At 63.6% G+C, this 226488-nt stretch carries 220 protein-coding genes, 2 tRNA genes, 1 other RNA gene, 19 pseudogenes, 1 riboswitch and 1 other annotated feature (2 of these 244 cut by a window edge); of the genes and pseudogenes, 127 read left to right on the top strand and 115 right to left on the bottom strand.

From position 1 onward, the window contains the following. Nucleotides 1-161 carry the final stretch of an aminotransferase class V-fold PLP-dependent enzyme gene (locus RCH22_RS03000; protein WP_327015441.1) on the top strand. 910 nt of this gene lie to the left of the window's left edge, so the window shows 161 of its 1071 coding nt (coding positions 911-1071); the start codon falls outside the window, past its left edge; the stop codon is at nucleotides 159-161. Nucleotides 162-256: 95 nt separating this feature from the next. On the opposite strand, the gene RCH22_RS02995 is transcribed toward RCH22_RS03000, so the two are convergent. Both RCH22_RS02995 and RCH22_RS02990 read right to left on the bottom strand, forming a co-directional pair. Then, nucleotides 257-964 carry a type 1 glutamine amidotransferase domain-containing protein gene (locus RCH22_RS02995; protein ID WP_327012783.1) on the bottom strand — a complete coding sequence of 236 codons (708 nt, stop codon included), beginning with the start codon at nucleotides 962-964 and terminating at the stop codon, nucleotides 257-259. 57 nt (nucleotides 965-1021) lie between these two features. Continuing rightward, nucleotides 1022-2038 (bottom strand): NADP-dependent oxidoreductase, encoded by a 1017-nt coding sequence (locus RCH22_RS02990; protein ID WP_327012782.1) that lies wholly within the window; start codon nucleotides 2036-2038, stop codon nucleotides 1022-1024. A 119-nt stretch (nucleotides 2039-2157) separates the two neighbouring features. Here RCH22_RS02990 and RCH22_RS02985 point away from each other — a divergent pair, with 119 nt between their 5' ends. Then, entirely contained in the window at nucleotides 2158-2769 is a 612-nt protein-coding gene (locus RCH22_RS02985; protein ID WP_327012781.1) for a helix-turn-helix domain-containing protein, read from the top strand. Between the two features lie 9 nt (nucleotides 2770-2778). On the opposite strand, the gene RCH22_RS02980 is transcribed toward RCH22_RS02985, so the two are convergent. The 4 genes from RCH22_RS02980 to RCH22_RS02965 all read right to left on the bottom strand — a co-directional run bounded on the left by RCH22_RS02980 (nucleotide 2779) and on the right by RCH22_RS02965 (nucleotide 7429). Next, nucleotides 2779-3543 (bottom strand): fumarylacetoacetate hydrolase family protein, encoded by a 765-nt coding sequence (locus tag RCH22_RS02980; RefSeq protein WP_327012780.1) that lies wholly within the window; start codon nucleotides 3541-3543, stop codon nucleotides 2779-2781. Next, on the bottom strand, nucleotides 3540-4724 hold the full coding sequence (locus tag RCH22_RS02975) for a branched-chain amino acid aminotransferase (RefSeq protein ID WP_327012779.1): 1185 nt from the start codon (nucleotides 4722-4724) through the stop codon (nucleotides 3540-3542). The genes RCH22_RS02980 and RCH22_RS02975 overlap by 4 nt, the downstream gene beginning before the upstream one ends. Beyond that, nucleotides 4721-5803, bottom strand: coding sequence for a 3-isopropylmalate dehydrogenase (locus RCH22_RS02970; protein ID WP_327012778.1), 1083 nt, complete (start codon nucleotides 5801-5803; stop codon nucleotides 4721-4723). The genes RCH22_RS02975 and RCH22_RS02970 overlap by 4 nt, the downstream gene beginning before the upstream one ends. A gap of 99 nt (nucleotides 5804-5902) precedes the next feature. Then, the gene (locus RCH22_RS02965) at nucleotides 5903-7429 is read right to left on the bottom strand and encodes an MFS transporter (protein WP_327012777.1); all 1527 of its coding nucleotides are present in this window, start codon (nucleotides 7427-7429) and stop codon (nucleotides 5903-5905) included. Nucleotides 7430-7518: 89 nt separating this feature from the next. Between RCH22_RS02965 and RCH22_RS02960 the strand changes: the two genes are divergently transcribed. Further along, complete coding sequence (locus RCH22_RS02960; protein ID WP_327012776.1) at nucleotides 7519-8112, top strand: TetR/AcrR family transcriptional regulator; 594 nt, start codon at nucleotides 7519-7521, stop codon at nucleotides 8110-8112. On the opposite strand, the gene serA is transcribed toward RCH22_RS02960, so the two are convergent. Then, on the bottom strand, nucleotides 8102-9694 hold the full coding sequence (gene serA, locus RCH22_RS02955) for a phosphoglycerate dehydrogenase (protein ID WP_327012775.1): 1593 nt from the start codon (nucleotides 9692-9694) through the stop codon (nucleotides 8102-8104). The two genes, RCH22_RS02960 and serA, sit on opposite strands and share 11 nt — an antisense overlap. A gap of 96 nt (nucleotides 9695-9790) precedes the next feature. On the opposite strand from serA, the gene RCH22_RS02950 reads away from it, so the two are divergent. After that, nucleotides 9791-10195, top strand: coding sequence for a hypothetical protein (locus tag RCH22_RS02950; RefSeq protein ID WP_327012774.1), 405 nt, complete (start codon nucleotides 9791-9793; stop codon nucleotides 10193-10195). A gap of 27 nt (nucleotides 10196-10222) precedes the next feature. Here RCH22_RS02950 and RCH22_RS02945 read toward each other — a convergent pair whose 3' ends face one another. The 7 genes from RCH22_RS02945 to RCH22_RS02915 all read right to left on the bottom strand — a co-directional run bounded on the left by RCH22_RS02945 (nucleotide 10223) and on the right by RCH22_RS02915 (nucleotide 18740). Continuing rightward, complete coding sequence (locus RCH22_RS02945; protein WP_327012773.1) at nucleotides 10223-10627, bottom strand: hypothetical protein; 405 nt, start codon at nucleotides 10625-10627, stop codon at nucleotides 10223-10225. Next, nucleotides 10624-11178, bottom strand: a complete 555-nt coding sequence (locus tag RCH22_RS02940) for a hypothetical protein (RefSeq protein ID WP_327012772.1) — start codon at nucleotides 11176-11178, stop codon at nucleotides 10624-10626. The genes RCH22_RS02945 and RCH22_RS02940 overlap by 4 nt, the downstream gene beginning before the upstream one ends. A gap of 116 nt (nucleotides 11179-11294) precedes the next feature. Then, the gene (gene ilvC / locus RCH22_RS02935; RefSeq protein WP_327012771.1) at nucleotides 11295-12323 is read right to left on the bottom strand and encodes a ketol-acid reductoisomerase; all 1029 of its coding nucleotides are present in this window, start codon (nucleotides 12321-12323) and stop codon (nucleotides 11295-11297) included. Between the two features lie 65 nt (nucleotides 12324-12388). Beyond that, the gene (gene ilvN, locus RCH22_RS02930) at nucleotides 12389-12898 is read right to left on the bottom strand and encodes an acetolactate synthase small subunit (protein WP_281535372.1); all 510 of its coding nucleotides are present in this window, start codon (nucleotides 12896-12898) and stop codon (nucleotides 12389-12391) included. 4 nt (nucleotides 12899-12902) lie between these two features. Further along, a complete protein-coding gene (locus RCH22_RS02925; protein ID WP_327012770.1) occupies nucleotides 12903-14747 on the bottom strand; it encodes an acetolactate synthase large subunit in 1845 nt (614 codons plus the stop codon). Nucleotides 14748-14785: 38 nt separating this feature from the next. Further along, nucleotides 14786-16480: a dihydroxy-acid dehydratase gene (gene ilvD, locus RCH22_RS02920; RefSeq protein ID WP_327012769.1), complete on the bottom strand. Its 1695-nt coding sequence runs from the start codon at nucleotides 16478-16480 to the stop codon at nucleotides 14786-14788. Nucleotides 16481-16523: 43 nt separating this feature from the next. Next, entirely contained in the window at nucleotides 16524-18740 is a 2217-nt protein-coding gene (locus tag RCH22_RS02915) for a bifunctional alpha,alpha-trehalose-phosphate synthase (UDP-forming)/trehalose-phosphatase (protein WP_327012768.1), read from the bottom strand. 178 nt (nucleotides 18741-18918) lie between these two features. On the opposite strand from RCH22_RS02915, the gene RCH22_RS02910 reads away from it, so the two are divergent. Continuing rightward, entirely contained in the window at nucleotides 18919-19785 is an 867-nt protein-coding gene (locus tag RCH22_RS02910; RefSeq protein WP_327012767.1) for a sugar phosphate isomerase/epimerase, read from the top strand. Nucleotides 19786-19833: 48 nt separating this feature from the next. On the opposite strand, the gene RCH22_RS02905 is transcribed toward RCH22_RS02910, so the two are convergent. Genes RCH22_RS02905 through RCH22_RS02895 form a run of 3 tightly spaced genes read right to left on the bottom strand, consistent with a single transcriptional unit; the run spans nucleotide 19834 to nucleotide 25495 of the window. Further along, nucleotides 19834-21831, bottom strand: a complete 1998-nt coding sequence (locus RCH22_RS02905) for a YhgE/Pip family protein (protein WP_327012766.1) — start codon at nucleotides 21829-21831, stop codon at nucleotides 19834-19836. Continuing rightward, nucleotides 21828-24851 (bottom strand): MMPL family transporter, encoded by a 3024-nt coding sequence (locus RCH22_RS02900; protein WP_327012765.1) that lies wholly within the window; start codon nucleotides 24849-24851, stop codon nucleotides 21828-21830. The genes RCH22_RS02905 and RCH22_RS02900 overlap by 4 nt, the downstream gene beginning before the upstream one ends. Nucleotides 24852-24856: 5 nt before the next feature. Then, nucleotides 24857-25495 (bottom strand): helix-turn-helix domain-containing protein, encoded by a 639-nt coding sequence (locus tag RCH22_RS02895; protein WP_327012764.1) that lies wholly within the window; start codon nucleotides 25493-25495, stop codon nucleotides 24857-24859. A gap of 139 nt (nucleotides 25496-25634) precedes the next feature. On the opposite strand from RCH22_RS02895, the gene RCH22_RS02890 reads away from it, so the two are divergent. The 8 genes and pseudogenes from RCH22_RS02890 to RCH22_RS02855 all read left to right on the top strand — a co-directional run bounded on the left by RCH22_RS02890 (nucleotide 25635) and on the right by RCH22_RS02855 (nucleotide 29806). Continuing rightward, entirely contained in the window at nucleotides 25635-25823 is a 189-nt protein-coding gene (locus RCH22_RS02890; protein ID WP_327012763.1) for a hypothetical protein, read from the top strand. A 112-nt stretch (nucleotides 25824-25935) separates the two neighbouring features. Then, nucleotides 25936-26367 (top strand): hypothetical protein, encoded by a 432-nt coding sequence (locus RCH22_RS02885; RefSeq protein WP_327012762.1) that lies wholly within the window; start codon nucleotides 25936-25938, stop codon nucleotides 26365-26367. A 73-nt stretch (nucleotides 26368-26440) separates the two neighbouring features. Then, nucleotides 26441-26533: pseudogene (locus RCH22_RS02880) on the top strand (hypothetical protein); the annotation flags it as partial. A gap of 176 nt (nucleotides 26534-26709) precedes the next feature. After that, nucleotides 26710-27249, top strand: coding sequence for a glycoside hydrolase family 15 protein (locus RCH22_RS02875; RefSeq protein ID WP_327012761.1), 540 nt, complete (start codon nucleotides 26710-26712; stop codon nucleotides 27247-27249). A 67-nt stretch (nucleotides 27250-27316) separates the two neighbouring features. Next, nucleotides 27317-27973: a biotin transporter BioY gene (locus RCH22_RS02870; protein ID WP_327012760.1), complete on the top strand. Its 657-nt coding sequence runs from the start codon at nucleotides 27317-27319 to the stop codon at nucleotides 27971-27973. Nucleotides 27974-27979: 6 nt separating this feature from the next. Next, complete coding sequence (locus tag RCH22_RS02865) at nucleotides 27980-28660, top strand: ABC transporter ATP-binding protein (protein ID WP_327012759.1); 681 nt, start codon at nucleotides 27980-27982, stop codon at nucleotides 28658-28660. Beyond that, entirely contained in the window at nucleotides 28657-29250 is a 594-nt protein-coding gene (locus tag RCH22_RS02860; RefSeq protein ID WP_327012758.1) for an energy-coupling factor transporter transmembrane protein EcfT, read from the top strand. The genes RCH22_RS02865 and RCH22_RS02860 overlap by 4 nt, the downstream gene beginning before the upstream one ends. 118 nt (nucleotides 29251-29368) lie before the next feature. Beyond that, entirely contained in the window at nucleotides 29369-29806 is a 438-nt protein-coding gene (locus RCH22_RS02855) for a flavodoxin domain-containing protein (protein WP_327012757.1), read from the top strand. Between the two features lie 57 nt (nucleotides 29807-29863). Here RCH22_RS02855 and mgtA read toward each other — a convergent pair whose 3' ends face one another. Further along, the gene (gene mgtA / locus RCH22_RS02850; protein ID WP_327012756.1) at nucleotides 29864-32575 is read right to left on the bottom strand and encodes a magnesium-translocating P-type ATPase; all 2712 of its coding nucleotides are present in this window, start codon (nucleotides 32573-32575) and stop codon (nucleotides 29864-29866) included. A 149-nt stretch (nucleotides 32576-32724) separates the two neighbouring features. Further along, a complete protein-coding gene (locus tag RCH22_RS02845; RefSeq protein ID WP_327012755.1) occupies nucleotides 32725-34119 on the bottom strand; it encodes a cation:dicarboxylate symporter family transporter in 1395 nt (464 codons plus the stop codon). A 134-nt stretch (nucleotides 34120-34253) separates the two neighbouring features. Between RCH22_RS02845 and RCH22_RS02840 the strand changes: the two genes are divergently transcribed. Together RCH22_RS02840 and RCH22_RS02835 are read left to right on the top strand one after the other, a co-directional pair. Then, nucleotides 34254-35924 (top strand): sensor histidine kinase, encoded by a 1671-nt coding sequence (locus RCH22_RS02840; protein WP_327012754.1) that lies wholly within the window; start codon nucleotides 34254-34256, stop codon nucleotides 35922-35924. Next, a complete protein-coding gene (locus RCH22_RS02835; RefSeq protein ID WP_327012753.1) occupies nucleotides 35917-36630 on the top strand; it encodes a response regulator in 714 nt (237 codons plus the stop codon). The genes RCH22_RS02840 and RCH22_RS02835 overlap by 8 nt, the downstream gene beginning before the upstream one ends. A gap of 3 nt (nucleotides 36631-36633) precedes the next feature. Here the strand turns inward: RCH22_RS02835 and RCH22_RS02830 are convergent, their stop codons facing one another. Both RCH22_RS02830 and RCH22_RS02825 read right to left on the bottom strand, forming a co-directional pair. Further along, complete coding sequence (locus RCH22_RS02830; protein WP_327012752.1) at nucleotides 36634-37728, bottom strand: YbhN family protein; 1095 nt, start codon at nucleotides 37726-37728, stop codon at nucleotides 36634-36636. Beyond that, the gene (locus RCH22_RS02825; protein WP_327012751.1) at nucleotides 37700-38212 is read right to left on the bottom strand and encodes a DinB family protein; all 513 of its coding nucleotides are present in this window, start codon (nucleotides 38210-38212) and stop codon (nucleotides 37700-37702) included. Before RCH22_RS02825 ends, RCH22_RS02830 begins: the two co-directional genes overlap by 29 nt. A 163-nt stretch (nucleotides 38213-38375) precedes the next feature. On the opposite strand from RCH22_RS02825, the gene RCH22_RS02820 reads away from it, so the two are divergent. Both RCH22_RS02820 and RCH22_RS02815 read left to right on the top strand, forming a co-directional pair. Next, complete coding sequence (locus RCH22_RS02820; RefSeq protein ID WP_327012750.1) at nucleotides 38376-39194, top strand: AI-2E family transporter; 819 nt, start codon at nucleotides 38376-38378, stop codon at nucleotides 39192-39194. Nucleotides 39195-39291: 97 nt separating this feature from the next. Beyond that, a complete protein-coding gene (locus RCH22_RS02815; protein ID WP_327012749.1) occupies nucleotides 39292-39684 on the top strand; it encodes a GAP family protein in 393 nt (130 codons plus the stop codon). 38 nt (nucleotides 39685-39722) lie between these two features. On the opposite strand, the gene RCH22_RS02810 is transcribed toward RCH22_RS02815, so the two are convergent. The 7 genes from RCH22_RS02810 to RCH22_RS02780 form a co-directional block, all read right to left on the bottom strand. After that, entirely contained in the window at nucleotides 39723-40109 is a 387-nt protein-coding gene (locus RCH22_RS02810) for a DUF1622 domain-containing protein (RefSeq protein ID WP_327012748.1), read from the bottom strand. 52 nt (nucleotides 40110-40161) lie between these two features. After that, entirely contained in the window at nucleotides 40162-40875 is a 714-nt protein-coding gene (locus tag RCH22_RS02805) for a GAF and ANTAR domain-containing protein (RefSeq protein WP_327012747.1), read from the bottom strand. Next, complete coding sequence (locus tag RCH22_RS02800) at nucleotides 40868-41626, bottom strand: GAF and ANTAR domain-containing protein (RefSeq protein WP_327012746.1); 759 nt, start codon at nucleotides 41624-41626, stop codon at nucleotides 40868-40870. The genes RCH22_RS02805 and RCH22_RS02800 overlap by 8 nt, the downstream gene beginning before the upstream one ends. Before the next feature lie 194 nt (nucleotides 41627-41820). Next, entirely contained in the window at nucleotides 41821-42462 is a 642-nt protein-coding gene (locus RCH22_RS02795) for a ScbR family autoregulator-binding transcription factor (protein WP_327012745.1), read from the bottom strand. Nucleotides 42463-42531: 69 nt separating this feature from the next. Then, nucleotides 42532-42708, bottom strand: coding sequence for a hypothetical protein (locus RCH22_RS02790; protein WP_327012744.1), 177 nt, complete (start codon nucleotides 42706-42708; stop codon nucleotides 42532-42534). Nucleotides 42709-43143: 435 nt separating this feature from the next. Next, nucleotides 43144-43419 (bottom strand): hypothetical protein, encoded by a 276-nt coding sequence (locus RCH22_RS02785; RefSeq protein WP_327012743.1) that lies wholly within the window; start codon nucleotides 43417-43419, stop codon nucleotides 43144-43146. 137 nt (nucleotides 43420-43556) lie between these two features. Then, the gene (locus RCH22_RS02780; protein WP_327012742.1) at nucleotides 43557-43844 is read right to left on the bottom strand and encodes a hypothetical protein; all 288 of its coding nucleotides are present in this window, start codon (nucleotides 43842-43844) and stop codon (nucleotides 43557-43559) included. A 183-nt stretch (nucleotides 43845-44027) separates the two neighbouring features. Between RCH22_RS02780 and RCH22_RS02775 the strand changes: the two genes are divergently transcribed. Next, entirely contained in the window at nucleotides 44028-44828 is an 801-nt protein-coding gene (locus tag RCH22_RS02775; RefSeq protein ID WP_327012741.1) for a DUF222 domain-containing protein, read from the top strand. A gap of 17 nt (nucleotides 44829-44845) precedes the next feature. Further along, entirely contained in the window at nucleotides 44846-45469 is a 624-nt protein-coding gene (locus RCH22_RS02770) for an HNH endonuclease signature motif containing protein (RefSeq protein ID WP_327012740.1), read from the top strand. Nucleotides 45470-45648: 179 nt separating this feature from the next. Here RCH22_RS02770 and RCH22_RS02765 read toward each other — a convergent pair. From RCH22_RS02765 to RCH22_RS02755, 3 genes and pseudogenes are all read right to left on the bottom strand, one after another. Then, a tRNA-OTHER gene (locus tag RCH22_RS02765) sits at nucleotides 45649-45719 on the bottom strand. A gap of 256 nt (nucleotides 45720-45975) precedes the next feature. After that, nucleotides 45976-46726, bottom strand: a pseudogene (locus RCH22_RS21130) (PPK2 family polyphosphate kinase). Between the two features lie 163 nt (nucleotides 46727-46889). After that, nucleotides 46890-49487 (bottom strand): plasma-membrane proton-efflux P-type ATPase, encoded by a 2598-nt coding sequence (locus RCH22_RS02755; RefSeq protein WP_327012738.1) that lies wholly within the window; start codon nucleotides 49485-49487, stop codon nucleotides 46890-46892. A 693-nt stretch (nucleotides 49488-50180) separates the two neighbouring features. Between RCH22_RS02755 and RCH22_RS02750 the strand changes: the two genes are divergently transcribed. The 7 genes and pseudogenes from RCH22_RS02750 to RCH22_RS02715 all read left to right on the top strand — a co-directional run bounded on the left by RCH22_RS02750 (nucleotide 50181) and on the right by RCH22_RS02715 (nucleotide 54200). After that, nucleotides 50181-51158 carry an L-lactate dehydrogenase gene (locus RCH22_RS02750; RefSeq protein WP_327012737.1) on the top strand — a complete coding sequence of 326 codons (978 nt, stop codon included), beginning with the start codon at nucleotides 50181-50183 and terminating at the stop codon, nucleotides 51156-51158. Between the two features lie 146 nt (nucleotides 51159-51304). After that, complete coding sequence (locus RCH22_RS02745; RefSeq protein WP_369125296.1) at nucleotides 51305-52189, top strand: fructose bisphosphate aldolase; 885 nt, start codon at nucleotides 51305-51307, stop codon at nucleotides 52187-52189. Between the two features lie 141 nt (nucleotides 52190-52330). Beyond that, entirely contained in the window at nucleotides 52331-52774 is a 444-nt protein-coding gene (locus RCH22_RS02740; RefSeq protein WP_327012735.1) for a PRC-barrel domain-containing protein, read from the top strand. Between the two features lie 344 nt (nucleotides 52775-53118). Next, nucleotides 53119-53439: a M1 family aminopeptidase gene (locus RCH22_RS21125; RefSeq protein ID WP_369125295.1), complete on the top strand. Its 321-nt coding sequence runs from the start codon at nucleotides 53119-53121 to the stop codon at nucleotides 53437-53439. Next, entirely contained in the window at nucleotides 53385-53855 is a 471-nt protein-coding gene (locus RCH22_RS21120; RefSeq protein WP_369125294.1) for a hypothetical protein, read from the top strand. Before RCH22_RS21125 ends, RCH22_RS21120 begins: the two co-directional genes overlap by 55 nt. Beyond that, a pseudogene (locus RCH22_RS21115) lies at nucleotides 53774-54066 on the top strand (4Fe-4S cluster-binding domain-containing protein); the annotation flags it as partial. The gene RCH22_RS21120 and the pseudogene RCH22_RS21115, both read left to right, overlap by 82 nt. After that, entirely contained in the window at nucleotides 54006-54200 is a 195-nt protein-coding gene (locus tag RCH22_RS02715; RefSeq protein ID WP_327012734.1) for a 4Fe-4S cluster-binding domain-containing protein, read from the top strand. The pseudogene RCH22_RS21115 and the gene RCH22_RS02715, both read left to right, overlap by 61 nt. Nucleotides 54201-54358: 158 nt before the next feature. Here RCH22_RS02715 and RCH22_RS02710 read toward each other — a convergent pair whose 3' ends face one another. Both RCH22_RS02710 and RCH22_RS02705 read right to left on the bottom strand, forming a co-directional pair. Next, the gene (locus RCH22_RS02710) at nucleotides 54359-55543 is read right to left on the bottom strand and encodes a permease (protein ID WP_327012733.1); all 1185 of its coding nucleotides are present in this window, start codon (nucleotides 55541-55543) and stop codon (nucleotides 54359-54361) included. A gap of 57 nt (nucleotides 55544-55600) precedes the next feature. Beyond that, complete coding sequence (locus RCH22_RS02705; RefSeq protein ID WP_327012732.1) at nucleotides 55601-56806, bottom strand: cation:proton antiporter; 1206 nt, start codon at nucleotides 56804-56806, stop codon at nucleotides 55601-55603. A gap of 401 nt (nucleotides 56807-57207) precedes the next feature. Here RCH22_RS02705 and RCH22_RS02700 point away from each other — a divergent pair, with 401 nt between their 5' ends. Next, nucleotides 57208-57564 carry an HPF/RaiA family ribosome-associated protein gene (locus tag RCH22_RS02700; RefSeq protein WP_327012731.1) on the top strand — a complete coding sequence of 119 codons (357 nt, stop codon included), beginning with the start codon at nucleotides 57208-57210 and terminating at the stop codon, nucleotides 57562-57564. Nucleotides 57565-57670: 106 nt separating this feature from the next. Here RCH22_RS02700 and ctaD read toward each other — a convergent pair whose 3' ends face one another. Together ctaD and RCH22_RS02690 are read right to left on the bottom strand one after the other, a co-directional pair. Beyond that, complete coding sequence (gene ctaD, locus RCH22_RS02695; RefSeq protein WP_327015438.1) at nucleotides 57671-59254, bottom strand: cytochrome c oxidase subunit I; 1584 nt, start codon at nucleotides 59252-59254, stop codon at nucleotides 57671-57673. A gap of 209 nt (nucleotides 59255-59463) precedes the next feature. Next, nucleotides 59464-60834: pseudogene (locus RCH22_RS02690) on the bottom strand (glycoside hydrolase family 15 protein); the annotation flags it as partial. On the opposite strand from RCH22_RS02690, the gene RCH22_RS02685 reads away from it, so the two are divergent. The 3 genes and pseudogenes from RCH22_RS02685 to RCH22_RS02675 form a co-directional block, all read left to right on the top strand. After that, nucleotides 60763-61017 carry a hypothetical protein gene (locus tag RCH22_RS02685; protein WP_327012730.1) on the top strand — a complete coding sequence of 85 codons (255 nt, stop codon included), beginning with the start codon at nucleotides 60763-60765 and terminating at the stop codon, nucleotides 61015-61017. The pseudogene RCH22_RS02690 and the gene RCH22_RS02685 sit on opposite strands and share 72 nt — an antisense overlap. 386 nt (nucleotides 61018-61403) lie before the next feature. Beyond that, on the top strand, nucleotides 61404-62351 hold the full coding sequence (locus RCH22_RS02680; protein ID WP_322137445.1) for a ferritin-like domain-containing protein: 948 nt from the start codon (nucleotides 61404-61406) through the stop codon (nucleotides 62349-62351). A 106-nt stretch (nucleotides 62352-62457) separates the two neighbouring features. Continuing rightward, a pseudogene (locus RCH22_RS02675) lies at nucleotides 62458-62670 on the top strand (integrase core domain-containing protein); the annotation flags it as partial. A gap of 45 nt (nucleotides 62671-62715) precedes the next feature. On the opposite strand, the pseudogene RCH22_RS02670 reads toward RCH22_RS02675, so the two are convergent. Beyond that, nucleotides 62716-63412, bottom strand: a pseudogene (locus RCH22_RS02670) (IS256 family transposase); the annotation flags it as partial. 268 nt (nucleotides 63413-63680) lie between these two features. Here RCH22_RS02670 and RCH22_RS02665 point away from each other — a divergent pair. From RCH22_RS02665 to RCH22_RS21110, 7 genes and pseudogenes are all read left to right on the top strand, one after another. Continuing rightward, nucleotides 63681-64739 carry an IS110 family transposase gene (locus RCH22_RS02665; RefSeq protein WP_327012729.1) on the top strand — a complete coding sequence of 353 codons (1059 nt, stop codon included), beginning with the start codon at nucleotides 63681-63683 and terminating at the stop codon, nucleotides 64737-64739. A gap of 342 nt (nucleotides 64740-65081) precedes the next feature. Continuing rightward, nucleotides 65082-65419, top strand: a pseudogene (locus RCH22_RS02660) (transposase); the annotation flags it as partial. Continuing rightward, nucleotides 65322-65780 carry a flagellar assembly protein FliW gene (locus RCH22_RS02655; protein WP_327015437.1) on the top strand — a complete coding sequence of 153 codons (459 nt, stop codon included), beginning with the start codon at nucleotides 65322-65324 and terminating at the stop codon, nucleotides 65778-65780. The pseudogene RCH22_RS02660 and the gene RCH22_RS02655, both read left to right, overlap by 98 nt. Nucleotides 65781-65978: 198 nt before the next feature. Then, entirely contained in the window at nucleotides 65979-66146 is a 168-nt protein-coding gene (locus RCH22_RS02650) for a hypothetical protein (RefSeq protein WP_327012728.1), read from the top strand. Next, nucleotides 66143-66889: a cytochrome b N-terminal domain-containing protein gene (locus RCH22_RS02645; protein WP_327012727.1), complete on the top strand. Its 747-nt coding sequence runs from the start codon at nucleotides 66143-66145 to the stop codon at nucleotides 66887-66889. The genes RCH22_RS02650 and RCH22_RS02645 overlap by 4 nt, the downstream gene beginning before the upstream one ends. Beyond that, nucleotides 66886-67851 carry a hypothetical protein gene (locus RCH22_RS02640; RefSeq protein ID WP_327012726.1) on the top strand — a complete coding sequence of 322 codons (966 nt, stop codon included), beginning with the start codon at nucleotides 66886-66888 and terminating at the stop codon, nucleotides 67849-67851. Before RCH22_RS02645 ends, RCH22_RS02640 begins: the two co-directional genes overlap by 4 nt. A gap of 174 nt (nucleotides 67852-68025) precedes the next feature. After that, complete coding sequence (locus RCH22_RS21110) at nucleotides 68026-68145, top strand: acetylxylan esterase (protein WP_369125302.1); 120 nt, start codon at nucleotides 68026-68028, stop codon at nucleotides 68143-68145. Here RCH22_RS21110 and RCH22_RS02635 read toward each other — a convergent pair. After that, nucleotides 68132-68295 (bottom strand): annotated as a pseudogene (locus tag RCH22_RS02635) (transposase); the annotation flags it as partial. The gene RCH22_RS21110 and the pseudogene RCH22_RS02635 sit on opposite strands and share 14 nt — an antisense overlap. Before the next feature lie 462 nt (nucleotides 68296-68757). Between RCH22_RS02635 and RCH22_RS02630 the strand changes: the two are divergent. After that, complete coding sequence (locus RCH22_RS02630) at nucleotides 68758-69132, top strand: hypothetical protein (RefSeq protein WP_327012725.1); 375 nt, start codon at nucleotides 68758-68760, stop codon at nucleotides 69130-69132. Nucleotides 69133-69501: 369 nt separating this feature from the next. Here the strand turns inward: RCH22_RS02630 and RCH22_RS02625 are convergent, their stop codons facing one another. Beyond that, the gene (locus RCH22_RS02625) at nucleotides 69502-70755 is read right to left on the bottom strand and encodes a chloride channel protein (RefSeq protein WP_327012724.1); all 1254 of its coding nucleotides are present in this window, start codon (nucleotides 70753-70755) and stop codon (nucleotides 69502-69504) included. 220 nt (nucleotides 70756-70975) lie between these two features. Between RCH22_RS02625 and lgt the strand changes: the two genes are divergently transcribed. Then, nucleotides 70976-71941, top strand: a complete 966-nt coding sequence (gene lgt / locus RCH22_RS02620) for a prolipoprotein diacylglyceryl transferase (protein WP_327012723.1) — start codon at nucleotides 70976-70978, stop codon at nucleotides 71939-71941. Nucleotides 71942-72172: 231 nt separating this feature from the next. Here lgt and RCH22_RS02615 read toward each other — a convergent pair whose 3' ends face one another. Together RCH22_RS02615 and RCH22_RS02610 are read right to left on the bottom strand one after the other, a co-directional pair. Then, nucleotides 72173-72472 (bottom strand): cell wall-binding repeat-containing protein, encoded by a 300-nt coding sequence (locus tag RCH22_RS02615; protein WP_327012722.1) that lies wholly within the window; start codon nucleotides 72470-72472, stop codon nucleotides 72173-72175. Then, a complete protein-coding gene (locus RCH22_RS02610; RefSeq protein ID WP_327015436.1) occupies nucleotides 72469-72771 on the bottom strand; it encodes a cell wall-binding repeat-containing protein in 303 nt (100 codons plus the stop codon). The genes RCH22_RS02615 and RCH22_RS02610 overlap by 4 nt, the downstream gene beginning before the upstream one ends. Before the next feature lie 140 nt (nucleotides 72772-72911). Between RCH22_RS02610 and RCH22_RS02605 the strand changes: the two genes are divergently transcribed. Beyond that, nucleotides 72912-73814: an IS982 family transposase gene (locus RCH22_RS02605; protein WP_327012721.1), complete on the top strand. Its 903-nt coding sequence runs from the start codon at nucleotides 72912-72914 to the stop codon at nucleotides 73812-73814. A 151-nt stretch (nucleotides 73815-73965) separates the two neighbouring features. Then, nucleotides 73966-75405 carry an IS1182 family transposase gene (locus RCH22_RS02600; RefSeq protein ID WP_322135178.1) on the top strand — a complete coding sequence of 480 codons (1440 nt, stop codon included), beginning with the start codon at nucleotides 73966-73968 and terminating at the stop codon, nucleotides 75403-75405. 619 nt (nucleotides 75406-76024) lie between these two features. Here RCH22_RS02600 and RCH22_RS02595 read toward each other — a convergent pair. Then, nucleotides 76025-76186: a hypothetical protein gene (locus tag RCH22_RS02595; RefSeq protein ID WP_327012720.1), complete on the bottom strand. Its 162-nt coding sequence runs from the start codon at nucleotides 76184-76186 to the stop codon at nucleotides 76025-76027. Between the two features lie 103 nt (nucleotides 76187-76289). On the opposite strand from RCH22_RS02595, the gene RCH22_RS02590 reads away from it, so the two are divergent. The 3 genes from RCH22_RS02590 (at nucleotide 76290) to RCH22_RS02580 (ending at nucleotide 78488) form a co-directional block, all read left to right on the top strand. Further along, complete coding sequence (locus RCH22_RS02590) at nucleotides 76290-76706, top strand: DUF5684 domain-containing protein (protein WP_327012719.1); 417 nt, start codon at nucleotides 76290-76292, stop codon at nucleotides 76704-76706. A gap of 316 nt (nucleotides 76707-77022) precedes the next feature. After that, nucleotides 77023-77574 (top strand): type IV toxin-antitoxin system AbiEi family antitoxin domain-containing protein, encoded by a 552-nt coding sequence (locus RCH22_RS02585; RefSeq protein ID WP_327012718.1) that lies wholly within the window; start codon nucleotides 77023-77025, stop codon nucleotides 77572-77574. After that, nucleotides 77571-78488, top strand: a complete 918-nt coding sequence (locus tag RCH22_RS02580) for a nucleotidyl transferase AbiEii/AbiGii toxin family protein (protein ID WP_327012717.1) — start codon at nucleotides 77571-77573, stop codon at nucleotides 78486-78488. The genes RCH22_RS02585 and RCH22_RS02580 overlap by 4 nt, the downstream gene beginning before the upstream one ends. 123 nt (nucleotides 78489-78611) lie before the next feature. On the opposite strand, the gene RCH22_RS02575 is transcribed toward RCH22_RS02580, so the two are convergent. From RCH22_RS02575 to RCH22_RS02555, 5 genes are all read right to left on the bottom strand, one after another. After that, nucleotides 78612-79853, bottom strand: a complete 1242-nt coding sequence (locus RCH22_RS02575; RefSeq protein WP_327012716.1) for an ABC transporter permease — start codon at nucleotides 79851-79853, stop codon at nucleotides 78612-78614. Nucleotides 79854-79855: 2 nt separating this feature from the next. Beyond that, the gene (locus RCH22_RS02570; RefSeq protein ID WP_327015435.1) at nucleotides 79856-80731 is read right to left on the bottom strand and encodes an ATP-binding cassette domain-containing protein; all 876 of its coding nucleotides are present in this window, start codon (nucleotides 80729-80731) and stop codon (nucleotides 79856-79858) included. Between the two features lie 361 nt (nucleotides 80732-81092). Continuing rightward, nucleotides 81093-81926: an IS21-like element helper ATPase IstB gene (istB, locus tag RCH22_RS02565; RefSeq protein WP_327012715.1), complete on the bottom strand. Its 834-nt coding sequence runs from the start codon at nucleotides 81924-81926 to the stop codon at nucleotides 81093-81095. Continuing rightward, nucleotides 81923-83248, bottom strand: a complete 1326-nt coding sequence (locus RCH22_RS02560) for an IS21 family transposase (RefSeq protein ID WP_327012714.1) — start codon at nucleotides 83246-83248, stop codon at nucleotides 81923-81925. Before RCH22_RS02560 ends, istB (RCH22_RS02565) begins: the two co-directional genes overlap by 4 nt. Before the next feature lie 446 nt (nucleotides 83249-83694). Then, on the bottom strand, nucleotides 83695-83994 hold the full coding sequence (locus RCH22_RS02555; RefSeq protein ID WP_327012713.1) for a hypothetical protein: 300 nt from the start codon (nucleotides 83992-83994) through the stop codon (nucleotides 83695-83697). A gap of 166 nt (nucleotides 83995-84160) precedes the next feature. Between RCH22_RS02555 and istA (RCH22_RS02550) the strand changes: the two genes are divergently transcribed. Both istA (RCH22_RS02550) and istB (RCH22_RS02545) read left to right on the top strand, forming a co-directional pair. Beyond that, complete coding sequence (istA, locus tag RCH22_RS02550) at nucleotides 84161-85837, top strand: IS21 family transposase (RefSeq protein WP_327012712.1); 1677 nt, start codon at nucleotides 84161-84163, stop codon at nucleotides 85835-85837. A gap of 5 nt (nucleotides 85838-85842) precedes the next feature. Then, nucleotides 85843-86658, top strand: a complete 816-nt coding sequence (gene istB, locus RCH22_RS02545; protein WP_327015434.1) for an IS21-like element helper ATPase IstB — start codon at nucleotides 85843-85845, stop codon at nucleotides 86656-86658. A 34-nt stretch (nucleotides 86659-86692) separates the two neighbouring features. Here the strand turns inward: istB (RCH22_RS02545) and RCH22_RS02540 are convergent, their stop codons facing one another. From RCH22_RS02540 to RCH22_RS02525, 4 genes are all read right to left on the bottom strand, one after another. Continuing rightward, nucleotides 86693-87001 (bottom strand): hypothetical protein, encoded by a 309-nt coding sequence (locus RCH22_RS02540; RefSeq protein WP_327012711.1) that lies wholly within the window; start codon nucleotides 86999-87001, stop codon nucleotides 86693-86695. Nucleotides 87002-87409: 408 nt separating this feature from the next. After that, nucleotides 87410-87856 (bottom strand): hypothetical protein, encoded by a 447-nt coding sequence (locus RCH22_RS02535; RefSeq protein ID WP_327012710.1) that lies wholly within the window; start codon nucleotides 87854-87856, stop codon nucleotides 87410-87412. 41 nt (nucleotides 87857-87897) lie between these two features. Beyond that, nucleotides 87898-88749, bottom strand: coding sequence for a hypothetical protein (locus RCH22_RS02530; protein WP_327012709.1), 852 nt, complete (start codon nucleotides 88747-88749; stop codon nucleotides 87898-87900). A gap of 8 nt (nucleotides 88750-88757) precedes the next feature. Continuing rightward, on the bottom strand, nucleotides 88758-89342 hold the full coding sequence (locus tag RCH22_RS02525) for a hypothetical protein (RefSeq protein ID WP_327012708.1): 585 nt from the start codon (nucleotides 89340-89342) through the stop codon (nucleotides 88758-88760). A gap of 157 nt (nucleotides 89343-89499) precedes the next feature. Here RCH22_RS02525 and RCH22_RS02520 point away from each other — a divergent pair, with 157 nt between their 5' ends. Then, nucleotides 89500-90060 (top strand): cysteine hydrolase family protein, encoded by a 561-nt coding sequence (locus RCH22_RS02520; protein WP_327012707.1) that lies wholly within the window; start codon nucleotides 89500-89502, stop codon nucleotides 90058-90060. 180 nt (nucleotides 90061-90240) lie between these two features. On the opposite strand, the gene RCH22_RS02515 is transcribed toward RCH22_RS02520, so the two are convergent. After that, nucleotides 90241-90399: a hypothetical protein gene (locus tag RCH22_RS02515; protein WP_327012706.1), complete on the bottom strand. Its 159-nt coding sequence runs from the start codon at nucleotides 90397-90399 to the stop codon at nucleotides 90241-90243. Nucleotides 90400-90652: 253 nt separating this feature from the next. On the opposite strand from RCH22_RS02515, the gene RCH22_RS02510 reads away from it, so the two are divergent. Next, complete coding sequence (locus RCH22_RS02510) at nucleotides 90653-90895, top strand: hypothetical protein (protein WP_327012705.1); 243 nt, start codon at nucleotides 90653-90655, stop codon at nucleotides 90893-90895. Nucleotides 90896-90994: 99 nt separating this feature from the next. Here the strand turns inward: RCH22_RS02510 and RCH22_RS02505 are convergent, their stop codons facing one another. Together RCH22_RS02505 and RCH22_RS02500 are read right to left on the bottom strand one after the other, a co-directional pair. Further along, complete coding sequence (locus RCH22_RS02505) at nucleotides 90995-91165, bottom strand: hypothetical protein (RefSeq protein ID WP_327012704.1); 171 nt, start codon at nucleotides 91163-91165, stop codon at nucleotides 90995-90997. 548 nt (nucleotides 91166-91713) lie between these two features. Then, nucleotides 91714-92151 (bottom strand): low affinity iron permease family protein, encoded by a 438-nt coding sequence (locus tag RCH22_RS02500; RefSeq protein WP_327012703.1) that lies wholly within the window; start codon nucleotides 92149-92151, stop codon nucleotides 91714-91716. Nucleotides 92152-92257: 106 nt separating this feature from the next. On the opposite strand from RCH22_RS02500, the gene RCH22_RS02495 reads away from it, so the two are divergent. From RCH22_RS02495 to RCH22_RS02490, 3 genes are all read left to right on the top strand, one after another. Next, nucleotides 92258-92680: a hypothetical protein gene (locus RCH22_RS02495; RefSeq protein WP_327012702.1), complete on the top strand. Its 423-nt coding sequence runs from the start codon at nucleotides 92258-92260 to the stop codon at nucleotides 92678-92680. Next, nucleotides 92604-93518, top strand: a complete 915-nt coding sequence (locus RCH22_RS21105) for an MIP/aquaporin family protein (protein WP_369125293.1) — start codon at nucleotides 92604-92606, stop codon at nucleotides 93516-93518. The genes RCH22_RS02495 and RCH22_RS21105 overlap by 77 nt, the downstream gene beginning before the upstream one ends. 801 nt (nucleotides 93519-94319) lie before the next feature. Then, nucleotides 94320-95594 carry an FtsW/RodA/SpoVE family cell cycle protein gene (locus tag RCH22_RS02490; RefSeq protein WP_327012701.1) on the top strand — a complete coding sequence of 425 codons (1275 nt, stop codon included), beginning with the start codon at nucleotides 94320-94322 and terminating at the stop codon, nucleotides 95592-95594. Nucleotides 95595-96020: 426 nt separating this feature from the next. Here the strand turns inward: RCH22_RS02490 and RCH22_RS02485 are convergent, their stop codons facing one another. Together RCH22_RS02485 and RCH22_RS02480 are read right to left on the bottom strand one after the other, a co-directional pair. Beyond that, nucleotides 96021-97235: a CBS domain-containing protein gene (locus RCH22_RS02485; RefSeq protein WP_327012700.1), complete on the bottom strand. Its 1215-nt coding sequence runs from the start codon at nucleotides 97233-97235 to the stop codon at nucleotides 96021-96023. A 145-nt stretch (nucleotides 97236-97380) separates the two neighbouring features. After that, nucleotides 97381-98964 carry an Nramp family divalent metal transporter gene (locus tag RCH22_RS02480; protein ID WP_327012699.1) on the bottom strand — a complete coding sequence of 528 codons (1584 nt, stop codon included), beginning with the start codon at nucleotides 98962-98964 and terminating at the stop codon, nucleotides 97381-97383. A gap of 354 nt (nucleotides 98965-99318) precedes the next feature. Beyond that, nucleotides 99319-99488: riboswitch (M-box (ykoK) riboswitch) on the bottom strand. Nucleotides 99489-100289: 801 nt separating this feature from the next. Here RCH22_RS02480 and RCH22_RS02475 point away from each other — a divergent pair. From RCH22_RS02475 to RCH22_RS02460, 4 genes and pseudogenes are all read left to right on the top strand, one after another. Next, complete coding sequence (locus RCH22_RS02475) at nucleotides 100290-100445, top strand: hypothetical protein (protein ID WP_322140582.1); 156 nt, start codon at nucleotides 100290-100292, stop codon at nucleotides 100443-100445. A gap of 442 nt (nucleotides 100446-100887) precedes the next feature. Then, nucleotides 100888-102126 (top strand): IS21 family transposase, encoded by a 1239-nt coding sequence (locus tag RCH22_RS02470; protein ID WP_327012612.1) that lies wholly within the window; start codon nucleotides 100888-100890, stop codon nucleotides 102124-102126. Continuing rightward, nucleotides 102123-102878, top strand: coding sequence for an IS21-like element helper ATPase IstB (istB, locus tag RCH22_RS02465; RefSeq protein WP_327012613.1), 756 nt, complete (start codon nucleotides 102123-102125; stop codon nucleotides 102876-102878). The genes RCH22_RS02470 and istB (RCH22_RS02465) overlap by 4 nt, the downstream gene beginning before the upstream one ends. A gap of 82 nt (nucleotides 102879-102960) precedes the next feature. Beyond that, nucleotides 102961-104115 (top strand): annotated as a pseudogene (locus RCH22_RS02460) (IS256 family transposase); the annotation flags it as partial. Nucleotides 104116-104450: 335 nt separating this feature from the next. On the opposite strand, the gene RCH22_RS02455 reads toward RCH22_RS02460, so the two are convergent. Further along, a complete protein-coding gene (locus RCH22_RS02455) occupies nucleotides 104451-105659 on the bottom strand; it encodes an LCP family protein (RefSeq protein ID WP_327012698.1) in 1209 nt (402 codons plus the stop codon). 953 nt (nucleotides 105660-106612) lie between these two features. Next, a complete protein-coding gene (locus tag RCH22_RS02450) occupies nucleotides 106613-108010 on the bottom strand; it encodes a glutamate decarboxylase (RefSeq protein WP_327015433.1) in 1398 nt (465 codons plus the stop codon). Between the two features lie 356 nt (nucleotides 108011-108366). Between RCH22_RS02450 and RCH22_RS02445 the strand changes: the two genes are divergently transcribed. Continuing rightward, on the top strand, nucleotides 108367-110484 hold the full coding sequence (locus tag RCH22_RS02445) for a KUP/HAK/KT family potassium transporter (RefSeq protein WP_327012697.1): 2118 nt from the start codon (nucleotides 108367-108369) through the stop codon (nucleotides 110482-110484). A gap of 397 nt (nucleotides 110485-110881) precedes the next feature. Here RCH22_RS02445 and RCH22_RS02440 read toward each other — a convergent pair whose 3' ends face one another. Then, entirely contained in the window at nucleotides 110882-111538 is a 657-nt protein-coding gene (locus tag RCH22_RS02440; protein WP_322187940.1) for a DUF1345 domain-containing protein, read from the bottom strand. Between the two features lie 263 nt (nucleotides 111539-111801). On the opposite strand from RCH22_RS02440, the gene RCH22_RS02435 reads away from it, so the two are divergent. The 5 genes from RCH22_RS02435 to RCH22_RS21100 all read left to right on the top strand — a co-directional run bounded on the left by RCH22_RS02435 (nucleotide 111802) and on the right by RCH22_RS21100 (nucleotide 113908). Further along, on the top strand, nucleotides 111802-112275 hold the full coding sequence (locus tag RCH22_RS02435) for a hypothetical protein (protein WP_322135563.1): 474 nt from the start codon (nucleotides 111802-111804) through the stop codon (nucleotides 112273-112275). A 93-nt stretch (nucleotides 112276-112368) separates the two neighbouring features. Beyond that, a complete protein-coding gene (locus RCH22_RS02430) occupies nucleotides 112369-112593 on the top strand; it encodes a glutaredoxin family protein (protein ID WP_322135562.1) in 225 nt (74 codons plus the stop codon). A 26-nt stretch (nucleotides 112594-112619) separates the two neighbouring features. Next, nucleotides 112620-112811 carry a hypothetical protein gene (locus RCH22_RS02425; protein ID WP_327012696.1) on the top strand — a complete coding sequence of 64 codons (192 nt, stop codon included), beginning with the start codon at nucleotides 112620-112622 and terminating at the stop codon, nucleotides 112809-112811. A gap of 304 nt (nucleotides 112812-113115) precedes the next feature. After that, nucleotides 113116-113529 (top strand): hypothetical protein, encoded by a 414-nt coding sequence (locus RCH22_RS02420; protein WP_327012695.1) that lies wholly within the window; start codon nucleotides 113116-113118, stop codon nucleotides 113527-113529. A 55-nt stretch (nucleotides 113530-113584) separates the two neighbouring features. Next, the gene (locus RCH22_RS21100) at nucleotides 113585-113908 is read left to right on the top strand and encodes a helix-turn-helix domain-containing protein (RefSeq protein WP_369125292.1); all 324 of its coding nucleotides are present in this window, start codon (nucleotides 113585-113587) and stop codon (nucleotides 113906-113908) included. A gap of 139 nt (nucleotides 113909-114047) precedes the next feature. On the opposite strand, the pseudogene RCH22_RS02415 reads toward RCH22_RS21100, so the two are convergent. Beyond that, nucleotides 114048-114527 (bottom strand): annotated as a pseudogene (locus RCH22_RS02415) (IS30 family transposase); the annotation flags it as partial. Nucleotides 114528-114567: 40 nt separating this feature from the next. Between RCH22_RS02415 and RCH22_RS02410 the strand changes: the two are divergent. From RCH22_RS02410 to RCH22_RS02360, 11 genes and pseudogenes are all read left to right on the top strand, one after another. Then, the gene (locus RCH22_RS02410) at nucleotides 114568-115737 is read left to right on the top strand and encodes a LacI family DNA-binding transcriptional regulator (RefSeq protein WP_327012694.1); all 1170 of its coding nucleotides are present in this window, start codon (nucleotides 114568-114570) and stop codon (nucleotides 115735-115737) included. A 161-nt stretch (nucleotides 115738-115898) separates the two neighbouring features. Continuing rightward, nucleotides 115899-117158 carry an ABC transporter substrate-binding protein gene (locus tag RCH22_RS02405; protein WP_327012693.1) on the top strand — a complete coding sequence of 420 codons (1260 nt, stop codon included), beginning with the start codon at nucleotides 115899-115901 and terminating at the stop codon, nucleotides 117156-117158. After that, a complete protein-coding gene (locus tag RCH22_RS02400) occupies nucleotides 117158-118099 on the top strand; it encodes a sugar ABC transporter permease (RefSeq protein WP_327012692.1) in 942 nt (313 codons plus the stop codon). The genes RCH22_RS02405 and RCH22_RS02400 overlap by 1 nt, the downstream gene beginning before the upstream one ends. A gap of 37 nt (nucleotides 118100-118136) precedes the next feature. After that, nucleotides 118137-118949: a carbohydrate ABC transporter permease gene (locus tag RCH22_RS02395; protein WP_327012691.1), complete on the top strand. Its 813-nt coding sequence runs from the start codon at nucleotides 118137-118139 to the stop codon at nucleotides 118947-118949. 83 nt (nucleotides 118950-119032) lie between these two features. Continuing rightward, nucleotides 119033-120292 (top strand): family 1 glycosylhydrolase, encoded by a 1260-nt coding sequence (locus RCH22_RS02390; RefSeq protein ID WP_327012690.1) that lies wholly within the window; start codon nucleotides 119033-119035, stop codon nucleotides 120290-120292. Then, nucleotides 120285-121196: a glycoside hydrolase family 43 protein gene (locus tag RCH22_RS02385; protein WP_327012689.1), complete on the top strand. Its 912-nt coding sequence runs from the start codon at nucleotides 120285-120287 to the stop codon at nucleotides 121194-121196. The genes RCH22_RS02390 and RCH22_RS02385 overlap by 8 nt, the downstream gene beginning before the upstream one ends. Before the next feature lie 1374 nt (nucleotides 121197-122570). Next, nucleotides 122571-122813: pseudogene (locus tag RCH22_RS02380) on the top strand (sigma-70 factor domain-containing protein); the annotation flags it as partial. A 163-nt stretch (nucleotides 122814-122976) separates the two neighbouring features. Then, the gene (gene istA, locus RCH22_RS02375) at nucleotides 122977-124527 is read left to right on the top strand and encodes an IS21 family transposase (RefSeq protein WP_327012688.1); all 1551 of its coding nucleotides are present in this window, start codon (nucleotides 122977-122979) and stop codon (nucleotides 124525-124527) included. Then, nucleotides 124524-125273, top strand: coding sequence for an ATP-binding protein (locus RCH22_RS02370; RefSeq protein WP_327012687.1), 750 nt, complete (start codon nucleotides 124524-124526; stop codon nucleotides 125271-125273). Before istA (RCH22_RS02375) ends, RCH22_RS02370 begins: the two co-directional genes overlap by 4 nt. Nucleotides 125274-125391: 118 nt before the next feature. Further along, a complete protein-coding gene (locus tag RCH22_RS02365; protein WP_327012686.1) occupies nucleotides 125392-126015 on the top strand; it encodes a sigma-70 family RNA polymerase sigma factor in 624 nt (207 codons plus the stop codon). A 345-nt stretch (nucleotides 126016-126360) separates the two neighbouring features. Next, entirely contained in the window at nucleotides 126361-127386 is a 1026-nt protein-coding gene (locus RCH22_RS02360; protein WP_327012685.1) for a hypothetical protein, read from the top strand. An 11-nt stretch (nucleotides 127387-127397) separates the two neighbouring features. Here the strand turns inward: RCH22_RS02360 and RCH22_RS02355 are convergent. Together RCH22_RS02355 and RCH22_RS02350 are read right to left on the bottom strand one after the other, a co-directional pair. Further along, nucleotides 127398-127625, bottom strand: a pseudogene (locus RCH22_RS02355) (recombinase family protein); the annotation flags it as partial. Nucleotides 127626-128514: 889 nt separating this feature from the next. After that, nucleotides 128515-128724 (bottom strand): hypothetical protein, encoded by a 210-nt coding sequence (locus RCH22_RS02350; protein WP_322135157.1) that lies wholly within the window; start codon nucleotides 128722-128724, stop codon nucleotides 128515-128517. Nucleotides 128725-128967: 243 nt separating this feature from the next. Here RCH22_RS02350 and RCH22_RS02345 point away from each other — a divergent pair, with 243 nt between their 5' ends. Continuing rightward, on the top strand, nucleotides 128968-129144 hold the full coding sequence (locus RCH22_RS02345; protein WP_327012684.1) for a hypothetical protein: 177 nt from the start codon (nucleotides 128968-128970) through the stop codon (nucleotides 129142-129144). Between the two features lie 386 nt (nucleotides 129145-129530). Here RCH22_RS02345 and RCH22_RS02340 read toward each other — a convergent pair whose 3' ends face one another. The 3 genes from RCH22_RS02340 to RCH22_RS02330 form a co-directional block, all read right to left on the bottom strand. Then, nucleotides 129531-129962, bottom strand: a complete 432-nt coding sequence (locus RCH22_RS02340) for a DUF302 domain-containing protein (protein ID WP_323511328.1) — start codon at nucleotides 129960-129962, stop codon at nucleotides 129531-129533. Between the two features lie 106 nt (nucleotides 129963-130068). Beyond that, entirely contained in the window at nucleotides 130069-130365 is a 297-nt protein-coding gene (locus RCH22_RS02335) for an SHOCT domain-containing protein (protein WP_327012683.1), read from the bottom strand. A gap of 130 nt (nucleotides 130366-130495) precedes the next feature. After that, nucleotides 130496-131125: a sulfocyanin-like copper-binding protein gene (locus RCH22_RS02330; RefSeq protein WP_327012682.1), complete on the bottom strand. Its 630-nt coding sequence runs from the start codon at nucleotides 131123-131125 to the stop codon at nucleotides 130496-130498. A gap of 381 nt (nucleotides 131126-131506) precedes the next feature. Between RCH22_RS02330 and RCH22_RS02325 the strand changes: the two genes are divergently transcribed. Next, a protein-coding gene (locus tag RCH22_RS02325; RefSeq protein ID WP_327012681.1) for an IS3 family transposase occupies nucleotides 131507-132909 on the top strand; the annotation gives its coding sequence in 2 pieces (ribosomal slippage) (nucleotides 131507-131837 and nucleotides 131837-132909; 1404 coding nt in all). Nucleotides 132910-133168: 259 nt separating this feature from the next. Beyond that, nucleotides 133169-134392, top strand: coding sequence for an IS110 family transposase (locus RCH22_RS02320; protein WP_327012680.1), 1224 nt, complete (start codon nucleotides 133169-133171; stop codon nucleotides 134390-134392). A 404-nt stretch (nucleotides 134393-134796) separates the two neighbouring features. On the opposite strand, the gene RCH22_RS02315 is transcribed toward RCH22_RS02320, so the two are convergent. From RCH22_RS02315 to RCH22_RS02290, 6 genes are all read right to left on the bottom strand, one after another. Continuing rightward, the gene (locus tag RCH22_RS02315) at nucleotides 134797-135372 is read right to left on the bottom strand and encodes a recombinase family protein (protein WP_327015432.1); all 576 of its coding nucleotides are present in this window, start codon (nucleotides 135370-135372) and stop codon (nucleotides 134797-134799) included. A gap of 297 nt (nucleotides 135373-135669) precedes the next feature. Further along, nucleotides 135670-135849 (bottom strand): hypothetical protein, encoded by a 180-nt coding sequence (locus tag RCH22_RS02310; protein WP_327012679.1) that lies wholly within the window; start codon nucleotides 135847-135849, stop codon nucleotides 135670-135672. A gap of 600 nt (nucleotides 135850-136449) precedes the next feature. Then, nucleotides 136450-137112, bottom strand: coding sequence for a hypothetical protein (locus RCH22_RS02305; RefSeq protein ID WP_327012678.1), 663 nt, complete (start codon nucleotides 137110-137112; stop codon nucleotides 136450-136452). 25 nt (nucleotides 137113-137137) lie between these two features. Then, the gene (locus tag RCH22_RS02300; protein ID WP_327012677.1) at nucleotides 137138-137788 is read right to left on the bottom strand and encodes a hypothetical protein; all 651 of its coding nucleotides are present in this window, start codon (nucleotides 137786-137788) and stop codon (nucleotides 137138-137140) included. Nucleotides 137789-137936: 148 nt separating this feature from the next. Then, complete coding sequence (locus tag RCH22_RS02295; protein ID WP_327012676.1) at nucleotides 137937-138401, bottom strand: hypothetical protein; 465 nt, start codon at nucleotides 138399-138401, stop codon at nucleotides 137937-137939. Nucleotides 138402-139472: 1071 nt separating this feature from the next. Then, nucleotides 139473-139595, bottom strand: coding sequence for a hypothetical protein (locus RCH22_RS02290; protein WP_327012675.1), 123 nt, complete (start codon nucleotides 139593-139595; stop codon nucleotides 139473-139475). Between the two features lie 254 nt (nucleotides 139596-139849). Between RCH22_RS02290 and RCH22_RS02285 the strand changes: the two genes are divergently transcribed. Continuing rightward, the gene (locus RCH22_RS02285) at nucleotides 139850-140137 is read left to right on the top strand and encodes an HU family DNA-binding protein (protein ID WP_134448488.1); all 288 of its coding nucleotides are present in this window, start codon (nucleotides 139850-139852) and stop codon (nucleotides 140135-140137) included. 114 nt (nucleotides 140138-140251) lie between these two features. Here RCH22_RS02285 and RCH22_RS02280 read toward each other — a convergent pair whose 3' ends face one another. After that, entirely contained in the window at nucleotides 140252-141442 is a 1191-nt protein-coding gene (locus RCH22_RS02280; RefSeq protein ID WP_327012674.1) for an ATP-binding protein, read from the bottom strand. Nucleotides 141443-141631: 189 nt separating this feature from the next. Beyond that, on the bottom strand, nucleotides 141632-142831 hold the full coding sequence (locus RCH22_RS02275; RefSeq protein WP_327012673.1) for an IS110 family transposase: 1200 nt from the start codon (nucleotides 142829-142831) through the stop codon (nucleotides 141632-141634). A 757-nt stretch (nucleotides 142832-143588) separates the two neighbouring features. On the opposite strand from RCH22_RS02275, the gene RCH22_RS02270 reads away from it, so the two are divergent. The 3 genes from RCH22_RS02270 (at nucleotide 143589) to RCH22_RS02260 (ending at nucleotide 144502) form a co-directional block, all read left to right on the top strand. Further along, nucleotides 143589-143855 carry a hypothetical protein gene (locus tag RCH22_RS02270; protein WP_327012672.1) on the top strand — a complete coding sequence of 89 codons (267 nt, stop codon included), beginning with the start codon at nucleotides 143589-143591 and terminating at the stop codon, nucleotides 143853-143855. A 176-nt stretch (nucleotides 143856-144031) separates the two neighbouring features. After that, nucleotides 144032-144196 (top strand): hypothetical protein, encoded by a 165-nt coding sequence (locus RCH22_RS02265; protein ID WP_327012671.1) that lies wholly within the window; start codon nucleotides 144032-144034, stop codon nucleotides 144194-144196. Nucleotides 144197-144214: 18 nt separating this feature from the next. Further along, nucleotides 144215-144502 (top strand): hypothetical protein, encoded by a 288-nt coding sequence (locus RCH22_RS02260; protein ID WP_327012670.1) that lies wholly within the window; start codon nucleotides 144215-144217, stop codon nucleotides 144500-144502. A 177-nt stretch (nucleotides 144503-144679) separates the two neighbouring features. Here the strand turns inward: RCH22_RS02260 and RCH22_RS02255 are convergent. The 6 genes and pseudogenes from RCH22_RS02255 to RCH22_RS02230 all read right to left on the bottom strand — a co-directional run. Further along, nucleotides 144680-145396, bottom strand: a pseudogene (locus tag RCH22_RS02255) (restriction endonuclease); the annotation flags it as partial. Nucleotides 145397-145658: 262 nt separating this feature from the next. Next, nucleotides 145659-146459, bottom strand: coding sequence for a DUF5677 domain-containing protein (locus RCH22_RS02250; protein ID WP_327012669.1), 801 nt, complete (start codon nucleotides 146457-146459; stop codon nucleotides 145659-145661). A 327-nt stretch (nucleotides 146460-146786) separates the two neighbouring features. Continuing rightward, nucleotides 146787-147419, bottom strand: a complete 633-nt coding sequence (locus RCH22_RS02245) for a hypothetical protein (RefSeq protein WP_327012668.1) — start codon at nucleotides 147417-147419, stop codon at nucleotides 146787-146789. A 213-nt stretch (nucleotides 147420-147632) separates the two neighbouring features. After that, nucleotides 147633-147878: a hypothetical protein gene (locus RCH22_RS02240; protein ID WP_327012667.1), complete on the bottom strand. Its 246-nt coding sequence runs from the start codon at nucleotides 147876-147878 to the stop codon at nucleotides 147633-147635. A gap of 140 nt (nucleotides 147879-148018) precedes the next feature. Beyond that, nucleotides 148019-148258, bottom strand: a complete 240-nt coding sequence (locus RCH22_RS02235; protein ID WP_327012666.1) for a hypothetical protein — start codon at nucleotides 148256-148258, stop codon at nucleotides 148019-148021. Beyond that, entirely contained in the window at nucleotides 148255-148578 is a 324-nt protein-coding gene (locus RCH22_RS02230) for a hypothetical protein (protein WP_327012665.1), read from the bottom strand. Before RCH22_RS02230 ends, RCH22_RS02235 begins: the two co-directional genes overlap by 4 nt. Nucleotides 148579-149031: 453 nt before the next feature. Here RCH22_RS02230 and RCH22_RS02225 point away from each other — a divergent pair, with 453 nt between their 5' ends. The 6 genes from RCH22_RS02225 (at nucleotide 149032) to RCH22_RS02200 (ending at nucleotide 156848) form a co-directional block, all read left to right on the top strand. Further along, nucleotides 149032-149271, top strand: coding sequence for a hypothetical protein (locus RCH22_RS02225; RefSeq protein ID WP_327012664.1), 240 nt, complete (start codon nucleotides 149032-149034; stop codon nucleotides 149269-149271). 92 nt (nucleotides 149272-149363) lie between these two features. Continuing rightward, entirely contained in the window at nucleotides 149364-150293 is a 930-nt protein-coding gene (locus tag RCH22_RS02220; protein WP_327012663.1) for a hypothetical protein, read from the top strand. Between the two features lie 483 nt (nucleotides 150294-150776). Next, on the top strand, nucleotides 150777-154148 hold the full coding sequence (locus tag RCH22_RS02215) for a hypothetical protein (protein ID WP_327012662.1): 3372 nt from the start codon (nucleotides 150777-150779) through the stop codon (nucleotides 154146-154148). A gap of 130 nt (nucleotides 154149-154278) precedes the next feature. Continuing rightward, nucleotides 154279-154713 (top strand): hypothetical protein, encoded by a 435-nt coding sequence (locus RCH22_RS02210; RefSeq protein ID WP_327012661.1) that lies wholly within the window; start codon nucleotides 154279-154281, stop codon nucleotides 154711-154713. 218 nt (nucleotides 154714-154931) lie between these two features. Further along, nucleotides 154932-156287 (top strand): hypothetical protein, encoded by a 1356-nt coding sequence (locus RCH22_RS02205; protein WP_327012660.1) that lies wholly within the window; start codon nucleotides 154932-154934, stop codon nucleotides 156285-156287. A gap of 129 nt (nucleotides 156288-156416) precedes the next feature. Then, complete coding sequence (locus RCH22_RS02200; RefSeq protein WP_327012659.1) at nucleotides 156417-156848, top strand: hypothetical protein; 432 nt, start codon at nucleotides 156417-156419, stop codon at nucleotides 156846-156848. A 249-nt stretch (nucleotides 156849-157097) separates the two neighbouring features. Here the strand turns inward: RCH22_RS02200 and RCH22_RS02195 are convergent, their stop codons facing one another. Then, nucleotides 157098-157541 carry a hypothetical protein gene (locus RCH22_RS02195; protein ID WP_327012658.1) on the bottom strand — a complete coding sequence of 148 codons (444 nt, stop codon included), beginning with the start codon at nucleotides 157539-157541 and terminating at the stop codon, nucleotides 157098-157100. A 478-nt stretch (nucleotides 157542-158019) separates the two neighbouring features. On the opposite strand from RCH22_RS02195, the gene RCH22_RS02190 reads away from it, so the two are divergent. Further along, on the top strand, nucleotides 158020-158349 hold the full coding sequence (locus RCH22_RS02190) for a hypothetical protein (protein WP_327012657.1): 330 nt from the start codon (nucleotides 158020-158022) through the stop codon (nucleotides 158347-158349). Between the two features lie 47 nt (nucleotides 158350-158396). On the opposite strand, the gene RCH22_RS02185 is transcribed toward RCH22_RS02190, so the two are convergent. After that, the gene (locus RCH22_RS02185; RefSeq protein ID WP_327012656.1) at nucleotides 158397-159011 is read right to left on the bottom strand and encodes a hypothetical protein; all 615 of its coding nucleotides are present in this window, start codon (nucleotides 159009-159011) and stop codon (nucleotides 158397-158399) included. A 576-nt stretch (nucleotides 159012-159587) separates the two neighbouring features. On the opposite strand from RCH22_RS02185, the gene RCH22_RS02180 reads away from it, so the two are divergent. The 6 genes from RCH22_RS02180 (at nucleotide 159588) to RCH22_RS02155 (ending at nucleotide 163015) form a co-directional block, all read left to right on the top strand. Continuing rightward, nucleotides 159588-159800 carry a hypothetical protein gene (locus tag RCH22_RS02180; protein ID WP_327012655.1) on the top strand — a complete coding sequence of 71 codons (213 nt, stop codon included), beginning with the start codon at nucleotides 159588-159590 and terminating at the stop codon, nucleotides 159798-159800. A 181-nt stretch (nucleotides 159801-159981) separates the two neighbouring features. Beyond that, a complete protein-coding gene (locus RCH22_RS02175; RefSeq protein WP_327012654.1) occupies nucleotides 159982-160140 on the top strand; it encodes a hypothetical protein in 159 nt (52 codons plus the stop codon). Nucleotides 160141-160395: 255 nt separating this feature from the next. Further along, entirely contained in the window at nucleotides 160396-160842 is a 447-nt protein-coding gene (locus RCH22_RS02170; protein ID WP_327012653.1) for a hypothetical protein, read from the top strand. Between the two features lie 150 nt (nucleotides 160843-160992). Continuing rightward, entirely contained in the window at nucleotides 160993-161349 is a 357-nt protein-coding gene (locus tag RCH22_RS02165) for a hypothetical protein (protein ID WP_327012652.1), read from the top strand. A gap of 22 nt (nucleotides 161350-161371) precedes the next feature. Then, nucleotides 161372-161785 (top strand): hypothetical protein, encoded by a 414-nt coding sequence (locus RCH22_RS02160; protein WP_327012651.1) that lies wholly within the window; start codon nucleotides 161372-161374, stop codon nucleotides 161783-161785. A gap of 147 nt (nucleotides 161786-161932) precedes the next feature. Next, entirely contained in the window at nucleotides 161933-163015 is a 1083-nt protein-coding gene (locus tag RCH22_RS02155; protein WP_327012650.1) for a DNA methyltransferase, read from the top strand. 229 nt (nucleotides 163016-163244) lie between these two features. Here the strand turns inward: RCH22_RS02155 and RCH22_RS02150 are convergent, their stop codons facing one another. Together RCH22_RS02150 and RCH22_RS02145 are read right to left on the bottom strand one after the other, a co-directional pair. Further along, nucleotides 163245-163634, bottom strand: coding sequence for a hypothetical protein (locus RCH22_RS02150; protein WP_327012649.1), 390 nt, complete (start codon nucleotides 163632-163634; stop codon nucleotides 163245-163247). Between the two features lie 8 nt (nucleotides 163635-163642). Next, nucleotides 163643-163882 (bottom strand): hypothetical protein, encoded by a 240-nt coding sequence (locus RCH22_RS02145; protein WP_327012648.1) that lies wholly within the window; start codon nucleotides 163880-163882, stop codon nucleotides 163643-163645. Between the two features lie 283 nt (nucleotides 163883-164165). On the opposite strand from RCH22_RS02145, the pseudogene RCH22_RS02140 reads away from it, so the two are divergent. Beyond that, a pseudogene (locus RCH22_RS02140) lies at nucleotides 164166-164332 on the top strand (IS3 family transposase); the annotation flags it as partial. Next, nucleotides 164222-164331 (top strand) — a sequence feature (AL1L pseudoknot). It overlaps the preceding pseudogene by 110 nt. A gap of 260 nt (nucleotides 164333-164592) precedes the next feature. Here the strand turns inward: RCH22_RS02140 and RCH22_RS02135 are convergent. Then, nucleotides 164593-164721 (bottom strand): annotated as a pseudogene (locus RCH22_RS02135) (ATP-binding protein); the annotation flags it as partial. A gap of 77 nt (nucleotides 164722-164798) precedes the next feature. Here RCH22_RS02135 and RCH22_RS02130 point away from each other — a divergent pair. Together RCH22_RS02130 and RCH22_RS02125 are read left to right on the top strand one after the other, a co-directional pair. Further along, the gene (locus RCH22_RS02130; RefSeq protein ID WP_327012647.1) at nucleotides 164799-164957 is read left to right on the top strand and encodes an ATP-binding protein; all 159 of its coding nucleotides are present in this window, start codon (nucleotides 164799-164801) and stop codon (nucleotides 164955-164957) included. Nucleotides 164958-165944: 987 nt separating this feature from the next. Further along, a complete protein-coding gene (locus RCH22_RS02125; protein ID WP_327012646.1) occupies nucleotides 165945-166223 on the top strand; it encodes a hypothetical protein in 279 nt (92 codons plus the stop codon). 251 nt (nucleotides 166224-166474) lie between these two features. Here RCH22_RS02125 and istB (RCH22_RS02120) read toward each other — a convergent pair whose 3' ends face one another. The 3 genes from istB (RCH22_RS02120) to RCH22_RS02110 are packed head-to-tail and all read right to left on the bottom strand — an operon-like array spanning nucleotide 166475 to nucleotide 168880. Continuing rightward, nucleotides 166475-167230: an IS21-like element helper ATPase IstB gene (gene istB, locus RCH22_RS02120; protein ID WP_327012613.1), complete on the bottom strand. Its 756-nt coding sequence runs from the start codon at nucleotides 167228-167230 to the stop codon at nucleotides 166475-166477. Beyond that, nucleotides 167227-168465, bottom strand: a complete 1239-nt coding sequence (locus RCH22_RS02115) for an IS21 family transposase (protein ID WP_327012612.1) — start codon at nucleotides 168463-168465, stop codon at nucleotides 167227-167229. Before RCH22_RS02115 ends, istB (RCH22_RS02120) begins: the two co-directional genes overlap by 4 nt. 55 nt (nucleotides 168466-168520) lie before the next feature. Beyond that, nucleotides 168521-168880 carry a hypothetical protein gene (locus RCH22_RS02110; RefSeq protein ID WP_327012645.1) on the bottom strand — a complete coding sequence of 120 codons (360 nt, stop codon included), beginning with the start codon at nucleotides 168878-168880 and terminating at the stop codon, nucleotides 168521-168523. 422 nt (nucleotides 168881-169302) lie between these two features. Here RCH22_RS02110 and RCH22_RS02105 point away from each other — a divergent pair, with 422 nt between their 5' ends. From RCH22_RS02105 to RCH22_RS02090, 4 genes are all read left to right on the top strand, one after another. Further along, a complete protein-coding gene (locus tag RCH22_RS02105; protein WP_327012644.1) occupies nucleotides 169303-169647 on the top strand; it encodes a hypothetical protein in 345 nt (114 codons plus the stop codon). Nucleotides 169648-169670: 23 nt separating this feature from the next. Beyond that, nucleotides 169671-170207: a hypothetical protein gene (locus tag RCH22_RS02100; protein WP_327012643.1), complete on the top strand. Its 537-nt coding sequence runs from the start codon at nucleotides 169671-169673 to the stop codon at nucleotides 170205-170207. Nucleotides 170208-170337: 130 nt separating this feature from the next. Next, nucleotides 170338-170532 carry a helix-turn-helix domain-containing protein gene (locus RCH22_RS02095; protein ID WP_327012642.1) on the top strand — a complete coding sequence of 65 codons (195 nt, stop codon included), beginning with the start codon at nucleotides 170338-170340 and terminating at the stop codon, nucleotides 170530-170532. After that, entirely contained in the window at nucleotides 170532-171764 is a 1233-nt protein-coding gene (locus RCH22_RS02090) for a tyrosine-type recombinase/integrase (protein ID WP_327012641.1), read from the top strand. The genes RCH22_RS02095 and RCH22_RS02090 overlap by 1 nt, the downstream gene beginning before the upstream one ends. A 260-nt stretch (nucleotides 171765-172024) precedes the next feature. On the opposite strand, the gene RCH22_RS02085 is transcribed toward RCH22_RS02090, so the two are convergent. Beyond that, a tRNA-Lys gene (locus RCH22_RS02085) sits at nucleotides 172025-172100 on the bottom strand. A 117-nt stretch (nucleotides 172101-172217) separates the two neighbouring features. Here RCH22_RS02085 and RCH22_RS02080 point away from each other — a divergent pair. Then, complete coding sequence (locus RCH22_RS02080; RefSeq protein ID WP_327012640.1) at nucleotides 172218-173096, top strand: inositol monophosphatase family protein; 879 nt, start codon at nucleotides 172218-172220, stop codon at nucleotides 173094-173096. Then, on the top strand, nucleotides 173096-173659 hold the full coding sequence (locus tag RCH22_RS02075; protein ID WP_327012639.1) for a septum formation family protein: 564 nt from the start codon (nucleotides 173096-173098) through the stop codon (nucleotides 173657-173659). The genes RCH22_RS02080 and RCH22_RS02075 overlap by 1 nt, the downstream gene beginning before the upstream one ends. Nucleotides 173660-173677: 18 nt before the next feature. Here the strand turns inward: RCH22_RS02075 and RCH22_RS02070 are convergent, their stop codons facing one another. From RCH22_RS02070 to prfB, 8 genes are all read right to left on the bottom strand, one after another. After that, nucleotides 173678-175402 carry a SulP family inorganic anion transporter gene (locus RCH22_RS02070; protein ID WP_327012638.1) on the bottom strand — a complete coding sequence of 575 codons (1725 nt, stop codon included), beginning with the start codon at nucleotides 175400-175402 and terminating at the stop codon, nucleotides 173678-173680. 46 nt (nucleotides 175403-175448) lie between these two features. Beyond that, nucleotides 175449-176108: a dihydrofolate reductase family protein gene (locus tag RCH22_RS02065; RefSeq protein WP_327012637.1), complete on the bottom strand. Its 660-nt coding sequence runs from the start codon at nucleotides 176106-176108 to the stop codon at nucleotides 175449-175451. A 167-nt stretch (nucleotides 176109-176275) separates the two neighbouring features. After that, nucleotides 176276-176662, bottom strand: a transfer-messenger RNA (tmRNA) gene (gene ssrA, locus RCH22_RS02060). A gap of 119 nt (nucleotides 176663-176781) precedes the next feature. Then, entirely contained in the window at nucleotides 176782-177756 is a 975-nt protein-coding gene (locus RCH22_RS02055) for a hypothetical protein (RefSeq protein ID WP_327012636.1), read from the bottom strand. Between the two features lie 89 nt (nucleotides 177757-177845). Then, nucleotides 177846-178322 (bottom strand): SsrA-binding protein SmpB, encoded by a 477-nt coding sequence (smpB, locus tag RCH22_RS02050; protein WP_327012635.1) that lies wholly within the window; start codon nucleotides 178320-178322, stop codon nucleotides 177846-177848. Between the two features lie 89 nt (nucleotides 178323-178411). Further along, nucleotides 178412-179326 (bottom strand): permease-like cell division protein FtsX, encoded by a 915-nt coding sequence (gene ftsX, locus RCH22_RS02045; RefSeq protein ID WP_134447301.1) that lies wholly within the window; start codon nucleotides 179324-179326, stop codon nucleotides 178412-178414. Further along, a complete protein-coding gene (gene ftsE, locus RCH22_RS02040) occupies nucleotides 179323-180663 on the bottom strand; it encodes a cell division ATP-binding protein FtsE (RefSeq protein ID WP_327012634.1) in 1341 nt (446 codons plus the stop codon). The genes ftsX and ftsE overlap by 4 nt, the downstream gene beginning before the upstream one ends. A 90-nt stretch (nucleotides 180664-180753) precedes the next feature. Continuing rightward, nucleotides 180754-181866 carry a peptide chain release factor 2 gene (gene prfB / locus RCH22_RS02035; protein ID WP_327012633.1) on the bottom strand — a complete coding sequence of 371 codons (1113 nt, stop codon included), beginning with the start codon at nucleotides 181864-181866 and terminating at the stop codon, nucleotides 180754-180756. A gap of 85 nt (nucleotides 181867-181951) precedes the next feature. Here prfB and RCH22_RS02030 point away from each other — a divergent pair, with 85 nt between their 5' ends. The 3 genes from RCH22_RS02030 to RCH22_RS02020 are packed head-to-tail and all read left to right on the top strand — an operon-like array spanning nucleotide 181952 to nucleotide 184447. Beyond that, complete coding sequence (locus tag RCH22_RS02030) at nucleotides 181952-183265, top strand: MFS transporter (RefSeq protein WP_327012632.1); 1314 nt, start codon at nucleotides 181952-181954, stop codon at nucleotides 183263-183265. Nucleotides 183266-183308: 43 nt separating this feature from the next. Next, on the top strand, nucleotides 183309-183782 hold the full coding sequence (locus RCH22_RS02025; RefSeq protein ID WP_327012631.1) for a nitroreductase family deazaflavin-dependent oxidoreductase: 474 nt from the start codon (nucleotides 183309-183311) through the stop codon (nucleotides 183780-183782). A 2-nt stretch (nucleotides 183783-183784) separates the two neighbouring features. Next, nucleotides 183785-184447 (top strand): pentapeptide repeat-containing protein, encoded by a 663-nt coding sequence (locus RCH22_RS02020; RefSeq protein ID WP_327012630.1) that lies wholly within the window; start codon nucleotides 183785-183787, stop codon nucleotides 184445-184447. Nucleotides 184448-184585: 138 nt separating this feature from the next. On the opposite strand, the gene RCH22_RS02015 is transcribed toward RCH22_RS02020, so the two are convergent. The 7 genes from RCH22_RS02015 to RCH22_RS01985 all read right to left on the bottom strand — a co-directional run bounded on the left by RCH22_RS02015 (nucleotide 184586) and on the right by RCH22_RS01985 (nucleotide 188679). Beyond that, nucleotides 184586-185137 carry a metalloregulator ArsR/SmtB family transcription factor gene (locus tag RCH22_RS02015; protein ID WP_327012629.1) on the bottom strand — a complete coding sequence of 184 codons (552 nt, stop codon included), beginning with the start codon at nucleotides 185135-185137 and terminating at the stop codon, nucleotides 184586-184588. 59 nt (nucleotides 185138-185196) lie between these two features. After that, a complete protein-coding gene (locus tag RCH22_RS02010) occupies nucleotides 185197-186081 on the bottom strand; it encodes an EamA family transporter (protein ID WP_327012628.1) in 885 nt (294 codons plus the stop codon). 79 nt (nucleotides 186082-186160) lie between these two features. Then, complete coding sequence (locus RCH22_RS02005) at nucleotides 186161-186805, bottom strand: phosphoribosyltransferase family protein (protein WP_327012627.1); 645 nt, start codon at nucleotides 186803-186805, stop codon at nucleotides 186161-186163. 243 nt (nucleotides 186806-187048) lie between these two features. Further along, a complete protein-coding gene (locus RCH22_RS02000) occupies nucleotides 187049-187546 on the bottom strand; it encodes a pilus assembly protein TadG-related protein (protein WP_327012626.1) in 498 nt (165 codons plus the stop codon). Then, entirely contained in the window at nucleotides 187543-188070 is a 528-nt protein-coding gene (locus RCH22_RS01995; protein WP_327012625.1) for a hypothetical protein, read from the bottom strand. Before RCH22_RS01995 ends, RCH22_RS02000 begins: the two co-directional genes overlap by 4 nt. Next, nucleotides 188045-188437 carry a TadE/TadG family type IV pilus assembly protein gene (locus RCH22_RS01990; protein ID WP_327012624.1) on the bottom strand — a complete coding sequence of 131 codons (393 nt, stop codon included), beginning with the start codon at nucleotides 188435-188437 and terminating at the stop codon, nucleotides 188045-188047. The genes RCH22_RS01995 and RCH22_RS01990 overlap by 26 nt, the downstream gene beginning before the upstream one ends. Before the next feature lie 56 nt (nucleotides 188438-188493). Next, nucleotides 188494-188679, bottom strand: a complete 186-nt coding sequence (locus tag RCH22_RS01985; RefSeq protein ID WP_327012623.1) for a hypothetical protein — start codon at nucleotides 188677-188679, stop codon at nucleotides 188494-188496. 221 nt (nucleotides 188680-188900) lie between these two features. Between RCH22_RS01985 and RCH22_RS01980 the strand changes: the two genes are divergently transcribed. Next, complete coding sequence (locus tag RCH22_RS01980) at nucleotides 188901-190307, top strand: recombinase family protein (RefSeq protein WP_323508330.1); 1407 nt, start codon at nucleotides 188901-188903, stop codon at nucleotides 190305-190307. On the opposite strand, the gene RCH22_RS01975 is transcribed toward RCH22_RS01980, so the two are convergent. Further along, the gene (locus RCH22_RS01975; RefSeq protein WP_327012622.1) at nucleotides 190304-190858 is read right to left on the bottom strand and encodes a recombinase family protein; all 555 of its coding nucleotides are present in this window, start codon (nucleotides 190856-190858) and stop codon (nucleotides 190304-190306) included. The two genes, RCH22_RS01980 and RCH22_RS01975, sit on opposite strands and share 4 nt — an antisense overlap. 376 nt (nucleotides 190859-191234) lie before the next feature. Continuing rightward, entirely contained in the window at nucleotides 191235-191405 is a 171-nt protein-coding gene (locus RCH22_RS01970) for a hypothetical protein (RefSeq protein WP_323508332.1), read from the bottom strand. Nucleotides 191406-191440: 35 nt separating this feature from the next. On the opposite strand from RCH22_RS01970, the pseudogene RCH22_RS01965 reads away from it, so the two are divergent. Together RCH22_RS01965 and RCH22_RS01960 are read left to right on the top strand one after the other, a co-directional pair. Next, nucleotides 191441-191557, top strand: a pseudogene (locus RCH22_RS01965) (hypothetical protein); the annotation flags it as partial. A gap of 216 nt (nucleotides 191558-191773) precedes the next feature. Further along, nucleotides 191774-192709, top strand: coding sequence for a hypothetical protein (locus tag RCH22_RS01960; protein WP_323508357.1), 936 nt, complete (start codon nucleotides 191774-191776; stop codon nucleotides 192707-192709). Here the strand turns inward: RCH22_RS01960 and RCH22_RS01955 are convergent. After that, the gene (locus RCH22_RS01955) at nucleotides 192622-193995 is read right to left on the bottom strand and encodes a hypothetical protein (RefSeq protein WP_323508333.1); all 1374 of its coding nucleotides are present in this window, start codon (nucleotides 193993-193995) and stop codon (nucleotides 192622-192624) included. The genes RCH22_RS01960 and RCH22_RS01955 overlap by 88 nt on opposite strands. A 670-nt stretch (nucleotides 193996-194665) precedes the next feature. Between RCH22_RS01955 and RCH22_RS01950 the strand changes: the two genes are divergently transcribed. From RCH22_RS01950 to RCH22_RS01930, 5 genes are read left to right on the top strand one after another with little or no spacing between them, the layout of a single operon-like run. Next, nucleotides 194666-195046 (top strand): hypothetical protein, encoded by a 381-nt coding sequence (locus RCH22_RS01950; RefSeq protein WP_327012621.1) that lies wholly within the window; start codon nucleotides 194666-194668, stop codon nucleotides 195044-195046. Between the two features lie 5 nt (nucleotides 195047-195051). Then, nucleotides 195052-195324, top strand: coding sequence for a hypothetical protein (locus RCH22_RS01945; RefSeq protein ID WP_323508335.1), 273 nt, complete (start codon nucleotides 195052-195054; stop codon nucleotides 195322-195324). Then, nucleotides 195324-195665 (top strand): hypothetical protein, encoded by a 342-nt coding sequence (locus tag RCH22_RS01940; protein WP_323508336.1) that lies wholly within the window; start codon nucleotides 195324-195326, stop codon nucleotides 195663-195665. Before RCH22_RS01945 ends, RCH22_RS01940 begins: the two co-directional genes overlap by 1 nt. Before the next feature lie 28 nt (nucleotides 195666-195693). Beyond that, a complete protein-coding gene (locus tag RCH22_RS01935; RefSeq protein WP_323508337.1) occupies nucleotides 195694-195984 on the top strand; it encodes a hypothetical protein in 291 nt (96 codons plus the stop codon). Nucleotides 195985-195989: 5 nt separating this feature from the next. Next, on the top strand, nucleotides 195990-196121 hold the full coding sequence (locus RCH22_RS01930) for a hypothetical protein (protein ID WP_327012620.1): 132 nt from the start codon (nucleotides 195990-195992) through the stop codon (nucleotides 196119-196121). A 41-nt stretch (nucleotides 196122-196162) separates the two neighbouring features. On the opposite strand, the gene RCH22_RS01925 is transcribed toward RCH22_RS01930, so the two are convergent. Next, nucleotides 196163-196519 carry a hypothetical protein gene (locus RCH22_RS01925; RefSeq protein ID WP_323508339.1) on the bottom strand — a complete coding sequence of 119 codons (357 nt, stop codon included), beginning with the start codon at nucleotides 196517-196519 and terminating at the stop codon, nucleotides 196163-196165. Between the two features lie 206 nt (nucleotides 196520-196725). Here RCH22_RS01925 and istA (RCH22_RS01920) point away from each other — a divergent pair, with 206 nt between their 5' ends. Together istA (RCH22_RS01920) and RCH22_RS01915 are read left to right on the top strand one after the other, a co-directional pair. Next, entirely contained in the window at nucleotides 196726-198321 is a 1596-nt protein-coding gene (gene istA, locus RCH22_RS01920) for an IS21 family transposase (RefSeq protein ID WP_327012619.1), read from the top strand. Then, nucleotides 198321-199088 carry an ATP-binding protein gene (locus RCH22_RS01915; RefSeq protein WP_323508341.1) on the top strand — a complete coding sequence of 256 codons (768 nt, stop codon included), beginning with the start codon at nucleotides 198321-198323 and terminating at the stop codon, nucleotides 199086-199088. Before istA (RCH22_RS01920) ends, RCH22_RS01915 begins: the two co-directional genes overlap by 1 nt. A gap of 500 nt (nucleotides 199089-199588) precedes the next feature. Here RCH22_RS01915 and RCH22_RS01910 read toward each other — a convergent pair whose 3' ends face one another. The 5 genes from RCH22_RS01910 to RCH22_RS01890 all read right to left on the bottom strand — a co-directional run bounded on the left by RCH22_RS01910 (nucleotide 199589) and on the right by RCH22_RS01890 (nucleotide 205211). Then, nucleotides 199589-199867 carry a hypothetical protein gene (locus tag RCH22_RS01910; protein ID WP_323508342.1) on the bottom strand — a complete coding sequence of 93 codons (279 nt, stop codon included), beginning with the start codon at nucleotides 199865-199867 and terminating at the stop codon, nucleotides 199589-199591. Beyond that, nucleotides 199864-200052, bottom strand: a complete 189-nt coding sequence (locus tag RCH22_RS01905; protein WP_323508343.1) for a hypothetical protein — start codon at nucleotides 200050-200052, stop codon at nucleotides 199864-199866. Before RCH22_RS01905 ends, RCH22_RS01910 begins: the two co-directional genes overlap by 4 nt. Nucleotides 200053-200097: 45 nt before the next feature. Then, entirely contained in the window at nucleotides 200098-201120 is a 1023-nt protein-coding gene (locus RCH22_RS01900) for a hypothetical protein (RefSeq protein WP_323508344.1), read from the bottom strand. A 258-nt stretch (nucleotides 201121-201378) separates the two neighbouring features. After that, entirely contained in the window at nucleotides 201379-202719 is a 1341-nt protein-coding gene (locus RCH22_RS01895) for a DNA polymerase (protein ID WP_327012618.1), read from the bottom strand. A 137-nt stretch (nucleotides 202720-202856) separates the two neighbouring features. Then, complete coding sequence (locus tag RCH22_RS01890) at nucleotides 202857-205211, bottom strand: hypothetical protein (RefSeq protein WP_327012617.1); 2355 nt, start codon at nucleotides 205209-205211, stop codon at nucleotides 202857-202859. A 496-nt stretch (nucleotides 205212-205707) separates the two neighbouring features. Between RCH22_RS01890 and RCH22_RS21095 the strand changes: the two are divergent. From RCH22_RS21095 to RCH22_RS01880, 3 genes and pseudogenes are all read left to right on the top strand, one after another. Then, nucleotides 205708-206019, top strand: a pseudogene (locus RCH22_RS21095) (sigma factor); the annotation flags it as partial. Nucleotides 206020-206238: 219 nt separating this feature from the next. Further along, the gene (locus tag RCH22_RS01885) at nucleotides 206239-206472 is read left to right on the top strand and encodes a hypothetical protein (RefSeq protein WP_327012616.1); all 234 of its coding nucleotides are present in this window, start codon (nucleotides 206239-206241) and stop codon (nucleotides 206470-206472) included. A 1397-nt stretch (nucleotides 206473-207869) separates the two neighbouring features. Beyond that, nucleotides 207870-208571, top strand: a complete 702-nt coding sequence (locus tag RCH22_RS01880) for an IS4 family transposase (protein ID WP_323508348.1) — start codon at nucleotides 207870-207872, stop codon at nucleotides 208569-208571. A 222-nt stretch (nucleotides 208572-208793) separates the two neighbouring features. On the opposite strand, the pseudogene RCH22_RS01875 reads toward RCH22_RS01880, so the two are convergent. After that, nucleotides 208794-209000: pseudogene (locus tag RCH22_RS01875) on the bottom strand (LLM class flavin-dependent oxidoreductase); the annotation flags it as partial. A gap of 233 nt (nucleotides 209001-209233) precedes the next feature. On the opposite strand from RCH22_RS01875, the gene RCH22_RS01870 reads away from it, so the two are divergent. From RCH22_RS01870 to RCH22_RS01825, 10 genes and pseudogenes are all read left to right on the top strand, one after another. Continuing rightward, on the top strand, nucleotides 209234-210700 hold the full coding sequence (locus tag RCH22_RS01870; protein WP_323508349.1) for a GH1 family beta-glucosidase: 1467 nt from the start codon (nucleotides 209234-209236) through the stop codon (nucleotides 210698-210700). Nucleotides 210701-210730: 30 nt separating this feature from the next. Continuing rightward, on the top strand, nucleotides 210731-211996 hold the full coding sequence (locus RCH22_RS01865) for an extracellular solute-binding protein (RefSeq protein ID WP_322188700.1): 1266 nt from the start codon (nucleotides 210731-210733) through the stop codon (nucleotides 211994-211996). A gap of 71 nt (nucleotides 211997-212067) precedes the next feature. Then, nucleotides 212068-212946: a sugar ABC transporter permease gene (locus tag RCH22_RS01860; RefSeq protein ID WP_322188702.1), complete on the top strand. Its 879-nt coding sequence runs from the start codon at nucleotides 212068-212070 to the stop codon at nucleotides 212944-212946. Nucleotides 212947-212959: 13 nt separating this feature from the next. Continuing rightward, on the top strand, nucleotides 212960-213850 hold the full coding sequence (locus RCH22_RS01855; RefSeq protein WP_322188704.1) for a carbohydrate ABC transporter permease: 891 nt from the start codon (nucleotides 212960-212962) through the stop codon (nucleotides 213848-213850). Between the two features lie 6 nt (nucleotides 213851-213856). Beyond that, the gene (locus RCH22_RS01850) at nucleotides 213857-215296 is read left to right on the top strand and encodes a cellulase family glycosylhydrolase (RefSeq protein ID WP_323508350.1); all 1440 of its coding nucleotides are present in this window, start codon (nucleotides 213857-213859) and stop codon (nucleotides 215294-215296) included. Between the two features lie 83 nt (nucleotides 215297-215379). Then, complete coding sequence (locus tag RCH22_RS01845) at nucleotides 215380-216603, top strand: ROK family protein (RefSeq protein WP_323508351.1); 1224 nt, start codon at nucleotides 215380-215382, stop codon at nucleotides 216601-216603. A gap of 261 nt (nucleotides 216604-216864) precedes the next feature. Continuing rightward, nucleotides 216865-218316: pseudogene (locus tag RCH22_RS01840) on the top strand (IS1182 family transposase). Nucleotides 218317-218899: 583 nt separating this feature from the next. Continuing rightward, complete coding sequence (locus RCH22_RS01835; RefSeq protein WP_323508352.1) at nucleotides 218900-219394, top strand: hypothetical protein; 495 nt, start codon at nucleotides 218900-218902, stop codon at nucleotides 219392-219394. Between the two features lie 21 nt (nucleotides 219395-219415). Then, the gene (locus RCH22_RS01830; RefSeq protein WP_323508354.1) at nucleotides 219416-219952 is read left to right on the top strand and encodes a hypothetical protein; all 537 of its coding nucleotides are present in this window, start codon (nucleotides 219416-219418) and stop codon (nucleotides 219950-219952) included. Nucleotides 219953-220027: 75 nt separating this feature from the next. Further along, a complete protein-coding gene (locus RCH22_RS01825; RefSeq protein ID WP_327012615.1) occupies nucleotides 220028-220165 on the top strand; it encodes a hypothetical protein in 138 nt (45 codons plus the stop codon). A 133-nt stretch (nucleotides 220166-220298) separates the two neighbouring features. On the opposite strand, the gene RCH22_RS01820 is transcribed toward RCH22_RS01825, so the two are convergent. The 3 genes from RCH22_RS01820 to RCH22_RS01810 form a co-directional block, all read right to left on the bottom strand. Then, nucleotides 220299-224249 (bottom strand): ATP-binding protein, encoded by a 3951-nt coding sequence (locus tag RCH22_RS01820; protein ID WP_327012614.1) that lies wholly within the window; start codon nucleotides 224247-224249, stop codon nucleotides 220299-220301. Between the two features lie 408 nt (nucleotides 224250-224657). Further along, nucleotides 224658-225413, bottom strand: coding sequence for an IS21-like element helper ATPase IstB (gene istB / locus RCH22_RS01815; protein WP_327012613.1), 756 nt, complete (start codon nucleotides 225411-225413; stop codon nucleotides 224658-224660). Beyond that, nucleotides 225410-226488: the 3' portion of an IS21 family transposase gene (locus RCH22_RS01810; protein WP_327012612.1), read on the bottom strand. 160 nt of this gene lie beyond the right edge of the window; only the last 1079 of its 1239 coding nucleotides appear in the window; the start codon falls outside the window, past its right edge; it ends in the stop codon at nucleotides 225410-225412. The genes istB (RCH22_RS01815) and RCH22_RS01810 overlap by 4 nt, the downstream gene beginning before the upstream one ends.

The raw sequence follows: 226488 nt of genomic DNA, 5'->3' as shown, positions 1-226488 counted from the left end.
AGGCCATCGTCACGTGGGCGGATGCTGCGGGCACCGACCTCGCGCGCCTCACGGCCGCCGGACTCACGGCATCCGGTCGGGCAGGCCGCGCGCGTGTGGCCTTCCACCTCTGGAACGACCCGGACGACGTCGCCGACGCGCTGGACGCCCTCGGCCGCTGACACCGCATCCGCCGGCACCCCCGGTGTGAGGTGCCGCAGATCGAGGTTCGCGGGCCGGCGTAACCTCAATCTGCGACACCTCAGGCGCGCGGGGTCTAGCTCCGGGCCGCGACGACGGCGATGATCCGGGCCGCCAGCTCGCCGGAGGATGCCGGGTTCTGGCCGGTGTACAGGTTGCGGTCGACCTCGACGTGCGCGGTGAACGGCGCCGCCTCGACGAAGTCCGCTCCGAGCTCCACCAAGCGGGTCTGCACGAGCCAGGGCGCCTTGGGTGCCAGTCCCCCGATGACCTCTTCCTCGTTCGTGAATCCGGTCATGCGATAACCGGTGAACGGCCAGCTGCCGTCCGCACGCTTCGCGGCGAGGAGCGCGGCAGGGGCGTGGCACAACACGGCCAGGATTCGGTCAGTGTCGAGCGCCTCGGTCATGAGCGCGCCCGACGTCGCGTCGACCGCGAGGTCCTCCATCGGGCCGTGGCCACCGGGGTAGAAGACCACGTCGTAGTCGGCGACGTCGATGTCGTCGATGCTGCGCGGGGCGTCGAGCTCCTCGCCGATCGACCCGAGGTAGGCGATGATCTCGGCCGCCCGGTCCTCCCCGCCCGCAGCCTGGGGAGTGAGGCTGCCACGGTCGATCGTGGGCGCGACCCCGCCGGGAGTCGCGATGGTGATGGACCATCCGGCCTCGCTGAACCGCCGGTGCGGTTCAGCGAGTTCCTCTGCCCAGTACCCGGTCGGGTGCAGGGTGCCGTCATTGAGGGTCCAGTGGTCAGCCGCGCTGACGACGAAGAGTACGTGGGTCATGGTTCTCCAATGTTCAAAAATCGATGATTGCGAGTCGTGGAGCGGGACCGAGTCGGCTCAGACGGTCGTGCGCACGACCATCTTGCCGGTGTTCTCTCCGCGCATGAGGCCCAGGAAGGCCTCGACCGCGTTGTCGATCCCGTCCACGACGGTCTCGTCGAAGACGACGGCGCCGCTCGTCAGCCATCCGGACATCTCGGCCGAGAACGCGCCGAAGTGCTTCAGGTAGTTGCCGACCGTGAATCCCTTGAGGGTGAGCCCCCGGGTCACGATGTTCGACATGTTGCGGGGTCCCGCGGATGCCTCGGTCGTGTTGTAGAGGGAGATCGCGCCGCAGAGGGCGGCACGTCCGCCGTCCTTGAAGGCGGCGAGGGCGGCCTCGAGGTGCTCTCCCCCGACGTTGTCGAAGTACACGTCGATGCCATCGGGCGCGGCCAGGGCGAGCTGGCCGGCGATGTCGCCGTCCTTGTAGTTGAAGGCGGCGTCGAAGCCGTACTTGCTCGTGAGCAGCGCGACCTTCTCGGGCGTGCCTGCGGAACCGACAACGCGGCCGGCACCCTTGAGGCGGGCGATCTGGCCGACCATGCTGCCGACGGCCCCGGCCGCGCCCGAGACGAAGACAGTGTCGCCGGGCTTCATGCCCGCGATGTTTAGGAGGCCGACGTAGGCCGTGAGGGCGGTCATCCCGAGCACGCCGAGGTAGGCGGAGAGCGGAACGCCCGGCAGTCCGGGCACAACGCGGAAGCCCGCGGCGGGGGCCTGCACGAGGTCGCGCCAGCCGTACTGGTGCACGACGACGTCACCGACGGACACTCCGTCGGCGGCAGATGCGATGACCCGGCCGACCGCGCCGCCGGTCATGGTCTCGTCGAGTGCGTAGGGCGGCGAGTAGCTCTTCACGTCGTTCATCCGGCCGCGCATATAGGGGTCGACGGAGACGAACTCATTGGCGACACGGACCTCTCCGGGCGCGAGGTCCGGCAGGTCGATGTGGACCGTGCGGAAGTCGGCCGCCGTCGGCCATCCGACGGGGCGTGCGGCGAGCTGGATCTGGGTGCTGGTATTCGCGGTCATGGGCGACTCCTGAACTTCTCTGTGCCGAACGTGGGGCTCGGAACGTTTTTGTACCGACTGGTTTACTATATACTGAATCGAACGGTACACAAAAACCCGACCACTGACTGGAGACCGAGATGGGCCGCACGCCGAGCTTTGATGCTCCCGTCGTCGTGACCGCGGCACGCGACCTGTTCTGGGACCGCGGCTTCGAGGCGGCGTCCCTCGCCGATCTCGAGCGGGTCACCGGGCTCAACAGGTCGAGCCTGTACCACGCGTTCGGAAGCAAACGCGGGCTCTTCGACGCCGCGGTCGCGGACTACCTCGAGACGGTCATCCGCCCGCGCCTGCGCCCGCTGCTCGCCGAATCGGCCGGCCGGGCCGCCCTGCTCGCGTACTACGGCGACCTGAGCCTGGCCGTCGCCTCCCTGCCCGACGATTCACCGCGTCGGGGCTGCCTGCTCGTCAACTGCGCAGCGGGACTCGCCGGGCACGACGACCCCGCCAGGAAGGTCGTCGACGACTACCGCGCCGAGCTCACGGCGGCGCTCCGCAACGCCCTCGCGGGAGCGGCGGCCGTGTTCGAGATCGCTCCGGGCACGGACGCCGGGCCCGCTGTCGTCGATGAACGGGCCCGCACGCTCGCCGCCTTGTCGATGGGCGTCATGCTGCTCGCCAGGGTGAACCGGGACGAGTCGCTCGCGCTCCTCGCCACGGCCGCCGACCAGGTCCGCTCCTGGCACCCGTGATCTATTCCGCTAGAGGCGCTTGACCGGGTTCGTCAGGATGCCGATGCCCGGGATCTCGATCTGCACGGCGTCGCCGTCGTGGACCTTTTCGGCCCGGTCAGGGGCGCCGGTGAGGATCACGTCGCCCGGCAGGAGCGTGAAGACGCTCGAGACGAACGCGACGACCTCGGCGACCGAATGCTTGTAAAGCGCAGCCGTCCCCTTCTGGAACTTCTCGCCGTTGACCCGACCGGTCAGGTGCAGGCTCGTCCAGTCGTACTCTGTGTCGATCACGGGTCCGAGTGGGCAGAACGAGTCGAAGCTCTTGGCGCGGGCGAGCTGCCCGTCGCGCTCGAGGAGATCGCGCGCCGTTACGTCGTTCGCGATCGTGTACCCGAAGATGACGTCTTCAGCGTTCTCGACCGTCACGTTCTTCGCGATCTTGCCGATCACGATCGCGAGCTCGCCCTCGACGCGCACGTCGTGGGACTGCGCCGGGAGGAAGATCGGGTCGTCCGGCCCGATCACCGCGGTGTTCGGCTTGAGGAAGAAGAGGGGCTCGCGCGATTCGGCGTGCTCGCGTTCTTCGTCGTCGGAGAAGAACGCGTGCGCCATGCCCACGATCTTGGACCGCGGGATCACGGGCGCGAGCAGCTTGACGTCGCGCAGGGCGATCCGGTCGCCGGTCGGGTCGTACCCTGCGAACATCGGGTCTCCCTTGAGCACGACGAGCTCATCGTCGTCGACGATGCCGAAGGCGATGACTCCTCCCTGGCTAAACCGCGCGACCTTCACGCCTGGTCCGCGGGTACGTCAAGGCGGGTGAGCCAGCCGTGCCGGTCGGGCAGCAGCCCGTACTGGATGTCGGTCAGCTCCTGGCGGAGCGCCATCGTGATCGTGCCGGCCGGCGCATCCGCATCGCCGATGGCCAGGCCGCCCGGTCCCTTGAGCTGGGAGATCGGGGTGACCACGGCGGCGGTGCCGCACGCGAAGACCTCGGTGATGGCACCGGATGCGATTCCGTCGCGCCAGTCGTCGAGCGTCACATCGCGCTCCTCGACCGTCAGTCCCCGGTCACGGGCGAGCTGGATGATGCTGTCGCGCGTGACACCCTCGAGGATGGTGCCCGTCAGCCGCGGGGTTACGAGCGTGTCGGTGCCGTAGACGAAGAAGACGTTCATCCCACCGAGTTCGTCGATGTGCGAACCGGTTTCCCCGTCGAGAAAGAGCACCTGGGCGCAGTCGTTGTCGTAGGCCTGCATCTGCGGCAGGAGCGAGGCGGCGTAGTTGCCGCCGCACTTCGCGGCTCCGGTGCCACCGCGGCCGGCGCGGGCGTATTCGGTCGATAGCCAGATCTTGATCGGGGCGACGCCGTTGGCGAAGTAGGCGCCCGCAGGACTCGCGATGACGTAGTAGCCGACCTTGTGGGCGGCTCGCACACCGAGGAAGCTTTCGTTGGCGATCATGAACGGTCGCAGGTAAAGACTCGTCTCATGGTCCGACGGCACCCAATCGCCGTCCACGGCGATGATCTGCCGGATCGACTCGATGAAATCGCTCTCGGAGAGCTCCGGCAGGGCGAGCCTGCGTGCCGAACGCTGCAGCCGGTCGGCGTTCTTCTCCGGGCGGAAGGTCCAGATGGAGCCGTCGGCGTGGCGGTAGGCCTTGAGCCCCTCGAAGATTTCCTGGCCGTAGTGCAGCACCGACGAGGCCGGGTCGAGCTGCAACGGGCCGTATGGGATGACCCGGGCATCGTGCCAGCCCTCCTCGACGGTCCAGTCGATCGAGACCATATGATCGGTGAATTTCTTGCCGAAACCGGGGTCGGCGAGGATCTCCTCACGCTCGGCCCTCGTGCGCGCCATCGTGGACGGCGTCAGGCTGAAGGTCAGCGGGAAAGTGCCCGTGGTCGTGGCGTCGGTCGTGGTGTCTGTGGTGGTTTCGGTGGTGGTGTCGCTCAGTGCTGCCTGGCTCATTGGAGTCCCTTGTCTGTCATTCGAGTCACGATGGCGTCGCCCACCGCGCTGGTACCGCGCGACGCCGTGAATGCCCCATTTTCCGTACGGGCCGCGATATCGGCGACCACCGCGTCCCGGATCCGGGCCGCGGCATCCGTCAGGCCCAGGTGATCGAGCAGGAGGGCGACGGAAAGGATGGCGGCCGTCGGATCCGCAAGCTGCTTGCCCGCAATGTCGGGGGCCGAACCATGCACCGGTTCGAACATGCTCGGGAACCGGCCGTCCGGGTTGATGTTCCCGGATGCTGCCAGGCCGATGCCGCCGCTGATTGCGGCCGCCAGGTCGGTGAGGATGTCGCCGAAGAGGTTATCCGTGACGATGACATCAAATCTACTCGGATTTGAGACGAGGAAAATCGTCGCCGCATCCACGTGCAGGTAGTCCACCGTCACATCGGGGTATTCGGCGGCGACGGCGGTCACGATCCGCTGCCACAGTCCGCCGGCGAAGACGAGCACGTTGGTCTTGTGCACGAGGGTCAGGTGTTTGGCGGCGCGGCCCCGGGCGACCTCGAAGGCGTAGCGTACGACGCGTTCGACGCCGAAGGCGGTGTTGACCGAGACCTCGTTGGCGACCTCGTGCACGGTGCCCTGGCGGATGGCGCCGCCGTTGCCGACGTACGGCCCTTCGGTGCCCTCGCGCACGACGACGAAGTCGACGTTGCCGGGAGCCGCGAGCGGGCTCGGCACACCGGGGAACAGGACGCTCGGTCGCAGGTTGACGTAGTGGTCGAGCGAGAAGCGCAGCCTGAGCAGCAGGCCCCGCTCGATGTTCGCGTTCGCGAGGCGTGGGTCGCCGGGCACTCCCCCGACGGCGCCGAGCAGGATGGCGTCGTGGGCGGCGATCGCCCCGAGGTCCTCATCGGTCAGCACGTCGCCCGTCTCGAGGAACCGGGTCGCGCCGAGCGAGAACCAGGTCAGCGCGAATTCGACGTCATCGGCCGCTGTCGCTGCGCCGAGCACCTTGACGGCCTCGGCGACGACTTCGGGTCCGATCCCGTCTCCGGGAATGACGGCGAGCTTGATCTGACGGGACATGGGACTCCTGGGGGCTCGGATTGCTGTACCCAAACCCTACTGCGACGCGTCAGCTCGGGTGATCCCCGCGTCTTCGTCACTCCCGGAATCGACGCCGGTTCACCGTGCCGAGCGCAGTGCGAACCAGGCGACCATGGCCGCTACGACCACGAGTCCGGCTCCGATCCAGGCGGTGGGACCGATTCCGGTGAGGAAGGCCTCCCTCGCAGACTCCAGCAGCATCCGGCCGGCTCCTGCCGGTAGCTCGGCCGCAACGGCGACGGCCCCGCCGAGGGTCTCCCCCGCCGCGGCCCGTTGTCCGGCGCCGAGCCCATCAGGCAGCACCACCGCGGAGCGGTACGCCGAGGTGAGGATGCTGCCCAGGACCGTGGTGCCGAGAACCGCGCCCAGTTCGTATGCGGTTTCCCCGACAGCGGATGCCGCGCCCATCTTCTCCGGCGGTGCGCTCGCCACGATCAATTCGTTCGACACCGTCTCGGCAGCCCCGATCCCGATCCCGAGGGCGACGAAGGCTACGGCCACACCGGCAGGGCCGAATCCGGCGCCGCCGATCGCGAATGCCGTGTACCCGGCCGCCGAGAACAGAAGCCCGGCCGGGACCACGATCGACGGCCGGATCCGCCTGGCGATCGGGACGACGATCAATCCGGCCAGGATCATCGCCACCAGGCCGGGCACGAGTACCAGGCCGGCACCGAGGGGCTCCAGTCCGAGGACGAGCTGGAGGTACTGCGAGACGAAGAACAGTCCGCCGACGAGCGCTACGACGCTCAGGAAGTTGACCCCGACCGCGCCGCTGAACGAGCCGCGACGGAAGAGTTCGAGGTCGAGCATCGGCTCACGGAGACGCCGCTGCCGAAGGGCGAAGAGGGTGGCGGCGACCAGTCCCACTGCGATCGACACGATGCCGGCGACGCCGAACCCGGAGTCGGCGAGCGTCTTGATGCCGAAGACGATCGGGAACATCGTCACGAGCGACAGCAGGATGCTCGGCACATCGATCGCTCCCGGGTTCGGGTCCCGGGATTCCGGCACGATCAGCGGCGCCACCACGAGCAAGGGCAGCAACAGCGGGACCGCGAGGAGGAAGACGGATCCCCATTCCCCGTTCTCGAGGATGAGTCCGCCGACAACGGGGCCGAGTGCGCTACCGGCCGCGAAGCCGCTCGCCCAGATGGCGATGGCGAGGCGGCGCTCGTTGCGTTCGGTGAAGACGGACCGCAGCAGTGCGAGCGTGGGCGGCATCAGCATGGCCCCGAAGACGCCCAGTGCGGCACGGTCAAGAATGAGCCACTCGATGGTCGGCGCGAAGGAGGCGATCACCGACATGGCTCCGAAGCCGGCGGAGCCGATCAGCAGCAGCCGGCGCCGGCCGATCCGGTCGCCGAGGCTGCCCATCGAGACCAGCAGCCCCGCGAGCACGAGGGGGTAGATGTCGATCACCCAGAGCAGCTGGGTGCCGCTCGGGCTGAGGGCCTCGGAGATCTGCGGCAGCGCAAGGTTGAGCACGGTGTTGTCGATCGACACGAGCAGCACCGGCAGCATCAGCACCACAAGGGCCCACCAGCGGCGCACGGGCGCGGCGCCCGGCTGGACGGGTATCCGGGGGCGGGTCGGGGTTGACACGGTGCAACAACTTTCCGGGCAGGGGACGGGTGAAACCGTCGTAGGAGGGGGACGGCATAAAAAAACCGTCCAGACGGTACAGTAGCACCATGACACCCTCGCCCGTCCAGCTCCCGCTCCGGTCAGCCGACCATTCCCCGACCCGGGACCGGGTCCTCGACGCGTTCACCGGGCTCCTGATCGACCAGGGCGAACGGGCGGCCACCCTCGAGAGCGTCGCTGCGGCGGCCGGCCTGTCGAAGGGCGGGCTGCTCTACCATTTCGGGTCGAAGGAGGCCCTGGTCCGGGGACTGCTCACCCGGCTCGATGAGCTCGTCGCCGACGACATCGTATGCATCCGCTCTGCGGCGGCCGGACCCGTTGACTACCTGATCCGGACCTCGATGAGCGAGGGCACTCCCCTGGACCGCACGATTGCGGGAGCCGTGCGCCTGGCACAGGGATCGCATCCGCTGGCCAACACTGCCGTTGCCTCGATGCGGCGCCAGTGGCTGGCCGTGGTCGAGGAGGCCGTCGGGAATCCGGACGTCGCGGAGGCGATCCTGTTGATCAGTGACGGGCTGTATTTCGGTTCCACCATCACGAGCGCTGCCCATCTCGCCGCCGACGTGGTGTCGGCGGCGAGACTGGACCGGTTGCTCGCCGTGATCGGTCGAATGACCGACCTGACCGCTACTCCGTGATGGCGATTTCGACCATCACGTCGGCCGAGATCGCGTCGCACACGGTGGCGAGCAAGCTCGCCGAGACGGGTGAGTCGACGGTCAGCACGCTCAGCGCCTTGCCGCCGGCCTCGTGGCGGGCGATCTGCATGCCCGCGATGTTGATCTGGGCGTCGCCGAACTCGCGGCCGTACACGGCGACGATTCCGGGGCGGTCGGTGTAGACCATCACGATGAGGTGCTCGGCGAAGGTGACCTCGACGTCGTACCCGTTGATCTCGACGATCTTCTCGATCTGCTTCGTGCCGGTCAGGGTGCCGGAGACGGAAACCTGTGAGCCGTCGGCGAGGGCGCCACGAATCTGGATGACGTTGCGGTACTCCGGCGATTCCTTGTCGGTGAGCAGGCGGACCGCGATGCCACGCTGCTCGGCGAGCAGCGGCGCGTTCACGTAGGAGACGGTCTCGCTCACAACGTTCGTGAAGATGCCCTTGAGTGCGGCCAGGCGCAGCACGCTCACGTCGTAGTCGGCGAGCTCGCCGCGCACGTCGATGTCCACGCTCGTGAGCGGGCGCTGCGCGGTGAGGCCGGAGAAGACCTGGCCGAGCTTCTCGACGAGCGGGATGCCGGGACGCACGTAGGGGTCGATGACGCCGCCGGCGACGTTGACCGCGTCCGGCACGAGTTCGCCGGAGAGGGCGAGGCGCACCGACTTCGCGACGGAGACGCCGGCCTTCTCCTGGGCTTCGTCGGTCGATGCACCGAGGTGCGGGGTGGTGATCAGGTTTTCCAGGCCGAGGAGCTTCGACCCGGTCGGGGGCTCCGACACGAAGACGTCGAGGCCGGCCCCGGCGATGGTGCCGGCAGTCAGGGCGTCGTAGAGGTCGTCTTCATCGATGAGGCCGCCGCGGGCGACGTTGATCACGAACGCGGTCGGCTTCATGAGCTTGAACTGCGCGGCTCCGATCATGCCGGTCGTCTCCGCCGTCTTCGGCATGTGGATGGTCACGAAGTCGGACTGCGCGAGGAGTTCTTCGAGCGTCACGGGCACAACGCCGAGCTGCTGCGCGCGGGCGGAGGTGATGTAGGGGTCGAACGCGATGATCTTCGTGCCGAAGGCCTGCATTCGAGCGGCGATGAGGGCTCCGATGCGGCCGAGGCCGATGATGCCGACGGTCTTTTCGTACAGTTCGACACCGGTGTACTTGGAGCGCTTCCACTGCCCCTCGGCGAGAGCGCCGCTCGCGGCGGGGATGTGACGGGCCAGGCTAATGATGTGACCGACGGTCAGTTCTGCGGCTGAGATAATGTTCGAGGTGGGTGCATTGACGACCATGACGCCGGCGGCCGTCGCAGCCTTAATGTCCACGTTGTCGAGTCCGACACCGGCGCGGGCGATCACCTTGAGCAGGGGTGCAGCCGCGATGGCCTCGGCGTCGACCTTCGTCGCGGAGCGCACGAGCACGGCATCGGCCGTCGCGAGCGCGGCGAGCAGGGCCGGCCGGTCCGTGCCATCGACATTGCGGACCTCGAAGTCGGGTCCGAGTGCATCGACGGTTGCAGGTGATAATTCTTCAGCGATAAGAACGACTGGTTTTGACACGAAAACAGAACCTCCGATAGCAGCAGCAATTGTGGCTCGCGCCGCGACCGTGGGGCGCCAGTATTGGGTCGAGTCTATCGGCCGTAATATTTCCCAATGAGCACTGTTACGTTGGACTCCCTCCAGTTCGTCCTGCGCTGCCTTCTAGCCGTGTTCTTCTTCGGCGCGGGGATCACCCATTTCATCCCGGTCGTCCAGCGCACGATGGCGGCCATGATCCCGCCGGGACTCCGCTTCACGGGATTCTTCGGCGCGCGTGGGCCCGTCGTCCTGGTGATCTTCACGGGCGTCTGCGAGATGCTCGGCGGCCTCGGCCTGCTCTGGCCGCCGACTACCGGAGTCACCGGGGTCATGCTCGTGATCTTCCTGATCGCGGTCTTCCCGGCCAACGCGTTCGCCGCCCGCGACCCGCAGCGCTTCGGCCGGGCCGCGATCCCGCTCCGGATCCGCGTCATCGAGCAGGTCGCGCTCATCGCCCTCGTCGTGCTGGCGATTCTCTGAGCCTGCGATCCCGGTCCAACGCCTCGATCAGACGATCAGGCTGCCGAGTCCGAACTGGTAGATATCGAGGGCGAGGGCGGATGCGAGGGCCAGGCCGACGAGGAACAGGGCGGCCTGCGCGTACAGCGGCCTGCCCCGTCCGATCCGGGCGGCGAGCAGGAAGATCAGGATCGGCAGGAGCACCCCGGCGATCAGGATTCCCCAGCCGAACCCGCTGAGCTGGGTGTCGAGGGACCCGGCGGCAAGGTTGAGGCCGATCAGGTTCCCGAGGTCCGCCCAGACGTCCCAGGCGTAGACCAGTCCGAAGAAGACGGCGACAACCAGGAACGGCCAGGAGGGCCTGCGGCGTTGTGGCGCGGCGGCGGTCTCGGTCGAACCGGTGCCGGACGTATCGGGAGCGGACGGGTTCGGGCGTGCGACGGGCTCGCTCATGCGACGGGCCCTCCGCTCACGAGGAGCGGGAGCGGGGCGAGCAGCACGACGCCGAGGAGCAGCCAGAGGATCCGTCCGCGCGGCCGGGTCGGGGTCAGCCAGAGCGTCACCGCGAACCACGCGACGGGGGCCGCGACGGCGAGCCAGGTGCCGAGGCTGAACATGAAGCTCGCGAGAGCGTCGCCGAGCGGGTCGTCGATCCGGCTCACGCCGATGAACCAGCCGATCGTGAAGAGCAGGTAGATGCCGCCGAACACCCCGAGGGAGATGAGGGTGAATGAACTCATCGGCGAGCGTTCCGAGTTGTGGGCCGCGGCATCCGCTTCGATCGCAGCGGTCGGGCCCTTGACGCTCCAACCGTCCGGCAGCGCGGCGTAGACCGGAGCGGTTACCGGTGCAGAGGCACCGGGGTCTGACTCGACCGGCGTGCGGGAGATTTCGCGGGCGTCTGCATCCTCCGACCGGGTCTGCAGGGTGGGATCGTCGTCGCCGGCCCAGCCGAGCGTGTCGTCGTCGTCGCGCGGAACGCCGCCGCGTGGTGCTGAAGTCATAGGGCCAGAGTAGCCGTCGGAGCCCGGCGGCGTTAAGCGACGCAGCGGGGCTCCTCGGGTAGAGGGGCCCCGCCGTTCATGGTGCGGTGCGCGGTGCGTCGTGCGCGATGCGGTGGTTAGCGGGCGGCTTCGCCGTCGACGTAGTCGTCGTCGTTCGAGGCGTTCCACGCGAAGAGCTTACGCAGCTCGCGGCCGGTGGCCTCGATCGGGTGCTCTTCGCCCTTCTTGCGCAGCGCGAGGAACTCGGGTGCTCCGGCGTCCTGGTCGGCGATGAAGCGTTCAGCGAACGCTCCGCTCTGAATGTCGGCGAGAACGGCCTTCATGTTCTCCTTGACGTGCGGGTCGATCACGCGGGGGCCCGATACGTAGTCGCCGTATTCCGCGGTGTCAGAGACGCTCCAGCGCTGCTTGGCGATCCCACCCTCCCACATCAGGTCGACGATGAGCTTGAGCTCGTGCAGCACCTCGAAGTAGGCGACCTGCGGCTGGTAGCCGGCCTCGGTCAGGGTCTCGAAGCCGTACTGGATGAGCTGCGAGACGCCGCCGCAGAGCACGGCCTGTTCGCCGAACAGGTCGGTCTCGGTCTCTTCGGTGAAGGTGGTCTTGATACCGGCGGCACGGAGCCCGCCGATCGCCTTCGCGTAGCTGAGGGTCAGCGGCCAGGCGTTACCGGTCGCGTCCTTCTCGACGGCGACGATGACGGGAACGCCACGGCCGGCCTCGAATTCGCGGCGCACGGTGTGGCCGGGTCCCTTGGGGGCGACCATGACGACGTCGACGCCCTCCGGAGCGGTGATGTAGCCGAAGCGGATGTTGAACCCGTGTCCGAAGACGAGGGCCTTGCCGGCGGTGAGGTTCGGAAGCACGTCAGCGGCGTACAGGTGACGCTGCACCTGGTCTGGCGCGAGGATGACGATGACGTCGGCCCACTTGGCTGCCTCGGCGGTGCTGAGGACGGTGAAGCCGACCTCTTCGGCCTTGGCCTTCGACTTCGAGCCATCCTTCAGGCCGATGACGACCTCGACACCCGAGTCGCGGAGGTTCTGGGCATGCGCGTGTCCCTGCGAGCCGTAACCGATGACGGCTACCTTCTTGCCCTGGATGATCGACAGGTCAGCGTCTTTGTCGTAGTAAATCTCAGACACGAGTGGTTATCTCCTAGTTGTTTGGTGAAGAAAGGTCGGTGAAGAAAGGGGGTGCGGGGCGAACGCTAGCTCTTGAACACGCGTTCGGTGATCGATTTGGACCCGCGGCCGATGGCGAGCAGTCCGGACTGTGCGATTTCCTTGATTCCATAGGGCTCGAGCACGCGCAGCAGCGCCTGGGTCTTGCCGGAATCCCCGGTCACCTCGATCACGACGGAGTCAGGGGCGACGTCGACGACCCGCGCACGGAACAGCGTGACGGCTTCGAGCACCTGGGACCTCGTCGTGTTGTCCGCACGCACCTTGACCAGCAGGTGCTCCCGGTGCACGGATTGCGCAGGGTCGAGCTCGACGATCTTGATCACGTTGATCAGCTTGTTGAGCTGCTTCGTGACCTGCTCGAGCGGGAGGTCCTCGACGTCGACGAGGATGGTGATCCGCGACAGGCCGGGGATCTCGGTGTGGCCGACCGCGAGGCTTTCGATGTTGAAGCCGCGCCGGGCGAAGAGGCCGGCGACGCGGGTCAGCAGGCCGGGCTTGTCCTCGACGAGGAGGCTCAGGACATGGGAACTCATGGGCTTACTCCTCTCCCCAGGTCGGTGCGTGGTCTTTCGCGTACTGCACGTAACTGTTACTGACACCCTGGGGCACCATCGGCCAGACCATCGCGTCGCGGCTCACGACGAAGTCGATCACGACCGGGCGGTCGTTCGTCGCCAGGGCGAGCTTGATCGCGTCGTCGACCTGGTCCGCGCTCGTCACGCGGATGCCGAGCGCACCATACGCCTCGGCAAGCTTCACGAAGTCGGGCACCATCGCCGAGCCGTGCCCGGTGTTCAGGTCGGTGAAGGAGTGCCGCCCGTCGTAGAACAGGGTCTGCCACTGGCGCACCATGCCAAGCGAGGAGTTGTTGATGATCGCGACCTTGATCGGGATGTTGTTGATCGTGCAGGTCGCGAGTTCCTGGTTGGTCATCTGGAAGCATCCATCGCCGTCGATCGACCAGACCACCCGGTCGGGTTCTGCGACCTTGGCGCCCATCGCCGCGGGAACGGAGTAGCCCATCGTGCCGGCACCGCCCGAGTTGAGCCAGGAGTTGGGGCGCTCGTACTTGATGTACTGGGCGGCCCACATCTGGTGCTGACCGACGCCGGCGGCGTAGACGCCCTCCGGCCCGGTCAGTTCACCGATGCGCTTGATCACATACTGCGGGGCGAGCAGGCCGTCCGTCGGCTCGGAGTAGCCGAGCGGGAACTCCTCGCGGAGACCGTTCAGGTAGCTCCACCACTCGGTGAAGTCCGGGGTGGTGGTCTTGAGCACCGCGGAGAAGGCGACGGTCAGGTCGGCGAGCACGTCCTTGGCGTCTCCGACGATGGGCACGTCGGCGGTGCGGATCTTGGAGATCTCCGCGGGGTCGACGTCGACGTGCACGATCGTGGCGTGCGGCGCGAACTCGCTGACCTTTCCGGTGACCCGGTCGTCGAAGCGGGCGCCGAGCGCGATGATCAGGTCGGCCTCCTGCAGGGACAGCACGGCGGGAACGGTGCCGTGCATGCCCGGCATGCCGAGGTGCTGGTTGTGCGAGTCCGGGAATGCGCCACGGGCCATCAGCGTCGTGACGACGGGCGTGCCGGTGAGTTCGGCGAAGGCGAGAAGCTCGGCGGACGCGCGGGCGCGGATGACGCCGCCGCCGACGTACAGCACAGGCTTCTTCGCATCGGCGAGCAACTGGGCTGCCGCCTGCACCTGCTTGCCATGGGCCTTGGTGATCGGCCGGTAGCCGGGCAGATCGATCTTCGGTGGCCAGATGAACGGCGCCGTCTTCTGCTGGGCGTCCTTGGTGATGTCGACGAGCACGGGGCCTGGCCGGCCGGTCGAGGCGATCAGGTAGGCGGATGCGATCGCACCGGGAACGTCTTCCGGGCGCTTGACGAGGAACGAGTGTTTCGTGATCGGCATTGTGATGCCGACGATGTCCGCCTCCTGGAAGGCATCCGTGCCCATCAGCGTCGAGAAGACCTGGCCGGTGATGCACAGGATCGGCACCGAGTCCATATACGCGTCGGCGATCGCCGTGACGAGGTTCGTGGCGCCGGGGCCGGAGGTCGCGATGGCGACGCCGACGCGGTTGCTCGCCGAGGCGTAGCCCTCCGCAGCGTGGCCGGCGCCCTGCTCGTGGCGCACCAGGATGTGCCGGATAGCGTCCTGGGTCATCAGCTCGTCATAGAGCGGGATGACGGCGCCGCCGGGCAGGCCGAAGACATCCGTCACGCCGAGCAGTTCGAGGGTGCGGATGATCGCACCGGAACCGGTGAGGAGTTCGGGCTCACCGGATGCTGCCGCGGCCGTCGTCGCGGCGGACGACGTGGCGGCCGAGGTCGGCGAGGGCGTGGGTGATGGCACGGGGTTCTGTTCCGCGGTCATTGAGTCAGGTCCCTAAGGTCGAGTACGAATGGTGAGCGCTACCCCGTGACGGCGCCAACGGCCGCCGATTGCACGAGCTTCGTGTACTTGGCGAGCACGCCGCGGGTGTAGCGCGGGGGGAGAGGCGCCCAGCCGACTCGTCGGGCGTCGAGCTCTTCAGGGTCGACCAGTAGGTCGAGCGTTCGAGCTGCGATATCGACCCGTATGAGATCACCATCGCGCACGAAGGCGATCGGACCTGCGTCCACCGCTTCGGGTGCTATGTGGCCGATACACAGTCCGGTTGTGCCGCCTGAGAATCTGCCGTCCGTTAACAGTAGTACATCGGCACCGAGCCCGGCGCCCTTGATGGCCGCGGTGATTGAGAGCATCTCGCGCATGCCGGGGCCTCCCTTGGGGCCTTCGTAGCGGATGACGACGACGTCGCCCTTTTCGATGGTGCCCTCGGTGAGGGCGTCCATCGCCGCGCGCTCGCGCTCGAAGACGCGGGCGGGTCCGGTGAACACGTCACTGTCGAAGCCGGCGGTCTTGACGACAGCGCCCTCCGGCGCCATCGAGCCCTTGAGGATGGTGATGCCGCCGCTCTTGTGGATCGGGTTGTCGAGCGTGCGGAGCACCTCGCCGTCGAGGTCGGGCGGGTCGATCTCCGCGAGGTTCTCTGCGACGGTCTTTCCGGTGACGGTGAGGGCGTCCCCGTGGATGAGGCCGGCCTCGAGCAGGGCGCGCATCACGGCGGGCACCCCGCCGTGGCGGTCGACGTCGTTCATGACGTACTTGCCGAACGGCTTCAGGTCGCCGATGTGCGGAACCTTGTCGCCGATCACGTTGAAGTCGTCGAGGCTCAGTTCGACCTCGGCCTCGCGGGCGATGGCGAGCAGGTGCAGCACCACGTTCGTGGAGCCGCCGAAGGCCATGGCGACGGCGATCGCATTCTCGAAGGCCTTGCGGGTGAGGATGTCCCTGGCCGTGATGCCGAGGCGCAGGAGGTTGACGACGGCCTCGCCGGAGCGGTGCGCGTAGTAGTCGCGGCGGCGGTCGGCCGAGGCGGGGGACGCGGATCCCGGCAGGCTCATGCCGAGGGCTTCGGCGACGCTCGCCATGGTGTTCGCGGTGTACATGCCGCCGCAGGCACCCTCGCCGGGGGCGAAGGCGCACTCGATCCGCTTGGCGTCGGCCACGGACATCCGCCCGGCCTTGACGGCGCCGACGGCCTCGAACGAGTCGATGATGGTGATGTCTTTTTCCGTGCCGTCCGAGAGCTTGACCCAGCCGGGCGCGATCGAGCCTGCGTAGAGGAAGACGCTCGCGAGATCGAGCCGGGCAGCGGCCATCAGCATGCCGGGCAGGGACTTGTCGCAGCCGGCAAGCAGCACGGAGCCGTCGAGGCGCTCGGCCTGCATGACGACCTCGACGGAGTCCGCGATGACCTCTCGGGAGACGAGGGAGAAGTGCATGCCCTCATGGCCCATCGAGATGCCGTCGGAGACGGAGATGGTGCCGAACTGCAGCGGATAGCCGCCACCGGAATGCACGCCCTCCTTGGCCGCCTGCGCGAGGCGGTCGAGGGACAGGTTGCACGGGGTGATCTCGTTCCAGGAACTCGCGATGCCGATCTGGGGTTTTTCCCAGTCCGCGTCCCCCATCCCGACAGCACGGAGCATTCCGCGGGAGGTTGTGGCTTCGATTCCGTCGGTGACGTCGCGACTACGCGGTTTCAGATCGATCTCAGGCATGTAGTGATTCTAGAACCTGTGTTTCGGGAACTTTGCCGCAGGGTTACCGTTCGCTGGGAGTTCCGGGGGTTCCGGGAGCTGGGGCGGCCTCCCGGAGGTCGGCGATCAGCTGCAGCACGATCGGTACTTCCTCCGGTCCGCGCACCCGGTAGCCCGCGAGGGAGGTGCCTGCGCCGATCTTCAGTCCGAGGTCGCCGGGGTGCAGCGCGGTGAAGGCGTCTTCGTCCGTCACGTCGTCTCCGGCGTAGAACACCCGGTCGGCGCCCGTGTATGCACGGAGCCGTTCGAGCGCGTCACCCTTCGAGCTCGAGCGCACGGAGAATTCGAGCACATTCTTTCCCTCGCGCACAGTGAGGTCCGGCAGCACGGCGCCGAGCTGCACGCGGGCGTCGCGTTGCACGGCCTGGCCGGCCTGCGCGGTTGACTTGCGGGTGTGCAGGGCCAGGCCGGCGGGCTTTCGTTCGATCCACGCACCCGTCACGGATGCCGAGACCCGTTCGAGCACGCGGGCGAGCGTGTCGAGCTGGTCGAGTTCGTCCTGGTCGAGTCCGAGCTCTTCGCCCGGGGTGTCCAGCTGGACCTCGATGCCATGTGAACCGGTCAGGAGCACCTCGACCTGCGGTTCGGCGACCTGGCGCAGGCTCGCGAGCGACCGGCCGGAGACGAGGGCGACACGCACGCCGTCGAGCCCGATCAGGCGTTCGACGGCCTCCCGGGTGCCGGCAACCGCACGCGAATCCTGGGGGTTGTCGACGATCGGGGCGACGGTGCCGTCGAAGTCCAGCGCGATGAGCAGCGAGCCCGCCGAACTGAAGTCGCGCAGCGCGTGAGCGAGATCATCGGGAACGCCGGGCTGAACGGCGGCACCCTCCCGGAGTGTTCTCAGGAAGGACGACGACCAGGCGGCGACGTCGTTGTCGAACACCTTGCGGCGCAGGGCGCGCATCCGCCGCTGCCGTTCGGGGCGCGGCATCGCGATCGCACGCAGGATGGCCGCTTTCATGCCGTCGATGTCGTGCGGGTTGATCAGCACGGCCTGCTTGAGTTCGTCGGCCGCCCCGGCGAATTCGCTCAGGACGAGCACGCCGTCCCTGTCGTCGCGGACGGCGACGTATTCCTTCGCGACGAGGTTCATCCCGTCGCGGAGGGCAGTGACGAGCATGACGTCCGCGGCGAGGTACAGGGCGACCATTTCCTCGCGCGGGTAGCCGTGGTGGTGGTAGCTGATCGCGGTGTGGCTGATCGTCGAGTAGTCGCCGTTGATCCGGCCGACGGCGAGTTCGATCTCGTCTCGGAGGGCCATGTACGCTCCGACCCGTTCCCGGGACGGGCTCGCGACCTGCACGAGGGTGACGTCCTCGACGGAAATCGACCCATCCTCGAGGAGCTCGCCGAAGGCCTTCAGCCGGTGGCCGATGCCCTTGGTGTAGTCGAGCCTGTCGACGCCGAGAATGATCGTCTTCGGGTTGCCGAGGTCCTCGCGGATCCGGCGCGCGCGGGCCTGGATCTCCGGACGCTTCGCGAGGTCGGCGTATGCGACGGCGTCGATCGAGATCGGGAAGTGCTTGGCGATCACCCGGCGGTGGTGTCCCCCGGCGCCCGGCACGTCGATCGCGACACCGCGGGTGGTGTACCCGAAGAGGCGACGGACCGCGCGGGAGAAGTTGCCGGCATCCGCCAGCCGCTGGAAGCCGATCAGGTCGGCCCCGAGCAGGCCGTCGAGGATCTGCTTGCGCCACGGGAGCTGCGCATAGATGCCGTACGGCGGGAACGGTATGTGGTTGAAGAAGCCGATCACGAGGTCGGGGCGCATGTCCCGCAGCATCCGCGGCACGAGTTGCAGCTGGTAGTCGTGCACCCAGACGGTTGCACCGGATGCCGCGGCGGCGGCGGCGGCTTCGGCGAACCGGCGGTTGACGCGCACGTACGCCTCCCACCATTCGCGGTGGAAGCTCGGCGGGGAGATCACGTCGTGGTAGAGCGGCCAGAGGGTGTCGTTGGAGAAGCCCTCGTAGTAGTCCTCGAGGTCGGCGTCGGTCAGCGAGACGGGAACGATGTTGATGCCGTCGTTCTCGAAGGGGGCGAACTCGCGGTCGGCGACGCCGGGCCAACCGACCCACGCGCCGTCGGAGGAGCGCATCAGCGGCTCGAGGGCGGTGACGAGTCCGCCTGGTGAGGTCTTCCAGCTCTCGGTGCCGTCCTCGGCGACGACGAAGTCCACGGGCAGCCGGTTCGAGACGGCGACGAGGGCGTATGTCACCTTCGGCTCGGCGGCGGGCGTGTTAACGGCTTCAATCGAAATGGCTGGTCCGTTCCGGTACCTGCACGGCGCACGCACCTCGGTGAACTTCCAAGGATACCAGCAGCCCCGGCGGAGCCCCCAGACTATTCGGGCGCGCGACACCCGTTGTTCAGCAGTCGGGTTTACTCTGGCGCCAATGATTCGCATCGGCATGAGCACGACGTGCGCCTATCCGCTCTCGACGGAGCACGCCTTCCGGCTCGCGAAACTCGCGGGCTACGACGGCATCGAAATCATGGTCTCCCGCGACGAAGTCACCCAGGATGCCGCTGCGCTCCTGGCGCTGTCACGGAAATACAAGCTACCGATCTTCTCGATCCACGCTCCCGTGCTCCTGCTCACGCATTTCGTCTGGGGTCGGGACCCGCTCGTGAAGCTCGAACGCTCGGCGGCGCTCGCGGCCGAAGTCGGGGCGCGAACCGTCGTGGTGCATCCGCCGTTTCGCTGGCAGGCCGACTTTGCCGTCACGTTCCTCGACTCCGTGCGTGAGATCAGCGCGGGCAGCGGCATCGAGATCGCGGTCGAGAACATGTTCCCGTGGAAGTTCGGCGGCCGGGGCATGAAGGCGTACTCCCCCGGCTGGGACACCACCCGGATGGACTGCGACGCCGTCACGCTCGACTTCTCGCACTGCGCCCTGAGCGGGCTCGACAGTCTCTCGATGGCGACGGAGCTCGGCGACCGTCTCCGGCACGTGCATCTCTGCGACGGCTCCGGCTCCCTCGACGAGGGCAAAGTCTTCGACGAGCACCTGCTGCCCGGCCGTGGCAGCGAGCCGGTCGCCGAGGTGCTCAACCTGCTCGCGCGCACCGGCTGGGACGGCCGGATCGTCGCGGAGGTCAACACCCGCAAGGCGCGCACCGAGCAGGAACGCCTCGTGCTTCTCGTGGAAACCCTCGCGTTCGCGCGCTTGCACACCGCCCAGCGCCGGGCGCGCCGTGCCCCGCGGCCAGCAGCACTAGCCTCGTCCCCACGCGCGAAAGCGGGTGAATCGTCGGTCTGATCCGCTCAAACCGACGTTTCACCCGCTCTCGCGGAGGACGTTGGTGCGTCAGCCGCGGGCGAGGGCCAGTGCGAAGGAGCGGGGCCCGCGTTTGGCGGCCACGGCCCAGAACGTCAGGCCGATGCTGACCACCGCGAAGAGCAACAGGATGCCCACGGCATCGAGCGCGCCTGCTCCCTCGCCGGAGACGATCCCCTGCATGCCGCGCACGGCCCAGGTGAGCGGCAGGAACGGGCTGATCGCCTGGAACGGCGCCGAGACGAGCTCGATCGGGTACAGTCCGCCGACCGCGGTGAGTTGCAGGGCGAGGAGCACGAGGGACACCACGATGCCGACCCTCCCGAACGCCACGGTGAGGAACTGGTGCACCGCGACGAAGACGAACGCGAGGAAAACCGCGAAGCCCAGCGTCGCCGGGAGCAGGGTCCAGGTCACGCCGAGCGAGGCGTGCAGCAGCGCGACGACGACGACCGCCTGGGCTGCGGCGAGGCCGAATGCCCGGCCGAATCCACGCGAGACGAGGCGCCGTGTCGAGGCCGTCGACGCGAGAGCGGTGCTCGTGACCGGACGCATCACGAGGAAGATCGCGAGCGCGCCGATCCAGAGCCCGACCGGCACGAAGACCATCCCGAGGAGCGGGCCGATCGTGGTGATCGGATTGTCGCGGCTCGTTGTGATGGCGACGGGCTCGGAAACGACCGAAGCCGACTGCGCAGGGTCATCCTGGTTCAGCTTCTTCGCGCTCTCGGCTCCGGACGCGAGCCCGGTCGCGAGCTGGCTCGCGCCCGTCTCGAGCTGATGCACCCCCGTGGCCGCGGCGGCGGTCCCCGTTGCGAGTTGGGAGACGCCGCTCGAGAGGCTCGAGACGCCGGAGGCGAGGCCGGTCGCGCCCGTCCGCAACGATGCGGAACCGGCTGCGAGCTTCGCGGCCCCTGTCGCGCTCTGCGCCACGCCGACCTGCACTCCGGTGAGGGCGGATGTCGTCTGCTGACTGAGTCCGGCGCCCTCGGTCGAGAGGGTGTCGAGTCCGCCCTGGAACTGGGTCAGTCCGGCCTGGTACTTGTCGAGTCCGGCCTGGTACTGGGCGATGTATGCATCGGCGTTTGCGGGGTCCGCCTTGATCGCCGCGGCGACCCCGGCGAACTGGCCTGCCAGCGTCGTGAAGCCCGCCGAGACCTTGGTGAACCCGGTTGCCGCCTGCGTGACCCCCCCGGTGTACTGGGCGACGCCGCTGCTGAGGGCGCTGAGCCCTGCCGTGCCGGTGTTGAGCTTGCCGAGGCCCGTACCGAGCGCATCCACCCCGTTCGTGTACGCGGTGACGCCGGTCGCGAAGCTCGAGGCTCCTGTCGCGGCGGACGCCGCGCCTGTGGCCGCGGAGACCGCGCCCCCGGAGAGGGAATCGAGGCCGGTAGCCACTCCGGTGACGCCCGTTGAGACCTGGCCGGCGCCATCCGCTGCCGTCGTCAGCGAGCCGCCGAGCGTTGACAGGCCGGCATACAGGCCGCTCAGGTACTGGGTGGTGATCTGTCGGCCGAAGACGCCCGTCATCGCGGAACCGACCGTCCCTGCGACTGTTCCGGCGAGATAGGAATGCGCGTCGTCGGTGCGAATGGCGAGCTCGGCCTGGGTCGGCGCTGCGGTGCCGATCGAGGTGATCGACTTGGAGAAGTCTGCGGGGATGGTGAGCACCGCGTATGCCTTGCCGGAGGCGAGGGCCGCCGCAGCGTCCGCGGAATTGGAGATCGTCCAGGCGAATCCGGTCGACGCCGTCCGTGACGAGGCCGGGGCGGTGAGCTCGGTCACGAGCAGGCGCCCGGCGAGCACGGTCTGCTTCGTGCCGTCCGCGGCCGTTGTCGTCACGAAGGTGTCGTTGTTGACGACGATCGCTGGCAGGGTGTCGAGCCGCTGGTCGGCGGTCGCGAGCGCGCCGGCGAAGACGCCTGCGACCGCGAGCGGTACCACGATCAGTCCGGCGAGTACGGTGCCGAGGGTCCAGCGGCGCTGTCCCGGCGTGCGGCTGAAGAGTCGTTCGAGCCTGGTGCTCATCGCAGTGCGGCCTTTCCATCCAGGGCGTCGGCGCCGAAGACGGCGTCGCGGGGGTCGAGGGTGTCGGTTGGCCGGGTCGCATGACGCGGCTCCGGGTCGAGGGGTGGGTATCCGCCGAGAGCTCCGCTGGCGGCGGGACCTGCCGGTTCGACGGGCTCGAGCGTTTCGAGGTCGACGACCAGCACGGCCCGCCCGGCTGCGGTGAGCGGATGCTGCGACGCCGCCGCGATGATGAGCGTGGTGTCGGCGGGGGCGAGCGTCGCAACCACGACACCGATGCTGAGTCCTGCGGGATCGGCGGGGAGTCCTTCGCCCAGGTCGATGACGACGACGCCAGGACGCTCGGCCAGCGCCGCCGCGACGAGGACCGCGGCACGGGACACGGCGGAGAGGGAAGACACCAGGGTATCCGCGGTGAGGGGTGCGACCGGGGCACGGTCGTCGGCGATGGCACGGTTGATCCGTCCGATCCAGCCGTCGAGCTGACCGCGCCGGCTGCGGGAGCGGAACCGTGGCTGGGTGAGGTCGAGCCGCTCGGCGAGCAGTTCGCCGATGGTCAGGCCGTTGTCGCGACTGTCGCCGACGTCGGCGAGCGCGACGACGCGCAATGCGCGGCCGCGTTCGGAGGGCAACGGGTAGCTGAGCACCTGGAGCCGGCCGGAGACCGGGTCGAGACGGCCGGCGAGCGTCGCGGCGACGACCCGGCGATGGGCGGTGGTCCCGGTGAGGACCAGCACCGATCCGGTCGGCACGGAAACGGTGAGCGGGCCGATCGTGCTGCCCAGCAGGCCGAAGACGGCGTCGTCCGCCGTGATGGCGCCGTCCTGGGCCTTCGCCCAGTGGCTGTCGAGCATGTGGTGGCGGAGACCCTCGCCCTCGATGTCGACGTTGGGGAGCAGGCGGTCGAGCCAGCGCGGCAGCCACCACGCCGTCCGGCCTGCGAGGGCCATCGCTGCCGGCACGAGTGTCATCCGAACCAGGAAGGCGTCGAGGAACACGCCGACGGCCAGGGCGAATGCGATGCCCTTGATCGCCCCGGTGCCGTCGGGCACGAAGGCGAAGAAGACGAAGAACATGATGAGTGCCGCCGCCGTGACGACGCGGGCGGCGTGTGCGAATCCGTAAACGACGGCCTGGCGCGGGTCGTTGTTCTTGACGTACTCCTCACGCATCCCTGAGACGAGGAAGACCTCGTAGTCCATGGCCAGTCCGAAGAGCACGGCCATCAGCAGGATCGGCAGGAAGCTCAGGATCGGACCGGGCGTGCTCACCCCGAGCAGGGCGGCGAACCATCCCCACTGGAAGATCGCGACGGTCGCACCGATCGAGGCGAAGACAGAGAGCAGGAACCCGATCGCGGCCTTGACCGGAACGAAGACGGAGCGGAACACCATCGTCAGCAGGATGATTGAGAGCCCGACGACGATGAGCGCGAACGGGATGAGGGCGTTGCTCAGCCGGTTCGAGATGTCGATCGACACGGCCGTCGCTCCCGTCACCGTGACGGGAGTCCCGAGTTCGGAGTCGATCCCCGGCGCGAGGTCGCGGATGGCCTGGACGAGATCCTTGGTCTTGGGGTCGTTCGGCGCACTGTTCGGCATCACCTGGATGATCGCGGTGTCGACGGTGGCGTTCGGGGTGCCCTTGCCGACGAAGGCGACGTCGGGCAGCGTACGCAGCTTGGCGCTGATCGTCTCGAGGTCAGGGAAGATGTTCGTGGTCTGGGTGATGTCGACGACCACGATGAGCGGGCCGTTGTAGCCGGGACCGAAGCCCTCCTCGATCATGGTGAACGCCTTGTGCTGGGTCGAGTCGACCGGCTCGGACGCTCCGTCCGGAAGGTTGAGGTCGAGGCTGAGCGCGGGGATCGCGAGGGTGCCGAGGATTCCGACGACGAGGATGACGGCGACGATCGGTGCCTTCATCACGAGGCCGACCCATCTGCGGCCCATCGTGGGCCGGCCGGTGTCCGGCGTGGTCGCCCGGTTGTAAGCGCGCCCGCCGGGTTTCGGGGTGAGACGGCCCTTGGCGAGGCCGAGAATCGCGGGCAAGAGGGTGATCGCGACGAGAATGGCGATGAAGACGGCGACCGCGGCTCCCACACCCATCACGCTCAGGAACGGGATTCCGACGACGAGCAGTCCGAGCAGGGCGATGATGACGGTGAGCCCGGCGAAGACGACCGCGCTCCCGGCGGTGGCCACGCTCGTCGATGCCGATTCCCGCGGCTCTACGCCCCTGGCGAGCTGGGTCCGGTGCCTGGACAGGATGAAGAGTGAGTAGTCGATGCCGACCGCGAGCCCGAGCATCATTGCGAGCATCGGTGCGGTGCTCGAGACGGGCACGAACGCGGAGATCGCGGTGATGCCGCCGATGGCCTCGCCGACGCCGATGAGCGCCATCAGCAGGGGCATCCCTGCCGATGCCAGCGAGCCGAAGGTGATCAGCAGCACGACCCCGGCGAAGAGGAGGCCGAACACCTCGGTGATGGTGATGCCGAAGCTGTTGGACGAGAAGGCCTGGCCGCCGAAGGCGACCTCGAGACCGACCTTCTCCGCGATCGCGGCCGTCGCCGTGACGGCGTTGAGGGTCGCGTCTGTCACATCCGCGGATGGACCGTCGAGTTGAACGACGCTGCGCGCGGTCGCCTCGTCCGTCGAGATGGCACTCGAGGCGTAGTCGGAATACGGGGTGATCACGGACACAACGCCGGGAACGGCCTCGAGTTCGGTCGCCATGTCGGTGATGGCCGTCTTGTACGGCTCCGTATTGACGGATGCCCCGTCCGGGGTCCTGTAGACGACCTGCACCGAGGCTCCGGCCGCCTGGGGGAAAACGGCGGCGAGCTGGTCGATCGCGTCCTGCGATTCGGTGCCTGGGATCGCGAAGGACTCGGCGGTCTTGCCGCCGAGGGCGATGCCGCCGCCGAGGATCCCGAGGAGGAGGAGTGCCCAGACGCCGATGACGAGCCACGCGCGCTTGTAGGCGAAGTAGCCGATCCGATACAGAAGGGTTGCCATTGTGATTACTTCCTGGACTGGGTGGTGCGGACGGCGACGGGGGCGAGGAGCTCGGAGAGGAGGGTGATGAGGGCGGGCCGGAGATCATCGGACGGCGTGATGTCCTCGTCGAAGAACGTCAGGCCGGCGACGAGGGAGTACGCGGCGCCGCCGAGCGCGACACCGAAGCGCATCCGGTCGATGGTCGTGGCGTGCTCCTGGCAGAGGGCGTCGCCGAGGCGCACGATCAGGGCCCTGGCCCGATCGATCACGGCGATGCCCTTGAGGGACTGGGCCTGGTTGATCAGGACATGCACTTCGAGCCGGTACTGGAGCAGGAAGTCGACGAAGTCCTCGATGAACCGGTGCCGCGAGGCCGCGTTCTCCGAGGTCGACGTGAACCCGCCGAGGATGGCCTCGAGGCGTTCGATGGCCGGGGTCAGCACCTCGCCGAGGAGGGCGTCCTTCGAGGCGAAATGGTAGAGCACACTCGATTTCGAGTACCCGGCGGATGCTGCGATCTGCTGCAGGGAGGTACCGGCGAACCCGACGGCGGCGAACTGCTGGAGCGCCATGACCCGCAGTTCGGCTCCAGCGCCGGGGCGGACGGTCGCGGTCGCGGGCGCGGCCGCTGCGGGGACGAGGTCTTCCGGTTCGATCTGCACTGGACTACCTTACCTGACCGATCGGTCAGTTCCTGCACGGTCGGTCAGCTTGTTTACCCGACGGAAACATGCCGGATGCCTGGGACCGAGCGGCACGCGCCCCGGTCCCGATCCGGGTACCGTGGTCCTCGGAGGACCCATGCGAAAATTCATCTTCAGCAGCGCGATGCTCGGCGTCGTCGCCGGCGGTTGGAACATCCTGCAGGCCACCCGGCGCGGACCGCGCGACTGGCGATTGGTGCTCATGTGGATCGGCTGGGCGCTGAGCGCAGCCGTCGCCATAGGCACCATCGTCAAAGATGCCGATGGACGGCAAATCGACAGCTAGAAAACCCGGCTTCCCACCCGGACTCGCGATTGACCGGCGTGTCCGCGGCTCAATCATGCCCGGGGCCGCCACACTGATAGCAGAAAGAGCTTTCGATCGAAAGGGGCTCCCGATGTTTGGTCGACGACGTCGTGCCGCGCCTTCTATTCCGGTACCGGTGCTGCCCACCCCCGAGCTCAGCGACGACGAGGTGTTCGACCTCTTCCACGGCGAGCTCTCGCGGCTGATCGGCGAGCAGGGGCTCTGGACCCTCGTTCCGCGCAGCCCCGCGGACACCGACGTGATCTTCCACGGTCTCAAGGCCCGCCAGGTGGCCGCCTCCCTGACATCCGCGCTCCGCACCGCCACCTCGGAACTGCGCGGCGAGTCCGTCGGCGAACCGGCGGCACTGTCGTTCACCCCCGCCCCCATCACTGTCTGGGCCGAACCGGATGCTGCGGCCCGCAAGCCGGCAGCCCCGCAAGCGGAACGTTTCGTCTCGGCCGTGCCGCGCCCGGGGTACACCGCTGTCGAACCCGCAGAACGCGCCCGCCTCGTCGCCTGAGGCTTTCCTCCGGGTCCTGGCCCGGGCATCCGCTCACGGCCGGAGGACGGCCGCGCGGTGACAGGATGTCTGCATGCCTCTGAACATCGAGGAATATGCCCTGATCGGCGACTGCCATTCAGCGGCCCTCGTCGGCAGTGACGGAAGCATCGACTGGCTCCGCCTGCCGCGCTTCGACTCCGCATCCATGTTCGGCGCGCTCCTGGCACCGAGGACCACGGGCGCTGGCTGCTCGCCCCGGCAGACCCCGCTGCACCGAGCACGCGCAGCTATGTCGACGGCATCTTTATCCTGGCCCAGGTCTGGACGACCCCGACCGGACGTGTCGAGGTCCTCGACTTCATGCCGCACGGTGACGGCCGGCCGGACCAGGGCATCTGGGAGGTGCGCGGGCCGGCCCGCGAATTCACCCACTCCTGCGTGGTGGTCTGGGCGGCCTTCGACCGATGGTGCGGGGCTGTACCGAATTCGGCGTCGACGGCCCCGTCGAACGCTGGACCGCCCTCTGAGACGAGATCCGCAGCGACATCGAGCAGCGGGGCTTCAACGCCGAACTCCGCACATACACCCAGTACTCGCACATACACCCAGTACTTCGGCGGCACAGAGGTGGACGCCTCCCTGCTCGTGCTTCCCCAGGTGGGCTTCCATGATCCGACGGATGCCGGGATGCTCGGCACGGTCGCCGCGATCGAGGCCGACCTGTTGCGGGACGGCCTGGTGCTGCGTTACCGCACGGAGGTTCCCGTCGACGGACTGGCCGGTCGCGTAGATTACGACGATGCCGCCGATGCGATCACGGCGATGGAGGATCGGGGCGCCCGGCTTGCCAGGACGGGCAACGAGGCCGCCGCCACGGCCGTTTCCGGCGCCGGCCGATAGAGATCCGCCGGATTCTTTGTAGGTCTCATCTGGAAACCGCCCCCGCCCTGCTCGTACATTGAAAACCATGACCGCCAGAACCCTGACCGTGCGCGACCTCGCGCAAATCGCCATCTTCGCCGCGCTGATCGCGGCCCTCGGCGTCCCCGGACCCCTCTCCCTCGGCGTGATCGCGGTACCGATCACCCTGCAGACCCTCGGCGTGATGCTCACCGGCGCGGTCCTCGGGGCCCGCAAGGGCTTCTTCGCCGTGCTGCTCTTCCTCGCCCTCACCGCGGCAGGGCTGCCGCTGCTCGCCGGCGGCCGTGGCGGCCTCGCCTGGTTCACGACCTCGCCGTCCGCGGGATATCTCTACGGCTGGCTCCTCGGCGTGCTCGTGATCGGGTACCTCACCGGCCGGCTGCTCCCGAAATACCCGCTCTGGCCCGCCCTCGGCGCGACCGTGCTCGGCGGCATCGTCGTGATCTACGCCATCGGCGTTCCCGTCACGGCGTTCACCCTGCACCTCCCGATCTGGGGCGCCCTGATCGACGCCTCGAAGTTCCTGCCCGGAGACGCGATTAAGGCCGTGGTCACCGTGCTCGTCGCCCGGCAGGTGCACCGCGCATACCCGGGGCTCGTCCCCCGCCGCCGAGCGGTCACCGCGTCGTCCGCGACCACGACCTCTACCGCGACCACGACCACGACCTCGGCCGCGACCTCGGCCCGGGCCTCGGACGAGTAGGCCACCGTGAGCACGATCGTCTTCGACGGGGTGTCGCACTCCTTCGGGGACCGCAGCGTGCTCCGCGACCTGAGCCTCACCCTCGCTGAACGCCGCATCGGGATCGTGGGCGCGAACGGCTCGGGCAAATCCACCCTCGTCCGCCTGATCAACGGGCTCATCACACCGGATGCCGGCACCGTCACGGTCGACGGGCTCCTCGTCGCGAAGAACGCGCGCGAAGTACGGCGCAGGGTCGGCTTCATCTTCACCAATCCCGACAACCAGATCGTGATGCCCACCGTCGAGGAGGACGTCGCGTTCAGCCTCCGCAAACGCGGGCTGAGTGCCGCCGAGATCGCCGGCCGCACCCAGGCGGCACTCGACCGCTTCGGGCTCAGCGGCCACGCCGCCCATCCGGCGCATCGGCTCTCCGGCGGCCAGAAGCAATTGCTCGCCCTCGCCGCTGTCCTCGTCGGCGAGCCGCAGGTCGTCGTGGCCGACGAGCCGACAACACTCCTGGACGCCCGCAATTCCCGGCGCATCGCCGACCTCTTCCGGGCCATGACCCAGCAGGTGATCGTGGTCACCCATCAGCTCGACCTGCTCGAAGACTTCGACAGGGTGATCTGCATCGAGGACGGCACGGTCGTCGCGGACGGCGCACCGGCCGTGGCCATCGATGCCTACCGGGCATTGCTGGCATGATCGGCCTCTACTCCCCCGGGCATTCACTCCTCCACCGGGCGCCGACCCTGCTCAAGCTGGCCGTCCTGTCGGCCGGGGTGCTCTGGGTCGGCATTCTCGGCGAACCGTGGCAGCTCCTGGTCGCGCTCGGTATCATCGCCGGCCTGTATCTCGGGGCCGGCGTGCCTGCGCGCGCGGCCTGGCAGCAGATCGGTCCGATCCTGTGGATCCTCCTGATCGCCGTGCCGATCCAGGCGCTCCTGGCGGGCTGGGTCCCGGCGGCGCTCATGGCCGGGCGGCTGCTCGCGGCCGTCGCCCTCGCCGCGCTCTTCACGCTCACGACCACCGTCACGGCGGTCCTCGAGGGGTTCCAGCGGCTGCTCCGCCCTTTCGATCGCTGGGTCGATGCCGACAGGGTCGGACTGCTCGTTGCGATCACGCTGCGCTGCATCCCCCTCGTCGCCGAGATCGTCACCGAGGTGCTCGAGGCACGCAGGGCCCGCGGCACCCAGGGCTCCCTGCTCGCGCTCGCGGTGCCGGTCGTCGTGCGCTCCCTGTACGCAGCGGATGCGATCGGCGAGGCCCTCGTCGCGCGCGGCCTCGACGACTGATCTCACCCGCGTGACACCCGTTCTGGGTATTTCTCCGGCACGAGCGAGCCTCGACCCGCCCACCCGCCGGGACCACACTGAGAGCATCCGAACCGTCGTTTCCGACTGGAGGCCGCTCGTGAGCGCGATCGTTGTCTTCGATTCCACCTACGGCACCACCGAATCCGTTGCAGGGACCATCGCGGATGCGATCGGCGGCAGTGCGGTGTCCGTTTCGACCATCAGCCCGGACAGCCTGACCGGAGTGGATCTCCTCTTCGTCGGCTGCCCGATCAACGGCTGGCGTCCATCACCGCGGATGCAAGCCTTCCTCGACCAGTTGCACCCCGGCACCCTGCGCGGTATCCAGGCTGCCGCCTTCGACACCCGGGTCCACTCGCCCCTGCACGGGGGCGCCGCAGGGAGGGTGACCCGCAGGCTCAAGCCCGCAGGGGCCCACATCCTGGCCGGGCCGACGTGTTTCATCGTCGACGGCAAGACCGGACCGCTCGCCGACGGGGAGCTCGACCGGGCCCGCCAGTGGGCCGACTCGATCGTAGCCGCCCTCGCCTCGTGATCCGCTCCCTGATGAGTCCCTGATCAGCCTCCGCCAGGATCCGCCTCCGTCGTGAGGCTATTTCCGCCCGGCCCTGGCACGTCTGCGCCGCGAGGCCGACCGTCGCCTGGCGACGACCGCCCCCGGTTCCACGACGCTGAAGCGGGCCGCCCGCCGGGCAAGGTGGTGGCTCGAGACCCGCTGACGGGTGGCCGTCGGCTGCTGCGCGGGGCGGCTGAAGAACCACTGCTTGGCGAACTCGACCAGGACGAGGTACAGCACGGTCATCCCGGCCAGGGCAAGGAAGAACGGCAGCGGCAGGGGGTCGAAGCCGAGGACTCCGGCGAGCGGAGAGAACGGCAGGTACATGCCGATCGCGACAACGGAGAACGCCGAGATGGTGAGCCCTCGAGAGGCCCTGCTACGCAGGAACGGCACCCGTCGGGTGCGGATCGCGAAAATAATAAGCGTCTGCGTGGCCAGCGATTCGATGAACCACCCCGCCCGGAACTCTCCGGGCGCGGCCTGGAAGACCAGGAGCATCAGCGCGAAGGTCGCGAAGTCGAAGAGCGAGCTGATCGGGCCGAACAGGAACATGAAGCGCCGGATGTACCCGATGTCCCAGTGCGAGGGCGCGAGCAGCTGCTCCTTGTCGACCCGGTCGCCGGGAATGGCGAGCTGGCCGGCGTCGTAGAGAAGGTTGTTCAGCAGGATCTGCCCGGGCAGCATCGGCAGAAAGCTGAGCACGACGGATGCCGTCGCCGCGCTGAACATGTTGCCGAAATTGCTCGAGGTGCCCATCAGCACGTATTTGATCGTGTTCGCGAAGATCCGTCGACCTTCCATCACCCCGTCGGCCAGCACTCCGAGGTCCTTGTCGAGCAGCACGACATCCGCGGCGTCCTTGGCGACATCCGTTGCGCTGTCCACCGAGATCCCGATGTCGGCTCCGTGCAGGGCAAGGGCGTCGTTGACGCCGTCGCCGAGGAAACCGACGGCACGCCCGTTCGCCCGCAGGGCGTGGATGAGCCGGGACTTCTGCTCCGGGGACACCCGGGCGAAGATGCTCGCGTCCTCCGCACGGACCGCGAGTTCGGCATCCGTCAGGGCGTCGATCTCCCTGCCCGTCAGGGTGCCCCCCGACTCAAGGCCGAGGTCGCCGCACACCTTCTCCGCGACCCGGGCGTTATCCCCCGTCGCGATCTTCACGGAGATGCCCAGGGTCTCGAGCCGCTTCAGCGAAACCCGCGCGCTCTGCTTCGGGCGGTCGAGGAAGATGAGGAACCCGGCGAGGGTGAGGTCGTTCTCATCGGCCGGGCGGATGCCCGTGAGCCCGGAGGCTGTCCGGGTCGCCACCGCGACCACGCGGCTGCCCTTCGCGTATTGCTGGTCAAGCAGGTTCCGGGCGGCCGGTGCCACGTCGCGGCAGACCCGGAGCACATCCTCGGGCGAACCCTTGGTGACGAGGGTGACCGTCCCTGCCGGGTCTCGCACGAGCACGCTTGTCATCCGGCGCTCATGGTCGAACGGAATCACATCGAGCCGGGTGTACTCGGACACCTGCGAGGCCGGGGCCTCCGGTGCGGCCCAGACGGCCACGTCGAGCGGGTTCTGGCCGACCGTCGACACCGTGCCCGTCGAGTAGTCGACCTCGGTCGCGAGCAGCCCGTACCGGAGGACATCTCCCGCGTCCACATGGGGGGCAGCAGGGAGCGCCGTCGTGAAGGAGATCTTCCCCTCGGTCAGGGTTCCCGTCTTGTCCGTGACGAGCACGTCCATGTCGCCGAGGTCCTCGATCGAGACCAGGCGCTTGACCAGGACCTTGCGCTTCGCAAGCTCCCTGGTCCCGGTGGCGAGGCTAGTGGAGACGACGGCGGGCAGGAGCTGGGGGGTGATCCCGACCGCGATCGCGAGCGAGAACAGCAGGGACTCGAGCAGGGGGCGCTGGAGAAGCAGGTTTGCGACGAAGATGAGCGTCGTCAACCCGATGGCCACCTGGAGCAGCAGCAGCGAGAAACGCCGGAGGCCGAGCTCGAACTCAGTCTGCGGCTGCCGGGTGCCGAGGCCGAGTGCGATGCGCCCGAATTCGGCGTGGGCGCCCGTGTAGACGACCACGCCGACGCAGCTTCCAGACTGGATGACCGTGCCCATCAGCACGCAGGAGTTCAGGTCGCCGAGCGCCGCTCCGCCGGGGATGGATTCCGGCGACTTGTCCACCGGCAGTGATTCCCCGGTCAGGATGCTCTCGTCGCAGAGCAGGTCCTCACACGAGAGCAAGCGGATGTCGGCGGGGACGACGGCGCCGAGGGACAGGTGGAGGATGTCGCCGGGAACGATGTCGACGACATCGATCTCGACCAGGGAGCCGTCCCTGACGGCGACGGCCTTGTGCGTCACCCGCGAATGCAGCGCCTCGGCGGCGAGCTCGGCCCGGTACTCATTGCTGAAGCCGAGCCCGACGCTCGCCAGGAGGATGACGCCGATCACGATGGAGTTGGTGACGTCTCCGAGGAGAAGCGACAGGGCGGCGGTCACGATCAGGAGGATGAGGATGGGACTGCGCAATTGCCTGCCGAGCACGGACAGGGGACCTGCCTTGTGCGTGCGCACCGCATTGGGTCCGGTCGAGGCGAGCCGACGAGCTGCCTCAACGCCGGTCAGGCCCGCAGCCGTTGACCCGAGTCGGCTCAGCACCTCACCGGCGCTGCTGCTCGCGAAGTCCGCGAGCGTCGTCGCCTCGGGAGGCTCCGGGTTCAGTCTCGCGGTTTCCTTCGACGTGAGGTCGGGCATCTCCGTCATCTTCTTCTCGGTCCCCCGGTCAGGCGCCTCCGGCGGCGCTGATTCCGAGACTATCCTCCCCCGGCGAGAAGACGGATGCGCCACGGCGGGCCCGCCCTCGAAGGGGGCGGGCCCGGCGCCGCGCACCAGGTGGGCCTGGGTCAGTGCCTGGCGTCTTCGAGCACCGCAGACTGCGCCGCCCGTTCTGCCGCAACGGACCGCTCCGCGGGGGTGGGGTCGATGGTGTGCGCCATCATCGTGGTCTCGTCGAACGGCTCCAGGCGGTCGAGGACCCGGTCGACCTGGGCCCTGTCGATCTCCCGGGTCCAGGAGCCGATCAGAACGGTGGCCACGGCATTGCCGGTGAAGTTCGTGAGTGCGCGCGCCTCCGACATGAACCGGTCGATGCCGACGATGAAGCCGACACCGCCGAGCAGCTGCGGGGCGTGGGCCTGCAGCCCCGCAGCGAGGGTCGCGAGACCGGCACCGGACACGCCGGCCGCTCCCTTCGACGCGATGATCATGAACACAAGCAGGCCGATCTGCTCGCCGAGCGCGAGCGGCTGGCCCATCGCTGTGGCGATGAAGAGGGAAGCCATCGTCAGGTAGATGGCGGTGCCGTCGAGGTTGAAGGAGTATCCCGTCGGCACGGTGACGCCGACGACCGGCTTCGAGACACCGAGGTGCTCCATTTTCGCAATCAGCCGGGGCAACGCCGCCTCCGACGACGACGTCGAGAAGATCAACAGGTATTCACGGCCGAGGTATCGCATCAGCTTGAAGATGCTCACGCCGGTGGAAATCTTCAGCAGCCCGCCGAGGATGACGACGATGAAGAGGATACAGGTGAGGTAGAAGGCGCCCATCAGGGTGAAGAGACTGACGACCGCCTGGAATCCCGTCGCACCCACGACCGCCGCGATGGCGCCGAACGCGCCGATCGGAGCGAGCCACATCACCATGATCAGGATCCGGAAGACGAGGGCCTGCACGTTCGCTATCGCCTCGAGTATCGGCTTGCCCGCCCTGCCCATCTTCTGCAGGGCGAACCCGGCGATCAGGGCGACGAAGAGGGTCTGCAGGATGTTGCCGCTCGTCAAGGACGAGAACAGCGTCGTCGGGATGATGCCGAGGAAGAAGCCCTGCGAATCCGCGGCCGCCGGCGGGACGTATGCCGCGGCCGCTTTCAGGTCGAGCCCTGCGCCGGGGTGGATCAGGTTGCCGACCAGCAGCCCGATTCCGAGCGCGAACGTCGACATGACGAGGAAGTACCCGAGAGCCAGTCCGCCGATCCGGCCGACGGTCGCGGCCCTCGCGATCGAGCCGATGCCGATCACGATCGTGCAGAAGATGATCGGCGAGATCATCATCTTGATGAGTGCGATGAACACGTCGCCGAGCGGCTTGAGCGAGACCGCGAAGCCGTCCTTCCCGCCGAAAAGCAGGCCGACGGTGATGCCGAGCACGACGGCCACGACGACCGCGATGTACAGGTAGTGGGACGTGTCGATCGGTTTCGTCGGCCGGACCGGACGTGTGGCTCGCAGCGCTGCCATGAGAGACTCCTTTGTCTGGTGTTGTGCGTTTCAGAATGGTCGACGGGGCACGTTGCGTCACGGTTGCGGTCATATTGTTCACGCGCGGCGCATAGACGATTTCATTCACATCGAGGTGAGAAGGGCGGCACGCCATGATCCGCGAGTGGAGTATCGCGCGCCGGCTCTTCCTAGCCCATTCCTTCTTCATCGTCGCGCTGACCGCCTCCGTCGGCACGGCACTGTTCATCGACGCTCGCGATCGCGGCTACGCCGAAGCCGAGAGCCGGATGCTGTCGGTCGCGACGGCCATCGCGGAGAACCCGCTCGTCCTGGAGGCCAGCGGGGCCCCGGATCCGAGCGCACTCCTGCAGCCCTATGCCCTCAGCGTCACGCAGAAGGCGGGGCTCGACTTCATCACGATCATGGCGCCGGACCGGACCAGATGGACTCACCCCACCGAGTCGGAAATCGGTCGGCCGTACATCGGCACCATCGCGCCGGCCCTGGCGGGAACGCCGTTCACCGAGGTCACGACGGGAACCCTGGGTCCGTCCGTCCGCGCGGTCGTGCCGGTCGTCGATGCGCAGGGCGCCGTCCGCGCGCTCGTCGCCGCCGGGGTGAAGACCAGCAACCTGTCGATCGCGCTGACCGCCCGACTGCCCGCTGTCCTGGGCCTGGCACTCGCCCTCCTGGTGGCCGGCGCGCTCGTCACGTCCCTGATCGGGCGCTACCTCCGCAGAGTCACCCTGGGCTGGGGACCGGAACAGCTCGCCCAGTTGTTCGTGTACTACGACTCCGTGCTGCATTCCGTACGGGAAGGTCTCGTCCTCGTTGATCTGAAGGGCGATCTCGTGCTCTACAACGACCAGGCCGCCGAGCTTCTCGGCATCCCGTCCCGACCGGCGAATCCGAGGGGCGGTGCCGCCGCCCCGACCCTGGGCGAGCTCGAACTCCCGGCGGGACTCGGGGACCTGCTCCGCAGCGGCCGACCCGTGCAGGATGAGATCCACCTCACCCGCACCCGGGTGCTCGTCGTCAGCCAGCAGCCCGCACTCACGCCACCCGTGAGCGGCCGTGGGAAATCGACGCCGATGGGGTGGGTCGCCACGATCCGCGACCACACCGATCTGCAGTCCCTCGGCAGCGAGCTGCAGTCCATGCAGACCCTGTCCGGCGCCTTGCGGGCCCAGACGCACGAGCATGCCAACCGGCTGCACACGATCGTCTCGTTGATGGAACTCGGCCGCACCGCAGACGCACTGGAATTCGCGACCAGGGACCTCGAACTCGGCCAGATGCTGACGGACGAGGTGGTCACGTCGGTCGACGAGCCCGTGCTGAGCGCACTGCTGATGGGCAAATTCGCCCAGGCCAGCGAGCTCGAAGTCATCCTCGCCGTCGAGGCCACCGGCAGCCTGTCCGATATCGGGCTGCAGGCCCGGGACCTCGTCACGATAGTGGGCAACCTGATCGACAACGCCCTCGACGCCGCCATGGACGCCGCGGCGCCGCGGGAGGTCCACCTCTCCGTGCACATCGGTGCGGCCACCGTCGTCGTCGAGGTCGCCGACAGCGGCCGTGGCGTCGATCCGGAAACGCTCGACGACGTGCTTCGCCGCGGCTTCAGCACCAAGGAACCCGGAGAGTTCGGGCGTGGACTCGGCCTCGCACTGGTGCAACAGACCGTCAACCGGCTCGGCGGCACCCTGACCATCGGATTTCGGAGGGGCGCTGTCTTCACGGTCACGCTTCCCTGCCGGACACCCTCAGCGGACGTCGCCGGCGTGCGCCCCACCGGAGGGAGGGATCCCCACGATGCCTGACGCGGACATCCGCGTGCTCGTCGTCGAAGACGAGGCCATCGCGGCGAAAGCCCACGCGGTCTATCTCGGTCGCCTGGCAGGCTTCGTGCACGCCGGAACCGCGCGGGACGGACAGTCCGCCCTGCGGTCGCTGGCAGAAGCTGAGTCCGCGGGCAACCCCATCGACCTGGTCCTGATGGACATGACGCTCCCCGACCTCCACGGCCTCGACGTCAGCCGCCGAATGCGTTCGGCCGGACTGATGACGGACATCATCGCGATCACGGCGGTGCGCGATCTGATGATCGTGCGCGGCGCAGTGGCAGCAGGCATCGTCCAATACCTCATCAAGCCATTCACCTACGCGACCTTCGCGCAGAAGCTCGGCCAGTACCGGGACTTCCGGATCCAGCTCGGCACGCAATCCCGGGTCACCAACCAGTCGGACGTCGACCTTGCATTCGCGAGCCTGCGCGCGCCCGTCGAGCTTCCCCGTCCGAAGGGACTCGCGGAAGGCACCCTTGCGGCCGTCGTCGACTTCCTCAAGGAGCAGGAGTCCCCGGTCTCCTCGAGCGAGGTCACCGACGCACTCGGGATCTCCCGGGTGACGGCGCGCCGGTACCTCGAGTACCTCGCGGACACCGGAACCGTTCTGCGCTCTCCGCGCTACGGGACGCCTGGGCGACCAGAGAACGAATATTCCTGGATGCGCATACCGCGCCCGTAACTCTCAGGGAACGGCAGGACGCCGCCGGCGCACGCCGAACCGCAGCGACACGTAGGCGGCGAGACCGAGCGGGATCGGAAGCCAGAACTCGAGCAACCGCCAGCCGACAACGGCGAGCAGCGCCGTCGCGTGCGGAGTGCCGACCGCGACGAGGGCGGGCACGAGCACACCCTCGACGATACCGAGGCCTCCCGGGGTCAACGGCAGGAGCGCGAGGAGCCCGCCGAGCCCGTAGACCGCCAGCAGTGGGCCGATGGCAAGCGGATGCCCGAACGCGGCAAGCAGGATTGCGAGCGAAGCCGCGTCGAGCAGCCAGTTCGCGCCGGCGAGGCCGAGCGAGACGGACATCCGCCGTCGGTCTGTGACGAGCTCGAGGACCTGCGCCGCCACACTGCGAACGAAGACCTCGACTCGATCCTCGGAGATCAGCGGCACGCGCGCCGCCACCCGGAGCGCTCCACGCACGACAAGCTCTGTCCGGCGGGTCAGGAACCAGACGCCGGCGCACGCGCCGACGAGCAGGACCAGCACCACCGTCCCTGCCACGATGTACGTGCCCGTGACGACAAGGGTCGTGATCGACAGCAGGATCCCGCCGGCGAACACGATCCCGAGCACGAGGTTCGAAACGGTGGTCTCGATGGTCGCCGTGGTGAGCGCAGCGCCGGATCGCACTCCGGCGCGGACGAGGAGCCGGAAGCGCACCGCGGCTGCCGTCGCGCCTCCGCCGGGCACCACGTGGTTCACCCCGAGGTCCGCGAGGTCGATCCGGAGCAGGGTGAAGTAGCCCGGCCGGACGGGTCCGAGCACTGCGGCGGTCAACGCGCTGAAGGAGAGCAACGAGGACAGCTGGAGGGCAGCGGCCAGGAGCACGAGCGGCAGCGAGACGCTTTCAAGCGACGCGAGGGCGGCCTCGACGCCGGCGAACTGCGGCACGACGACGAACCAGATGATGGCGAAGAGCAGGGCCGTCGACAGGAGGACCCTGAGCCACAGCGGCACGCGCGCTCGGGTCCCGGCAGGCATTGCGCCGGCGGCGGGAGGAACGGCGCTCTGGCGCACGGCGGGGTCAGGCCCCGGAACGGACCGCCAGACCACGCACGAACGCGGCCTGGCCCGCGTGCTGCAGGTCGTCGGCCAGCACGCTCACCAACCGGGCTCCGAGGGTCACGGGCGGGTTCCACGAGGTGTCGACGATCCGGTCGAGGTCCTCCGGGGTCAGCGTCGGAAGATAGGCAAGGGTTCGGCCGTGCACGGCGTCGAAGTACCCGCCGAGCAGTTCGGCACTGGCCCGGACGCCACCGACCTGTTCCGCGGTCTGCCCGTATCCGGTCTCGGTGATCGCGAACGGCAGGTCGAACCTGGCGGCCCAGCCGCCGCTGATCCAGACCTGGTCCTCGCCGAGCAGTTCGGAAACGTGTCCGTCCTGCACCCGGGTCAGGTGCCAGACCAGCCAGGCGATCGAATTCGCCTCCTGGTCCGCCCGGTATTCGAGCAGTGCCGGTCCGGCCTGCCGCAACACCGAACGCACCACGCCGCCGACCCGACCGTATGCCTCACTCAACAGCTCGCCTGACAGCATCCGTCTCCCCCGCTCTGGTTCGTTCCTCTCAGACTAGCTTCGCGGTGCCGAAGTCGAGAAACATGGAGACGACCCTGAGCGCACGAAATGGGAATACTTTTTCCAGTGAATCGTTGGTGGAGCCATTCGATGGACGCCCATCGAAGAAGATGGCGGGACAACTATGAGCATCGTCGGACCCGATCCCACGCCCCTGCCCCTGCCCCGGTATCCCCGAGGGACGCTGCTCCTGGTCGGCCTCGCAGCCGCGACGATCACGGCGATCGGGATGAGCAGCATCCGCGGCATTCTGGCGCCGGTCCTGCTCACTCTTGTGCTGTCCATCTGCGCTCATCCCGTCCGGGTGCGCCTGGAAAAGCGCGGAGTACCGCACGGCCTGCCGACCGGCACCGTGATCCTCGTCGTCTTCGCTCTCCTGTCCGGCTTCATCTATGTCGTGATCGTGGCCGTTCCCCAGTTCGTGGCCCTGCTGCCGGCCTGCGCGGAAGAGATCGGGTCCCTCGGCGCCTCCATCAGCGAATTCCTCAACACGATCGGCATCAGTGCCGCACAGATCCGGTCCATGACCCGTGACTTCACGCCCACCCAATTCGTCCCCTATCTCACCGGGCTCCTCGGCAGCTTCTTCGGCATCATCGGATTCCTGGTCATCGTGCTGACCATGCTGATCCTGATGTCGTCGGATGCCTCAGATGCCAGCACTATCCTCGGGCAACTGGACCAGCGCAGGCCGGGGCTCGTCGATGACCTGAAGATCTACGCCGCGAACCTCCGCCGCTACATGATCGTCACAACCGGGCTCGGAATAGTGCAGAGGGTGCTCAACGCCATCGCCCTCTGGGCCGTCGTGATCGACCCATCGGCGCCATCCTCGCGATCCCGCTCACTCTGCTCGCCCGAACGTTCCTCGTCGGCTCCGATCCCGACATCGCGTGGGTCAGGCCGGCGTTCGGCCAGACAGTCGAGACCCGACATGTCATGAAGGCGGCGGATGTCGCAGGCAAGAATGCGCGGAAAGCGAAGCCGCCCTCATCTCCCCGCCCGACAGCCACGCAAGCCCCGGAGCCCCGGCGCGAGGGGTGAGGCGCTCCCTGGCTCGCCAGAATCCCCGGCTGGCCGAACCCGCTTGGCTCAACCGGATCGCGACCCTCGGGCCCGTCTCCTGTGCCGGGGTCGGACTTGTGCTCAATATCCGGCCGAAGGCCCTCGTCCTCGGCACTGCGGCCGGGCTCGCCCTCAGCGCGCACGCGCTCCCGCTTGCCGAATTGGTGATCTGCATCCTCGTCTACACGGTCATCGGGGTGTCCAGTGTCGCGGTCCCTGTGATCCTCACGCTGGCGTCCCCGCAGACGATGATCAAACCCCTCGAGGCGCGCAAGAAGCGCATCATCAACCCATCCCAGACCGTCACCGTTGTCGTAGCCCTGATGCTCGGTGCCCTGATCCTGGGCGACGGCATGACCCAGGTCTGAAGCAGCCGCGGCGTGCTCCGGAACCGACCGCCACGGGGCTACTGGGCGGCCGGCTGCGGGGTGACCGACGAGACGCGATCGACCCGCCAGCGTGACCACGGCCATACCCCGTCCATTTCGACTTCGAGCGAGAAGCTCAACACAACACGGATCACGACGATCACGGCCAGGACGACGACGCTCTGGACGGTCGGTTCGACGAGGATGGTCCGGATGATGTCGGCCACGATCAGGGCCTCGAGGCCGAGAAGGATGGCCCGGCCCAGATCACGACGGAGGCCCACGTACGCCTGGGCACGGGTGGAGCTCCGCAGCACGCGCGAAAGGGCGACCGCGAAAGCCAGAGCCCCGCCGAGCACCATGATGAGTGCGCCGGCAGCCTCGACGACCTGTACGCCGGCCGAAATGACCTGCTCGAAGTCCATGGACATCCCTCTCCTCGTGGTTCAGCGTGCAGACGGTCGGCGGGAGGTCCACTCAGATCACGAGTGTCTGCTCGACAAGTCCTTGGGCGACGCGTGAGAGCAGCAGGCGGTTTGCACGGGCGTACGTCCTCAGCAGGGTGAACGCTTCCTCCATCGACACGCCGCGGGAATGCGCGAGCACACCCTTGGCCTGCTCGATGACCACCCGGGAGGTCAACGCATTCGTCAGTTGTTCCCGGACCGACATGCTTTCCCGGAGCGTACGCTCCTGCAGGATTCCGATCGTGGCAACGTCGGCCAGCGCCTGAGAGGCCCGCATGTCCTGCTGGCGCAGTGCACCGGGAACGTTGGACAGCAGGTTGAGGGCTCCGATTGTCGTCTCCCGCAGCCGTAACGGTATGGCGAAGACCCCGGCAAAACCCTGCTCGCGTGCGCTGTCCCGAAAGCGCTGCCACGCGGGCGGACTCTCCTCAACGTCCGTCAGGGATACGACAGCGCCGGTGGCAAAGCATTCCACGCACGGGCCCGCCCGAGCACTCAGTTGCATGACCTCGACAAGCCTGCTCGCCTCGCTCGTCGAAGCGACAACTTCCAATTCGCCATCGGCGTCGGCCAAGAGAATGCCAGCGGCCGCAATGTCGAAGAGATCAGTGCAACTCTCGACCAGGGTCTGCAGGAGATCGACCACGTCGTAGTCGGCCACAAGCGTGTCGGCGAGGGTCGCGAACGTGTTGATCAAACGGTCCTCTCTCGTGCCATCAATCATGGGACCCTTCGATCTGGCTCTCGATTACCGCGAAACTCAATCGCCGGTCAATGATTTCTCCCGCAATCTCGGCCATTGACCGGCCAGCTGAAAAAGCATGGCCCTGCATGACGAGGAGGGCATCCGCGGCAGGAATTCTCAGTTGCGCCAGGACCATGCCGGTGGCTTGATGAATCTCGCGACGAGAGAATTTCTGGCGAGTGGCGCCGTCGGGCTCGCTTTCGATCTCGCTGTGGGACAGTCTGATGGCTCGAGAGAGGACCAGACGACTGACCACGGTCGCAAGGCTCGAAATCTGCTGGACGCTCTGAGAGCTGAGACGATAGGGGCGGTTGGTGTACAGATCGATCGCACCAATGCGCACAGGCCCCAGGATCAAGGGAAAAGCAAAGACCCCACCGAGGTCATCGGCAAGGGTCGCTTCCGAGAAGGCCGGCCATGTCCGGTTCGGCCGTTCGCGGATGTCAGGCTCGAGAACCGGAGCCGCGGTCTCCAGTGCGTCCCAACAGGGACCCTCGCCAAGATCGAATTGCAACTCGTCGAGACGAAACGACTGGGCGTCACTGTCCGAAATCGTTTCAGCGGCAGGAATGTCGCCGAACGTCGAGACGGACGCCCCGTCCACGGGCAACGCCGCCAGGAGAGGCTCGTACAGGCGCGCCTCCAGCCCGGTCAGGGCGTTCAGTGCATCCGCAGCCACGGCAAACAGCTCAGGCATCGAGGTCATACCCGCGATTCTGGTCGCATCCACGATTCACTCCTGTCCGCTGCATGATCGCAACGTACTCCTCCAGTTTCGAAATGGAATGCACGCAGCGCTCAGGCTCTCTCCGCGACCGTCCCGGCCCCGACGACGGTCTGGGCGTGCGCACCGGGAATCCCTCTCGTGAGTTCCCCGGAGTGTGCTCGGGAGTGCAGTCGTCCTGTCGGCCCACGAATGAGACCTTACCGAATCGGGAAAGCCGCTTCCAGCATCCGCTCGATGGAATTCTGATTTTCGGAAGGCACGATTGCGGGCAAGAGAATCTCCCACATTTCTCGTACGCGCCGCCGGAGGTCGGCACGTTCGGTGAAGACATCCGAAACCATCTGGACCCCCGTGAAAGCGGGAATGATGAAGTGCGCCAGCTTCTCGGCGTCGGTGCCTGCGCGGACTTCGCCAGCCTCCGTGGCGGCCCGAGTCAGTGCCTCGAAGGTCGCAAGCCAGTCTTCGTATGGTCGCGCCATCGACCGATCGAAAGTCGAGGTTTCAGTTGTGAGGCGGATGCCGGCTCGGACGATGGGGTCGGTGGTCAATCGTCCGGCCAGATCGCTGCAGAGCCTGAGCATTGACTCAAGCGGCCCACTTGTCGAGCCGAGTATCGCCGTCGCGGCAGCTGTCGCGATCTCGTGTTCCGCTCCGATCACGGCGAGGGCGACGTGCTCCTTGGACTGGAAATGAAAGTACAGGGCACCCTTGGTCACTCCGGCGGCGGCCGTGATGTCCGAGAGCGTGGCCCCGCCGAAACCCTGCCGATAGAAAACGTCCGCAGCCCCCGCGATAATTTTCTCGCGAGTGAGTACGGCGCGCTCTTGTTTCACGGTCATGGTGCGCCTCCTGGCGATTCCGCATCGAACATGGACCCGACAGCACCTCGGCATCCCGGTCCGAAACCCTCACTCCGGCTCAATCAGTGCCTCTGGGTTGGGTGCCGGTCTGAGCGCCGACCGAATCATCAGGACGCCGACGGCCAAGAGCACCGAAATACCGAGGATCGGTCCCACTGCGTAGCCGAGCCAGAAGAGCGGCACGAATACGCAACCGGCGATCACGAGTGCTGTTGAAATGTCCACCAGCTGCGCGCGTGTTGATTGTTTCAAACTTCCCCCCAGATGTCTTTGCGGAGAGCTCGGCACCGGCCGAAAGTGAGTTCGACTCCGTGCTCACCGACCCCCACAACACAGACGCCGGCGATGCGCCTTTCAGCGAACGCCGATGCCATCCAATAAAAAACCGGTTTCCCCGTTTGTTTGGTTCCCCTCGATGAGTGTATGCCATTGTGCGCAGCGACAGGGTGGTCTCACTCAAGAAAGCGGTGACGTGGGCGAGGCGCCGGGCGGCCTCAGGTACCGATATGGGCGGCCTTATTGGTTAAGCGACGCGGTCGCGCGTGATGCTACTCCCAGCCGCATCGGCGAAAAGGCGAACCTCGTCGCGATCAAGGCATTCGTGACCAGTGGAACTATCAGGCCCGCCGTTTCCGGCAGACTGACGAAAGCGATCAGCACCTAGATCGCCTGGGAATCGAACAGGAGCGCAAAGACGACACCGGATGTCCGGTGCGCCGTCATCTTCCACCACGGGCGCCTCTGTTCGACCGGTTCGTCCTCTGCGCGAAAGGTTCTCGCGGCAAAGATGACCAGAACCAGCGCGAGTGCGCCGGCCACGACGGACTCAACAGGTAGCGGGAGACCGATCGTCATGGCCGATCCGAGAATGACGAGAACGCAACCGCTCGTCAGGTAGCCGATTTTCGTTGACGTGCTGGTGATTCGAATTGCCATGGACCTCCCCCTCGATGCAAAGACTGACCGGCGCAAACCTGGCAACCGCGCCTGCCGGACCCACCCCTGCGACCGATCAGGACGAGTTCCTTCTCGCCCGCGCGCGTCTCTGCGTTCCTGATTATGCCGCAGTGAGCTCAGCAGCCGGTCATGGGACTGCGATCCGCGAGGCCCCATTCACGGGCCCCGATGGGCGTCGAGCTGAACCAGAGGTTCATGAATGGCGTGTAGACGAATAGGAGCTGGGCGTCGAGCCTCACAACGAGGGTGTTCCGTGGCAACCGCGCGATCTGGATTTCAACCGTCATCCTGGTGGCCACCCGAGCGACTCGGGGAACCACAGTCAGGAACAGGACGGTGCGGGTGTGTGCAACCGATTCCGCGACGTCGGTCGTGGTCTGCGCGACCGTCGCGCGGACACCCATACCGCTCAACGTACCTGACGCAGATGGCAGTCAGTCTGCGCCCGTGCCTCGCGAGCACGATCGACACTCGCGTTTGGGGAGAAATTGTCCACAGAAATCGACTTTGACCGGGGTTATCCACAGGTGATTTGCGGGCGTGCGGATGCCGGTGGAATGTCGGTGGTCCTCCGTAGAGTGACCGGCATGACAGCTGAAAATACCTCAGAACCTCACCCGGAAAGCGCGGTAGACAGCACGGCGGAGCCCCCGCCCGGGACCCCTCCCGACTCGTATTTGAATCCCCGGCACCTGAGCCTGGTGGAGCCGTCCCTGCCCGAGGTGTATGACGCGATCCGGGAGGCGGACCGGGAGATGAACCGGGCCACCGCTCGCCGGGCGGCCGCGATCTATGCCGCGCAGCGGGTGCTGGCCGATGTCGGCCGGGCCCGGGCGGAAGCCGCAGAACGCGCCGGTGGGCCACGAATGCCGTGGTCGCCGGAAGAAGCCACGAAGGAGGAGTTCACCTGCGAGGTCTGCGCCCTGCTCCGGCTCCCGCGGCGCACGGCGGAGACCCTGATCGAAGCCAGCCGCACCCTCGCCGAAGACCTCCCCGCAACACGCGAAGCCCTGTCCTCCGGGGCGATCAGTTACCGGCACGCGCAGGTGATCATGGAGCAGGCCTGGGGCATCCGAATGGATGATGACCCGGTGGCGGCCGCGCGGGCCCGCGCCGTGTTCGAGAACGTCCTCGTGCCCGACGCGGAAGTGCTCACCGTCGCGAAGCTGTCCGACCGGGCCCGGCGGGTGCGGGAACGCACCCACCCGGAAACCATCACCGCGAGGCACCAGAAGAGTGTCGAAGACCGGCACGTGGTGTTCCAGGCCCTCAACGACGGGATGGCGTCGTTGTCTGTGACCGGGGACGCTGAGAAGGTGCAGGCCGCCTACCACCGCACCCTCGACACGGCGCTCTGCCTGCAGGGCCGGAGGAAACCCGCACCCTGACCCAGCTGGCGGCAGACGTGCTCACCGACGTGCTGCTCAGCGGGGTCACCCCGGACGGTCTCGGTGCCGGGGTGGCCGCGCAGGTCAACGTCACCGTTCCCGTGCTGACCTTGCTGGGCACGAGCGAGGAACCCGGGTATCTGGCCGGGTACGGACCCATCGACCCCGACACCGCCCGGCGTCTCGCGGCCGGGGCGCCGAGCTTCACCCGGCTCCTCACCAACCCCGAGACCGGGGTCGTGCTCTCCATGGGACGCGACACCTACAAACCGCCAGCCGCGCTCAAGACATGGCTTGAGGTGCGGGATGAAACCTGCACCTTCCCCGGGTGCCGGCGCTCCGCGAAGCGCTCAGACCTGGACCACAGCGTGGAGTGGCAGCACGGCGGTGAGACGGACGCGATGAACCTCGCCCATCTCTGCCCGTATCACCACGCCGTGAAGAGCTACACGAGGTGGTCGCCGAAACACCTCGGCGACGGCCGCATCGAATGGACGTCCCCGGCCGGGTACCGCTACATCGTGGAACCCTCAGCGGACATGAGACCACCCAAACATCCCAAGCCCGTACCCAAACCGCCGGCCCCGTTCGTCGATGTCTGGAACCTCGACCCCACACCCGACGACCCGACCCCGTTCTAGAGCGTTATGCGTTGCTCCGGCAAGAAATATTCCTCGTCGCGTGCGGTCGTGAGCAGTGAAAGTCATGGTCGAATCATGACTCCGGCGGACCTGCCCCTGTCGCAGTCATGACTAAATGATGACTACAACAAAAAAGGCCCCGTTCGTGAGAACGGAACCCTTTGCTGATCTAGCTTTCTTGGTGCACCCCCCGGGACTTGAACCCGGAACCCACTGATTCCGAATTCTCGCGAGGCCATTACTGGGGTGCGAGGCTTTTAGAGAACGAAGTCCACATTTATTCCACACCTATGTATCGGCTGTACGAATGCTGACCGTTAGCCGAATGCGCCCGATTCGGCTGATTTTGGGAAGCTTGGCTACTCCTCTTACTGCACCGACGACCGTAAGGACCGCGCATGTACTGCCCATGCCCACACGCAGCGCAAAAGACCGTCAAGAACATTGGTAAACCGTAGACGATCTGCTCACCGCCGCGGAAGGGGGTGATGGTTCGAGTAAGCCGTCTATGGTGCCCCTGGAGGGATTCGGACCCCCAACCGTTTCCGTAGAACACAACCAAAAACGCTACCTCTTTTTTTGTGTCTCAGTTCTCCGTGCCCGCTATGCATTTCAGAGTTCAGCGCGGATAGTAGCCAGTTCCCTGTTGCGCTCGTGTCCCCGATGATCTGGGACAGAACGAGCGGGGCGTTCTTCTCACTGTCCGCCGGCACCACGTACCAGGGGCTGTCCCTGGTGCTCATGACTGTCAGGCATTTCTCGTAAGCCGACAAATGGGAGTCACAATACTCCCGTTCGTGAATATCCGAGAGAGTGAGCTTCCAGTTTTTTTCGGGAACGTCGATGCGTTCGCGGAATCCGTTCGCCTGTTCCTCTTTCGAAAGGTTCACGAAGATCTTGACGATCATCGTCCCCTTGCGGCTCAGATGCGCCTCGAGGTCCGCAATCGAGCGATGCCGTTCTCTCCAGATGGACGACTCGTCGATGAGTTCGGCCGGGATACCCTCGCCGTGCATAATCTCCGGGTGCGCCCGCGCGACGAGAACTTCTTCGTAGTATGAGCGATTGAAGGGGCCGATCCGGCCCGCGGCGGGTCGGACGCCAGATAAAGTCGTGCTCGAGTTCCTCGCTACTGGGCTGTTTGAAGCTGGAGACCTGGCAGCCCTGGGGGTTCACCCCGTACATGACGTGTCGGATCGCTCCATTCTTTCCTGCCGCATCCATGCCCTGGAAGATCACCAACACGGAGTAGTGCACCGAGGCGTAGTGCAACCGCTGCAGCTCGCTCAGCTTTTTGATACGCCGAGGCAAGACCTGTTTATGCGTTGTGTCGGCCCCGAGACATCCCCAACATCCGTTGCGCGCTTGGCGAGGTCCGCATTCTTTCCTGCTTCGACGCGGAAGCCACTTGTTTTTATCTTCATGACTGGCCCTTCGTTTCTCGCGGTGCGGCGCCTTCTGTGCTCGGATCCGTGGAGGCGACTTGGGGTTCCGGTGCGTCGGACAAGTGTGCGGCCGACTGTGTGAGCGCACGGCCCGCCGTGCCTTTCTTCCCTGATGTGTCGAGGATGCGATACTCGAGTAGTTTGATGCGGTCGTTGACAAGCGCCCAGGCGATCGCGTAGCCCCACACGAAGGCGGCCCAGCCCCAGCCGAGTGGCGTCATGAAGAGCCCGTAAACGGCGATGAGGGTCGCAACGGCCTGGGTTCCCAGGACCGCCACCCACAGTATGCGGGCCGGTCGGATCGACCAGAATGGACCGCGGGTGCGGGTCAGGAAGATCGTGAGATGCCCCGCCACCGAAAGCTTCAGGTACATCAGGGTTTGGATGTGGTCGCGATCGAGGTGGAAGACATTCTCGGCCAGATAGAAGAGCCCGAAGGCGGAGACAACGCCGGCAACTCCAAGCACGGTCGAGATGCCCAGGACCAGACGCATGTTCCACGCCTCGGGTGCCTTCCGATACTTCACGTTGTCGTAGGCGATCGAAAGGATTGCCCCGTCGTTCAGGATGGCGAGCATCACGATCATGATCGCGGTGACAGGGTAGAAGTTGAAGACCAGGATCGACACCGTCATGAACAAAAGCACGCGCAGGGTCTCCGCGATGCGGTAGATGGCGTAGGAGTTCATCCGCTGGAAGATCCGGCGGCTCTCCTCGATCGCCTTGATGATCACCGAGAGACCCGGGGTGAGCAGAACGATAGCGGCCGCCGCCCTGGCGGCGTCGGTCGCTCCCGAGACTGCGATACCACAGTCCGCCTTCTTCAACGCAGGCGCATCGTTGACACCGTCTCCCGTCATCCCGACAATGTGCCCGCGCTTCTGAAGCACGTCGACGATGTGGTATTTGTGCTCGGGGAAGACCTGAGCGAACCCATCAGCTGTTTCGATGGATTCCCCGACCGCCGCGGTCTCCTCCTTCTTCACGTCGCCCAACCCGGACGCGTCGAGAATGTTCGTGCCGAGACCGACCTTGGCTGCGGTTTCCTTCGCGATCGCGATCGCGTCACCGGTGACCATCTTCACAGTCACACCCATCGCCTTCGCTGTGGCGATGGTGGACGCGGCATCCTCGCGCGGCGGGTCAAAGAGCGGAAGGACCCCCAGGAACTGCCACGTTCCCTCTCCCTCGGCGCGGGCCACACCCAGAGAACGAAAGCCGCGTGCGGCGAAGTCATTCACAGCGGTGTCAACGGCGGAGGTGATGTCCGCGGAATTGTCGGCAAGAGCGAGGATGACCTGGGGCGCGCCCTTGGTGACTCTGAACGTCGTACCCCGGTCGTCGGTGACGGTGGCTTCGGTGCGTTTGTGAACCGGATCGAAGGGTTGGTAATGCGTGACCGTGTAGGAATCCATCGAGGTCTTCTCCGGGAGACCGCCGAGGACGGCGAGGTCGATCGGGTCATCGTTTTCCGCACGGGAAGCCAACGCACCCGCGAGCACAATATCCGCGGCCGAAACACCGTCAAGGCTGAACGGGTCATCCAGGGTCAGCGCGTTGCGGGTGAGGGTGCCCGTCTTGTCCGCGCACAGGACGTCCACGCCGGCGAGTTCCTCGATCGCCACCAATTTGCTGACGATGGCCTTTTCCCGGGCTAGCAGCCGTGCACCGACCGCCATGGTGACCGACAGCACGGTCGGCATCGCCACCGGGATAGCCGCCACCGTGAGAACGAGCGCGAACTGCAGTGTGGTCAGGATCGGGTCGCCGCGCAGGGTCGACACCACCACGATCACGGTTACCAACGCGAGAGCGAGGAGAATAAGGTAGTTGCCGATCTTCAGAACGGCCTTCTGGAAGTGGCTGACGGTGTGGGCGTCCTGCACCAGACCGGCCGTCTTGCCGAAGCTGGTGTGAGTGCCGGTGGCATAGACCAGGGCGCCGATCTCGCCGCGGCGCACGATCGAACCCGAGAACACCGCATCCCCGGCCGCGCACGTCACGGGCAGTGACTCGCCGGTCAGCGCAGACTGGTCGACCTCGATCTCGTCGCCCTCCAGCAGTCGGGCGTCCGCGGGCACGATATCCCCCAGCCGCAGCCGGATCACGTCTCCCGGCACCAGCTCACGGGCGGCGGGCGTGACCCAGGCGCCGTCACGTCGAACCCGGGCATTCATAGCGAGCGTGTCCTTCAGGGCGGCGATGGCGTTTCCGGCCTGGCGCTCCTCGAAGAACCCGACCAAAGCGTTCGCCATGAGAAGCACCAGGATAATGAAGAAGTCGGGCCAGTGCCCGACCACTCCGGACAGAACCACGGCCACTTCGATCATCCACGGAATCGGGCCCCAGAAGTAGGAAAGAAACTTCAGAAGCGGGTTCGTCGTATGCTCGGCGATCTCATTCGGACCGTACTTTGCCAGGCGTGTGTCGGCCTCTGACTGGGTCAGCCCGTCCGGTGAGCTGCCGAGCCGCTTCTGGACCTCAGCCATCGGGAGCGACTTCAGGTCGTGTGCCGGGTCGGGCTTTAACGTCGCCGAATCGGCCGCAGCGTTCGTGGTCTTGTCCGTGCTCATTCCCGGGCTCGCGTCCTCATCATGCTCCAATTCCCTGAGTTGACCACCTGCGACGCACGCCGTGTACGTGAATCGCGTTCGGTGCCGAGGCCGGAATAAACCGGCTGTACGCCTCCGCAAATGATGCTCTAATGCAAGTGTTGCACAAAAACAAGGTTTTAGCCGGTGCAATGAATTTCGGTATGGTGGCTTAACTGGGAGAATCACCCGGCGCCGGCAAGAGCCCCGGCTCGTCAGCCGGTGCAATCGGCTCCGTGAACCTCTCGAGTGTCGTGTGGCGAAGGTTGTACTCGCGCTTCAGCTCATTCCAGCGCCGGACCGAGACCTCGGCAGCGGGCGAGACCTCGGCGGGTTCACCGGACTGTGGCACTTTGGACATGCTGGTGGATTCGTGCGTTGCATCGGCCATGGATTCCCTCGGTCTCAAACGGGTCATGAACTGCTCGCTACTGAGCCTGGTTCACTGGATGAGCGACCGAGACATAAACGCGTTCACATCGAGAGTGCACACATGACCCATCACAATCGGTGGACGGGATCGCTCCTTCATGCTACATCTGCGGTTCGGAAATCGGCCAGCGAGACGAGCGATACGGCCGATCGGCAGTGTTTCCATGCATCAAGGATGCAGCGACATCCGGTGACCTACAATTCGCCGCGACGGAGGAAACCGCGAAGGAGGAGAGTGGATTCATGAGTGCAATCGAGAATTCCAAACTGGCCATCATCGGAGCGGGCACCGTCGGTACCTCGCTCGCTTACGCGGCGCTGATCCGGCAATCAGCCCGCGAGGTGGTGCTCTACGACATCAACAAGCCCAAGGTCGAAGCCGAAGTACTCGACCTCGCCCACGGCACGCAGTTCACCGGCGCCTCCTGCGTGTCCGGCGGGGCGGACCTCGACGCGATCGCGGGCTCGAACATGGTCGTGATCACCGCAGGAGCCAGGCAGCACCCCGGGCAATCGCGTCTCGATATGTCCGCTGTCAACGTCGGCATCCTGCGTGAGTTGATGCCCACACTCGTCGAACGAGCGCGGGACGCCGCGTTCATGATCGTGACCAATCCGTGCGACATCGTCACTTACGCGGCCCTTCATTTCAGCGGGCTCCCGTCGGCACGGGTTTTTGGCTCAGGCACCGTCCTCGACTCCTCGAGGCTTCGCTGGCTGCTCGCGCACCGCGTCGGCGTCGCGATTGCCAACGTACATGCCGACATCATCGGCGAACACGGCGACTCGGAATTCCCGCTCTGGTCTCAGGCTCGCATCGGTCCGATCTCCCTCTCCGAATGGGTCAAGGACGATATCTCGCCAGCATCCGACGACCGGGCGAAGTTCTCTGAGGCCGAGTTCGCGGCCATCACCGAGGACGTCAAGACCGCCGCATACCGGGTAATCGCAGGCAAGGGCGCTACGAACTATGCGATCGGACTCTCCGGCGCCCGGATCGTGGAGGCCGTGCTGCGAGACGAGGGCGCCATACTTCCGATCAGTTCCTTGCTCACCGACTATCGCGGCATAAGCCGGGTTGCGCTCTCTGTTCCGGCGGTCGTCAATGCCGGCGGCGTGTCCCGGGTGATCGAGGTGCCGTTCTCCGACGCGGAGCAGAAGCTCTTCCAGCACTCGGCTCATACCCTGCGCGCGACCCTCGACACCCTCAGACTGCCCTAAGGCCGCCGTCGACCAACGCGCCTGCGGCGATGCTCAGGCGACCAGACCAGAACAGAAGTGGCGGACAAACCGCCCTCCGCCACTCGACTCAGACGAGGATCGCTGCTCACTAGACTGAAATGGAGTCCACAACCTTTGGAGGGACTTTGAATACCGAACAAGCAGAAAGAATGAACACCGGAGTCGGCTTCGTCGCAGCGCTCGATCAGAGCGGCGGCAGCACGGGCGGCGCACTGAAGCTCTATGGAATAGACCCGTCGTCCTACAGTACCGACGAGCAGATGTTCGACCTGATGCATCAGATGCGCGCCCGCGTGATGACCGCAGAAGGTTTCACATCCGACCGCATTCTCGCGTCGATCCTGTTCGAACAGACCATGGACCGCACCATCGGCAGCCAGCGGACGGGTGATTACCTCACCGCCAAGGGCATCGTGCCGTTTGTCAAGGTCGACCAGGGCCTCGCCGTCGAGGTAGACGGTGTCCAGTTGATGAAGCCACTCACCAAGCTGGAACCCCTCCTCGCACGTGCGGTTGAGCGCACGATGTTCGGTACGAAGATGCGTTCCGTGATCAAGGAAGCCAACCCCGCCGGAATCCAGGCGATCGTCGACCAACAGTTTTCCGTCGCAGGGCAGATTCTGGCCCACGGCCTGGTGCCGATCCTAGAACCCGAAGTCGACGTGAACGCTCCCGACAAGGCCGAGGCCGAAAACTTCCTCAAAGCCGATGCCCTCGCAGCCCTCGACGGGCTCTCCACCGACCAGCCGGTGATCCTCAAGCTGTCGATCCCGACGGTAGCCGGTTTCTACTCCGACCTGATTGACCATCCGATGGTGCTTCGAGTGGTGGCGCTTTCTGGTGGCTACCCTCAGACGAAGGCGTGCCGCTTGCTGGCCGGGAATCATGGTCTGAGCGCCAGCTTCAGCCGCGCTCTGCTCGAAGGCCTCACCGCCCAACAATCGGACGCCGACTTCGACGCCGTGCTGGCCGCCTCTGTCGAGCGGATCTACGCGGCGTCCACGACCTGAACCACATCCGAGATCGACGCGGGTGGTAACGCCATCGATCCTGACAGGGCCTGACTGGACCTGCCACTCCGCCTCCCGAATGAAAGCGAACCAACAGCCAACGCAAGACAAGGCGGCACACCGCCGGAACGGATAGGGAAAATGACAGATGCGCACTTCGACAAGCTGGTCAGGCTACAGGACAGTGACGAAACCGTCGCCGAGCGAGAAAATGACATTCGAGGTCGGCGAGTGTTCGACAAAGACCACCAACCCCTCGGGAAAATCGACGCGCTGCTCCTGGATGAAAAAGAGAACAAGATTCGATTCCTTGAAGTGGCCTCCGGCGGCTTCCTGGGACTTGGAGAAGCCAAATCATTCATCCCGATAGATGCGATCACGAAGATCACCCAGGACGAAGTCCACATCAGCCAGTCCGCCGAGCACATCGCCGGAGCACCCACGTACGACCCAGAACTCGTGAACCAAAAGGAATTCTACGAAAATACCTACGGTTACTACGGAGTCATGCCGTTCTGGAGCCCCGGCTACTCACTTCCGACGTACCCAGGCGAGGATCCACTCGCCGGCAAGTGGTATCGCTGACCATCGTTCGACAATGCCTTCCTGAACACAGCCAGGGGACACCTCCGCGATTCCCCGTCCCCCAAGCACGCACAGGATCGCTTCACGCCTCGAAGCGTCGCTGAACGTCGGAGTAGGACTCCGCCCCGGCGAGGAAGCCGAGGGTGCCAGAGTAGAGCAACCTCGGGCCGCCAGCGGTCAACGCTCTGATCAAGCCGTAAGGACGTTTGCGTCGGCGTGGCTTGAGTTAGGGCGAGGACCTCGCTTTAACACGCCGTCAAACCCCGACTGTCGACGATTCAGTCGACTACGCCCTAGAGACTCAAACCCCGCCTGTTTACTCACAGGTCGCGGACGAAGCAACAGTGGTCCATGAACTCGGGCACCAATGGTTCGGCGATTCGGTGACGCCCTCTGGCTGGAAGGATATCTGGCTGAATGAAGGCTGGCCACCTACATCGAATGGCTGTGCGCTCAGCATCAAGGCACCGCAACGATTCCTGCGCAGTTTGCCGACGCGATGCCATACCTGGAGGCAAACAACGGCTGGACGCTCAACATCGCAGACCCAGGTCGAGACGAACTCTTCGCGGCACCGGTCTACCTACGGGGAGCGGTCGCACTGCATGCGTTGCGCGCGCAGGTCGGCGACAAGGCGTTCTTCGCTGGCACCCGCTTGTGGTTGAACCGGTACAAGGGCGCCACGGCGACCACGGTAGACTTCGAAGCCGTGATGGAAAAGACCTCAGGCCAACCGCTCAACACCTTCTTCGACGAGTGGCTGCGCCAGGACCTCCGCCCGGCAATGTCGCAGCTCCAGGCACAGCCCCGGCGGCCCAGAGCGGCGCGTCCCAGGGGCCGGCCGCATCCGACTTCAACAAGGGCCACAATTCAACAAGGGCCACAAAGACGCTCGCTGACGAGTGGGTATTTCCGTAAACAGAGAAGTGGCATGGTTCGAGCTACCTGTCCGGATGCCTGTTCGCCTGCGAGGGCTGTTTCAACGAAGCCACTTGTAGCTTCCGCTACGGCCAGGAATACAGCCAGGAACTCGAAGACCAGATCCTGGCCTACCTCGGCCAGGAGTACGTCCAGGGCCTGACCTTCTCGGCGGCGAACCCTTTCTCAACACCGGGGTCTGCCTCGGGCTGATCGACCGGGTCCGGCGGGAGTTCGGTTCGTCGACGGACGTGTGGTCCTCGACCGGATACACCCTCGAGGAGCTGTTGCTCGAAGCCCGGATAAGCTCGCCATGCTCCGCGGAATCGACGTCCTGGTCGACGGCCGGTTCGAGCTCGCGAAACGTGACCTGAACCTGCAGTTCCGGGGCAGCAGCAACCAACGGATCATCGACGTCCCCGCGTCCCTGACCGCCGGAGAGGTGGTCCTGTGGGGTGGACTCCGGGATGCAACGAGCACTTCGAACAGATCGAAAAACGCCAGCTGATCCTGCCAGAAGGTGGAGGATGCCCGTGCCCGGAGATACGCGGGGAGTCCTAGCGGAAATACAGATGAACGCGGACCGAAATCGCGGCCATTCCGGGAAGAACCAGGATGAGTCCCGAGTGCGCACCATGAGGCCGCGCATCATGCCAGCCTCTCCCCCTAAGCCGGTGCGGCCTCATCCGTGGCGGGAGTCCCGTCCTGGGCCTCGGGCGATCCGCCCATCATCGCCAGCATCGACCGGCTCCCGGAGCGGAAGAACACGATCAGCAGGGCGCCGGCGAGGATGATGGCAGCAATGTTCAGCCACGTCGTGTAGTTCCAGCTGATCCCGGCTTCGACGATGCTCAGACTACGATTGGCCGGCACAAGTCCGAGCGGAGTGAAGAGCAACTCGACCGCGTACCCAGCCAGCACCATGGCGCCGTAAAAAATGGAGGTGATCCGTGCTGCCGGTTTCCATCCGTAGTACTTCTTGTAGATCAGGATGATCGGAATGATGATCAGGTCGGCAAAGATGAAGCTCACGACGCCGCCGAAGCTGATGCCGCCGTTCCACAGCACAGCCGCCAGCGGAACGTTCCCGACGGAACAGACGAAGCTGATCATGGCTAGCAGGGGGCCGATCAGCGGGCCGAGAAGGAACGACAGCGTTGGGTCGTTTTGGAAGAAAATCGCTTGCAGCCATTCCTTGGGCACCCAGGCCGCGAACGCACCCGCGATCAGCAACCCGATGACGATGTCTCGGAGCACCGCGGCCCAGTCCATCACGAAGAACCGCGAAACACTCGTCATCCCGGCCGAAGAGAACAGGCGCTGCAGGAATCCCCTGTCGCTCTGCACCGACATGTCCATTGCGGCATGCCCCTCCATCGAACCGGCAACACCTTTTTCTGCCTGCTGCCGGGCCGCGTCGACGATTCTGCCGCCCATCCACAGCCGGCAGCCCAGCGCCACCAGGATGATCATGATCGGACCGCCGACGAATTCAGCCAGGGTGAATTGCCAGCCCATCACGAACGCAAGGATGAGGCCGAGTTCCAGGACAAGATTGGTGGACGCGATCTGGAATGCCATCGCGGACGTGAAGCTCGCGCCCTTTCGGAACAGGGCCCGCGCCAGGGCCACCGCAGCGTAGGAGCACGACGACGATGCCGCTCCGAGGATCGAAGCCACGCTGATCGCTCGCGGGGAATCGTCGGCCATCAGCCTGGTGATCCGTTCCTTCCGCACAACGGCCTGGATGATGCCTGAGATCGTGAAGCCGAACACGAGCGGCCAGAGGATCTGCCACGCCATTGACGCCGCCGTGAGTAGCGCATTCAGGATCGCCTGAATAATGTCCACTGGTTACTCCCTCTGAATTCGGGTGGCCGCCACCGGTGGCCGCCGCTTCATTAAGCACTAACGCGTCTGTGCCGGATTGTGGTCACCGCCCAGGTTCCGGGCAGCCTCCTTCTTCTCGAGTCGTGCGAAGTACCCGGCGATGGGAACGTCGGTGGACGAGTGCGCGATGATCGAGAGGGAGATCACGACGACGATCAGGTGAAAGAGGTGATCGGCGTCTGCATTGCCGCTGTCGAGCACCAGCAGTCCGTAGAGTACGGAGGCGAACCCCTTCGGACCGAACCAGGACGCCGTGGCTCGTTCTTCCCAGGGTAGTTTGCTACCCAGGAGAGCTATTTCCACGGCGAGCGGTCTCGCGATCACGATGGTCAGAACGGCGAAGAGATAGCCGAGAGGCGAAACATCCGCCAGGACGCTCGGAGCGATGAGCGCACCGAACACGAAGATGGCCAGCAGTTTGACGATCTCGGCGATGTACTCCCCGTACTCGATGAAGGCGTCCCGAAGTTCGGGCGATGCACTCGCAATAGTTATGCCCGCCGAGAATGCAGCGAGATAGAGGTTGGCGCCGGTCGCGACGGCGACGCCGTAGATGATGATCGCGATCGCGGCTGGGCCGAGCGACGCATACAACGGTGTCGCCGCGAGGTAGCGGATGCGTAGGAGGAGTGTGACGAGGAGCGGAACGATGATCCCCAGCACGATTCCGCCGACCAGTTCGAGCGACAGCACAACGGGGTCGACTTGCGGACCGCCGATCGCCGCGACGAGGATCAGAACCACCGGGAGGGCGAGCCCGTCATTGAGTCCTGACTCCACGTTGAGCAGGCCGCGAACCCGCTCCGGGATCTCAATCCGACCGACGATCGCCGAGGCGAACACCGGATCGGTGGGGGCGAGCACGGCCGCGATCAGCAGCGCTTCCAGCCATGGCAGGCCAACAAGCCACACTCCGAGCAACGCGGTGATGGCGAACGTCAACGGCATGCCGAGCAGCAGGGCGCGTCCAGGCAGCCGCCATACCTTGGTCAGGTCTCGGATGCTCAGCCGCTGTCCATCAGTGAAGAGCACGACGAACAGCGCGACCTGCGCGATTCCGCTCACCTGGTCATCCCCAGCCTGAAGCGCGAGGACACCGACCATCCCCTGACCGAGCAAGAATCCCGCCGCCAGGAACAACACGGCTGTGGAGAGCACGGTGCGATGCGCGATCCCGGAAATCAGTATGGCCGCGAGAAGCACAACGCCAAAGCTGAGGATCACTGGACCGACCAGCCAGTGGCTCCGACGCGGCGACCGCTCACCCAGGCGGAGCCCCGCGCAGTCTCTTCGGCAGAATCGCTTATGAGCCGGGTTCCGTCCGGGTCGCGTTTCAGGAGCGCATGAGCCACGGGGACAGCATATTCCTGGTGACGCACAAAGGAATTCAGAATTGTTGACCTGACATTCCGCGACAGCGCTCCCGGCGACGGCGTTCCCCGTGCGCGGTCCGGAGGACCGCGCTGGTCGCTTCGGCGTCGAGGACGCACCGCCCGATGACGTCATACTGGAATGGCACGACTCGCCTCGGTAGAGCGATCACAGCTGCCTGCGGGAACGGGCGGGACGTGCACGGCCCTGACCGAAAGGTTGGGAGCCGATGTCCCACCACAGAAGGAGCAACGATGCAGGTTCTCGTGAACACCGACAGCAACATTGAAGCCACGGACGACCTCGTGCGCGAGGTCGAAGCTTCCGTAGACACCGTGCTGGCCCGGTTCGAGCCCCGATTGACTCGGATTGAGGTCCACCTCAAAGACGAAAGCGCCGGCAGGACAACGCCCGACGACATCAGCTGCACACTTGAGGCCCGTCCGGCCGGCGGAAACCCCCTGGCGGCAACCGACAACGCCTCGACCGTGACCGGCGCCGTCACGGGAGCCCTGCACAAGTTGGCCAGCGTACTCGACAGCACGTTCGGTCGACTGGACAACCACAAGGGCGCGTCTGCCATGGGTGATGAACAGCCGCCCATGGTGTGACGCAGGCAGGACCCCTCTGGGTGCAGCGTATTCGTTCGACAACACGATGATTCCGCGACCCGGCGCGTGGTCAGCGAAGGGTAGTCCGGAATGAGTCCAACACGACTCAATGGTCAACTACGGGCATGGCGACCTCGGGGTGGTTGAGGTCGAAGGCCGGGCGCTCCGATCGGATGCGCGGTATTGACGTGAAGTTGTGTCGCGGCGGCGGGCACGACGTCGCCCACTCCAGGGATGCTCCGAAGCCCCAGGGGTCGTTGACGGTGACTCGGGGAGCCTTGCGCGCCGTGATGTAGACGTTCAGGAAGAACGGGATCATCGAGACCGCGAGGATCATCGAGCCGATCGTGGAGAGCTGGTTCATCCAGGTGAAGCCGTCCTCCGGCGAGTACGAGGCGTACCGGCGGGGCATGCCGACGACGCCAAGCCAGTGCTGCACGAGGAAGGTGGTGTGAAAGCCGATGAAGAGGAACCAGAAGTGCCACTTGCCCAGGCTCTCGTTGAGCATCTTGCCCGTCCACTTGGGCCACCAGAAGTAGAAGCCGCTGAACATGGCGAACACGACGGTGCCGAAGATGACGTAGTGGAAGTGCGCGACGACGAAGTACGTGTCTGACACGTGGAAATCCAGCGGCGGCGAGGCGAGGATGACGCCCGTGAGTCCGCCGAAGGTGAAGGTGACGAGGAAGCCGAGCGCCCACAGCATCGGCGTCTCGAAGGTCAGGGACCCCCGCCACATCGTGCCGATCCAGTTGAAGATCTTCACGCCGGTCGGAACCGCGATGAGCATCGTCATGAGCGAGAAGAACGGCAGCAGCACCGAGCCCGTCACGTACATGTGGTGGGCCCAGACCGCGACGGACAGCGCCGCGATCGAGATGGTCGCGTAGATGAGCGTCTTGTACCCGAAGATCGGCTTGCGGCTGAACACCGGGAACACCTCGGTCACGATGCCGAAGAACGGCAGCGCGATGATGTACACCTCGGGGTGACCGAAGAACCAGAACAGGTGCTGCCACAAAATAGCGCCACCATTGGCCGGATCATAGATATGCGAGAGGAAGATCCGGTCTGACGCGGCAGCCAGTAACGCAGCGGCAAGCACCGGGAACGCCATCAGGACCAGAAGCGAGGTGACAAGAGTGTTCCAGGTGAAGATCGGCATCCGGAACATCGTCATTCCGGGGGCGCGCATCGTGATGATCGTCGTGATGAAGTTGACGGCACCCAGGATCGTGCCGAAGCCCGAGAGCCCCAGACCCACCATCCACAAATTCCCCCCGACACCGGGCGAATACGTCGTACTCGCGAGGGGCTGATAGGCGAACCAGCCAAACGACGCCGCACCCTGCGGCGTCAGGAACCCGCCGACAGCGATCAGGCTGCCGAAGAAAAACGCCCAGAACGAGAAAGCGTTCAGGCGCGGGAACGCGACGTCAGGAGCGCCGATCTGCAGGGGCATCAGCGAGTTCGCAAAGCCGAAGAACAACGGCGTCGCGAACATCAGCAGCATGATCGTGCCATGCATAGTGAAGAGCTGGTTGTACTGCTCCTTGGTCTGCACAACCTGCAGACCGGGCTCGAACAACTGCGCCCGAATGACCAGCGCCATCACGCCGGCGAGGCAGAAGTATACGAACGAAGTGATCAGGTACATATACCCGATCACCTTGTGGTCAGTCGAGGTGATCCAGCGAACAAGGACATTGCCCTTGCGCTCGACGCCGGTCGGACGACGGGTGACTGTCGGGGCGGGTCCCGTTCCGTCCGGGCGACCCCCGACGCTCGTGCTCGCGGCATCCTGTCGGGCGGTACTGAATTCTGTAGTCACGTTCGTCTCCTCGTCGCAAACGCTCCGATAGGCGTACCCACCTTGTGCTCCGACGATACTCCATACACCTATTCCTGGGGGCTCGTGCGCGTGGCCGCGGCGATGGCGTCGGCCGCGCGCACGAGTGCGAGGTGGGAGAGCGCCTGGGGAGTGTTTCCGACTTGGCGTGAACCGGCCACGTCATACTCCTCGCTCAGCAGCCCCACGTCGTTGCAGAAGCTGACGAGTCGATCCATCAAGGTGCGCGCGTCCGCTACTCGGCCGCTGCGCGCATATTGCTCCACGAGCCAGAAGGAACACGCGAGGAATGGATGCTCGCCCGCGGGCAATCCGTCTACTCCCGATTCCGTGCGATAGCGCATCAGCAGTCCGTCGTGCAGTAGTTCCTCCTCGAGGGCCGCAACGGTTCCGAGCATCCGCGGGTCATCGGCGCCGACGTAGCCGATCTGGGAGAGAAGTAGCAGGGAGGCATCCACCCCGGTGCTGCCGTAGTACTGCGTGTAGGTGTTCCGAGCTGCGTCAAAACCTCGCGATTCGATCTCGGTACGCACCTCGTCTCGCAGGTGGGTCCAGCGCTTCACCGGGCCATCCAGCCCAAAATCGGTGACGGCGTGCACGGCGCAGTCGAATGCGGCCCAGATCATGGCCCGGGATGACACGAAATCGCGTTGCGGTCCGCGGATCTCCCATATGCCATTGTCGGGGCGCCGCCAGTTTTCCTCGACGTAGGTCATCAGAGCGCGCTGAAGAGGCCAGGAGAATTCGTCCTCGGCCACCCCGAGTGTGCGAGCGGCCTGCAGGGCGATCATGACCTCGCCGAAGATATCGCCCTGGTATTGGCGCCAGGCGTCGTTGCCCACCCGCACCGGGGAGGCTCCGCCGTAGCCGGGCAGGCTGTCCACCTCCCTCTCCGTGAGGCGACGTTCACCGGACAGGCCGTACATGATCTGCACGTCGCCCGGGTCTCCTGCCACCGCCCGGAGCAGCCACTTGCGCCACGAATCTGCCTCGGCATGGAACCCGTGCTTGAGCAGCACGTTCAGAGTCAGGGAAGCATCGCGCAGCCAGACGTAGCGATAGTCCCAGTTTCGATGGCCGCCGAACGACTCAGGAAGGCTTGTCGTCGCAGCCGCGACGATGCCGCCCGTGTCCTCGTGGGTGAGAGCGCGTAACACGAGCAGCGAACGGTGCACCTCGTCGTGATAGACCGGTGAGGCGACACAGCGGGATGCCCAGTCCTGCCACCAACGGGTGGTCTCGGCAAGGCTGTCATCCACCACGCTGCGTGGGGGTGACTGGCGGTGCGATGGGTACCAGGTCATCGAGGAATCCACTGTCTGCCCGGCAGCGACGGTGAATTCGGCAACGTGCGTGTGGTCGGATGCCCGCAACTTCGGCCCGCGCATAATCACGGCATCGGGGCCAGCGACCGCCAGCAGCCCGTCGCCGTGTTCGTCGAGACCGGCGTCGTGCTCCTACCAGGCAAGGGATTCGAGGTGGTGGACACGTCGGCCCGGGTCTCTCTGGCCAATCTCACCGAGAACGAATACCGGGCGATCGGGGCCGCAACCCGGCGCATCGTCGATGAATACCACGAGGCGTTCGCTCACTCACTGCCGTGACCACGTAGTTCGCCCGGGTCGACAGCACCCGGGAGGATCTTCCGGGCCGCTGGAGCCGCCCGATGTCCGGAATGAGGCGTCAGCCGAGCCGGCCCACCGTGAGCGTCACAGCACCCCCCGGGTGCATCGAGGTTCCGAACGTCAGGCTGGGACCATGGTGGGTTGCAGCCGGTGCTAGGCCGACCGGCCGAGAGGGCCGCCTATTTGATGTTTTCAGTATCTTGAAACTAATTCCTGTGCGAGCCCCTAAGCCGCACTGGCGGAGCGTAACGTTCGCTGGGTCGGAGTCATTCAGGCTGTGATGCGAGGTTGGACGCACCATGCTGTTTCGGGTGCGGACAGGGGTCCCGGCCCGCCATTGACACACGATGGTTGGAGAAGCGTTCATGTTCGAGCACAAATTCATTACCAACGCGATCAGCAGGAGCGCGGAAAACGCCTTGGACCGGCGCCGTTTTTTCCAGGCAGCGGGAGTCGCCGGATTCGGTGTCGGATCAGCGGTGCTCCTCGCCGGTCAACCCGCCCTGGCCACCGAACGAAAAGATGACGGTGGTGCGCCCAGCGATTCAGCAATTTTGAACTTCGCCCTGAACCTGGAATACCTCGAGGCGGAGTTCTACCTCCAAGCCGTCACAGGTAACGGACTGCCCGATGACATGATCACCGGGCGCGGCCAGCAAGGAGACGTCAGCGGCGGCTACGCCGTGCCCTTCGACACCCCTGCAATCCGTAAGTACGCGCAAGAAATCGCGGCGGACGAGAAATCCCACGTCGCCTTCCTCCGGAGCGCACTCGGTGGCGCCGCAGTGTCCAGGCCCACGCTCAACCTCGATGACAGCTTCACCGCCGCAGCCCTCGCCGCTGGACTGATCGGCCCCGGCGAAACCTTCGACGTGTTCGAGAACGAAGTCAACTTCCTCTTCGGCGCCTTCATCTTCGAAGACGTCGGAGTGACCGCCTACAAAGGCGCCGCACCCCTCATCAGCAACAAAACCTACCTGGAAGCCGCTGCAGGCCTCCTCGCCGTTGAGGCCTACCACGCAGGCATCATCCGAACCACCCTCTACTCCCTCGGCGTGGAGACCCCATCGATCTACCCGACCGTCCAGAAAATCTCCGACGCCCGAGACAGCCTCGACGGACCCACGGACCTTGACCAAGGCATCGGCACAGCCGACAAGTCCAACCTGGTCCCCACGGACGCGAACGCGCTCGCCTTCAGCCGCACCCCCGGCCAAGTCCTGAACATCGCCTACCTCACCCCCAACAAGGCCACCTCCGGCGGATTCTTCCCCGACGGCGTCAACGGCAAAATCAACACCAGCGGACACTAAACAACGGCCCTCTGCCCGATCCACAGCGGGCAGAGGGCACCCCATCAGCCCACAAAACGATCTCCCATGCCGGGATGACCCATGATGTCGGCACCATACGGACGTATGCTGGGACAACAGCATTGCGGAATCGTTCTTCTCAATACTGAAGAACGAACGCATCTACCGGACCGTGTACGCGAGAAAAAGCCAAGCTCGCAACGACGTCATCCGCTACATCGAAGGCTTCTACAACAGCCGACGTCGGCACTCAGCGCTCGGCTACCGCAGACCCAACGAAGTCCACCATGGTTATCAACAGCCAGCCCTGGCAGCGTAGAAGAAACCACCAGGTCCGCTGTCCGAAATCTCCGCCGCAGCTCAGTGCGTCGGAGATCACGAGCTTGACGCCGTCGAGACCGCGGGTCTTCAGCGAGCGGAGGAAGCTCGTCCAGAACGCCTCCGTCTCGCAGTAACCGACGTCGAAGCCGAGGACCTCACAGCGCCCGTCGGCGGCAACCCAGATCGCGACGACCATGGCTTGGGAGATGACGCGGTGGTTGACGCGAGCCTTGCAATACGTAGCGTCGAGGAACACGTACGGGTAGCCGGTCTCGCCGAGGTCCCGGTCGCGGAACGCGGCGACTTCCCGGTCCAGACGCGCAAATCCGGGACACTTCTGACTTGGAGATCCCGGTGTCCGCGCCGAGGGCCTTGACCAGGTCGTCGACCTTCCGGGTCGAGACGCCGTGGAGGTAAGCCTCCATGACGACGACGAACAGGACCTGGTCCGCCCGGCGGCGGCGCTCGAGGAGCGCGGGGAAGAATGAACCCTGGCGCCGCTTGGGGATCTTCAGGTGCAGGTCCCCGACCGTCGTCGACAGCACGCGCGGGCGGGAGCCGTTCCGCTGGGTGGTGCGGACTTGGGAACGCTCGAAACGGCCGACACCGATGAGGGCGGTGGCCTCCTCATCGATGAGTTCTTGGCAGAGGGTTTTGGTCGCGACGCGGATGCGGTCGGGGACATGGGTGAGGTTGAGTTCCGCGAGGAGCGCGAGCAGGGCAGACTGGTCTAGAGCCATCTCTAATGGTTAGTAGCTGGCCTGAGGCTGGCTGGCAAGCTGGTATCGGCCTTTCCCAACGTGACTCAAGAGCCATCTGTCCCGCGCAAGCGGTGGCTTTCACACGACCTGTCCGCTGGGCTAGGTCGGTGCCGGCCTGACCCGTTTCGATGGCTTCATAGAAGGTTGTCCACCCACGCTCCGGCGGGGATGTGACTCATTAGAGATCTGCCTCGCGACGATTCTCCCAGGCCCGGATAACGAACCATTTACCGGAAGAAGACACTTCGTGAGCACCGTGGCTGACACATACAAATACGTCATCGGCGTGGATACCCACGCCAAAACGCACACCTACGCAGTCGTTACTGCCGCTACTGGCGCAGTCATTGACACCGCTTCATTTCCCACCACCGACGCTGGCACCGCCCGCGCGATCGCATGGATTGAGCGACGCTCGGATGGGCAGCAGCTTGCCGCTGTCGAGGGCACCGGCTCCTACGGAGCCACCGTGACTCGCGCTCTCACCACCGCGGGGATCCGCGTCTGCGAGGTCAAACCACCCAAACGGCAGGCCCGGGATGGTCACGGCAAAACCGACCAAATCGATGCCGTGGCTGCCGCCCGCACCGCGCTTGGCACCGATGCGACCGCGCTGATTCTGCCGCGCGCCGACGGGCTTCGCAGCGCCCTTCGAGTTCTGCTCGTCGCGAGACACAGTATCGATTCCCAACGCACCAGCGACCGCAACGCGCTCAACGCGCTCCTGCGGATAATCAACCTGGGCCTCGACGTCCGCGCACCCCTGACCAACACTCAAGTCGACATCATCGCCGCATGGCGCGATCGCTCCAGCGATGACACTGCCGCTGCCGTCGCCCGATCTGAAGCCCGCAGGCTCGCCTCCGCGATCCACCAGCGCACTCACGAGTTGGAAACGAATCACGCGGCCCTGTCAAAGCACGTCGACGAACTCGCTCCAGGCATCCAGGACATCCCCGGTGTCGGACCGTTCACGGCCGCTATCATCCTGACCGCTTATTCCCACCAAGGCAGAGTGCGCTCGGAAGCCGCCTTCGCGGCGTTGGCGGGCGTTAGCCCAATTCCGGCATCATCAGGAAATACGACCCGGCATCGCCTCAACCGCCACGGCGACCGTCAACTGAACCGAGCGCTCCACATCATCGCCCGCTGCCGCATGATCACCGACCCCACGACGAAAAGCTACGTTGACAGAAGAACCGCCGAAGGCAAGACCCGGCGAGAGATCCACCGCTGCCTCAAACGATTCATCGCCCGCAGCATCTATCGCTCACTGGCGACCCTTACTGCTTGGCTTCAACCATAGAAGGGTCGTGAGATGTGTCTTTGTTTGCGGAACTTTGAACGGTTCTCACTGACCATCGCACGATGGTTCATCACTTAACTGCCTACGCTCTGGACCGCGACTCATGGCCTCCATCCACGATGAATTCAACGGATGCAGTCAGCTCCAGTCCCGGCCGAAACTGGAGTCAATTGATGGTGCCACCTAGACGGTCGCCAATGAAGCCGTCCCCATGACGAGGGTATCGCTCGCCCGGCATGCGGCCAACGCTTCAATACCAACCTCGACCCAAAGATCCTCGCAACCCCTACGCGCACTGCGGGCGTTCCTGTTGGTTCGTGTCCGCCAACGCGACGCCGCAGCACCCGCTCGCGCGTGTTGACAACGACGGCCGGGACTTGACCCTGAAGATCCCCAAGCTGCGCCACGGGTCGTTCTTCCCCGCTCTCCTCGAGCGGCGGCGGCGGGTGGACCAGGTCCTGTTCGCCGTCGTTATGGAGGCCTACCTGCACGGTGTCTCGACCCGGAAAGTCGACGACCTCGGCAAAGCCCTCGGCGCGGACACCGGGATCTCCGAGTCCGAAGTGTCCCGGATTTGCGCGCATCTGGACCGGGAAGTCGCCGCGTTCCACGACCGGGACCTGGGCGCGACAGGGTACCCCTACGTGTTCCTCGACGCCACGTACTGCAAGACGCGGCTCAACCACCGCGTCCAGTGAGCGTCACCCTGACATTCGTCTCCCACCGCCCGGGCTCGACTCGCTGACCGAGTTCAACTTCACGGAGATCGCCGGCGCGGACGGCCTATACACGCTGCAGTCCGCGGACGACTGGCACACCCGGCTGTTCGTGCTCGACGCCGTGATCTACCTACCGAACTACTCCCCCGTCATCACCGACGACCACGCCCACTCCCTCGACCTCGCCGGCCCCGAAGACGCGCTCGTTCTCGTCGTGACCAACCCGCGCGAGGGCGGCACGACCGTGAACCTGATGGCGCCGATCGTCGTGAACCCTGCGACGGAGCGATGCGCGCAGATCATCCTCGAAGGCCAGAGCTGATCTCTTCGCGCCAAACTCGGCGCCCACCCGGAGTCCTGAACGCGCCTTCCGCAGCACTCCTTCCTGAACGTAGTCTCAGGTTCTTTCCCCACGGAACGATGAGCAGATTTTCCCGAACGGGAATAGCGTGAGTTTCATCGGGGCACAGCCGCTCGGATCCACCCGTGGCTGGCCGATATCCCGAGCAATGGAGCCGCAATGCATCCGCTCATCAGTTACTTTGCGACTCAGGACAGTCCAGGCATCTATGTCGGCTGGGGGGCATTCCAGATCCAGCTCGGCAATCTCATCGTGATCATCGTGATGATCCTGCTGTTTCTGCTGGCCCTGGTGCTCCCGTTCCCGAGTGGGAAGAAACGCCCATGAGCATCCGCGAGGAGCAGAAGAGCGAACCCGCCGAGGAGTACTACACCTGGACAGGTAAAGCCCGAGGCTGGTTGCTCAAGCACCTGCCCGCCGACAAACTGCTGCCACAGGACCAGCCCAGCTACGTCGCATCCTGGATCTACGTTTTCGGCATGGGCGCCATCGTCTCGCTTGTGTTCATCGTCGTTTCCGGCGTCGTGCTCAGCCTGAACGGGCCGGCCTGGTACCACGTCTCCGACTTCGGCCACTTCGTGAACAGCGTGCACCTCTGGAGCGTCGAGGTCTTCTTCATCACCATGGTCGTGCACCTCTGGGGCAAGTACTGGATGGCCGCCTGGCGAGGCGGGCGAACGCTCACCTGGCTCACCGGGATGGCCGCCTTCCTCGTCTCGATCGTCGCGGCATTCACCGGGTACCTGCTCCAGACCAACTTCGACTCGCAGTGGATCGCCTTCGAAGGCAAGGACGCACTCAACGCCTCCGGCATCGGAGCCTGGTTCAACGTGGCCAACCTCGGCCAGATCTTCGGCTTCCACATCGTGCTGCTGCCCCTCGCGGTCGGAGCCGTCGTCGCGCTCCACGTGATCCTGGTGCGGATGCACGGGGTCGTCCCCCCGATCGACGCGGCTGAGAGCGACGCCCAGCTGAGTGGCGAAGTGCTGCTCGGCGACGGTACAGCGCTCGGCCACAGTCCAGCGGCCCGACCGGACGCGAACCCGGAACAGGCGGAGGCGACGCGATGAGCACCGCGACGACGTCCCGTTCTGAGCGCGACTCCGTCGCCCGACGCCCCTGGCGCGGAAGGGTGCGCGAATACGACCTTTTCAAGGAACTCACCGTTGCCCTCGTCGTCGTCGGACTCCTGATCGTGGGTCTCTCGGCGATCGTCGGTTCCCCGGACGAACCGAGCGTCACCCTCAAGTCCTGGGCGCAGGCAGAACCGGCGGACTTCGTCGCGACGGCGACCGCCGAGCTCGGCGGAACGAGTGATTCCGCCGGTTACGGGCCGCCCTACAACAACACTCCTGACGCGACCCAGACCATCGGGGCCTTCGACCTGCAGAGCTTCTCCGGAGTGCGACTGCCGATCGACACGGCGCAGGACCTCGTGATCACCCCGCTGACGACCCTCAACGTACCCCCGAGCGCCGCCCTCGACGCGTGGAACACCGCGATCGACACGCAGAAGACCGACTGGACCGCCGCATACACGGATGCCCTCACGAACGCCCCCGACGGCGACCCGGCCCAGGTCGCCACCGGCGACTACGGGCCCGTCCCGGTCCTGACCGGTGCCCTACTCAGGATGGCGAGCCAGGGCGCGCTCGACGGCGTCCTGAACGCGCAGCAGTCCTTCTACAACTCCGACTACACCCGCACCATCCTGTTCCTCGGCGACGGCGCATACTTCGGTGACCTCGCGACCGCCCAGCACCTCACGGGCGACCAGTGGGGCATGATGAACGAAACGGGGAACACACCCGGACAATCCTGGCTGTGGCTCTTCTCCTTCTGGTATCAGGTCGAGCCGTTCGCCTCCGCTCCGAATGCCGACCTGGTGGTCGTTCTCCTGATGCTCCTACTGAGCGTGCTACTCACGCTCGTGCCCTTCATCCCCGGCCTGCGGGACATCCCACGGTGGATCCCGGTCCACCGCCTGATCTGGCGGGACTACTACAAGAAGCGCGCGACGGGCCGGGGCTGACCAGGGATTCTTAGGCGTGTCGGTCCTGCCGTCAAGGTGCAAAGTCCGTCGGGGATTGCGCTCGCATAGGGTCCGTAGTACCGGCGGCATCCGCCCTACCGTTCACGAGCTCGAAGCTGGGCTCGTGCACTGCACGCCTGAAAGGTCCTTTCCCATGCCCGCTACAACCGCAGCCTGCCGGAACCCCGCGAGTACCGCTCGCTCGTTGCCGAACCAGACGACTTCGACGAGTTCTGGGAGGACACCCTCGCCGACGCCCGCCGGTTTCCCGATGAGCCGCGCCGAGGGCCTTGACCAGGTCGTCGACTTTCCGGGTCGAGACGCCGTGGAGGCAAGCCTCCATAACGACGACGAACAGGGCCTGTCCATCCGGCGGCGGCGCTCGAGGAGCGCGGGGAAGAATGAACCCTGGCGCCGCTTGGGGATCTTCAGGTGCAGGTCCCCGGCCGTCGTCGTCAAGACGCGCGGGCGGGTACCGTTTGGGCAGTGGACGTTCGTTCAAGCCAGCCGCCCCGGAGAGTTAAACGGCCACGCCTGGCTCGAATGGCAAGCGACAGACGGTACCGTGGAGTTTTCCATCGACCTAACCCTGCATCAGTTCGCCGGGCACCGCGACCCGTTCATTGGCGACGGGCGGACCCCCGCGGCTAATGAATTCACGGATGTGAACTATCGGGGGTCTATTTGGGAGTGGCCTTACCTTGGGACCGAGAGCCAGATTTTTCGTCGACTCATCCGCGAGGTGCGCGAACTAGTGGCATAACTCTTAGCGCCGGACCGGACCGCTCGCGCGCTTACCGTTGCCAGATGGGTGAAAACCGATTCTTGACCTGTGCGTTCTCCGAAAGAACACGGACCCGAGTACGTGGTCGCCAATGCTTTCCGGGATAGACATATGGTTATCGCATGACAAAGGCGGAGGACGCTTGGAATTCAGGCCCCGACGAGCCCGCTCAGTATGATCCGGAAGCGGCACTTCACCGCCAGAACCGGCAAGCTGGCCGAATCGTTCGGTCATCCGTTCTTCTCGTCAGTGGTGCGATCATTTACTCCGCGGCGATGCCCGCAGGCCTCGCCGCGTGGGGCCTGGCCGCCGCCTTAACCTCAACGCTGGCGAGCATCACCCTAGCCATACAGAACCTCGATCTGAAGACGGTAGCCAGACCGAACATCGCAGGCCTACCAACCGCGACCTGGATAAGCATCACAAGCGCCAGCTTGACCGTGACCGCCGTGATTACGGAAATCGTCACCATCGCGCTGCTGTACTTCGCCCGCTAGGAGCGTTGGTCAGTCGCCATCGAGCTCACGACAACCACGCGAAACACTGGTGGCCCGCTGCACCGTCGAACGCGTGATGCGCCGGGAGGGCTTGCGCGGGTGTGACGTTCGAAAGGCCCGGATACGACGATTCCTGGGCCCCTGGCAGAGCGAAAGGGGGATCTCGTGAAGCGGCACTTCACCACGGCCCCACCGGACTGCCTGTAATGACGGACGCCTTCTATATCCGCACGTTCTCCGGCTGGATCTACAAGGACGTCGTCGTCTCGGCGTTGTATTGACCCTAGCCGTGGTCCGCGCACTCGTTAGCGACGCAGCCCCGAAATCTCCACGGCAGAATGGGCCACGTGGGCAACATGCGAACTGCGATTAGTCGATGCCGAGGAATCGTCGGCGGCCGAGGAGGTATTCGACGACCACGGCACCCGCGACAGCCAGTGTCATGGGGATCAGCAGTGCGGGCCCCTCCCCTGTGAATTCAAGGACGAGGATCAGGGCAGTCAGGGGTGCGCGCATTGCAGCGGCAAGAAATGCTGCTGCTCCGACAAGGGCGAAGGCCGCTGCCGGGGTACCTGGCCACAGCGCGTCCCAGAGGCCGCCCGTCACGACGCCGAACGCGGCGCCAATCGCGAGCGAGGGCGTCAGAGTACCTCCGGCAGCCCCGCTCCCGATCGTGCCGATCGTGGCTGCCACTTTGGCGACGAGGAGCACCGCCACGAGTCCAATCGGCAGCATCGCGTCGAACGCGGTCTGGCCGAGCGACCGCCCATTGCCGAGAATCTCTGGAAGCAGGAGGGACAACAGCCCGATGGCGGCGAAGACGAGTGGCATGACGATAAGAATCCTCCAGCCCTCCGGACGCCGTTTCTCTTCCCTGCCGGCCAGGCGCACGAAACCGACTGCACCGAATCCGATCACGGGCCCGGCGATGAGGGACCAGACCATGAGCGACGGGGTCTGAGCGAACTGCGGAACGGAATACAACGGGGTCGTGGGCACGACGATTTGCGCGACCAGTGTCGCGATCGCGGACGTCGCCAGGGCCGGCAGGACGGTGGCCAGACTGACCTCTGCAAGCAGAATCTCGACAGTGAAGAGCGCTCCCCCGAGCGGGACGTTGTAGACGGCGGCGAGCCCCGCACCGGCACCGCATGCCACGAGAACACGACGTTCGCGGGCATTCACCCGCGCCTTCTCACTGAGCCAGCCCGCACACAGTGCGCCCAACTCGCGGGGGGCCATCTCCCGGCCGATCGACGCGCCCAACCCGACGATCACGATCTGCAAGGCCGAGTTCGCCAGGGTCGCGAGCACCGGCATCCGCTCCCCGGCAACGCTGCGATCCACGGGGACGATGGGCCTCCCCCATCGGCGAAGGGCCCACCAGCCAACCGCACCGATCACACCCGCGGAGCATAAGGCGATCACGCGCGTCTGCGGTGAAGAGTGCGCCAGCCCGTCGAGGTAAGTGCCTTCCGAATACCCGTAGGCGAAGTGCTGGATCATTCGAAGGAGCACACTCACCGCGAGCCCGCCGAGACCTGCCCCGACACCGACGAGCGCCGTGACCACGACGATTCGGGCGACCCACGACGGAGTAACCGAATTCAAGACGGACCTCACGTTTCGATCGTAGCGTTCGGGAATCGCCCTGCTGGGTGCACCCCTCCTCCATTGGTCGCCCCCTTTATGAGAACCCTCCCAGCATCCGCTTTCGTGAGCTGCACTGGTGCGGTGAATCCAGCGGACCCGCATAAGCTTTTGGCGGTTCGAGACATCGGACTTCCCCGGAACCCTTGGGAGACCTTCGTCCGCCAGCTGCGCAGATGCGCACGATCGAAAGGTGAACGCGGTGGTTCACACCAGCATTCCGAGCCCATCTATCAGCTATTTCGATCTGGGACCTCTCCGTGTTCATTTCTATGCGCTCTGCATCTTGACCGGCATCATTATCGCCGTCTGGTTGTCCTCGGCGCGGTTGACCGCTCGTGGCGGCAAGCCGGGCATGGTGATGGATATCGCCATGTGGACGGTTCCGATTGGAATCGTGGGCGGTCGCCTGTACCACGTCGTCACTCATCCGACCGATTATTTCTTCCCCGGCGCGGACCTGTGGAAGGTGCTGTTCGTCTGGGAGGGCGGACTCGCGATCTTCGGTTCGATCCTGTTCGGCAGCATCGGGGCCTATATCGGGTGCCGTCGGGCCGGGATCCGGTTCTTCTCCTTCGCCGATGCTCTCGCCCCCGGCCTGCTTCTCGCGCAGGAATTCGGCCGCTTCGGGAACTACTTCAACCACGAGCTCTACGGCGGCCCGACGACCCTCCCCTGGGGCCTCGAGATCGAATCAACGAACGCGGCGTTCCCCGCTGGGCTGCCGGCCGGGACGCTGTTCCAGCCGCTCTTCCTCTACGAGATGATCTGGAACACGATCGGTGTCGTGCTGATCATCGTCGTGCTCGAGCGCCGGTTCAACCTGCGCTGGGGCAAGGCCCTCGGCTTCTATCTGCTCTGGTACGGCGCCGGACGGGCGTTCCTCGAGTCGCTCCGCCTGGACCCGACCGAGTATTTCCTGTTCGGCCTCAAGATCAACGTGGACATCGCGCTCCTCGCCGCCCTCGCCGGGATCGTGCTTATCATCGTCCAGACCCGACGCCACCCCGGCCCGGAAACATCCATCTACCGGACTTCAGAGAAACCCCCGATCGAAGAGCCGACTGCGAGGGATCCTTCGTCCGGCTCACACACGGATGTAGGCCCAGTCCTCGAACTGCCGAACGGTCAGCTGGGCGACAGACGCAGGGACGACTGACGGCCCGAACTCGTTCAGGTGCCCGTGGAGCTCCCACCGATCAGGCTTTCATCTGACCGGACTTTCCTGTCCCTCACTTGGAGATTCATTCCCTGATCACTATGAGGTGTCATTCCTTGCAGTCGTGACCAAATCATGACTCTGGAAGCTCCTCGGTAAAAACCTCGGGGAACGAAACAGCGAGCCATTCACGCCTCCCGAGAACGGTCGCGGACTGCGGTCGAGGCGAGATCAGGGACAAGCGACGAGATTGGCCACGTTTTCGCTCAGCACCGTCATCCCGCCGAACAAAACCAGCGACGTGGCGCCGAGGCCTGACATTTCGGCGGGCACCCTCTTGTCGAGACAACTTGTCGTGCTCAGGTACAGCGGCGCGTTCTTCCAGCCGGCCAGGGCCGCGCCGGCCATCGCGTCGAGGAAGTTGGTCCCGACCGCGAGGTAGACCGCTGGGCTCGTCGCAAAGGCGTCAAGGTTGATCGCGACGGCCGTGGCGTAGCGGTCGGCGCCGGAGTTGCGTTTGACAGTCGTCACCCCTGGCACGACCTTGAGCGCATTCTCGATGCCGTACTGACAACATCCACTCCGCCGGCGATCCGGGCCGTCGTGACCTTGAGGGCGGTCAGCGGGCTCGTGGTCGCAGCGTCGACGGTGGCGTCCGACTCGGGAACCAAGATGGTCGGGCCGCTGAAGTGGGCCGCTGACGGTCCGGCAGCGAGCGCGTCCGGGAAATTGACCCCGGTCGCGATGTAGGCCGAGGCAGCGCCGGCCCCGAAGGCGTCCAGGGCGATCGCCCGCGACGTCGCATAGCGGTCAGGGCCTGCGACCCTCATCACGGTCGATGTCGGCCTCGCGGCCTGCACCTAGATGAGTGAGTCCTAATCGATTGGCTTGGATGGCGCCCGGTTAGTCGAATCTGACTTCCCCCGCGTGGACGCTGTTAATCGAAGGTGGAGGGTGTTAAAACCTGTTTGTGAAGACAGATCTAAACACCCTCCTGACCACACTGTACGTCCATCTAGACGATCGGATCATCCCCGCGCTGGGGTTCTCCAGACAAGGCCGGCCCGGGCGACCACCGGCCCTGACCGACATCGAGCTGCTCTGCCTCGTCGTCGCCCAACACCTGCTCGGCATCGCATCGGACCGCAAATGGATCCGCTACGCGAGTAAGCATCTGAAAGGCATGTTCCCGAACCTGCCCCAACAATCCGGGTGGGGCAAACGCGTCCGCCAAGCCACCGGTCTGCTCTCTGCTGTGATCACCGAACTCGCCCGGGATACCCCGTCCTGGGACGAGATCACCCGGCTGATTGACTCCACCCCGGTGCCCTGCGGCAAGTCCCGCGAGACCGTGAAACGCTCCGACTTGGCCGGACACGCCGGCTACGGATACTGCGCTTCCCACTCCCGCTACTTCTGGGGATTCCGCCTCTACCTCATCTGCACCCCAGGCGGAATGCCCGTCATCTGGGGCCTGGCCAACCCGAAGATCGGCGAACGCGAAGCCGCTCAGGCGATGCTCCGCCACGACCGCCACCTGATCCAATTGGGCCAAATCATCATCGGCGACAAAGGCTTCGCCGGGCGCGAGTTCGAAGGATTCATCACCGACGAACTCGGCGCACACCTAATCCGCCCCGACCGCAAAGACGAGAAGAAACGCTTCGGGAAACTCGGCGGCATCCGCCAATGGGTCGAGTCCGTCTTCGACACCCTCAAAGGCCAACTCACCCTCGAAGAACACGGCGGACGCACCATCCCCGGCGTCTACTCCCGCGTCGCAGGCCGACTACTCGCCCTCGCAGCCGGAATCTGGCACAACTGGCTCCTCGGAACCCCCAACAAACGATCCCTCATCGCCTACGACCATTAGGACTCACTCATCTAGGAGCGTGGGTCAGTAACGGCGAAGTTTAAAACGCCGACGGATTTCCTGGGCTGGGGTTGTTGGTCTGGGAAAATTGCTTATGAGCGATTTTGATGGTTTGTTTCCCGCGACAGAACTCGAACATGTTGACCTGGTCATGGACGACGGAGTCGAGGCTGGCGCCGGCGTGAACAAGCGGTTCCGGGCGTTCGAGCCGGCGGCCGTGATGTTGGTTCCACCGTCTTTGGATGAGTGGCTGCCGCAGAACCACCTCTCTCGTTTCATCGCCGACATCGTCGAAACTCAAATTGACCTGAAGAAGTTCTACGCGTCCTACGCGAAGTCGAAGGGCCAGCCGCCTTATGACCCTCGGCTGATGGTCCGCGTGCTGCTTTACGGGTATTGCGTCGGGGTTCGCTCGTCACGGGAGTTGGAGCGGGTCTGTGTGGACGTGGTCGCTTTTCGTTGGTTGGCCGCGCAGCAGGCACCGGATTTTCGCTCGATCGCCCGGTTCCGGAAACGGCACCTCGCGAGCCTGGGGAACGTGTTTTTGCAGGCGTTGGAACTGTGTCGTGCGGCTGGGATGGTGTCGCTGGGGCAGGTCGCGTTGGACGGCACCAAGGTCCGGGCGAACGCGTCCAGGCGCAAAGCGATGAGTTACGCCCGGTTGACGGAGAAGCAGAAAGTCCTCGCCGATGAAGTCTCCGCCCTCCTGGCGGACGCCGATGCGATCGATGAGGCCGAGGATGCCCGGTTCGGGAAAGACAAACGCGGTGATGAGTTGCCGCCGGAGCTCGCGAGGCGGGAATCACGCCTCGTGAAACTGGCCGAGGCGCGCGCCGCTTTGGAGGCGGACGCGGCCGCCCGGGCGCGGAAAGAGGCCGAGAAGAAAGCCCGGGATAAGGGCGATGACGACGATGCTGTCACGGCGAAGGGTGAGGATGCGGCCGAGAACGCGGTCGTGAATCCGAAGGCTCAACGCAACTTCACCGACCCGGACGCGCGGATCATGAAGACCGCTGACGGGTCCTTCCATTACGCCTACAACGCGCAGGCCATCGTGGATGCGGATCATCAGATCATCGTCGCGACGACGCTGACGAATATTGGCGTGGATGTTGAACAGGTCGTGCCCCTGGTCGAGAAACTCCACACCACGACGGGCGTTCTGCCCCGGCAGGTCCTCGCCGATGCCGGGTATTGTTCAGCCGCGAACCTGGACTACGCCAAGACCATTGAGACGGCCAGCGACGGCGGGACCGAGTTCTTCATCGCGACCGGCCGGGTCAAGCATGGCGAACGTGTTCCCGAGGTTCCTCGGGGCCGGATCCCCGCCGATGCGACGCTCCGGGAACGCATGGCCCGGAAGTTGAAGACGAAGAAAGGCCGCGCCGTTTACGCCAGGCGCAAAGCGATCGTGGAGCCCGTGTTCGGTCAAATCCACACGAGGCAAGGAAAATTCCTGCTGCTGCGCGGGTTGGAGCAAGCAGCCCACGAGTGGGACCTGATCGCCGCCTGCCACAACCTAATGAAACTCCACACCCTGCAAACCAAAGCCCGCCTCGCCACGCAAAGCACTCCCCACCCGGCAACCTAAAGACCAGGCAAGACCGCCCTGACGGGCGACAGCGATCCTGCCCTGCGTCGTCAACACGGCCGTGGCCCTATTTTCGATCGGCACGCGAACGGATACAGAGCCCCAGCCCACGACGATCGCGTCGGCAACGCCCCAACCCAACCCGACGACATCGGAGGCATTCATTGGCATCAAAGCCGAATAGGCGTTACTGACTCACGCTCCTAGGCGAGCACGGCATCCGAGACTACGGCGGCACCCCTACGTGTCAGGGCGAGCTTCACTCTCAGAGCGTTTCGCACTCGAGTATTGAGTCTTCAGTAGGGATTTCCGATGGTCCTGAATGCTGGCAGTGAGTCCATGCCGACAGCGGCGCTCGAGCTGTCGTTCGTGGTGACGCCCGAGCATCACCTGATCGTCCCATTCAGTGTTCGCCCACGATTCGGTTCAGTCATCGGCCTTGGACTCGGCCCGCGAATTGAAGCAATCGAGGCGAAGATCCAAGGTCTTCGCGGGGGCGTCGCGTTGAATAGGCGCCCACCCTGGACGGATTTTCGAACGGCAACTGCGCATGTTAATCGTGCTCATCCTCCGACTCGGACATCGTCGCGAGATATACGAATCCCGATAAGTGAACTCTCTATGGGCGAATGTCGGTCTTCCGGACTGCACCCAGCAGAGCTTTCATATCGGCGGCAGTCTTTTCGGTGGCCGTTGCGATACGAAGCAATGCACCGATAACGCTGATGCTCGCAAATAGGACGAGCAGCAATACTGCGACGAGAAGCCAGGTGAGATCCATGGTGCCAATCTAACGGCTAGGCGCTCATCGACCAGGGAACCGCATAAGGGCACATCGTGCGTCCCTGGGCTAGGGTGGCGAATGTAATCGGGGGAGGGACTTCATGTTCGATGTGCACGTGGTCGGTGAATTGACAGGCACCCAGAATGCCGGCAGCTACACCACCGCATACCTTCTCGTCTGTGTGGGCTCCTACCTGATTACGGTGATCGCTCTCTGGCCAGTTTTCGCAAAGGCAGGCGTTGCCGGATGGAGCGCGCTGATTCCGATCGTGAACACTTACGTTTTGGTCAAGATCGCTGGCCATCATGGGGCACTGACTATCTTGTACCTCATCTCAATCGTGAACATCATCGTGGGCATCGTCGTGGCGCTCGGCTGTGGTCGTGCGTTCGGCAAGGGTGGAGCGTTCAGTTTCTTCCTGCTCTGGCTGTTCTCCCCCCTCGGCTATCTCATAGTCGGCTACGGTCCTTCCAAGTTCGTCGGGGACCTCGGCAGACAGACGATGCAGGCGGCTTAGTCTGTGGGCGGGCCGCAGTGGGAACGATGAGCGTGATGAAACGGGTCTGAGTCGGGTTCACGGTCCTGGGAAGCGTCGGGCTTCTCGCCGCGATTGTGCTCACGGTGATCGAAGGCGTGAAGTACCGCGTCCGAGAAGAGCAGGGACTTGATGGGGCCGCGTCATCAAAGAGGAGGTATCCGTCCGATTCGTCTCATTTTCGGTACGGACAGGGGCGGAATCACCGCAACGGTGTTTCCCAGCCGTGTCAGCCAGAATGCTTTCGCCAAAACTATCCCGAAAATGGGATAGTTTTGACATTTCATGGAAGGGTGACGTGAGCGTTCAGGACCGGCTGTGGGACATCGCCATCGAGCAGTACGGCTACGTCACCACGCGTGATGCAAAAACCATCGGGGCTGGCGCGATCGACTTGACCAAGTTGGCCCATCGCGGGCAGCTCTCTCGAGCAGCGCACGGCGTGTATCGATTTGATCAGCTCCCGGTCACGGCTCGTGATGAGTTCATGCTCGCGGTTCTCTGGACGGGGTCCCCTCGGGCCGCGTTGAGTCACGACACAGCTCTCGCGGTCTATGATCTGTGCGACATCAATCCGAACAAGATTCACCTGGTTGTCCCCAAAGAAAATCGGATACGGCGCTCAGGCGGGGAACACTACGTTCTGCATCATGGCGACCTTGCCGCGGAGCAGATCGGCTGGTGGGAGGGCATCCGTACGGTCACCGTTCCCACGGCTATTGACCAAGGAATTCAGAGCGGCGTTCCCAGCGGACTCCTGGAACAAGCCATCAGCAACGCCCGAGCCGTCGGGCTTGTCACCGACGAACAGCACTCCGGGCTCGTCCGGACATTGGAGGAGCGAGCATGACCGGGAATCCATTGAATGATCTCCCAGACAAGGACAGGCGGCCCACAAGCGCCGCGATGCTCAACCGGTGGGTTCAGGATGCCCAGAAACTTGCCGGCGGCACCGGCTCGAGGATTGGGTGGATTCTCGCGTCCACGGTCGTGGTCGCCGCACTCCAACGAGTGCTGGGCCCCGATGGTGATCCGCTGTTCCTGCTCAAGGGAGGCGTGTATCTGGAACACAAACTTGGACTGGCCAGCCGTGCAACAAAAGACGTAGACACCCTCTTCCGCGGGGAACTCGACGAATTTCTCCACGCCCTCGATGGCGCGTTGGCCGCGCCGTGGGGCGACATGACCCTCACCCGCTCCGACGTGTCGGTCATCGAGACCACCTCGCGCCGCGTCAAACCTCGGCGATTCCATATTGTCCTCAGTCTCAAAGGCGTAACGTGGCGCCGCATCCAAGTCGAAGTGGCCTTCCCCGAGGGCGCCATCGCGGACGCCACTGATCGCTTTCCTGCTCCACGGCTGGGGTACTTTGGTGTCCACCCGGCGGCAGAGCTGGCCGGAATCACTCTTGCGTACCAAGTGGCACAGAAGTTGCACGCCTGCTCTGACCCGCATCAACCCCCTACATTCAGCAACAACCGGGTACGCGACATCGTGGATCTACTCCTAATCCAAGACACGTTTTACTCGCAGCCAACAGACCTGAAGCCGCTCAGAGCGGCGGCCGAGGACGTCTTTACCGCCAGAGCCGCCGAAGCCACGGTCCTTGGACTTCCTCCACGAATGTGGCCGCCTCTTATCGTGAGCAATCCGCTCTGGGAGGACGAGTACGAACGCCCAGCCACGGAGGTAGGAATCAGCTACTCACTAGACGACGCCATCCGCCAGGTGAATCAGTGGGTAGAGCAAATCAGGACGAGCTAACCTCTCGCCAACAGCGGGAGAAAAGTCATCTCGGGACTCGATCCGGTCCGCTTCTCCTGGCATAGAGAAAGAGCGAGCATTCGTGGAGCGCGACGGTTCGCAATCGTCTCTTGGCCGAAGCTGCTATTCCATCGTCGCCGCCAACGCGCGACGTCGCGTCAGCACGTCCTTGATTGAGACCTTTCGCGAGTACTCGATGGACCCATACCTGAACAATTGCACCGCGACGCGGAGCACGATCGCGGAGAGGATGAAGAGCTCGGCGATGATGATGATCGCTGACCAGAGCGGGAGCGTTCCAAACGCGTTGCGCAAAAGCGCTGTGACGGGGGCGGAGTAGGGGAAGTAGCTGAAGATCTGGACGATGGTCGCGTTCGGGTCGCTGATCACGAGGGACACCGTGTAGAACGGGATGAAGATCAAGACCATCAGCGCCCCAAAGATGGGTCCCGCATCTTTCACGGTGGGCATGACAGCGCCGAGGGCGACCAGTGTGCCGGTGAACAGTGAAAAACCGCCGAGGAGAATCAGCGCCCCGACGATCATCTGTTGCGGGGCGAAAACAAGCCCCGACAGGTCGAGGTTGGGGATGTTGAGCTGGTCCCGGAGGAACAGGTAACCCAAGACAGTGGGCAGGGCGAAGACGAGCATTTGGACGAGCCCGACCATGAACAACGACACCACCTTGCCCAGGAGCAGACTGGTGGGGTTGATGGTGGTCAGGATCATCTCGGTCACCCGGTTCTCCTTCTCCTCCAAGGTGGAGTTGAGCATCTGGTTGCCAAGTAACAGGATCGCGACGTAGAACAGGACCAGGAACAGCAGCGCTGGGATAACAGAGTTGAAGCCGCCAGCGACGTTGCCATCCTTGAACGTGGTCATGTCCGTGTTGATGTTGCCCTGGATAATCGCGGTGGCCTGTGGAGAATGGAGCTTCTGTTCAACGCTGGACTTCAGGATAGATTCGGCGACCGAGGAGTACTTGCCGTTGGCAAAGAGCCCCTGATCGGCGCCGTATACCTTGATGGCCTGTTTAGACGGGTCAGCCGGGTAGACGAAAAACGCGTCCACTTGCCCCGACTTGACCGCAGACACACCGGCATTGGTACCCGATGCTTCGGCTCCCCCGAGTTGGCTGATGATGCTCGAGTCGATGAGACCGGAGTCGTCGGTGTACTGGAAGGAGAGGTGGGCGTTCTTCTGTTCGTCCGCGGACTTACTGGTTGAACTGTTCGAAACGAAAACGAGCAGGAACACGACGACCAGCATCACGGGGACGAACAGGGTCGCCACCCAGAATCGGCGTTTGGTGACCGTGCGTAAGAACTCAAAACGGATGACAGTGCCAAGGTTGTGCCGAGCCATGCTCACACCTCCGTTTCGGTCTCGTCGCCATACACTTCGACGAAGATATCGTCGAGCGATTTCCTGGTCGGCGTGAACCGGCGCACATCGATGCCAGTATCCACAAGGGCGCGGAGGATATCGGCGAAGTCCGCGTCGTTCGATACCTCAAGTTCCGCGTGACCCTGGTTATCCGACGCAATCCGGTAGCGAGTGGAAGCCGGAATGACACCGGTGTGATCGACGTGGATGACCGTGCCGCCGAATTGTTCCTGGACCTCTTCAACGGTGCCGTAAGCCCGCGCGGCGCCGTCCTTGAGCAGGATGACCCGGTCACAGAGGCGTTCCACTTCCTCCATTTGATGGGTGACCATGAGCACGGTCGCACCGGCCTTTATGCTGTCATCGATGACATCCATGACCAGGCGCCGGTTGATCGGGTCGAAACCTTTCGTTGGCTCGTCCAGTATCAGCAACTCCGGATCATTCATGATCGTCACGCCGAGCTGGATTTTCTGCTGCTGACCACCGGATAGCTTGTCGAGGCGCACCTTCTCCTTGTCCGACAAACCGACTCGCTCAAGGTAGCCCAAGGACCATTGCCTTGCCGTGACGCGGCTCAAACCTTTGAGCACCCCGAAATAAGTCATGACATCGATCACGGACTCCTTCTTATACAGCCCGCGCTCTTCTGGAAGATACCCAAGCCGGACACCATTCTCCGGGCGGAACGGACGCCCATCAATAAGTAGCGTGCCGGAAGTCGGCTGGTAAATACCCAGCAACGCACGAATCGTCGTCGTCTTTCCCGACCCGTTACTACCCAGGAACCCAAAAGTCTCGCCCCGTCGAATATCGAACGAGAGATCACGGATAACCGTGGTCTTGCCAAAATCCATTCGGAAACGGTCGATGGACACGAGCGCGTCAGCTGGTGAAGAGGTCACCGAACCAACGCTAGCGGCCAACCGCGACACCGGCTAGAGACATGGCCGCGAATAACGGGCACTACCGACGCACACCAACACTGGTTTCACTCCGCGGGCATGCCAGGCAGCCGTCCTCCAGCGTGGCCGGCGGCCGACGTCACGGCCTGCCCGCAAGCGGAACGGCTACCGGACGATCCCGCGTAGTCAGGGGCGCAGTCGCAGTTCCAGCTAATCAGACCGCACGGACGTATGTGGACACTACGTGCGATAACGGCGCTCAGCGAATTTCCCCAGTCTTGCTCATCGAAGCTCCCCAGGTCGCGGGGTTAGATTAGCGGAAGTTCGTGCCCGTTGTCACGCGGCGGAGCTCGTTGGATTGGGCGGCGTGGTTGCGGAGCCGGTAGGAGCCGCCGTCGAGGGTGACGACGACGGATCGGTGCAGGAGCCGGTCGAGCATCGCGGCGGCGACGGTGGTGTCGCCGAGGATCTCGCCCCAGGCCCCGACGGGCCGGTTCGTGGTGATCACGATCGATGTTTTCAGGTAGCGCTGGTTGATGACTTGAAACAGTGCCGACGCGGCCTCGGCGGGCAGCGGAAGGTAGCCGAGCTCGTCGATCACGAGCAGCGTTGGGCCGGCGAAGAACCGCATCATCGTGCCCCACTTGCCCTCGATCGCGGCGCGGTGGCAGCGGGCCGCGAGGTCAGCGGCCGAGGTGAAGTAGGTGCGGTAACCGGCCCGGACTGCGGCGTGGCCGAGGCCGGTCGCGATGTGGGTTTTCCCGACTCCGGGCGGCCCGATCAGGAGCACGTTGGTCGCGGACTCGAGGTAGCGGCAGGTGCCGAGCTCGGCGAGCAGGTTGCGGTCGATGCCGGAGGCGGCGTCGAGGTCGAAGTCGTCCAGGGTCGCGCCGGTGGGGAGGTTCGCGAAGCGGAACCGGCCCGAGAGGCGTCGGGCATCAGTCGCGGTGACCTCGATAGCGAGCAGGCGCTCGAGGGCGTGGGTGAGGCTCCAGACCTCGGCTTGGGCCTGGTCCAGGACACGGGGCAGAGCATCGGCCGCGTCGGCGAGTTTGAGCTCGGTGAGGTGGCCGCGCAGCTGCTGATAGACGCTCGCCGCAGGTGCCGTCGTGGCGGTCATCTCGGTGGTGGTGAGGGTTGTGTTCATCGGAGGGTGTTCCTGTTCTTCGCGGCCGTCTCGTAGGCGGCCAGGCTGATCACGGTGGTGGGTTCGGCGCTGCCGGTCAGCGCCAGTGCGGCGCGGCGTGCTGCGGTGCCGGGTGGGATGCGTTCCTTCTTCCGGTGCGGCCGGCCGGGAGGCGCTGCGGCCATCGCGATGTTCTCAAGCGCGGTGACGTGTCCGCTGTCGCGGATCGTGATCCCGAGGCCGGCCTCCGCGAGCGTGTGTCGGGCGAGGACGACGCCGGAGACCGTGGCGATGTCGATGGTTGCCGCGCCGAGGCGTTGGTGGACGACGACGCGGGCCGCGGCCAGTTCCGGCGGGACCGAGTATCGGTTCCCGCGCCAATCGATTAGTGCCTGCCGTGTCGCGGTGCGTTCCTCGGTCACCACGACCGGGAACAGCGTCGGCGGCAACGGTTGGAGGCGCTCCGCGGCGAACATGACCTTGGCCGTCGTCGACCCGTCCCGGCCCTCGCGGCGCCGCCCGTCTTGCCTTATGGCGAACGCGGTGAGGCGTTGCTGTGCTTGCTCGAGGGTGACGTCGTCGGGGAGGTTGCGCCACCAGCGCTGCGCGGCGGTGTGGTTGTTCTTCTCGACCACGCCCTTGCGGTTGCCCGACCGGGGCCGGCAGGCCACGACTGTGACCGCGTGGTGCTTGGAGAACGCGGCGAACATCGGCGTCAGATCACTCGTCCCGGCCTTCAGCACGGTGCTCATCCGGTCGAACCGCCACGTTTTCGTCACCCCGCCCAGCAGCCCCAGCAGCACCGTCATCGCCGCGAGCAGGTGGGGCAGGTCCATCGATGGGGAGATCACCGCCCGCCAGACCCCCGAGTGCGCGAGGGACCCGACGAGGACGTAAGCGCGTTTGGTCGGGAACGCCCAGGCGGCTGGGGCGTCGGGCAGCTCAACCCAGTCGAACTGGGTCTCCTCGCCCGGCGGGTGCTCGATGATCGCGTTGGGCCGCTTCGTCACGTGAGCGCAGGCCGTGCAGGCCGGCCGGAGGTTCCGGTCTCGGATCTGCCGGGTCAGGGTCTGATACGACCCTTCGAAGCCCAGCGGAACGAGCTCGTCACGCAGCGTCGCCGCCCACAAATGCGGGTCCTCGGTCAGGCGGGCGGTGACGTAGGCGATGAACGCGTCGAACGGGTCCGGGGCGGCGCGTTGACGCACTCCCGGGGTGCGTTGGCCGGCCAGGTAGGCGCGGATGGTCTTGCGGTCGTGGTCGGTGCGGCGGGCGATCTCACTGATCGTCATTCCCTGCCGTTTGAGCGCGTGGATGTCCACGTCGTCCTCCTCTGAAAGCATAGGAGTAGGGCCTTTCTCGGGCTGGTGTGTGGTCGAAGACCATCAGCATCGAGGAAGGCCCGCTTCTATGAGCGGAAGCGACCCGGAGTGGGGAATTTCAGTGAGAAGAACTAGGGAATTTCAGTGAGCGCCGTCAGCGAGGCGGAATATGGGCCGTCACCGTCCCTTTCGAGCTGCGGCGTGTCGAAGTCGATCCAATAGACGAACTTGCTTTCCCGAGCCGCTGCCGGTGTGAGACCGTGCGCTCGTTCAGACGACTGGACGGTCCCGGAGCAGGGCTCGCTGAATGGGCCCCGAAGATCGGATCACTCAGTATCCGCACTCGCGTGCCTGTCCGTAGAGCACGCGCAAATGTTTGACGAATCCCCATGACAGGGATTTTAGCGTCGCTCCTCAAACTCGGATTCCCCGTCCGCAAGGCGAACCTCAATCGATTCCGCCGGTCGTCAGCGGAAACGCTCTTCGTCGAACTGCTGAGTGCCGCCCTCCATAGTCCATGACGCGGCAAACGGCATCAGGGTCTCAATGGTGGCGACACGAACACCCTCGGCGGCCGGAAGAAGCACCCTGATGCCGGGGTAGTAATCGAAAAGGACCTGCCGGTCACGACCGCACGGTCCGACAACACCGCGCCCGTGATTGCCAACAGCGACGATTGTCGTGATTTCTCGCCCGCCCTGTGCACGCGCCGCGCCAAGTGCAACCAGCTCGGCGCACGGACCGCCGGTGAAGTGGAACAGATTCACCCCAGCGAACATGCGGCCGTCTGACTATGGCAGTGTTATTCGGACCCACCAGGGCAATCTAAGCGGGACCCACTTCGGCTGTTTCGGGGTGTCTGGGGAAATCTAAGCCGGACCCACCTCCACCGTCGTTGCAACGTGTTTTCGTTGCTCAAGGTGGAGGTTTCGGATGGAGTTTCGGGTGGAGTTGTTCGCGCGGATCAGACGTGATGCGCGCGTGGAGGGCCTCTCGATCAGGGAGCTGGCCCGAAGACACGGAGTCGGGCGGCCGACGGTGCGGCAGGCCCTGGCGCAGGCGGAACCGCCGGCCCGGAAACCGAGGGTGCGAACCGCACCTCGGTTGGACGTATTCAAACCGGCGATCGACGAGATGCTCCGCCAGGACCTCGACGGACCCAAGAAGCAGCGGCACACGGCGAGACGGATCTTCGCCCGCCTTGCGGAAGAGCACGACGCGACCGAGCTGTCGTATTCGACGGTCCGTGACTATGTTCGCCGTCGTCGGCCGGAGATAGATGTCGAGGCGGGCCGGTTGCCCGAGGTGTTCGTCCCGCAGGAGCACGCGCCTGGCGCGGAAGCAGAGGTCGATTTCGGCGAGGTCTGGGTGGTGCTCGCTGGGGTGAAAACGAAATGCCACATGTTCGCCTTCCGCCTCTCGCACTCGGGGAAGGCGATCCACCGGATCTATCCGACGCAAGCGCAGGAAGCGTTCCTCGAGGGCCACATCGACGCGTTCGAGGACATCGGCGGGATCCCGACCCGGCACATCCGCTACGACAATCTCACCGACGCCGTCGTGAAGGTCATCTACGGCACCGGCCGGCAGCGCACCGAGAACCAACGGTGGGTCCTGTTCCGCTCACACTATGGATTCGATGCGTTTTACTGCCACCCCGGGATCGAGGGCGCTCATGAGAAGGGCGGCATCGAGGGTGACGTCGGCCGGTTCCGCCGCACCCACCTCTCACCCATGCCCGTCGTGGACACCCTCGCCGAACTGAATCAGAAGGTCCGTCAGTGGGATCTCGACGACGAGAACCGCAGGATCGGCGACCGCATCCGCACAGTGGCTCAGGACTTCGCTCTTGAGCGGGAGCTGCTGGCACCGATCACGGCGGAGCGGTTCGAGCCGGGCCTGTCGTTGACGCCTCGGGTGAGCCGGTCGAGTCTGGTCCGGGTGCGAATGGCGTCGTATTCTGTCCCGGCCCGGTTCATCGGCCGCACTGTGAGGGTGTCGCTCCGCGCATCGGAAGTAGTCATCTTTGATGGCCGAACCGTGATTGCCAGGCATCCTCGGGTGGTCGCACTGCACGGGCAGAGCGTGAATCTCGACCATTACCTCGAGGTCCTCCAGCGCAAGCCCGGCGCTTTCCCCGGTTCGACCGCTCTCGCTCACGCCAGGGCGACCGGTCACTTCACCTCAGCTCATGAAGCGTTCTGGGCCGCGGCACGGAAGACCGATGGTGATGCTGGTGGCACCCGAGCCCTGATCGACGTTCTGCTGCTGCACCGTTCGATGGCTGCTCAGGCCGTTGTCGCCGGCATGACCGCCGCACTGACGGTCGGCGCCGTCACCGCCGATGTCGTCGCGGTCGAGGCCCGACGCCACGAAGCCTTGGGTGGGTCCGGGTTGGACCGTCACCTCGCCGATCAAGCTCGTGGTCCGGAGCGGCGAGTGGTCAGTCTTACTCAGCGCCGTCTCGCGGACCCGGCCGCCGTTATTGCCGGCCTTCCGGCCGACACCAGGCCCTTGCCATCCGTTGCCGCTTACGACCAGCTGCTCCGCATGTCCGATCGAACGACACCCGACACAGAGCCCAGCGTCAAGAAGGGAACAGGTTCATGACCACTATGACAACCATCACCACCATCCTGCGGAGAAGGCGAGGCCTCACCGAGGAAGCCGCGAATGCAGCCATCGATCAGGCCTGTCGGCGGCTTCGCCTTCCGACAATTCGTGCGGTCGTCGAGGAAGCCACGACCACTGCGCAGAAAGAGCAGCTCTCCTATCAAGGGTTCCTGGCGGAGCTGCTGTTGGCGGAGTGCGACGACCGCGACCGGCGCTCCTCCGTTCGCCGCGTCAAGGCGGCGGGGTTCCCTCGGGATAAGTGGCTTGGGGACTTCGACTTTGACGCCAACTCGAACATCAATCCGGCCACGATCAACACCCTTGCTACCGGCGACTGGGTTCGACGAGGCCAGCCGCTCTGTCTCATCGGTGACTCGGGCACCGGCAAGTCGCACTTACTCATCGCCCTCGGCACCGCGGCGGCAGAGAAAGGGTTCCGGGTCAAATACACGCTCGCAACCCGGCTCGTGAACGAACTCGTCGAAGCCGCCGACGAGAAGAACCTCGCCCGGACCATCGCCCGTTACGGAAGGGTCGACCTGCTCATGATCGACGAACTGGGCTACATGGAACTCGACCGAAGAGGCGCGGAACTCCTCTTTCAAGTCCTGACCGAGAGGGAGGAGAACAATTCAATCGCGATCGCATCAAACGAGTCGTTCTCCGGTTGGACGAAGACCTTCACGGACCCGCGGCTCTGCGCGGCGATCGTCGACCGACTGACGTTCAACGGCACCATCATCGAAACCGGCACCGACTCCTACCGGCTCGCCCACACGCAGAAACAACGAGCCGCGACAGCAACGATCAGCGGCTGATAGTGGCATCCCTGGCGCGGGAACGAGCCCAGGGTCAGGCGTGGTTCTGGATCGCCTCGACGAGCTGCGCGACAGAGGGAACGCCAGCGAAACCGGTGTCAATGCGATAGACCCGGCACGCCAGATCGGAGGTTCGTCCATCCGACGGGAACGCATCCACACCATCGAGAAGGAACGTCGGCGAGCCTGCAAACGGGACCGCCGCGGCCTGGACGCTATCTGTCAGCAGGCGATACGTCACCTCGACATCGACTCGACCCAACTCGGTCAGCGCCGCCTCCACCCGCGTCCCCGCCTCCATCCAATTCGGACACTCATCAATATGAAGAATCTCTACGCGCATACACCAGTATCACTCGTGGTGATCAGACTCCGGGTCCCGCTTAGATTGCCCAGGTGGGTCCCAGTTGGGTTGACATAGCCAGCCGTCGGCGTCTCGAACTGCCGCGCCCATGGTGTGTGCACCATCTTCATCGGGCCCGGCGTCCGTGTTCGCGTCGATGACCTCTCTTGCGAGTTCAACGAGCTCAAGGTCTTCGGCCGTCGGCACTGCGAGTTCAGCGGTTGGGAGCATGAGCGTAATCCTACGGATCGAACCGAACGCAAGTCTTGGCTGGCATGTCCGTAAGCGGAACCCCTTGCGGGACCGTTCCACGGTGGTGTGATCGGTCTATCTCAGAACGGCAGACGTTTCTGCACCCCGGAGTTGGATCTGAAGTGGCATCCCTTTTCAGACCGCGAATCAAACGAACTACCGCAGCGATTTCAGCTGCGTGTAATACTTCGTTGTTTCACCCTCAGTCCAGACTTCGATGACATACGTGAGGTAGGGCTTCGTCTTGTCCCATTGCATAAAGTGAGAGGGCAGTCCCGACGCGGTTTCTGCTCGAGGATCGTCTCTGGGCTGTGTCCAGCCGTTCGCTGCCAGTGCGTGCGAGTAGAAGGCGATGACCTCGCGTTGCGTGTGGGTTGTCGTCCCGGATATACCGGTGATGGCCACGTCGCCGCCATCGAGGCCGAATTGAACCCGCCCTGGGACATTGTTGGTGCGGACATCGGTGCTGCCGGGGTAGGTCAATGCGGCTTCGGGTTGTTTGGCCAGGCTGTCGATGGATTGTCCGGGCACGCAGCCAGTCAGCAAGAGCAAACACATGCTGGCTGCGGTCACCACGCTCAGGAACCGAGTCGTTCTTCGCATCGTTCTCCTTGCTTGCCGCGTCGCGTTGGTCAATTGGGATACTAGGGCACGGTCGGGTCGGGCGTGTTGCTGTCCGAGTTCGAGGGCGCGTTGTCTGGTTGCATCGTCATGTAGCGCCACTGGCCTCCGGTGTAGATGAGGCGGAGGTGGGCTGTGACTTCACCGGGAACACCGTTCTTGACGTAGTCGAAGGTGATCGGGGTGAGCGCGAAGTCCGCCCCGGCACTAGTTGTGACGTAAGTCGTGGCGCCTGTGGGAGTCAAACCTGTGACGCTGCCGCCGCCGGTAGCGCCGATGGTGGCGACGAACTGTTCCCGGGTGAGCCCGTTTCGCAGGCTCGGGTCTCCCAGATCGTAGAGCGCACCCAGGTCTGTTGCCTTGAGCGCTGTGATGACCGCGGTCAGGGTGGGGCCGGCGTTGTGCGGGGCGGGCGCAGCTTTCAGGGTGAAGTGCTTGCCGTTGATCCAGACTTCCACGTTCGCGGTGCGCTCGGTCGGGTCGTCATGACCGATGACTTTGATCGTTGCCGTGCCCGATGCCCCGCTCGGAACGGGTTGGGCGATGTCGCTGGTCAGCACAGCCGAGGCATACTGGGTGCCGGCACCATCGAAGCGGAACTGCTCGTCATGGGCGCTGTGTGGGTCCAGGGTCGCCGGCTTCGCGGGGACGACGAGTCCCACGCCCGGTGCGCTGAAGTAGAACTGGCCCACTCCAGCAGCCGTGGAGTCCAGATCGATGCGCAGGTATGCGCCGCTGGCTTGGTCACGGAAGCCGACGCTGGGATCGCTGAAGTTCACGGCCGCTTCCGCGTGGCCGGGAAGGTTGGCGACGACCAGTGCTGCCAGGCCGATGGCGGCGAGGCCGGCCAAGCCGAAACGAGTGCGTTTTCTCATGATGGTCCTCACGGTTTGCAGTTGTAGGGGGTGCCGTTGGCACGGCCGTTGAGGAGAAGCACCAACTCGTCTTCCGCACTGATCGAAGCATTGGTCTGGCAGTCATTGACAAGGGTCTGGCCCAAGGCAAATCTGACGTTCAGGTGCTGCTCGGGGGCATCGAACATGGCCTGACCCAAGGCGATGGATTCACTGGGCGGATACAAGGGATCCCAGGTGTAGCGGTGCAGTTGAACGAATTCCCAGTTCTGTGCGCCGCGAGGTCCATTGAGGAATTTCTGGCCACCCTCTATTGACGTGTCGGTTGGTTCGTCTGTGCCGCGGAGAACGACATCGTCGCCCAGTGAGGTGTTGTCGCCGTAATTGAAGCAACCGTAGAGACCAAATACCGGGCATATAGGAGCGACGATTCGAAGGTCACCGTAAGTGTTGAAGAAGGGAATGGGAGGTAAATGAGACGAGTGAGAATTGACCCAGTGAAACCATGCGCTGCCGTCCTGCAATTCCTGGCTGGCCGGACGGTTCAGTGGCAGGTGAATTGCGATCCCGGCCTGCTGGCCCGTTGTGCGCGCGACGAACCCTCCCCAAGTCAAGATCCGTTCGCGGGTCCAGGCGAGCGTGTTCGTGCAGCCGAGTGAGCAAAACGGCAGACCGATGCCGGCGCGTCGACCTGGTTCTTGACGGTCAGTTCCTGCCCGTGACGATGAGAGTCATGTGGGAAGATGGCACAAAAAACGAAGCGGAGAAGGTGTGAGCACTGGAATTGTGGTCATTGACATCCAGAACGACTACTTCCCCGGAGGCGCATATCCCCTCACCGGGAGTGAGTCCGCCGCGGTCATCGCCCGGGGCGTCCTCGACACGGCCCGTGCGATCGGAACCCCCGTCCTGCACTTTCAGCACCTCGCCACCGAACCGGATGCGACGTTCTTCGTCCCCGGGACCGCGGGCGCTGAGATCTACCCGCTTGTAGCGCCGGTGGCGACCGAACGCCACTTGACCAAAGGCTCCCCGAACGCCTTCATCGGCACCGGCCTCGAGCAGCTGATTAGGGACGAGGGCATCGAACACCTCGTCATCCTGGGCATGATGAGCAGCATGTGTATCGACGCGACCGCCCGGGCCGCGCTCGACCTCGGCCTCGTTGTTACGGTCGTGCACGACGCGTGCGCCGCACCCGACTTGGAGTTCCAGGGCACCGAGGTTCTGGGGGTATCCGTCCAGGCCGCCTTCATGGCCGCGCTCCGCGATGCGGGTGCCGAGGTGCTCGCCGCCGCCGACCTCAACCTCGCTCCGCTCTCGGCTCACTAACGGCATCCTGCCCGGCAGGGTCGACAACGCGACACTACTCAGAAGCAAGGCCACCGCACGCGAGGTGCATCCAGCAGGCGGATCTTGCGAGCGCATGTCTTGAACAAGGTGAGCCATTCGCCGTACCGATCGCTTCACCGACGTCGGCGCCGTCGCCTCGGTTGGGTCCAAAGGCGATCGTTACGACAAGGTGATGGCCGAAGCCTTCAACTCGCTCTTCAAGGTCGAGCTGATCCGCAACCGCGACCCTGGCGCGGCATCGACGACCTCGAGTTCGCCATTGCCGCCGCCGTCGCCGTCGCCGAGTACAGCGTCTGGTTCAGCCAGCGGCGCCTCCACGGCGAGATCGGTATGATCCCCATATTGAAGCCGAATGAGCTTCCCTTTTCCCCAATCCGCCACACCCACCGTGCCAGAGGCGCACGAAGAGCCCCCCACCCGTGACACCCCAAGCCATTGAACTGAATGGGGGCGGGCCGTCCACGAGGCCACTTCAACCCAATGCGAAGAACGACCTCCGGCGTCGGCCCCCTCGAGCTCCGGCCGTTGTAACGGACAGCGCGGCCCCGTGCAGAGTGACAGACTCGTGGCTATGAATATTGAGCAGTGGTGGACCAAGTTGTCGCCGGAGACGCAGGAGTGGCTGACGGCCAACAACGGCGATTCCATCTCCATACCCCCGAACCTGGTCACTGAGATCAGAGCGGCGGGCGGGGCAGTCATTGCGGATCCCTGGTGGATCTATCACATCGGCCCGACGGGTTTCTCGCTCTCGGATGCCGCGACGGACTGGATCGAGGCCGTCGCGAACGGCGAGGACCCCGACGCTCGCTGACGCCGCTGACGCCGCCTGCGGCCCACCCGACTGGCATGGTCCTGGCGGGGGCACGGCCTAGCGGGACTTTCTCCACGCCAATGCTGGGCCCTGTCGGATCTATTCCCCGGCGTCAACACGGCTCGCGATGAGGCGAAGCGCCTCCCACGTGCGCGTGCTCTCGGCCGCGACCATCTTCATGAACACGTCTATTGGCAGGCCGTAGTCAACCAGCAGCCACTTGGCGCGCATTTCTTCTGCCAAGGCGTCGATCTCTTCAGTGAGCGTCATGTCCATCTCCTCTTTCAGGGTTCAAGCGGATTGCCGCCGCACTGCGCCCATTATAAAGACGCCGCTTGGTTGGCAGCGCGTGTTGAAGACGTGTTCCTCTCGAACACCTTGTGTTTTTCCGGATCGCCTGAAATGGTTCGACCGCACGGTGGACACCGTTCTGGTACGTGACAACGTGAAGATCGCCAAGCCCGAAATCAGGTTTGGTCCCGCCGTGGCAAAGTAGGCGACCGTGTTCCTCTGAACTGTTTCGAGTACCCGTCTCCCGTGTCCTGGTCAGCGGAGCGGTGAGGGAAAGTACACCCTCACTGCGGCACCTTGGACGACGATCGTTGCTGAGATGAGCGAGTCGGTGCTACCCGATCCAACTTTCGGGGTAGTGAAATGGTGCCAGCGTGTCCGTAGCCAGCAGGGTGTCTGCTCAGAAGGGACCGGCGCAGACGCGCCGCTGGCAAGGCCTATGAACGCACGATGATAAATGATCGCTCACGATGTTCCCGGATCAAGCTGCGGTGTCTGGGCCCGTGCCGTCGGCTCTCGGACGATTCTTAGGGCTGTGGCGTGGCATTGTGGACGGCTTGTTCGCGGTGGGTGAGGTTGCGGTCGGCGAGATCATCGAGCTCCTTGTCTGGTGCTGCTTCCACGGCTATGAGGCGATTGTCGGCTGTGGGTAGGGCGCGTAATAGCTCGTCTAGTTTTCGTTGTGTCGCGGCCTGTTGTCGAGCTTGAGTGTGCTGGATGACGAAAACCATGACGAGGGTGATAGTGGCGGTCACGGTCGTGAGGGCCGTCTCCCACCAGGCAGGAAAGCCTAGGAGAAGGCCCGAAAACAACCACAGCAGAGTGATGAACGCGGCAGTGAGACCGAAAGAAGCATGTGCAGTGATATCGCCAACTCGATGGAGGAACCGGCTACTCCAGTGGCGTTCACGTCCGCCGGGCACTTGTCTGGGCGAGGTGGATCGGGGAGGCTCTTGACCGGACATGCGATCCACACTAGCTTCGGAGCCAGCTCGCGTTGACGTCCGGTGGCGCCGAGCAGCTTTAAGACCAAGAAGATGACGTCCGGCCGCGAGGAAGGGAAAAGAAATCATGATGAGCACGAGTGTGAAACAGGTCCCTGGCAAAAAGGCGCCGAAAGCCGGGGTGCTCAGGTGGCGGGTCGATGTGGCGGGACACGATTATGCGGCGGCGAGATCGTATCTGTCGCTGAACGCGAAGCCCAAGGCGATTGACGCGCTTGTGAAGCAGTTGCGGGGGACGCGGGTCGTCCATTTCAAGGCCAAGGACCTGTTGCGGGGTTGTGGGTTGCCGCTCTTGCCGCGCAGCAACCCGGATGTTGCCAAGGAATTGGACCGCATAGCCGCAGGCGTCCAGCTGTCGCCGTGTTTGATCATTCGAGGTCAGATCGGCAAGGGTCGCGTCGCTCAGATCGCCGATGGTTATCACCGGATCTGCGCGGCGAATTACGTGGACGAGGACGCCGAGGTCCCCGTGCAGATCATCAGCGCTTAGGCGTGCCTTGATCATTTCTGCGGGCCGTGACGTGGGGCATTTGGGGCTGTCGCCACGGGACCGCGGCTGGGTCCATGAATTCAATAACCGGAATCGAGAATGGACTCGACTTGGCGCTGAAATGTTCGGGACGTACTTTTTGGTTCTGGTCGCGGCTGGAGCAGGAACAGTCGATTCCCTCACCCACGGCGACGTCGGCCGCGGCGCCAGTGTCACGGCGCCAGGGTTAATGGTCGCGGCCATCATATTGTTCATGGGCGCCGTATCCGGTGCTCACCTCAACCCGCTGGTCAGTGTTGCCTTCGCCTTGCGAGGTGACTTTCCTTGGCGCCGAGTGCCGGGATATGTCCTCGCCCAGTTGGCCGGCGCGATCCTGGCATCACTAACCCTGATAGCCGTGTTTGGCCCACACGGAGGTAACGGCGAGACAGTCCCCGGCCCTGCCTTCACGGACTCCCAAGCGCTCGTCGTCGAGGCCTTGCTGACTATGGGACTGGTGAGCACAATTTTGGGCTCCGCATCCGGGGCGCAGAACATTGGATCCTTCTCCGCGATAGCGGTGGGCGCGTACATAATCCTGGCGGGGCTCTGGGCGAGCCCAGTCAGCGGGGCTTCGATGAATCCCGCTCGGACTGTCGGCCCAGACCTAGTCCGTGGCGACTTCACCCACACCTGGGTATACCTCCTCGGACCCTCAATCGGAATGCTCCTGGCCGTGGGTTCAGCGTATTTACTACGCGGCCCAGGTGGCGGATCCACGGGGACGAAAGCCGCCCAAGGAACACCCAACTTCGAGCAACCCAGCCAACGACACCCCGACCCCGATAACCGATTGTGAACGCTCCGCCAAAAACTCAGCACGACAACACACCAGGTTGTGGGTAAGGAGCCCGGCTAGCTAGTCATTGTGTCCCATTTCGGTCCTCGTAACCCGGCGACTGGAAAACTGGTATCGCCGCCATGGCCCAGGAAAATCCGGACTGAACATTGCGATCGGCCACTGCCGCCCGGCACCGGCACCGGCAACACGATCAAACGCCGACTCTTCGACCACATGTCTGTGCACTGGCGCGGCACCGGCCACATAGTTTCCATCGACTTCCTCGCCCCGGCCACGATCCGAACCCGAGATCACCTGGCAACTCTGTCCGTCAGAGGCGGTCGCTCCTGGATGAGAGGATTTCACAATCGTCCCCCAGTCTCACAATTTCGGAAAGATGAGAAAATGAAGAGAACGAAGCACGTTACAACCGGGCTCCCAATCACCCATATGTAGCGCGGCACTGACGTCGCTTCAGCGGAGGTCAGTGCCCATTTCCTCGGACGTTGTCTTGCTGGAACCGTAAGGCTGCCTCACCGGGTTGCTCGTGATGTGGCCCGGTTGCCCAGTCCGCATCCAGTTGTGTACCGGCGCGACGATGAAGGGATCGATGTCACCTGTCCCGGGCCTATGACAGCTGAAGCCAGCCCGTAGATGGCGTCGTGCGACACGCTTCCACCTGCGATAATTCTTGTGCCGCTGAGGGAGGATAGTCCGACAGGCAGCGCCCAGGAGGACCGGCCACAATTTTTGATGGTTGGTTGGTTCTTTCCAACAAGTGCCATTTACTGATCGGGCACGCGGGAAATCTGAGACCACATGAAAAATTCACTGCGCACTCGCTCCACTTTGAGGACCGTTCGCCCCGCCACGGCAGACACCGCGTCGGCGCCGATACCCCAAGTGCGAATGATTCGGGTGAGGCGAATTTTTCATGCTCTGCCAACGAATTACTTCCTTCTATTGGGCACGACAGTGTTCTTGGTCGTATTCGGAATGGCCATGGTCTTGTCTTCCTCGTCGGTGGATTCATACCTGAGCGGTGGCGGATTCTTTGGCGTACTCCTCCACCAGGGCTTCGTGGCCCTGGTCGGCATCCCGTTGATGCTCCTCGTCAGCCGGGCTCCGCTCAAATTTTGGCGACGGATCGCGTGGCCGGCCTTGATCCTCACTTGCTTCGTGCAATGCCTGGTATTCACTCCGCTGGGCGTGACCGTCGCCGGAAACACCAATTGGCTATCAGTGGGCAGTTTCCAATTCCAGCCCTCCGAAGCCATCAAGGTGGCTTTGGCCATCTGGCTCGGCACGATCCTCGCTCACAAGCAAAACCAACTCGACGACTGGCGACACGTCCTCATCCCCGTCCTCGGAGTCGGCGGGACCGCGGTCATGCTTGTCATGATCCGAGGTGACCTCGGTACGACCGTCATAATGGCCGGGATGCTCTTTGGTTCGCTCTTCTTCGCTGGCGTACGGTTGCGCATGCTGGCGATTCCCCTAGGAATTGGCGCTGTGGGCGCTATCGCCGCTGCCGCGGGAAGCGCTAATCGGTTGACGCGTATCCTCAGCTTCTTTGGAACTGGATGCGACACCACGACCGGGACGATCTCGGCTTCATGCTGGCAACCCCTGCACGGCACATGGGCGCTGGCCAATGGCGGAGTCCTCGGCGTTGGCCTTGGCAACTCCAAGGCCAAATGGTCCTGGCTACCGGCCGCCGACAACGACTACATTTTCGCCATCATCGGCGAAGAACTTGGCCTCATCGGCGCCGTCGCCGTTCTCCTCCTGTTCGTACTCCTCGCAGTCGGGTTCATCCGAATCATGAGCGCCACAACACACCTGCAAGCCAAAGTGTCCACCGCAACAGTCATGGTCTGGATCATCGGCCAGGCCCTCGTTAACATTGGTGTGGTTCTGGGGTTCATCCCCGTGCTCGGAGTTCCCCTCCCCTTCATCTCGGCCGGAGGCACAGCCTTGCTCACGACCCTCGTGGCAATCGGCGTCGTGCTCTCCTCCGCCAGGAACGGTCAAAACACAAGAGTTAGCGACAAGCTCCACACGTCCCCCGCCATACGGCCCGCTGGCTCGTAGCCCCCGCGGAGCTCGTCGTTCCATCTCAATGTCAAGATCGCCGTCGGCCTCGCGGTGGAAACACCAGTCAGGGAGAGCCTCGGGGCCACCGCGCCCAGCGGTCACGACGCCCCCATGCCGTTTAGCGTATGGATTACCTCGCGGTAGAGCTTGTACTTGCCTCTGGCGAACATAGCGCCCGTGATGTGATTCTGCTGAGCTCTCGGTCACCCTTACGAATTCGGTGAGAAGAGAGACGGAGGGAAGAGAAGAGAGCACTTCGCAGCCGGTTTCGCCGAATCGCCTCTACGTAGCGCGGAACTGAGATCGTGTCAGCGGAGATCCGAGCCCATTTCCTCCGCCGCTATCTCAGTGAAATCGTAACGCTGCTCTGGATGAGACGATCCTTCACTGGGAGGAGCCACTGTTCGAAAAGACGGCACGATCTCACACGGCGCCCGGGGTGAGGGAGGCGTGAGTTTGGGGTTCGCGGCGTTGCCAGTCCTGGGGCAGGGCGGCTTCGAGGGCGTCGTCGACGGTGATGATGCCGAGGATGTGGCCGCTTTCGTCGAGGACCGGGAGGGTGAGGAGGTTGAAGTCAGCCATGCGGGTGGTGACGTCGATGATGTCATCTTGTGGTGCGGCGTGAACGGGATCAGGGTCAGCGACTTCGCGAAGGGGACGGTGCGGGTCTGTTTGGAGGGCGCGGATGATACTGATCGCACCACGGAGTGTTCCGTCGTCGGCGGTGCTGTAAATGGTGGTGAGGGCTTCCGGTTGTTGAGTTGTCGAGGTGCGAATGAGATCAAGGGCGTCCTGGATGGTCGCGTGCTCCGCCAGAGCGAGGTATTCCACACCCATGAGGCCCCCTGCCGTTGCGGTGTGGTAGCCCAGCAGGGCCAGAACTTTGGTGTGTTGGGGTTCAGGGAGCAGAGCGAGGACTTCCCGGCGTCGCGCCTGGGGAAGGTCAGTGATGGCGTCGGCCGCGTCATCTGCCCGCATCCGGGTCAGGACAGAAGCGACGTCAGCAGTACTTCGGGATTTGAGGAGATGGGTGAGGCTGTCTTCGTCGAGTTCTTCAAAGACGTCTGCTTCGAATTCCGGGTCGTTGTGGACTTGAGTGAGGAGTTCGCTTTGCTCTTTAGCGTCTGCCGTTTCGATGAGGTCTGCAATTTGGGCTGCTTTGAGACGGCGTAATTTCCCAAACGGGGCGCGAACGAGGACCGACGGTTCGTGGCCGATGAGGGCTTCAAAGGATTTCCAGTCCCGTGCCGGGTCGGTGGCGATGTTCTTCCGGGTGGACCACCAGTGGGTTTGGTGCACGTTCAATCCTGTGACAGCCCACGTGGCGGTGTCGGAGCTGAGATAAATGTCGTGAGCACGGACGAGGGAGGCCATGTGCACGTCGATGAGGCGGTGGCCCAGGACGTCAGCGTTGAGTAGGACCTCGCCCGGGCGGCGCTGGAATGCCCGCACGTTCAAGCGGGCTGTGGTGAGCTCGACTCGATTGGGTTCCAAGGCTCTGACGTCGGCGATCGGGACGTAGATGGTTTCGGAACCCACTTTGACCACGAGCGCGGTCACGAGGGGGTAGTCATCTCCCCTGAGGCGAACAATGACGTCAGCGAGTTTGGCAAGTTGTTTTCCTTGGCTGTCGACCACGGCATGGCGCAGGAGTTGGGAAAGACGGAGAGCGGATTTAGTTGTTGTTGGAACGGGAGAGTTAGACACAGTGGCTTCTTTCACGAACAAGGCTAGGTAGAGGTGGCACGTTGTCGGGGTGGTATTGAGAATATGGTGCTCGCGGCTAGTGGCCCAGTGCGAGCTGGATGACGCGGACCACGACGAGGACCATAGCGAGGATCAGGTAGGCGCGCAGCACGCCCAATCCGATGGTCCGACCGGTGGAGAGCTCCGGGCGGGCGAGGAGGGTGAGGGGTGGCATCCGCCAACGGAGACGTTGACTGTGTTCCATCGGGAGCACCGCATCACCGGCCGGGCGTCGCCGGCGAAGGACCAGGGCGGTCGCTCCGACAAGAATTCCCAAGACGCTGCCCCCGCCGAGGATGGACAAGATTGTCTCTCCCGTGATGTCTGGGAAGAGAACGCTGGCTGTGAGGATGATGGAAAGCATGACCAGCACGGCGACGACAACAGACGTGAACAGGTTCAACCATTTGCCGTTGACCCAGGGGCCCAGCACGTCTTTGTCGTTGCAGAGCAATAAGAGGAAGACCGTGGCTGAAGGTAGCAGCACCCCGGCGAGAGTCTGTACTCCCACGGTCAAGAGTCCCAGCGGCGCACCGGGAATCAGAACAATCGTGGCTGCCAGGGCGAGGAGGGCAGCGAATACGGCGTAGAAGCCCTTCGCTTCCCACGGTTTGCGGTGCAGGGAGTGCTTCAACCCCAACACGTCGCCCAACGCGTATGAAGTAGACAAACCTACTGCGGCCGCACCAATAATGGACGCGTCGATCAACGCGATCGCGAACATCACTCCCACGCCAGGTCCGACAAACTTGCCGAGGCCTTCTGCGACCCCGAGTGCGTCAGTGAAATTGCCGAATTCGGGCCGGCCCGTGAAGGTGGCGGACGTGAAGCCGATGATCGCGGCCGCACCGACGATGACCATCAAGATCCCGATCCACAAGTCGACCTTTTCGTAATTCATGAACCGGGGCGTGATGCGCTTGTCAATGACATAGGACTGTTGGAAGAACAACTGCCACGGGGCGACGGTCGTGCCGACGATCCCGATGATGAGCAGCATCACCGTGGAAAGTTGGGACCCGGGTGGCATCCCGGGGAGCACAAAATTGGTCGCCATCTCACCCAGATTCGGACCCGACAGAAAGAAAATGGGGACCAACAAGAGGGACCCGGCAACAAGAACCATGCTGACGCGTTCGAACCGTTTAAAAGACCCGGTGCTGACGGCGCCGAGCACGAGCACGGCTGCAACAATTACGCCGGGAATTTGGGGGATGCCCAGATACTGCAAGCCCAAACTGATACCGATGAATTCGGTCACGATGGTGAGCGCGTTCAGGATGAACAGGTCAATGACGCTGAAGGCTCCCCAGAACTTTCCAAAACGTTCCAAGATGAGCCGGGCATGGCCCACCCCCGTGACCACCCCCAACCGCAACACCATTTCCTGGTTCACGTAGAGGACGGGTACCAGCAGCAGCAACGTCCACAGCAATGTGGTCCCATAATTTTGGCCAGCTTGCGTGTAGGTCCCAAACGCGCCAGCGTCGTTGTCGCCGACCATCACAATCAGTCCAGGACCCAGAATGGCCAAAAGGGTACGCAGTTTTGCCCGCACGCCCCGCCGCGGCGCATCATCGCCGAGTCGAATCGTGCCCATGGCCCCTTCAATATCGCCCACGTGCGCGGAATCCAGGACCGCTGACACGGGCCCGGTCGGAGGAACGAGGTTTGACGTTGTATCCATGGTGAACTTTCTGCAGGAAATGAAAAGACAGGATCCGGGAGCCGATCAAACGCGGCCCCACGAGGGCCGGCGATGTCGGGAACACCGCGGAAACCACAGGGCCGGGCGAGAAAATATGACCTGGCCGGGCTGCGATCACCGCGGGGCACGCCACCAGAAAGGCGTGTGCAGGCAGACTGCTACCTGGTGCGCGTGGTCGGCAGGAGGTAGGGTCTATGGCTCTCGCTCATTGACGTGCTCCCTCCGCTTTGCTCAGCGCACACGAAGAGTCCGACCAGACCGGCCGAGGTAACCTCTCCTCGTAAGACCTTTGGCACTTTGCGGCGTTAACCCGGAAACCGGGAGCCAATCGGGGCAATCCCTTGTTCCGGGAAAACCTGTCCTGACCCGGGGCGTCTCTGGACGTTGGGGGTCGCTGGCTTATATCCACAAAGGAGCCTCAGCTAACGAACGGCGCCCTGCAAAGATGACTGTACGCGGAGACCCCAACAGAAGCAATCGCGGCTGTCAATGTTCCACAAGCGTTCACCTTGCCGCGACGTTAAACGGCCGCCGTCTGGGCGGCGCGGCAACATGGATAGCTTTACCTTGCTAGCGCGCCGCGTTCTAAAGTGCTCAACTCGACTAGATCCCCCGGTCCAACCCTTCATCGGACCCGGAAAGACCAGAACGCCAAGGGCGAGGACCTAAGTCGAGACCAAGACTTGAGGAAGCAGAGGACAGGGATGCACTCATTCGGATCACTCATCCTGCTGCCACTGAACGCGAACCAGGTCGCAGCCGGTTCCCGGTCTGATCCCGGGCCTGACCTTCCTCTCGGCACGATGACGGACCCGACGTTCACCGCCCAGGCGCGTCTGGCCGCTCACCGACTAAATCTCTTCCGGATCGCACCAGACATGGTCCTCACGCCCTGCGAACCGGGCTGGATGCCGCTCACTCAAGGGGTACTGACGGAACTGCGTCACCTACCGCGCGTTGTCCGCTCCGACCGTCGACTGGACGTTGAAGAGGCCTGGGATCGTCACCAAAGCGCACGGCGCCAAGACCCCTCACTCCGGCCCGGCTGGTTGTCGCGGACCGAGTCGTCCCCCGTAGCTGGCGACACCGGTGACGCGACTTCGACCTCGTTCAGCCCGCCGAGCAGGCTCGAACTATCAGCAAACATGGACACCAAGGACGTCGTATCCACTTCGAGGCGGTCATTCGTCACAGATTTGCTCATGCCGCTGCTGTCCGACCGGCAAACCATACTTCTCATGGCAGATCCGCACGTTATTGCTCAACTACGGATCGTTCTCAACGACAGCAATGCTCGGCAGACCCGTGACGCTGAACTCCCGACCGGGCAACTCCTCCGATACGACTTCGACCGCAACCTGCACCCCCTCAACCCCTTGGGAAGCTCCCTCTAACCGGCGATCTCCAGTTCTCCACGCTGGTAGCCGCCACTCCAGCACGACGCTGCCAAGCGTGCCAGCGATGCCAACACCGAGCAAACTGGCAGCTGAGGTGCTGTCGACCGGCGTCTTCGCCGATATCCAAGTGGTGCTTTCCCACGAGTGGTGATGAATGCACAGGGTTACGTCCCGGTGAGTGGTGTGGTTTCCCACTCTTGAGCGTTGCTTCGTCAACGTAAAGAGCCACCGTGGGATGGTCAGTGAGTACCGACTAAAGCAACTCACAAAGGACACCACACGATGGCTCTAAACCAGTCTGCCCTGCTCGACCTCCTCGGAGAACTCAAACTCACCGACGTCACCGACCGAATCCGCGTCGCTGTTAACGCCGACCGAAAATAGGGCCAGTATCGCCGATTGAAAACAGGGCCACCGACCATTATGGAAGGTGATCAATATGGATGATTGGGCGAAGATACGCCAACTGTTTTCCACGGGCCAGTACTCGAAGCGGGAGATCGGCCGGCTCGTCGGGGTGTCCCGGGGAACGGTGGATCGGGCGTTGGAAACGGACCGGCTCCCGAAGTACCAGCGGCCCGCGGTCGGGTCGAGTTTTGATGCGTTCGCCCCGCAGGTTCGGGTGTTGTTGGCCGTGACGCCGACGATGGCCGCGTCCACGCTCGCGGAGCGGGTTGGCTGGCTCGGGTCGGCGTCGGTGTTCCGGGACAAAGTCGCGGGGATCCGGCCGGAGTACGTGCCGCCGGACCCCGCGGACCGGCTCGTGCACGAGCCCGGACAGCAGGTCCAGTGCGACTTGTGGTTCCCGCACGAGGACCTCCCGCTCGGCCACGGGCAGCAGGGCGCGCCGCCGGTGCTGGTGATGACGTCCACGTTCTCCGGGTTCTTCCAAGCCCTGATGCTGCCGTCTCGGAAAACACCGGACCTGCTCGGCGGGATGTGGTCCCTGCTCCAGGCCGCCCGCGCGGTCCCGCGACGGTTGCTCTGGGACAACGAGTCCGGCATCGGCCGCGGCAAGCTCACCGAGCCTACTGCCGCGTTCGCGGGCACCCTCGGCACCGAGGTCAAGCTCCTCAAGGCCCGGGATCCGGAGTCCAAGGGTATGGTCGAGCGGCGGAACCGGTTCTTCCGGTCCTCGTTCATGCCGGGCCGGGTGTTCGTGTCCCCGCAGGACTTCAACGAGCAGCTCGCGTCCTGGCTGCCGGTGGCCAACGCGCGTCACTCCCGGTCCCGGCGCGCCCGCCCGGTCGACCTGATCGACCAGGACCGGGCCGCGATGCGCCCGTTGTCGCCGGTGGCGCCGGACGTGTTGTTCCGGAACACGGTGCGTCTGCCGCGGGATTACTACGTCAGGGTGCACTCCAACGACTACTCCGTCGCGCCGGCCCTGATCGGCAGGCTCGTGGACGTGACCGCTGACCTTGAGCAGGTCCACGTCGCCCACAACGGTGTCACCGTCACCTCTCACGACCGGGCCTGGGCCCGGCAGCTGACCATCACCGACCCCGACCATGTCATCCAGGCGGCCGTGCTCCGGCGTCAGTTCCAGAGCCTGCACCGCCATCACCGGCCCCAGGCCCACGTCGCGTTCGTCGAGTCGGCGAGCCTGTCGGACTATGACGATGTGTTCGGTGTCGATATCGGTCCCGGCCTGATCGAGTTGGGGAGGCTCGCGTGAGCGGCGCGGCGTCTCAGATCGAGTACTACGCCCGCGCGTTGCGCGCCCCGAGGATCGGTGACGCGTTCCGGCGCCTGGGCGATCAGGCCCGCGACGCGGGCTGGTCCCACGAGGAATACCTTGCCGCGGTCCTCTCCCGCGAGGTCTCGGAGCGGGAAGCGTCCGGCGCGGCCCTGCGGATCAAAGCGGCCCGGTTCCCCGGCCACAAGACCCTAGAGGACTTCAACTTCGATCACCAGCCCTCCGCGGACCGGAACCTGATCGCCCACCTCGGCACGAGCGTGTTCGTCACAGAGGCGAAGAACATCGTGCTCCTCGGGCCGCCCGGCACGGGCAAGACCCACCTCGCCGTCGCTCTGGGCGTCCAGGCCGCCAAACACGGCCACCGTGTCCTCTTCGACACCGCGACAGGCTGGGTCGCCCGACTCCAAGAGGCCCATTCCCGCGGCAAGCTCGCCGCGGAACTGATCCGGCTCCGCCGTTACAGCGTGCTGATCTGCGACGAAGTCGGCTACATCCCGTTCGACCAGGACGCGGCGAACCTGTTCTTCCAGCTCGTCGCGAGCCGCTACGAACACGCGTCCTTGATCCTGACGAGCAACCTGTCATTCGGACGCTGGGGCGAGGTCTTCGGCGACCCCACCGTCGCGTCCGCGATGATCGACCGCATCGTCCACCACGCCGACGTCCTCAGCCTCAAAGGCAACAGCTACCGGCTCAAAAGCCACCAGCCCGCCGCCGATACGGCATAGTAGAAACACACATGGTGGTCCTGTTTTCAAACGGCACTATTGGCCCTGTTTTGGGTCGGCGTCAACAGTCGCGACCGAAACTCTCTACCAAGAACTCATCGACGCGGAAGCGACCGCGTTCATCGGCGCCGCCCCATTCGAACGCTCCGGCGACCGCACCACCCACCGCAACGGCACCCGAGCGCGCACCCTCAGCACGACCGCCGGGGACCTCGACCTGAAGATCCCGAAGCTGCGCGCCGGGTCCTTCTTCCCGGCCCTGCTCGAGCGTCGCCGGCGGGTGGACCAAGCCCTGTTCGCGGTCGTGATGGAGGCCTACGTCCACGGCGTCTCGACCCGGAAAGTCGACGACCTGGTCAAGGCCCTCGGCGCGGACACCGGGATCTCCAAGTCGGAAGTGTCCCGGATCTGCGCGGGCCTGGACGCTGAGGTGGCCGAGTTCCGCGACCGCACCCTCGCCGCGCAGGACTTCCCCTACGTGTTCCTCGACGCCACCTACTGCAAGGCCCGCGTCGGCCACCGGATCGTGTCCCAGGCCATCGTCGTCGCGGTCGGGGTGGCCGCTGACGGACGCCGGGAAGTCCTCGGCTTCGACGTCGGTGACAGCGAGAACGAGGGCTTCTGGACGTCGTTCCTGCGATCGCTCAAGACCCGCGGGCTCGACGGGGTCAAGCTAGTCATGTCTGACGCGCACACCGGCCTGAAGAAGGCCATCGGCACCGTGTTCCAGGGCGCCGGCTGGCAGAGATGCCGGGTGCACTTCATGCGCAACGTGCTCGCGGTGATCCCGAAGGGATCCCAGGACATGGTCGCCTCGATCATCCGCACCATCTTCGCCCAGCCCGACCGTGAGCACATCGAGAAGCAGTTCCTCGAGGTCACGACGATGCTCAGCCGCTCGCACCCGAAGGTCGCGGCGATGCTCGTCGACGCGCAACCCGACCTACTCGCCTTCGCCGCGTTCCCGCGGCGGCACTGGCGCCAGATCTGGTCCACGAACCCGCTCGAACGAGTGAACAAGGAGATCAAACGCCGCACCGACGTCGTCGGAGTGTTCCCCAACGCTGCCGCCCTGCTGCGCCTGGCCGGGTCGGTCTTGATCGAGCAGCATGACGAGTGGGAGGCCGGCGAACGACGCTACTTCTCCGAAGCATCCATGCTCGAGCTGGTTACCATGAACAACCCCATCGAGGTCATCGACGAGGCGGTGATCCTCCCCGAACTCGCCGCCGCCTAAGCTAGAACAACTGACCCGCATGGTGTTGAGAAACTCCACCACTCAGCGGGACGTGACCATGCACAGAAGTCGCTGGTCTGGGTTGCATTCGAGTGCCCTAGAACCCGAGGACCCGAGGGATGAAAGCGTCGAGTTGCGGATATCGACGCCGGGACAAGGCCAACAGGGATGCGGGCGGTATCCGTGGTCCGGGGACTTTCTGCCCAAGAAGCAATCCCTCTCCCCTGCTCCCGCCAGAAAATAGGCTTTCGCGTCAGACAGGTACCGTATCCGCGTGTCTCAAAGCGCTATTTTCGTTGTGACCCAGCGTGGATTTCCGGGATGGGTCGAGCGCCCTAGTTTCCTTTGCTGCAGGTTTGTTGAGCTGCTGTTTGTCCGGTCACGGTCGTCGGGAGGACGGCGCCCCCGGGGCCGGGCGTGGCCGCCTGCACAGGGGTGGGTGTGGTGGCCGGTACAGTCTTGCCCGGCACAGGAGTCGAGAGGGAAGTGGGCGTGGGATTCGGGGCCGCGGGCGCAGATTTGTCCAGAACGGCTGCCCGACCGGGGGCACCGCTGAGCTGAATGGGCTGGTCAGCGGCGAGAGCTGCGTTCACGACAGCAGCACCCTCCTTCTGCGGGATGACACGGTTCACGTCCTGAGGGTCGGCCACAGCGGGGTACTGAAGGAAGACCATGTTCGCCAAGCCGGTATCTTTGAGCGCGAGCGCAATTTGGACCTGAGTCGTGGGATTGGTCAAGGTGTCAGAGAGGACCATGTTGTCTGTCGCCGCCTTGGCCAGGGAGTACAGCATGACAGGGTTACCGAGGACGCCGCCCGTTTCGACTTTCCGGGCCAACGCAGCCATGAACACTTGCTGGTTGCTGATGCGGCCCAGGTCGCTGCCGTCACCGACACCGTGTCTGCTCCGCAGGAACGACAAGGCCATGTCACCGACGATGCTCTGCTGTCCGGCCGCCAAATGCAAGGGCGGATTCGTGTAGAGGTCATCGATCGGGGAGGCCACACACACGGTGACGCCGCCGATGGCGTTGGACATCGCTGAGACCCCGTCGAAACTGATCTGGGCGGCGAAGGGAATCTGAACGCCGGTAAGTTTTTCGATCGTGAGCACCACGCAGGAAAGCCCTCCGCGGGCGAGCGTCGCGTTCAACATCACCCGACTGGACGCCGACGCCGTCGACCCATCAGATTGCGGACACGCAGGAACAGGGATCATGAGATCCCTAGGGAAACTGATCACACTCACGTTCTGATGGTTTTTCGAAATGTGTAATAACAGGGTGACATCGTTATTGCCCGCACCGGAACTTCCCGCCAAACCTGCGCCCGTCGCAAAAGCCCCACCCTGCCCGGACCGGGTATCCGTTCCCGTCAGGAGTAGATCGACCCCGCCGGAAATGGCTGCGACGTCTGCCGCAGGCGCAGCAGTGCTCCCGGGTGTGTCCGCAAGGTGGGCGAGATGCACGCCCGGTTTCACGCTGCTGGCAACATCCCACGTGGCAACAGCTGCAATAGTCCCCCCACTGACCAGGAGAACGCTCACGGAGAACACGAGCGCGACCCTCACGGTTTGCCATGGGCTACGCCGCTGCAACCGTCCGTGCCGAATAGGGGCACCCAAGGAATGCGCTCGCGTCCGAAGCGGTTGCGGCGGCTTTTCCGTCACGTTGACCCCGGCTTTCTCCTGCGGTCCGAAAGCGGCTACCCCGTCAAAAACAACACGCTTGCTCCGCACCTTATACAACGCGAGTAGGCAACTGCTGGGAACCCACCGAGCGGTTCGTGGCTCTGTCAGCAGCCGGAGCGTGGGGAATCGAGAGTGTAGCTGGGACCAGGCTGCGTTCTGGCGCGGTGCGGGAGTGTCCTTCGGGCCTTTCCCGGGTCGAGGGCCTTATATGGGGACGTGCTTCATTGTTGCCTCCTCGACTGCCTGCTGTCCTATCGGAAGCACCGTCATGTCCACTGACCGTCCCGCTGACCGTCCGGAGCGCCCCAACACTTCGCGGGCAACGCATGCATTGACTAACCTCTGTCCACGCCCGACCTCGCGAACTGCTGTGAGGAGGCACACCGAACTTCTACACTCGACAAGACCTATTACGCTGAGGGAAACCCGATGTCAACAATGTGGACGGCCGTGACTCTCCGGACGGACGATGTTTTGGGCCAAACTTTTGTTGTCGTGGTCAAACGTGACCAGCACGGCCACGTTCCAACGGTCCTCGTCAACCCAATCGACACCGCCGGCCGCAGGCTGCCGGGTGTTTGGCTGAGCGAGGCTTCTCACCACACTGTCTACCGGCGCCTGCCAGAGAATCCCTCGCTCTAGGAGTGCGGTTCAGTTCTCGTTCAGTGCTTCCCCTCCGCGATCCCCCCTTATGGTCGACGCCGCCACCACGCCTGCCGTGACCGGGTCTCCTTCATGGCTGCATTTGGCATCGCGGCGCCCAACCGAACCTACGGGGAATCTGCTGTGCGGATGACCGCCGCGGGGTGTCAGTGCGTGAAGCCGGGTTGCTGCCCTTCGACCGGCATCGGCCCCTCGAGCCTGTCGAGGTAGGCCGTCTCCTGCTCGATGACCGTGAGCAGGCGTGCGGCCAGGTCCATGCTGAGCCCGTTGCGCACAACGATGCGTTGCACCGTCATCTCGGACAGGTCGTCGGGCATCCGGTAGGCGGGAACGAGCCAACCATGGGAACGCAGCCGGTCCGAGAGGTGGAACAGGTTCCAATTCCGGGTGTGGCCGGGGGTGAGCCGCCACGCGAACACCGGGATATCGGAACCGTCATTCCACAGGGTGAAGGCGCCGATCTTCTCGATGCCGCGCGCAAGGAATCGTGCCACGTCCTGGGACACCTGCTGCACGGCACGGTATCCCTCGAACCCGAGCCGGAGGAAGAGGTAATACTGCAGGAGCACCTGCGCGCCGGGACGGGAGAAATTGAGGGCGAACGTGGGCATGCTCCCGCCGAGGTAGCTGACGTGGAAGACCAGGTCCTCCGGCAGCAGGTCCTTCGAACGCCAGACGATCCAGCCCAGGCCGGGGTATACGAGGCCGTACTTGTGCGCGGACGTGTTGATCGAATGCACCCGTTCCAACCGGAAGTCCCAGGCCAGTTCCGGCTGCAGGAAGGGCGCGATCATGCCCCCGGATGCCGCGTCGACATGGATCGGAATGTCCAGTCCGGTGCGTTCCTGGACCTCGTCGAGGGCTGCGGCGATCGCCGCGACCGGCTCGTAGACCCCGGTGTAAGTCACGCCCATGATCGCAACGACGCCGATCGTGTTCTCATCGACATAGCTTTCGAGGTTGTGCCCGTCGAGGCTCGGATGCTCCTCGCTGATGGGCACGAAGCGCGCCTCGACGTCCCAGTAGTTGCAGAACTTCTCCCAGCACACCTGCACCGCGGAACTCATCACGAGGTTCGGCTGCCCGGTCGGCTTCCCGGCCGCCCGCCTGGCCTGCTGCCAGCGTCGTTTCAGGGCCAGTCCACCGAGCATGCACGCCTCCGAGGACCCGACCGTCGACGTGCCGATCGTGTCCATCGGCTCCGGCGCATGCCAGAGGCCCGCGATCATCCGCCAGCAATACTCCTCGATCGCCGCGGTCTGGGGGTATTCGTCCTTGTCGACGACGTTCTTGTCAAAGGCCTCCGTGTAGAGCCGGCCGGCGTGATCATCCATCCAGGTGCCCACGAAGGTCGCGAGGTTCAGCCGGGCATTGCCATCGAGCATGATCTCGTCGTGGATGATCTGGTACGCGGTGTCCGGCTCCATCGGGTCCGCGCCGAGGACATAGCGTGGGACAACGCTGTCCTCCCCCGGGCGGGCGAAGAGCGGGTTGATCTCTAAGAACTCCGGCTTGAACTCTGAGTTGGCCTGCATGGGGTCCATGCTGCCGTATCGGGCCGGGAATCGACCACGAACCGCCGTTGCCCGCAGCCCGGTCGGGGTGGCGTATGCAGTCGATCTGCTCTGCCGCAACGACGGGATGGTGTTGGAGATCATGTCGAAAAATGTACGTGTTGCTCAAAGATCTTTCGTCGAGCTCGCGGGACGAAACACCGCAGACGAATGCGCGATGACCACCTACCGTGCTCTAACCCGACACCGCGTCTCGACCCGCATCGCCGCCCTGCTCGTGGTGTTACCGCCTTCGATGACGACCAGGGCTTCACGCACCCCAGCCGCCGGGCCTTCCATCTATTTCCGGAGGTTCACAGAGAGGGGCGGTCCGTGGGAACTCTGGAGTGGGCGCCGGCCAGGTCGACTTGGTGCTCACCGATGGTTGCCGACACGTCGCACGATACCCGTTGCGGCACATAACGCTCTCCACGCACCCTAGGATTCAGGAGTTAGTTGACGCGGCGCCTGGAAGACCGCTTCGCACGCTAACCGTTAACCGGATCGACAGCGGTCCCAGCTGCCGTGAGCCTGTCTTGGATGTAGAAAGATTCGTGAAGTTGGAAAAATTGAGCGCACGCGGTCCGGCTTTGGTTGTGGGTCCCATGATTGCGGCGATGGGTGTCGTCTTCGGCGATATTGGCACCAGCCCGCTTTACGCGGCGACGACGACGTTTGACGCCGGCAGTTTCGATGTCAGCGGACCGTCGGCCGAATATGTGTATGGGTCGACGGCGACCATCCTCTATGCGCTCACTTTGGTTGTCACGATCCTCTACGTGCGTTTCCTGATCCGGGCTGACAACCGAGGCGAAGGTGGGCTTCTCGCACTATTCGGGCTTCTCCGCCGGAGCGGTCTGAAAGCTCGAACCCTCACGACCTTCACTATTGTTGCCATGCTGGGTGCCGCAATGTTTCTAGGCGATAGCGTGATCACCCCCGCGATCTCGGTCCTGTCCGCAGTAGAAGGTCTAGAAGTGATCCAGCCGACCCTGTCCGCCCTTGTGGTGCCGATCGCAGTCGTGATCTTGCTGGGTGTTTTTGCGATACAAAGATTTGGCACCCGAACAATCGGACGGCTCTTCGGCCCGATAATGTTGCTCTGGTTTCTTGTCCTCGCAGTGACGGGTGGCGCATCGATCCTGGAGGACCCCGCGGTCCTTCAAGCGCTCTCACCGCACTGGGTTGTACTTTTCTTCATCGACCAGCCCGGGACAGCATTCTTCGCCCTCGGCGCGATCGTTCTGGCCGTTACGGGAGCCGAAGCCCTCTACGCCGACCTAGGCCATTTCGGCCGACAAGCGATCACGCGCGCATGGATGTGGGTCGTCTTTCCCGCCCTAGTCCTCAACTATCTTGGGCAGGCGTCCTTGGCTCTGCGCCACCCGCAGGAGGCGACCTCATCTTTCTTCGGCCTCGTTCCCGCGTGGGGTCAACTCCCCATGGTCATCCTCGCCACGGCCGCCACGATCATCGCTTCCCAGTCTGTGATCTCAGGGACATACTCCGTCATCCATCAAGCGTGGCGTCTGGGGCTCTTCCCTCCACTTCGAGTAGTTCACACATCGGAAAAGAACGAGGGCCAGATCTACGTTCCAGCCATCAACGTCCTACTTGCACTTGCTGTGCTCGCCGTGACAATTGGCTTCCGAGGATCCGCCGCGTTAGCCTCCGCATACGGCATCGCTGTCACCACTACCATCTCCATCACCACTATCGTCTACCTGGCCTGGAGTTGGGCACACTCCAGACGCCTCACGCCAAGAATTCTCGCCGCAGGCGCAATCCTCCTGGTGACTGTCGCGTTCCTCGTTGCGAACCTACCCAAAGCGACCTCGGGAGGGTGGCTCCCACTCGCAATCGGCGCAATCATATTCACAGTGATGGGCTCATGGTGGATAGGACAGCAACGCATCCGCGCCGCACGACGCATCGGCGAGCTCCCCCTCAGCGACCTGGAGTCATTCCTCACACGCGCCAAAGGGGACCTGTTCCGGGTTCCCGGAGACGCAGTGTTCATTACCCGGAATCCAAATATTGTGCCCGTTGCCCTGCGCACAATGGTCACTCAAAATCATGCCCTCCAGAAACGCTCCATCCTCTTGAGCTGGTCAACGATCGACGTCCCCTCCACCGTCGGGATGAAACAACGAATCAACGTCGAAACGTTCCCCTCCGGAATCGTTCGCGTCGTCGCGAAAGTCGGATTCCTTGAGCAACCCCGGATGACAGAACTCCTGACCGAAGCTCACACCGTCGACAAGACAGCGCTAGTAAATTTCGCTTCCTCACGCGCAACATTCTTCATCTCCACCCCAGTACCCCGCTACAACCGGCGGAGCAAAATGTTTCGCTGGGCCCAAGTCCTCTTCCTAGCCCTCGACAGGCTCGCACCCGACCCCGTCGACGTCATCGAGCTTCCCCGAGACAGAACCATCGTCCTCGCCCGCGAAGCACTCCTCTAAACCTCGGACCAACTCAAAGAAACGGTTGACGATTCCACAACCCCAGGCCGCTAACACTTGCTGAAGTTCACGGCCACATCGTTGGGTCAGAGGACGGGAAAAGCGCGATCGCCAAGGAAGACCGTCAACGGTGACCCTTTGGCCGAAGAAGAACGAAAAGGGTTGAGGGAGGCTCGCACGCATCTGGGCTCGGAAGGCCGCCAGGCAACGGCTGTCTAGTTCTGAGTTTTCGAGACGGAGCTCGCGCGCGAATCAAGCCCCGGGACGGGGGCCCTGACCGGTATGGAGCAGAACACGAAACCGGGACCCGAGCGCCTTTCTGGCAACACTGGGGATGCTTCGTTCCTTCTCCAGACGTTTTGTCTCGAGCGAGTACGTGGTGCGCTGAAGCACTTGGTTAATGGGCGAGTCCGGAAACGAGGTTGATCGTTGTCGCTAGGACAACGACTCCCAAGACGTAAGAAAGCAACGAATGGCGCAGCGCGGTGATGCGGATATCGTGATTTTGCAGATTGGTGTCCGAAACTTGGAACGTGGCCCCGATCGTCACGGCCAGGTAAGCGAAGTCGGAGTACCGGGGCGGCTCGCGTTGATTGAAGTCAATGCCCCCGGTTTCGTTGCTGTAGTACAGGTGCGCGTATCGCAAGGTGAACACGGTGGTGACCATCAGCCAAGAAGCCGCGATCGTTGACAACGCCAAGGCGACGAGTCCGGCTTTGGCCAGTCCTTCCACGGTGCCAGCCTCAATGAGGATAAGCGCAATGGCCCAGAAACTGGCGATACTTGCGCACAGAATGAGTACCTCGGCGGCGAACCGGGATGGATCTTCTCGAGTGGCATATCGTGCGGTCTCAGAATGATCCAGTCGACCTACCGCTATCCACGTCCACGACAGGAAGACGACCGCCGCCCCAACCCAACCGATAGCCGGCGCGAATGCCCATTTCACAATCAGACCAGAGGCGACGCCAACGAGCACGCCAACGATGAAAGCCACGCTCGCCCTCGTGCCAGCATGAAAAATTGTTGATCGAAAGTCCTGCACCTGCTCCATCCCCAGATCCTCGCACAAAGCGCACGATTTAGAACCAACCGCCGGTGTGTTGTCGATGTCCCCGACTGGAATTCTGTCGCTAGCCTCGCCAATGCGTAGGTCACGGGTTCGCCCACGCCTCCTCAAAGACCAGGATGAAGAACTCTCGTAGAGCATTGGACATGCTGCCGCTCATATCCGCTGGAACGGGGCGCGCAGAAATCATGAGGGAGCCAACGGTGGGATACTTCACACCTCCAACATGAAATGGGAGCACCGACATAATGAGCGCAGACTTCGACTACACCCAACACCCGAGAGCCGCCGAACGTGCCGCCCAAGGGCCGCCGACCGTGCGCTCAGTTCTCTCGAAGTTGCGCGCTGATTCCGGCCGGGTGAACGGCATCAATCAAAAAATCGGCTTGGGCATCACGAAGAGCGTCGGAACAATGTGGGCGGCCTACGCATTCGCCGCCATCAGCCTTGTCAGCCTGCCGGCCGCCATTCAAAGCCACGACTCCATCGTCATCATCGCCTGGGTCGCCCAGACGTTCCTCCAATTGGTGCTCCTCCCGATCATCATTGTGGGCCAGAACATCCAGGCAGCAGCCTCCGACGCACGAGCCGCCGCCACCTATGAAGATGCGGGCGCGATCCTCGAAGAAGCGAAACAAATACAATTGCACCTCGCCTCACAGGACGCCGCCATAGGTGCCCTCCTCGACAAGGTCAAGTCCCTGGAAAACCAGACCCCCTGATCGGTGGCTCACCTAAGGATTGGATGATTGGCAAACACCCTTCCAAGCGGACGGACGGCAACGCGGTCCCATCGACGCCGGCCACTCGCTGTTGTGGCTTCCTCACGCTCTGACAACGTCGGCCTGCAGTACGAGACCGTCGACCTCACCCACGACCAAGCCGCCGCCGACCTGGTCACACAACTCGGCTACCGATCCGCACCCGTCGTCATCGTTGGCACCGAACACTGGGCGGGGTTCAGGCCAGACAAGATCAACGCCATCGCCGCAGCACAAGCCGCCACGCTCACGCCGATACTGAAGGAAGAGAAAGAGTGAGGAAGCCGCTGCCCATCTCACCTCTCATGACTCCAGCCGAAGTATGCGCAGCACTGCGCATCGACACCAACACCCTCGACAAGCTGCGCACCACCGACAAGCTCAAAACCTTCGCCATCGACGAACACCTCCTCCGCTATGACCGCCAGTCCGTCCTGACTTTCAGCCTCGCCGACGGGGCACCTTCGCCTCGACACACACCCGGGACTCGACAATAAGTTCGACTCGGCGCACGCACCGGCACCCGCGTTTCCGGTGGCGAAGAAATCGGTGAGCGGGATCCCACGTGTTCCGATCCATACCTGAGGACGAACTGGACCCGCATGCAAGCAATCGCGCGGGCCGGGGAGAGCCAGCGCCCCGCTGTCCAACAAGCTGTTGACCAATTGCCCGGGCACACGCCACTATCCCTCGACACCGGGGCCGCTGATGCCACCATCGTGGCTCTTTGAAGGGATCGTACGGGCCTATGGGCGCTCCCGGACTCGATAAGCTCACGGCGCACCATAAGAGAGGACGATATTGGCCGCCTGGACTGTTGAATATGAGGGCGATACCCTCGACCGCTTCGTGGACTCGCTCCCTCCGTACGAGCAGGCGGTCCTCATCGCGGCAATCGAGCACGTACTCGAGGTCTATGGAATCGATATTTGCGCAGGCGAGTGGGGGAAATCACTCGGCGATGGACTGTACGAGTTTCGCGTGCGCAAATCGTTGCAGGCGATTTTTACTGAAGCCGGCCTAGCGCCGCCGATGGATATGTCTGGCATCGACCGCCAGGTACTTCTCCGAGTGTTCTGCACATTTCACGGCAGCAAGATTGTTCTTCTCTACAGCGGATACAACAAGAAGAAGGACCCCTCCGAACGAAGGCAGCAGCGCGAGATTGCCAAAGCACGAAAGCTACATAAACAGTGGAAGCAGCGAAAACGGTGACTTGACGCAATATGTGTTGACGCACATAATTGAGTCATAAGGCTGCAATTGCTGCATGGGAGGACAGAACATGAGTAAGAGTTTTCGCGATCTTTCAGACCGTACGAAAGCCGGGTGGTCTAACGACGCCCGCACCGTGTACGAGGCCGCAGCAGCCTCGTTCGACTCCGAACTGAGCGCGCGGGCGGAACTCGGAGCCCAACTTGCTGAGGCGCGCAAGTCACGACACTTTACGCAGCCCACTCTGTCCAGCATGACCGGGATCCAACAGGCTGAAATTAGCCGAATCGAGCGCGGAGTGGGAAACCCAACAGCCGACACGCTCACTCGCCTCACTGCCGCCCTCGGCCGAAAAATAGTTCTGACCCCGATCCCCTAGACCGTAGATAGCCTGCGCAGCTGGGCGCCCCGACCTCGGCCGCGAGTTCGGCCGCGAGTTCGGCGCCCCCTCGTCGTCGCCTAGCGCGGCGACGAGGCATCACGAAAACCTGACTCTCGGCGTTATGTGATCGGCGATTTCAAACGGTGGAAGCAACAGGGGCTATTTCCTTCCTCGAGACTAGCTCGCTGAGCAGGTCAGCTGGGGTGCTGCGTTTGAGGGTTCTGCGCGGCCGCTCGTTGAGTTCAGTGGCGACTTCGAGGAGGCGTTGAGCGCTGTGGGCGTTCAGGTCGGTTCTTTTGGGGAAGTACTGACGCAGTAGCCCGTTGGTATTCTCGTTCGAGCCGCGTTGCCAGGGCGAGGCGGGATCGCAGAAGTAGATCGGAACGCCGGTGGCTTTGGTGATGTCCACATGCCGGGCCAGCTCGGTTCCCTGATCCCACGTCAACGAGCGCCGCAACAGCACGGGCAGGGCGTCCATGGCGTCGATGAGGCCGTCGTGGAGTGCAGCGGAGCTGTGACCGTTGGGCAGGTGCACCAAGACGACGAACCGGGTCGTGCGTTCAACGAGAGTCGCGATCGCCGATCCTGAAGCGGATCCGACGATCAGGTCGCCTTTGTCACCGATGTCCTGAGACATGACACCGTCGCATGGCCGCATGCCGCCGTCCGATTTTGAACGTCAAGAATCGGTAGTTAATCGATCAAGCGTCCCTTACGCTAATTGCAATGGCGTTTCAGAAGCTACGACTGGTGGCACACATGACTCGGACGGCGATTCAGTGACGGGGAAACCGCACAATGGACGCACACGCGTCACCCTTCGGGACATCGCCGGACTGACCGGCGTAACTCCCGCTGCGGTGTCCATGGCCCTGTCTGGAAGTGGCCGAATCAGCGAAGACACCCGTCTCGCTATCCAGAAGGCGGCCAACGACCTCGGATACGTCCCCAGCTCAGCGGCCCGCGCACTTCGCAATCAACACGCCGGAGCGATTGCCCTGATCGTCCCGACCACGGCAACACACGTTTTCGGTCACAGTTACTTCATGCACGTCCTGAGCGGCGTGTCGACCGTCGCCAACGCCCGCGACACGCAACTGCTGATCTCGACGAACCCTGACCAGGAGCACGGACTTGCCGCGTACGAACGCGTCATGCGGTCGAACAGTGCGGATGGCGCCATCCTCACCAGCGCGGCGATCAGTGACCTCACCGTCGAGCGACTGACCAGCAGCGGAATGCCCGTCGTACTCATCGGAAACTTTCCGTATCTCAGCGATGCCATCACGGTCGGAATTGACGACGTGGGCGCGAGTCGAGCAATCACGGAACATCTCATCGAGCGTCACGGTCGAACCCGGCTACTGCACGTGGCCGGGCCTCTTGACCACCAAACGGGCATAGACCGACGCGACGGATTCCTCTCCGCCATGGAGAGTCATGGACTGAAGGATCAAGCCGTCGTGATCGAGGGAGACCTCAGCGAAATCTCCGGACGCGAGATCGTCGCGGATCTCGGGGAGGGGATTGCCGATTTCGATGGCATCGTTTTCGCGAACGACGACATGGCCTTTGGCGCCATGCAGTTACTCAAGGAACGCGGCATCGCCATCCCGACTGACATCGCCATCGTCGGTTTCGACGACTTCGGGCTGGCCCGCGCCGTTTCCCCCAGCCTGTCGACGGTACACGTCCCCGCCGAGGAGATTGCGCGACTGGCGACGGAGAGACTGTTCGAGATCATCGATGGCACGAGGTCGGGCTGGAGCCGACTCCAAGTTGACGTGCAGCTGGCCCTGCGGGAATCCTGCGGCTGCGAGCAGTAGCGCCACACTCTTTCCCGCCGTCGGCGGTTCCCGCCAATGGAATCGAAAGTCGCGCTTGACTTCCGGCAAAGCGACGAATAATGTATGTGCTTAATCGTTTAAACAAACGTCTTGGCCGCTTCGACAGGACACGACGTCATTCGAACTCAAAGGAGAGAACCATGAAACGCAAGACACTAGTAGCGGGGATCGCAATAGCGGGTCTTGCCCTCGGAACGGCCGCCTGCTCGTCCCCGAATTCCTCAAGTGAAGTAACTGAACTGTCCATCTGGACCGGGTTCACCGGTGGCGACGCTGCCGGATACGACACCATCGTCTCGGCATTCAACGCGTCCCACCCCGGTATTCACGTCACGATGACCGTGCAGCCCTGGGACACCATCCAACAGAAGCTGCCCTCCGCGTGGCTTACCGGCCAGGGTCCCGACATCGCCGCTCCGAGCTCGGACCCCAACGTCATTGCGCAGTATGTCAAGACCAAGTCCCTTCTCGCGCTCACCAACACCGGAGATGGCGATGACAAAATCAACGTCAACGCTCTTGCCCCGGTAACCGTGGACGAGTTCACCTACGACCAGAAGCTCTACGCAGTGCCGGCGAACCTGGCAACGCTCAGCCTCTACTACAACAAGAAAGCGTTTACGGCGGCCGGGATCACCACTCCGCCGACGACAGTGGCCGAGCTCAAGGCAGACGCGAAGAAGCTGACACTTGATGGGGGTTCGACGCAATACGGGCTGGCCCTCGCCGATAATCAGACGATCCAGATGTGGCCAGTCCTGCAGTGGCTGGACGGCGGCGACATCGTCGACCAGGCCACTGGCTGCAGCGTCGTCGATTCCGCAGCGAACAAGAAGAGCCTGACCGAATGGGCGGGGCTCGTCACGAACGACAAGATCTCCCCGGTCGGCCTCACCGGCGCTGAGGCCGATTCGCTGTTCTCCGCCGGCAAGGCGGCCATGGAAATCAACGGCCCGTGGGCAGCCTCCGGCTTCAAGGCCGCTGGAATCGACCTGGGCATAGCAACGGTTCCCGTCGGTGTCAACGGCCCCGTCACACTGGGATCCACGGTCGCCCTGGCGGTGTCCGCGAAGACGAAGCACCCCGCCGAGGCGCAGGAATTCCTGGCCTACTGGACGAGCAAGAACGTGCAGAAGGCCTTCTCTCTGCAGACTGGGTTCCCGCCCATGCGCACCGACCTGGCTGACGATCCCGAACTTGCGGCAGACCCGACGGTCTCCATTTTCACCAGCCAGGTTCCCAACGCTCGCCTGTATCTCCCGCAGGTCCCGGAGGCTACCAAGGTCGACTCCGAAGCCTACGTGCCCATGATCGGCCAGATCACCCGCGGAACCAGCATCGACACCTCTACGAGCGAAGCCAAAGCAACAATCAATAAGCTGACCGGCTGCGCGTCCTGATGACCGTGCACGTCGACGAACGTCGGACCACCTCCAAGCGGATGCCGTTGCCGCGCAACACCGCCCGACGTCGTCGACGTGCCCGGCTCCAGCCCGTCCTCCTCTTCATGGTCCCAAGCGCGCTCATTCTGGGGGGCTTCGTCTTCTGGCCGATTGTCCAATCCCTGTACTACAGCTTCTTCGACTGGACCATCGGCGCCGACGCGCAGAACTGGGTAGGGCTCGGCAACTACGCCGAACTCCTCTCTGACGACCACTTCTGGAACTCCCTGGGCGTCACCCTGACCTTCACCGCGGCATCCGTAATCATCGTCATGCTTCTCGCCCTGGCCGCAGCGTTCGCACTCGTGAAAGACAGTTGGTTTAATCGGCTGGTGCGGTCGGTGTTCTTCTTTCCGACCATTGTGTCGCTGGTGTCGATCGGTCTTGTCTGGAAGTTCCTCCTGGACCCGAGCATCGGTCTGGTGGGCGGGCTGTTTCAGGCGGTTGGGCTGCCTCCGGTTGCCTGGCTGCAGTCCACAGAACTCGCTCTGCCCACGGTGATCTTCGTGAACATCTGGAAGAACGTCGGCTACTCGATGATCATCCTGATCGCCGGCCTCAAGGGCGTTCCCGCCGAACGCTATGAAGCCGGGCGGCTGGACGGGGCGACCGATCGCCAGCTCACGCGATACGTATCGCTTCCCGGCATCCGCCCCACCTTGCTTTTCGCAACGCTCATCCTGACTATCCAGTCATTCCAGGTCTTCGACCTCGTCTACGTCATGACGGGTGGCGGGCCGATCTTCGCGACGGATTCAATCGTCAATCAGCTGTTCCGCGAAGGCTTCGTCAATTTCCGCACAGGCTACGCCTCGGCGATCTCTTGGGTGCTGTTCCTGCTCATCATCGTTATCTCCGCGCTGCAGCTCCGATTCTTTAGGTACAACGATGTCGACTAGCATTCACCGGCGCCCGTCCCGGCTCCGCACCCACCCAGTGACCGTGGCCGCGGCTATCCGATGGGCGCTCGTTGCCATCGGGCTCGTCCTGGCCCTCGTTCCGTTCATCTGGATGGTCGCCGCGTCTTTTCGCAGCGAAACGGACCTCTATGCGAACCCGGCATCGCTGCTACCGTCCGCCCCCACACTCCACGGCTACATCGGGGTCTGGGAGCAGCTGCCGTTCGTCCGCCTGCTTGCGAACTCTCTCATTTTCGCCGGAGTCACGACCGTCCTTACAGTCCTCTTCGACTCGATGTGCGCCTACGTGCTCGCCCGGGTACCCTTCCGTGGGCGGTCGATCGCATTCTGGCTCGTCATCGCGACGCTCATGATCCCTTTTCAAGTCACTCTGATCCCAGTGTTCATCGAGCTGTTCCACCTGAACTGGTTGGACACCTACCAGGGCCTCATTATCCCGCGCGCAACGAGCGCATTCGGCATCTTCCTGTTCCGCCAGTTCTTTATCAGCATCCCTCCCGAACTTGATGAAGCGGCGCGCATCGACGGTGCATCACACCTGCGCATCTACTGGCAGGTCATCATGCCGCTGGCCAAGCCCGCCATCGCCACCGTCGCGTTGCTGAACTTCATGAACCTGTGGAACGACCTGCTGTGGCCGCTTGTTGTCACAAGCTCTCCCGACATGCTCACGCTTCCGGCTGGACTGACCTTGTTCGGTGGAGCACACGTGACCGATCACGCGGTGTTGCTGGCGGGCGCGGTCATCTCTTTGCTGCCGCTTGCCGTGGCCTTCTTCCTGGCCCAGAAATACTTTGTGGCCGGTATCGCGACGACGGGACTCAAATAATGGATGCATTCTTCACCAAAGGCGAATTCCGGTTTCTCCTCGGAATCGAGGACACGTGTGTGTACCCTCCCGAGAAATTCGACATGATGCCGCTGGACGAGCACGAGCTCACTGACCACGACTTGCTGTGGCGTGAAGATCTCTTAGCTGCGAAAGAGCACGGAGCGAGTTCGGTGCGTTACGGGATCAGCTGGCCCCGGGTGCACGTCGCCCCCGATCTTTTCGACTGGAGCGAACTGGACGAGAGAATCGACTACGCCGTCGACGAGCTCGGACTCACAGTTGTGGCCGACCTTGTGCATTACGGAACGCCAACATGGCTGGAGGATTCCTTTGACGATTCTCGCTATCCCCAGACGATCGCCGACTTCGCATCCGCGTTCGCAGAACGGTTTGCCGGACGAGTCGATCACATCACCCCCCTCAACGAGCCCATGACGACGGCATCTTTCTGCGGGCTCCGCGGCGTCTGGCCGCCGGCGCTTGTCGGATGGGAAGGCTGGACACGCATTGTCCTTGCCATCGTCGACGGAATACAACTCAGCGTCGAGGCCATCCGACGAGCGAACCCCCATGCTGTCATCGTCCACGTCGAGGCGGCATCGCTCTACTCGACAGACGACGCCTCACTCGCGGACGATGTGACGGAACTCGCGCAGCTTTCACTCCTGCCAACGGACCTTCTCGTTGGGACGGTCGACGAAAATCATCCGATGTGGGGATGGCTAGTGGACCACGGCGCCGAGCCGGGTGTACTCCGACGACTGCGAGACCGAGCGGTTTCCCCAGACATCCTCGGCCTCAATTATTACCCAGACCTGAGCCCACGGCACCTCTACCGAGCCGATAAGGCCGTGCGTCAACGCGCGATCAACGAGTGGTCGAGTGGTCTCGAACGCTGCCTGGAAACATTCTGGGAACGGTACGCTCTGCCCATCGTGATCACCGAGACGAGCATCGAAGGCACCGACGATGTCCGTAGACAGTGGCTCGAAGACTCTTTGCTGGTCGTCGACAAACTCCGCACTCATGGCATCGACATTCGCGGGTACACCTGGTGGCCCTTTATGGACTTCGTCGACTGGTCTTACGCGTCCGGCGGCCGGAACGTTGAAGAATTCGATGTCGACGCGAGCCTCCTGGAGCAGCGTCAGCAGATCTCCGATGAAGGCACGGAGGCCTCAGCGAGCGTGCCCAAGACCTCGTACTTGCGGAGAATGGGCATTCTTCGGCTCGACGAGAATGCAGATGGTTCGCTGGATCGGGCAGAGACTCCGGTCAGCGCTCGCTACAGCGCACTCGCCTCGGGGATGGCAACAGACCTCAGAGCGATCCATGCGTGAGCCGGTTCACCCGCGCTACTTCGCCGACCCATTCGTGCTGCGGACCGACGACGGGTACGTAGCCTATGGAACGGATCCCCTCGCCGATGACGTTTCCGGGGTCTTCGCGGTCATGACCTCCCCCGACCTTGTCGACTGGACGGCGGCACCGCCCGCCCTGACACCGATCGCCGCCAACTTTGGATCTGACTTCTGGGCCCCAGAGGTGGCGTTCGACGGTGGTGTCTATTGGATGTATTACTCCGTCGGCCGAGGCATTGAGGGCCACCACATTCGTGTCGCCCGGTCAGAGACGGCGCTCGGGCCGTTCACCGACCTTGGCGTGAATCTCACCCCCGATGAACCGTTCGGGATTGACGCGCACCCGTTCCGGGACGCGGACGGTGCCTGGTATCTGTTCTTCGCGCGCGATAGGCCGGGCGCTTCCCGGCCAGGAACGCAGCTGGCCGTCGCCCGGATGCGCTCGATGACGGAGTTGGCTGAGGTGCATACGGCATTGGAGCCCGACGCTGACTGGCAGATCTACGAACACCACCGAGCGATCTACGGCACCAAGCTCAATTGGCACACTCTGGAGGGCCCATCCGTCATTAGACACGGAGGCGAATACTTCATGTTTTTCTCGGGCGGGTCCTGGGAGGGCGACAACTACGGCGTCTCCTTCGCGCGCGCCGAGCACCCACTCGGTCCGTGGCACCACGACGCGCGATCAGAACCAGACGTTCTCAGCACTGCGCTTACGGGACTCGCTGGGCCCGGGCACAATTCGCTCGTCACCGGCCCCGCCGGAGAGATCGACATTGCGTACCACGCATGGGATGCAACCCGCACCGTGCGACAGGCGTACATCGAAGAAATCATCTGGTCGGATGCCGGACCGCAGCTCTCAAGCGGGAGTTGTTAGACGCCGGGCGCTATAGACCTAGCAACACCCCACCAAACGACAGGACAGCCTCGTGAAACAACTGCGCTCTCTGAGATCGCCAGCACGGATTCGTTTCAGCCGCCCGTTCGACGCCCAGAGCCTAGCGCTCTTCTTGTTTCACGAATCTGGACCGGCCGGGGTGGTCTACTCAGAACTCGCTCGCTTTCCGTAGGAGTTCCGGGTGTACGGCGGCGGCCTCGCTCACTGATTGCTTGGCGACGTCAACGTGGCCAGCCCGATGGGGCCAATGTGGACGTTTCCTAGCTGGCGCTGGTCTGGATCCTCGCGCAGCTCGAGAGCCTGGCAGCAACCCCCGGCACTTACAGCCCAATCCCTCGTGGGCGTGAACCCTGCCTTCGCTGCCTTCGCCGACGGCGCCGCAGTCCCAAATAGGACCGCCGAGACAGACGCTGTGTGATCGAGGCGTGAACTCGCCAAGGCCGGTCAGGGCTCCGCAGCCTGAGTCGAACCGCTCCCCCGCGCCGTGGTGCCCCAAGTACTCACAGGATTGCATCCATTTCCGCCACGACTAGAAACCAGTCGACCATCGCCTCATCACGGTCCGTCCAACCTGTCCACTCCACGGGGTCAGGGCCAGTGCGCTGCTGACCCTCTCGTGAGCGCAGGCTCTATCCATCAGTAGCTTTCTTCTGCGTGCGAATTTCGCGAACGCCCCGGTATCAAACAACTGACGCTGAACATCATCACGACCCTGCATGCATCAAGGTCTAAACACTCCATCCGAAACCGTGCGTCGGCACGCTTTCATCGCCCAAGTGTCAGCAGGTTCGTAGGACCTGCACCGTTCGAGGAGCATGTCGTTTTTGCCGCGGCCGTCGGTCCCAGACGACCTCACGGCTGACCAACGAGGGGCTTCTTTCCAACTCATCGCGACTTGACACAGCGACGGTTGGACGCCCCCATACAGGGGTGCGCAGGGGTGCGTCAACCCTCTTGAGAGTTCTCTTTTCAGCATGTGTACTGAACGTCCCATTGTGATTTGGAGGCGTTCATGCCCGAACATGTCCTAGCTTCACGTCAGCCCGACAGCGTTAGCTTAGTCGCCGTTTCCGCGACGACCTGGCAAGTACGAGGTCAGCGAGACGGGGATGAGCCAGCCTCCGTTATCCTCGGCTACATTCAACACGTCGGGAATACCTTCGAGGCAACGAATCTCATCAGGCCTCTAGAATGCCGTGCCATGTCCACCCTGGCCCGAGCGGTGGAGAGTATCGCCGGGGCGGCAACGGAATGAGCGCCGAAACCCAAGCCCCGACGACCACCTCCCCAGTCTCGCTTGTTCGCCCGGCGGTCGCCGGGCGCTATACGCGCGAGGCCACGGATGCTTTCGGTGATTATCTGCGCCGTATCGGCAAGGGCCCGCTCCTGAGCGCCGAGGACGAGGTCAACCTCGCCAAGCAGATCGAAGTCGGACTGTTCGCCGCCGAAAAACTCGCGCACGGGGTCGACGACCACGAGCTTTCCCGGGAACTCTCCTGGCTCGCCCACGACGGCGGCCGGGCGAAGAACCACTTCATCGAAGCCAACTTGCGCCTCGTCGTCAGCATCGCCAAGCACTACTCCGGCCGCGGGGTGCCGATTGAATATTGGCTTCGATGGGCACCACCTGTGGTGCGAGTGAGTCCCACTGTTCAGATGCGTGATTTGTATCGTTCAGCCCCACTACCGGCGTGGTTGAGCCCCACCTGAAAAGCTCCTTCCACCGTGTGAGCGCCACACGGTGGAAGGAGTACCGGCAATGGTACGGAAGATCAAAGCGAAGCAGATCCTGCAGCTGCGTAATCAGGGCTTGTCGCGACGGGCTATCGAGTCCGCCCAGGGAATGTCCCGGCACAGCATTCGAGCTGTGCTCGATGCAGCAGAGCGGCTCGGGCTCGACTGGGACGACGTCGCCGAGTTGTCGGAGGCCAAGGTGTATTCGACGTTGTTCCCCGGCCGCGGCGTCCACGAGAGTGTGTTCGCGCAGCCGGACTGGGCGCGGGTGCATACGGAGTTGGCCAGGGTCGGGGTGACGTTGAAGCTGTTGCACCAGGAGTATGTAGACGCCTCATCGATGGCGCAGGCGACGATGAGCTACGACCGCTTCTGCCGCCTCTATGGCGAGCACGCCGCTGTCTCGGGGGCGACGTCGCGGGTCGGCCACAAAGCCGGCCGTAGCATCGAGGTCGACTGGTCCGGGCCCACAATGCAACTACTCGATCCGACGTCGGGCGAGATGTCGAAGGTGTATTTGTTCGTCGCGTGCCTGCCGTTCAGCCGCTATGCGTTCGTGGAAGCCACCCTGGATATGCGGCAGGAGTCGTGGCTGCGCGCCCACACTGCAATGTTCGCGTTCTTCGGCGGCAGCGTCCCACGCCTGGTGCCCGACAACTTGAAGACAGGGGTGATCTCCCACCCGAAGGAAGGGGAGGTCGTTTTGAACGATGCCTACCGGGAGATGGCTGCGCACTACTCGGCCGCGGTGCTCCCCGGCAGAGTTCGGCACCCGCGCGACAAAAGTAGCACTGAGAACACGGTGGCCCATGTCGCGACCTGGGTCATCGCCGGTTTGAGGAAGGAGACGTTCACCTCGCTGGCGCAGTTGCGCCTGCGAATCCGGGAACAGATGGATGCCTACAACCGGGAGCCGTTCCAGAAACGCGTCGGGTCCCGCCTCAGCGTGTTCACCACCGAGGAGAAACCTCTGTTGCAGGCGCTGCCAGCGGCACCGTTCGAGATCAGCACGTGGTCCTATAAACGAAAGGTCAACGCCAACGCCCACGTGGTCTGGGCCAAGAATTTCTACTCCGTCCCTTTCAGCCACATCGGCGCGCTGGTAGACCTTCGTGTCACCGAGACGATGCTGGAGGTCTATCGGCGCGACGAGCGTCTGGCCAGCCATTTGCTGCTGCCGGTCACGACGACGAACCAGTATCGGACGAACGATGCGGACTTGCCCGAGGGGCGCAGCTTCCAGGCCTGGGACCGAGCCCGGATCGAGGAATGGGCCGCGCGGATCGGGCCGGCAACCGTCACCGTGACGGCCAAGATCTTCGAGACCGTCTTCATCGACGAGGCCGGCTTCGACGCCGCGCTGGCCGTGCTGAAACTGTCGCGCCGGTTCCCTCCGGCCCGGGTCGAGGCCGCCTGCGCACTCGCGCTGCGGGGGCCGGTCCGCTCCCCGCGCTACGCGCATTTGCGGCCGATCCTCGACACCGGGCAAGACAAAACCGGACAAGTTCCGGAACCGGAACCGGACGATGGCGGGTATGTCCGCGGCAGCGCCTACTACGCCGGAGGGAACCGTTGAGCGCGCTGGACGGGGAGACTAAACGCAAGCTCCGCGAGATGAACGCCGGCGAGCTGCTGGAGGCCATCGACCTCCAGGACGAGATTCTCTCGATCAGCCTGACCTTCGAGGAACGGGTCCGGCTGGCCGTCGACGACGCCTACTCGAGCTTCATGCATTCCAAGGTCGACGGGCTGATCCGGCGGGCGGGACTGCGTTACCCGAACGCGGATCTGCGGCGCATCGACCTGCTCGACGAGCGCGGCCTCAACCGGCAGGTGCTGACCCAGCTCGGGACCTGCTCGTTCGTCACCCGGCAGCAGAACGTCGTCTTCCAGGGCTTTACCGGGTCGGGGAAGTCGTATCTGGGATGCGCGATCGCCAAACGGGCCTGCGAACAGCGCATCCGCGCCCACTACGTCCGCATGCCCGACCTCGAGGAAGCCTGGGTCGCCGCGCAAGACGCCCCGGGCGGGGCGGGCAAGTTCCTCCGCAAATATGCCGCGTTCACGCTGCTGGTCATCGACGAGTGGCTGCTCGATAAGCCGACGGAATCGATGCGGACAATGCTGCTGGAGCTGATGGAGCGCCGCTACGGCGAGACATCAACAGTGTTCTGCACCCAGTATCAACAGAAGGACTGGCACCAACGCCTCGGCGCCAGCGTCCACGCCGACGCCATCATGGACCGCATCATCCACAACACCACCTGGGTCGACACCGGCACCTACAACATGAGGGAACAAACCGCCCTCGCAACCGCGTAATCCGTGACGGGGAGCACCAGTGGTGCTGAGCCACACCACCACTGGTGCTCTTCCGCACGACCAGTGGGGCTCAACCGCACGATCGGGTGGGGCTCAGAGACTCGAATACTCACCGATAATGGACCTCGTCCAGGACGGGAACATCGGCCTCGTCCGCGCGGTAGAAAAGTACGACTTCATGACAGGCTACAAGTTTTCCACCTACGCCACCTGGTGGATCCGCCAAGCAATCCACCGCGGCATAGCCGACAAGTCCCGCATGATCCGCATCCCCGTGCACACCGCGGAAAAGCTCAACAAAATCAAGCTAATCCGCCGCGACCTTATGATTTCCCTCGATCGGGAACCAACCATCCAGGAACTAGCAGCTGCCACCCTTCTCACGGCCCAGGACGTGTCCCGGTTACTCAGCTACGACCGCGAACCCATCTCTCTGGACATGCCGATCGGTGATGGTGTCGGGGACATCTCCGAACTCATCCAAGACGGCGACCTGCCCGAGCCCGAGGAATACGCGACCCTGACCCTGCGCCGGGCCGATATCTCCTTCCACCTTCACCGACTGCCGTCCCGGGAACAGGCCATCTTGACCGCCCGGTTCGGACTCGACGGCAATGAGCCGCACACCCTCGAACAGGTCGCAGCCGTCCAGGGCGTCACCCGGGAACGCGTCAGACAAATCGAAAAACGCGCCCTCGCACTCCTGCGCGTACCCCGACTCGAACAATACCTCTACGACTAAACCCGATAAGGACGACAACCCCCGGTCGGTTTCGGTCACGGTGAGGAACTTCGCACCTTCGTGCGCGCGTTTGCTGGACCCGGTAAAATGTACAGGTCAACAGGATTCCGTACAGCGACGGCTAACCCACGACTGAGCGGCGGCCGATTCCCCGACAAGTCCAGAGGTGTGAGCTGCTGCGGTAAAACCTTCTACGCGTGAAGTGGGCCAAGTACAAAACTGAGACAACGGTGCTCGTTTGGCGAAATTGGCGGAATTCAACATTTTTCGAGCGGCCCCATTTTCGGGTTGACTACGAGGCTGCTGAGTGTGAGTATCACGATCCGACTCGAAAGGCGTACAACCATGAAAGTACTCGCATACATTTTGTCGGTGCTCGTGGCAACCGGCCTTATTATCGGCGGCACCTTCCTGATCCTCGTCCAAGCGCCAACAGATTCGAGCGGCCTGCTGTTGCTGGCGATCGGTGCGCTCTGTGTTTTCATCTACGGCCCGCTCATCCTGGGTTCAATCACGTCATATTGGGATGTGAAGAAAACGGGCGAGAGTCGACGGTATTTCAGATGGTGGTTCGGGATAGTGCTCGGGCTCGAGGCACTCGGAGCGGTCGCGATCATTCTCTATGCGCTCCTCACCCACGCGCCTGCTTGGCTGCCGATCGTCTTCATCGGAGCCGGGGTCGTGCTCACCGCGCTCGCACTGCTCGTGGGACAAACGCTCCTCCGACACGAAGAAGCACGTCCCCTCGTCGAACGACCCTGGGTTCCGATCAGCCGAAGGGAGATCGTGCGCAAGATCACCATCGTTGCCATCACCTTTGTAGCCACACTCGTGCTCGCTCTCATGCTGTTCATTGTTCTCGCCCGTGGGAGCACTTTCGCCATCTCGGAAATCGGCGTGCAGCTGACCTTCGCGGCAGAATCTGCGTTCTTCGCCGCGGCCCTTGCCTGCATACTCGTTGCCCTGCCACTGAATCGCCGTCTTCGCGAAAGCGTCAGCCGGGACCTTGGAAGATTGAGAAAGATGGGCAAGGTAGTGCTACGCGGCAAGCAACTAGAGCTCGATCACGACGAGCAGGTCGCAGCGGCCAAATACGCGGTGCTGATTTCGATGGTCTTTCCCTTCCAACTCGCTTACATCACGCTGCTCTATGTCGGACTCGGAATCCAGCAGGCACAGTCCCTCGTGTCGGGAACCCGATCAGACTTTTCGATCGGGCTAATTATCGCGCTCATCGTCGCGCTGCTGGCTTTCTTCCCTCTGTTCGGTCGACGGATATACCGGGCACGCAAATACGCCCGAGACCACGCAGAACTTCTTCCAACAGATGATGTCACGTCCACCCCCACCACCAACGGCCTCGTCCGTTAGCGGAGAGCCTTTCAAACCTCAGCGCGGAGATACGCGTAAACAGTTTCACGGCTGATACCAAAGTCTCGAGCGAGAGCAGCCTTCGTCACACCGCCGGCCGCCTTCTCACGCAACTCCGCAGCCCGGGCCGCATCCAGAGATGGCGCGCGGCCTCGGTACACGCCACGCTTCTGCGCCAGAGCAATACCCTCACGTTGACGTTCACGGATCAGAGACCGCTCGAACTCAGCAAAAGCCCCCTGAGGCTGCCATAGTCAGTCGTCGGGTTGGCGTTGCAGTCGCCCACTTTTCTTGGAGTGGGGGCAATCGTTCCGCTCACCGGGGCGCTATTTCCCCGCGGCATGATTCTGGACCTGGTCTACAACCTCGGTGTTCGCCACCGGTTTCATGCGCCGGCGCTTCCGCCCACTCCGAGACCGCGACAGTTTTCATACCTGCTGTCCACCGTTCTCATTGCAGGTTCAGCCTTGTCCTTCTTCAACGAAGGCGCCCGCAGGTCAAACCCGGAACGCGACGATCCGGCACTGTGTGAACCCCACTCCGTTATGCCAAGGCCGCACGCTCTTCGCCACCTTGGCAAGAGATGCTGATGCTCGGTGATTTGAGTATGACGGGATGCCGAACGGGATTATCGAGCCGATTGGCTTCGGTCTAGACGGGTTCTTGCCGCTGATCGGTAGCGGCCGGCGTCCCGGTGGCGTTTTGCGTCTTGCCCGTCGGGGTCGACTTAGGTGCACCGACTGATTCCCGTGTTGTGGGAGCTGTCGCCAAAGTCCGTGTAGGTGTTGGTGGTGTCCTGGCATCTGCTGGTATGTCTCAACGCATAGAAGAGGGCCCTCAGCTAGAAGTCCGAGTGGCCCCGGTGGGCTCGAATCACGAGCGTCAGGCTGCGTGCAAAGACAATGGCGGAAAGGATCAACACGAACCAGACCCCTTGGTCGGTGGACCCCATGGCAAGTTGAAGGGCGCTCACAACGAGACTGATCCCAAAGGTGAGAATCGCTAGTCATTCGATGATGAGGCGTCCATCGCGCGGCGCTTGTCGTTCAACCACCGGCAGTACCTCCAGTTTCGATCTTTCGCCGATTGACTGCATGGATTTCGCAAGACCCCAAGCAGAAGAGTTTCCTACTTTGGAGGAATGGGTTTCTTTAGGACTCTATAGCTGCCAAAGCCCACGACGATGAGGCCAATCGCAGATCCCGCCAGGGCGTAATTGGCGAGGATGGGCGGGTTCAGAACCATGAACACGACGTCGGCAATTACGATAAGAATTCCGCCGATGCCGATCCACAAAAACAGCTTGGCCCTTGCCTCTGGCGTCAGTTTTTGAGTCATGCGCACAGAGTAATCCTTTTGGAGTTCAGCGCTTGAGCGATCGTGATTGCGCTGCCGACTATCGAGGACGCTCCCAGACTTGCATCCTGCCACAGAGGTGGAAACCAGTGCGCTGAACCTCGTCTGAGCGAGGGGTGGCCCCGACGAGCGTGTCAGCGCATTGTTCCAGAGTGCGGCAGAAGTCCGAACTGGCCTGGTATGCGACAACGGCGTAATCTGCGTTCCATGGATCGCAGGACGCGAGTGATCACTTCGACCATATTCATCATTTCCGGGATCGGGCTCGTGGTCGCGGGCATTGCGGTGCTCGCGCAGCAGCCAAGGACGTTAGATATCATCACTCAAGGCGCCGTTTTCTTAGTTTCGGGACTGCTGATACCTGTGATCGGACCGGCCATGATGCGCCGGCTCTACAGGTGACCGGCAGCTCCTTCTGGGCACACACCACTCGCGGCCGCTGGTCGAGACCCGGGGGTCAGCACCGTCCCTTGAGTCGGCGAGCTCGCCAGGACGCGCTTGGTGACGGACAAGAGAGCCCCAAGGATGGATAGGGGCGCCACTCTCCCAGCCAACAGCCGCGCTTAACGCCTGCGTTGTATTGACGAATGATGCCGACTGTGCTGAATTCGGAGGACATGGTCGCTCTCGGAGGCACAATCCTCACCACCACCCATTGGTGTCTCGGATCGTGGCTCTACAGACTATTCTTCAGTCACGCGGCCATTTGAGCTGCTGACCGGGCAGGTTCCGGGACGGGATGCCTGAAGCGCTCACGGTGATGAACAGGTTGGCAGAATCGCCGAGGGTCACCTGCCTTCGCTGCCCGCCGCAGTGGATTCGAGGCTGTTCAGCGCTGCTCGCAGCCGGGAATCGGCGTCTATGGCAACCTCGCGAATTGCCGGGCTGTCACTGAGTTGGACCATAGTCATCGGGTCGATGGCTTCAACGATTGTCTCGCTCGCATTAGGGCCGCGGCGAACGACGACGTTACAGGGAAGGAGTACGCCCATGTCCGGCTCTGCGACCAAAGCTCGCTGAGCGAGAAGGGGATTGCACACGCCGAGGATGACGTAATCGCCCAGGGCCTGGGCGCTGTCGACACCCAACTTGGCCTCAAAGGTAGACCGGACGTTGATTTCGGAGAGAACTCCGAAACCTTGTTCCGCGAGGAGTTCCCGGATCCGGCTCACCGCTTGTTCGTACGGCAGCGAAACGGTGACCGTGTGGGCGTAACTCATGGATTCTCCAATGCTCGCACCATGGCGAAACGTTTGGACCGGCCGGCCGTCCCGATCATACGACTGAGACCGCCCAGCAGGAAGCTGCTGAACCGACCAATGGATTTCATTTGGCTTTCTCGCCGAGCACCTTCAACCGTTCGCGGTATTCCTCGGCGTTCCGCTCACCCTTGGCGAATCGTTCGTCCAGAACCTGACGCGCGGCGCTCGGTCCTCGTGGACGCGAATCGGCTGACGAATCATCGCGCCGACCCCGGTTCGCTCCGCCGCCCGAGGCGCGGACTGCCCAGATGACCAGTAAGACAATGCCGACGAGTATGAGCAGCCCAATCGGCCAAACCCACCCCGCCGCACCCATGTTGTACCCATTTCCCCACATCATTTCTTCCTCCTTCTTGTTCATTTCCGTCCGGTCGGGCGACGCCCGGCCACGATGTATTCAAGCTACCGTCATACCCCGAGGGGTAAACAGGTTCGGGATACGGCCCTACACGTACGTCGATACCCTTGACCGCTACGTCCCGTCAGTGTGCCTAGGAAACCCTGAGCTCGCTGTACATTCCTGCGAAGTAGTGACCGGGAAGGTTGCAGAGCACCTCGTAGCGTCCGGGTGCCAGATCCATAGTCACCCAGCTACCAGCTCCGGGCGTGATTCCCTCACCGGCGCCTTGCCCGTTAGTGGTGGATGCTTCGCCGAGGCTGCCGCTCTCATCGACCTTTCCATCGCTACCAACGGCTCTCGCGCCCACGGTCTGTGAATCGGACAGCGGCAGGACGAGCAGCTCGTGACTGATGCTGCCCCGATTAACGGCCAGGAAAGACACCGTTCCGTGAACGACGCTCGTACGATCAAGCATCAGGCCCATGATCGCACTGGAGCTTCGCCCAGCACTACGGCCGGACATCATGCCGCCAGTGCCGTCCATCATGCGATTCCCGCCACCAGACATCATGTTCTGGCCGCCATTCATCATTTGTCCACCCATGTTCATCAGGGCAACGTTGACGACGGTCCCAGGCAGTGCCGGAACATTCGTCGCCACGGAGGCGAATCCGTTGCTGGTCGGACTACCCGTCATGGCGCTGACCGACAGGCCGGTCAGGCCAACGATGGCCACCACCCCGCTGACAATTGCAGTGGCCATGATTATCTTGCGACGCATGAGCTACTCCTCTACTGATTGGTTCGTACTCACCACTGTGCTGCCCCAGTGTGCAGACTCGTTGGCGGGCATGTGCAGATCGTGTGGAGATCCCGACGCGCTGCCTCCCATCCGGAAGTAGAGAAGCAGGTGCTCACTCTGGCAGGCACCGATAGCCAGTGCGCAAGCGAGGTAGGTTTTCTAGCCCCAGGTGGGCGAGGTGATGTGTAGGTTCATCGCATCAGAGCGCCTGTTCTATGCGTCATAGCGTCCCATCCCTACGTGTCAGGGTGAGTTGAGGCCAGTAGCTCAGAGCAAGTCCGCCGTTTGACGTAGGGCGAGAATCAGGAAGTCCCGATCATGTCCAGCCCGTCTGTGATCGTCGTGCGCGACGATAGTCGAATGAGTAAGAGCAGCAGTCCTGGCCCGCGCGCGGGTGGTCCAACAGCGAGGCGGTCGTTCACGCCCGCGCAGAAGCTTGACCACCTGGCCGCGTATGAGGACGCGACAACCCGGAACGGGGGTGGCGCGTATCTGCGGGAGCAGGGCATCTATTCCTCGCAGATCACCGAGTGGCGCAAGCTCCGCGACGCCGGTGTCCTGCAGGGCAAGAAAGCCGGCGAGAAGATCGGCAAGCTCACGCCCGAGCAGGCCGAGATCGCCCGGCTTCGCCGGCAGCTCGATGTCACCGAGCGGCGTTTGGCCACGACGGGGGTGGCGTTGGAGATCATGTCAAAAATGCACGAGCTACTCGAAAACTTGTCGAAGAGCTCGCGGGACGAAACACCGCAGACGAAACCGTGATGACCACCTACCGTGAGTTGACCCGCCGGGGCGTGTCCACCCGCACTGCCGCGGTCCTGGTGGGGTTGCCGCGGTCGACGGCGACCCGGGCACCGAGCATCCCGGCGGCCGGAACGGTGCTGGTGCCGGCGAACAAGCTCGATATCCTCGAGCGGGCCCGGATCCTGGCGGTGGTGAACTCGCCCCGGTTCGTGGATTTGCCGCCGATCCAGATCTACGCGCAGCTGCTGGACGAGGGCGTGTATTTGGCGTCGATCTCCACGATTTACCGGGTCCTGGCCGAGAACAAGCAGGTCAAGGAACGCCGCCGGCTGGCCCGGCACCCGGCACGGGCGATCCCGGAACTGGTCGCCACCGCACCCGGCCAGGTTTATACGTGGGACATCACGAAGTTGGCGGGCCCGATCAAGGGCAAGTACTTCGACTGCTACGTGATGATCGATATCTTCTCCCGCTATATCGTCGGCGCGAAGGTCCACCCGGCCGAGTCCGCGATCCTGGCCGCGGAAATGATGACGGAAACCTTCGGCATCCACGGCACCCCGCACGTCGTTCACGCGGACCGGGGCACGTCGATGACGAGCAAGACCGTCGCCGCGTTGTTGTCGGATCTGGAGGTCACCAAGTCGCACTCCCGGCCCCGGGTCAGCAACGACAACCCGTACTCGGAGGCGTGGTTCAAAACCCTCAAGTTCGCCCCGGTGTTCCCGGAACGCTTCAGCAGCCTCGGCGACGCGAGACGCTTCATGGACGCCTTCGTCGAGGGCTACAACCACACCCACCATCACACCGGCATCGGCCTGAACACGCCCGCCGACGTCCACTACGGCTTCGCGGCCGGCAAAGCCGCAGAGAGGTCCGCGACCCTGGCCCAAGCTCGGGCACGGAACCCGGAACGCTTCAGCACCAGCGTTGATCCCAAGATCCTCGCCACCCCCGACGCGGCCTGGATCAACAAGCCCGCCCAAGCACAAGAAGACGAGCCGAAACTAGCCGCCTAAACTCACGCTGGCCCCATTCACCTTGACGGTGATGATGGAAGTAGGCCGTGGAATGGTGTGACTCCAACCTTGACTGACGCTTCTTGAAGCTGTCCTTAATTTGATCCGTCCACCGTTCCGCGGCTTGCATCAAACGCATTCGCCAGGCGGACATGACCTAATAGGAGCTTGACCAAGAAGTCCCATCACCGTCTTGTCTGCCCACCTGGCGAACGCGAGTCCACCCTGTTACTCGAGCGTCAGAGGAGCTATTCCCATCATGACAAACGACGACATCAGCGTCATCGCCGGCATCGACACCCACGCCGACACCCATCACGTCGCCATCATCACCAATTACGGCAAACACCTTGCCGATAAGAAGTTTCTGGCCGTGGGATCCGGCTACCGGGAAATCGCCGAATACATCACCCGGTATGGACCGGTGATCGCTGTCGGCGTCGAAGGAACAGGGTCCTACGGTGCTGAATTGACCCGGGTCTTGATCCACGAGGGCTTCGAGGTGAAAGAGGTCAACCGGCCCAATCGCCAAGCCCGACGCATCCACGGCAAGTCCGATCCGCTAGACGCCTACCAGGCCGCCGAATCTGTCCTCGCCCAGCGCGGCACCTCTACACCAAAAGCCCGCGACGGTAACGTCGAAGCCCTCCGGGTGCTGCGCACCGCGCGCACCAGCGCGATGAAGGCACGCACCGCGGTACTAGCGCAGATCAGCGCCGTACTGACATCTGCCCCAGAGAGTATCCGGGCCAAATATCGGGGCAAGACCAGCGAATCCCGTGCCAAAAGCATGGCCACCTCGCGCCCGACCGGAGACATCACAGACCCCCTCGTCGCGACCGCCGTCACGCTCAAACGCATGGCCGCCCGCCATGCCTACCTCACCACCGAGATCGATGACTGCGACGCCGAGCTCGCCCGCATTATCGCCGAGCACGCCCCAGCCCTGACCCTGATCAAAGGTGTCGGCACCGCCGTAGCCTCCCAACTGCTGGTCACTATCGGCGACAACCCCGAGCGCCTGACCACAGAAGCCCAATTCGCCGCATTGGCCGGCGTCGCACCGATCCCTGCGTCATCGGGCAAGACGACACGGCACCGGCTCTCCCGCGGTGGCGACCGCGCCGCGAACTCCGCGATTCACCGCATCGTTCTAGTGCGCATGGCGAAGGACCAACGCACCCAGAATTACGTCGTCAAACGCACCAGCGAGGGCAAAGGCAAGAAGGAGATCATGCGCTGCCTCAAGCGCTACGTCGCCCGCGAAATATACCGCGTCCTGCAAAACCCACGGCCCGGCCTGCTAACCAACGACCTGCGTCCACGGCGCCTCGCGTTGCACCTCACCCAGACCGCAGTAGCACTCGAGCTGAGCGCCTGGCCCAAAGCCATCTCGCGCATTGAACGCGGCGCCACCCAAGATCGAGTCCTTTCTGAGCGCTACCGCACATGGCTCAGTGAACAACCCAAAGTCAGCGCTTGACAACAATAGGAGCATCAAATTCCGCATCCCCGACCGTGACAAGCACGTGTACTAACAAATTCACGGCCGTGCCCGTGAGCCTGGCTGGCCCGACAACTCCCGCCGGCCAGGAACCTAGGCCATGGCTCACTGACCCGCCCGAGGCGCGCACAGGGATAGATGCGGTCATTTTTCTGGCGTGTCTGTCGCTGCGGTGCGCATACTGGGCTCATGCATCGCGATGACGTGTCACTCACATGTGCGAGTTGTCATCACCGGCTCGAATCCGCCGGCACCATTTCACATCCCTACTTGTATTGTCCGCACTGCCACACCGCCGTCCTGACCGGACGCCCAGGTCTTCCTGGGCGGCGAGGCCGTGGAGCGCGCTGAGTCGCCGACTCACTATTTGCCGACTTGGCGCGTTAGCGAAGAGTTGTCCCGGCCTCCGCGCGGAGATACGCGTAGACGGTTTCGCGGCTAATCCCGTATTGGCGAGCGAGTACTGCTTTCGGCACACCAGCGGCGACTTTCTCTCGCAGCTCCGCTGCCCGAGCCGCATCCAACGATGGGGAGCGCCCGCGGTACACTCCACGCTTCTTCGCCAGGGCAATACCCTCACGTTGACGTTCAAGGATCAGGGAACGCTCGAACTCAGCAAAGGCCCCCATCACGTTCAGGAGCAAGTTCGCCATCGCATTGTCCTCACCGGTAAAGGAGAGCTGCTCTTTCATGAACTCGACCCGGACCTTCTTCTCCGTGAGCCGGCGCACGATCGAGCGGAGATCCTCCAAATTGCGGGCAAGGCGGTCCATCGAGTGAACGAGAACAGTATCGCCATCCCGGACGAACTTGATCAGCTCCTCCAACTCAGGCCGGTTTAGATCTTTCCCCGACGCCTTGTCCTCGAACACACGGTCGACGTTAACACCATCCAGTTGACGGACGGTGTTCTGATCGAGGGTACTAACTCGCACATATCCAACTCGTTGACCCGTCATGGGCATCCCGCGCTTTCTGTCAGTTTGAACTCTAAGACCCGACAACAAAGGCTGTCAGACAATCCAAATATAACCCTATTCTGACGGCATTAAAGACTTGTAGTTGACGTCTAGCTGGGGTGCACCCCAAAAAGACACACGGCAGTCTGTACAGGTGGGATTTGAACCCAAACTCGCACCCAGTGGCCGCCCGGATCGAGGTCAACTTCCGCGTAATTTCAACGTTCTACGGTCACTGTGACGCCCTCGAGACCACCCTGTTTTCCGTCAGATGTTGCCAAAATGTTGCCACGATTTCTAGGCTCGAGCTTGGGCTTTGTCGACCGCGACCTTGACCGCATTGAAGAAATCCATGAAGTCCGAGTCATTCTGCGGACGCAGGAGCCAGTCACCGAGACGCTGTGGCGGAAGCCCGATGCGAAAGTTATGTCCATCAAGAGTCCCGGTCACCTCGACAGCACGCTCGATACTTTCCATCTGAGCGACCGTTGCGATCGCGACAGATGACACAGCGGCCCACGGAATTCTCAGGCCCCTCTCGGGGCCGCCCCTTCTCAGGCGCCAGAGCTCGAATCGAGTTCCCGCATCGACAAATGCAAGTGACGCATTCCTGGGCGTGGGATAGCCGATCCTGATGCCGCTAATCTCTCTGATCTCAGAGTTGAGGCCAGGCGATGCCCGGACAATTACGAATGTCAAGTCCGGGTTCGCAACCTGCAGGGACGAGTACAAGCGGTGCTGGGTCCGCACGAACGGAACGGCGATAACAAGAATGAGTGCAACGCACATGGCAGCGGTGGAGACAAGACTTGTGAGGCTCTCGGAAGCAACGTTGCGCAGTCCTGGGCCAGCCAACACCAGAATGACTGCAAAATACGGAAGGTAGAACCCCCACCGTCTCCGACGCGCACGCACGCCGGGCCCTGCTTGAGACAACGTGCTGGCAGGGGGCGTCCCCATCTCGGAACCTCTCCTGCTACATCGGCTATGGTCAACTTAGTGGCACGGCCTCAGACAGCCTGTTGCGGGCGCCTACCGAGTCCCTTCCCCATCCGGCAGATCATGTGTCGCGTGCTCCTACGGTCGGACTGCGGCCGCGCGGGATCCCAACTCGGCGACGGCTTCCAGGCTCGGAGCGAGCAAGCCCTTGAGGCCTGTGCTCCGGATTATGAACGGAAGGGCGGTGGAGATAGAGCCCTGCATGATGACGACCTCAAGGCCGGACATACGCAAGTTGTGCACCGTGAACGTAGCCGGCACTATGTCGGCCACATCAGCCCAGGCCCAGCGGCACACTTCATGAGGATGCCCCCACCCGTCCCAAATCGCGATCCCGCCGGGAGATGCCATCAATGTGAGACTCCCGAACCCCAAACCGACTATGGGGTTTCCCTCGGCGTCAGAAACCCGCCTGAGCGCCTTCCTGAGTTGAAGTGACGCAGTTGAACGGAGGCCGATGGCCTCGGGGAACATGATTCGAAGCCGTCGCTCTCTCCGCTCGGCAAGTTGTCCCGTCGCAAGCACCCAGACTAATGCGGCAACGATGGCGACAATCGCCCAGATCCCGATCTCAACCACCGACATCCAGGCCGCTGCCGGACTACCGGTGGATTTCAAAGTCTCACGATAGGTCATCGACGAGTATCCGAATGCAAGGACAACGAGACTAAGGGTGCCACCCAGCGTCCGGCCGCCGGACCGCGGCGGCTGCTTCTTTCTTCGCGGATCTTCGGTCGTCATTGAGATTCCCTACTCGGCTCAGCAATCAATGGGCGTCTCGAACGTCATGAGGTCGTGCGGCAGTTTGGAGCACTCTGAGGGACTCTGCAAGCTTTTCGATCGCTGGCCGTTTCCGATTTGTTACGCTCAGTGCGCTCTCGGATCTGACTCCGAATTCAACCAAAGTGCTCGGCTGCGATTTGTCTATGGTCAGACTCAACATCGGGACGAACGTCAACCCGACGCGAACGTCTTTCACGCAGATGTCGACAATGCTCGCCCACTCGAATTGGCAGAGGATGCGGGGTTTCAGAAACCCGATCCACATCACCAGGCCGACCTCGTCCGCAACAACGGCGAAGCTCAGGTGCAGCGGTATCGGTCCAGTCGACCCCGACGCAACATGGAGAGCCTCACGAACTTCCGTATAACTCGTTCCCAGTAAAACCAGAGCCGCAGGAAATTGTCTCGCCAGTATCCGGGCCAGGTATGACGAAGGAACGCATCCCAGAACTACGAGCAGGGCAGCGACACCAAAAACGATCGTCACCGTCCAGAAATCCCGCACGTCTTGAGCGATGGCCACGGTACTGCCGTCCTGTATATGCTTCGCCACGGATTTGAAGACGGTAATTCCGCTTGCGACCGTCGTGCCGGCAAGGAGCCCGAGTGCCCCTCCCACCGCCCGTTTGTTCATGTGACCTGTTCCCGCCCAGTCGTTAGCCTCTCAACCGATGCGGATGGATGCTTCTGGGAGGTTATCGCCGAATTCCACACCCAGATCCGATCGCAAGACCGCGCCGCGCTCTTGTCTTCTTCTCGAGGCGTCTCGTCACGATCGACCGTCATCCGATTTCACTTTCGCGGCTGGCCAAATGCGCCGACTTTGGCAGCGTTCGCGCGGCGCGCATCCGCTCTTGGCAGTGAGCCAGGACCGTCGTGAAGCCTTCGTCGTTGAGAGGTCTAAGCCGCACGGGGCGGCGCGCTTGCGGTGAGATCGGGATGGGCAATGTGCTGGCACCCACCTTCAGGGTCAAGATGACGGCTCGATCGGTGATGACCAAGTGAGTAATTTGGCCGACATCTACAGACGTGACGTCCGACCAGGCGAGCCGAACGACGCGCTCGGGCCCGTGTCGGTGCCACCTCCACAGTTCGAATTTCTTGCCTGCATCGACAAGAACTAGGAACGCGCCGGAGGGCAGCGCGCTTGATGCAAGAGCGATACCCGTGAGTTCCTTGATGCTCGTGATGAAGTCGTCAGACGAGTAGAAGGGTACGACGGTGAGGTCAGGATTCGCCTCCGTCATGGTCCGGACGAGGCGGCGACCCGGGCGGTAACACACCCAGAGAAAACCCCAGGCGAAGGCGACGCTCAGAACGAGGCCAGCAGCGGTCTCGTAGAGAACCGGCGGCAGCCCCCTCGACCTTGCGCTGTTTACGGCACCAAGGATGCCTGGACCCGAGAAAAGAAGTGCAACGAGCACGATGGTCAGGGAGCCACCCCATCGCCGTGCGCGTGCCGGCGGAAGCTTCGCAGTGCTCATCACCTGCGGGGCCATGCGTCAACGCACAGGGAAAGCGACTGGCGGATACGAGGTGCAGATTCAGAATTTTCGCTCATCCGGGTCCCTCACCGCTGCGGCCACCAAACCACGCGTGAATGCGATGGAAGCCGGCATCGAGCCAGAGTGTGTGTTCAGGCTGGCAGACCGAGGTGACGCCGTCAAGCGGAGGTCGAGACCAGCCTTCGCCATGTTCCAGAGCGCGTGGGAAACTTCCGAATTAAACCATTCCTGCGGCGAAATTCGCTCTCCTGCGATGCCTCCCGTAGTCCAAAGATTGCATCCATTTTCGCTAAACACGAGACGTCACGGGGCAAGAGAGCCCAGAAGGCGAAGGAGAAGCGACAGGCCGAGATCATCAAGCTCGTCGCGGTCTGTGTTGGGCTGACCATTTGGTACGTCAGCACCCGCTAGCCGCAGGTTGGCATGTCGAGTGTGCGGCGCGCTCTGGCAGAGGACACGCTCGAGCACGAATCGCAGGCGTCCTAGATGCCTTGCCCGGCCACACCGGCATTCATCACGCCGAGAGTCTTTCGTTCCAGGCCGTGAGCTGCGCCTCCCAGTCGTCGACGCTGGATCGTAGGTAACGGACGGACTTCTGTGTGAGAGTGACGAAGGCTGGGCCTTCTCCGAGGCCACGTAGTCGTGCGAGTTCCTTTGCTGCTGAGTCCTAACCTGCGTAGGCGGGGTGTTCCCACGGCTGGGGAAATCTCTGCGCTCAGTAAGCCGCAGGTGGCTGGGCGGCGCCCAGTTTGGCATGGCCGCTAACAATCGGGCCCGGCACCGAGGCCGCCACAGCCAGAAGTGCCGCGTCGATCACATCGCCACCCCACTATCGGCGTGAGCCCCACTGCAGGCGAGGAACTGCCCCGCAGTAGCCAAAGCCAGCGCCGCCTCGAACTCGCTCGGACTCATCGCTCCCCCGCTCTCTGCGCTCATGCCGCCCAGTCTGCCCCCACCGTGACCTCAGCGCACCCTCCCAGACCCGACCGCCGGGATACTCAAATGAGAATGTGCAGCCCAAAAACCGTCCAAGACGTCGAAAAACGCCGGAAATACGCGGAAGTTCGCGAACCTCTGTTAGATTCAACGCGGTCCAACCGACCAACGGATGCGGCCTCTGGCGCCGCCCGCATTGCCCGCATCACCCGTATACCTGTTTTTTACAGGCGAAGGTCCGAGGAGGACACTCAATGGCTGACAAGTCGCTGAACAAGACCGAGCTCGTTGCCAAGGTTGCCGCAGACTCTGGCCAGAGCCAGGTTGCCGTCGACAGCGTGCTCAACGCTTTCTTTGCCGCACTCGCAGAAACCGTCGCGAGCGACGGCAAGGTCACCATCCCGGGCTGGCTCGGCGTCGAGCGCACCGCCACCGCGGCGCGCACCGGCCGCAACCCGCAGACCGGCGAAGAAATCGCCATCGCAGCAGGCCACCGCGTCAAGCTGACCGCCGGCAGCAAGCTGAAGGCCGCCGCCAAGTAACATCGGCACCCGTTCCACCAGCTTCAGACAGAGGAGGGTGTCGGCTTCGGCCGGCGCCCTCCTGTGCGTACCGGCGTCGGCGAACCGCTCGCCACCCAGTGGCGGTGTGTGGGGTTAGGCAGTTGATTCACTGTCGAGTGTCATGTGCCGGCGCATGAACCGGTCGAATTGTGGAACCGTGAACTTCGCGTACCCGAAGCGAGACGTATACAACAGCCCTTTGGCAATCAGTCGGGATCGTATCGGGCCGAGCTGCTCAGAGGTCTTGTGGAGGACCGCCGCAACGTCGGCGGCTTTGTGTTCAACGCCGCCGAGTTCGGCCATTGCCCGCATGTACGTCAGCTCGTCCGGAGTAGTTCGTTGCACCCTCGCTTGGAAGAAACTACCGTCGAGCTCTGATTCGACTTGGCTCAACGCGTCTTCTGCGTCGACGAGGGTAATCACTGGCCCGTCAGCGGTGTTCCAGGCTGCACGGCCGAACTCCTGAATGAAGTACGGGTATCCCTCCGTATACGCGAGGATGAAATCGATTGCTTCCGGCTGGTAGGTGACGCCCTCCCCTTTGGCCGGCTCAACGATGGCCTGCACGGCCGCCTCGCGCGGCAGCTGGCCAATCGACGAAAATTTGAAGAATCGCTCAGCGTAAGATTTCGCATTTCCCGCAAGCCCCGGAAGGCCTGGTAGGCCGGCACCGGCGAAGGTAACCGGGAGCTGTCGTTGGACGGTCCGGTGGACAGCCCCAATCAGCGCTTCTAACTCTGCTTTGGCCAAGAATTGGATCTCGTCAAAGAGGAAGACGACGCCCCGCTTCTTCTCCGCCGCCGCTTCCCCGATGGCTTGGAAGACGTCGGCGAGGTCATCGTTGAGCGATCCGGTATCAGCGGTCCCCCAAGCGGGCTCCACATCAAGACCCGCCGTCATGGCGCCGTCTGCTCGCACGCTCAAGGAGAAGGATTTGATCACGGCGGCCGCCTGGGCAGCTCTCTCCCCCCACCGCGCCTTGGGCGACACCTGAAAAAGCGCGCGCCGGGACAGGTTGGCGATTTGGGGTCCGAAGGGGGTGTTCTTCGACACTTCAGCCACCACGGGGACCCAGTTCTCATCCTCGGCAATGCGCTCGTATTGCCCCAGCAGCACCGTCTTCCCCACTCCACGCAGACCAGTAACAATCACTGATTGCTCGGAATATCCATTAGCCAGACGCCGAAGGAGCACCCGGAAGTCTTCCGTCTCCTGGGCACGTCCGGCGAGGAAACGCGGAGGCGCGCCCGCGTTCGGCGTGTACGGGTTTCGTGCCCGATCCATGGTTCTCCTTAACAAGTTATCAGCACCTTATCCCAAATTGATAAACTACCGATAACTTGTCAAACTACTTCCCTTGGATGAACAACCCACTCCCCCCTTTACTCAGCCTCGACGCATTGCGCTCGAGTTACTTCGGCCCGGTTATTTCCCTCGTCCTCGCCGTACTCCGGGGGTGCCCCTATGTTTTTGTCAAGCGGTGAGTTGCTGGCCGGCTTGGTAGAGGGTGCCGTCTCGGAGCATGGCGTAGAGGACGTCGCAGCGTCGGCGGGCGAGGGCGATGAGGGCTTGGTTGTGTCGTTTCCCTTCGGCGATTTTGCGGTCGTAGTAGGCGCGGGAGACCGGGTCGCGGAGGGTGGCGAAGGCTGACAGGAACGGGGTGCGTTTGAGGATCTTGTTCCCGCGCCGGGAGGGGTGCTCGCCGCGGATTGACGTGCCGGAGCGCCGGGTGACGGGCGCGATTCCGGCGTAGGCGGCGAGGTGGCCGGCGGTGGCGAAGTCCTTCCCGGAGACTTCGGTGAGGACTCTGGCGGCGGTCCTGATCCCGACTCCGGGCATGCTGATCAGGACGGGGTGAAGAGGGTGAGCCTCTACGAGCCGTTCGACCTCGACGGCGATCTCGTCGCGCTGGCGGCGGAGTGCGGCGAGTTGTTCGGCCAGCCGCGGGAGCACGATGCTGCTCGCGTTGGTGCCGGTGACGATGACGGTCTGCTCGCTCAGCGCCCGGGTGATCTCGTCGGCGAGGCGGCGCCCCATCCGCGGTGCCAGCTTGACCAGACGGTTGCCGAGCCGGGCCGGGCCCGCAGCCTTCAGCGCGGCCGGTGAGGGGTAGCGCTGCAGGAGGTCGAGCACGGCCGGGTGGTCCAGGTGCGGGCCGAGGGCTCGCTCCAACGCGGGGTGGATCTGGGTGAGGAGGCCGCGGATGCTGTTGCTGGTGGCCGTGATCTGGCCGACGACATCGTCATCGAAACCGCAGAGCATGGAGAGCTCCGCGACCTGCTCGTCGGCGAGCTGCAGCGACCGGAGTGCGTGTGGGAGGGTCCGGGCTGCTTGCGCGATGATCGCGGCTTCCCGGGCATCGGTCTTCGCTTCGCCCGCGTGTAGGTCCGCGATCCGCCGCATCGCCAGGCCCGGCAAATAGGCGACAAGCACGTCTTCTGCCTGGGCGACGGCGATCGGGAGGGCGCCGATCGTCGCGGGTTGATCGACGACGAACAGCACTCGGCCGTGTCGTTTCAGCTGCCCGATCAGACTCCGCAGCTTGGCTTCCTCGTTGGGCAGGGCCTTGTCGAAGAGTTGCTTGCCCGACCGGTCGAGGGCGGCCGCGTGGTGTTCTCCCTTGCCGACGTCCACGCCGATGAAGACGTCAACGCTGTCGTAGTTCTCGATCATGAATCCTCCGTTCCAGGCGTCGTTTCGTTGGCCTGAACCGCGGCATCAAGTCTCGGCATCCATGTTACGAATGGCCTGGGACGAGTCCCGGTCCAGCCCCTATCAGCGATCACCTGATACCAGTCAGGCCCGGTGACAACACCCCCGGATCATCAACGACTGGGGGCAACAATCATGCCGGGCCCGACAGGTCAACACCCACCCAGTTCACACCGATTGGGCCTACGAAGAAAGTAACGGGGGTCGGGTTGTGCAGGCAAGTGTGAACACTGGCTTTTTTGTACTCCTCTGCACCGATGTCACTTTTGTTCGTACTCCTCTGCACAAGAAGGAGGTAGCGGGATGGACGCCGAATCTGTGGGCCTCGTTGAGTCCGGCACGTTCACGATGTCGGACGTTGTGTGGGATCGTACGAAGTTGACTTCAGCGGCGATAGCGCCGTTAGCAGCGCAGCCCATCGTCGGCAGGCTCGCGGTACGCGTTGGCCAGCCAGCACCCCGGGGTCGTCAGCGCCAGCTGTGAATATTGCAACCGTGTCCAGGTAGCGGCGCGCGGCCAGTATATTGACGGGCCTCTGTGCGTCGTATGCTTTCTGGTCGCCGCCGAAGACATCCTTGAGGTGGCCGCTTGAATTTCCGATCCCGGGAAGGACTCGCCGGAGATATCGATCACGTTGGACCACAGCTCGGGGTGTTTCGCAGCCAACGAGATCGCGCACTGGCCACCGTTTTTGAAATATCCCGCGCATGTAAGAGTCATGCCCACCCGCAGCGCAAAAGACCTCTCAGCCTTCCGAATCACGACCGATGCCGACGAACAAATAATGTTCGTTCGGCACAACGGCTCCGCCCGCAGCGCCGCCAGCGTTTCACCGGATTCCGCGTATATGCCCTGCGTCGGCGTGAGCTTTGAGCTCGGGGAAACGGGGAAGCTAAATTGGCTCAACGGCCGCGGCTACACAACCGTCGGCCTCGTCACCAATGTCGAGCAGGTCCACGGCTTGGAATTCGAGCAGCTGCCGTGATGGACGACGGGCTCGGGCCCCTTTTAGTGGACCTGTCCAGCCAGCGCGGATTTTCTTACACTGCCATAACTGCCGCTGAGATCGTCGTCGTTCGGCTCTATCAGAACGGTTCTATCCGGCTTGGCCGAGGAGTCGCCAGGGGCAGTGCCGGGCCGCACCTGATCACCGACGGACGGATGCAGCACGTCGACCGCTTCGAGCTCAGCAAGGGATCCCGAGGGTGGTGGGACTACCGCGACCCGGACGACCTCATCGGCACCGGCGGCACAACGGCTGCACCCGTCCTCTGGATCGACTCCGAGCCGATGCCGGAGATCCGGCCCGAATGGCGTAGGCCCTGACCCGCGCATGTGCCTGATATGAACGAACTCACAAGTACGGCCATACCCGGCATCTACACCGCGGCCGGCGACGACACTGTCGCCATCATTGAGATCACCGAGTCGCAGACGATCGCCTGGCTATTGCACGAGGTCGCCGACGATGACGACGGCAGCTGCCCAGAAGCCGAGTGGCCCGGCGGCCCGATCCTCGACCTGCAGCTCACCGTCGGTGAACGCGGAATCCTCCACGGCGCCGGCACCATCGGTGACGCGGAGCTTGGGGTCATCGTCAACATCACGAAGCTCAACGCGAGGGTAGCCTGACCGATATGAGCTCCTCCACGGACAGCGAGCCGGCCAGGCTTCCGGTGGTCAATGAGGCTTGCTGCTCGCGTCGAGCCAGATAGTGCGGAAGAGTGGCTGGCGACGAAGCCGAAGGTGGGGTCGGGCGAGAGCTGAAGGCTAAGCCGCAATGAGATTCGAAAACTGCTTCTGAGTGCGCTATTCCACCTGAGTCCCCCCAGAGGGATTGAAAACGGCAAGTAAAATCTGTTTCCTCTGTGCCTCAGTCTCGATGGTCCCATTCGCCCGTGACGTCACCGCCAAGCGGGCAAAGTCACCGTAGTCGAGACTGAATCGTGCAGCAATCTTCTGGACCAAGCACTCTGCATGCACGATGTTGTCGAGCCCATCCCGGAGAGGCCGTACCCGGGTATTCCCGAGGTCATCTAACTGCATCTTTAAGGCGCGCATTTCGTCGACGACGCCATCAGCGAGAGCAGCGAACGCAGCGAACGCAGCCAATTCTGAGGGCATCTTGCTAGCGTGCTCCAGCGAAACAACGATAAAGTCGACGACCAAGCCCCCAGCGTCACATACCCGCTGGCCGTAAGCCTGCATGCCCGTGACGAACTCGTCGCGAGAACTGGAGGCCAGATTCGAATCGACCGACACATTTCTGCGAGCAAGTAGTTGGCTGGCGCAGTCGCTCTCCGCTGTGACGGTGCCCCTCAAGTCGTATGAGAAGAGCGCGACTGCGGCGGAATCGGCGAATGTCATCGCCGCTGACGTGTATCCATTCAATGCATAGAAGATGGCCGTCTGACGACCGTGCGCAACTCCACGGATTCTTTGAACGGCCGGTGCGCCAACGGGATTTCCTGTGTAGTGCTTAACCTGCGCGACAGCACCGGTTGCATTAACATCGATCCCACCGTCAACACCAAGAGGCGTGGCTCAGGCATCATCAAAGCCAATCGATCGCATGTGGGCTGCCGCGAAGAGTTCAGCTTCTCGCCATGTGGTTAATAGTTCGGGCGTTCGAGTATCAAGGTCAACTGCAGCGCGCATTACTACAGTATGGGTGCACTGACGCCGAGCGATTACTCCCCACTACGGGACACGGCGGATGCACGAATTCGCCGTTATCCGCCGCCGTCAAGGCGCTCGGCGCGACCAGACACGATGAGGAGCATGGTGCTTAGTGCGGAAGACGATCGAAGAGCGTGATGTGATGTTCCTTGCTGAGGGCGCCGAGCGCGGCTTTGCGGGGTCGTGTGCTACTAATCCGGTCCCACGCTTGAAGTGCGTGAAATAGCATTGTGACTTGGAAGCCGAGGGTAATCGGCCAGAGTGAGAAGGACTGCGGGTCCTTAAAAGCAAGACCCAGCGGTGTCAGATCACTGTGGCCGACATCGGCAAGGTACTCATCATTGAGATTCGCCCCGCCGTGTGAAGTCTTTGAAAACAAGCGATAGTACGCGTAGAGCCAAACGCCGGAATCGACCACTCCGCATCGATCGATAAACACCTTTGCTTCTTTTTGGCGGAATGCCGCTAGCGCCTTTATGTCTTCCTCGATTTGTTCTGTTACGAGGTCCTCGTCCATTCCTTTGTTGTTGATGTCAAGCAGGGCCTTGTTCAGGGTGCCGAAATCCTTGGTCGACTGGTAGTAGCTAGCCTTCCCGGAGCCGGGAGTAGTTGCCAGCCAGACAGCCGTAACGGCACATTCCAACGTAAGTCGGACGAGTGGCACGGATTCAATTCTTAGGCCGGCCTCAGCAAGGATGAGGACGGCGCGGGTGAGCCCAACAGCGTGCTCCACCTGCACTCTGGCCGATACGCCTCGTTCCCAATCCCCGTCCTCGAGGACGGGGACCTGCGTTTCGCACACTTCATCCCAAATCGAGACGAGTTGCCGTAGGACAGAGATTGCTCGCTCGCTCATCGGCACTTGCACACCCGCGTCCGCATCTGCATCTGCATCTGCATCTGCATTCATGGCGCCAGACTATATGTCATCCTCGAATCTGAGAGCGACCGCCGGTCGTTCTGATGCCGGTGAATTCATATCGTGGTCTGACAGCAATCCCTGCGGTGCCTTCACCGTTGCTCTTGGTGCGAATCGGCGTGCGGTCTGCCGTGCGGAAAATAACAATGGTGCCCTCTTAGCCGGCGAGTGAGCCTCGTCGTTAATCGGGTTAACCGCACGCCGGGAAAATGCCCGGAACTCCGGCTGACAAGAACCGTGGATGGATTGATCGAGGGCGCGCCGCGTCGCCTCGTGCGCCGGGGCGCGCCCTCGCATCACGAGAGTAGGGCTGGGCACTTATCCGATGAAGTCGCTGAACGGCTCCGCAAACCGGATGTTCCGTCCGCTGGCCTCGTTCGCTTCCCGGTTCGCTTCCACAACCGCAATCGGGTGGATTCCATTCGCGAGGTTGGTGGCGAATTGATTTCTGCGCTCGGCACAGCCGCGGAGGGTGCCCGCGTAGCCGAGCTGCCACAATTCGACGATGATGATGGCCGTGTAGCCGGCTTCCGTCATCGGGATGCCGGTGTTGTACGCCTCACTACCGTCGAGGGACAGGGCACTGAGGTCGACCTGGAGTTCGATGCCGTACTCCGCCCACGCCGCTTCGATACGGTCCGCGGTGCGCAGAACCAGGACAGCCCTCTCCACGCCAGCGAGGTGAGCCTCGCCGATGAGGTGGTTGACGGCGCGCTGCGAGAGGTTCCACTGTCCTTCGATAAGCCCGGCAGAGTAGGCCTCGAGCACGGGCTCGGCCTCCGTCCTGGCCATCCGCTCTCGAGTGTTTGCTTCGAAATCTGCGCGCGCCTGCGGGGTATTTTCATCACGGTAGTGCGTGTGGCCGTCCGGGTCGATGGTGATGGACTGCCCGAAGGTGACGGCGCTCATCAACTTGCTGATGGAATCCTGGGTGATTGAGGTCTTATTCATGATGCTCCTTGGGTTGGGCGAATTGTGCTTCGGTCGGGTTGGTACTGCTTCCTCAAGCGGCACCGGGCGACGTCCGAAGACGTCGCCCGGTTGTTTCACCACCCAAGGAGAGCCACAGCGATATATTCGTCGCTGCTGAGGAGTACATGCGCGGCATGTTTCGCCGCGGGAGCGGTCCTCAAAAAAAGTCCATCTGTCGCTCTTCATCCCGCGCTACGTGTTCGCTGTGGGACCCTGCACTGGGCTTTGCAGGTACCACGCGGGATAGAGGCGGCGACGCCGCCGCGCAAGCCGGCGGACCTCGTCATCCGAATCGTCCACGAGCGCGGCGAGCTCGTCGGCTGTAGGCCAGGACTGCAGCACCCGCAGGCGCAGCGCACGGTCAGTCGAGTACACCTCGATTCGAACGTGGCCGTGGGCGGCTCGGATCCGGGCGGCATAAGAGAGGAGGTGGTGCACGTGGAGTCTCGCTTCCCGGGTTTCGGGTACAGGCGGAAACCTGTGCAATGGCGTGCCGGGGATTGCCCAGGCACCGGCTTCCATCGCGAACGCGAGGGCCAGATGAGGCACTGGGGAAGAGTCTGAGTTACTCGGCGCCATCAGGTGTCTTCACCAATCTGATGGGGCTCACGGGATTCGAGACGCAGAATTCTGTGGGCGACGTCGATGAAGAGCGCCAAGCGGAGGTCCGCGGCGATCCTGTCGGCCTCCGCGTCCCATCCCCTCTCCCGCACATTGCGCTCTATCAGGAGCGCGACCCGCACACATTCGTCCACCAGCGAGATGGTCTCATCGGTGAGCTGCTCGGTCGCCGCGTCGTCGTCCTTCTCGCCGGTCATGCGCTGACGCTCACGTTGTAGCCCTGGGCGCGAAGGACCACCGCAACATAGTCCACGTCGACAGTCGCGTGGAGCAGCGCGGCGTCGTCGATAACCTCGACCACGTCGACTGCATTCGTGATGGCGCGCGCCAGCCGGTTCAATGTCTCTTCGGCGATGGATTCCGTTCCACCGGCGGCATGCAGAGTGCCGTCCCATCCGTCCGTGCCCGGCACTCGTCCCCATTCGACGGCACCGCCAGGGGGCGTTTCGGCGGTGAGCGCCCAGCCGCTCTGGTAATCAATGTAGTCCAAATTGATGCTGATCCTGTTTTTAACCATTTGCTGGTTCTCCTCGTTCGTCTGTCGGTGCCGTGCACGCGGATCACTCGGTCAACGGGCAGTGGCTTCACCCTGAACTTTCAGTGCAGGAGCCTCTGCGAGATGTCACGGGTGATTTCGCGTCAAACATTGGGGGCGCAGGCTTCCGGGTTGGACAACCTTTCTCAGCATCGGTCGGGCCTGCCCTGGCCAATCTCGATGCGTACTCCGCGTCGCTTTGCCGGACTGCCCGTCCGCCTGACACGGATCTCAGCAGCGGACCACGCAGCCGGTACTTCACAGCCGGTGGAAATTAGCCAACGGTGCCCGTCGGTGCCCCAGGGCCAGTTCCCGCCGCACACGTACACGGTGACCAATCCGCCATACCAGCAGCCAGTGCCGGCGGACCCGGAACGGTGAAGCCCTATCAGGTGCCCGGTCCGTCGGACCGGACCCCGAGAAGAGAGAAATGCCATGACCCCTGAACCACACGACGACCTGCCCGGAGCCGATCTTCCAGACCTGCGGTTCGGCAGCACGCTCATGGGCGTCATCGAAGAACTCGAGGGCGGGTACGCAGCAGCAGGACGCGGATACGCCGCAGCCCTTCGAGAACTCGGCTACCCAGACGAGGGCGCTGAACACATCGCTGCCGCGTTCGTCATCGAAATGCAGGCCGGCACAATCCAAGCCGCTTGGAGCACCCGCACTTAAATTTCCGGGGAATTTACTAAGCGCACCGAATCTCGCCGCATGTCTTTCCACTGCACCCGAACCCAACCCCTCGGGACCGCAGATGGCAAACCATGGAACCCACCACGATTGACGCGCAGATCGCACAGCACCTTGCGCTTATCGAAAACGAACCGAATGCCGAACCCGTTCTGCGGTGGAACGGCACTATCCACGTTCCGAAGCGCGGGTGGGACGGCGTTCACGGCGTCGCCCTCAGCAAGCTGGTCCAGGAGCACGTCTTCAGCGTCTCGACCGCGGGAAAACACCGCGACCGTGTCATGGAGCACGTGGACTTCGCCGTAAGCACGCTGCGGAACGGCCCCCCTCTCGACCGCGAAGGCAGCAAGATCACGCAGGTGACCCGCTACCTTCGCAAGACCGCACGCTTGGAATCAAAACGCAACGCCACGGCCTTTGACACGGGCATGACGCGCGGCCAGGTCTCCTACTGCCAGAAGGCCGGGATCCCGCTCCTCCACTACGTCGGGGAAGTCGACGACGCCACGTTCAAGGAGGCCAGGCTGAATGTGACGATCCCCGGCGCCCACACGACAGACACCTCAGAACAGCGGGATGAGGCTGAGTCGACGGTCGGAATGAGGGCGCTGAAAGGTGTCCTCGCTGATGCTCGCCTTGACCGAGACCAGGTCGAGAACCTCCTCACTACCCTGATGGACGAGCTGGACTGCAAGCCCGCCTACGCGGACGCTCTCCGCGTTTACCAGGACGCCCCGGCCGGCGACGCGACCGAAGCCGCCAAGGTCCTCCTTATCAAAGCGCGCGGTACGGCAACGGAAACCATCAGCCGCAAGCACCACCTCGGCGAGGCATTTGGGCTGGACCGTTCCCAGTGGGCAGGCGCGGTCGGCCTGATCGTGGGCAGCTGGGCCGGGGAGCCCGGCATCGGTGCCGTCACCGACGCCGACCTCCTGTGGTCATCATCCCGCCTCGTTACCGCCCGAAACAAGCTCCTGAAGACACCAACGCGGCGCCGAAAGTAGCATCTACGCGGGCAGCCGGCAGATTCACCCGGCTTGCTGCCCGCTCCCGAGCGCTCCTTCCATCCGGCGTGAGGCATCCGGCAGCGCCAGTCCCACCGACGGCGCGCTCAGTCCACCCAGGCCACCTCCAGTCCAAGCACGGAATTTACCTTTGATCAGCACTTACTAACCCGAAAGTCCTGAAGTCCAGGTGTTCTGCAGATCAAGGATGCCTGTGGGTGGCACCGTAGCCGAATACATCTGGGTGGTGATGGAAAGAGTTTTCAAGAAGTAATAGAAAAGGGCTGGACTCCTGGACTCCTCTTCTTTAATACCCCTGCTTCCTTGCTATCTAGCGGTTTCTACGTCACGGCCCCCTGGACTGCGACTGGACTAGACGTGGACCGGCTGGACGGGAACGCCGTCATTGGCGGGTGAACCCGGAGACCGGTCACCCCTGGCTTATAGAGGCACTCAAGTGGGGTGCTGGATGAGGCAGCACCAATGTCATACCTTCTGAATCCAACCCAATGGGCACAACAGCACGACGCCATCTACGCCCGACACGCCTGGCCGGCGGGGACCGCGATCGCGGTCACGGGGCAACGAGGCCACCCGGACAAAGGCCAACGGGGCCAGCTGTACACGGTCGGGTTCGCGGACGTGCACGATGCGGCCGCCATCTGGGCGCTGATCGAACAGCCGGCGAGCAAAGGACACAACTCCTGGGTCTCAGTCGGCGGCTTGAACCGGGCTGCGATTACCAAGGGACGCGGGAAAGCGGACGACGTTGTCGGCATGCCAGCGCTGATCGCCGACGTCGACTTCGCCACTGGAGTCCACGCGAAAGGCGGCGAGAACCCGACCAAAGCCGAGGCTAAAGGTTGGCTCGACGCAATGCCGATGAAACCGACCCTCGTGAATCTCAGTGGTGGTGGCGCCCACGTCTGGGTCACCCTGAGTGAGATCCTCGACCATCGCAACCCTGTCCATGCGGACCTGCTCCAGCGCTGGAAAGCCTGGTGGCTCGCACGGGCAGCCCAGGATGACAAGAACGTGGACGCGGGACCCCTGGCAGACCCCGCCCGGATCCTGCGCCCAGCCGGCACTTGGAATCCCAATCAAGATCAACCCGTCACGCTCCAGGCGGTTCACCCGGAGCGCACGTATTCCATCGCCGAACTCCTCGACGTCTTGCCGCCCCTCCCCGAGAGTTCACTGCGGACGTCCCGTCCGACAGAGCCCCGAAAGGCTGTACCGACGACCAGCCGGACACTGGGATCGGGCTCGCAGATCGGCACCGAGTTTGCCGCCGCCTACCCGGTCTCCACGCTGGTCGAGGACCTCTTCGACGCCGAACCTGACGGGTGGGGCGGATACACATTCGGCCGCCCCGACGGCACTGTCCCGTCCGCCACGAACGCGCGAACGTACGATGACCGGGATCAGCCGCAACGCATCACGATTTTCAGCGAGAGCGTTAAGGAGGGCTTCGGGATCACTGGGCCCCACTCCTATTCATCGTGGGACGTGTTGGGCGCCGTCGTCCACCGTGGTGATTTCAAAGCCGCCGCGCGGCTTCTCTCGAGAACGCGTGAAGCCGACGGCTCCTGGGGCACCCGTTTCCTTGACGCAGCCAAGTCCACATGGACCCAGTCGGCACCGACAGCTCCTATCGTCGTGGTCGAGTCTGCTCCGAGCCCCACGGATGACGAGGCCAACGTTGACGACACGGCAGACGACGCCGTCCTCGCGAAACTGTTGGGTGGTGCCCTCTCCCCCGGTGGTGTCGTCTCGATTACGAGCATCGCGGAGGTCGAGTCTCCGACGCTCACGGTCGCTCAGGCGGTGGCGAGCCATTCGCCGACTGAGTTCCGTCTGGACGGCAACCTCGCGGTGAGATACGCACCCAATACCCGTGAACACGGCGTCTTCACCGTCCGGAAAGAGAAGAACGACGCTGGAATATTCGCTGACCGCTACACCCGGGTGACGTCCTGGATTGCGTGGCGGACGGACAAGGTCGAATTCAAGACGGTCAACGCCCTCGGCCGAACCGAAGAGATCGCTCCCCCCAAGTACACCGTCGAGATCATCGACGCTGCCGGACGGACCACTCGCCGGGAGGGGTTCTCTGCTGAGGAGTCGATCGACCCCACCACCCTTGTGCTGCGGATGGATACGGGGACGGCCCTCCCCACCGGTACCACTGACACCCGCCAGTTCAAAAACTCGCTGATTCAGCTTGGCCACTCCGATGGCTCCACCAAGGTGCTCACCGAGTACTCCAAGCTGGGCTGGCTCTTCGACGAACGTGAACGCCGCTGGGCATTCCTCGCCCCGGCAGGGTCCGTCACGGCAGACGGGCCCACTTCGTCGTACACCGTTGGCCCGCCGGCTGGCTCGGAGGCCGGGGCTCTCCGTCCTGCCCAACTTGAGCTGGGCTGGCCGCAAATACCTCAGGATCGCGACGCGATCCGTGCCGCCGCGAAGTCCGTGACGGAATTCTTCTCGACCAGCAAGAACCACCGAATAACAACGGCCCTGCTCGGAGTCACCTTCGCTGGCCCGCTCGCTCTCAGCTCACGGACCACCGTCTTCATCGTCGCGAACCCCGGCTCCGCGAAAAGCTTGGAGGTCGGCTGCGCGCAAGCGTTCATCTCCGGCGTGTTCAATGGCAAGCAGTCCACCGCCGGTGGCCTTGGCCAGGGCACCTCTGAGGCCGGCGCCGGCGCGGTCGTCGGTTGGGGCCGTCACCTCGCAACAGCCTGGGACGATTTCCGGGACCAGGGCTCGCGCATCGCAAACGAACGGATGCGGATGGCGTTGACCGTCGCCATCCAATCCGCGTATGGGTCCGACGACGCTTTGAAAGGCACCGCGGCCGGCGGTCTCCGGGCGGCACGCGACCGTGAGTCAGCGGCCATCATGACCGGTGAAGGCCTGCCTAGCGGCGAAGGCATCACCGGCCGCGTCATCGCAGTGCCTCTCGCCAACGACGACATCCTCCGCGAACCACGCGGCAGCTCCCCCGTCGACCTGTGGCGCACCAACCACGCAGCCGGCGCTCGAGCGATCTTTGGGGCCTATCTTCAGTGGTTGGCGGGCAGGCTTACCGAGTTGGGCGATCTCCCGACCTACCGCCGGTGGAACGACGCAGCCAAGAACCGGTGGAAGAGCAGCGAGGCAACCCGCACCGTCGAGACCGTTGCAACGCTGGCCGCTGGCTGGGCCAGATTCCGCGAATTCGCCCAGGCCAAGGGGTTTGAGGATCTCCTGCCCGAGCAAACATTCATCGACGAGCAGCTGAGCGCGCTGGCCGTGATCAATACCGAGACGACCGCACGGTCCAACCCGAGCATGACGATCACTTTGAAAGCCCGTGACATCATCGCCAACGGCGCCGGCCACCTTGAATGCGCGAACGCCTCGACCGTGCCCTCTCCTGGTGTGGCCCAGCGCATCGGCTGGCAGTACGTGGCCGAACCGATCCCCGGCCTCTCACCGCAACACTGGCGCCCGACCCTGCGGAAGATCGGTGTCCTCACTCCCGACCTCAAATTCGTCGTCCTCACCAACGACGCGGTCACCCGAATCAAACGCGAACTCGCCCTGGACACCCCCGACGATCAGATCGTCCGAGGTTTCGCCGAACTCGTCAAACCGGGCACTACACCCGGAGGCCGTCACACCTTCCCCGGATACAGCAGCCGCCCCCGCGGCTACATGCTCCCGGTGGACCTGCTGGACCTGGACGGTCTCCGCGAACAAGCGGCCGGGGAGTGGGAGCAATTCGAGAAGACGGCCACCCACCTTGTCGAGAAGTCCTGGAGCGACGACGAAGCGGCCACAGGAACACCGGCCAAAGCCGCCTGACACCCGCTCGATGAGCGGTCGGCCGATCGGCCAAGTCGACCTACCAGTTGAGTGAAAAGGGATGCGAACCCGGAGACGGCGTTCCCTGACCCATGAACGTAGTAATAGCCGCCCTACATTGGAGAAGAGCATGACCGAGGAAGAACGCCCCAGACTGCAACCGAGAAAGTCGAACGTCGGCCGGCTCGCTACCGGGCGCGCGAAAGCGAACATTGAACGTGCCGAATGGCTCTACGCGGTGAACCAGCCCGAACTCGGGATCACCGTCAGCGACGTAATCCGCGAGGCCGTCACCAATGACGCGCTTCGACGTATCTCACTTTGGCAGCTGCTTCTTTCTGTACCCGGGTGGGGCGAAGTTCACGCCGCCCGCGTAATCCGGAACATGCACGCGGCACACGGATCCACCGCCGCCGAACGAAAAGTGAAGATGAATGTCGGCACCATCATTGACGAGCGACGCGGCGGCAGGCTCTGGGTGGCGCTGGCCGACGCCATGGCTCGCGAGGAAGCCGGCGGCGAGAGCGTGCCCGCCGGCTTCCCGTACACAGCCACCGGACTCTAACTCTTCCGTCCAGCCTTCCCCAACGGTGTCTCGCGATATCACGCCAATGAGTCGAGATGAAGGAAGGCGTATTGGGCTCTGGTCGACGGCCGCATCGGGATTTCATGGGCAAGCGGACGGGCGCGCCCCCTGCGTCCATGACCCCATGATTCGTGTCGCCTCACAGGCCCAGTCGAGCCGGACAAACGCCGCCATCGCCCATTCCATAGGAGTGAACCATGCACAACCAGTCGATCCCGCTCACCCAGCTCTTCTCCGCCTGCCCTATCCCGGGGCTCCGCGCGTCAGAACGGCGCGACCCGTACTACAGCGCGCAGTTCTCGACGACCGCGCACGCCATCTGGCTCGAAAGCGAAATCGCACAACTGCAGGAGGCCGGCGGCGCGACCCCGATCCCGAGTTGGCTTCGAAGCACGCACGACCGCGACGATTTCAGCTGGACCGAACAGCGCGAGATGCGCCGTCAGATGCTTCCGGCGCTCGGCGCCATCCACTCCTGGCGAACCCTTTCTTGCGTCCAGGTGGCGTCTTTCACCGGTCAACCAAAACTTCGCAACGGCCGGTCGCCACGTATGTCGCAGCTCTGGACCCACGGACTCATCGACGTCGGGGCCACGCCAACCGGCACAGGCATCACCCTCGGGCAGCCGCACGGCATGCTCTACCGGCCAGCTGCCCGCCAAGGCCCCGACCGGTTCGCCCGCCTCGACGGATCACTCACCATCCCCGAATCGATCGCTGTCACCGGCGGCACAGATTTCAGCGGCGCTCACTCCGCCGACCGGCACGCCGTATTGTGCGCGGAAGCCAGCCTGAGAGTCGCCGAATTCCTCCCCGTCCAAGCGATCCTCGGCGACGCGCTCAACTCGATCGGCAACCTCACAAGCCGGCGTGGGTCGCCGAAAACAGACTCCCAGCTCTGTCCTGATGCGGTTTGGGTCCTCAACGGCCTCCGGATCTGCGTCGAATTCACTGCCACCGCGTCGCAGTCGCTTTCGAAGAAGGCGGACCTCTGGGCGCAGCTACTCCAAGACAACACCCTCAACGACACTGGCATCGTCGTCCTGTTCCTAGCCGTCGACCGTCAGGACCTCGACGGACGACCAGGCCACTCCAACGTCACGTTGCAGACGAAGAAGGCCCTGGCAAAAGCGATCAGGAAACATCCCGGCGGCCTTCAGAATTGGACTGGTTCACGGTTCTTCGTCGCCGATTACCGCGACTACTTTCCCGCGGCCAACGCAGTCAGCTCAGACTTCCTTGACCTTATGGCAGATTCATTCACCGGAGACCCGACGTCTCCGTGGCGCCCGGTCAGCCTTCTCGACCCGGAGACCGTGCCGTTCACTCCGACCGACGGATGGGATCCGATGGCTGTGGTCCGTAACGCCGGCGCCCTGTTGCAGTCACCATTTTGGCTTCGGAGTGCAGCAGAGCCTCCGGCGCTCTGGCAGCTGACCGTCGGCGCCAACCCGCCTGTCCGGATCGACGAGCTCAGCGGGAAACCCAACGCTCGGTCGGTCCCCGCCGCCTCGATTCCGGAACGACTTCGGGTTTTAGGTGGGCTCCGTTAGAAAGAGCGCCCGGGAAGCGCATTCCCCAATCCCGTACCGGTTCTAGACTGAGGGCAATCTTGGGCGATCTCGGAGCCCGATTGGGCGCCACGAGCCCGACCTTCACAAAAATCACAATCGGAGCCCGAAGTGCGCCTTGAACCCCGTGATGACGGAACGTTCCTCTTCCCACCCTCCGCATACTCTGACGTGGCGAGCTATGCCGACTTCTGGACCCGAGTAGAAATCAGTGACGGTGTTCTTGCGAACATCACCAAGGGGTACGCTGACTTGATTCGCACCCAGGTCAGCAACCTTGGGGTGAACTGGTCCCACAAATATGACTACGATCACGACCAGGAATTGCACCATGGGAGTGAGTCCTCCCGAGATACCGCGCGCGCTAGGCGAACGGCAGCGTGGGACAAAGTGAAAGCTGACGTCTACACGCGATGCCCTGAGAAGATCAAAGCTGGCACGGCCCGGACGATCGCTCGAGCAGGACAAGCCGTGTTTTACCGAAGTGCTCTTCCTGATGAAAATCATGACGAGCTAACCCAGGCAACAATGTCGATTCTTTGAGAAGAACTTTCAATCCGCGAGATCTCAGCGCGCTATCAGCTCGGATTGATCCGTGACTACTTCCAGGACCCAGAGATCACATCCGCCCAGCGCCTCGAGGAACTCCGCGAGGAACTTCGCAACATGCAGCGCATCTAGGCTTCGTCATCTGAGCAGCGCGGTCGTCACGGCCGCGCTGCTTTTCCGTGCCCGGAATTCGAATTCTGAGCCTGAACTCGGTGAGACCAAGACTCCGGGCGCTGTACTCGTTCAGCCCAGCGATTTATCCGTGTGCCGCCGTCCAGCGACAGCCACCCAAAATTCGCTCATGCTCGGCCGGAAGACGCTGCCACCCTCATACCCCGCGGCCAGCGCAACGGCAGGGTCCACGCCGCGAACCAGGAGCACGGCGTCGTTCATGCCGATGGTCGGGCAGCGTCCGGGGCCGGAGATGGCCTGGAAGCTGCCTTTGACCAGGTAGACATCCTCGCCAAGGACCGGCTCCTCATCGCGTCCCAGCTTCTCGAGGATGATCCGGCCTGCGACGGTGATGACGCAGGCATCGGCCCGGCCAGAGACGTCGATGAGGATATCTACCTGGCCGAGCGCGTCCGCGTGCTCGCCCGGCTCTGTGAGGCCTGCCGTCCTATCCGGACCTGTGGTTGCGGTTGATGCGACGGACGGAACGGTGCGGGTCCTGAGGGAGGCGGTCACGGTTTTCCTTTGATTCGGATGGGCGAGGCTATGTGCCTCAGCCGATGCATGCGCGGCATGGGTTTGATCCGGAAGGGTTCGTGGCCGGCGTTCCGGCCTGGTCGGGCCTGGCTTCCGTCTGCGCCGGCGTTGGCCCCCCACGAGTACCCGTAGAACTGATTCGCTTTGGTCGCCGGCGACGCCCTGTGCTGGTTTCGCAGCGATCTTGATGAACGACCACAGGGGTTTAGGCGACGATCGCTTCGGACAGCGCGACCCTCCGTACCAATCGCGTTTGGGCTTGGGGGTCCCAACCACCAGACGCTGCGATCTGGACCGCCTGACTTCCGCGAGGCTTCGAACTGCTTTGACATTCGGTGCATGCGCCGGGCTTGGTTACGCCGCATCGCGGAATTCCAGGTATGCATGCTCGTTTGCAGGTGACCTCGAACACTGCCTGCCTGCCAGCTCGAGCATCGAGCCGGACGGCTCACCGCGCATGTGTTTCAGCATCCTGACGATCCTTGTAACCGAACGCGACCTCGACGGTGAGTTCGAAAAGACCGAGCACACGTTTGACCGCCTAGCCGGGCTGGATGACGTAACCAGATCTGAGCACAACCACATCGAGTCGATCACTGAAATTGTTGCACCTGCGCCCGCAGAACCGGGCGGCCGAAAGCGCCGCTTTCGCGTTCCGGGCCGGCCCTTCCCCGTGCTGCGAATGGCCGCCAGTGAGGTGGTCGCTCTGCGAATGGCGCGCGTTTCCCGGACGTTGAATTTCTCGACATTTAATGAGCTCGTCGAGATCCGCGAAACGAATGGGTGACGCGGGCTGTCGCCGGCGTGGAAGCGTGCGACCAGCTGGCGGTGCGACTACGCGACCGGCGCGGTCACGACTGACCCAGGCGAGGAGCTTGCTCGTTTTTCGGATTGCGTGAGGAGAGCCTCAATTTCGTCGAGCCGCAAGACCAGTCGCAGCCGTTCGCTCGTGAGACTCTCAATGTTGACTGCCGTCGATTCGATGATGTCTACACCCTCGTATCCGTCGGCCACGGCACAAGCCCTGGGGACACCGCGGACTTCGAGTACTGCGTTGTTCGCACCGATCGTTGGGTATCGCGTTGAACCCGACTTCTGACGAAAACTTCCGCTGACCAGAATCACGTCAATCCCCATTCGCGGCTCTTCGTCCCGGTTTCTTTTCTCAAGGACGATACGGCCTGCGAGCGTGATCATCTGGTAGTTCTCGTGGCCTGAGACGTCTACTCGGACCGAGATGAGATCGGATGCGGCCGCATCTGTGCCGTCCGTACCGTAGACCTCACGGGCTAAGCCACGGACACGCTGCTCGTCCACCGGCGCAAACGACCAGCGCTTCTCCGCCGGCTTCCATCGGCCTCCGATTTCTTTTGCCTTCGATGCCAGTCCAGGGTTGTAGGGGGCCGCGAGCGTGACTGCGACAGGACTGGTCGTGATGGTTACGGACATTTGTCTGGTTTCCTTTGTTTCGTTGGGTGTCTGACACGGACCACTTGAGCCCTCTGTATCTCTATGCGCGGCATCCGAAACCGGCTGGAATCATGGCAGCGACAGGGACAGACCGGCCAGACTGCCGCACGGACTACCGACCCCCGAGCCGAAGGAGCAACCACCGCGAGGATGTCCGACGGGTGGGGCACCGGGCAGCGACGCACGCGAACTCGGCATCAACCTCGGACGCGCTCGCGACGCCTCGGGCCGCAGCCCAGAACGCGTGGCCCACGCTGCGGGCATTTCGACGTTCATGTACCGCCAGCTGGAGAAGGGTGAGTCGAACCCCGGGACAGCCGCCAACCCGCGGCTCAGGACCCTTGTCGCACTATCGGAAGTACTCGATGTTGCGCTGATTGAGCTTCTCTCCCGCTCGACGCCTGGCATCGCGGTCGGACGGTGACGAACTATTGGCGTCAGACGGGCACCATCAAGATACGGACAAATAGCGGGGACGCCGCGGCGTTCAGCCCCGGAGTCAGGACGCCCGTCCTGCCTTATCTGTTGCTACCGTTTCGGGTGAAGGACGTCCGGTTGCAGCTCGCTCGCCACGTCCTCGCCTTTGCCGCCGTGATCAGCATCGCTCTGTCGCTCTCCTCGCTGTTCATGGCGCTCGACAGTTCGACCTCGGGTCTCCTCCAAAAGCCGCTCTACGTCGCGGTCCCGGCCTACCTCTTCCTTTTGGCCGTATCGCAGCTGCTGCGAAGCTCCCGCAAGCCGCTCTCCGCAAGTCGCAGCCTGGAATAATGACTTTCCAAGCAGCCGGGCTGGTAGTTGTGTGGGTTGCTGCTGCGCCGACTCTGTTCTTCATCCTCTTGAAGATCATCAATACCGTTCGCCAGCTCCAGGCAAGGTTGAACGCCGAGCGCGCGCGAGCCGTGCCACTCGCGGCGTTGGCCCGCTTCAGGCCACTGATCCAGACGCGCCCGTGGTCCGCATACTCGACGTCGCCTCCCGCATGGACCCGAATCTGGCCGAGATCATCACGATCCGCCGATGCTTCGGCGATGCGGCGACAGCCGGGTCTCTGGCTTGCGGTCAGCTGGCCGCTGAGCTGCGGGCGCGCCTCGCGAAGCTGCACGGCTAGTGTGCGGTCGCCTGCGGCGAGCCATCGTGACCACCGCGCACTACCGGCCCAAACGTACGAGCCGGGCCGGCGAACGTGCCGCGCATGAGGTATCTGCGGCAAGCGCTACCTCACTCTAGCCACACCGCCCGACGGGTCGATTCACTTTTTTTTGAAGACCACGCGTCGGAAACAGAACACTACCGCGCATGCACTCACCGGCGGCTTCAAACCTGAAGCCTCGCTCCACCCCGAACAGAATCAGAAAGGCTCATCATGAGCAGCACTCCCCTGGTCGAACATCCCAGTCACGCCGACAGGCGGAGGAAGGTCATCGACGGGTGGGCGGCCCCGCTGGGCCACGTGGCCGGCTTGGACCCCACCTCCGCATTCATCATCGCCTGCGACGCACTCATCCGAGCAGAACTCTCCAACGGGCCGCAGTTCACCGCAGACGAGGCCGCCGCAATGCTCGTCATGCACCAGGGCTGCATGGCCGAACCTTTCGGGTTCGGGTCCCTCCTGGCAGATGCCATGGAGGACGACCCCGACCTTTACGAGCCCACCCCAGAGCTGATGACAAAGCTCCGCACCCTCACGCTCACCCAGGACTGGGGAATCCGGATGCTACTCGCCGTCCACGAAGGGCTCCGGCGCGAGGAAGGGGGCAGGAGGGTGCCGTACCTGGTCACCCTCAAGGAAATCGGCTTTCCCGTCATCTAGACCCAGGACATCCCCGTGCGGCTCAGTACCTTCCAGAAGCGAGAGAGTACCGCGCATGCACTCCACAGCGGCAGTTACCAGCCGTGGAATCCGCACCATTTACGCAAGAAAAACGTTCGCGACCGTCGCGACCACCCAAAGGAATAGACCATGAACATCAACGATTCTGACTACACCGCAGACGACCTCATCGATAACTGGGGCAACTCCGACCGCGAGAGGGAAGGCGTGCGCGCATTGCGCCATTACTCGGCGGAAATCGAAGCCATCTGGAGGCACGCGCCGGCCCCCGAACCCTCCCCCGACAGGCCCCAGCTCGACAGCACCATCGATACTGGTTACAACCCGTCCGAATCGATGTACGCGGCAATGGTCCAGCTCCTCCTCGAAGACGCGGGTATCCCAACTGCCAAGCACTCTGTCGTGCTCAACCGCGGTCTGCTCAGCCAGTACCGCGACGCCGCGATTGAACCCAACATCGTCGTCCAGCACATCCTGAGCCGCTGACCGCGACGAAGGGGACATCATCATGCCGAAACTCATCCGAATCGAATCGGGCTCCGAGACTGAACTCCAGAACGCCATCGACAACATTGAGGGTCGCGCAACCCAGCGCACCGTCAGTGCCTACGACGTCATTCGGCACGTCGAAGCGGTAGAACACCGTCTCGACGTCCTCGGAGTACCGAACAGGGCACGCGCAGGAATCACCACCGTGGTCAACGGCAGCTCGATGTTGCCCCGGGCTTACGGTTACAGCGCTCACGCCACATTCGTCACAGTTCGACGGAACGGTTCCGGCTGGCGCTTCGTCAAAGCAAAACGCACGTGGAACCGAGCCCTCTCCCGGGAACTCATCGACCTTCCATTCACCGTGGCTCAGCTGGGTTCTTGGGCGGCCGCCAGCGCGTGGTCAGTCGAGATACTGACGACAGCGGCATAGCTGGTTACGTATTCGGCCGTCAAAGGGCGTCGGGCTATCTGCCTCTGCGAGAGCATGTTCGCGCAAGCAGATAGTCCGAACCGGAACCTACATACGCTGTAGGACCGAACGAAGAAGCGCTTCCCCGCTCCGTCATAAACTGGCTCCATGCCCTCCATGCGTGACAATCTGACACTCGTCGTCTCCGATATCACGGATGCACTCACCGAAATCCCCGACGCTTCGTTGGCCGGCGCGATCCTCGACCCGCCTTACGGTCTTGGCCTGACCGGGGTCGCCTGGGACCGAAGTGCGATCGCGTTCGACATAGATTTCTGGTCTCTCGTCCGGTCGAAGATCAGGCCTGGCGGCACGCTAAGTTGCTTCGGGCATTCGAAGACCTTTGCTCGGCAAAGCGTGGCCATCGAGGACAGCGGTTTCCAGATTGTTGACACGCTCGCCTGGGCGAAGGGCTTCGGCCACGCCACCGCCAATCGGCACATCGACTCGGAACTACGGCGCCTCGTGTCCCCCGCTGCGCTTGTCGAGAGGTATGCGGGTTGGGAAACGCAGCTACGACCTGCATTCGAACCGATAGTCATCGCGAGAAATCTTCCGCCGAAAGGGTCCTTGGTCGAATCCATCGCAGCAGGCGGCACCGGTGGTTTCAACATCGGCGAATCACTCATTCCCTCGGATCCGCTCGAGAACCGGAGTCGGCGGAATGGCGCAGTGGACGGCGGTGCAAACCGTCAAATTTCACGCCTCATCGGTTCGATGTCTGTGCCGACTGCCGGCGGTCGCCGGCCCGGCAACCTGCTTCTCGAGCACGACGAAGACTGCGAAGAGACCTGCTGCACGCCCGGGTGCCCGGTACAACTGATCGACGCCCAAGGGCGGACAAAATATGCTCCTGGCAAGGAGAAAGCCAGCCGCTTCTTTACTCAGATCAAATACTCGCCACGCGCTCACGTCTCGGAATCACCGCGCCCAGCCGGCGTTAGGGGGCACCCCACTGTTAAGCCAATGAGCCTCGTGAATTGGCTTTGCGGCCTAATCGTCATGCCCGGCGAGAGTTACCTCGATGGCTTCGCTGGGTCCGGGGCCATCTCCGAAGGCATCATCCGAGCCGGCGGTCACGCTTTGGCGATTGAGCGTGAACAGGAATACGCCGAACTGATTGAACATCGATTCGCTGTGCTGGACGTCGCCGAACAAGAAGAGCGAATCGTGGGGGACGTAGCTATTTGATGCCGTAGCCACCACGAGGAGTTTGTGACGTTTTTGGAGGCAAGTCGGAGGTTTACCCACGTCAACCCACCGCGAAACTCTGACGAACGGCAGAGTCTCCTCGATGCGATGCCATGCTGCCCCTCAGAAGGGATGAGCGCCGGCACTCTCGTCCAGTGCGTATGGCAATCCAAGGGGCCGTTGCCGCCGCCTGCTCGAGGACCACGCGGTTGAACGTGCAAAAGAGCTTTCAGCTTTCCGAACGAGCAGTCGTCTCCCCATCTTCTGGTACACGCGCAGCTGACGTTACGGGCTGAAGGTAGGCAGCGACGACGGGTTGGAACTCCGATGCCAACGAAGGTCGATTCCAGGCAAGCGCCAGCACTGGCCTGATCGCTTGGGTTCTTCCGGCTCGCACCCAGCGCCAGAGCTGCTTACGCCTGAACGACCAATAGGCCCATCGGATGACAAGAACGGGGAGCACGCCAACCGCGATCACAAGAAATCTACTGCCGCCGGCCGAGTTGTACACGTAGCCGTTGACCAAAGCCAACATAATCAACCCGAAGACTCCAGTTAGAAAAAGGAACTTCAGCGAACCGATGTGGCTGTTCCCCCAGAGCCAGTCAAAGAAACGCATGGAAGGCCTTAAGCTTCTGCAAGCTGTCGCGGCGATGGGACCGTGGTTTCTCGATACCATGCAAATTTCTTGTCATCATCTCTTCCCTCAAAACCCCAAATTCCAAGGATCGGCCTGCCATCGGGGGCTGCCGGGTTCTCGATCAACCGCGGCAGGTGCCCGCTCTCGTCGGGATAGACCAAAGCAGATGCGCCTGGCCCTGTCCGATTGTTCGACGCCATCATCGCGACGTAAGGAATGATTTTCATTTACTCCACTTGCTTGTGAGCTGCGCGTTACAAGGTTGCTGCGTTGTCGGCTTCAATGCAGAGACTATTGCGTCTTCCGTGGCAACGTCGATAGTCGCGTGTCGCGTGTTTTACGGAGCCAAAACGTCCGAGACAGACCTCGTTCGTCACCACCGGGCAGCATCAGCGCACGCAGCCTTGAGTTCAGCCGCCCGCAAGCCACGCACCTGGCCGCCAACCGCATCGCCCGCATCGCAGAGAGTATGCCCCTTCCTCGACGGACACGGCGGCCGAGTTGGTCCAGTTGGAGCGGGAGAACAAGGAGTTGCGGCGGGCGAACGCGATCCTTCGAAGCGCGTCGGCTTTCTTCGTGGCGGAGTCCGGCCGCCCCTCGACCAGATAGTCCGGTTCATGACGAGAAGAGCAAGGTCGGGGTCGAGCCGGTCTGCCGGGAGTTGCAGGTCGCCTCGTCCAGCTATTATGCGGCGAAGTCCCGGCCCGCCCTCGAAACGGTCCGGCCGCGATGAGGTGACCGCGGCCCGAATCTGACGGGTGCCCGTTGACGTCTGCTTACCGGCGGTGAGGCTGGCTGTCGTCCGCATTCCTACCGTCATCGAACAGTCCGGCGTCGGAAGTCGACTCGTTGACTCCCCGGCGAGAAGGTAGCTGACAGCTGCCCCGCGTCGGTGCTCGTCACGATCGGCGAAGGCGAGTAGCGCTTGATGGTAGCGCCAATCCACGTACATCCAACTGAGGTTACTGGTCAGGATCAGCGAGGCGTGTTCATAGCGGGATGGGACGAGCTGGAAGAACAGGTTCGCGGCGTCCTGATCGAAGGGAATGTAGCCGACTTCGTCGATTTATGCAGACATCCGCATAAATCGACGAACTGGGCTACCTTCCGCTGCCGGCCGAGGCGGCGTCGGCACTGTTTCAAGTGATCAACCAGCGCTACCTGAAAACGTCGATCGTGATCACCACGAACCGGCCCGTTGGCGCCTGGGGCGAGATCCTCGGCGACGCCACCGTCGCCGCCGCGATGCTCGACCGACTCCTGCACCGATCCGTCGTCGTCACCCGCGACGGCGGCCCCTAGCGGCTCCGCGACCACGCCGCCGCATCCAACGAGCTCCGCCGCGTGGCAACCGGCACAAACTTCGATATTTTAGCCTCGCGACCTGGGGAGCACCGATGAAGCAGGACTGGGGAATTTCGCTGAGCACCGTCGCCTTGACCCCAGCATCGCGCGTTTTCGTCTGCATCCCATGGCCAGCCTGGCTATGTCGGCTTCGGCGCTGTCTTCCACTACGCGAAGCGGTTGGCGCTGCGGCAAAATGTGGTCCTCTAATTGATGGGGTTATCTCCCCAGTTTGTTGAACTGCAACTGCCCGCGACGTATCCGTTTGATCCAGTGTTGACAAACCCGTCGGATACGAACCACGGTGTTCCGCCGAAAGTTCCAACGTAGTCCCAAACGTTGGTCCAGCCCCACTGTCCGTACACCCGAGTGCCGGTTTGCTGGCAGAAGACCTTCAATTTCCAATTGTTCGGAAAGGTGCGCGTGATGTCGGCGGAGGTGGCGCTCCACTTGCGAGCATTCAACACAGGGCCGCCGGTCTGTACGACGCCGGCATGCCAGCGGGCCGGTTCTGGACTTGTGGAGGAGTAGCAAAACGCGAGTCCCCAGGTTGTGACGGCCCACGGCGGACACGTTTCGCCGATAAGTGCCAAATCCTGTACTGCCCCCGACCGAGTGGCGTTACGTAGTATCCATCGAGCCATCCACTGAGGGAGACTTGTAGTTCCGACTGCGGCTGACGCAGGCGCTGGAGTACCCATCTGGTTTGCCGTGATCCCCAGGCTAAGCAGCATTGCCGCTAGTCCGATATAAACGACCGTCCTTGCGAGTCCTTTGGTCTTTGCCACGACGACGCCTCCCTTAGTATCGTCACAAGTAGGTCCCAGTTCAGAGATAGTGTCAGGGACCACGAACCGAAAATAGGCCATTATCACCATTTGAAAACAAGATGCAACGTGAAGTTCGTGGGTACCGCGTGTCGGCGATGAAACGCAAATTTGCGGCATGCCCGATCAGGCGGTCCACTGCCGCTCGCCATCTCCTGAAGACATAGAGTCCGCCACCTTCGAGATCGAGACGAACGGTCACTTCGCCAGCCACTCTTCGTCCGATAAGGACACGTGCCTGAGAAGCCGGCACTTCTTGACCGGTACGATCACGCTCGACGCGGCCCAAGCCGAGATCTTCGCGAAAAAACAGCCCGTCGGGCGCCTCGGACAGCTGATCGCCCGGTGGCTTAGGGGCGTGGCTGCGTTGCCGGGACGCCGCGGAGTCGGGCGATGAACCCGACCCAGGCGACGCGACGGCGGAGACGGGCGGCGTCCGGGTAGCGGTTCTTGCTCTCACCCTCATAGTGTGAGCGAAACGCCCAGCCGGGACTGATGGAGCACATTGTGCAGTTGGCGAGGCTCGGCGAGGTATCAGCGGCGATGAGCAGGCTCCTGCAGTTCTCGCAGTAGGACGGTTCTGTTGACGCCGACCCAAAACAGGGCCAATAGTGCCGTTTGAAAGCAGGACCACCATGTGTGTTTCTACTATGCCGTATCGGCGGCGGGCTGGTGGCTTTTGAGCCGGTAGCTGTTGCCTTTGAGGCTGAGGACGTCGGCGTGGTGGACGATGCGGTCGATCATCGCGGACGCGACGGTGGGGTCGCCGAAGACCTCGCCCCAGCGTCCGAATGACAGGTTGCTCGTCAGGATCAAGGACGCGTGTTCGTAGCGGCTCGCGACGAGCTGGAAGAACAGGTTCGCCGCGTCCTGGTCGAACGGGATGTAGCCGACTTCGTCGCAGATCAGCACGCTGTAACGGCGGAGCCGGATCAGTTCCGCGGCGAGCTTGCCGCGGGAATGGGCCTCTTGGAGTCGGGCGACCCAGCCTGTCGCGGTGTCGAAGAGGACACGGTGGCCGTGTTTGGCGGCCTGGACGCCCAGAGCGACGGCGAGGTGGGTCTTGCCCGTGCCGGGCGGCCCGAGGAGCACGATGTTCTTCGCCTCTGTGACGAACACGCTCGTGCCGAGGTGGGCGATCAGGTTCCGGTCCGCGGAGGGCTGGTGATCGAAGTTGAAGTCCTCTAGGGTCTTGTGGCCGGGGAACCGGGCCGCTTTGATCCGCAGGGCCGCGCCGGACGCTTCCCGCTCCGAGACCTCGCGGGAGAGGACCGCGGCAAGGTATTCCTCGTGGGACCAGCCCGCGTCGCGGGCCTGATCGCCCAGGCGCCGGAACGCGTCACCGATCCTCGGGGCGCGCAACGCGCGGGCGTAGTACTCGATCTGAGACGCCGCGCCGCTCACGCGAGCCTCCCCAACTCGATCAGGCCGGGACCGATATCGACACCGAACACATCGTCATAGTCCGACAGGCTCGCCGACTCGACGAACGCGACGTGGGCCTGGGGCCGGTGATGGCGGTGCAGGCTCTGGAACTGACGCCGGAGCACGGCCGCCTGGATGACATGGTCGGGGTCGGTGATGGTCAGCTGCCGGGCCCAGGCCCGGTCGTGAGAGGTGACGGTGACACCGTTGTGGGCGACGTGGACCTGCTCAAGGTCAGCGGTCACGTCCACGAGCCTGCCGATCAGGGCCGGCGCGACGGAGTAGTCGTTGGAGTGCACCCTGACGTAGTAATCCCGCGGCAGACGCACCGTGTTCCGGAACAACACGTCCGGCGCCACCGGCGACAACGGGCGCATCGCGGCCCGGTCCTGGTCGATCAGGTCGACCGGGCGGGCGCGCCGGGACCGGGAGTGACGCGCGTTGGCCACCGGCAGCCAGGACGCGAGCTGCTCGTTGAAGTCCTGCGGGGACACGAACACCCGGCCCGGCATGAACGAGGACCGGAAGAACCGGTTCCGCCGCTCGACCATACCCTTGGACTCCGGATCCCGGGCCTTGAGGAGCTTGACCTCGGTGCCGAGGGTGCCCGCGAACGCGGCAGTAGGCTCGGTGAGCTTGCCGCGGCCGATGCCGGACTCGTTGTCCCAGAGCAACCGTCGCGGGACCGCGCGGGCGGCCTGGAGCAGGGACCACATCCCGCCGAGCAGGTCCGGTGTTTTCCGAGACGGCAGCATCAGGGCTTGGAAGAACCCGGAGAACGTGGACGTCATCACCAGCACCGGCGGCGCGCCCTGCTGCCCGTGGCCGAGCGGGAGGTCCTCGTGCGGGAACCACAAGTCGCACTGGACCTGCTGTCCGGGCTCGTGCACGAGCCGGTCCGCGGGGTCCGGCGGCACGTACTCCGGCCGGATCCCCGCGACTTTGTCCCGGAACACCGACGCCGACCCGAGCCAGCCAACCCGCTCCGCGAGCGTGGACGCGGCCATCGTCGGCGTCACGGCCAACAACACCCGAACCTGCGGGGCGAACGCATCAAAACTCGACCCGACCGCGGGCCGCTGGTACTTCGGGAGCCGGTCCGTTTCCAACGCCCGATCCACCGTTCCCCGGGACACCCCGACGAGCCGGCCGATCTCCCGCTTCGAGTACTGGCCCGTGGAAAACAGTTGGCGTATCTTCGCCCAATCATCCATATTGATCACCTTCCATAATGGTCGGTGGCCCTGTTTTCAATCGGCGATACTGGCCCTATTTTCGGTCGGCGTTAACAGGTTCGACATCCTCGGCGGTGAGCGGTCTGACCCCATCGAGCCACCAGCGCCGATCGGTGGCGTTGTAGGCGGACTTTTTGACAGCCGCCCAGGTGTTGTGGCGCCATGAGCGGATGCGGCCGAGCCGGCGCTCGATGCGACGACGGAGGGCGACGCGGCGGGGGTCCGTGCCTTCGTCGCCATCGAACCAGCCCGGCTGGATGGTGCAACGCCAGCAGGGCACGCGGAGTGGCCGGCGGCTACCGCACTCGATGCAATATCCGGGCAGGCGCTGGATGGAGAGGACCGTCGCCGTCTTGTGCCAGGTGTTGCCGTACAAATAAGAGCCGTCGCTCACTTCGAGCGAGACGCGAAAACCAACCTCTACGCGACCGAGCCGACGTAGCCTAGCCCACCGATTATCGTAAGCAGCATCGAAAGACCCAGGCGCGGGCGTCCGACGCCAGTAGAGGCTTGGCTCAGTCTTAAATTCGTGAACTGTGCCACTCAACGTGGTCACTCGCCAGAGACCGGGTCCATCCATCAGCTCGTGCATCTTGGGTTTCATGCGAACTACATGCGCGGGACAGTTCGGAGATTGGCGACCCCGCGCATGGACCACGTATGCCCCTTCCAATGCCACGCGCTTTCGACCTCGACCCCAGCCTCGAGCCGGTCCTCTGGGAGGAGCCCGAACCTCTGAAATATAGATGGAAGAATTCGTCAGGCGACGGGTGGTCGCCAATGATCTCCTGGATATTTCTAGAGAGTCTGGTCTCAATGGTGGGCACCGGGACCGGCTGGAATTTTCTTATCGTGGAGAGGATCCGCGAACCGGGCCAGCCATACCCGAGCTGGTTCGCGCAATGCCTCGGCTCAAGCCGGGCGATCGCCGTAGAGCTCGGCTGGCATCCGGAAGCAGGAATCGAAAACCTGTGGCGGATCGGTCTGGCGACCGGCGGCGCGTGGCCTCTTGTGAATGTTCACTCAGACCCCACACTTCAGCTCATGGTGCAGCCGCGGCAGGCGCTCGCGCCAACGAGCTTGGCCCTGACAGTGATGGTGGATTGGCTCGCCGACGGTGAGCTCGCGGACATTTTCGTACCGCAGCGTGTGCGGTACTGACGGGTGCCGCGCATGAAGGCGGCATGAGCGAAAAGATGCATCAAACTTTCTGGGCCTGCGGCGAAGCCACCGACGGAGAGCTGCGGCTGAGTGTGACGACCGGCGGGCTGCTGGCGTCTTTCATTGAAGGATACGGAGAGATCGGTCGTGCGGAAACTATCGTAGAGGGCGGTTCTTGGGCCGACCTCTTGCGTCAGAATCGCTTTGCATATGCCTGTGAAGTCGCCACCGAGTACCAAGCTCGAGCTTTGGCGAAAGGTGCGTCGAGCGGGACCTGGTCGCAGTGGGCCGAATCCGCGCCCGCTCTGGAAAGGCTCTACGCGCCTCGATGCCTAGTCCCTTCAGCGGAACCATGGCCAGGTGGCAGTGTGAAGCTGGTCCTCGTGCACCCGATCCTGAAGTCGCTTGATTGGGAGCCACCTGCGCCGAGCCGATCACTGATCGTTATTGACCCTCGGACGGAAGTCGATCTGCTCAAGGGCATGAAGAAAGCCGGTGCTCTCAGTTCGACGGGTCGACTCGATGCAAAATCCCGGTATTTGCATCCTCACGGAATGTGAGTCGGTTTCGACGTCGGATGACACCGAGTTATGGGACGCCATTTCGTTAGCGTTGCTAAATTGTTCTTAACCGCGCATGCGTATAGCGAATCGAGGTTGTCACCTCGGTCGCCGAACTGAAAGACACGCCATGCCAAATGCCACTCCAGCCGTCACCGTTTACGCTCCACTCTGGGACGCTACCGACGTTGCGACCTACGCGAAGATTAGCGTCGGTACCGTACGCAACTGGGTCGTCGCCGGTCGCATGCCCAAGCCCCTCCGCATCGGCCGGACCACCCGCTGGCCGGCTGATGCCATCGTCGCGTTCTTCGGAGCTATGTAATGGCCGGCAGACCGGTTCTCGAGCTCGGCGCCTACGGCAACATCAGCGCCAAGCAGGTCTCAGAGGGCGCATGGAGGGCCGTAGCCTGGCAGCGACACCCAACGACCGGGGAGCGCAGGCAAGTGCGGGCATCCTCCACTACGGAAGCCAAAGCGAAGGCTGCCCTCAAGAGCAAGATGGACGCTCGAGTCAAGACTCCCACGAGCATCGGTACCCCTGCGCTGAGCCGGATGTCAACGGTTGCCCAGCTCATCGAGCTGTATATCGCGGAACTGGACGACACCGATTTGGCATCCGCAACCGTCACTCGGTACACGCGCACCGCCCGTTTCCAGATTCTGCCGGCTATCGGCCAACGCCGCCTTCACGAGCTAACACAAGGCACCTTTGCCAAGCTCATTCTTGACGAGCACAAGAAGTCCCCCTCCGAAGCAAAACTCATCCGGGCGGTGTCCGGCAACCTAATGACTTTGGCGCTTCGTCACGATGCTGTGGCCTCTAACACCGCGGTCAATGCAGCGGGACACCTCCCCAAAGTAGAAAAAGCCGACCCTCAAGCGCTCACGCCCGATACTGCCGAGCAGATGTTCGACCTCCTGATTGCTGCTAAAGACCGGTCGCGTCCAGGCCCGAATTCCCGCAAAGGCAGCACCGACCTAATCGACGTCCTGTCTCTGCAGCTTGCTCTCGGTGCCCGAGTGTCTGAGGTTGCCGCCATACAAGTGCAGGACATCGACTGGACGGCCGAGCCTCCCGTCATCACGATTCACCAGGCCGTGTCCATCCAGGGCCCGCGAGGCAAGAAGCTCGGGGCCCGTCAGTATGAGATTCCCGGCTTCTATTTTGTGCAGCCCTATACAAAGGCGAAAGATGTCCGCCGTGTCGTCCTCGATGACTTCGCCATCGAGATTCTGCGCCGTCGGGTTGACACACCAGGTACCGGCGGGCTCATCTTCTATGCCGCCACAGGTGCACCTCTCAACCTCGCCAATCTGCGTCGTTCGATGCGGGCGGCCCTTGCGGGCTCCGAGGTCGAGTTCGCGAGCACCCACTCCATGCGTCGCTCGATTGCATCGGAGGTTGGCCACCACCCGGAGTATGGGCCGGAAGCCGCGCAGAAGCTCCTCGGGCATGGCCAGCTCAGTACAACCATTCGCAGCTACATAAGCCGGGACGTTTCGGTGAGTGATGTGCGCAAGGTGAGCGCGAAATTCGGTCGAAGAGTGTTGTGAGCGCCATCGTAAGAACGTGAACCGGGCGGCCGGGCACCTCGCCAGCTCTATTTACGCGGACTTAGCCCTAGGTCTCCACGCGACAGGTCCACACTTAACCACAAAAGCCTCTGACAACGCTGGTTGTCAGAGGCTTTTCTATTTGTGTGGACCGAGCACAAGTCCACAGTTACTCCACACTTATTCAGGTGACAATAGCTGATTCCAAGTGATCCCAAATGACATGGAAACCAGTAAAACAGCCGGTCAATCCGCTTTCTTGGTGCACCCCCCGGGACTTGAACCCGGAACCCACTGATTAAGAGTCAGTTGCTCTGCCAATTGAGCTAGAGGTGCGTGTTTGTTTCTCCGGGACAACCCGAAGCGACTCTAGAGAATAACACCGGAAACGTCCCGGGCGCCAATCGAGGCCGCGCACCGGTGAGTCGCGCGGAAATTACTATCCTTGGGAGTGTGACCGACGCAACAATTCCTCCCCGAAACAGTGCCTCCGACGAGGCCTCCACCTACAGCCTCGACGATGACCTGGCCCTCGCCATCGAACTCGCCGACGCCGCGGATGCCATCTCCCGCGACCGCTTCACCGCGATGGACCTCGTCGTCACGACCAAGCCGGACCGTACCCCGGTGACGGACGCCGACCAGGCCGTCGAACGAGCCATCCGTGCCTTACTCGCAGCGCGACGTCCGAACGACGGCATTCTCGGCGAGGAATACGGCACCGCCGGCTCGACCGTGCGCCAGTGGATCATCGACCCGATCGACGGCACCGCCGGTTTCCTGCGCGGCGTGCAGATCTGGGGAACTCTGATCTCCCTCGCTGTCGACGGCATCCCCGTCGTCGGCGTGGTGAGCTCCCCCGCCCTCGGCAAGCGCTGGTGGGCGCGAGCTGGCGCCGGCGCCTGGTCCAGCGACGAGCGCACCCCCGACGCAGCCCCGCGCCGGCTCCAGGTCTCCGGCGTCTCGACCCTCGCCGACGCGTCCCTCAGCTACAACAGCATCCAGCAGTGGGACCAGACCGGCCACCTCGACGAGCTTGTCGCCCTCTCCCGGTCGGTGTGGCGCACCCGGGCATACGGCGATATGTGGTCGTACATGCTCCTGGCCGAAGGCGTGCTCGATATCGTGGCCGAATTCGACCTCAAGCCGTACGACATGGCCGCGCTCGCCCCGATCGTGCAGGAGGCCGGCGGCACCTTCACCTCGGCCGACGGGCTCGAGGGACCCTGGCAGGGCAGTTCCCTCGCCACCAACGGACTGCTGCACGCCGCGACCCTCGAGGTCCTCCGCGCCTCCGCGGCCGGCACCGCCGGCACGGCCCGTCACGGCTAATGCCACCCTCACGCCCCGATGCGGTCCGGGTTGCCCCGCTCTCTGCCCGGCGCGCCGTCATCGCGCGAGCTGCGGCCACAGCAGCACTTGCCCTCGGCCTGTTGCTGGCGGTGAGCGGATGCTCCTCCGTCGCCCATCTCGCCCCCTCGGCCAGTGACGGGGCCGCCTCGCTTGCCGCATCAGCCATGGCCGTGCCGATCCAGGTGTCGAAGCTCGTGGTCGGGGACTGCCTCGACAACTTCGGGGACACCGATGTGGCATCCGCTGTCGGCGTCACGCTGGTGCCGTGCACCGAAGTGCACGCCTTCGAGGTCTACGCGGGCTTCGACCTGCCGATGGAGTCGTATCCCGGCGAAGACGCTGTCGTCGCGGCGGCCGAAGGCGGCTGCGGAACCCGATTCGAGGCCTTCACCGGCAGTGCCTACGACGGCTCCCAGCTCGATTACAACTACTTCGTTCCGCCGGAGGACGGCTGGACGATTTCCGGCAGCCACCTGGTCTCGTGCCTCATAGACGACCCCGCCGGCCCCGTGACCGGAACCCTCGCCCAGGCCCGCCGCTGATGAATTGATATCACGACGTCAGGCGTCACGGTCCCACTGCGTGTCGTCGAGGTCGCCCCGCAGCGTGCCGGTCGCCGCGTCGACGGCGGCGCCGACGGTGTCGGCGAATCGTTCGGGCGGGAACCGTTTGCCGAGGCCGTATCGACGTAGCACGTCTTTCACGGGACCCTTCATCTCCGCGAATACGAGGGTGGCGCCGCGCTTCTTCAGGAACTCGTCGAGTTCGAGCAGTTCGTCGATGGCGGTGGTGTCGATATCGGTGATCGGTTCCGCGGCCAGGATCACGGTGCGCACGTCGGTGCCGGCGGCGCTGACGGTCGCCCGAACGTAGTCGTCGAAGATCCCGCCATTGGCGAAGAAAAGCGGTGCGTCGAAACGAACGATGACGATGCCAGGCAGGCGCTCGCCTTCCGGGTGCCGTGACAGGTCGTGGTAGCCCCGGAGGCCATGAATGCGACCCAGCTCCGCGCGGTACGGCCGCCAGGCATGGCCGATGAACTCGCCAAGGGACAGAACGACCGCGACGATGATCCCTGCGATCACTCCGGCGACGAGCACGCCGAGGAAGGCCGCGACGGACAACACGGCATCGGTCTTGCTCATCCTCACGAGGGCGACGAACCCCCTTATGTCGACCAGTCCCGCCGCAGCGACCATGACGACGGCCGCGATCGTGGCAGAGGGCAGGAAGTCCGTGAGGCCGGGCCCGAGCAGCATGAACAGGACGAGGAAGACAGCCCCGGCCACTCCGGCGAGTTGAGAGCGCGCCCCGGCGCTCTCAGCGGCGGCAGTGCGCGACGACGACGCCGAGATGGGGAACCCGCCGAACAGGCCGGCGAACAGGTTCGAGGCGCCGACCGCCGCCATTTCCTGGTTGCCGTCGACAGTGTCTCCGCGGCGCGCGGCGATGGTGCGGGAGAGCACGGCGGTGTCCGCGAAAGCGATGAGCGCCATCCCGAGCGCGGGAAGTGCCAGACCGACGACATCCGCCCAGTGCAGGCCGGTGAGGGCGGGTGCCGGGAGGCCGGCGGGGAGAGCGCCGACGACGGGGATGTCGGCGTGGAGGCCGAGGGCGTACGTCAGTACCATCGAGGCCGCGACCGCGACGAGGATCCCTGGGATCCGGCTCTTCGTCCAGACCAGGACGACGATGACACCCAGTGAGCCGATTCCGAACAGCACCGCGGTCGGGTTCACCCTACCGCCGACGATGCCCGTGACGATGGCGATCGCATCTCCCAGCGGTGACGCAGAGGAGAGAGCGAATCCGAGGAGCGACGGGATCTGCGACAGGATGACGATTACCGCGAGCGCGTTGAGGTAGCCGACCCGGAGCGGCTTGGAAAGCAGGTCGGTGACGAATCCGAGGCGTAGGAATCCGCCCACGATGAGTGCCGCACCGACCATGATTCCCAGGAGCCCGGCCAGGGTAACGGCGCGGGCGCTGTCCCCGGCCGCGAGCGGCAGGATGGCCGCGGCGATGATCGGCGCGAGAGCCGAGTCGGGAGCGAGCACCAGGATCCGGGACGGCCCGACGACGGCGTAGACGAGAAGAGGAACGATCGTGGCGAACAGTCCTGTCACGGGCGGAAGACCGGCGACCTCGGCATAGCCGATGCCGACCGGGATGAGCAGGGCGGTCAGGATCGCCCCTGCGCGCAGATCGGGCAGCAGCCAGGTGCGCCGATAGCTCAGCACTGTAGCGACCCCTGGCGCCCATTTCCGCAGTCCGGTGTCGGCCATCAGACTCCTCGTCCGAGGTCATCATGCCCCGAAAGCGCGCGGCGGACTACCGAGCCGTGTGACGGGTGAAGACCAGATGGACGACTCCGGACGGAGAAGGGGTCGCCTCGATATCAAAGCGTTGCTCGAGCCCTTCGAGTTCGTCCCACAGCCGTTCGCCCCGGCCCAGGACGATCGGTACCAGGACGATGTGCATGTGGTCGATCAGATCGGCCTCGAGGAACTGCCGAACCGTGCTGACGCCGCCACCGACCCGGACGTGGCGGTCGCCGGCAAGGGCGCGGGCCTGTTCGAGCGCCGAGAGGGGGTCGGCATCAACGAAGTGGAAGGTTGTTCCGCCGTCCATCACGAGCACCGGCCGGGGATGGTGCGTCAGCACGACCACGGGGGTGTGGAACACAGGGTTGTCGCCCCACCATCCCTGCCACTCTTCGTCCTCCCAGGGACCACGCACCGGGCCGAACTTGTTGCGCCCCATGATCTCCACGCCGATCCCGGGGCCCCAGGCGCTGGCGAACGCATCGTCGACGCCGAATGATGCCACAGACTCCCCGTGAAGGCCCATCTCGCGGAAGGTGCGTGTCGCGATCGCCCACTCCATGAGCCGGGAGCCTGCGTGGCCGAAAGGAGCGTCGAGTTGCTGGCCTTCGCCGGTGCCGAAGCCGTCAAGGGAGACCGAGAAGTTGTGCACGCGGACGAGGGACATGTCATCTCCTGAAGTCGTGGTCGTAGGGAATCACACTATGGTGATTCGACCCACGGGCTCAAGACCGAGGGTCGGAGACTCGAGGACTCGAGGACTCAAGGACTCAAGGACTCAAGGACTCAAGGACTCAAGGACTCAAGGACTCAAGAGCGTGTGACAGGAGCCGATGGTGGAGATGGGGGGAATTGAACCCCCGTCCACTGCTGTGGTCATATGCCTTCTACGGGTGTATCCAGTGAAGTCGTTCTACTCGGCTCCGGAATTTGCCACTGTCAGCTAATCCGACGAGCCCAGCCCTCGTTTAAGTCCCCCTACACCCCGCGGCTCAGAGTAGGAGCAATCTCTCTAAATGACGTCAGGGTCCGGGTAGAGAGCATTCCCGGCCTGACGGACTCTCTAGTTGCTTTACTTAGGCCGCGAGGGCGTAAGCAGAAGCAGAGTCAGTGCGGTTTGTTTTGGCACTTATTGTTTTGCAGGGAGCGTTAACGAGTTAACCCTGCATCCTCGACCCGCTTCTCACATTTGCGCAGGCAATGTCGAAACCGATCATCCCCATGCGCACTCGTCGCCATTGTTCGGCGCCACCGACTTGCGGCGGAATGAGTGGGTCCTGTCACACGCTGTTGAGTTGTCAAGACTGCACTCGCTCTTTTCGAACTGATCGTGCAGCCCTTCAGTCTACAACACTTCTGCCGGAATGCGGGGCGACGGCCAGCAGGACGCGCTCGGCCTCGGAGTCGCCGGGAACGATCACGTCGATGCGCGCAGCACCCGACCGGACCGTGACGATACTCGCCTCGGCGTAACGCGGATGCCGCTGTACGGTGACCGACTCCAACCGCGCCAGGAACACGATCAGTCGGGAGCTCGACAATTCGGACCGATCGGCCAGACCGAACCAGTCGCAACGAGACAGCACTTGAACCTCCGCGTCGGTCCCGCAGACGATGGCGCCGTGCAGCACAGTCGGACGGAACAGGTTCAGCACCCGGGCCATGAAGTCGCCGGTCGCCCGAACCCGCTCACGCGGATGCGCGGCGTAGAGGTGGAGTTCGGGCTCGCGATCCCGAAGATTCGTCCAGTCCGCCATCAGGTCCGCGTCGGTTGCCCGGAACGCGGCAGAGTTCAGGACGGCATTGGGCCGCCGGTCGATGGCGGGGCCGACCGGGAAAGTCAGCATCGAAGCCGCGGCCGTTGCGGCGTCGTGTGAGCCGAACGACACTTTCGAACCGAGCGACATGTCACGGAGCAGGTCGACGAATCCGCTGACGACCTCGCGCGAGGAGCCGTTGTAGCCGACCTGGAGCACGGCGCCGTCCCGGGGATGCACCCGCAGGCGCCCGTCGGCGAGGTCGACGCTGTCCTCGATGGCAACGACGGCGTCATAGGGCAGCGTCGAGCCGGCGTATGCCGAACCGGTCCTGCTCAGCACGGTGAGGGCGTCGCTCCCCGCGATGATCAGGTGGTCGTAGAGATCCATAGTCGGATCCGCGTCCCGGCGGGGGATGTTCCGCGGCACCTTGAGCACGAGCCGTTCGGACGTGGGATCGCAACCGAAGTCGCGAAACAGCCGCGGGACCTCATCCAGAGTCCGCACCGCGTCCACCCAGGGGCCGAAGGCGTTGTATTCCGCGTCGGCTGTACTCATCGCCTCATCGTAACGCCCCGCATACGCCGCATCGGCGCCTGCGGGTGCCGTCGCCCGCTCGCCCGACCGGTGGGTGATTCAACCGGGTATCAGTCGCCGAGGTGCTTGCGCGCGGACATCGCGCGGTCGGACTCGCGCTTGTCCTGGCGCTCACGGAGCGTCTGGCGCTTGTCGTATTCCTTCTTGCCCTTGGCGACGGCGATCTCAACCTTGGCCTTGCCGTTGCTGAAGTAGATCCGCAGAGGGACGAGCGTGTAGCCGCCCTCTTTGGTCTTGTGGCTGATCTTGACGATCTCCTGCTTGTGCAGCAGCAGTTTGCGCTTGCGCCGCGGCGGGTGGTTCGTCCAGGTGCCGGCCATGTACTCCTGAATGTGCACGGCGTCGAGCCAGGCTTCGCCGCCTTCGATGAAGGCGTAGCCGTCGACGAGCGAGGCGCGGCCGGCGCGCAGCGACTTCACCTCGGTTCCGCTCAGGACCATTCCGGCCTCGTACGTCTCCTCGATGAGGTAGTCGTGGCGTGCCTTGCGATTGGTCGAGACGACCTTTTCGCCGATTTCCCTGGGCACGGGTTACTCCTCAGCGTCAGTGGGTGGGCAGGCCGGTACCGGCCAGCCCACCAGTCTAGCGCTCGGCCTCGAGCCGCTCGGACGAACGGCTAGACCTTCAGGTATCGGGTGATGGCGAAATTCGCAGAGAACGCCGCGAGTACCGCGCCGACCACCAGCAAGATCGGCACGACGAGGAGCGCATCCTGCATGCCCACGAGCGAGAAGCCCGTGAGCCGGGAACCGAGGAAGCCCTGCACGAACCATTGCACGAGGGCAAGGACCGCACCGCCCGCCAAAAGCGAACCGAGGAGCGCGGCGAAGACGCCCTCGAGGATGAACGGCGTCTGGATGAACCGGTTCGACGCACCGACGAGTCTCATGATGCCGAGCTCACGCCGCCTCGAGAAGGCCGACAGCCGGATGGTGGTTGCGATCAGCAACGCTGCAGCCACGAGCATGAGCGAGGCGATACCGATCGCCGTGTAACTCGCCGCATTGAGTACGGAGAAGATCTGGTCGAGGTACTTGCGCTGGTCCGCGACGTTCTCGACCCCGGCCACGCCGGACAGGCTCTCCACGAGCACATCCGATTGGGACGGGTCCTTGAGGTTCACCCAGAAGGTCTGGTTCAGTTGCTCGGGAGTCACATAGTCGGCGACCGGGTTGCCGGCGAACTGCTTCTTGAAGTTCTCGAAGGCCTGCTCATGCGTCTCGAAGTAGTACTTGTCCACGAACGGCGAGAGCGTCGGCGACTCGAGCTGGGCCTTGACGGCGTCGATCTGACCCTGGCTCGCCTCTCCCCCGGTGCAGGTCTCCCCCGGCGAGATCGCGGTGCACATGTAGATTCCGACCTGGGCGCGGTCGTACCAGAAATTCTTCATCTGGCCGATCTGCATCTGCATCAGGATCGCAGCGCCGACGAAGGTCAGCGAGATGAAGGTCACGAGCACGACAGAGACAACCATCGAGGCATTGCGACGCAGGCCGTTGGCGGCTTCGGAGAGCACCAGTCCGAGTCTCATCGGGTGGGTCCCACATTCTGTTCGCCGGTTTGGTCTGGTTTTTCGCCGGGAGCACGAAGCCCCAGCCTCTCGGCCAGGGTGAGCTGGTCGAGAACGTCGTCCTGGGTAGGTGCCATCGGACGCGACATGTACTTCGGTTGCTCGGCAGCACCCGCATCGGACGGGAAATCGTCTGCACCGGTCCCCGTTGGGGTCGTCGCGGCATCCGCCTGGGAATCGCGGCCGGGCAGGAAGATCGCCGAGGTCAGCGGCAGGGGCATGCCGGAATCTGAGGCAATGGCCATGGCCTGCTCGCCGAACGGCTGCGGAATGGCGGCGAGCGGCGTGGCCGTGGCCGTGGCCGCAGCGTCTGCGCCCGTCTCGGCGAGGGCGCCCGCACGAGCCGGGTCGTCGGGGACGATGACGACAGGCGTGACGGGTGCAGCAGGAACGGGAACGGCCGGGGGCGCAAGCGGCGCGGGCACGGGTGCGGAGGGGTGGGTGAGGGCAGGAGTGGCCGGGGCCATCGGGTTCGCCTGGTTCGCCGGGTTAGCAGGGTTCGCAGGGGCGAACACCGACGGCAGTGCGCTCGGCGCGAGTGCTGACACGGTGTGCTGCGGGTCGATGGCCGGCTTCCGGTGCAGCCCCGCTCCGAGCGGAATGATCGGGATGCCAGCGGTCGCGTAGCCGCCCTGGCGTTCGTCGCGCACGATCTTGCCGCCGGAGAGCTCGATGACCCGGCGCTGCATCTTGTCGACGATGCCGGCCTCATGCGTGGCCATGACCACGGTCGTGCCACCCGCGTTGATGCGCTCGAGCAGGGCCATGATGCCCGCGCTCGTGGTGGGGTCGAGGTTTCCGGTCGGCTCGTCGGCGAGAAGCACCTGTGGCTTGTTGACGATGGCCCGCGCGATCGCGACCCGCTGCTGCTCGCCGCCGGAGAGTTCGTGGGGCAGCCGGAGCGCCTTCTCGGCGAGTCCGACCATCTTGAGCGTGTCAGGAACGGCCTCCTGGATGAAGCCGCGCGACTTGCCGATCACCTGCAGGCTGAAGGCGACGTTCTCGAAGACGCTCTTGTTCGGCAGCAGCCGGAAGTCCTGGAAGACGACTCCGAGGTTGCGACGGAAGTATGGGACTTTGCGGTTCGAGATCGACCGCAGGTCCTGCCCGAGCACGTGGATGCGCCCGCTCGTGGGTTTGTCCTCCTTGAGGATCAGCCGCAGGCAGGTTGATTTACCCGAACCGGATGCACCGACGAGGAAGACGAACTCGCCGCGCAGAACCTCGACGTTGATGTCGTCGAGGGCCGGTCGGGTCGTTCCCGGATATTTCTTAGTGATGCTGTCAAAACGGATCATGGCCCCTTGAGCCTAGGCAGGCATCCTGTGTTTTGCCAGTTCGACATACCGGCAAGCTTTTCCTCACAGGCAGGAACCCCCGAATTGGGCTCAATCCTGCGGTGCCTGCTTGCGCCAGCGGATGCCGGCGGCGATGAAACCGTCGAGGTCGCCGTCGAAGACCTGGGTGGGATTGTTGACCTCATAGTTCGTGCGGAGGTCCTTGACCATTTGGTACGGGGCGAGCACGTAGCTGCGCATCTGGTCGCCCCAGCTCGCCGTGATGACGCCAGCGAACTCCTTCTTGGTCGCGGCTTCCTGCTCGCGCTGGATCAGCAACAGCCGGGACTGCAGCACCCGCATGGCGGCCGCCCGGTTCTGGATCTGGCTCTTCTCGTTCTGGCAGCTCACCACCGTACCGGTGGGGAGGTGGGTGATCCGAACGGCGGAGTCCGTCGTGTTGACGGACTGGCCACCGGGTCCGCTCGACCGGAACACGTCCACACGGATGTCGGTGTCCGGGATCTCGATCGACTCGGTCTGCTCGATGAGCGGCACGACCTCGACGGCGGCGAAAGAGGTCTGGCGCTTACCCGCGGAGTTGAACGGACTCATCCGCACGAGCCGGTGGGTGCCAGCCTCGACGCTCAGCGTGCCGAAGGCGTACGGCGAATCGATCTGCAGGGTCGCGGACTTGATTCCGGCCTCTTCCGCATATCCGACGTCGAGCACCGTCACCGGGTAGTCGTGCTGTTCGGCCCAGCGCAGGTACATCCGCATCAGCATCTCGGCGAAGTCGGCGGCATCGACGCCACCGGCGCCCGAGCGGATGGTCATCACGGCGGGTCGTCCGTCGAATTCGCCATTGAGGAGTGTGTGCACCTCGAGTTCGCCGAGCACCTTCTGCAGGCTCGCGAGCTCTGCGGTAGCCTCCTCGGCGGACTCTTCGTCGCCCTCGCCGTCGTTGGCCATCTCGACGAGGACCTCGAGGTCGTCGAGTCGGTGCTCGATGCTCTCGATGCGCGCGAGCTCCGACTGGCGGTGGCTGAGGTCGCTCGTCACCTTCTGGGCGTGCTCCGAGTCGTCCCACAGGTCGGGGGCACCGGCCTGGTCGTTCAGGTCGGCGATGTCGGTGCGCAGCTGATCGATGTCGATCACGGCCCGGATGTCGCCGAAGGTGGCCCGCAATGCGGCGATCTGCTCCGAAATGTCCAACTCAATCATTTGTTGCTCAGCCTACCCGGCGTCACAGGACCCCGGCTTGTGTCCGCCCGGCCGCGGCCGGGCACGCGGGTAGCATCGAGGAGTCATGACAAGCACCGAACGCCCCTTCAGCCTGCGCTCGGTAGCCCTTGCCGCCTTCCTGCCGACCTTCCTCTTCTCTGTCGGTGAGGGTGCGATCATCCCGCTGATCCCGATCGTGGCCAACAATCTCGGGGCGTCACTCGCGATGGCGGGGTTCATCGCCGCGATGATCATGGTCGGCGAGCTCATCGGCGACATTCCGAGCGGCTGGGTCGTCTCCCGGATCGGCGAGCGCAACGCGATGATCTGGGCCTCGTTCCTCGCGATCATCGCCGTCCTCGTCTGCCTGGTCGCCCCGAACCCGCTCGTGCTCGGCATCGGCATCTTCGTCGTCGGCCTCGCGACGGCGATCTTCTCCCTCGCCAGGCACGCCTTCATGACGAGCTACGTGCCGGTCGCCTACCGGGCCCGCGCGCTGTCGACCCTCGGCGGGATCTTCCGCGGCGGCTGGTTCGTCGGCCCCTTCATCGCGACCGCGGTCATCCGCTTCACCGGGGGCACCCAGGCCGTGTTCTGGGTGTTCGTCGTCGCGTGCCTTGGCGCTGCCCTCGTACTCCTGCTGCTGCCGGACCCCGCGAGCACCTTCGGCACTCCCGAACTCGCGACGGCCCCTGATGGAACCGTGCGCCCGGCCGGCCAGGAACTCGCAGAGGAGGAAAGCCAAGGCCTGTTCCAGACCATCTGGAGCTTCCGCGGTGTCCTCATCCGCCTCGGCACCGGCGCGGGCCTCGTCGGCGCGATGCGGTCGGCGCGCGCCGTCCTCATCCCGCTCTGGGCCGTCAGCATCGGCATCAGCGAGCCGGACATCGCGCTCATCATCGGCATCGCCGGCGGCATCGACTTCGCCCTGTTCTACGCGAGCGGCCAGATCATGGACCGGTACGGTCGCATGTGGAGCGCGCTCCCCTCCATGATCGGTCTCGGCCTCGGCCTCCTCGTCCTCGCGTTCACGCATGACCTGTCCACCAACGTGCAGTGGCTCATCGGTGTCGCGATGTTCCTGTCGGTCGCGAACGGGATCGGCAGCGGAATCCTGATGACTCTCGGCGCCGACCTGGCCCCCAAGGACAACCCGGCACCGTTCCTCGGGGCGTGGCGGTTCACCGGCGACTTCGGCAGCGCCGTCGCCCCTGTCGCGGTCGCCGGGCTCACGATCGTGTCGATCTCCCTCGCGAGCGGCGTGATGGGCGCCTTCGGGCTGATCGGCGCCGTGTTGCTCGGCCGATACATTCCGCGCTACATTCCCCGCCGTCCCCTGCCCGGAAGTAATCCCGGACCCGCCTCCGGGACCCCCGGAACGGTGCCCGGCCGAGAATGACCGATGCGGAATGCTCCCCACTGGAGTGACGTTTAATGGTGTCATGCCCCTCATCGGAGAATATGCACCCAGCCCACAGCAGTGGGTCCGCGACCAGGTCGCCCTCTACGAGAGCTCCGGCGGCCAGCAGGGCACCACGATGCGCGGCATGCCCGTCATCGTGCTGACCACGCTCGGTGCGAAATCCGGCAAGATCCGCAAGGCCCCGCTGATGCGCGTCGAGCACAATGGCTGCTACGCGGCCATAGCCTCGCTCGGCGGCGCACCGCGCAACCCGGTCTGGTACGCCAACGTGGTCGCCCACCCCGAGGTCGAGCTGCAGGACGGCACCCGGACATGGGACATGGTCGCCCGTGAGGTCACAGGCGACGAACGCGCCGCGTGGTGGGAGCGCGCCGTAGCGGCGTACCCCGACTATGCCGAATACCAGGTCAAGACCAAACGGATCATCCCCGTCTTCGTGCTCGAGCCCGTCTCCGCAGAGCCCGTCTCCGCCGTACCCACGACGCAGGGCTGAGCGTGGCGCGCGCCCGCTCCGGCACCAAACCTCCACTTCTCGACCCGATCCGCCTCGACGACCTCACGGATGCCGATGGCTCAGAACTCGTCTCTGGCGCCGACGTCGAAGCGCAGCGTTTCAGCGATTGCGACATCGACGGACGGGACCTGACCGGGGTCGCCTTGCGCGAGTGCGAATTCCACACGGTCTCGCTGAACGATGCAAAACTGCGCGGCGCAACCCTGTCGGAGTGCGTCGCGGGCGAACTGCACGCCGCCGTCTTCAGCGCACCCCGCTCGGTCTGGCGCGACGTGCGTGTCGAGCACTCCCGCCTCGGCTCGGTCGAGCTCTACGAGTCGAGCCTCCGATCCGTGCAATTCGACGGCAGCAAGCTCGACTTCGTCAATTTGCGGAATGCCCAGCTGCACGATGTCCTGCTGAGCAATTGCATCATCGAGGAGCTCGACCTCGGCAGCGCGACTGTGCAGCGCCTCGAGCTCCGGGACTGCCGGATCGGCACTCTCGACGTGACGAGGGCCACGCTCAAGGACGTCGACCTGCGCGGAAGCGATTTCAGCGTCATCCGTGGTCTCGAGGGCCTCCGTGGCGCCACGATCGACGACTCCCAGCTCAGCCTCCTCGCTCCGATCATGGCCGGTCACCTGGGCATCATCGTCGAGTAGCGGCGCCGCGTTCGGCGTCCGGGGACCGACGTCGCCGCGCGTTCCTGCTTCGCGCGCCTTTTCCGCCGCTCCGCGCCAGGCGTGCACGGCGCGCAACGGCGGAATTGGCGCGCGAGGGCGCGCCGGACCGGTGCGGGCTCAGGACTTCCGCGAACCGCCCGACTGTGCCGACTTCCGGGACTTCCCTGCCTTCGACTTGGCGGATTTCTTGTGGGACTTCGGGGACTTCGGGGACTTCGGGGACTTCGGGGACTTCGGGGACTTCGCTGGTCCCGAAGGAGCGGTCCGGCCCGCGGAGAGCCGTGGGGTGGACTGCAGGTCGCTCGGGTCGGCATCAGCTTCGGCCCGCAGGGACGCAGACTCGACAGGCTGGTCGCTCCGCGCTGCGGCAGCCGGGCGACACCCCTGCAGCCAGTCGTCGAGGTCGTCGAACGCGGTGGATGCGAGCGAGTAGATGCGTTGCTGGGCGCGGGGCTCCACGGTGACGAAGCCCGCCTCGCGCAGGGTACGCAGATGCCGGGAGGTCCCGGGCTGGCTGAGGCCCAGGTGCGCCGCGAGCTGGCCGGTGCTGCGCACGCCGAGCCGCAACTCGGCAAGGATCAATCGGCGATTCGGGTCGACAAGGACATCGAACGCGGTTTGCATACCCCCGGCATGGGTATCGGTCGGCGAACTGCCCGTGGTCTGCATTGCTTTAGTATGCCTTCGGCTTATATAACCGTCAAGCTCATATAAGCGCCGGTCTTGGACTACGGGATGGCGCCCGCTGTCGCCTCCAGGTCGGAGATCGGGCGGTCGCGCTGGGTCGCAATCGCGGCGCCCGCGGCCAGGCAGACCACGACGATCGCGATCTGCTGCTGGAGCAACAGGGTCTCCCCGAGCACGAGCACACCGAAGATCGCCGCGATGACCGGTCCGAAGCTCGTGATGATCGCGTAGAGGCGCGGGGTGATCCGGCGCAGGATGTAGGTGTCGAGCACGTACGGGAATGCAGAGGAGAGCACCCCGATCGCGAGCAGCAGACCGAGCACACCCCAGTCGAGCCGGCTGTCGTCGACGGTGAGAAGCGCAAACGGCACGAGCAGGGTGAGGCTGACGACACTCGCGATCGAGATGCCCTCGAGGCCGGGGAAGGTCAGGGCAACCCGTCGGGTCAGCATGATATACCCGGCCCACGCCGCCGCCGCGACGAGAGCGTAGAACAGGCCGAGCAGGTTGATCTCTCCGGAGGACCAGGTCAGCAGAAAGACTCCCCCGGCCGCCGTGGTCGCGCAGAGGAAGTCGAGCGGTCGCCGCGAGGTTACCAGGGCGAGGGAGAATGGGCCCAGGAATTCGATCGTCGCAGCGATGCCGAGCCCGAGCAGGTGCACCGCCTCGTAGAAGGCGAGGTTCATCACGGCGAGATCGAGTCCGAGCAGGAGCGCGGGCCAGAGCAGCCGCCACGTCAGGGTGGACAGTTTCGGTCGGTAGAACGGCAGGAGCGCGCAGGCCATTACGATCTGCCTGGCCGCGACGACGACGGGGGAACCCACGATCGGGATCGCGAGTCCGGCGAGCGAGGAGCCGTAGTTGATGCTGACCTCGGTGGCGAGCTGGGCACCGGCCCCGGCCAGCCGTTCGGATTTCGCCGTCACGCGGGGGCCCCTGTCTCGTTCACGATGTCGTGCCGCGCGGATCGCGCTCGAATTCGAGGCTAGCGGGTGGCGGGACGGTTCACGGCCCGGCCCACGCCTCCTTCAGGAGTGTGACCGTTTCCTCATCGGACAGCTGGTGGAAGTCGACGTAGAACTGTCCGATCGCCCAGAATTGCTCGGGGGTCTGCACCACGACCACGTCGTCGGCGAGTCCCCGCATCTCCTCCAGGGCATCGGCCGGGGCGACGGGCACCGCAAGGACGATACGCGCGGCGCCCGCGCGCTTCACTGCGGCGAGGGCAGCCTTGGCGGTCGCTCCCGCGGCGAGCCCGTCGTCGACGACCACGACGACCCGACCGTCGGGGTTCGACCGGGGGCGGTCTCCGAGATAGACCGCCCGCCGCCGCTCGATCTCGGCGAGCTCCCGGCGCCTGGACCGGCCGAGTCCCGCGGCGTCGGCCCCGCTCTCGACGAAGACGTCCTCGTTGACGATCATCTGGGCGTCTTCCCCGTCCACGACGGCGCCCATCGCGACCTCCGGGAATCCGGGTGCACCGAGCTTGCGCACGAGGATCAGGTCGAGGGGAGCGTGCAGCCGCCGGGCGACCTCGAGGGCGACCGGCACTCCGCCGCGGGGCAGCGCGTAGACGACGGGGTCGGTGAGGTTCAGCTCGGCGACGAGCTCGGCGAGCAGGCGGCCGGCGTCGCGGCGATCGGCGAACATGGGGCCTCCCGGTTCCTTCGGGTTCCTTCGGGTTCCTTCGGGTTCCTTAGGGTTCCTTCGAGTTCCTTCCGGTTCGTCCCGGTTCGTCCCGGTTCGTCCCGGTTCGTCCCGGTTCGTCCCGGTTCGTCCCGGTTCGTCCCGGTTCGTTCCGGTTCGTCCCGGTTCGTCCCGCTTCGTTCCCCTTCGTCCCGGTTCGTCCCGGTTCCTCCCGGTTCACTGTAGAGAGTAGCCCCGCGTGCGCCTCTACCGGAAGACCGAGCGGGCGACGGCAGACACCTCGAGGGGAACACCCGCCGGCAGCACGAGGGTGAGGACGGGCGGGCGCCAGTATGCACTCAGGGACACCGTCGCACTCTGACCATCTGCGGATGCCGCCCGACTCACGACCAGTTTCTCGAGGGTGGGGTGCGGGGCCGTCGCGAGGTAGGCATCCGCTGCCGTGCGGACCGCTGCGGAATCGAGTTCGGTGCGCAGCGGGACCGCCGAACCATCCGGGGCGATGGTGACCGCGTCGAGAGTGTACGCCTCAGCTGCGGCGAGCGCGGCACCGTCCGCAAGGGTGAGCAGGCGACTCCGCTCGAGGTAGAGGGACGATGCTGCCACGACCAGGAGGATCACGACGAGCGCGAGGAAGCTGTAGAAGATGGTGAGCAGGAGGGTGGAACCGGTGTCGTCCGAGAGGTCGTCCGGCCTGTCACCGGCTCGCACCTCGGGCGCCCTGCCTCGTGGTCGCACGGTCATGGTCCGGTCCCCGGCTGCCAGAATCGGGACACGGTCTGGGTCGCGTTCGACTCGAGGGGCACGCTCGCCGTCCCGGCCAGGCCGAGCACGTCCGGCACGAGGGGCAGGGGCACCCGCAGGCGCACGGTGACCGTCACTGCGGTGCGACGTTTCAGGCATCCGCCGGCCGCGGCCGCGCAGTCGATCGACACCTGCGCGTCCCCGGCCGGAAGGCCGTAGTCGGCGAGGGCGAAGTCGACCGCGCGCTGAGCCCGCTCCGCCGCGACTGCCTCGCTCGGCGCGCGCACATAGACGCGGGCGGCCTGCCGGGCGGCTCCCTCCACAGCGAGCGCGCCGCCCTGCAGCACGGACATGGCGAGCACGAGGTAGACGAGCGGCACAAGGAGGATCATGCCCGTCGTGATGAATTCGAGGGACGCCGACCCGTGGTCAGAGCGAAGTCGGCGGGAGATTCGTTCCTCGAAACCGGCGGGGGCTGGACGATGGGTGCCGTGTGCCTCAGTCCGAGCCTTCGACGACGGCACGCCCGATCACCTCCAGGCTCCGATCGGGGCCAAGCAACCCGAGCAGCGGAAGCGGGACGACCACCCGCATCCGCACTGTCGGGTAGCCTCCGTCACTCGCGTAGGTCGCGGTCTCGTCGGTCGCGAAGGCGGGACCGAGCGCGGCCACGATCAGGTCCCGGGTGCGCGCGGTGCCGGCATCCAGGCCGGTGTCGGCGAGCGAACCGTAACGGGCGCCCTCGGCGGCGGCATCGAGCACGGTGTTGCGCACGTGCAGCGCGAGTGCGAGTTGAAGCACGGTGAGGGTCAGCACCGTCAGGAGTGCCGCGACGAGCACGAACTCGGCCGGCGAGGAGCCGCGGTCGGCACCGAAATCGCGGCGCAGCATCCCTCGCCGACCGCCGGTCTGCGGCGCGACGCGCTGCGCAGGGCAGGCCGAACGCGTCAGAGTCCGCTCACCCGGTTGATCGCCTGTTGGAAGATGCCGCTCAGCGCCGGCCCGGCGAGACCCCAGATCACGATCACCAGCCCGGCGGTCATCAGCGTAAACAGGACCCAGCCGGGCACGTCCCCGGTGTCGTCGTACCTCGCCTTCCACTGGCTGCGGATGCGCTGCGTCAGGGTGTTCATGTTCGTCTCCTCTTCCCGGTGGTCGTCGTGTCAGTGGTTGTCGTGTCAGAGGTTTTCGTGCAGGTGGTGAGGGTGCCAGGGAGCGGTCCAGGTATGCGGTCGAGGCAGGCACGGTCAGAAACCGGCCTGCAGGATGAAGAGGCCGGGGAAGATCGCGAACAGGATCGTCATGGGGAGGATCAGGAATACGAGCGGAAAGAAACAGACATTACGATGTAGCTATGAGAGCTGCGATTTACTGCCGGATTTCCATGGATTCCGCGGGAGAGGGGCTCGGTGTTGAGCGCCAGCGCCAGGACTGCATCGTGAAGGCCGCCAAGCTGGAGTGGGATGTCGCCGGGATTTACGTCGATAACGATGTGAGCGCATCGTCCAAGAAGCCGCGGCCGCAGTTCGAGAGAATGCTAGCGGACGTGCGCTCCGGCGCAATCCAGGCAATCGTCGCGTACTCGATAGACCGGTTGACCCGAAAGCCTATGGAGCTCGAAGGGTTCATCAATATGGCGAATGACCTCAAACTTGAGCTCGCAACTACCACCGGCGAGATTGACTTATCGACCCCCGTCGGCCGGATGATGGCGAGAACCCTCGGGACGATCGCGGGGTACGAGACCGAAGCAATGAGCACAAGGCTGAAGCGCAAATTCCTGCAGAAGGCTCAGGCCGGCGAGCCACACGGATATGCGCCCTACGGATACGCCCGGACCAAGGATTCGGCGGGTATAGGCCAGGACAAAATCCATCCGGAGTATGGGGCCGTCGTCCGAGAAGCAGCCGAACGGATCCTGGCCCTCGAGTCGTTGCGATCCGTCGTCACGGATTTCAACGCCCGCGGGATCCACGGGCCAAAAGCTCCACTCTGGAACTCGACGATCCTCAGACAGATTTTGCTCCGGCCAACCAATGCCGGTCTCCGGCAATACCAAGGCCGAATTATCGGTCAGTCGACCACCGAACCGCTCTATGATCAGGCCACCTACGAACGGCTGGTCGCCCTACTGAAAGACCCGGCGCGACGGTCAAACCATGTCGGCCCGGGGTTCAAGTATCTGTTGTCGGGTCTTGCACTCTGCGGGTTGTGCGGTGGGGTGATGCGCCGGCAGATTGGCAGGACCGTCGTCAGCGAGAAGACCGGTGCAACCAAACGACAGCCGCCGGCGTACAACTGCTCGATCTGTTACAAGGTGAGGAGGCACCAGGAGGCTGTGGACGCCTCTATTGTTGAGCTCGTCGTTGGGCGGCTCGGGATGCCGGATGCGATCGATCTGTTTGCGACCAGTGACAGCGGTGTCGCCGAAAAGGCCCAGTCAGCAATCGACGCCGTCAACGCCAAGGACCTCGTGGTCAGCCAGATGTTCATGGCCGGAGAGATCACGCGGGAGCAACTGCGGAGCATGACGGCAGCCAGCGGCGAGGCTCGAACGAAAGCTCAGCGGATGCTCGATACGGCGCGGCCGTCAACACCTCTTGCCCATCTGACCGGTGGCGACGTTCAACAAAAATGGGATGAGCTGGACATGAGCGCCCAGCGCGATGTGGTGGCCCGACTGCTGACTGTCGTGATCATGACCGCAGGAAGCGGCACCCGGTACAGCGCGGAAGATCTCGTCGTTGTCTGGAATGACTAGGCAGCCTCTAGAGCCCGGTAGGCCGTGGAGCGGCCACACCCCAGCTCGGCAGCGATGGCCGAGACCGCTGTGCCTCGGGCATACATAATCTTGGCCAGCTCGATCTGTGCAGCGGTCAGCGCCCTCGGACGACCACCGATGCGACCGCGGGCTCGGGCAGCGGCGAGACCGGCGCGGGTCCGCTCCACAGTCACTTCCCTCTCCATGGAGGCCAGGCCGGCCAAGAGGGTCAGGAGCAGTCGCCCCGCGGGAGTGGTTGTGTCTACACTCTCTGTGAGCGATCGGAAGCCGACGCCCTTACCCCCCAGTTCCTGGATCAACGCGAGCACATGAAGAGTCGACCGCCCCAGCCTGTCTAGGCGATGTACCAGAAGGACGTCGCCGTCTCTGAGGTAGGCGAGCGCCGCGTCAAGTCCAGGCCTGGTCGTCTTTGTGCCGCTGACTCCGTGATCCTGAAAAATCTTCTCGGCGCCTGCTCCGTTCAAGGCCAGAAGCTGTCCGTCGAGGTTCTGGTCCTCGGTGGAGACTCGTGCGTAGCCGATGATCGACATGTTGCCTTCCCGAATACGTCAACTGGAGCTTCCGGGAATGGAAAGCTACTAGGACGACTTCTGGGATAACCATGCGCGGCGCGTCCGACTTTCGGGCGGCGGTCCCACAACCGGTCGTTTTTGGGACGCTCCGCGCATGCACTCCGTATGACCACCAGAGAGTTTTGGAGTATTCCGGACTTCCGTTTGGGAAATAGGTCGCGACAACCGATATCGGTTGTCCGGCCTATTTTTTTTGCCCGAAAACGATTGCCCTCGCCTCTTCGCGGCCGAGCAATGCCCGGGGTTAGACGCAAAAAAGGCGCACCTGACGCTGCAGGTACGCCGAAGGGACTCGCATTGCGGGTAAGCGGGGTGTGTTGGGAGCTGGCTAGTTCTAGCCGGGCGGTTGTAGACCCTCATCGTTGACGGGAGCGGGCCCGGCGCTCTGCCAGAACGTGCCCGGGAGCTCGCGGTTCTTTGCCGTCACCGCCGTGATCGCGAGTTTGCGCTTGTAGAAGCTCAGCATCTGACGCATGTTCTCGACCACAGAGGCGAGGGCGATCACGATGTACGTGAACGTGTTAACCGTTCCTCGCTGAAACCAACGGTGTCGTCGTCTTCCACGAACAGGTGATGCGCATCTTTGACGAGCTCACCGGCTGCGGGATGGGCCAAGCCGACGTGTTCCGCCGGCACGTCGGCAAATCCGGCGACCTCGCCGAGATCGAAACGTACGTGCGGGAGCAAGCTGCCACCCGCGGGTTCGAGCGCCCGGTCACCGACCGGGCATGGAAGGTTCTGTCCGGGTTTGGCAGTTTCGGCTTCGCCAAAGCCCGTGGGGCGGCGTCCGCCCGGACCTCCTACGAGAGCGCCTGGCTGAAAACGCATCACCCGGCACCCTTCTTCGCCGGGCTCCTCACCCACGACCCGGGCATGTGGCCCAAGGACCTCATCGTCGCCGAAGCCCGCAACCTCGGCGTTCCCGTCCTCGGCCTCGACATCCAGAAGTCAGCGTTGGAATATCGGGTCGAGCAGCAGGGCGACGGGCAGCTCGCCATCCGCCTCGCCCTGCCCGAACTCGCCGGATGCACCGCGACAGAGCGGCAGCGGATCGCAGAGCATCAGCCGTTCTCGTCCCTGCAGGATTTCCGGGACCGGGTGCGGCCGCGCCGGCGCACCTTCGAAGCCCTGGCCCGGGTCGGCGCCCTCGACTCGTTCATCGGCTACGACCGGGCCCGCCGCGGCGACCTGCTCGCCTACATCCAGGGCCTCGGCGGCCGCGCCCTCCCCGTCGGCCCCGACCAGCTCGCCTTCGACATCGAACTGCCACTGCCCGACTTCTACCGGTCGGTCACCGCCCTCGACCTCCGCGGCCGCACCCAAACAGACGTGGAACTCCGAGACCTCGGCCTCGCCGTCAGCCACCACCAAGTGACCCGGTTCTACCCCCTCTTCAAAGAACTCGGGGTCACGCCCGCGTCGGAGCTCGTGAACCTTCCGGGTGGCACCGAGGTCCTCGTCGCCGGGGTCCGCCGGGCCACCCACACGCCCCCGATGCGAAGCGGCAAACGCGTTGTGTTCCTCTCCCTCGACGACGGCACCGGGCCCGTCTCCAACGTGGTGTTCTTCCACGACGCACAGGCGCAGATCGCGGCACCGGTGTTCCGCACCCACTTCGCCCTCATCCGCGGGCGAACCCGTTGCACCGGTGCCCGCGGGGTTTCTCTGACCGGCGAGCAAATGTGGGACCTGCTGGACGTTGCGAGGAAAGTTCGGGCGCGTCAGGCCGCAGAGCGGGAACGGGCGCGGGTTGTAGTCGAGACGGAGGCTGCGGACAACGTCATCTGGCTGTGCAGGCGGAGGGCGTGAGGTTCCGTGCCGTATTCACGGGACGGGCGTTCCTCGAGACCCGCCTGAACGACTGCGTGGCCGAGTTTCGACGTGTACTTCGGGATACTGATGGTGATGTCCATTGCGTTCACATCGAACGTGAGCTCGGTGTTGGCCGATTGGAGTCTGGCCATTTCGTCGATGAGGTCAAGTTGGGCAGACATCGGTCCGGCGTCCTTGTCGTCGGAGACGCTGACGTTTCCGGACGAGAACCGGATGCCTGGAATTCCCGCAGCGACGGCCCGCGCATTCACCCTCTCCACTACCGATCTCAGCTTGGCGGGGTTGGACACCCAGACCTGGAGGATGTAGCCCATGTCGTACCCCTGCACTCCAGGTGTCACTTCGAGGAGCTTCAGTACGGCAAGAGTGTCGAGAGTTACCCCGTAAAACGAGGAAGTGGAAGACAGGGGAAGGCTTGGGTCGTAAGGGTTGTCCTTGGAACCACCCGAGCTCACAGAAAACTTCACGAAACTGAGCGCCGGGTCTGAGGCTAGCTCAAGAAAACGAGAGCGGATGGCTGCGGCGTCATTGGCTTTGGTCACCGCCACGTCCACCGCACTGCACAGGTCGAGACGGGCGCCCGTGACGCGCGAATCGGCGAGAAGATTGCGCGCTTCTGCGACAAGAGCCGCTTGTGGTGTGCACGTTAGCGACCCAGTGGGGTCGTTGTCGCCGACATGGAAATTCAAACTCGTCTTGTCGTCATAGACAGTGAGTTGGAGCTTTTCAGGGTTGGCATAGCGGGCATACACGTCTGCCAGCTGATCTCTGGACGTGGAGATCGAAGTGAAGGATTCGGAGGCGGCCACAGAGGTCACTCGCGGATCGTGGCTGACGGCCAAAGCCCTGTCCACTATCTGCGTGGTCACGTTCCGGTCCTCTTTTATCGCGAAGGAGGCGCTGCGGTAGTCAAGGTCGATATCCACCGTGTCTTGGGGAGCCTTGGCGGAATTGACGCGCCTGAGGTAGTCCGAAGCTTCGACTGCGAACTGGCGTACCTGACTCTCGGTGACGGAATCTCTGAGGGTGGCGGTGACTCTCGGGACGCACCAGCATGTGAACACCTTCGCGCTGCTAACGAGAGGACTGCCCTCAAGCCATGATTTGGCGGAGTTTCCAATAACGGAGCAGGAAGTCAGGAGGCCGATGGCGAGGACGCACAGCAACGCGAACGACGAAAGCTGTCGTCGATACCGCAACTTCACTGCGCCGACCCGTCTCTGGAACAGCGGCCCAACGATGTCTCCCGGTGTCTGATCCACCTATTCATTGCCCTCAGGATGTTGACTGTGCTCACCAAAACCCCCGTTTCGCTAATGACGACTGGTCCCGAAGCGAATCCATACACACCAAAATGCTGAGCACGCTTGAGCAAACCATATTGCTTGCAGAGTCGCGTTTCTCGCCCCAGACCAGGGGGTGTGTGGGCAAGCTCGCCAGCTTTTTGTTAGACGCTCAAGTGCGTTTTTTCGAACTGGCCTCGCTACTCGACAGTCTCCATACCGCCGTGGGAGCGTATCCCCGACGGACTGTGGTTGTTTGGCACTGCGACGAACGCATTCACCGCTACTCTGGCGGCATGCCCTGCCCAGACAGCACTCGCGACGCCAGCCGCGTCGTATTCGCTCTTGTGTCCTCGGCCGACGGTCGAATCTCATGAGGCCCACACCTGCACCGAGGGGCCGCCGAGTCCGGAACTGGATCGGCGTCATCGTCGGGCCCTTCGTCGCCCTGGAGATTCTGCTCCTCGGACTCGATCAGCCAAAACCACTTTTCTACATCCTAGAAGCGGCCATCGTCTTCGGGGCCTGGATCTATATGCTCATCCTTCTGGTTAAGATGCCACGAACCCCACGGAAATAGAGGGCCGCGCCGGTCTCCGGACCGAAGGGAACGGCGTCCGCCCCACCGAGCAAATCCATACCGTGGAAAATGTTCAGTTCTTCGCTGGAACGGTCCCGCGGCGAGAAGCGAAACTCCCCCGCACAGCTTGCCCAAACGGATTTCCCGAACCACCCCACCACACCCAACCCGCGAACGTTTAACATCTTCCGCATCACGACCAGCGCGGACGAAACCGTCACGTTCCTTCGAAGCCGGACTTCCGCTCACTCCGAGGTAGCGATCGGCGAGGGCGCTCCGCAGAGGGCGGCCGTCGGCTGTAACTTCGAGATTGGGGAGTCGGCCGTCGTCCAGTGGGCTGACGGCGGCGGTTGGACTGGCGGCCTGGTTGTTGACGTCGTGCAGATCGTGCAGATCGTGGAGATCGTGGAGATCGTGGAGATCGATTCTGACAATGTCCCGCGCATGTAAGAGTCATGCCCACCACACACGACTTGACTCAACTCTCGCTCTTCCGTATCACCACCACCCGCGAGGTGATCCTCCACGCCAGGCACATTGTCACCGGCCGGGCTATGGCCTCGCCGGCCGAGGGCATTCCGTACGCACCATGCGCTGGGGTCCGGCTGGAGTCGGGTACTCCTGCATTGATCGACTTCATCGACGTTGACCGTGCCGTCCACTTCACCGGAGGCATCGTGCTTTCGGTCGAGCAGCTGCCCGGTCCGCCCTTCGAGCCCCTACCGTGATGGACAACGGCCTCGGGCCTCGCCTAATAAACCTTGGGTCCCTCCGCGGGTGGAGCTACACAGCAATCACGGATGCAGAGATCGTCGTCGTCCGAATCTATAAGAACGGCTCTATCAAGATAGGCCGCGGCGTTGCCAGAGGCAGCTCTGGACCGCACCTGACCGCCGACGGTCGAATGTACGCCGTCGACCTCTTTGAGCTTGCCAAAGGCGCCTGTGGCTGGTGGTCCTTCCGTGACCCAGACGACGTGACCGGAGAAGTCGGGACGACCGCCGCTCCCATCCTCTGGATCGACGCCGAGCCGCTTCCAGAAATACGCCCTGAATGGCGGACCTCCTGACCGAGCCAGCCCCGCGCATGAAGCAGGCATGAACCAGCTCACAAGCGCAGACTCGCCCGGCATCTACACGGCTACCGGCGACGGCACCGTCGGCATCATAGAGATCGGCGCCGACGGCCACACGGTTATCGCCTGGTTACTGCACGAGGTCGCCGATGACGACGACAGCTACCCGGAAGACGAGCGGCCCGGCGGCCCCATCAACGACCTCAACCTCACGATCGGCGAGCCCGGCATCCTCCACGGCGCCGGCACCATCGGTGATGCGGAGCTTGGTGTCATTGTCACCATCACAAAACTCAGTCCGCGGGTAGCCTGACCGATATGGAACCCTCGAAGGACAGCGAGCAGGCCAAACTGCCGGTGGGCGATGAAGCGTGGGCGGCCGGCGTTGAGTTGCGCGGGGACGAAGTGTGGCTGGGAACGGAAGAGCTTGGGTTGAGTACGGAGGCATGAAGAAGCCCGACCAAGACCCCGCCTGGTCGGGCTTGGTGGTGCTACGCGGCGGTAGTAACGCTGAAGTGAATGCGGCCGGCATCGTCGACATCTGAGCCGATTCCGGCGCTCAGTCCAGCATCTTGGCACCAGTCGGAGACTGCCGTTTCAACAGCGTCTAAGAATGTATCTGCGTCGGCGTTCGAAGCACCTTTCAGCAGCGTAGAAAGGTTGATGGGGTCCTGCCCGAACCCGTCGACGTAGAGGTCGAACGTCGAGCTTGGAGTAGTGAGACCTTCCCGACCCTCGGCGTCACTCTCTTCGAGGTTCGCGAAGGCGCAGATGAGATCGGCTGACCCTGAATCTTCGATCTCGCTGAGGATTGCTGCGTGCACTGTCTCGCTGATTACCTTTGACATATCTTTACTTCCTTTGGCCTTGCAGTTGTGTGTAGCCAGTCTGATTGCGGGTTCGTCACGTGGATGGCGAGTAGCCCTTGTTGGTACCTTCAGTCCACGTAGTTGGTACCCCTCGTTCTGGGTAGTTGGTACGGCCTGACCTTTTCCGATTCTCTAGTCGAAGCGGGGGCACAACGGTGTCGCTGCTTCGATGAGACGGAGGCAGTATGGCCAACTACCGGAAGATCATGGAGCTCGTGCTCCAGGGGCGCAGCTACAACGAGATCGTCGAGATCGTCGGGTGCTCCCGGCGCGACATCTCGGCGGTGAAGAAGACCATCACCGCTCGCAGCATCACGGCGGGGTCGGCGGAATCGATGACCGACACCGACATTCAGGCGCTCTTCCCCGACGGGCGTAAACGGGTCTCTGACGAGTACGAGGCCCCGGACTTTCCCGCCGTGCTGCGGTCGATGAAAGCCAACCGGCACTTCACCCTGCAGCAGAGCTGGCGCAAGTATGTCGGTGTCAGCGGGCAGAGCAAGAAGTATGGGTATGCGCAGTACTGCCACCTGTTCGGTGAGCACCTGCGGACCAATGACCTGGTCGCGACGCTGCAGCACGAGCCCGGCCGGGCGATGCTCATCGACTGGGCCGGCGACACCATCGACCTGGCGGACGCGGTCACCGGTGAGACCACCCGCGCCTATCTGTTCCTGGCGGTGCTGCCGTTTTCCGGGGCGCTGTTCTGCCACGCGACGACGAACATGAAGTCCGAGGCCTGGCTTGACGCCCACGTGAGGGCGTTCTCTTTCTTCGGCGGCGTCCCGCAGATCCTCGTCCCGGACAATCCCACCACCGCGACCCACCGGCGCACCCAGGGAGACACGGAACGGATCGTCAACGCCCGCTACCAGCAGCTCGCCGACCACTACGGCACCGCGGTCGTTCCCGCCCGAGTTCGCCGCCCGCGTGACAAGGCGGCCGTGGAATCGGCGGTGAACGTCGTGAACAAACGCGTCATCGGCTACCTCGCCGAGGATGTCTTCACCACCCTCGGCGAGTTGAACGCCGAGATCGCAGTGCGGGTGAAGGAGATCAACCATGACATCCGCCGGGCGAACGACACCACCCGGTGGGAGGTATTTCAGGCCGAGGAAGCCGCCCAGCTGGGCCCACTGCCGGGCGACCGGTTCGAGGAAGTGGAGTGGAAAGAACTCAAGGCCGGCCGCAACTACCACCTCAGCTGCGACGGGCAGCACTACTCCGTCCCGTTCAAGATGGCGGGCCGGCTGCTGCGGGTGAGGCTGACGTCATCACGGGTGACAGTGTTCGACGGTCAGGACATCGTCTCCGAACACGCCCGCAAGCTCGGCCGGAAGGGCCAGTACTCCACCCTCCCCGAGCATGTCCCGACCCAGCACCGCGACATCGAGGGGCTGTGGTCCCGGCGCTGGTTCGTGGACCGCGCCCGCTCCTTCGGCCCGGCGACAGTGACGGTCATCGAGCAGGTCCTCGACCGGCAGAAGATCGAGGCGCAGGGGTATCTGGACTGCCAGAACATCCTCGAGGGCCTCGGCAAAAGGAACCGGGGGCGGCTGGAAGCGACCTGCCAGGAGCTGATCAACCAGCGCGGCCACGCCACGTATTCGACGCTGAAGCGGATGATGGCCGCGATCGACAGCGACCGCAAACGGCCCGGCCCGCTCATCCCCGCGGCCTCGACACGGAAACCGGCCAGCACCGTCGCGTTCCGCGACACCCTTCTGGACGTCTATGTCCGCGACGCCTCCCACTACGCCCGCGGAACGGAAGAACTCTGATGTTCACCAGCATCGACTACGACAAATTCCGGGCCCTGAGGGTCACCCACGTCGCGACCCGGTTCGAGGAACTCATCCGGGACGAGACCAACGACACCCTCACCCCGGAACAGCTGTTTCTGACCGCGATCGACTACGCGCTCGAGCAGCGACGACACAGCCGGATCGAGAAACTCATCCGGCAGGCGAAGTTCCCGATCCCGAACGCGTCGGTCGCTGAGCTCGACTACCGCGAAGGCCGTGGCATCACCCCGGTCCGGATGCGCCGATACGCGGCTCATTCCTGGCGGGCCGATCCGACGAACCTGCTCATCATCTCGCCCAGCGGCGGCGGCAAGAGCTATCTCGCCTGCGCGATCGGGATCGCCGCCTGCCTGAACGAGCACACCGTCACCTACGCACGGATGGACGACCTCGCCCGGCGCCTGATCATCAGCCGAGGCGATGGCATCGCCCACCAGCGACTGCTCAACGAGCTCTCCGACGTCGACCTGCTCATCATCGACGACTTCCTCACCGTCGGCATCGACAGCGACGCCGCCAGCGACCTGTTCGCGGTGCTGGCGAACAGGGAGCACCGCCTACCGACCGTGATCGCCTCCCAGTCCGGGCCGGCCTACTGGGTCGAGGCCCTCCCGGATCGAGTGGCGGCGGACTCGATCGTGAACCGGCTCGCGAACCATTCCCGCACCATCAACCTGGGCCGCGTCGACATGCGCAAGCTACGCGACGACACCGCCCGCGCCAACAAGGAACACTGGGAATAGGACTCACCGGGGCGGTGCTGGCAGCGGCGGTCAACGACCCGCTGCCAGTACCACCTCGCCAGAAAACCAGTACCACCTGAGTGGACTAGAGGTTCCAACTACGACTACTCGCCACGTGGAAATGCATGCTTGCGCAAGAAGTTCCGGTTCGCCCTGAAGTGAGGGTACGAAACGTTCGGGGTATGAAGGAGGAAGGCTCGTGACGTCGGTCCGATGGAGGAGCCGCCGTTCCTTATACTCCGGGCTGCTGGATAGAAGTCTGGCCGTTTTCATCGACGCCGCGTTCCGGCCGGGCCGATGCCATCTCCACCCGGCGCTGGCCGAGCTTGGCCCGTTTCTAACTTTTCGTGTAAGCGGTCCAACCGGTCACGGATCGTTCTCTGAAGTCTGACCGGAGCGACGCCGTTTCGGCAGCCTCCTCGATTGCGAGCTCCCAGACCTCGGAACCGGGTCTGGCTTCATCCGCTGGTCAGCAAGCGCAGTGTTGCAGGGATCGGCGTTCATGCCGCCCCCGTCTGGTCTTGCCCACGCTTGGAAACAGCGGCACACAGCTCACGCTTACGCTCTACCTCAGCGATCGCCCTGTGCACTGATTCCAAGTATCCTTCATTGCCGATTTCACCGGTCGCGTATTCAGCGGAGTACAGGTCCGCTTCCAGGTCATAAGGTGTACCGTCGCAGCAGTACACGCTGTCCTCGTCATCCCAGGAGCTGGCGACATATGTCTCCTCGCAGTCTGGGCAGAGGTGCTCGTTCAGGACCTCTTCTGCTTTGCTCACGATGCCGCCACCATCCGGTTGAGAGTATCTAGGCGTGCGGTCCGTGACTCGGCGAACCCGAGCTTGGCGATTGTGACGATGGTCACGTATATCGCGTCGTCGATTGCCTTCCTTGTGACCTGCAGTTCGATGAGTTCGGCTTTCAGGACGGCGACGCGGGGCGCGGTGGCGGTCAGTACAGGCATTTGTAAGTGTCCATTTCGAGGTGGTGGGGCGGAAGGTTTCGTGTTCTAAATGGACTGCGCGTGCCCGGACCCAAGATTCAGGGCTTCCAGCGCCTGGATTGCGATCTTTTTGGCTTTCGCGATGGACTTCTTGTGCTTGATGAGTTCCTTTGTCCGCGCCTTGACTGCGGCGCTCGGCAGAGGAGCAGCAGCCAGGATGTTCAAGGTTGAGTTCATGATGTTCTTCACTGCGAGCGGGTCGGCGGTTCCTGCGGCGCCGCGTTCGACCAGAAGCACGCCTGCGTCGCCGGCGGAGTTGCCGAGGATGAGGCTGGCGGTCTGCTTGAAAATTGCGGTTGGGATGTTGAGCTGTTCCGGGATGCCAGCCACACGGACTTCGACACCGCCGTGCATGACTGTCCGCGCAACGGCACAGCGCGTCACGGCGTCGTAGGCGCTTCTCGCCGAGGTTGTCTCCGACCCTCGCTCAAGGATCGCCTCGACGAGAGCCCCTGCTGTGTGGAAATCGATGCCAGTCAGACACAGCAGCTCGACCACCCCGTTGAGAGCAGCGGAGCAGAATGCAGTCGCGTCAGCGCCCGCGGCCCGCCGCTCAGCTTCAATGGATACGGAGTCTTCCTGCAGCCCCATGGTCTTTGAACCGTCGTCCGCGAACACGACTGTGAGGGGGTTGCAGGTGCCATCGTCGTTCACTTTTCCCGTGAAGCCGTTGCGCCGGTCGGAATCGTGGCTCTCGCGGAGCCGGTCCAGCTTGTTCGCGTGACCGAGCCGTGTCGCCAGGATTTTATTCGTGTAGGCCCAGGGGGTGAGGACGTCGGCCATCTTCGGGCTGCTCCAGACCTCCCACAGATATGACGCCAGGTCCGTTGAGAACGTGCCCGGGACCATCTCGGCTGCCGTCGCGAGGTCGTACTTGCGAGCGAACCCCTTGAACTCAGTCACGCCGGCTGCGAGGAGCGCGACCGCGCGAGGTGCTCGCCATATTCGGGTCTTCTCGCGGTTACTGGCGTTGAGGAGGTCCGCACGGAGAGCGGCCAGCTCCTGGGCGAGGTGCAAATCCAGCGCCATAAGGTGCGCGGCGTTAATGCCAGCGCGGCGTGCAGGAGCGGTTGCCTTTCGCGCCTGTGCAGTTATGACTACTGGTCGTACGGTTGCTTCTCGTGCCCGGTCCACTGGTGCCCCTTGGGATATGGGGCATCACCTTTGTTCTGCCCTCCCTCTTGGGGCATGTGGCGACCAGAGGGGCACTCAGGAAGGCGTTATGGAACTGTTACCAACGTCACTGGGTGAGGCGAGCGATGGAGCGGCGATCTGCCTGCACGGGGATCAGTGGTTGGGCTGGGCCCAGCGGCCGAAGGAGACCTTTGCCTTGCTGGTGAGAATCACTCCCTGGCCTAGGTCGACCGTCATCGCGGCGAGCAGCATCTCGGCATACTCAGCCGCGCGTCCAGTCGGCGCCAGAATGAATAGCTCGTCATGAAGCGGGATGAACAGACTCTCCGCGCCCATCGATACGACTGTCGCGCGCACTGCCGCTCCGTAGGCATCCCGAGCCGAACTTTGGACCTGCAGATTCGTCGCGATCGCATGCCGGGTCTCATACGTCCGCCCGTCGAGCACAGGGAGCGGCCGACCCCAGAGGGTGGTCAATACCTCACCGCGGCGACTGCGCTCGGTCTGCTCCGCACAGAACTCGACGACATCGGGGAAGAGCCGTCTCATGCCGGCGTGTGTTGCGTTGGCCTGTGCGGCGCCGGCCGTCTTGGCGAGCGTCGATTCTTTCTGCCCATACAGGAAAGCGATGAACCGAACTTTTTCGGTCTTCCGGTCCTGGCCGGTGAATGCCGCCAGATCGGCGTACGGGTCCCCGTCGAGGACGCTTCGGGTGAAGGTCTCCGAACCGATGAGGCGGGCCAGTACCCGCCCCTCTTGATTGCTGTGATCGACCGAGACGACGTCGTGGCCGGGCTCGGCCAGGAAAAGGAACCGCAGCTCTTTCATCACGCTCATGAGCCCCGGCGCCCGTCCGCTCATGCGCCCCGTGGCTGCGAAGTTCGTCCGCCACACCGGGTGGACCCGACCTGCCGGCGTGATCTTCTCCACGAGGCCATCGAGGATCTGTGTGCGTTTCAGAGTCGAGTGAGCCTTGGTGTATCGGGCCCACGCGTCCGCACTGGCCACGGGCATGTTCGTAATGTCGCACTTCCCGGGCAGCGCCCAGCCGTACTCACCGGTCCGGGTATAGCCGACTCCGATCCGGTCGAGGAATTTCGACTTCTTCCAATCCGAGACGCGGACGTCGACACCCAGTTCGCGCTTCATAATGTCTAGTTCGCGGTGGCGGATCTGGCGTTGTTCCTGCACGGCGAATCGATCGATCATGTAGCCGCGCCGGGCAACTTCGCGCCACAGTTGATCTTCGCTTTCGACTTGCCGTGCGATTCGCTTGGCAGCTTCCGGAGCGGCGCTGTGCGCCTGCATGAGGACGGCGAGAGGGGCGCCAGCCGTTGGCATCATCTTGTCCTTCAGCGGTGCCAGAGCCTGGTCCAGGACCCGCCCGTTGCGGATCCTCGGATTGCCGAGAGCCACAAGGAACGCCCGGTGATCACTGTCCATTTGGGCGGCATCCTCGGAGTAGACCGGGCGATCGCCGAGAGCCGCGAACATCGATAGTCCCTCCTCGACACCGGCGGCAGTGAACGTTTCACCAGCCGCCGAGTACAGGCGAACTGCTGGCCGTCCGGTGCTGATCCGGACGGCCAGAGGTCCGGTGTTCGCGGCGAGCCACTCGGCGATCGTCACCGCTACTCCCCCGTTCTGGCGCCGGTGGTGGAGAACAGGGTCCACGCGACGGCGATGCATTTCACGCCGAGGCCGTTGATCCTCACGAGCTTGTGTTTGTGGCCTGCATCGGTGATCGCAATGGGAGCGAAAGCCTGGAACAGTGCCGCTTCAGTGATGGAGCGGTACTTCGGATCCATGCGGAGGATGGCCGCGGCATCCCGGGGCTGGAAGGCGAGGAAGTCCACGTTTCCGCCGCGTCCGGAACGTCGGACGCCCAGCATCTTCTTGTGGTCCTCCAACGTCACGGCGACGAAACCGAGGTCCTCCAGCGACTGCGGGCCACCAGCGTCCTGAACATACGTCTGACCGCCAGCCACCGAAGCTCGGAGAGCGTCGAGCAGTGGTTCCCAGGCGGGCGCTTCATTGGACTGAAGGTTGTTCGTCCCGTGGAAAAGGGCAGTTGCTCGAACCGCCGCGTGAATGTCCCGGAAGAGGTCTTCACGCTCAGCATCCGTGATCGCCTCAATCTCCAGGAGATACTCGAGCCAGATCAGGTTTCCGCACTCGACGAGCGCTGCGACCTCATGGACGCGGCGCGACACCGGAATGTTCGAGAGGAATCCGACCGCCTTTGCGTGCTTCTCTTCCCACGTCTTGCGCCACGCGTCCATGCCGATCTTCGCGATCTGCAGGGCGACCCAGCGGATGAAGAAGGAGAACGCGAGCGCGGGCAGCCCGTTGTTTGCGAGAGCCTCGAACTCCTTACTGTTGCCGCTGGCGAAGATGTTCACGCCGCGGTCCATGATGATCGGGTACAGCCGTTCGCGGGATGAGTCGAGTTCCTCCGCGTCGGGGATCTGTTCGCCGACCAGGAGGATGGCCGGGGAGCTGAGATCAGGAACGCCTTGTTCCCATTCGCCGGTGCGTGAGTTCTTCGCGGAGACCGTGTGGCGGGCGTGGCCGCCGGCGTAGCCACAACGGATGAGGCGCTCCAGGGCTTTCTCCTGGTCTTCGTTGCCGTTGCGGCTGGTGCGCTTTCGACTGTCGTCCACCGCGAGGAAGAGACCGTCCAGGCCGCTGCCGAGGCGTCCGATGTTGGGGACGCTGCCATCGACTGTGGCCATGGAACGCCCGGCGGGAGCAAAGGCACTGGAGAGGTGCGCTGTGAACCCGCTCATCACGGTGCTCTTGCCGCACCCCTTCGGGCCTGCCATGAAGGCGACGGCGCCCACGCCCATGCCTGCTGCGCACCAGATCGCCGGGCCCCACATGCCGGCCCAGAAGTTCGGGTTCGTGAGTTCACGGCTCATCGCCAGAGTGTTCAGAGAAGCAGTGCGCTCGTTGTCCGTCACCGCGCTCAAGTCGAGAAGCCCGATATCGTTGTACGCATCCGAGAGTTGAGAGTGCGCGCGAGCCGTGAGGCCGTTCGCCGTCATGAAACCCGTCGGTGAGAGGAATCCCCACTGCCCGTCGATCTGCTTCCAGCCCGTCCTCTTGAACACAGGGCTCTCAACGACCTCGTCGGCATGGTGGGCACGGATCGCGGCATCGATAGCCTTTCCGACCCACACGTCCGTTGCAACCACAATTGACGTGCCCTGGGGAACCCGGTTGAGGTACCGGCGCGGATACTGGAGGTCTTCGTCGCGAACGCCGGGGACCTTGTACGGGCTGATCCCGTTGCTCGTCATGACCGAGATTTCCAGGTCGTGGGTGAACTCGGCGGAGAGGCCCTGAGGGTCACGGAGGTCATCCACCACCTTGTGTGTGGTGAGGCGGCGCACAGCCGCCTCCATGATCACCTGCATGGTGAGATCCGCGCCCGTGAAGGTAATCCCAGCTTCAAAGTCGGTGACCGGGGCAATGCTTGAGCGGACGGGCGCAGCAACGGGTTCGGCCTTCGGCGCTCGCCCCAGAGTCGGGGCCGCCCGCGCGATGAGTGCGGCCAGATACTTGCCCCGGCTCTCGGCCGTCTGAGACCGCAGTGACAGTTCGACGCTGAAGGCTCCGAGCTTGAGGAAGTTCACCGACGCGGCACCCAGGCACGTCAGGTGTGCCGCCAGATTCTCGGCTTCGTCGTACAGCGAGCGCTTCTTCTCGATGTGTCCAAGAGCCAGCGTCACGTTCGTAGTGCCCTCTGCGCTGATGAGCCGGTTGAGACCAGGGTCAGGAACGCCCGTTTCCTTCGATACCCACCCGGTGGTCGACTGCAGGCCAGCCACGATGACGCCGGGGGCCGCGGCGGCGATCACCGCCTCCCAGTCCTCGTCCGTTGCCGTGATCAGGACATGCTTGACCTGCCCGAGAAGTCTCTCGTGCTCGGGGGTGATGCGGATGGTCGGGGTAGTTGCCGACTCTGCACTGGTGTTATCCATGTTTCCCTCCAGGGATTTATTGGGCCTCAACGAGTGGAGGCCTGTACATGGACTGCGCGAGGGCAGGCCCAAGATTCTTGTGCCGAGAGGAGCGGATCTGAAATTAGGGCCAAATTCGAAATAAAAATGAAGTAGTGGCAGCGCCAGAAGACGGCCGAACTTCGGCGTTTTTACGCTGTTCTTCTCTCTTTCTTTCTCTCTCTACAGAGAGCTATTTCACTGTTTCGCTAATTCACAAAGGAAGGGGTGCCACCGCCATCGACACAGACAGTCACTCAAAATCGGTGTCTGTCCGGAAAGACAACCCCCACCCGAACCCGTTGGAAGAGGCGCAATAGTGAAATAGACCCTCGGTCCCAGGGATTCATTGGGCTTGGGGAGTATGGCCAGGTGAAATAAGCCTGAAGTAGGCGTTCTAAGCCGGGATCTTGGGTCCCCGAACGCGCAGTCCAAGTAGAGATCCCCACTCGCAGGGACCGTTGCACGGAGGACTGCAATGCTCAAATCAACCAGGCACGAAGACCGAACGAGGGCCGCCATGCCCCCCGGAGTCCAACTCGACCGCGCCGTTCACGCCCACCTAATTGCCCAGATCGGGGCCGGCCATTCGACTGAGGCCACGGACGCCGACCGCATCAACTCGCTCAGTGCCCGCAATAGCCTCATCACCGCATACCTCGCTTGGATCACGCGCCAGGCGACCCGCACATCCCCCACCGCTCAGGCCTCAGAGGATCGTGCAGCAGAGGCCACCCTCCGTTGCCTCGAAGCCTTGGACCGATTCGAACCCTCACGGGGAGTTCCGCTCTACAAATACCTTCAGCATTCCCGTTCGACCCAGGGAGAGGCAGTGGCCCGAGCAGGAATGCCCGGAGATCTGGCCAATCGAAATGAACGGCGCGCACTCATCCGCCGCGGCCTCTCAATCCCGCGGCCGTCATCCTTGGACCGGCCGATCGGCGGCGGGGTCGAATCACTGATGCTGTCAGACGTTGTGCCGGACGGTCGAGCAGGGCCAGAGGAGCTGATGGAGGAAGCAGATATGAAGGAGCAGATCTACGCCGCACTTGATCTCCTCAGCAAGGAGCACCGAGCCCTCCTGGTCGATGCCTTTGGGCTGGACGGACGCCAACCCGTCCTCCTTAGCGGACTTGCACGCGAACGCGGCATCACGCCAGGCAGCGCCTCGCGTCGCCTGGCACGGGCCAGCGCGACTCTTGCAGCCGCCGCCCCACACCTGAAATTCCTCCTCGAGAACTAGGGCCAGCCGGCGCCCATCGATCCTTCACCCAAGGTGCTCACTGACCCTGGATCGGCCACGCTCCCCGATCCGCGTCGCCTCACCCGGAATTCAGTTCCCTCAGCAAGCCGATCCCGGCGCTGGCAGCCCCGTCCCCTGTCCGCCAAGGCAGCGGATCCCGATCTCATCCGACTGCACCGAGCCCCGTGTTCTCGGGCAGTGGCAGCCGGAACGTGATCGTCACTCCCCCTCCGGCAACTGCGCACGAATACGTCGTGCATCACGGCGGCGCCCAGAGATTGGATGCAAGCAATGTGCAGTCGTCGCCCCGGACGAGCTCGTCTACCGCGTCAACTGGACGCCCACTCTTGCGATCCATTAAGCGAATTGCGTGAGAGGAGTCGTCCGGATCAGGACGCCGTTGGATCAGCGGTCCAGGCAAGCTGTCCTGCTGGTTGCCTTCGAGCGAGGCTCCGAGAGCGGGATGCCGCGGCGCGTCCGTGATGGCCGCAGGGACTGTTTTCGGAGCACGAACGCCGACGGCCGCCCGAGGAAAAACCCTTTCTCTTCCCTCCGATCAGTTGCCTCGGATTCCACCTCCGCATGCCGATAACTCGATGCGCCAAGCAAAAACTCCGCACTGGTCTGACACGGATCTTTCTAATGCCGTCGACGCTTGTGACTATAGGGGAAAGAAATACAGGTAGTGCCAGCCTCACGGTCCTGGGCGATACTCAACGGTCCGGGCGCCCGAACCAAGATAGCCAAATCCAGACGAGAATCATCGGCTAATTCTTGCCCGCCGTGCAATATTTGAAGATGCCCGCGCATCTATAGAGGAGCGCACGGTTTTGCCGTAGTCCACATCTGGACGCGACCCGGCACGAGTCTCTGGAGGGACAAACACAGTGTACGAACAGCTCGTCCGATCCGCCCGACCACAGGTCGGCACCGTCGGCAAAATCAATGCATATATCAACTCAATCGACTCTCGGAGCGCCGCCCGGCTTCGCGCTTGCATGGCTGATCCACGCATCTCGGCAGTTGCCATTCGCGACGCTTTGCGGGAGAACAGTTTCGAGGCCGGGCTGACCACGATTCGATCGCATCGAAGAGACGCTGCGTTTGCTGGGAGAGCGACGTGAATGCGCGGATGTGTCGACAACGCGCCGTCCACGTCAAGAATTCTGACCTTCGATGACGCGCAATCTCGCCCCAGTACCGCCAAGAGTTTCGCACTCGGCGACGCACCCGGCGCCACCGGCAGTTGACGTCTGTCGCTGCAAGACAAGGCCGCGCATGCGCCACTAAACCCAGACCAGCCGACAGCGCAACGAACTCCTCGCGCCGTCGGTTAAAGGCCGGCAGTTCACAACCCTCCCTCTGTTGCTGCCAGCCCGGAACGGCCGGCTGCTCGAGTGCCAATCGGGAAGCCGGCCGTTTTCTCTTTGCAAATCAGGGCCTGCACTAAGGCTTCGGAGCGGCCGCAGCGATCAACATTGAAACCACGAACACCGTCCTCCCTTGTGGTTGGCGGCGGCCCATTCGCCATCCTGGCCGACCGCGGCTTCTACGGCTTCCGGCTATGGGAACAGGCAGCAGCGACGGGCGCTGACCTGCCCTGGCGGGTCAAAACGAATCTCCGCCCGAGGCACCTGGAGACCCTCGCTGACGGCTCGTGGCTGGCGACCATCATCCCGACCTCCGGTCCGGGGCGGCAGTCGACAGCACCGTTGACCGTGCGGGTCGTGGACTACACGATCGACGACGGCCGCGACAATCCCGATGGCTACCGGTTACTGAGCACGATCCTTGATCTGGGTGAGGCCTCTGCGGAAGAGCTCGCGACCGTGTACTCAAAAAGGTGGGAGATCGAGTCCGTGTTCGACGAGTTGAAAACTCATCAGCGTAGCCCGCGCATGGTGATGCGGTCCAAGTCCCCGGACCTGGTCAAGCAGGAAATCTGGGGCCACCTCTGCTGTCACTACGCGATCCGCACCCTGATGATCCAGGCCGCACAGCACGCCAACCGCGACCCTGACCGGGTCTCCTTCATCGCCGACCGCCGCATCGCCCGCCGCTCCATGGCCCAGGGCGATTTTTCCCCCTCCGCGACCTGACCACACCACAGCGGTCTGGCGCCACGCCATCCTCGCCCTCATCCGACGGCTGAACCCCGCACGGCGACGCCGATCAAACCCACGCGTCATCAAACGCAAGGTCTCGAAATGGCCCGCCAAACGCCTCCACCACGCGCACTGGCCACAACCCTGCCATGAACCAGAAATCACAATTCAAACTTTTAACTGAACGGCATTGAGGCTAAACCCGGGGCGCAACATACCGGCAAGGCGGCGGAGCATGGTCGTGGGCGACGAAGCCACGAACGGCGGGTTGTGGTGCTTTCCCGTGGCGAAGACGTCGAGGCCACATCTGTCCGCATGCTGGGCGATGGTGGGGATGTCACGGGTGCGCTCAGGGTCGCTGGGCGTGCGGCCGCTGGTCGGGCCTGTCGTGACGTCCCTGACGGCGAAAATACCGAATTGTATGAGTGACCCCTCCATGGTATATGCGTGTGCATGCACCTCCTGAAGCCCAACATGGGTGTTCGCCGACCGGGCCTGAAAGTAAGAGCAGCCATCTCGCCGTGCTCGCACTCGGTCCCTGGAGCGGGACGACCGTGGGTGGAGCTCATCACCCCCGGGCGGAACATTCAAATCCACGTTGTAAATAGATTAGCCATGGCTTATATTAAGTAATGGAATAAACCTAAGGAGTCATCATGAGTTCAACGACGAACACTCACATCCGTGTAATGCCCGCTCTGCCCACGGAACCGTCACTCAGACCGCGCCCGGGGCCGGGGCCGCTCGATGATGAAATGATCCATTTAGACCGATTCCCGGCCGATTTCGCGTGGGGACTCGCTACGGCGGCTTACCAGATCGAAGGGGCCGCGAACGAAGGTGGGCGAGGACCGAGCATTTGGGACACGTTTTCACACACCACAGGCAACACGAAAAACGACGACACTGGGGATGTTGCTTGCGACCACTATCACCGGTGGCCCGCGGATCTCGATCTACTCAATCAACTTGGCGTGTCCAACTATCGCCTCTCCGTGTCCTGGTCTCGCCTCCAGCCAGGCGGTAGCGGCGACCTAAACCCGGAAGGCGTTGCCTTCTACCGGACATTGCTGGGGGGACTGCGGGAGCGTGAAATTGAGCCCTACGTCACGCTGTATCACTGGGACTTGCCACAGGAGCTGGAGGACTTGGGCGGCTGGGGTGAGCGAGAGACGGCTTTCCGCTTCGCCGACTTTGCTGCTCGAACCGTGTCGGCCCTAGGCGACTCGGCGTCGAAGTGGATTACTTTGAATGAACCGTGGTGCTCCGCGTTTCTCGGGTATGGTTCCGGGGCGCACGCGCCCGGTCGACGAGACATGAACGTTGCAGTTCGTGCAGCCCATCACCTCAACCTCGCACATGGGCTCGCTACAGCGGCCATACGGGCCATCGACCCCACAGCCCACATCGGCGTCACGAATATCGTCACGGATATCGTCGCCGCGTCCTCCCTAGCCGGGGACCAGGCAGCCGCCGCGCGGTTAGACGCTGTTAGCAATCTCGTCTTCCTTGAGCCGATATTCCACGGCAAATACTCCGCGAACGTTCATGCCGCCCTCGACCAATACGGTCTCCGCGATGCCATCGAACCAGAGGACCTGGCCATCATTCATGCCCCGCTGGACTTCGCCGGGATTAATCACTACCAGCGCGTGATCGCCCACGATGACCCGTCGGCTCCCTTTTCCGTGAGGGAAGTGGCGGCACAACCGGCGACGACGTCATTCGGCTGGTCGGTCATCCCCGAATCAATGACGGCTGTGCTCTTACGAGTTGCCCGCGAGTTCACTTCCCTGCCCCTGTATGTCACCGAAAGCGGCGCCAGCTACCACGACTACGTCGATCCGAACGGGGACGTCATCGACACCGATCGAGTTGCCTACCTCCGCGGCTACATAGACGCGGCCGGCCAAGCGATCGCCGCAGGCGTCAACCTCAAGGGCTACTTCGTGTGGTCGTTCCTGGACAACTTCGAGTGGGGCGAGGGCTACAGCAAACGCTTCGGACTGGTCTACGTCGACTACCGAACCCAAGCGAGGATCCCCAAACTCAGCGCTCGATGGTACACCGCTCTGATCGCTGCCCACCGGGCACTCGGCGCCCGAAATTCTATTTCTGCCTAACATCACAACCCCATCGAAAGGAACACCTCAATGTCGAGATCCCGCACCAAATGGATCCTTCCCCTCGCCGCCGGCGTCGCTGCCAGCGTCCTTGCCCTCTCTGCCTGCTCCAGCGGCGCGTCCGGCAGCGCCTCCGGTGTTCCCTCCGACAAACCTCTCACCGTCTGGGTGATGGGAGACAGCTCGAAGAAGTTCGAAACCCTCGTCGAACCGTTCACCAAGAGCACGGGAATCAAGGTCGACGCTGTCGCCATCCCCTGGGACAGCATCGATCAGAAGCTCACCACCGCCGTCGCCTCAGGTAACGGCCCGGACGTCGTGCAGATCGGCGTGTCAAAGATCCGTTCCTTCGCCGACACCGGCGGGTTGCTCACCCTGGACCAGGCAACGATTGCCAACTATCCGAACCTCGCAGCCGACAAGTTCGTGGCCGGCGCATCCGGAGAGGCCACCGCTGTCGCTGGCAAAGTTGTCAGCATCCCGTGGGTCAGTGACACCAGAGTGCTGTTCTACCGCTCCGACATTCTCTCAGCCAGCGGCATCTCAAAGCCGCCTACCACGTGGGACGAACTCCGGGGCGACGCTAAGACTCTCACCGCCCGCGGCGCCGGCAATTACGGCTACTACATTCCGCAGTGGGATAGCGCTTTGCCGGTGGAAATGACGTGGGACCAGGGCGGTGACGTGGTGGATAAGACGGGCAACATCGATTTCAACACGCCCGCGTTCCACAAGGCCGTCGACGTTTACGCAGGCCTGTATGCGGACGGCAGCGTACCCACCAACAGTGACTTCGACCAGGTGCAGGGATTCACGTCCGGCGCCACGCCGATGGTCGTCAGCGGTCCCTACCTCGCCTCTGCGATCACCGCCGCAGCCCCCGAGCTGGCCGGCAAATGGTCGGCGGTTCCGCTGCCATCGGCGAAAGCAGGTACGTCGCTGCTCGCCGGGTCCAACCTCGGCGTCTTCGCCAAGACCGCGAACAAGGACGGCGCCCTGCAACTGCTGAACTACCTCTCCGACACCGCGACGCAGGTCTCCTGGTACAAGGCAGACGGCGACCTTCCCACGGTCAAGACCGCTTTGACTGATGACTCACTGGTGTCAGACCCGTTGTTCAACGTCTACGCCAAGCAGTTGGCCGACTCCAAGCTGCTGCCGCTGGTGTCGAACTGGGACGGCGTCACCGGGAAGGCTCTGCTCGATAGCCTGAACTCCATCGTTCTCAACCACGCCGATCGGGACAGCACATTGAACACGCTCTACGCGTCCACCGCGGGCCAGTCGGTCAAGTAACCCACCATCGGGTCTTGGGGCGGAGCCTGCTTGCGCTCCGCCCCAAGGCCCCACAAGGATCGGGACAAACCATGAAGATTCGCGCTACGCCCTACGTTCTCATCGCCCCTGCGACACTCCTCCTGCTTGCTTTCGGCGTGCTGCCCATCCTGATTGCGGGCTTCGTCAGTTTCACTGACATGAACCTCGCCGGGTTGGGTGATTGGTCGGTGATCAAGTTCATCGGCCTCAACAACTACACTCAACTTTTCGCCGACCCGGCCTTCTGGCAGTCACTCGGGAATACTGCCTTCTTCGCCCTGATCGGCGTGCCGTCTGTCATTATCTCCTCGCTGATCGTCGCCCTGCTGCTCAACCGCAGCAACAGCCGCTTCTACCGCGCGCTGCGCTCCTTATACTTCCTACCCGCCATCACCGCAATCGTCGCCATCGCATTGGTTTGGGGGTACCTCTACAACACCCAGTTCGGCCTATTCAACTACCTGCTGTCCCTCGTGGGGGTACCGCCGGTGCAGTGGCTCAGCGATCCGCTTCTGGCGAAGTTCTCCGTCGCGTTCGTTGCCATCTGGCGGGGGACCGGTTTGAACATCATCATCTTCCTAGCTGCCCTCCAGGGCGTGCCTCGCGAATATTTGGAAGCGGCGTCGTTAGACGGTGCCTCGGAAATCCGCAAGACCGTCTCGATTGTCATCCCGTTGCTGCGGTTCGCGATCTTCTTCGTCATGATCACAACGGTCATCGCGTGGCTCCAATTCTTCGACGAACCATTCGTGTTGACCAAGGGCGGCCCGATCGGCGCCACCACTTCCATATCCCTGTTCCTTTTCCAGAAAGGATTCAGCGGAAGCCAATTCGGCTATGCGAGCGCAGGCTCCGTAATCCTGTTTCTGATCATCGCAGTGATCACCCTCGCCCAACTGCGTGCAAGGAAAACCGATGTCGAATACTAAGCTCCAACCCCCCATGACCAAAGCAACATCGCCCGTCCAGCATGAGCAGGCGGCGTGCAACCCGCGACCGGCCAAGCGCAAGTCGCGCAGTCACGCCAATCGGCTGACCATCATCGTCGGCATCGTGCTGGGGCTTGGTGCGCTGGCCACCGCGTTCCCATTCATCTGGATGTTGACCTCGTCACTGAAACCCCGCAGCGAAAGCGTGGCGTACCCGCCAAGGATCCTGCCGCAGAAACCCACCTTCGAGTTCTTCGTCCAACTCTTCCAGGACCTCGACTTCGGCCGGTACCTGCTCAATACCATCGGGCTTGTCCTGATCAGCATGATCGGGCTCCTGCTCATGGCCATGGCCGGTTACGGCTTCGCGAAATTTACATTCCGCGGGCGCGACGCGCTCTTCTTCCTTGTCCTAGTGACCATGATGATCCCAGTTCAGGTGACGATGATTCCCACGTACCTCATCTTGAACGGTATGAAACTCACCAACACCATCGTCGGGATTGCCCTCCCCACCCTGGTTAGTGGATTCAGTGTCTTCCTCTTCCGGCAGTTCATGACGACCATTCCCTCGGAAATGATGGAAGCGGCACGCATTGACGGAGCCGGAGAGTTCAGGGTCTTCCTACAAATCGTGCTACCACTGTCGAAACCGATCTTGGCGGTCCAAGTCATTCTGACGTTCATCGCCAGCTGGAACAGCTTCCTCTGGCCCTTGATCATCGCCAACGACGAACACCTTTACACCCTCTCCGTTGGTATCGCGCTTCTGAATCAGCAGATCGCGACGAATCCCTCCCTGCAAATGGCAGCCGCGACGCTGATGGTGGTCCCGATCCTCATCATCTTCGTAGTCTTCCAACGCTACGTCGTTCAAGGATTCTCCCTTTCCGGACTGAAATAGGACAACATGACAAACCCCACCCGCTTCAACGGATACGTTCACGCTCACAAGGCGGAGTTGGTCGACGGCACCGGTGCCCCGCTCCTGCTTCACGGTATCGGCCTTGGAAACTGGCTGCTCGCCGAAGGCTACATGTGGAAGTTCGGCGATGAGATGAGCTCACCGCGGCAGATCGAGGCACGTATTACCGACCTCCTCGGCGCGGAACGGGCACTCGAGTTCTGGGCCCGCTACCGCGACGCGTTCATCACCGAAGCGGACATCCAACGCATCGCCGAACTCGGCTTTGACCATGTCCGGCTGCCGATCAACTCGCGCGGCCTCATGGACGACAGCGGCAACTGGATCGAAACCGGATTCATTCTCATCGACCGGGCAATCCAGTGGTGCGAGCGGCACAACCTGTGGATTTTGCTCGATCTGCACGGAGCACCGGGCGGACAAACTGGAACGAATATCGACGATTCCCCTAACCTGAAGCCCGAACTGTTCATGGATGACCGCTATCGCAGGCAAACAGTGAAATTATGGCGAAAACTCGCCCGCCGATACCGCGACCGGACGAGTGTCCTCGGCTACGACCTGCTTAATGAACCCCTGCCGAACGAATGGCAACACATTTACGCTGACGAGCTCGTCGATTTCTACCGGGAGCTCACAGCTGCGATCCGTGAGATCGACCCTTATCACCTCATCGTCTACGAGGGCTCGCACTGGGCAACAAATTGGTCCATATTTACGGAGGTCATCGACCCGAACTCTGCCCTTCAATTCCATCGTTATTGGTGCCCGCCCGAACGGTCCAGCATTGCCGAATATTTGGAAGCCCGTGACCGGCTCGGGTTGCCGATCTACATGGGCGAGGGAGGCGAGAACACCCCGGAATGGATCTATTCGGCGACCCGCCTGTATGAGCAGCACAATATCGGCTGGAACTTCTGGCCATGGAAGAAACTCGACACCGACACGTCCCCGATATCAGTGAGCCCACCCGCCGACTGGGATTTGATCGCGGACCCGGAGGTAACTCTCGACCCCGAAGCTGCCCAGCACGTTCTCAATGAGCTGCTACACCGCATTGCTCTCCTCAACTGCTCCGTTCGCCCCGACGTTGTGAACGCGTTATTTGGCCGTCAACCACTTCGTATTCCAGCCTGGGGATATATTGAGGCCGATGCGGCAGCACCCACCCGGTTTTCACCGACAGCTGAGATCGATGGTCTGTGGCACCACACCGCCGGCGAACCATACAAGGATGCGGAAGTGCCACACATTGAGCTTCGCCCGGGGGCAGTCATGAGGTTCCCATTGGAAGCGCCACCCTCGACGTGGACGATCAACGCCGACGACCCATCCTCATTCGCCGTGACCTGGGAACAGGACCACCTGGCCGTGCGTGTGAACACACCTGCCCGGCTTATCAGCCTCGACCTCGAAGCCGAGTAGGTGCAGAGGTGAACACCGCAACGGGCTTCGCGAGGCGAGCCGAAGACCCAGACCAGCTCCATCATTGGTATCGTCGGACCACCATGAGCGTCGACCCAAACACCCGCCGACCTGCCCGCTCCTCGGCGGGTGCATCAACAGTGACGTCGCTCCGGCAGCGCAACAAGGGAGCCGTACTCAAGCAGATCATCCTCGCTGGCGAAACCACTCGAGCGGCACTAGCCAGCGACTGCGGCCTCTCGATGGCATCCGCAACCAACATGGTCACTGAACTGACCGGAGAGGGACTCGTCGAGGAAACCGGGTTGGTGTCCTCCCACGGCGGGCGGCCGATCTCCCTCTTGGCCCCTCGCGCGGACAGTGCCTACACGCTCGGCGTCGACGTCGGCGAACGTGGAGTCGCCGTCGAACTCTTTGACTTCCGGATGAACCGCGTCGACCGTGAATTCAGCGGCGGAGCAGAGCCCGAAACCGCCGCCAGCATCGTCGATGACCTGAATCAGGCCGTATTCGCCCTCCATCTCCGAAATCCCCACCGATGGGACCGCCTGCTCGGGATCGGACTCGGACTGCCCGGCCTGGTAGAGACCGAAGCAGACGGCGTTCAAGTGCTCTACGCCCAAAGCCTCGGCTGGCCTGCAATACCCATTTCGGAGCTCATCCGCGGTGACCTCCCAGTGTTCGCCGACAACGGCGCCAAAGCACAAACCAAAGCAGAACTCTGGTTCGGCGCGGCCCGCGGCGTCAATCACGCCTTAGTTGCTCTCCTCGGTCGCGGTGTCGGACTGGGAATCATCACCGACGGGGCACTAACCCATGGGGCAGCAGGAAGCGCAGGCGAGTGGGGGCACACCAAGGTACAAGTCAACGGCCGACTGTGCCGTTGCGGCAGCAGGGGATGCGTGGAAGCGTACCTTGGCGCAGACGCAATCCTTGCCGAATGGGAAGCCGCCGGAGGCCAGTTCGAAGGCACCGGCTGGCGTGCTCTAGGCGACCTTCTTGACACTGCAGAAAAAGGGGATAAAGCAGCCGGCGTGATCGTCACGAGCATCGTCGACACCCTTGGCGCAGCCCTCGGGAGCATGGTCAACCTGACCAACCCGGAACGCGTGGTTGTCGGAGGTTGGGTCGGGAACCGACTAATGGAAAGCCTGCGGCCACGAATCGAGGAGTCGATCCGAACAAGCGCCCTGGCACGTCCCGGGAGCCAGTTCACACTTCACACCTCCAGCTTCGGCGGAGACACGGTGGCGCTCGGGTCGGCGTTGATGCCAATCGAAGCTCTCATCCAGTCCCCCAACGGATAGTCGCGACCCATCAGGCAGTCAGCGACAGACCTCCGCACCACAGCGTGACACGAACCCGCACGAACGAATGTCCCCGGATGTATCGGGCGAACACTTGGTGTCTTCTCGATCGTTCGTCTAGCTAACTCTAGGAGCGTGGGTCAGTAGTACCTAAATTTAAAACGCCGGTCGAGTTCCCGAGCCAAGTGCATTGGTTTGGGAAAATTGACCATGAGCGATTCGGATGGGCTGTTCCCGGCGACGGAACTTGAGCACGTTGAGCTGGTTGTGGATGACGGTGTTGAGGCTGGCGCGGGTGTGAACAAACGTTTTCGGGCGTTTGAGCCGGCGGCGGTGATGTTGGTGCCGCCATCGTTGGATGAGTGATTGCCGCAGCATCACCTCTCTCGTTTCATCGCGGACATCGTCGAAACCCAGCTGGACTTGAAGAAGTTCTACGCGTCTTATGCGAAGTCGAAGGGTCAGCCGCCGTATGACCCGCGCCTGATAGTCCGGGTCCTGCTGTATGGGTATTGCGTTGGTGTGCGCTCGTCGCGGGAGTTGGAACGGGTGTGCGTGGATGTGGTCGCGTTTCGCTGGTTGGCCGCGCAGCAAGCACCGGATTTTCGCTCCATTGCCCGGTTCCGCAAACGCCACCTGTCGAGTTTGGGGAATGTGTTCCTGCAGGCGTTGGAATTGTGTCGTGCGGCGGGGATGGTGTCGCTGGGGCAGGTCGCGTTGGACGGCACGAAGGTTCGCGCCAATGCGTCCAGGCGGAAGGCGATGAGTTACGCCCGCCTGACGGAGAAGCAGAAAGTCCTCGCCGACGAGGTCTCCGCCCTGCTGGCTGACGCGGACGCCATCGATGACGCCGAGGATGCCCGGTTCGGGAAAGACAAACGCGGCGACGAACTCCCGCCGGAGCTCGCGCGGCGGGAGTCGCGTCTGGTGAAACTGGCTGAGGCGCGCGCCGCGTTAGAGGCTGACGCGGCCGCCCGGGCGCGGAAAGAGGCCGAGAAGAAAGCCCGGGACAAGGGCGAGGATGACGACGCCGTGGCGCAGAAGGGTGAGGCCGCGGCGAAGAACGCGGTCGTTTCCCCGAAGGCTCAACGCAATTTCACCGACCCGGACGCCCGGATCATGAAGACCGCCGACGGGTCCTTCCACTACGCCTATAACGCGCAGGCCATCGTTGACGCGGACCATCAAGTGATCGTCGCGACGATGCTGACGAATATCGGCGTGGATGTTGAACAGGTCGTGCCGATGGTCGAGAAACTGCACACCACGACCGGGGTCCTGCCCCAGCAGATCCTAGCCGATGCCGGGTATTGTTCAGCAGCGAACCTGGACTACGCCAAGACCATTGAGACGGCCGGGGACAGCAGGACGGAGTTTTTCATCGCGACAGGCCGGGTCAAGCACGGCGAGCGTGTTCCCGAGGTTCCCCGGGGCCGAATCCCCGCCAATGCAACACTCCGGGAACGCATGGCGCGGAAACTGAAAACGAAGAAGGGGCGCGCCGTTTACGCCAGGCGCAAAGCGATCGTGGAGCCCGTGTTCGGTCAGATCCACACCCGGCAGGGCAAGTTCGTCCTGCTCCGCGGGTTGGAGCAAGCAGCCCACGAATGGGACCTGATCGCCGCCTGCCACAACCTGATGAAGCTCCACACCATGCAAACCACAGCCCTCCAGGCCGCGCAAAGCGCCCTGACAGCCCGCCCGGCAACCTAAACACCAGGGCGGGACCGCCCAGACGGGCGACAGCGCCCCGGCCTGCGCCGTCAACGGGACACTGGCCCTTTTTTCGCTCGGCACAAGAACAAATGCAGAGCCAAAGTCATTGATCATCTCGCCAGCAACGCACAACCGACCCCGACCGTCCTGACCGGAATTTCTCGCCGTCAAGACTGAATAGGCGTTACAGACTCACGCTCCTAGAGGCCACCCAAGCGGAGATCGAAGCGAGATACCGTCAGTCGGGCGCCACGGACGACTGATCGGCCGGTGGCTCAAGAGCGCTGCTGCGTTGCTGGGACTCCACGGAGACGAGCAATGAGCTCCACCGAGCGGACACGTCGGCGGATTCTTCGGGCGTCGCTGTAGCGGTTTGGGTCGTCATCGAATCCGTGCGCCCGGTAGGCCCAGCCCGGGCTGACCTTGCAAATCAGGCAGTTGCCGAAGGCTGGGTAAGTGTCCGCACCGACCAGAAGGTATCGGCACCGCGGGCAGTACTCGGGGCGCAGCTCTCGTTTTCTCATACCCGCTCCATGCGCGGGCCTGTCCGGCGAGCGACGCACCCGCGCATGAACCCGGTATGCCACAGCATCTGCGCGACCAGGACCTAAGTCTCAGCCTCGATCTGTTGGCCTGTGAGGAGCCCATGCCGGCGAAGTACCAGTGGATGAACTCTGGTGGCGGGTGGTCGCCTATGGGGTCATGGATACTTCTCGAAAAATTGGTGTCGATGGTGGGTACCGGAGTCGACTGGAATTTCCTGATCGTAGAGCGGATCAGCGAACCGGGTCATCCCTACCCCAGTTGGTTCGCTCAGTGCCTTGGTTCGAGCCGGGCACTAACCGTGGAGCTCGGCTGGCACCCTGCAGAGGGAATTGAGAACCTCTGGCGGATTGGGGTGGCTGGCGGGGCGTCCAGGCCGCTCTTCAATATCCACTCCGACCCTGATCTATTTCTAATGGTGCAGCCAGGCCAGGCGCTGTCACCGCTCAGCATTCCGCTGACAGTGATGATCGACTGGCTGTCCGACGGCGAGCTTGCGCCCGGATTCGTGCGGGAGCGTCTGCGGTACTAGGACACCGCGCATGCACTATCCATGAGCGAAAAGATACGTGGATCCTTCTGGGCGTGCGGCGAGATAACTGGCGGCGAGCTTCGTCTGAGCGTAAGCACCGGCGGTCTGCTCGCTTCGTTCATCGAAGGCTACGGGGAGCTCGGGCGCGCAGAAACGATCGTCGAGGGCGGTTCCTGGGCTGACCTCCTACGGCAGAACCGCTACGCCTACGCGTGCGACGTCGCCACCGAGTATCAGGCTCGTGCGCTGGCAGAAGGATCGGCCGCCGGCACCTGGTCGCAGTGGGCCGAGGAGGATTCTGCATTGCAAAGGCTCACCGAGCCGCGGTGCGTGGTGCCGTCCTCGGAGCCTTGGACAGGAGGACGAATGCGGCTGGTCGTCGTTCATCCGGTGATCAAGGCTTTGGACTGGGAGCCGCCGCGGCCGAGCCGATCGCTAATAGTCATCGACCCGCGTACAGAGATCGATCTGCTGTTGAGTCTCAGACGTCTGGGAGCGCTCACCTCCACCGGATCGCTTACAGCACGCTCGCGCGTAGCTCATCCATACGGCATGTGATCCGGCACGCGTTTCTGCCAGATCTTAACCGCGCATGTACAGCGCATGGAATCACCCCGCACCACCTCAGCCCACATGCCCACCACCCTCTCCACCTGGGCTCTGCGCCAGCTCGCCGTGGCACCGCCTCTCTCGGAGGGCCAGCGCTCACTGCTTAGCGCAGCATTCAAGAGCGCGCCGACCATCATCTCCGCAGAACGCGAAGCTGCCTAGCCTTCTCTATCCAACGCCCCTGGCCATTGGCCAGTGTCGACGCTCGTTGAAAAGTCGGCCGTTGGCGCTTTTCTGGCCCTGTTTTCAGTTGGCGTTAACACCACTGCCCTCGACTTGATCGATCGATCTCGGGCTACATCGCGCGCTCGAATAGGGGAGTCCAACGGGTGCCGGAGACGTTTCCGACCTGCCAAAAGATTGGCGCAACATTGTTCGGGCAATTGAATTCGAACAACGTCAGTAGCGCTCGCCCGCCGAAGCCAAGAGGATTGCGCGGCATCAGGGCGCGCCCGATGGACGCTGTCATCTCCTCAGCGTCTTCACGCTCCTTGGCGGTGTCAAAGACTCCAGAATCAGGATTGAACGGTCGGAACCGATCTCCCAAATACGTTCCCCCCACAGTTTCGATAGCAATCGATGTGTCCGCTGTCGGCAAGTCCGCTTTGTCTGCGACGACACTCGCGCCCACGACGATGTGGACCTTCTCGATCCACTCCTCACCCATGCCCGTAATGAATTCCACGAGCAAGTTGAGTTCTCGAGCCAGATGTGTACCTGTGCCGCAATAGTCGTCGAGCAGAAATAGCACGATTTCGGTATTGATATTCTTAATCCGATCGCCAAGATCCGGGATTCTCAGGATGTTTGCTTTTTTGATCTTCAAAGTCTTGGCCAGGAGAGAGAGCGTTCCTTGCGTGCTGTCTCCCGCGACACCATGGTTTATGAGGAAAGCATTGCGAAGGTTCTGGTTATTGGCTTCTCTCACGATCACTCGAGCTGCTGCGAGTTGTCCGACAGCGGTCGCCAGCCGCGGTAGTTCGACAGCTTGTAGGCGTGTGGATGTGAAGAAGCCATCCATGATCATGCGGCGCAGCATCTTGTACGCCAGATACTGTCTATCGTTACCACCGAACTGCTCCAGCCAAGCTTTGATTCTGATCTCGGTGACTTGCTCACCCCGGTATCTGAGTTGACGAGCGAGCTCAACAAGGTCTGAGTCTGTGATCATGCGCACCGTTGCGGTCGCGTGCTTCGAAGTCGAATAGACGCCATCGAGGACGCGCCCGCCTGCGCCCAACAGCCACACACCGACTAACGGAATGCTGATCAGTAGCCGATCACCCGAAGGGCCTGAACGGACGACTTCACCTGATCGCAGAGTTGCGATGGTTTGGTTCAACTCATCAACAGTCGCGGTCTGGATCCAACCTTGAGCCAAATGAATCACCTCGTCCAGCGCAGCCGGCGTCAGTGCGTCACCCCCACAACGAGCTATTGAGCGCAGCACGGCGCTCGCGACGATGGCCGATCGAGCAGTGTGGTCGAGACCGTTCGAGCTGTCCGCCCAAAGGTGTACAAAATGCGAATCTGGAGCGTCTCGGGCGACCGAATTAGCGGCTTCATCTACGTCGCTTGCTGTCACAACAGACCGCGAGCACTCGCGCATAGTCTGCCAAAGTCGTTGGGCGACGAGCGTCTCGTAGTACGGGTTACCTGAACAGATTGAATGGACTCTGTCGATTGCATCTGGAACCCATTCCAGCCGACCGCTGGTGGGGGATTGAAGCAGTTCAGCTGTGGACGAACGAGAAGAGAAGTTAGTGACCGATACGGGCACTACCTGATTGAGCTTGTGTGCTTGCGCCTGAATGATCGACGGCAAAATCTCGCTACCGACAACGATCAAGTTGAGCCATTCTTCATCCACGAGCGATCGCAGGAACAGGAACAGCGAGTCAGCTTGCGGTCCCTTGACGAGATGGGCGGGCAATTCGTCGAAATCATCAATGGCAATGATTACTCGAGCGTCTTCCGGGAGAGCGCGTGAGGTACCTCTAAGCCACCGGTTAGCCGCCCGCGCGAAGTTACCAGATTCGTCAACCCTTACCTCGCTGACACTGTCCATGGCCTCTCCGTAGGTATCGCGCGCGGCATCAAGGATCTCGTCGAGCAAGGCGTAGACGAGGTCCCCAGCCGTCTGATCCTGACCAAGAGCGCGTCCTAGCGGTAGGACGCTTCCAGCCCACCCTCTCTTCTCCCGAGCGGACCGCAGCAACACACGCGTGAGGGATGTCTTCCCAACGCGTTTGTGCCCCGTTATATAGGCCGAAGCCCGTCCTGCAATCAGCGCGTCCAGCGAGGCCAAGTCAGCCGCGCGCCCCACCAAGCGCTCCGGTTCAGAAATTGTTCCGAGGCTGAAGGGATTGACATCATTTGCCGCCCACGCCACCGGCATTTGGTCTTCGGCGGAGAGTTGCTGGACGGCATCGAATTGTTGGAGAAGAGCGTCAGTCCAGTGGAGTTCGCACGACAAAGCAACGGCCTTCTGAGAACTGCCCGTTGCTGTGACGGTCACGCTGAGTTCCCCCTCAGAGCCTGGGCCAAGCGAATCTAGGCGTGATGTGGTGTCTATGCCCAGTTCATGCTCAATGACGCGGAGAGAAATGCCTTCGGCAGTTGCATTGCCTGAGTTAGTAAGGACGAAGCGAATCTGATACGTCGAGCCATTAGCGGCACTGAACGGAAGCTTCGACGAGGAAAGCTGTACCTTGACGTCGGGCCTGCTCATGTCGCCCAGGCGTTCGATAGCTCGGCGTACTTCGGCGATGGAAACTTGTAAGAGGGGCGACACGAAGTCTTGCAATATGCCGCTGCCTGAGACGGCGATTGTGGTCTTGAACCCAATGAAAGCATCCTCGAGATCTCGAAGATCTCGATGGTTAGTTCCATCTATGCCGATCAGACGTTCCATGTCTTGACTGAGCTCGAGGGCGTCCGAAAATAGGACTCCCTCAGCTTCGTCCAACAGGTCTACGAAGTGGTGCGAAGCGTCACGCAGGACGCGAGCGGGATTTGAGCCATCTCGTGCGCCCAAGTACAACTTCTGGGTAGATTGCCGGTATCGAGAGACAAGGACGGCTGCCGCTGAGGCAGTGCTCCTCGAGTCGGCCGAAGTCAAACGAAATGACTCGGCCCAGGCCTCCCTTACATCAGCCTTCACTTTGTTCGAATACAGTGCCAACGCGGTTTCGTGACCCAGCTCTGAGACGAGCCGCATCGTATATGCGCTCCATGCTCGGATACTTGCTAGGTCGCTGCCGACGAAGTCTCCGATCGCGTTTTCCACAAAGCAGTCAATCAACTCAGCGTCATCCGGCAGACACTTCTTCACAAAACCGCAGGCCGAAGTCCAAGACCGACGCACATCGGTTACATCGCCTCTGTCGATAGCCGCTAGTTCCGTGACAAGTCGAATCCAATTCCACGTCCTCAGGGCGTCAGCGCTGCTTGTTGGCCCCCAATCAGTTCCAAGCTTTGCGAGTGTGTCTTCGAGGGCTGCACGAGCAATGGCGTACTCACCCTCGCGGAACGCCGACCACGCGCGGCTCACTGACGTAGCCTCGTAGCGACCTTCGGGCTCCGGATGCCAATTGGCAGTGGCGGTCACCAAGGGATCTGGCGAACTCGGAAACGATATTGATAACCACGTCGGGAGGGGATGGGGCTTGATCGTAGTCTCTGAGACCACCGTTGATACGGGAACAGGCAGAGGCGAACTGGCTTGGCGGCCCAAACGGCGTCGATCGCCGAGTTCTCGGCTGAACTGGTCAACGATGGTGTCGAAGTCCGCCTTGGCGACACCAAGGGTGGAATTCCACTCGGTGTCCGTGATATTCGGCCCGGTCAGCCTATGTCGTATCGCAGATACCTCGCGACGCTGCGCGGTACTTGCAGACGCAAGTGCCTCGAACACTTCATCTGCAGCGATAGCAAGAACTAATCGTTGCCCCGCCGATAGGCCCGGTTCGCTGACACTAGTCTTTAGATGAGCCCCAAAGCGGAATAAGAACCGGTTGAACAGTTCTCTCGATCGCGCCGACACTGCGTCTTCCAATGCAACACGAGCTAGAAGAAGCCCTAAGCCGGATTTTTCACTGCGGCCAGCCCCAGCCACTGCCTCGGCTAATTCTTGTGAAGTCGAATTGGCATGCGCGCGCGCAAGCACGGTCAGGCTTCCGCCGATCGCACGACCTCGTCCGCGGAGGAGCGTCCGCGCTGAATCCCCTAAATCATCGAAGAGCATATGCTCACCATACGGTGCCCATTGTCGGTCTCTGTTCCTCACCAGCACTGGCGCCTCTGAACTTAACGTATGGAGTGGTTTAGCACTCCGATCGGCTGCGGCACATGGCGCCAATAGTGGTAAACGCATCCGAAGCGGAATGTGCGCCCGGTTCTATTGACCGGCGAGCGGCGAAGGGTGTCCGATCGTCTGCGGTGGGCTCTTCGGGTCGCACCAAACTTTGTCTTATCCCGACGGAGCGGTTATCGTGTCGACGCTCGTTGAAATGTAGGCCGTTGGCGATGACAGGGCAGGGGCGTTTCTGTGTTATCGGCCCGACCAGTCAAAACTTGCATCACAATTGTTGACGCCGACCCAAAACAGGGCCAATAGTGCCGTTTGAAAGCAGGACCACCATGTGTGTTTCTACTATGCCGTATCGGCGGCGGGCTGGTGGCTTTTGAGCCGGTAGCTGTTGCCTTTGAGGCTGAGGACGTCGGCGTGGTGGACGATGCGGTCGATCATCGCGGACGCGACGGTGGGGTCGCCGAAGACCTCGCCCCAGCGTCCGAATGACAGGTTGCTCGTCAGGATCAAGGACGCGTGTTCGTAGCGGCTCGCGACGAGCTGGAAGAACAGGTTCGCCGCGTCCTGGTCGAACGGGATGTAGCCGACTTCGTCGCAGATCAGCACGCTGTAACGGCGGAGCCGGATCAGTTCCGCGGCGAGCTTGCCGCGGGAATGGGCCTCTTGGAGTCGGGCGACCCAGCCTGTCGCGGTGTCGAAGAGGACACGGTGGCCGTGTTTGGCGGCCTGGACGCCCAGAGCGACGGCGAGGTGGGTCTTGCCCGTGCCGGGCGGCCCGAGGAGCACGATGTTCTTCGCCTCTGTGACGAACACGCTCGTGCCGAGGTGGGCGATCAGGTTCCGGTCCGCGGAGGGCTGGTGATCGAAGTTGAAGTCCTCTAGGGTCTTGTGGCCGGGGAACCGGGCCGCTTTGATCCGCAGGGCCGCGCCGGACGCTTCCCGCTCCGAGACCTCGCGGGAGAGGACCGCGGCAAGGTATTCCTCGTGGGACCAGCCCGCGTCGCGGGCCTGATCGCCCAGGCGCCGGAACGCGTCACCGATCCTCGGGGCGCGCAACGCGCGGGCGTAGTACTCGATCTGAGACGCCGCGCCGCTCACGCGAGCCTCCCCAACTCGATCAGGCCGGGACCGATATCGACACCGAACACATCGTCATAGTCCGACAGGCTCGCCGACTCGACGAACGCGACGTGGGCCTGGGGCCGGTGATGGCGGTGCAGGCTCTGGAACTGACGCCGGAGCACGGCCGCCTGGATGACATGGTCGGGGTCGGTGATGGTCAGCTGCCGGGCCCAGGCCCGGTCGTGAGAGGTGACGGTGACACCGTTGTGGGCGACGTGGACCTGCTCAAGGTCAGCGGTCACGTCCACGAGCCTGCCGATCAGGGCCGGCGCGACGGAGTAGTCGTTGGAGTGCACCCTGACGTAGTAATCCCGCGGCAGACGCACCGTGTTCCGGAACAACACGTCCGGCGCCACCGGCGACAACGGGCGCATCGCGGCCCGGTCCTGGTCGATCAGGTCGACCGGGCGGGCGCGCCGGGACCGGGAGTGACGCGCGTTGGCCACCGGCAGCCAGGACGCGAGCTGCTCGTTGAAGTCCTGCGGGGACACGAACACCCGGCCCGGCATGAACGAGGACCGGAAGAACCGGTTCCGCCGCTCGACCATACCCTTGGACTCCGGATCCCGGGCCTTGAGGAGCTTGACCTCGGTGCCGAGGGTGCCCGCGAACGCGGCAGTAGGCTCGGTGAGCTTGCCGCGGCCGATGCCGGACTCGTTGTCCCAGAGCAACCGTCGCGGGACCGCGCGGGCGGCCTGGAGCAGGGACCACATCCCGCCGAGCAGGTCCGGTGTTTTCCGAGACGGCAGCATCAGGGCTTGGAAGAACCCGGAGAACGTGGACGTCATCACCAGCACCGGCGGCGCGCCCTGCTGCCCGTGGCCGAGCGGGAGGTCCTCGTGCGGGAACCACAAGTCGCACTGGACCTGCTGTCCGGGCTCGTGCACGAGCCGGTCCGCGGGGTCCGGCGGCACGTACTCCGGCCGGATCCCCGCGACTTTGTCCCGGAACACCGACGCCGACCCGAGCCAGCCAACCCGCTCCGCGAGCGTGGACGCGGCCATCGTCGGCGTCACGGCCAACAACACCCGAACCTGCGGGGCGAACGCAT

It is taken from the genome of Cryobacterium sp. GrIS_2_6 (assembly GCF_035984545.1).
GTDB lineage: Bacteria > Actinomycetota > Actinomycetes > Actinomycetales > Microbacteriaceae > Cryobacterium.
This window is presented reverse-complemented; position numbering and strand designations above follow the sequence as displayed.

Excerpts from the sequence above, each read along its gene's own strand:
- RCH22_RS02995 (WP_327012783.1), bottom strand. The coding sequence starts at position 964 with ATGACCCACGTACTCTTCGTCGTCAGCGCGGCTGACCACTGGACCCTC.
- RCH22_RS02990 (WP_327012782.1), bottom strand. The coding sequence starts at position 2,038 with ATGACCGCGAATACCAGCACCCAGATCCAGCTCGCCGCACGCCCCGTC.
- RCH22_RS02985 (WP_327012781.1), top strand. The coding sequence starts at position 2,158 with ATGGGCCGCACGCCGAGCTTTGATGCTCCCGTCGTCGTGACCGCGGCA.
- RCH22_RS02975 (WP_327012779.1), bottom strand. The coding sequence starts at position 4,724 with ATGAGCCAGGCAGCACTGAGCGACACCACCACCGAAACCACCACAGAC.
- RCH22_RS02970 (WP_327012778.1), bottom strand. The coding sequence starts at position 5,803 with ATGTCCCGTCAGATCAAGCTCGCCGTCATTCCCGGAGACGGGATCGGA.
- RCH22_RS02960 (WP_327012776.1), top strand. The coding sequence starts at position 7,519 with ATGACACCCTCGCCCGTCCAGCTCCCGCTCCGGTCAGCCGACCATTCC.
- RCH22_RS02950 (WP_327012774.1), top strand. The coding sequence starts at position 9,791 with ATGAGCACTGTTACGTTGGACTCCCTCCAGTTCGTCCTGCGCTGCCTT.
- RCH22_RS02945 (WP_327012773.1), bottom strand. The coding sequence starts at position 10,627 with ATGAGCGAGCCCGTCGCACGCCCGAACCCGTCCGCTCCCGATACGTCC.
- RCH22_RS02940 (WP_327012772.1), bottom strand. The coding sequence starts at position 11,178 with ATGACTTCAGCACCACGCGGCGGCGTTCCGCGCGACGACGACGACACG.
- ilvN (WP_281535372.1), bottom strand. The coding sequence starts at position 12,898 with ATGAGTTCCCATGTCCTGAGCCTCCTCGTCGAGGACAAGCCCGGCCTG.
- RCH22_RS02925 (WP_327012770.1), bottom strand. The coding sequence starts at position 14,747 with ATGACCGCGGAACAGAACCCCGTGCCATCACCCACGCCCTCGCCGACC.
- ilvD (WP_327012769.1), bottom strand. The coding sequence starts at position 16,480 with ATGCCTGAGATCGATCTGAAACCGCGTAGTCGCGACGTCACCGACGGA.
- RCH22_RS02910 (WP_327012767.1), top strand. The coding sequence starts at position 18,919 with ATGATTCGCATCGGCATGAGCACGACGTGCGCCTATCCGCTCTCGACG.
- RCH22_RS02905 (WP_327012766.1), bottom strand. The coding sequence starts at position 21,831 with ATGAGCACCAGGCTCGAACGACTCTTCAGCCGCACGCCGGGACAGCGC.
- RCH22_RS02900 (WP_327012765.1), bottom strand. The coding sequence starts at position 24,851 with ATGGCAACCCTTCTGTATCGGATCGGCTACTTCGCCTACAAGCGCGCG.
- RCH22_RS02890 (WP_327012763.1), top strand. The coding sequence starts at position 25,635 with ATGCGAAAATTCATCTTCAGCAGCGCGATGCTCGGCGTCGTCGCCGGC.
- RCH22_RS02885 (WP_327012762.1), top strand. The coding sequence starts at position 25,936 with ATGTTTGGTCGACGACGTCGTGCCGCGCCTTCTATTCCGGTACCGGTG.
- RCH22_RS02875 (WP_327012761.1), top strand. The coding sequence starts at position 26,710 with ATGCCGCACGGTGACGGCCGGCCGGACCAGGGCATCTGGGAGGTGCGC.
- RCH22_RS02870 (WP_327012760.1), top strand. The coding sequence starts at position 27,317 with ATGACCGCCAGAACCCTGACCGTGCGCGACCTCGCGCAAATCGCCATC.
- RCH22_RS02860 (WP_327012758.1), top strand. The coding sequence starts at position 28,657 with ATGATCGGCCTCTACTCCCCCGGGCATTCACTCCTCCACCGGGCGCCG.
- mgtA (WP_327012756.1), bottom strand. The coding sequence starts at position 32,575 with ATGCCCGACCTCACGTCGAAGGAAACCGCGAGACTGAACCCGGAGCCT.
- RCH22_RS02845 (WP_327012755.1), bottom strand. The coding sequence starts at position 34,119 with ATGGCAGCGCTGCGAGCCACACGTCCGGTCCGGCCGACGAAACCGATC.
- RCH22_RS02840 (WP_327012754.1), top strand. The coding sequence starts at position 34,254 with ATGATCCGCGAGTGGAGTATCGCGCGCCGGCTCTTCCTAGCCCATTCC.
- RCH22_RS02835 (WP_327012753.1), top strand. The coding sequence starts at position 35,917 with ATGCCTGACGCGGACATCCGCGTGCTCGTCGTCGAAGACGAGGCCATC.
- RCH22_RS02825 (WP_327012751.1), bottom strand. The coding sequence starts at position 38,212 with ATGCTGTCAGGCGAGCTGTTGAGTGAGGCATACGGTCGGGTCGGCGGC.
- RCH22_RS02820 (WP_327012750.1), top strand. The coding sequence starts at position 38,376 with ATGAGCATCGTCGGACCCGATCCCACGCCCCTGCCCCTGCCCCGGTAT.
- RCH22_RS02810 (WP_327012748.1), bottom strand. The coding sequence starts at position 40,109 with ATGGACTTCGAGCAGGTCATTTCGGCCGGCGTACAGGTCGTCGAGGCT.
- RCH22_RS02805 (WP_327012747.1), bottom strand. The coding sequence starts at position 40,875 with ATGATTGATGGCACGAGAGAGGACCGTTTGATCAACACGTTCGCGACC.
- RCH22_RS02795 (WP_327012745.1), bottom strand. The coding sequence starts at position 42,462 with ATGACCGTGAAACAAGAGCGCGCCGTACTCACTCGCGAGAAAATTATC.
- RCH22_RS02785 (WP_327012743.1), bottom strand. The coding sequence starts at position 43,419 with ATGGCAATTCGAATCACCAGCACGTCAACGAAAATCGGCTACCTGACG.
- RCH22_RS02780 (WP_327012742.1), bottom strand. The coding sequence starts at position 43,844 with ATGGGTGTCCGCGCGACGGTCGCGCAGACCACGACCGACGTCGCGGAA.
- RCH22_RS02775 (WP_327012741.1), top strand. The coding sequence starts at position 44,028 with ATGACAGCTGAAAATACCTCAGAACCTCACCCGGAAAGCGCGGTAGAC.
- RCH22_RS02755 (WP_327012738.1), bottom strand. The coding sequence starts at position 49,487 with ATGAGCACGGACAAGACCACGAACGCTGCGGCCGATTCGGCGACGTTA.
- RCH22_RS02750 (WP_327012737.1), top strand. The coding sequence starts at position 50,181 with ATGAGTGCAATCGAGAATTCCAAACTGGCCATCATCGGAGCGGGCACC.
- RCH22_RS02740 (WP_327012735.1), top strand. The coding sequence starts at position 52,331 with ATGACAGATGCGCACTTCGACAAGCTGGTCAGGCTACAGGACAGTGAC.
- RCH22_RS02715 (WP_327012734.1), top strand. The coding sequence starts at position 54,006 with ATGCTCCGCGGAATCGACGTCCTGGTCGACGGCCGGTTCGAGCTCGCG.
- RCH22_RS02700 (WP_327012731.1), top strand. The coding sequence starts at position 57,208 with ATGCAGGTTCTCGTGAACACCGACAGCAACATTGAAGCCACGGACGAC.
- RCH22_RS02680 (WP_322137445.1), top strand. The coding sequence starts at position 61,404 with ATGTTCGAGCACAAATTCATTACCAACGCGATCAGCAGGAGCGCGGAA.
- RCH22_RS02650 (WP_327012728.1), top strand. The coding sequence starts at position 65,979 with ATGCATCCGCTCATCAGTTACTTTGCGACTCAGGACAGTCCAGGCATC.
- RCH22_RS02645 (WP_327012727.1), top strand. The coding sequence starts at position 66,143 with ATGAGCATCCGCGAGGAGCAGAAGAGCGAACCCGCCGAGGAGTACTAC.
- RCH22_RS02640 (WP_327012726.1), top strand. The coding sequence starts at position 66,886 with ATGAGCACCGCGACGACGTCCCGTTCTGAGCGCGACTCCGTCGCCCGA.
- RCH22_RS02630 (WP_327012725.1), top strand. The coding sequence starts at position 68,758 with ATGACAAAGGCGGAGGACGCTTGGAATTCAGGCCCCGACGAGCCCGCT.
- RCH22_RS02610 (WP_327015436.1), bottom strand. The coding sequence starts at position 72,771 with ATGAGGGTCGCAGGCCCTGACCGCTATGCGACGTCGCGGGCGATCGCC.
- RCH22_RS02600 (WP_322135178.1), top strand. The coding sequence starts at position 73,966 with ATGGACGACGGAGTCGAGGCTGGCGCCGGCGTGAACAAGCGGTTCCGG.
- RCH22_RS02595 (WP_327012720.1), bottom strand. The coding sequence starts at position 76,186 with ATGGATCTCACCTGGCTTCTCGTCGCAGTATTGCTGCTCGTCCTATTT.
- RCH22_RS02590 (WP_327012719.1), top strand. The coding sequence starts at position 76,290 with ATGTTCGATGTGCACGTGGTCGGTGAATTGACAGGCACCCAGAATGCC.
- RCH22_RS02580 (WP_327012717.1), top strand. The coding sequence starts at position 77,571 with ATGACCGGGAATCCATTGAATGATCTCCCAGACAAGGACAGGCGGCCC.
- RCH22_RS02575 (WP_327012716.1), bottom strand. The coding sequence starts at position 79,853 with ATGGCTCGGCACAACCTTGGCACTGTCATCCGTTTTGAGTTCTTACGC.
- RCH22_RS02570 (WP_327015435.1), bottom strand. The coding sequence starts at position 80,731 with ATGGATTTTGGCAAGACCACGGTTATCCGTGATCTCTCGTTCGATATT.
- istB (WP_327012715.1), bottom strand. The coding sequence starts at position 81,926 with ATGAACACAACCCTCACCACCACCGAGATGACCGCCACGACGGCACCT.
- RCH22_RS02560 (WP_327012714.1), bottom strand. The coding sequence starts at position 83,248 with ATGCTTTCAGAGGAGGACGACGTGGACATCCACGCGCTCAAACGGCAG.
- istA (WP_327012712.1), top strand. The coding sequence starts at position 84,161 with ATGGAGTTTCGGGTGGAGTTGTTCGCGCGGATCAGACGTGATGCGCGC.
- istB (WP_327015434.1), top strand. The coding sequence starts at position 85,843 with ATGACAACCATCACCACCATCCTGCGGAGAAGGCGAGGCCTCACCGAG.
- RCH22_RS02540 (WP_327012711.1), bottom strand. The coding sequence starts at position 87,001 with ATGCGCGTAGAGATTCTTCATATTGATGAGTGTCCGAATTGGATGGAG.
- RCH22_RS02535 (WP_327012710.1), bottom strand. The coding sequence starts at position 87,856 with ATGCGAAGAACGACTCGGTTCCTGAGCGTGGTGACCGCAGCCAGCATG.
- RCH22_RS02530 (WP_327012709.1), bottom strand. The coding sequence starts at position 88,749 with ATGAGAAAACGCACTCGTTTCGGCTTGGCCGGCCTCGCCGCCATCGGC.
- RCH22_RS02510 (WP_327012705.1), top strand. The coding sequence starts at position 90,653 with ATGAATATTGAGCAGTGGTGGACCAAGTTGTCGCCGGAGACGCAGGAG.
- RCH22_RS02505 (WP_327012704.1), bottom strand. The coding sequence starts at position 91,165 with ATGACGCTCACTGAAGAGATCGACGCCTTGGCAGAAGAAATGCGCGCC.
- RCH22_RS02500 (WP_327012703.1), bottom strand. The coding sequence starts at position 92,151 with ATGTCCGGTCAAGAGCCTCCCCGATCCACCTCGCCCAGACAAGTGCCC.
- RCH22_RS02495 (WP_327012702.1), top strand. The coding sequence starts at position 92,258 with ATGATGAGCACGAGTGTGAAACAGGTCCCTGGCAAAAAGGCGCCGAAA.
- RCH22_RS21105 (WP_369125293.1), top strand. The coding sequence starts at position 92,604 with ATGGTTATCACCGGATCTGCGCGGCGAATTACGTGGACGAGGACGCCG.
- RCH22_RS02490 (WP_327012701.1), top strand. The coding sequence starts at position 94,320 with ATGAAAAATTCACTGCGCACTCGCTCCACTTTGAGGACCGTTCGCCCC.
- RCH22_RS02475 (WP_322140582.1), top strand. The coding sequence starts at position 100,290 with ATGGCAGATCCGCACGTTATTGCTCAACTACGGATCGTTCTCAACGAC.
- RCH22_RS02470 (WP_327012612.1), top strand. The coding sequence starts at position 100,888 with ATGGATGATTGGGCGAAGATACGCCAACTGTTTTCCACGGGCCAGTAC.
- RCH22_RS02450 (WP_327015433.1), bottom strand. The coding sequence starts at position 108,010 with ATGGACCCCATGCAGGCCAACTCAGAGTTCAAGCCGGAGTTCTTAGAG.
- RCH22_RS02440 (WP_322187940.1), bottom strand. The coding sequence starts at position 111,538 with ATGGAGCAGGTGCAGGACTTTCGATCAACAATTTTTCATGCTGGCACG.
- RCH22_RS02435 (WP_322135563.1), top strand. The coding sequence starts at position 111,802 with ATGAGCGCAGACTTCGACTACACCCAACACCCGAGAGCCGCCGAACGT.
- RCH22_RS02425 (WP_327012696.1), top strand. The coding sequence starts at position 112,620 with ATGACTCCAGCCGAAGTATGCGCAGCACTGCGCATCGACACCAACACC.
- RCH22_RS21100 (WP_369125292.1), top strand. The coding sequence starts at position 113,585 with ATGGGAGGACAGAACATGAGTAAGAGTTTTCGCGATCTTTCAGACCGT.
- RCH22_RS02410 (WP_327012694.1), top strand. The coding sequence starts at position 114,568 with ATGCCGCCGTCCGATTTTGAACGTCAAGAATCGGTAGTTAATCGATCA.
- RCH22_RS02405 (WP_327012693.1), top strand. The coding sequence starts at position 115,899 with ATGAAACGCAAGACACTAGTAGCGGGGATCGCAATAGCGGGTCTTGCC.
- RCH22_RS02400 (WP_327012692.1), top strand. The coding sequence starts at position 117,158 with ATGACCGTGCACGTCGACGAACGTCGGACCACCTCCAAGCGGATGCCG.
- RCH22_RS02390 (WP_327012690.1), top strand. The coding sequence starts at position 119,033 with ATGATGCCGCTGGACGAGCACGAGCTCACTGACCACGACTTGCTGTGG.
- RCH22_RS02385 (WP_327012689.1), top strand. The coding sequence starts at position 120,285 with ATGCGTGAGCCGGTTCACCCGCGCTACTTCGCCGACCCATTCGTGCTG.
- istA (WP_327012688.1), top strand. The coding sequence starts at position 122,977 with ATGGTACGGAAGATCAAAGCGAAGCAGATCCTGCAGCTGCGTAATCAG.
- RCH22_RS02365 (WP_327012686.1), top strand. The coding sequence starts at position 125,392 with ATGGACCTCGTCCAGGACGGGAACATCGGCCTCGTCCGCGCGGTAGAA.
- RCH22_RS02360 (WP_327012685.1), top strand. The coding sequence starts at position 126,361 with ATGAAAGTACTCGCATACATTTTGTCGGTGCTCGTGGCAACCGGCCTT.
- RCH22_RS02350 (WP_322135157.1), bottom strand. The coding sequence starts at position 128,724 with ATGACTCAAAAACTGACGCCAGAGGCAAGGGCCAAGCTGTTTTTGTGG.
- RCH22_RS02340 (WP_323511328.1), bottom strand. The coding sequence starts at position 129,962 with ATGAGTTACGCCCACACGGTCACCGTTTCGCTGCCGTACGAACAAGCG.
- RCH22_RS02335 (WP_327012683.1), bottom strand. The coding sequence starts at position 130,365 with ATGAACAAGAAGGAGGAAGAAATGATGTGGGGAAATGGGTACAACATG.
- RCH22_RS02330 (WP_327012682.1), bottom strand. The coding sequence starts at position 131,125 with ATGCGTCGCAAGATAATCATGGCCACTGCAATTGTCAGCGGGGTGGTG.
- RCH22_RS02320 (WP_327012680.1), top strand. The coding sequence starts at position 133,169 with ATGACAAACGACGACATCAGCGTCATCGCCGGCATCGACACCCACGCC.
- RCH22_RS02315 (WP_327015432.1), bottom strand. The coding sequence starts at position 135,372 with ATGACGGGTCAACGAGTTGGATATGTGCGAGTTAGTACCCTCGATCAG.
- RCH22_RS02310 (WP_327012679.1), bottom strand. The coding sequence starts at position 135,849 with ATGGAAAGTATCGAGCGTGCTGTCGAGGTGACCGGGACTCTTGATGGA.
- RCH22_RS02305 (WP_327012678.1), bottom strand. The coding sequence starts at position 137,112 with ATGACGACCGAAGATCCGCGAAGAAAGAAGCAGCCGCCGCGGTCCGGC.
- RCH22_RS02300 (WP_327012677.1), bottom strand. The coding sequence starts at position 137,788 with ATGAACAAACGGGCGGTGGGAGGGGCACTCGGGCTCCTTGCCGGCACG.
- RCH22_RS02295 (WP_327012676.1), bottom strand. The coding sequence starts at position 138,401 with ATGACGGAGGCGAATCCTGACCTCACCGTCGTACCCTTCTACTCGTCT.
- RCH22_RS02290 (WP_327012675.1), bottom strand. The coding sequence starts at position 139,595 with ATGAGCGCAGAGAGCGGGGGAGCGATGAGTCCGAGCGAGTTCGAGGCG.
- RCH22_RS02285 (WP_134448488.1), top strand. The coding sequence starts at position 139,850 with ATGGCTGACAAGTCGCTGAACAAGACCGAGCTCGTTGCCAAGGTTGCC.
- RCH22_RS02280 (WP_327012674.1), bottom strand. The coding sequence starts at position 141,442 with ATGGATCGGGCACGAAACCCGTACACGCCGAACGCGGGCGCGCCTCCG.
- RCH22_RS02275 (WP_327012673.1), bottom strand. The coding sequence starts at position 142,831 with ATGATCGAGAACTACGACAGCGTTGACGTCTTCATCGGCGTGGACGTC.
- RCH22_RS02270 (WP_327012672.1), top strand. The coding sequence starts at position 143,589 with ATGCCCACCCGCAGCGCAAAAGACCTCTCAGCCTTCCGAATCACGACC.
- RCH22_RS02265 (WP_327012671.1), top strand. The coding sequence starts at position 144,032 with ATGCAGCACGTCGACCGCTTCGAGCTCAGCAAGGGATCCCGAGGGTGG.
- RCH22_RS02260 (WP_327012670.1), top strand. The coding sequence starts at position 144,215 with ATGAACGAACTCACAAGTACGGCCATACCCGGCATCTACACCGCGGCC.
- RCH22_RS02250 (WP_327012669.1), bottom strand. The coding sequence starts at position 146,459 with ATGAATGCAGATGCAGATGCAGATGCAGATGCGGACGCGGGTGTGCAA.
- RCH22_RS02245 (WP_327012668.1), bottom strand. The coding sequence starts at position 147,419 with ATGAATAAGACCTCAATCACCCAGGATTCCATCAGCAAGTTGATGAGC.
- RCH22_RS02235 (WP_327012666.1), bottom strand. The coding sequence starts at position 148,258 with ATGACCGGCGAGAAGGACGACGACGCGGCGACCGAGCAGCTCACCGAT.
- RCH22_RS02230 (WP_327012665.1), bottom strand. The coding sequence starts at position 148,578 with ATGGTTAAAAACAGGATCAGCATCAATTTGGACTACATTGATTACCAG.
- RCH22_RS02225 (WP_327012664.1), top strand. The coding sequence starts at position 149,032 with ATGACCCCTGAACCACACGACGACCTGCCCGGAGCCGATCTTCCAGAC.
- RCH22_RS02220 (WP_327012663.1), top strand. The coding sequence starts at position 149,364 with ATGGAACCCACCACGATTGACGCGCAGATCGCACAGCACCTTGCGCTT.
- RCH22_RS02215 (WP_327012662.1), top strand. The coding sequence starts at position 150,777 with ATGTCATACCTTCTGAATCCAACCCAATGGGCACAACAGCACGACGCC.
- RCH22_RS02210 (WP_327012661.1), top strand. The coding sequence starts at position 154,279 with ATGACCGAGGAAGAACGCCCCAGACTGCAACCGAGAAAGTCGAACGTC.
- RCH22_RS02205 (WP_327012660.1), top strand. The coding sequence starts at position 154,932 with ATGCACAACCAGTCGATCCCGCTCACCCAGCTCTTCTCCGCCTGCCCT.
- RCH22_RS02190 (WP_327012657.1), top strand. The coding sequence starts at position 158,020 with ATGTGTTTCAGCATCCTGACGATCCTTGTAACCGAACGCGACCTCGAC.
- RCH22_RS02185 (WP_327012656.1), bottom strand. The coding sequence starts at position 159,011 with ATGTCCGTAACCATCACGACCAGTCCTGTCGCAGTCACGCTCGCGGCC.
- RCH22_RS02170 (WP_327012653.1), top strand. The coding sequence starts at position 160,396 with ATGAGCAGCACTCCCCTGGTCGAACATCCCAGTCACGCCGACAGGCGG.
- RCH22_RS02165 (WP_327012652.1), top strand. The coding sequence starts at position 160,993 with ATGAACATCAACGATTCTGACTACACCGCAGACGACCTCATCGATAAC.
- RCH22_RS02160 (WP_327012651.1), top strand. The coding sequence starts at position 161,372 with ATGCCGAAACTCATCCGAATCGAATCGGGCTCCGAGACTGAACTCCAG.
- RCH22_RS02155 (WP_327012650.1), top strand. The coding sequence starts at position 161,933 with ATGCCCTCCATGCGTGACAATCTGACACTCGTCGTCTCCGATATCACG.
- RCH22_RS02150 (WP_327012649.1), bottom strand. The coding sequence starts at position 163,634 with ATGCGTTTCTTTGACTGGCTCTGGGGGAACAGCCACATCGGTTCGCTG.
- RCH22_RS02145 (WP_327012648.1), bottom strand. The coding sequence starts at position 163,882 with ATGAAAATCATTCCTTACGTCGCGATGATGGCGTCGAACAATCGGACA.
- RCH22_RS02125 (WP_327012646.1), top strand. The coding sequence starts at position 165,945 with ATGCCCGATCAGGCGGTCCACTGCCGCTCGCCATCTCCTGAAGACATA.
- RCH22_RS02115 (WP_327012612.1), bottom strand. The coding sequence starts at position 168,465 with ATGGATGATTGGGCGAAGATACGCCAACTGTTTTCCACGGGCCAGTAC.
- RCH22_RS02105 (WP_327012644.1), top strand. The coding sequence starts at position 169,303 with ATGGTGGGCACCGGGACCGGCTGGAATTTTCTTATCGTGGAGAGGATC.
- RCH22_RS02100 (WP_327012643.1), top strand. The coding sequence starts at position 169,671 with ATGAGCGAAAAGATGCATCAAACTTTCTGGGCCTGCGGCGAAGCCACC.
- RCH22_RS02095 (WP_327012642.1), top strand. The coding sequence starts at position 170,338 with ATGCCAAATGCCACTCCAGCCGTCACCGTTTACGCTCCACTCTGGGAC.
- RCH22_RS02090 (WP_327012641.1), top strand. The coding sequence starts at position 170,532 with ATGGCCGGCAGACCGGTTCTCGAGCTCGGCGCCTACGGCAACATCAGC.
- RCH22_RS02075 (WP_327012639.1), top strand. The coding sequence starts at position 173,096 with ATGCCACCCTCACGCCCCGATGCGGTCCGGGTTGCCCCGCTCTCTGCC.
- RCH22_RS02070 (WP_327012638.1), bottom strand. The coding sequence starts at position 175,402 with ATGGCCGACACCGGACTGCGGAAATGGGCGCCAGGGGTCGCTACAGTG.
- RCH22_RS02065 (WP_327012637.1), bottom strand. The coding sequence starts at position 176,108 with ATGTCCCTCGTCCGCGTGCACAACTTCTCGGTCTCCCTTGACGGCTTC.
- RCH22_RS02055 (WP_327012636.1), bottom strand. The coding sequence starts at position 177,756 with ATGAGTACAGCCGACGCGGAATACAACGCCTTCGGCCCCTGGGTGGAC.
- ftsX (WP_134447301.1), bottom strand. The coding sequence starts at position 179,326 with ATGAGACTCGGACTGGTGCTCTCCGAAGCCGCCAACGGCCTGCGTCGC.
- ftsE (WP_327012634.1), bottom strand. The coding sequence starts at position 180,663 with ATGATCCGTTTTGACAGCATCACTAAGAAATATCCGGGAACGACCCGA.
- prfB (WP_327012633.1), bottom strand. The coding sequence starts at position 181,866 with ATGATTGAGTTGGACATTTCGGAGCAGATCGCCGCATTGCGGGCCACC.
- RCH22_RS02030 (WP_327012632.1), top strand. The coding sequence starts at position 181,952 with ATGACAAGCACCGAACGCCCCTTCAGCCTGCGCTCGGTAGCCCTTGCC.
- RCH22_RS02025 (WP_327012631.1), top strand. The coding sequence starts at position 183,309 with ATGCCCCTCATCGGAGAATATGCACCCAGCCCACAGCAGTGGGTCCGC.
- RCH22_RS02015 (WP_327012629.1), bottom strand. The coding sequence starts at position 185,137 with ATGCAGACCACGGGCAGTTCGCCGACCGATACCCATGCCGGGGGTATG.
- RCH22_RS02005 (WP_327012627.1), bottom strand. The coding sequence starts at position 186,805 with ATGTTCGCCGATCGCCGCGACGCCGGCCGCCTGCTCGCCGAGCTCGTC.
- RCH22_RS02000 (WP_327012626.1), bottom strand. The coding sequence starts at position 187,546 with ATGACCGTGCGACCACGAGGCAGGGCGCCCGAGGTGCGAGCCGGTGAC.
- RCH22_RS01990 (WP_327012624.1), bottom strand. The coding sequence starts at position 188,437 with ATGCTGCGCCGCGATTTCGGTGCCGACCGCGGCTCCTCGCCGGCCGAG.
- RCH22_RS01985 (WP_327012623.1), bottom strand. The coding sequence starts at position 188,679 with ATGAACACCCTGACGCAGCGCATCCGCAGCCAGTGGAAGGCGAGGTAC.
- RCH22_RS01980 (WP_323508330.1), top strand. The coding sequence starts at position 188,901 with ATGAGAGCTGCGATTTACTGCCGGATTTCCATGGATTCCGCGGGAGAG.
- RCH22_RS01975 (WP_327012622.1), bottom strand. The coding sequence starts at position 190,858 with ATGTCGATCATCGGCTACGCACGAGTCTCCACCGAGGACCAGAACCTC.
- RCH22_RS01960 (WP_323508357.1), top strand. The coding sequence starts at position 191,774 with ATGTGGCCCAAGGACCTCATCGTCGCCGAAGCCCGCAACCTCGGCGTT.
- RCH22_RS01950 (WP_327012621.1), top strand. The coding sequence starts at position 194,666 with ATGTTCAGTTCTTCGCTGGAACGGTCCCGCGGCGAGAAGCGAAACTCC.
- RCH22_RS01945 (WP_323508335.1), top strand. The coding sequence starts at position 195,052 with ATGCCCACCACACACGACTTGACTCAACTCTCGCTCTTCCGTATCACC.
- RCH22_RS01940 (WP_323508336.1), top strand. The coding sequence starts at position 195,324 with ATGGACAACGGCCTCGGGCCTCGCCTAATAAACCTTGGGTCCCTCCGC.
- RCH22_RS01935 (WP_323508337.1), top strand. The coding sequence starts at position 195,694 with ATGAACCAGCTCACAAGCGCAGACTCGCCCGGCATCTACACGGCTACC.
- RCH22_RS01930 (WP_327012620.1), top strand. The coding sequence starts at position 195,990 with ATGGAACCCTCGAAGGACAGCGAGCAGGCCAAACTGCCGGTGGGCGAT.
- RCH22_RS01925 (WP_323508339.1), bottom strand. The coding sequence starts at position 196,519 with ATGTCAAAGGTAATCAGCGAGACAGTGCACGCAGCAATCCTCAGCGAG.
- istA (WP_327012619.1), top strand. The coding sequence starts at position 196,726 with ATGGCCAACTACCGGAAGATCATGGAGCTCGTGCTCCAGGGGCGCAGC.
- RCH22_RS01915 (WP_323508341.1), top strand. The coding sequence starts at position 198,321 with ATGTTCACCAGCATCGACTACGACAAATTCCGGGCCCTGAGGGTCACC.
- RCH22_RS01905 (WP_323508343.1), bottom strand. The coding sequence starts at position 200,052 with ATGCCTGTACTGACCGCCACCGCGCCCCGCGTCGCCGTCCTGAAAGCC.
- RCH22_RS01900 (WP_323508344.1), bottom strand. The coding sequence starts at position 201,120 with ATGGCGCTGGATTTGCACCTCGCCCAGGAGCTGGCCGCTCTCCGTGCG.
- RCH22_RS01895 (WP_327012618.1), bottom strand. The coding sequence starts at position 202,719 with ATGTTCGCGGCTCTCGGCGATCGCCCGGTCTACTCCGAGGATGCCGCC.
- RCH22_RS01890 (WP_327012617.1), bottom strand. The coding sequence starts at position 205,211 with ATGGATAACACCAGTGCAGAGTCGGCAACTACCCCGACCATCCGCATC.
- RCH22_RS01885 (WP_327012616.1), top strand. The coding sequence starts at position 206,239 with ATGGAGGAAGCAGATATGAAGGAGCAGATCTACGCCGCACTTGATCTC.
- RCH22_RS01870 (WP_323508349.1), top strand. The coding sequence starts at position 209,234 with ATGAGTTCAACGACGAACACTCACATCCGTGTAATGCCCGCTCTGCCC.
- RCH22_RS01865 (WP_322188700.1), top strand. The coding sequence starts at position 210,731 with ATGTCGAGATCCCGCACCAAATGGATCCTTCCCCTCGCCGCCGGCGTC.
- RCH22_RS01860 (WP_322188702.1), top strand. The coding sequence starts at position 212,068 with ATGAAGATTCGCGCTACGCCCTACGTTCTCATCGCCCCTGCGACACTC.
- RCH22_RS01855 (WP_322188704.1), top strand. The coding sequence starts at position 212,960 with ATGACCAAAGCAACATCGCCCGTCCAGCATGAGCAGGCGGCGTGCAAC.
- RCH22_RS01850 (WP_323508350.1), top strand. The coding sequence starts at position 213,857 with ATGACAAACCCCACCCGCTTCAACGGATACGTTCACGCTCACAAGGCG.
- RCH22_RS01845 (WP_323508351.1), top strand. The coding sequence starts at position 215,380 with ATGAGCGTCGACCCAAACACCCGCCGACCTGCCCGCTCCTCGGCGGGT.
- RCH22_RS01835 (WP_323508352.1), top strand. The coding sequence starts at position 218,900 with ATGCCACAGCATCTGCGCGACCAGGACCTAAGTCTCAGCCTCGATCTG.
- RCH22_RS01830 (WP_323508354.1), top strand. The coding sequence starts at position 219,416 with ATGAGCGAAAAGATACGTGGATCCTTCTGGGCGTGCGGCGAGATAACT.
- RCH22_RS01825 (WP_327012615.1), top strand. The coding sequence starts at position 220,028 with ATGCCCACCACCCTCTCCACCTGGGCTCTGCGCCAGCTCGCCGTGGCA.
- RCH22_RS01820 (WP_327012614.1), bottom strand. The coding sequence starts at position 224,249 with ATGCTCTTCGATGATTTAGGGGATTCAGCGCGGACGCTCCTCCGCGGA.